The sequence below is a fragment of the Tabrizicola sp. T46 genome (assembly GCF_057219895.1).
Genome location: NZ_JBXVVV010000002.1, coordinates 161,861 through 381,561 on the forward strand (window position 1 = coordinate 161,861; position 219,701 = coordinate 381,561).

General features: G+C 66.5%; 229 protein-coding genes, 1 tRNA gene and 3 riboswitches (2 of these 233 running past the window's edge). Of the genes, 141 read left to right on the forward strand and 89 right to left on the reverse strand.

All coding sequences use genetic code 11. The features are described 5' to 3' along the window. A protein-coding gene (gene gndA, locus AC2D9V_RS08270) for an NADP-dependent phosphogluconate dehydrogenase (protein ID WP_484713590.1) crosses the window boundary here: on the reverse strand, positions 1-496 show its beginning. The gene continues 917 nt to the left of window position 1, outside the view; the window shows 496 of its 1,413 coding nt (coding positions 1-496); its start codon is at positions 494-496; the stop codon falls past the left edge of the window. Then, complete coding sequence (locus AC2D9V_RS08275) at positions 487-1,389, reverse strand: SMP-30/gluconolactonase/LRE family protein (RefSeq protein WP_484713591.1); 903 nt, start codon at positions 1,387-1,389, stop codon at positions 487-489. Before AC2D9V_RS08275 ends, gndA begins: the two co-directional genes overlap by 10 nt. Positions 1,390-1,520: 131 nt before the next feature. Between AC2D9V_RS08275 and AC2D9V_RS08280 the strand changes: the two genes are divergently transcribed. After that, complete coding sequence (locus AC2D9V_RS08280; RefSeq protein WP_484713592.1) at positions 1,521-2,969, forward strand: cobyric acid synthase; 1,449 nt, start codon at positions 1,521-1,523, stop codon at positions 2,967-2,969. Positions 2,970-3,364: 395 nt separating this feature from the next. Here AC2D9V_RS08280 and AC2D9V_RS08285 read toward each other — a convergent pair whose 3' ends face one another. From AC2D9V_RS08285 to cobO, 3 genes are all read right to left on the reverse strand, one after another. After that, positions 3,365-3,508, reverse strand: a complete 144-nt coding sequence (locus tag AC2D9V_RS08285; protein ID WP_484713593.1) for a hypothetical protein — start codon at positions 3,506-3,508, stop codon at positions 3,365-3,367. A 64-nt stretch (positions 3,509-3,572) separates the two neighbouring features. Next, complete coding sequence (locus AC2D9V_RS08290) at positions 3,573-3,722, reverse strand: hypothetical protein (protein ID WP_484713594.1); 150 nt, start codon at positions 3,720-3,722, stop codon at positions 3,573-3,575. Between the two features lie 22 nt (positions 3,723-3,744). After that, positions 3,745-4,377, reverse strand: coding sequence for a cob(I)yrinic acid a,c-diamide adenosyltransferase (cobO, locus tag AC2D9V_RS08295; protein WP_484713595.1), 633 nt, complete (start codon positions 4,375-4,377; stop codon positions 3,745-3,747). 36 nt (positions 4,378-4,413) lie between these two features. Then, a riboswitch (cobalamin riboswitch) is annotated at positions 4,414-4,628 on the forward strand. A gap of 93 nt (positions 4,629-4,721) precedes the next feature. On the opposite strand from cobO, the gene AC2D9V_RS08300 reads away from it, so the two are divergent. From AC2D9V_RS08300 to cobJ, 7 genes are all read left to right on the forward strand, one after another. Continuing rightward, complete coding sequence (locus AC2D9V_RS08300; RefSeq protein WP_484713596.1) at positions 4,722-5,093, forward strand: DUF1636 family protein; 372 nt, start codon at positions 4,722-4,724, stop codon at positions 5,091-5,093. Between the two features lie 8 nt (positions 5,094-5,101). Continuing rightward, on the forward strand, positions 5,102-6,136 hold the full coding sequence (gene cobW / locus AC2D9V_RS08305) for a cobalamin biosynthesis protein CobW (protein WP_484714473.1): 1,035 nt from the start codon (positions 5,102-5,104) through the stop codon (positions 6,134-6,136). 103 nt (positions 6,137-6,239) lie between these two features. Then, entirely contained in the window at positions 6,240-9,479 is a 3,240-nt protein-coding gene (gene cobN, locus AC2D9V_RS08310) for a cobaltochelatase subunit CobN (RefSeq protein ID WP_484713597.1), read from the forward strand. Continuing rightward, complete coding sequence (gene cobG / locus AC2D9V_RS08315; RefSeq protein ID WP_484713598.1) at positions 9,476-10,618, forward strand: precorrin-3B synthase; 1,143 nt, start codon at positions 9,476-9,478, stop codon at positions 10,616-10,618. The genes cobN and cobG overlap by 4 nt, the downstream gene beginning before the upstream one ends. Beyond that, complete coding sequence (locus AC2D9V_RS08320) at positions 10,602-11,231, forward strand: precorrin-8X methylmutase (RefSeq protein WP_484713599.1); 630 nt, start codon at positions 10,602-10,604, stop codon at positions 11,229-11,231. Before cobG ends, AC2D9V_RS08320 begins: the two co-directional genes overlap by 17 nt. A gap of 2 nt (positions 11,232-11,233) precedes the next feature. Further along, on the forward strand, positions 11,234-11,977 hold the full coding sequence (locus tag AC2D9V_RS08325; protein ID WP_484713600.1) for a precorrin-2 C(20)-methyltransferase: 744 nt from the start codon (positions 11,234-11,236) through the stop codon (positions 11,975-11,977). Beyond that, positions 11,974-12,708, forward strand: coding sequence for a precorrin-3B C(17)-methyltransferase (gene cobJ, locus AC2D9V_RS08330; protein ID WP_484713601.1), 735 nt, complete (start codon positions 11,974-11,976; stop codon positions 12,706-12,708). Before AC2D9V_RS08325 ends, cobJ begins: the two co-directional genes overlap by 4 nt. Positions 12,709-12,791: 83 nt before the next feature. On the opposite strand, the gene AC2D9V_RS08335 is transcribed toward cobJ, so the two are convergent. Then, the gene (locus tag AC2D9V_RS08335) at positions 12,792-13,538 is read right to left on the reverse strand and encodes a cobalt-precorrin-6A reductase (protein ID WP_484713602.1); all 747 of its coding nucleotides are present in this window, start codon (positions 13,536-13,538) and stop codon (positions 12,792-12,794) included. On the opposite strand from AC2D9V_RS08335, the gene cbiE reads away from it, so the two are divergent. The 8 genes from cbiE to AC2D9V_RS08375 all read left to right on the forward strand — a co-directional run bounded on the left by cbiE (position 13,537) and on the right by AC2D9V_RS08375 (position 20,734). Continuing rightward, positions 13,537-14,706, forward strand: coding sequence for a precorrin-6y C5,15-methyltransferase (decarboxylating) subunit CbiE (gene cbiE, locus AC2D9V_RS08340; RefSeq protein ID WP_484713603.1), 1,170 nt, complete (start codon positions 13,537-13,539; stop codon positions 14,704-14,706). The two genes, AC2D9V_RS08335 and cbiE, sit on opposite strands and share 2 nt — an antisense overlap. Further along, positions 14,703-15,062, forward strand: coding sequence for a cobalamin biosynthesis protein (locus tag AC2D9V_RS08345; RefSeq protein WP_484713604.1), 360 nt, complete (start codon positions 14,703-14,705; stop codon positions 15,060-15,062). The genes cbiE and AC2D9V_RS08345 overlap by 4 nt, the downstream gene beginning before the upstream one ends. Before the next feature lie 127 nt (positions 15,063-15,189). Continuing rightward, on the forward strand, positions 15,190-15,975 hold the full coding sequence (gene cobM, locus AC2D9V_RS08350; RefSeq protein WP_484713605.1) for a precorrin-4 C(11)-methyltransferase: 786 nt from the start codon (positions 15,190-15,192) through the stop codon (positions 15,973-15,975). Further along, entirely contained in the window at positions 15,975-17,303 is a 1,329-nt protein-coding gene (locus tag AC2D9V_RS08355) for a cobyrinic acid a,c-diamide synthase CobB (protein WP_484713606.1), read from the forward strand. The genes cobM and AC2D9V_RS08355 overlap by 1 nt, the downstream gene beginning before the upstream one ends. Continuing rightward, the gene (gene cobA, locus AC2D9V_RS08360; protein ID WP_484713607.1) at positions 17,304-18,032 is read left to right on the forward strand and encodes a uroporphyrinogen-III C-methyltransferase; all 729 of its coding nucleotides are present in this window, start codon (positions 17,304-17,306) and stop codon (positions 18,030-18,032) included. 43 nt (positions 18,033-18,075) lie between these two features. After that, positions 18,076-18,294: riboswitch (cobalamin riboswitch) on the forward strand. A gap of 31 nt (positions 18,295-18,325) precedes the next feature. Continuing rightward, on the forward strand, positions 18,326-18,997 hold the full coding sequence (locus tag AC2D9V_RS08365; protein ID WP_484713608.1) for an energy-coupling factor ABC transporter permease: 672 nt from the start codon (positions 18,326-18,328) through the stop codon (positions 18,995-18,997). A gap of 53 nt (positions 18,998-19,050) precedes the next feature. Further along, positions 19,051-19,797: a precorrin-6A synthase (deacetylating) gene (cobF, locus tag AC2D9V_RS08370; RefSeq protein ID WP_484713609.1), complete on the forward strand. Its 747-nt coding sequence runs from the start codon at positions 19,051-19,053 to the stop codon at positions 19,795-19,797. Next, entirely contained in the window at positions 19,790-20,734 is a 945-nt protein-coding gene (locus AC2D9V_RS08375) for a phosphotransferase enzyme family protein (protein WP_484713610.1), read from the forward strand. The genes cobF and AC2D9V_RS08375 overlap by 8 nt, the downstream gene beginning before the upstream one ends. Before the next feature lie 42 nt (positions 20,735-20,776). Here the strand turns inward: AC2D9V_RS08375 and AC2D9V_RS08380 are convergent, their stop codons facing one another. Next, the gene (locus AC2D9V_RS08380) at positions 20,777-21,658 is read right to left on the reverse strand and encodes a DMT family transporter (protein ID WP_484713611.1); all 882 of its coding nucleotides are present in this window, start codon (positions 21,656-21,658) and stop codon (positions 20,777-20,779) included. Positions 21,659-21,751: 93 nt separating this feature from the next. Next, positions 21,752-21,970: a YdcH family protein gene (locus AC2D9V_RS08385; protein WP_484713612.1), complete on the reverse strand. Its 219-nt coding sequence runs from the start codon at positions 21,968-21,970 to the stop codon at positions 21,752-21,754. Positions 21,971-22,182: 212 nt separating this feature from the next. Here AC2D9V_RS08385 and AC2D9V_RS08390 point away from each other — a divergent pair, with 212 nt between their 5' ends. The 3 genes from AC2D9V_RS08390 to AC2D9V_RS08400 all read left to right on the forward strand — a co-directional run bounded on the left by AC2D9V_RS08390 (position 22,183) and on the right by AC2D9V_RS08400 (position 23,408). Then, positions 22,183-22,611, forward strand: coding sequence for an Hsp20 family protein (locus AC2D9V_RS08390; protein ID WP_484713613.1), 429 nt, complete (start codon positions 22,183-22,185; stop codon positions 22,609-22,611). Beyond that, the gene (locus tag AC2D9V_RS08395; protein WP_484713614.1) at positions 22,608-22,835 is read left to right on the forward strand and encodes a DUF1150 family protein; all 228 of its coding nucleotides are present in this window, start codon (positions 22,608-22,610) and stop codon (positions 22,833-22,835) included. Before AC2D9V_RS08390 ends, AC2D9V_RS08395 begins: the two co-directional genes overlap by 4 nt. 96 nt (positions 22,836-22,931) lie before the next feature. After that, on the forward strand, positions 22,932-23,408 hold the full coding sequence (locus AC2D9V_RS08400) for a cytochrome b (RefSeq protein WP_484713615.1): 477 nt from the start codon (positions 22,932-22,934) through the stop codon (positions 23,406-23,408). A 77-nt stretch (positions 23,409-23,485) separates the two neighbouring features. Here AC2D9V_RS08400 and AC2D9V_RS08405 read toward each other — a convergent pair whose 3' ends face one another. The 3 genes from AC2D9V_RS08405 to AC2D9V_RS08415 all read right to left on the reverse strand — a co-directional run bounded on the left by AC2D9V_RS08405 (position 23,486) and on the right by AC2D9V_RS08415 (position 28,139). Continuing rightward, a complete protein-coding gene (locus tag AC2D9V_RS08405; RefSeq protein WP_484713616.1) occupies positions 23,486-25,192 on the reverse strand; it encodes a bifunctional sulfate adenylyltransferase/adenylylsulfate kinase in 1,707 nt (568 codons plus the stop codon). A gap of 233 nt (positions 25,193-25,425) precedes the next feature. Next, positions 25,426-27,672, reverse strand: coding sequence for a xanthine dehydrogenase family protein molybdopterin-binding subunit (locus tag AC2D9V_RS08410; protein ID WP_484713617.1), 2,247 nt, complete (start codon positions 27,670-27,672; stop codon positions 25,426-25,428). A 2-nt stretch (positions 27,673-27,674) separates the two neighbouring features. Next, a complete protein-coding gene (locus AC2D9V_RS08415; RefSeq protein WP_484713618.1) occupies positions 27,675-28,139 on the reverse strand; it encodes a (2Fe-2S)-binding protein in 465 nt (154 codons plus the stop codon). Positions 28,140-28,233: 94 nt separating this feature from the next. Here AC2D9V_RS08415 and AC2D9V_RS08420 point away from each other — a divergent pair, with 94 nt between their 5' ends. Further along, a complete protein-coding gene (locus AC2D9V_RS08420) occupies positions 28,234-28,830 on the forward strand; it encodes a TetR/AcrR family transcriptional regulator (protein ID WP_484713619.1) in 597 nt (198 codons plus the stop codon). Between the two features lie 4 nt (positions 28,831-28,834). Here the strand turns inward: AC2D9V_RS08420 and AC2D9V_RS08425 are convergent, their stop codons facing one another. From AC2D9V_RS08425 to mnmC2, 8 genes are all read right to left on the reverse strand, one after another. Further along, positions 28,835-29,317 carry an RNA pyrophosphohydrolase gene (locus AC2D9V_RS08425; RefSeq protein WP_484713620.1) on the reverse strand — a complete coding sequence of 161 codons (483 nt, stop codon included), beginning with the start codon at positions 29,315-29,317 and terminating at the stop codon, positions 28,835-28,837. A gap of 49 nt (positions 29,318-29,366) precedes the next feature. Next, positions 29,367-30,713, reverse strand: coding sequence for a S41 family peptidase (locus tag AC2D9V_RS08430; protein ID WP_484713621.1), 1,347 nt, complete (start codon positions 30,711-30,713; stop codon positions 29,367-29,369). Positions 30,714-30,719: 6 nt separating this feature from the next. Further along, positions 30,720-31,835 (reverse strand): murein hydrolase activator EnvC family protein, encoded by a 1,116-nt coding sequence (locus AC2D9V_RS08435; protein WP_484713622.1) that lies wholly within the window; start codon positions 31,833-31,835, stop codon positions 30,720-30,722. After that, the gene (gene gpmI, locus AC2D9V_RS08440) at positions 31,832-33,349 is read right to left on the reverse strand and encodes a 2,3-bisphosphoglycerate-independent phosphoglycerate mutase (RefSeq protein ID WP_484713623.1); all 1,518 of its coding nucleotides are present in this window, start codon (positions 33,347-33,349) and stop codon (positions 31,832-31,834) included. Before gpmI ends, AC2D9V_RS08435 begins: the two co-directional genes overlap by 4 nt. 66 nt (positions 33,350-33,415) lie before the next feature. Next, complete coding sequence (locus tag AC2D9V_RS08445; RefSeq protein ID WP_484713624.1) at positions 33,416-34,309, reverse strand: DMT family transporter; 894 nt, start codon at positions 34,307-34,309, stop codon at positions 33,416-33,418. Further along, a complete protein-coding gene (locus AC2D9V_RS08450) occupies positions 34,306-35,187 on the reverse strand; it encodes a DMT family transporter (RefSeq protein ID WP_484713625.1) in 882 nt (293 codons plus the stop codon). The genes AC2D9V_RS08445 and AC2D9V_RS08450 overlap by 4 nt, the downstream gene beginning before the upstream one ends. A gap of 74 nt (positions 35,188-35,261) precedes the next feature. Further along, positions 35,262-35,846 (reverse strand): DUF1349 domain-containing protein, encoded by a 585-nt coding sequence (locus AC2D9V_RS08455; RefSeq protein WP_484713626.1) that lies wholly within the window; start codon positions 35,844-35,846, stop codon positions 35,262-35,264. A gap of 80 nt (positions 35,847-35,926) precedes the next feature. Next, entirely contained in the window at positions 35,927-36,601 is a 675-nt protein-coding gene (gene mnmC2, locus AC2D9V_RS08460) for a tRNA (5-methylaminomethyl-2-thiouridine)(34)-methyltransferase MnmC2 (protein ID WP_484713627.1), read from the reverse strand. A gap of 46 nt (positions 36,602-36,647) precedes the next feature. On the opposite strand from mnmC2, the gene AC2D9V_RS08465 reads away from it, so the two are divergent. Further along, entirely contained in the window at positions 36,648-37,682 is a 1,035-nt protein-coding gene (locus tag AC2D9V_RS08465; RefSeq protein WP_484713628.1) for an NAD(P)/FAD-dependent oxidoreductase, read from the forward strand. 74 nt (positions 37,683-37,756) lie between these two features. On the opposite strand, the gene AC2D9V_RS08470 is transcribed toward AC2D9V_RS08465, so the two are convergent. The 3 genes from AC2D9V_RS08470 to AC2D9V_RS08480 form a co-directional block, all read right to left on the reverse strand. Next, entirely contained in the window at positions 37,757-38,299 is a 543-nt protein-coding gene (locus AC2D9V_RS08470; RefSeq protein ID WP_484713629.1) for an NADPH-dependent FMN reductase, read from the reverse strand. A gap of 64 nt (positions 38,300-38,363) precedes the next feature. Next, positions 38,364-38,825 carry a GNAT family N-acetyltransferase gene (locus AC2D9V_RS08475; RefSeq protein WP_484713630.1) on the reverse strand — a complete coding sequence of 154 codons (462 nt, stop codon included), beginning with the start codon at positions 38,823-38,825 and terminating at the stop codon, positions 38,364-38,366. Then, a complete protein-coding gene (locus AC2D9V_RS08480; protein ID WP_484713631.1) occupies positions 38,825-39,211 on the reverse strand; it encodes a GFA family protein in 387 nt (128 codons plus the stop codon). The genes AC2D9V_RS08475 and AC2D9V_RS08480 overlap by 1 nt, the downstream gene beginning before the upstream one ends. A 269-nt stretch (positions 39,212-39,480) precedes the next feature. Between AC2D9V_RS08480 and smc the strand changes: the two genes are divergently transcribed. The 10 genes from smc (at position 39,481) to glnT (ending at position 53,448) form a co-directional block, all read left to right on the forward strand. After that, positions 39,481-42,936, forward strand: a complete 3,456-nt coding sequence (gene smc, locus AC2D9V_RS08485; protein ID WP_484713632.1) for a chromosome segregation protein SMC — start codon at positions 39,481-39,483, stop codon at positions 42,934-42,936. A 290-nt stretch (positions 42,937-43,226) separates the two neighbouring features. Further along, the gene (locus tag AC2D9V_RS08490) at positions 43,227-44,477 is read left to right on the forward strand and encodes a sarcosine oxidase subunit beta family protein (RefSeq protein ID WP_484713633.1); all 1,251 of its coding nucleotides are present in this window, start codon (positions 43,227-43,229) and stop codon (positions 44,475-44,477) included. Between the two features lie 12 nt (positions 44,478-44,489). Beyond that, on the forward strand, positions 44,490-44,774 hold the full coding sequence (locus tag AC2D9V_RS08495) for a sarcosine oxidase subunit delta (protein ID WP_484713634.1): 285 nt from the start codon (positions 44,490-44,492) through the stop codon (positions 44,772-44,774). Next, entirely contained in the window at positions 44,771-47,710 is a 2,940-nt protein-coding gene (locus AC2D9V_RS08500; RefSeq protein ID WP_484713635.1) for a sarcosine oxidase subunit alpha family protein, read from the forward strand. The genes AC2D9V_RS08495 and AC2D9V_RS08500 overlap by 4 nt, the downstream gene beginning before the upstream one ends. Then, on the forward strand, positions 47,703-48,263 hold the full coding sequence (locus AC2D9V_RS08505) for a sarcosine oxidase subunit gamma (RefSeq protein ID WP_484713636.1): 561 nt from the start codon (positions 47,703-47,705) through the stop codon (positions 48,261-48,263). Before AC2D9V_RS08500 ends, AC2D9V_RS08505 begins: the two co-directional genes overlap by 8 nt. Positions 48,264-48,354: 91 nt before the next feature. After that, entirely contained in the window at positions 48,355-49,014 is a 660-nt protein-coding gene (locus tag AC2D9V_RS08510) for a helix-turn-helix domain-containing protein (RefSeq protein WP_484713637.1), read from the forward strand. A 152-nt stretch (positions 49,015-49,166) separates the two neighbouring features. Next, on the forward strand, positions 49,167-50,063 hold the full coding sequence (locus AC2D9V_RS08515) for a class II glutamine amidotransferase (protein WP_484713638.1): 897 nt from the start codon (positions 49,167-49,169) through the stop codon (positions 50,061-50,063). Next, positions 50,064-50,753 (forward strand): GltB/FmdC/FwdC-like GXGXG domain-containing protein, encoded by a 690-nt coding sequence (locus tag AC2D9V_RS08520; RefSeq protein WP_484713639.1) that lies wholly within the window; start codon positions 50,064-50,066, stop codon positions 50,751-50,753. Positions 50,754-50,760: 7 nt separating this feature from the next. Then, the gene (locus AC2D9V_RS08525) at positions 50,761-52,089 is read left to right on the forward strand and encodes an FMN-binding glutamate synthase family protein (RefSeq protein WP_484713640.1); all 1,329 of its coding nucleotides are present in this window, start codon (positions 50,761-50,763) and stop codon (positions 52,087-52,089) included. Between the two features lie 51 nt (positions 52,090-52,140). After that, positions 52,141-53,448 (forward strand): type III glutamate--ammonia ligase, encoded by a 1,308-nt coding sequence (gene glnT, locus AC2D9V_RS08530; RefSeq protein WP_484713641.1) that lies wholly within the window; start codon positions 52,141-52,143, stop codon positions 53,446-53,448. 104 nt (positions 53,449-53,552) lie between these two features. On the opposite strand, the gene AC2D9V_RS08535 is transcribed toward glnT, so the two are convergent. Beyond that, a complete protein-coding gene (locus AC2D9V_RS08535; protein ID WP_484713642.1) occupies positions 53,553-54,479 on the reverse strand; it encodes a hypothetical protein in 927 nt (308 codons plus the stop codon). 92 nt (positions 54,480-54,571) lie between these two features. Then, positions 54,572-54,934, reverse strand: coding sequence for a cupin domain-containing protein (locus AC2D9V_RS08540; RefSeq protein ID WP_484713643.1), 363 nt, complete (start codon positions 54,932-54,934; stop codon positions 54,572-54,574). Between the two features lie 111 nt (positions 54,935-55,045). Between AC2D9V_RS08540 and AC2D9V_RS08545 the strand changes: the two genes are divergently transcribed. The 10 genes from AC2D9V_RS08545 (at position 55,046) to AC2D9V_RS08590 (ending at position 65,904) form a co-directional block, all read left to right on the forward strand. Further along, positions 55,046-55,456 carry a universal stress protein gene (locus AC2D9V_RS08545; RefSeq protein ID WP_484713644.1) on the forward strand — a complete coding sequence of 137 codons (411 nt, stop codon included), beginning with the start codon at positions 55,046-55,048 and terminating at the stop codon, positions 55,454-55,456. A gap of 183 nt (positions 55,457-55,639) precedes the next feature. Continuing rightward, entirely contained in the window at positions 55,640-56,983 is a 1,344-nt protein-coding gene (locus AC2D9V_RS08550; RefSeq protein WP_484713645.1) for an NAD(P)-binding domain-containing protein, read from the forward strand. Positions 56,984-57,230: 247 nt separating this feature from the next. Beyond that, positions 57,231-58,607 (forward strand): ammonium transporter, encoded by a 1,377-nt coding sequence (locus AC2D9V_RS08555; RefSeq protein WP_484713646.1) that lies wholly within the window; start codon positions 57,231-57,233, stop codon positions 58,605-58,607. An 18-nt stretch (positions 58,608-58,625) separates the two neighbouring features. Further along, on the forward strand, positions 58,626-58,787 hold the full coding sequence (locus AC2D9V_RS08560; protein WP_484713647.1) for a hypothetical protein: 162 nt from the start codon (positions 58,626-58,628) through the stop codon (positions 58,785-58,787). Positions 58,788-59,117: 330 nt separating this feature from the next. After that, complete coding sequence (locus tag AC2D9V_RS08565) at positions 59,118-60,881, forward strand: trimethylamine N-oxide permease (RefSeq protein ID WP_484713648.1); 1,764 nt, start codon at positions 59,118-59,120, stop codon at positions 60,879-60,881. Positions 60,882-61,041: 160 nt separating this feature from the next. Continuing rightward, positions 61,042-62,181 (forward strand): aminomethyl transferase family protein, encoded by a 1,140-nt coding sequence (locus AC2D9V_RS08570; RefSeq protein WP_484713649.1) that lies wholly within the window; start codon positions 61,042-61,044, stop codon positions 62,179-62,181. Between the two features lie 57 nt (positions 62,182-62,238). After that, entirely contained in the window at positions 62,239-62,865 is a 627-nt protein-coding gene (locus tag AC2D9V_RS08575) for a dimethylamine monooxygenase subunit DmmA family protein (protein ID WP_484713650.1), read from the forward strand. Continuing rightward, entirely contained in the window at positions 62,862-63,824 is a 963-nt protein-coding gene (locus AC2D9V_RS08580; RefSeq protein WP_484713651.1) for a PDR/VanB family oxidoreductase, read from the forward strand. Before AC2D9V_RS08575 ends, AC2D9V_RS08580 begins: the two co-directional genes overlap by 4 nt. Before the next feature lie 9 nt (positions 63,825-63,833). Continuing rightward, the gene (locus tag AC2D9V_RS08585) at positions 63,834-64,910 is read left to right on the forward strand and encodes a heme-dependent oxidative N-demethylase family protein (protein WP_484713652.1); all 1,077 of its coding nucleotides are present in this window, start codon (positions 63,834-63,836) and stop codon (positions 64,908-64,910) included. Next, positions 64,903-65,904 (forward strand): GlxA family transcriptional regulator, encoded by a 1,002-nt coding sequence (locus AC2D9V_RS08590; protein WP_484713653.1) that lies wholly within the window; start codon positions 64,903-64,905, stop codon positions 65,902-65,904. Before AC2D9V_RS08585 ends, AC2D9V_RS08590 begins: the two co-directional genes overlap by 8 nt. Here the strand turns inward: AC2D9V_RS08590 and AC2D9V_RS08595 are convergent, their stop codons facing one another. Then, entirely contained in the window at positions 65,905-66,762 is an 858-nt protein-coding gene (locus tag AC2D9V_RS08595; RefSeq protein WP_484713654.1) for a DMT family transporter, read from the reverse strand. A gap of 115 nt (positions 66,763-66,877) precedes the next feature. Here AC2D9V_RS08595 and AC2D9V_RS08600 point away from each other — a divergent pair, with 115 nt between their 5' ends. Then, a complete protein-coding gene (locus AC2D9V_RS08600; RefSeq protein ID WP_484713655.1) occupies positions 66,878-69,241 on the forward strand; it encodes a trimethylamine N-oxide demethylase in 2,364 nt (787 codons plus the stop codon). Between the two features lie 86 nt (positions 69,242-69,327). After that, complete coding sequence (locus AC2D9V_RS08605) at positions 69,328-69,711, forward strand: group II truncated hemoglobin (protein WP_484713656.1); 384 nt, start codon at positions 69,328-69,330, stop codon at positions 69,709-69,711. Between the two features lie 8 nt (positions 69,712-69,719). Here the strand turns inward: AC2D9V_RS08605 and AC2D9V_RS08610 are convergent, their stop codons facing one another. Together AC2D9V_RS08610 and cbiB are read right to left on the reverse strand one after the other, a co-directional pair. Continuing rightward, on the reverse strand, positions 69,720-70,640 hold the full coding sequence (locus AC2D9V_RS08610) for a glycosyltransferase family 2 protein (RefSeq protein WP_484713657.1): 921 nt from the start codon (positions 70,638-70,640) through the stop codon (positions 69,720-69,722). A 109-nt stretch (positions 70,641-70,749) separates the two neighbouring features. Beyond that, positions 70,750-71,649 (reverse strand): adenosylcobinamide-phosphate synthase CbiB, encoded by a 900-nt coding sequence (cbiB, locus tag AC2D9V_RS08615; RefSeq protein WP_484713658.1) that lies wholly within the window; start codon positions 71,647-71,649, stop codon positions 70,750-70,752. A gap of 219 nt (positions 71,650-71,868) precedes the next feature. Here cbiB and AC2D9V_RS08620 point away from each other — a divergent pair, with 219 nt between their 5' ends. Beyond that, positions 71,869-72,222 (forward strand): hypothetical protein, encoded by a 354-nt coding sequence (locus tag AC2D9V_RS08620; protein ID WP_484713659.1) that lies wholly within the window; start codon positions 71,869-71,871, stop codon positions 72,220-72,222. Between the two features lie 5 nt (positions 72,223-72,227). On the opposite strand, the gene AC2D9V_RS08625 is transcribed toward AC2D9V_RS08620, so the two are convergent. Both AC2D9V_RS08625 and AC2D9V_RS08630 read right to left on the reverse strand, forming a co-directional pair. Then, complete coding sequence (locus AC2D9V_RS08625; protein WP_484713660.1) at positions 72,228-72,767, reverse strand: L,D-transpeptidase family protein; 540 nt, start codon at positions 72,765-72,767, stop codon at positions 72,228-72,230. Then, positions 72,764-73,939, reverse strand: a complete 1,176-nt coding sequence (locus AC2D9V_RS08630) for a MalY/PatB family protein (RefSeq protein WP_484713661.1) — start codon at positions 73,937-73,939, stop codon at positions 72,764-72,766. The genes AC2D9V_RS08625 and AC2D9V_RS08630 overlap by 4 nt, the downstream gene beginning before the upstream one ends. A gap of 207 nt (positions 73,940-74,146) precedes the next feature. Between AC2D9V_RS08630 and def (AC2D9V_RS08635) the strand changes: the two genes are divergently transcribed. Genes def (AC2D9V_RS08635) through fmt form a run of 3 tightly spaced genes read left to right on the forward strand, consistent with a single transcriptional unit; the run spans position 74,147 to position 76,055 of the window. Then, positions 74,147-74,662 (forward strand): peptide deformylase, encoded by a 516-nt coding sequence (gene def, locus AC2D9V_RS08635; protein ID WP_484713662.1) that lies wholly within the window; start codon positions 74,147-74,149, stop codon positions 74,660-74,662. Next, complete coding sequence (def, locus tag AC2D9V_RS08640) at positions 74,659-75,162, forward strand: peptide deformylase (RefSeq protein ID WP_484713663.1); 504 nt, start codon at positions 74,659-74,661, stop codon at positions 75,160-75,162. The genes def (AC2D9V_RS08635) and def (AC2D9V_RS08640) overlap by 4 nt, the downstream gene beginning before the upstream one ends. Next, a complete protein-coding gene (fmt, locus tag AC2D9V_RS08645; protein WP_484713664.1) occupies positions 75,159-76,055 on the forward strand; it encodes a methionyl-tRNA formyltransferase in 897 nt (298 codons plus the stop codon). Before def (AC2D9V_RS08640) ends, fmt begins: the two co-directional genes overlap by 4 nt. A gap of 3 nt (positions 76,056-76,058) precedes the next feature. Here fmt and AC2D9V_RS08650 read toward each other — a convergent pair whose 3' ends face one another. Both AC2D9V_RS08650 and AC2D9V_RS08655 read right to left on the reverse strand, forming a co-directional pair. After that, positions 76,059-77,084: a phytase gene (locus AC2D9V_RS08650; RefSeq protein WP_484713665.1), complete on the reverse strand. Its 1,026-nt coding sequence runs from the start codon at positions 77,082-77,084 to the stop codon at positions 76,059-76,061. Continuing rightward, positions 77,068-77,688 (reverse strand): hypothetical protein, encoded by a 621-nt coding sequence (locus tag AC2D9V_RS08655; RefSeq protein WP_484713666.1) that lies wholly within the window; start codon positions 77,686-77,688, stop codon positions 77,068-77,070. Before AC2D9V_RS08655 ends, AC2D9V_RS08650 begins: the two co-directional genes overlap by 17 nt. Before the next feature lie 129 nt (positions 77,689-77,817). Between AC2D9V_RS08655 and AC2D9V_RS08660 the strand changes: the two genes are divergently transcribed. Continuing rightward, entirely contained in the window at positions 77,818-78,051 is a 234-nt protein-coding gene (locus tag AC2D9V_RS08660) for a GlsB/YeaQ/YmgE family stress response membrane protein (RefSeq protein WP_484713667.1), read from the forward strand. Here AC2D9V_RS08660 and AC2D9V_RS08665 read toward each other — a convergent pair. From AC2D9V_RS08665 to AC2D9V_RS08700, 8 genes are all read right to left on the reverse strand, one after another. Beyond that, entirely contained in the window at positions 78,044-78,544 is a 501-nt protein-coding gene (locus AC2D9V_RS08665) for a transcriptional regulator (protein WP_484713668.1), read from the reverse strand. The two genes, AC2D9V_RS08660 and AC2D9V_RS08665, sit on opposite strands and share 8 nt — an antisense overlap. Before the next feature lie 40 nt (positions 78,545-78,584). Continuing rightward, positions 78,585-79,238, reverse strand: coding sequence for a trimeric intracellular cation channel family protein (locus AC2D9V_RS08670; protein WP_484713669.1), 654 nt, complete (start codon positions 79,236-79,238; stop codon positions 78,585-78,587). After that, a complete protein-coding gene (gene rnhA, locus AC2D9V_RS08675) occupies positions 79,225-79,686 on the reverse strand; it encodes a ribonuclease HI (protein ID WP_484713670.1) in 462 nt (153 codons plus the stop codon). Before rnhA ends, AC2D9V_RS08670 begins: the two co-directional genes overlap by 14 nt. A 4-nt stretch (positions 79,687-79,690) precedes the next feature. Beyond that, positions 79,691-80,164 (reverse strand): DUF3429 domain-containing protein, encoded by a 474-nt coding sequence (locus tag AC2D9V_RS08680; protein ID WP_484713671.1) that lies wholly within the window; start codon positions 80,162-80,164, stop codon positions 79,691-79,693. A gap of 53 nt (positions 80,165-80,217) precedes the next feature. Continuing rightward, positions 80,218-80,688, reverse strand: a complete 471-nt coding sequence (locus tag AC2D9V_RS08685) for a YdeI/OmpD-associated family protein (RefSeq protein WP_484713672.1) — start codon at positions 80,686-80,688, stop codon at positions 80,218-80,220. Beyond that, entirely contained in the window at positions 80,685-81,638 is a 954-nt protein-coding gene (gene ispH, locus AC2D9V_RS08690) for a 4-hydroxy-3-methylbut-2-enyl diphosphate reductase (protein ID WP_484714474.1), read from the reverse strand. The genes AC2D9V_RS08685 and ispH overlap by 4 nt, the downstream gene beginning before the upstream one ends. A gap of 166 nt (positions 81,639-81,804) precedes the next feature. After that, positions 81,805-82,233, reverse strand: a complete 429-nt coding sequence (locus AC2D9V_RS08695; protein WP_484713673.1) for a YqaA family protein — start codon at positions 82,231-82,233, stop codon at positions 81,805-81,807. Positions 82,234-82,255: 22 nt separating this feature from the next. After that, positions 82,256-82,831: a LabA-like NYN domain-containing protein gene (locus AC2D9V_RS08700; protein WP_484713674.1), complete on the reverse strand. Its 576-nt coding sequence runs from the start codon at positions 82,829-82,831 to the stop codon at positions 82,256-82,258. A 139-nt stretch (positions 82,832-82,970) separates the two neighbouring features. Between AC2D9V_RS08700 and folK the strand changes: the two genes are divergently transcribed. The 5 genes from folK (at position 82,971) to AC2D9V_RS08725 (ending at position 87,683) form a co-directional block, all read left to right on the forward strand. After that, positions 82,971-83,549 carry a 2-amino-4-hydroxy-6-hydroxymethyldihydropteridine diphosphokinase gene (gene folK / locus AC2D9V_RS08705; RefSeq protein ID WP_484713675.1) on the forward strand — a complete coding sequence of 193 codons (579 nt, stop codon included), beginning with the start codon at positions 82,971-82,973 and terminating at the stop codon, positions 83,547-83,549. A gap of 84 nt (positions 83,550-83,633) precedes the next feature. Beyond that, positions 83,634-83,987 carry a DNA-directed RNA polymerase subunit omega gene (gene rpoZ / locus AC2D9V_RS08710; RefSeq protein WP_484713676.1) on the forward strand — a complete coding sequence of 118 codons (354 nt, stop codon included), beginning with the start codon at positions 83,634-83,636 and terminating at the stop codon, positions 83,985-83,987. 30 nt (positions 83,988-84,017) lie between these two features. Beyond that, positions 84,018-86,135: a RelA/SpoT family protein gene (locus AC2D9V_RS08715; RefSeq protein WP_484713677.1), complete on the forward strand. Its 2,118-nt coding sequence runs from the start codon at positions 84,018-84,020 to the stop codon at positions 86,133-86,135. A gap of 42 nt (positions 86,136-86,177) precedes the next feature. Next, positions 86,178-86,885, forward strand: coding sequence for a DUF2062 domain-containing protein (locus AC2D9V_RS08720; RefSeq protein ID WP_484713678.1), 708 nt, complete (start codon positions 86,178-86,180; stop codon positions 86,883-86,885). A gap of 36 nt (positions 86,886-86,921) precedes the next feature. Beyond that, positions 86,922-87,683: a pyridoxine 5'-phosphate synthase gene (locus AC2D9V_RS08725; protein ID WP_484713679.1), complete on the forward strand. Its 762-nt coding sequence runs from the start codon at positions 86,922-86,924 to the stop codon at positions 87,681-87,683. 26 nt (positions 87,684-87,709) lie between these two features. Here AC2D9V_RS08725 and AC2D9V_RS08730 read toward each other — a convergent pair whose 3' ends face one another. Then, positions 87,710-88,432, reverse strand: a complete 723-nt coding sequence (locus AC2D9V_RS08730; RefSeq protein WP_484713680.1) for a hypothetical protein — start codon at positions 88,430-88,432, stop codon at positions 87,710-87,712. Positions 88,433-88,501: 69 nt separating this feature from the next. On the opposite strand from AC2D9V_RS08730, the gene AC2D9V_RS08735 reads away from it, so the two are divergent. From AC2D9V_RS08735 to rnc, 4 genes are all read left to right on the forward strand, one after another. Next, positions 88,502-89,035, forward strand: coding sequence for a MarR family winged helix-turn-helix transcriptional regulator (locus AC2D9V_RS08735; RefSeq protein ID WP_484713681.1), 534 nt, complete (start codon positions 88,502-88,504; stop codon positions 89,033-89,035). Positions 89,036-89,068: 33 nt separating this feature from the next. Next, positions 89,069-89,476: a holo-ACP synthase gene (gene acpS, locus AC2D9V_RS08740; RefSeq protein ID WP_484713682.1), complete on the forward strand. Its 408-nt coding sequence runs from the start codon at positions 89,069-89,071 to the stop codon at positions 89,474-89,476. Positions 89,477-89,571: 95 nt separating this feature from the next. Next, complete coding sequence (gene lepB, locus AC2D9V_RS08745) at positions 89,572-90,357, forward strand: signal peptidase I (protein WP_484713683.1); 786 nt, start codon at positions 89,572-89,574, stop codon at positions 90,355-90,357. Continuing rightward, entirely contained in the window at positions 90,354-91,043 is a 690-nt protein-coding gene (gene rnc, locus AC2D9V_RS08750) for a ribonuclease III (RefSeq protein WP_484713684.1), read from the forward strand. The genes lepB and rnc overlap by 4 nt, the downstream gene beginning before the upstream one ends. Here the strand turns inward: rnc and AC2D9V_RS08755 are convergent. Further along, positions 91,040-91,600 (reverse strand): thermonuclease family protein, encoded by a 561-nt coding sequence (locus AC2D9V_RS08755; RefSeq protein ID WP_484713685.1) that lies wholly within the window; start codon positions 91,598-91,600, stop codon positions 91,040-91,042. The genes rnc and AC2D9V_RS08755 overlap by 4 nt on opposite strands. Before the next feature lie 112 nt (positions 91,601-91,712). Here AC2D9V_RS08755 and era point away from each other — a divergent pair, with 112 nt between their 5' ends. The 4 genes from era (at position 91,713) to AC2D9V_RS08775 (ending at position 95,104) form a co-directional block, all read left to right on the forward strand. After that, positions 91,713-92,630, forward strand: coding sequence for a GTPase Era (gene era, locus AC2D9V_RS08760; RefSeq protein WP_484713686.1), 918 nt, complete (start codon positions 91,713-91,715; stop codon positions 92,628-92,630). Between the two features lie 67 nt (positions 92,631-92,697). After that, a complete protein-coding gene (locus AC2D9V_RS08765) occupies positions 92,698-93,033 on the forward strand; it encodes a DUF1491 family protein (RefSeq protein ID WP_484713687.1) in 336 nt (111 codons plus the stop codon). A 71-nt stretch (positions 93,034-93,104) separates the two neighbouring features. Beyond that, complete coding sequence (gene recO / locus AC2D9V_RS08770; RefSeq protein WP_484713688.1) at positions 93,105-93,824, forward strand: DNA repair protein RecO; 720 nt, start codon at positions 93,105-93,107, stop codon at positions 93,822-93,824. Between the two features lie 62 nt (positions 93,825-93,886). Further along, entirely contained in the window at positions 93,887-95,104 is a 1,218-nt protein-coding gene (locus AC2D9V_RS08775; protein ID WP_484713689.1) for an MFS transporter, read from the forward strand. Between the two features lie 3 nt (positions 95,105-95,107). Here AC2D9V_RS08775 and AC2D9V_RS08780 read toward each other — a convergent pair whose 3' ends face one another. The 3 genes from AC2D9V_RS08780 to AC2D9V_RS08790 all read right to left on the reverse strand — a co-directional run bounded on the left by AC2D9V_RS08780 (position 95,108) and on the right by AC2D9V_RS08790 (position 99,680). After that, positions 95,108-96,109, reverse strand: a complete 1,002-nt coding sequence (locus AC2D9V_RS08780; RefSeq protein ID WP_484713690.1) for an NAD-dependent epimerase/dehydratase family protein — start codon at positions 96,107-96,109, stop codon at positions 95,108-95,110. Positions 96,110-96,191: 82 nt separating this feature from the next. Further along, positions 96,192-97,856: an acyl-CoA dehydrogenase family protein gene (locus AC2D9V_RS08785; RefSeq protein WP_484713691.1), complete on the reverse strand. Its 1,665-nt coding sequence runs from the start codon at positions 97,854-97,856 to the stop codon at positions 96,192-96,194. Positions 97,857-98,069: 213 nt separating this feature from the next. Next, positions 98,070-99,680, reverse strand: a complete 1,611-nt coding sequence (locus AC2D9V_RS08790; RefSeq protein ID WP_484713692.1) for a phosphoenolpyruvate carboxykinase — start codon at positions 99,678-99,680, stop codon at positions 98,070-98,072. Positions 99,681-100,045: 365 nt separating this feature from the next. On the opposite strand from AC2D9V_RS08790, the gene AC2D9V_RS08795 reads away from it, so the two are divergent. Genes AC2D9V_RS08795 through AC2D9V_RS08825 form a run of 7 tightly spaced genes read left to right on the forward strand, consistent with a single transcriptional unit; the run spans position 100,046 to position 105,398 of the window. After that, positions 100,046-100,747 carry a response regulator transcription factor gene (locus tag AC2D9V_RS08795; protein WP_484713693.1) on the forward strand — a complete coding sequence of 234 codons (702 nt, stop codon included), beginning with the start codon at positions 100,046-100,048 and terminating at the stop codon, positions 100,745-100,747. Between the two features lie 12 nt (positions 100,748-100,759). Further along, positions 100,760-102,454 (forward strand): ATP-binding protein, encoded by a 1,695-nt coding sequence (locus AC2D9V_RS08800; protein ID WP_484713694.1) that lies wholly within the window; start codon positions 100,760-100,762, stop codon positions 102,452-102,454. Continuing rightward, on the forward strand, positions 102,451-102,879 hold the full coding sequence (locus tag AC2D9V_RS08805) for an HPr kinase/phosphorylase (RefSeq protein ID WP_484713695.1): 429 nt from the start codon (positions 102,451-102,453) through the stop codon (positions 102,877-102,879). Before AC2D9V_RS08800 ends, AC2D9V_RS08805 begins: the two co-directional genes overlap by 4 nt. Positions 102,880-102,898: 19 nt before the next feature. Continuing rightward, the gene (gene rapZ, locus AC2D9V_RS08810) at positions 102,899-103,813 is read left to right on the forward strand and encodes an RNase adapter RapZ (RefSeq protein WP_484713696.1); all 915 of its coding nucleotides are present in this window, start codon (positions 102,899-102,901) and stop codon (positions 103,811-103,813) included. Next, positions 103,810-104,205, forward strand: a complete 396-nt coding sequence (locus AC2D9V_RS08815; protein WP_484713697.1) for a PTS sugar transporter subunit IIA — start codon at positions 103,810-103,812, stop codon at positions 104,203-104,205. The genes rapZ and AC2D9V_RS08815 overlap by 4 nt, the downstream gene beginning before the upstream one ends. Positions 104,206-104,208: 3 nt before the next feature. After that, complete coding sequence (locus AC2D9V_RS08820; RefSeq protein ID WP_484713698.1) at positions 104,209-104,478, forward strand: HPr family phosphocarrier protein; 270 nt, start codon at positions 104,209-104,211, stop codon at positions 104,476-104,478. Between the two features lie 29 nt (positions 104,479-104,507). Further along, entirely contained in the window at positions 104,508-105,398 is an 891-nt protein-coding gene (locus tag AC2D9V_RS08825; protein ID WP_484713699.1) for a lysophospholipid acyltransferase family protein, read from the forward strand. A gap of 201 nt (positions 105,399-105,599) precedes the next feature. On the opposite strand, the gene AC2D9V_RS08830 is transcribed toward AC2D9V_RS08825, so the two are convergent. Continuing rightward, positions 105,600-106,475 carry a 3-hydroxybutyryl-CoA dehydrogenase gene (locus AC2D9V_RS08830; RefSeq protein ID WP_484713700.1) on the reverse strand — a complete coding sequence of 292 codons (876 nt, stop codon included), beginning with the start codon at positions 106,473-106,475 and terminating at the stop codon, positions 105,600-105,602. Positions 106,476-106,636: 161 nt separating this feature from the next. Here AC2D9V_RS08830 and AC2D9V_RS08835 point away from each other — a divergent pair, with 161 nt between their 5' ends. Then, positions 106,637-107,479: a DUF6473 family protein gene (locus AC2D9V_RS08835; RefSeq protein ID WP_484713701.1), complete on the forward strand. Its 843-nt coding sequence runs from the start codon at positions 106,637-106,639 to the stop codon at positions 107,477-107,479. Between the two features lie 2 nt (positions 107,480-107,481). Here AC2D9V_RS08835 and AC2D9V_RS08840 read toward each other — a convergent pair whose 3' ends face one another. After that, positions 107,482-108,228, reverse strand: coding sequence for a class II aldolase and adducin N-terminal domain-containing protein (locus tag AC2D9V_RS08840; RefSeq protein ID WP_484713702.1), 747 nt, complete (start codon positions 108,226-108,228; stop codon positions 107,482-107,484). Positions 108,229-108,428: 200 nt separating this feature from the next. Between AC2D9V_RS08840 and AC2D9V_RS08845 the strand changes: the two genes are divergently transcribed. After that, on the forward strand, positions 108,429-108,923 hold the full coding sequence (locus AC2D9V_RS08845; RefSeq protein ID WP_484713703.1) for a hypothetical protein: 495 nt from the start codon (positions 108,429-108,431) through the stop codon (positions 108,921-108,923). Positions 108,924-108,978: 55 nt separating this feature from the next. On the opposite strand, the gene AC2D9V_RS08850 is transcribed toward AC2D9V_RS08845, so the two are convergent. Beyond that, positions 108,979-109,185 carry a cold-shock protein gene (locus AC2D9V_RS08850; protein ID WP_103258321.1) on the reverse strand — a complete coding sequence of 69 codons (207 nt, stop codon included), beginning with the start codon at positions 109,183-109,185 and terminating at the stop codon, positions 108,979-108,981. Positions 109,186-109,431: 246 nt separating this feature from the next. On the opposite strand from AC2D9V_RS08850, the gene parA reads away from it, so the two are divergent. After that, complete coding sequence (gene parA, locus AC2D9V_RS08855; RefSeq protein WP_484713704.1) at positions 109,432-110,052, forward strand: ParA family partition ATPase; 621 nt, start codon at positions 109,432-109,434, stop codon at positions 110,050-110,052. A 264-nt stretch (positions 110,053-110,316) separates the two neighbouring features. On the opposite strand, the gene AC2D9V_RS08860 is transcribed toward parA, so the two are convergent. Continuing rightward, positions 110,317-111,225: an alpha/beta hydrolase gene (locus AC2D9V_RS08860; protein WP_484713705.1), complete on the reverse strand. Its 909-nt coding sequence runs from the start codon at positions 111,223-111,225 to the stop codon at positions 110,317-110,319. 157 nt (positions 111,226-111,382) lie between these two features. Further along, the gene (gene ettA, locus AC2D9V_RS08865; protein WP_484713706.1) at positions 111,383-113,038 is read right to left on the reverse strand and encodes an energy-dependent translational throttle protein EttA; all 1,656 of its coding nucleotides are present in this window, start codon (positions 113,036-113,038) and stop codon (positions 111,383-111,385) included. 124 nt (positions 113,039-113,162) lie between these two features. Here ettA and AC2D9V_RS08870 point away from each other — a divergent pair, with 124 nt between their 5' ends. Both AC2D9V_RS08870 and dacB read left to right on the forward strand, forming a co-directional pair. Next, entirely contained in the window at positions 113,163-113,771 is a 609-nt protein-coding gene (locus AC2D9V_RS08870) for a nicotinate-nucleotide adenylyltransferase (RefSeq protein WP_484713707.1), read from the forward strand. A gap of 73 nt (positions 113,772-113,844) precedes the next feature. Then, entirely contained in the window at positions 113,845-115,308 is a 1,464-nt protein-coding gene (dacB, locus tag AC2D9V_RS08875; RefSeq protein WP_484713708.1) for a D-alanyl-D-alanine carboxypeptidase/D-alanyl-D-alanine endopeptidase, read from the forward strand. Between the two features lie 27 nt (positions 115,309-115,335). On the opposite strand, the gene carB is transcribed toward dacB, so the two are convergent. Together carB and AC2D9V_RS08885 are read right to left on the reverse strand one after the other, a co-directional pair. Then, positions 115,336-118,665 carry a carbamoyl-phosphate synthase large subunit gene (carB, locus tag AC2D9V_RS08880; protein WP_484713709.1) on the reverse strand — a complete coding sequence of 1,110 codons (3,330 nt, stop codon included), beginning with the start codon at positions 118,663-118,665 and terminating at the stop codon, positions 115,336-115,338. Between the two features lie 75 nt (positions 118,666-118,740). Continuing rightward, positions 118,741-119,091: a DUF3147 family protein gene (locus tag AC2D9V_RS08885; protein WP_484713710.1), complete on the reverse strand. Its 351-nt coding sequence runs from the start codon at positions 119,089-119,091 to the stop codon at positions 118,741-118,743. A gap of 217 nt (positions 119,092-119,308) precedes the next feature. On the opposite strand from AC2D9V_RS08885, the gene AC2D9V_RS08890 reads away from it, so the two are divergent. From AC2D9V_RS08890 to AC2D9V_RS08915, 6 genes are all read left to right on the forward strand, one after another. Then, positions 119,309-120,448 (forward strand): aminodeoxychorismate synthase component I, encoded by a 1,140-nt coding sequence (locus AC2D9V_RS08890; RefSeq protein ID WP_484713711.1) that lies wholly within the window; start codon positions 119,309-119,311, stop codon positions 120,446-120,448. Then, positions 120,406-121,026 carry an aminotransferase class IV family protein gene (locus AC2D9V_RS08895; RefSeq protein WP_484713712.1) on the forward strand — a complete coding sequence of 207 codons (621 nt, stop codon included), beginning with the start codon at positions 120,406-120,408 and terminating at the stop codon, positions 121,024-121,026. Before AC2D9V_RS08890 ends, AC2D9V_RS08895 begins: the two co-directional genes overlap by 43 nt. 125 nt (positions 121,027-121,151) lie before the next feature. After that, entirely contained in the window at positions 121,152-122,948 is a 1,797-nt protein-coding gene (gene aspS / locus AC2D9V_RS08900; protein ID WP_484713713.1) for an aspartate--tRNA ligase, read from the forward strand. Then, positions 122,948-123,415, forward strand: a complete 468-nt coding sequence (locus AC2D9V_RS08905; RefSeq protein ID WP_484713714.1) for a DUF1993 family protein — start codon at positions 122,948-122,950, stop codon at positions 123,413-123,415. The genes aspS and AC2D9V_RS08905 overlap by 1 nt, the downstream gene beginning before the upstream one ends. 65 nt (positions 123,416-123,480) lie before the next feature. Beyond that, complete coding sequence (locus AC2D9V_RS08910; RefSeq protein ID WP_484713715.1) at positions 123,481-124,203, forward strand: GNAT family N-acetyltransferase; 723 nt, start codon at positions 123,481-123,483, stop codon at positions 124,201-124,203. Between the two features lie 73 nt (positions 124,204-124,276). Further along, positions 124,277-125,668: a sulfatase-like hydrolase/transferase gene (locus AC2D9V_RS08915; RefSeq protein WP_484713716.1), complete on the forward strand. Its 1,392-nt coding sequence runs from the start codon at positions 124,277-124,279 to the stop codon at positions 125,666-125,668. 24 nt (positions 125,669-125,692) lie between these two features. Here AC2D9V_RS08915 and AC2D9V_RS08920 read toward each other — a convergent pair whose 3' ends face one another. Continuing rightward, positions 125,693-126,367 carry a response regulator gene (locus AC2D9V_RS08920; RefSeq protein ID WP_484713717.1) on the reverse strand — a complete coding sequence of 225 codons (675 nt, stop codon included), beginning with the start codon at positions 126,365-126,367 and terminating at the stop codon, positions 125,693-125,695. 144 nt (positions 126,368-126,511) lie between these two features. Here AC2D9V_RS08920 and mce point away from each other — a divergent pair, with 144 nt between their 5' ends. Then, a complete protein-coding gene (gene mce, locus AC2D9V_RS08925; RefSeq protein WP_484713718.1) occupies positions 126,512-126,916 on the forward strand; it encodes a methylmalonyl-CoA epimerase in 405 nt (134 codons plus the stop codon). Next, the gene (locus AC2D9V_RS08930) at positions 126,913-127,182 is read left to right on the forward strand and encodes a DUF1467 family protein (protein WP_484713719.1); all 270 of its coding nucleotides are present in this window, start codon (positions 126,913-126,915) and stop codon (positions 127,180-127,182) included. Before mce ends, AC2D9V_RS08930 begins: the two co-directional genes overlap by 4 nt. A gap of 2 nt (positions 127,183-127,184) precedes the next feature. On the opposite strand, the gene AC2D9V_RS08935 is transcribed toward AC2D9V_RS08930, so the two are convergent. After that, positions 127,185-127,874: an EI24 domain-containing protein gene (locus tag AC2D9V_RS08935; RefSeq protein WP_484714475.1), complete on the reverse strand. Its 690-nt coding sequence runs from the start codon at positions 127,872-127,874 to the stop codon at positions 127,185-127,187. Next, on the reverse strand, positions 127,874-128,452 hold the full coding sequence (locus tag AC2D9V_RS08940; protein WP_484713720.1) for a nitroreductase family protein: 579 nt from the start codon (positions 128,450-128,452) through the stop codon (positions 127,874-127,876). Before AC2D9V_RS08940 ends, AC2D9V_RS08935 begins: the two co-directional genes overlap by 1 nt. Positions 128,453-128,604: 152 nt before the next feature. Here AC2D9V_RS08940 and AC2D9V_RS08945 point away from each other — a divergent pair, with 152 nt between their 5' ends. Further along, a complete protein-coding gene (locus AC2D9V_RS08945) occupies positions 128,605-129,447 on the forward strand; it encodes a DNA/RNA non-specific endonuclease (RefSeq protein WP_484713721.1) in 843 nt (280 codons plus the stop codon). Between the two features lie 24 nt (positions 129,448-129,471). On the opposite strand, the gene AC2D9V_RS08950 is transcribed toward AC2D9V_RS08945, so the two are convergent. Beyond that, positions 129,472-130,575, reverse strand: coding sequence for a class II histone deacetylase (locus AC2D9V_RS08950; protein ID WP_484713722.1), 1,104 nt, complete (start codon positions 130,573-130,575; stop codon positions 129,472-129,474). Between the two features lie 212 nt (positions 130,576-130,787). Between AC2D9V_RS08950 and AC2D9V_RS08955 the strand changes: the two genes are divergently transcribed. After that, complete coding sequence (locus AC2D9V_RS08955; protein ID WP_484713723.1) at positions 130,788-131,975, forward strand: MFS transporter; 1,188 nt, start codon at positions 130,788-130,790, stop codon at positions 131,973-131,975. 182 nt (positions 131,976-132,157) lie between these two features. Here AC2D9V_RS08955 and argF read toward each other — a convergent pair whose 3' ends face one another. Then, on the reverse strand, positions 132,158-133,084 hold the full coding sequence (argF, locus tag AC2D9V_RS08960; RefSeq protein ID WP_484713724.1) for an ornithine carbamoyltransferase: 927 nt from the start codon (positions 133,082-133,084) through the stop codon (positions 132,158-132,160). Between the two features lie 78 nt (positions 133,085-133,162). Continuing rightward, positions 133,163-134,341, reverse strand: coding sequence for an acetylornithine transaminase (locus tag AC2D9V_RS08965; RefSeq protein WP_484713725.1), 1,179 nt, complete (start codon positions 134,339-134,341; stop codon positions 133,163-133,165). A 369-nt stretch (positions 134,342-134,710) separates the two neighbouring features. On the opposite strand from AC2D9V_RS08965, the gene AC2D9V_RS08970 reads away from it, so the two are divergent. Next, positions 134,711-135,727 carry a Hint domain-containing protein gene (locus AC2D9V_RS08970; protein WP_484713726.1) on the forward strand — a complete coding sequence of 339 codons (1,017 nt, stop codon included), beginning with the start codon at positions 134,711-134,713 and terminating at the stop codon, positions 135,725-135,727. Here AC2D9V_RS08970 and AC2D9V_RS08975 read toward each other — a convergent pair. Then, entirely contained in the window at positions 135,724-136,872 is a 1,149-nt protein-coding gene (locus tag AC2D9V_RS08975; protein WP_484713727.1) for a serine hydrolase domain-containing protein, read from the reverse strand. The genes AC2D9V_RS08970 and AC2D9V_RS08975 overlap by 4 nt on opposite strands. Before the next feature lie 90 nt (positions 136,873-136,962). Between AC2D9V_RS08975 and AC2D9V_RS08980 the strand changes: the two genes are divergently transcribed. From AC2D9V_RS08980 to AC2D9V_RS08990, 3 genes are all read left to right on the forward strand, one after another. After that, positions 136,963-137,424: a GNAT family N-acetyltransferase gene (locus AC2D9V_RS08980; protein ID WP_484713728.1), complete on the forward strand. Its 462-nt coding sequence runs from the start codon at positions 136,963-136,965 to the stop codon at positions 137,422-137,424. Positions 137,425-137,521: 97 nt separating this feature from the next. Next, positions 137,522-138,124, forward strand: coding sequence for a GcrA family cell cycle regulator (locus tag AC2D9V_RS08985; protein ID WP_484713729.1), 603 nt, complete (start codon positions 137,522-137,524; stop codon positions 138,122-138,124). Positions 138,125-138,238: 114 nt separating this feature from the next. Then, a complete protein-coding gene (locus tag AC2D9V_RS08990) occupies positions 138,239-140,431 on the forward strand; it encodes a spermidine synthase (RefSeq protein ID WP_484713730.1) in 2,193 nt (730 codons plus the stop codon). A gap of 9 nt (positions 140,432-140,440) precedes the next feature. On the opposite strand, the gene AC2D9V_RS08995 is transcribed toward AC2D9V_RS08990, so the two are convergent. Continuing rightward, a complete protein-coding gene (locus AC2D9V_RS08995; RefSeq protein WP_484713731.1) occupies positions 140,441-142,438 on the reverse strand; it encodes an AsmA family protein in 1,998 nt (665 codons plus the stop codon). Between the two features lie 173 nt (positions 142,439-142,611). Between AC2D9V_RS08995 and rimO the strand changes: the two genes are divergently transcribed. Continuing rightward, entirely contained in the window at positions 142,612-143,991 is a 1,380-nt protein-coding gene (rimO, locus tag AC2D9V_RS09000; protein ID WP_484713732.1) for a 30S ribosomal protein S12 methylthiotransferase RimO, read from the forward strand. A 65-nt stretch (positions 143,992-144,056) separates the two neighbouring features. Next, a complete protein-coding gene (locus tag AC2D9V_RS09005; protein WP_484713733.1) occupies positions 144,057-144,413 on the forward strand; it encodes a thiol-disulfide oxidoreductase DCC family protein in 357 nt (118 codons plus the stop codon). Here AC2D9V_RS09005 and AC2D9V_RS09010 read toward each other — a convergent pair. The 4 genes from AC2D9V_RS09010 to AC2D9V_RS09025 form a co-directional block, all read right to left on the reverse strand. Beyond that, positions 144,410-144,772 (reverse strand): diacylglycerol kinase, encoded by a 363-nt coding sequence (locus AC2D9V_RS09010; RefSeq protein WP_484713734.1) that lies wholly within the window; start codon positions 144,770-144,772, stop codon positions 144,410-144,412. The genes AC2D9V_RS09005 and AC2D9V_RS09010 overlap by 4 nt on opposite strands. Positions 144,773-144,803: 31 nt before the next feature. Then, positions 144,804-145,187 carry a YigZ family protein gene (locus tag AC2D9V_RS09015; RefSeq protein WP_484713735.1) on the reverse strand — a complete coding sequence of 128 codons (384 nt, stop codon included), beginning with the start codon at positions 145,185-145,187 and terminating at the stop codon, positions 144,804-144,806. Positions 145,188-145,324: 137 nt separating this feature from the next. After that, on the reverse strand, positions 145,325-145,576 hold the full coding sequence (locus AC2D9V_RS09020) for a DUF6455 family protein (RefSeq protein WP_484713736.1): 252 nt from the start codon (positions 145,574-145,576) through the stop codon (positions 145,325-145,327). 76 nt (positions 145,577-145,652) lie between these two features. Next, positions 145,653-146,357, reverse strand: a complete 705-nt coding sequence (locus tag AC2D9V_RS09025) for a M48 family metallopeptidase (RefSeq protein WP_484713737.1) — start codon at positions 146,355-146,357, stop codon at positions 145,653-145,655. Positions 146,358-146,490: 133 nt separating this feature from the next. On the opposite strand from AC2D9V_RS09025, the gene AC2D9V_RS09030 reads away from it, so the two are divergent. After that, on the forward strand, positions 146,491-146,736 hold the full coding sequence (locus AC2D9V_RS09030; protein WP_484713738.1) for a hypothetical protein: 246 nt from the start codon (positions 146,491-146,493) through the stop codon (positions 146,734-146,736). On the opposite strand, the gene AC2D9V_RS09035 is transcribed toward AC2D9V_RS09030, so the two are convergent. Both AC2D9V_RS09035 and hrpB read right to left on the reverse strand, forming a co-directional pair. Then, complete coding sequence (locus AC2D9V_RS09035; protein WP_484713739.1) at positions 146,706-146,984, reverse strand: DUF167 domain-containing protein; 279 nt, start codon at positions 146,982-146,984, stop codon at positions 146,706-146,708. The two genes, AC2D9V_RS09030 and AC2D9V_RS09035, sit on opposite strands and share 31 nt — an antisense overlap. Next, on the reverse strand, positions 146,981-149,398 hold the full coding sequence (gene hrpB / locus AC2D9V_RS09040; protein WP_484713740.1) for an ATP-dependent helicase HrpB: 2,418 nt from the start codon (positions 149,396-149,398) through the stop codon (positions 146,981-146,983). Before hrpB ends, AC2D9V_RS09035 begins: the two co-directional genes overlap by 4 nt. A 162-nt stretch (positions 149,399-149,560) precedes the next feature. On the opposite strand from hrpB, the gene AC2D9V_RS09045 reads away from it, so the two are divergent. From AC2D9V_RS09045 to rpmB, 4 genes are all read left to right on the forward strand, one after another. Continuing rightward, a complete protein-coding gene (locus AC2D9V_RS09045; protein WP_484713741.1) occupies positions 149,561-150,547 on the forward strand; it encodes a serine hydrolase domain-containing protein in 987 nt (328 codons plus the stop codon). Positions 150,548-150,620: 73 nt separating this feature from the next. After that, complete coding sequence (gene meaB / locus AC2D9V_RS09050) at positions 150,621-151,610, forward strand: methylmalonyl Co-A mutase-associated GTPase MeaB (protein WP_484713742.1); 990 nt, start codon at positions 150,621-150,623, stop codon at positions 151,608-151,610. Beyond that, positions 151,610-152,404 carry an alpha/beta hydrolase gene (locus AC2D9V_RS09055; protein WP_484713743.1) on the forward strand — a complete coding sequence of 265 codons (795 nt, stop codon included), beginning with the start codon at positions 151,610-151,612 and terminating at the stop codon, positions 152,402-152,404. The genes meaB and AC2D9V_RS09055 overlap by 1 nt, the downstream gene beginning before the upstream one ends. A 146-nt stretch (positions 152,405-152,550) precedes the next feature. Beyond that, a complete protein-coding gene (rpmB, locus tag AC2D9V_RS09060) occupies positions 152,551-152,838 on the forward strand; it encodes a 50S ribosomal protein L28 (RefSeq protein WP_484713744.1) in 288 nt (95 codons plus the stop codon). A gap of 147 nt (positions 152,839-152,985) precedes the next feature. Here rpmB and AC2D9V_RS09065 read toward each other — a convergent pair whose 3' ends face one another. Then, positions 152,986-153,300 (reverse strand): hypothetical protein, encoded by a 315-nt coding sequence (locus tag AC2D9V_RS09065; protein WP_484713745.1) that lies wholly within the window; start codon positions 153,298-153,300, stop codon positions 152,986-152,988. 204 nt (positions 153,301-153,504) lie between these two features. On the opposite strand from AC2D9V_RS09065, the gene AC2D9V_RS09070 reads away from it, so the two are divergent. Beyond that, positions 153,505-154,152 carry a pyridoxamine 5'-phosphate oxidase family protein gene (locus AC2D9V_RS09070; protein WP_484713746.1) on the forward strand — a complete coding sequence of 216 codons (648 nt, stop codon included), beginning with the start codon at positions 153,505-153,507 and terminating at the stop codon, positions 154,150-154,152. A gap of 79 nt (positions 154,153-154,231) precedes the next feature. On the opposite strand, the gene AC2D9V_RS09075 is transcribed toward AC2D9V_RS09070, so the two are convergent. Together AC2D9V_RS09075 and AC2D9V_RS09080 are read right to left on the reverse strand one after the other, a co-directional pair. Next, on the reverse strand, positions 154,232-155,224 hold the full coding sequence (locus AC2D9V_RS09075) for a sterol desaturase family protein (protein ID WP_484713747.1): 993 nt from the start codon (positions 155,222-155,224) through the stop codon (positions 154,232-154,234). Positions 155,225-155,411: 187 nt separating this feature from the next. Next, positions 155,412-156,356, reverse strand: coding sequence for a LysR family transcriptional regulator (locus tag AC2D9V_RS09080; protein WP_484713748.1), 945 nt, complete (start codon positions 156,354-156,356; stop codon positions 155,412-155,414). Positions 156,357-156,509: 153 nt separating this feature from the next. On the opposite strand from AC2D9V_RS09080, the gene AC2D9V_RS09085 reads away from it, so the two are divergent. The 3 genes from AC2D9V_RS09085 to AC2D9V_RS09095 all read left to right on the forward strand — a co-directional run bounded on the left by AC2D9V_RS09085 (position 156,510) and on the right by AC2D9V_RS09095 (position 159,824). Further along, positions 156,510-157,172: a hemerythrin domain-containing protein gene (locus AC2D9V_RS09085; RefSeq protein ID WP_484713749.1), complete on the forward strand. Its 663-nt coding sequence runs from the start codon at positions 156,510-156,512 to the stop codon at positions 157,170-157,172. 113 nt (positions 157,173-157,285) lie between these two features. Next, on the forward strand, positions 157,286-159,085 hold the full coding sequence (gene lepA / locus AC2D9V_RS09090; protein WP_484713750.1) for a translation elongation factor 4: 1,800 nt from the start codon (positions 157,286-157,288) through the stop codon (positions 159,083-159,085). Further along, on the forward strand, positions 159,078-159,824 hold the full coding sequence (locus AC2D9V_RS09095; protein ID WP_484713751.1) for a hypothetical protein: 747 nt from the start codon (positions 159,078-159,080) through the stop codon (positions 159,822-159,824). Before lepA ends, AC2D9V_RS09095 begins: the two co-directional genes overlap by 8 nt. Before the next feature lie 20 nt (positions 159,825-159,844). Here the strand turns inward: AC2D9V_RS09095 and AC2D9V_RS09100 are convergent, their stop codons facing one another. From AC2D9V_RS09100 to AC2D9V_RS09110, 3 genes are read right to left on the reverse strand one after another with little or no spacing between them, the layout of a single operon-like run. Further along, on the reverse strand, positions 159,845-160,045 hold the full coding sequence (locus AC2D9V_RS09100) for a type II toxin-antitoxin system RelE family toxin (RefSeq protein ID WP_484713752.1): 201 nt from the start codon (positions 160,043-160,045) through the stop codon (positions 159,845-159,847). 55 nt (positions 160,046-160,100) lie between these two features. Then, positions 160,101-160,238 carry a hypothetical protein gene (locus AC2D9V_RS09105; RefSeq protein WP_484713753.1) on the reverse strand — a complete coding sequence of 46 codons (138 nt, stop codon included), beginning with the start codon at positions 160,236-160,238 and terminating at the stop codon, positions 160,101-160,103. A gap of 26 nt (positions 160,239-160,264) precedes the next feature. Then, positions 160,265-160,399: an entericidin A/B family lipoprotein gene (locus tag AC2D9V_RS09110; RefSeq protein WP_484713754.1), complete on the reverse strand. Its 135-nt coding sequence runs from the start codon at positions 160,397-160,399 to the stop codon at positions 160,265-160,267. Positions 160,400-160,616: 217 nt separating this feature from the next. Between AC2D9V_RS09110 and AC2D9V_RS09115 the strand changes: the two genes are divergently transcribed. Continuing rightward, complete coding sequence (locus AC2D9V_RS09115) at positions 160,617-160,916, forward strand: hypothetical protein (RefSeq protein WP_484713755.1); 300 nt, start codon at positions 160,617-160,619, stop codon at positions 160,914-160,916. A gap of 48 nt (positions 160,917-160,964) precedes the next feature. After that, positions 160,965-161,933 carry a phosphoribosylaminoimidazolesuccinocarboxamide synthase gene (locus AC2D9V_RS09120; protein WP_484713756.1) on the forward strand — a complete coding sequence of 323 codons (969 nt, stop codon included), beginning with the start codon at positions 160,965-160,967 and terminating at the stop codon, positions 161,931-161,933. Here the strand turns inward: AC2D9V_RS09120 and AC2D9V_RS09125 are convergent. Continuing rightward, complete coding sequence (locus AC2D9V_RS09125; RefSeq protein ID WP_484713757.1) at positions 161,920-162,333, reverse strand: Hsp20/alpha crystallin family protein; 414 nt, start codon at positions 162,331-162,333, stop codon at positions 161,920-161,922. The two genes, AC2D9V_RS09120 and AC2D9V_RS09125, sit on opposite strands and share 14 nt — an antisense overlap. 170 nt (positions 162,334-162,503) lie before the next feature. On the opposite strand from AC2D9V_RS09125, the gene AC2D9V_RS09130 reads away from it, so the two are divergent. After that, the gene (locus AC2D9V_RS09130) at positions 162,504-163,427 is read left to right on the forward strand and encodes a carbohydrate kinase family protein (RefSeq protein ID WP_484713758.1); all 924 of its coding nucleotides are present in this window, start codon (positions 162,504-162,506) and stop codon (positions 163,425-163,427) included. Beyond that, positions 163,424-163,867 carry a D-aminoacyl-tRNA deacylase gene (dtd, locus tag AC2D9V_RS09135; RefSeq protein WP_484713759.1) on the forward strand — a complete coding sequence of 148 codons (444 nt, stop codon included), beginning with the start codon at positions 163,424-163,426 and terminating at the stop codon, positions 163,865-163,867. Before AC2D9V_RS09130 ends, dtd begins: the two co-directional genes overlap by 4 nt. A 3-nt stretch (positions 163,868-163,870) precedes the next feature. On the opposite strand, the gene AC2D9V_RS09140 is transcribed toward dtd, so the two are convergent. From AC2D9V_RS09140 to AC2D9V_RS09150, 3 genes are all read right to left on the reverse strand, one after another. After that, entirely contained in the window at positions 163,871-164,392 is a 522-nt protein-coding gene (locus tag AC2D9V_RS09140; protein ID WP_484713760.1) for a DUF1176 domain-containing protein, read from the reverse strand. Between the two features lie 95 nt (positions 164,393-164,487). Beyond that, a complete protein-coding gene (locus AC2D9V_RS09145; RefSeq protein WP_484713761.1) occupies positions 164,488-166,380 on the reverse strand; it encodes an acyl-CoA synthetase in 1,893 nt (630 codons plus the stop codon). A gap of 114 nt (positions 166,381-166,494) precedes the next feature. Continuing rightward, on the reverse strand, positions 166,495-168,279 hold the full coding sequence (locus AC2D9V_RS09150; RefSeq protein WP_484713762.1) for an ABC transporter transmembrane domain-containing protein: 1,785 nt from the start codon (positions 168,277-168,279) through the stop codon (positions 166,495-166,497). Between the two features lie 126 nt (positions 168,280-168,405). On the opposite strand from AC2D9V_RS09150, the gene AC2D9V_RS09155 reads away from it, so the two are divergent. The 5 genes from AC2D9V_RS09155 (at position 168,406) to AC2D9V_RS09175 (ending at position 173,630) form a co-directional block, all read left to right on the forward strand. After that, positions 168,406-169,233 (forward strand): alpha/beta fold hydrolase, encoded by an 828-nt coding sequence (locus AC2D9V_RS09155; protein WP_484713763.1) that lies wholly within the window; start codon positions 168,406-168,408, stop codon positions 169,231-169,233. After that, positions 169,230-170,198, forward strand: a complete 969-nt coding sequence (locus tag AC2D9V_RS09160) for a threonine ammonia-lyase (RefSeq protein ID WP_484713764.1) — start codon at positions 169,230-169,232, stop codon at positions 170,196-170,198. The genes AC2D9V_RS09155 and AC2D9V_RS09160 overlap by 4 nt, the downstream gene beginning before the upstream one ends. After that, entirely contained in the window at positions 170,195-170,974 is a 780-nt protein-coding gene (locus tag AC2D9V_RS09165) for an alpha/beta fold hydrolase (protein ID WP_484713765.1), read from the forward strand. The genes AC2D9V_RS09160 and AC2D9V_RS09165 overlap by 4 nt, the downstream gene beginning before the upstream one ends. 78 nt (positions 170,975-171,052) lie before the next feature. Continuing rightward, positions 171,053-172,291, forward strand: coding sequence for a TCR/Tet family MFS transporter (locus AC2D9V_RS09170; protein ID WP_484713766.1), 1,239 nt, complete (start codon positions 171,053-171,055; stop codon positions 172,289-172,291). Positions 172,292-172,391: 100 nt separating this feature from the next. Next, positions 172,392-173,630, forward strand: coding sequence for a mandelate racemase/muconate lactonizing enzyme family protein (locus AC2D9V_RS09175; RefSeq protein ID WP_484713767.1), 1,239 nt, complete (start codon positions 172,392-172,394; stop codon positions 173,628-173,630). 87 nt (positions 173,631-173,717) lie between these two features. Here the strand turns inward: AC2D9V_RS09175 and AC2D9V_RS09180 are convergent. From AC2D9V_RS09180 to AC2D9V_RS09195, 4 genes are all read right to left on the reverse strand, one after another. After that, positions 173,718-173,794: transfer RNA gene (locus AC2D9V_RS09180), tRNA-Arg, on the reverse strand. Positions 173,795-173,826: 32 nt separating this feature from the next. Next, positions 173,827-174,291: a GNAT family N-acetyltransferase gene (locus tag AC2D9V_RS09185; RefSeq protein WP_484713768.1), complete on the reverse strand. Its 465-nt coding sequence runs from the start codon at positions 174,289-174,291 to the stop codon at positions 173,827-173,829. Beyond that, positions 174,292-174,603 (reverse strand): ETC complex I subunit, encoded by a 312-nt coding sequence (locus AC2D9V_RS09190; protein ID WP_484713769.1) that lies wholly within the window; start codon positions 174,601-174,603, stop codon positions 174,292-174,294. 227 nt (positions 174,604-174,830) lie between these two features. After that, entirely contained in the window at positions 174,831-175,688 is an 858-nt protein-coding gene (locus AC2D9V_RS09195; RefSeq protein WP_484713770.1) for a class I SAM-dependent methyltransferase, read from the reverse strand. Positions 175,689-175,859: 171 nt separating this feature from the next. Between AC2D9V_RS09195 and uvrB the strand changes: the two genes are divergently transcribed. After that, the gene (gene uvrB, locus AC2D9V_RS09200; RefSeq protein ID WP_484713771.1) at positions 175,860-178,043 is read left to right on the forward strand and encodes an excinuclease ABC subunit UvrB; all 2,184 of its coding nucleotides are present in this window, start codon (positions 175,860-175,862) and stop codon (positions 178,041-178,043) included. A 23-nt stretch (positions 178,044-178,066) separates the two neighbouring features. Here the strand turns inward: uvrB and AC2D9V_RS09205 are convergent, their stop codons facing one another. Together AC2D9V_RS09205 and AC2D9V_RS09210 are read right to left on the reverse strand one after the other, a co-directional pair. Beyond that, positions 178,067-178,573 carry an REP-associated tyrosine transposase gene (locus AC2D9V_RS09205; RefSeq protein WP_484713772.1) on the reverse strand — a complete coding sequence of 169 codons (507 nt, stop codon included), beginning with the start codon at positions 178,571-178,573 and terminating at the stop codon, positions 178,067-178,069. Positions 178,574-178,635: 62 nt separating this feature from the next. Beyond that, on the reverse strand, positions 178,636-178,923 hold the full coding sequence (locus AC2D9V_RS09210) for a hypothetical protein (RefSeq protein WP_484713773.1): 288 nt from the start codon (positions 178,921-178,923) through the stop codon (positions 178,636-178,638). A 221-nt stretch (positions 178,924-179,144) separates the two neighbouring features. Here AC2D9V_RS09210 and AC2D9V_RS09215 point away from each other — a divergent pair, with 221 nt between their 5' ends. The 9 genes from AC2D9V_RS09215 to AC2D9V_RS09255 all read left to right on the forward strand — a co-directional run bounded on the left by AC2D9V_RS09215 (position 179,145) and on the right by AC2D9V_RS09255 (position 186,322). Next, the gene (locus AC2D9V_RS09215; protein ID WP_484713774.1) at positions 179,145-179,570 is read left to right on the forward strand and encodes an excinuclease ABC subunit B; all 426 of its coding nucleotides are present in this window, start codon (positions 179,145-179,147) and stop codon (positions 179,568-179,570) included. A 44-nt stretch (positions 179,571-179,614) separates the two neighbouring features. Further along, positions 179,615-179,828: riboswitch (cobalamin riboswitch) on the forward strand. A 32-nt stretch (positions 179,829-179,860) separates the two neighbouring features. After that, positions 179,861-180,706, forward strand: coding sequence for an ABC transporter ATP-binding protein (locus AC2D9V_RS09220; RefSeq protein WP_484713775.1), 846 nt, complete (start codon positions 179,861-179,863; stop codon positions 180,704-180,706). Between the two features lie 20 nt (positions 180,707-180,726). Then, positions 180,727-181,659 (forward strand): ABC transporter substrate-binding protein, encoded by a 933-nt coding sequence (locus AC2D9V_RS09225; protein ID WP_484713776.1) that lies wholly within the window; start codon positions 180,727-180,729, stop codon positions 181,657-181,659. 28 nt (positions 181,660-181,687) lie between these two features. Then, a complete protein-coding gene (locus AC2D9V_RS09230) occupies positions 181,688-183,031 on the forward strand; it encodes a flavin monoamine oxidase family protein (RefSeq protein ID WP_484713777.1) in 1,344 nt (447 codons plus the stop codon). Continuing rightward, on the forward strand, positions 183,028-184,074 hold the full coding sequence (locus AC2D9V_RS09235) for a FecCD family ABC transporter permease (RefSeq protein WP_484713778.1): 1,047 nt from the start codon (positions 183,028-183,030) through the stop codon (positions 184,072-184,074). Before AC2D9V_RS09230 ends, AC2D9V_RS09235 begins: the two co-directional genes overlap by 4 nt. 122 nt (positions 184,075-184,196) lie before the next feature. Next, positions 184,197-184,631, forward strand: a complete 435-nt coding sequence (locus AC2D9V_RS09240; protein WP_484713779.1) for a YeeE/YedE family protein — start codon at positions 184,197-184,199, stop codon at positions 184,629-184,631. A gap of 3 nt (positions 184,632-184,634) precedes the next feature. Continuing rightward, positions 184,635-185,084, forward strand: a complete 450-nt coding sequence (locus tag AC2D9V_RS09245; RefSeq protein WP_484713780.1) for a DUF6691 family protein — start codon at positions 184,635-184,637, stop codon at positions 185,082-185,084. Continuing rightward, positions 185,084-185,968, forward strand: a complete 885-nt coding sequence (locus AC2D9V_RS09250; RefSeq protein WP_484713781.1) for an MBL fold metallo-hydrolase — start codon at positions 185,084-185,086, stop codon at positions 185,966-185,968. Before AC2D9V_RS09245 ends, AC2D9V_RS09250 begins: the two co-directional genes overlap by 1 nt. A 57-nt stretch (positions 185,969-186,025) precedes the next feature. Then, complete coding sequence (locus AC2D9V_RS09255) at positions 186,026-186,322, forward strand: TIGR03792 family protein (protein ID WP_484713782.1); 297 nt, start codon at positions 186,026-186,028, stop codon at positions 186,320-186,322. Positions 186,323-186,325: 3 nt separating this feature from the next. Here the strand turns inward: AC2D9V_RS09255 and AC2D9V_RS09260 are convergent, their stop codons facing one another. After that, positions 186,326-186,715 (reverse strand): RidA family protein, encoded by a 390-nt coding sequence (locus AC2D9V_RS09260; protein ID WP_484714476.1) that lies wholly within the window; start codon positions 186,713-186,715, stop codon positions 186,326-186,328. A gap of 239 nt (positions 186,716-186,954) precedes the next feature. On the opposite strand from AC2D9V_RS09260, the gene AC2D9V_RS09265 reads away from it, so the two are divergent. Genes AC2D9V_RS09265 through AC2D9V_RS09300 form a run of 8 tightly spaced genes read left to right on the forward strand, consistent with a single transcriptional unit; the run spans position 186,955 to position 194,328 of the window. Beyond that, entirely contained in the window at positions 186,955-187,962 is a 1,008-nt protein-coding gene (locus AC2D9V_RS09265) for an ABC transporter substrate-binding protein (RefSeq protein WP_484713783.1), read from the forward strand. 45 nt (positions 187,963-188,007) lie between these two features. Then, on the forward strand, positions 188,008-188,805 hold the full coding sequence (locus AC2D9V_RS09270) for an ABC transporter ATP-binding protein (protein WP_484713784.1): 798 nt from the start codon (positions 188,008-188,010) through the stop codon (positions 188,803-188,805). Beyond that, on the forward strand, positions 188,802-189,656 hold the full coding sequence (locus AC2D9V_RS09275; protein WP_484713785.1) for an ABC transporter permease: 855 nt from the start codon (positions 188,802-188,804) through the stop codon (positions 189,654-189,656). Before AC2D9V_RS09270 ends, AC2D9V_RS09275 begins: the two co-directional genes overlap by 4 nt. Then, positions 189,653-190,921, forward strand: a complete 1,269-nt coding sequence (locus AC2D9V_RS09280) for a cytosine deaminase (RefSeq protein WP_484713786.1) — start codon at positions 189,653-189,655, stop codon at positions 190,919-190,921. Before AC2D9V_RS09275 ends, AC2D9V_RS09280 begins: the two co-directional genes overlap by 4 nt. Beyond that, positions 190,918-192,312, forward strand: coding sequence for an FAD-binding oxidoreductase (locus AC2D9V_RS09285; protein ID WP_484713787.1), 1,395 nt, complete (start codon positions 190,918-190,920; stop codon positions 192,310-192,312). The genes AC2D9V_RS09280 and AC2D9V_RS09285 overlap by 4 nt, the downstream gene beginning before the upstream one ends. Further along, on the forward strand, positions 192,309-192,890 hold the full coding sequence (locus AC2D9V_RS09290; RefSeq protein WP_484713788.1) for an NAD(P)H-dependent oxidoreductase: 582 nt from the start codon (positions 192,309-192,311) through the stop codon (positions 192,888-192,890). The genes AC2D9V_RS09285 and AC2D9V_RS09290 overlap by 4 nt, the downstream gene beginning before the upstream one ends. Then, entirely contained in the window at positions 192,890-193,537 is a 648-nt protein-coding gene (locus AC2D9V_RS09295) for an NAD(P)H-dependent oxidoreductase (RefSeq protein ID WP_484713789.1), read from the forward strand. Before AC2D9V_RS09290 ends, AC2D9V_RS09295 begins: the two co-directional genes overlap by 1 nt. Continuing rightward, positions 193,534-194,328, forward strand: a complete 795-nt coding sequence (locus AC2D9V_RS09300; RefSeq protein ID WP_484713790.1) for a creatininase family protein — start codon at positions 193,534-193,536, stop codon at positions 194,326-194,328. The genes AC2D9V_RS09295 and AC2D9V_RS09300 overlap by 4 nt, the downstream gene beginning before the upstream one ends. On the opposite strand, the gene AC2D9V_RS09305 is transcribed toward AC2D9V_RS09300, so the two are convergent. Beyond that, a complete protein-coding gene (locus AC2D9V_RS09305; RefSeq protein ID WP_484713791.1) occupies positions 194,301-195,086 on the reverse strand; it encodes a DeoR/GlpR family DNA-binding transcription regulator in 786 nt (261 codons plus the stop codon). The two genes, AC2D9V_RS09300 and AC2D9V_RS09305, sit on opposite strands and share 28 nt — an antisense overlap. A gap of 247 nt (positions 195,087-195,333) precedes the next feature. On the opposite strand from AC2D9V_RS09305, the gene glpD reads away from it, so the two are divergent. From glpD to AC2D9V_RS09355, 10 genes are all read left to right on the forward strand, one after another. After that, positions 195,334-196,926 (forward strand): glycerol-3-phosphate dehydrogenase, encoded by a 1,593-nt coding sequence (gene glpD / locus AC2D9V_RS09310; RefSeq protein WP_484713792.1) that lies wholly within the window; start codon positions 195,334-195,336, stop codon positions 196,924-196,926. A 10-nt stretch (positions 196,927-196,936) separates the two neighbouring features. Continuing rightward, positions 196,937-198,025, forward strand: coding sequence for an ABC transporter ATP-binding protein (locus AC2D9V_RS09315; RefSeq protein WP_484713793.1), 1,089 nt, complete (start codon positions 196,937-196,939; stop codon positions 198,023-198,025). Beyond that, entirely contained in the window at positions 198,026-199,096 is a 1,071-nt protein-coding gene (locus AC2D9V_RS09320; protein WP_484713794.1) for an ABC transporter ATP-binding protein, read from the forward strand. 3 nt (positions 199,097-199,099) lie between these two features. Then, the gene (locus tag AC2D9V_RS09325) at positions 199,100-199,972 is read left to right on the forward strand and encodes a carbohydrate ABC transporter permease (RefSeq protein ID WP_484713795.1); all 873 of its coding nucleotides are present in this window, start codon (positions 199,100-199,102) and stop codon (positions 199,970-199,972) included. Next, positions 199,972-200,775, forward strand: a complete 804-nt coding sequence (locus tag AC2D9V_RS09330) for a carbohydrate ABC transporter permease (protein WP_484713796.1) — start codon at positions 199,972-199,974, stop codon at positions 200,773-200,775. The genes AC2D9V_RS09325 and AC2D9V_RS09330 overlap by 1 nt, the downstream gene beginning before the upstream one ends. Next, positions 200,775-201,182, forward strand: a complete 408-nt coding sequence (locus AC2D9V_RS09335; RefSeq protein ID WP_484713797.1) for a DUF2160 domain-containing protein — start codon at positions 200,775-200,777, stop codon at positions 201,180-201,182. The genes AC2D9V_RS09330 and AC2D9V_RS09335 overlap by 1 nt, the downstream gene beginning before the upstream one ends. Positions 201,183-201,268: 86 nt before the next feature. Further along, on the forward strand, positions 201,269-202,993 hold the full coding sequence (locus AC2D9V_RS09340; RefSeq protein WP_484713798.1) for an ABC transporter substrate-binding protein: 1,725 nt from the start codon (positions 201,269-201,271) through the stop codon (positions 202,991-202,993). Positions 202,994-203,231: 238 nt separating this feature from the next. Then, positions 203,232-204,716, forward strand: a complete 1,485-nt coding sequence (gene glpK, locus AC2D9V_RS09345; RefSeq protein ID WP_484713799.1) for a glycerol kinase GlpK — start codon at positions 203,232-203,234, stop codon at positions 204,714-204,716. Next, positions 204,713-205,846, forward strand: coding sequence for an iron-containing alcohol dehydrogenase (locus tag AC2D9V_RS09350; protein ID WP_484713800.1), 1,134 nt, complete (start codon positions 204,713-204,715; stop codon positions 205,844-205,846). Before glpK ends, AC2D9V_RS09350 begins: the two co-directional genes overlap by 4 nt. Before the next feature lie 102 nt (positions 205,847-205,948). Continuing rightward, a complete protein-coding gene (locus AC2D9V_RS09355) occupies positions 205,949-206,113 on the forward strand; it encodes a hypothetical protein (RefSeq protein WP_484713801.1) in 165 nt (54 codons plus the stop codon). Here AC2D9V_RS09355 and AC2D9V_RS09360 read toward each other — a convergent pair. Continuing rightward, positions 206,110-206,880 carry an alpha/beta fold hydrolase gene (locus AC2D9V_RS09360; RefSeq protein ID WP_484713802.1) on the reverse strand — a complete coding sequence of 257 codons (771 nt, stop codon included), beginning with the start codon at positions 206,878-206,880 and terminating at the stop codon, positions 206,110-206,112. The genes AC2D9V_RS09355 and AC2D9V_RS09360 overlap by 4 nt on opposite strands. 94 nt (positions 206,881-206,974) lie before the next feature. Here AC2D9V_RS09360 and AC2D9V_RS09365 point away from each other — a divergent pair, with 94 nt between their 5' ends. Then, the gene (locus AC2D9V_RS09365) at positions 206,975-207,346 is read left to right on the forward strand and encodes a hypothetical protein (protein WP_484713803.1); all 372 of its coding nucleotides are present in this window, start codon (positions 206,975-206,977) and stop codon (positions 207,344-207,346) included. 258 nt (positions 207,347-207,604) lie between these two features. Here the strand turns inward: AC2D9V_RS09365 and glyA are convergent, their stop codons facing one another. Beyond that, complete coding sequence (glyA, locus tag AC2D9V_RS09370) at positions 207,605-208,900, reverse strand: serine hydroxymethyltransferase (protein WP_484713804.1); 1,296 nt, start codon at positions 208,898-208,900, stop codon at positions 207,605-207,607. A 204-nt stretch (positions 208,901-209,104) separates the two neighbouring features. On the opposite strand from glyA, the gene AC2D9V_RS09375 reads away from it, so the two are divergent. Next, positions 209,105-209,863: an NAD kinase gene (locus AC2D9V_RS09375; protein WP_484713805.1), complete on the forward strand. Its 759-nt coding sequence runs from the start codon at positions 209,105-209,107 to the stop codon at positions 209,861-209,863. 55 nt (positions 209,864-209,918) lie between these two features. Here AC2D9V_RS09375 and AC2D9V_RS09380 read toward each other — a convergent pair whose 3' ends face one another. The 4 genes from AC2D9V_RS09380 to AC2D9V_RS09395 form a co-directional block, all read right to left on the reverse strand. Beyond that, a complete protein-coding gene (locus tag AC2D9V_RS09380; RefSeq protein ID WP_484713806.1) occupies positions 209,919-211,346 on the reverse strand; it encodes a sigma-54-dependent transcriptional regulator in 1,428 nt (475 codons plus the stop codon). Continuing rightward, positions 211,346-211,708 carry an Hpt domain-containing protein gene (locus tag AC2D9V_RS09385; RefSeq protein WP_484713807.1) on the reverse strand — a complete coding sequence of 121 codons (363 nt, stop codon included), beginning with the start codon at positions 211,706-211,708 and terminating at the stop codon, positions 211,346-211,348. The genes AC2D9V_RS09380 and AC2D9V_RS09385 overlap by 1 nt, the downstream gene beginning before the upstream one ends. A gap of 57 nt (positions 211,709-211,765) precedes the next feature. Beyond that, entirely contained in the window at positions 211,766-213,652 is a 1,887-nt protein-coding gene (locus tag AC2D9V_RS09390; protein WP_484713808.1) for a propionyl-CoA synthetase, read from the reverse strand. A gap of 264 nt (positions 213,653-213,916) precedes the next feature. Beyond that, complete coding sequence (locus AC2D9V_RS09395; protein ID WP_484713809.1) at positions 213,917-216,196, reverse strand: NADP-dependent malic enzyme; 2,280 nt, start codon at positions 216,194-216,196, stop codon at positions 213,917-213,919. 139 nt (positions 216,197-216,335) lie between these two features. Between AC2D9V_RS09395 and AC2D9V_RS09400 the strand changes: the two genes are divergently transcribed. The 4 genes from AC2D9V_RS09400 to AC2D9V_RS09415 all read left to right on the forward strand — a co-directional run. After that, the gene (locus tag AC2D9V_RS09400) at positions 216,336-217,421 is read left to right on the forward strand and encodes a cupin domain-containing protein (RefSeq protein WP_484713810.1); all 1,086 of its coding nucleotides are present in this window, start codon (positions 216,336-216,338) and stop codon (positions 217,419-217,421) included. Between the two features lie 85 nt (positions 217,422-217,506). Continuing rightward, positions 217,507-217,920 (forward strand): cytidine deaminase, encoded by a 414-nt coding sequence (locus AC2D9V_RS09405; protein WP_484713811.1) that lies wholly within the window; start codon positions 217,507-217,509, stop codon positions 217,918-217,920. Further along, on the forward strand, positions 217,917-219,227 hold the full coding sequence (locus tag AC2D9V_RS09410) for a thymidine phosphorylase (protein WP_484713812.1): 1,311 nt from the start codon (positions 217,917-217,919) through the stop codon (positions 219,225-219,227). The genes AC2D9V_RS09405 and AC2D9V_RS09410 overlap by 4 nt, the downstream gene beginning before the upstream one ends. 1 nt (position 219,228) lies before the next feature. Continuing rightward, on the forward strand, positions 219,229-219,701 hold the 5' portion of the coding sequence (locus tag AC2D9V_RS09415; protein ID WP_484713813.1) for a phosphopentomutase. Its footprint extends 724 nt past the window's final position; 473 of the gene's 1,197 nt are visible here — the first part of the coding sequence; its start codon is at positions 219,229-219,231; its stop codon lies beyond the right edge, outside the window.

Genomic DNA, 219,701 nt, shown 5'->3' on the forward strand with positions numbered 1-219,701 from the left:
CCTCGGCCCGTGCGGCGATGGCTTGCAGGACGGGGGCAATGCGGGCCCAGTCCTGCGGGGTGCCACCTGCCATGATCGACGGCCCGTGCCGCGCGCCCTCTTCCCCGCCCGAGACGCCCATGCCCAGAAAGTGGAACGGCAGGCCTGCGGCCACCCGACGGTTGGTGTCGCGGAAGTTGGCGTTGCCGGCGTCGATCACAAGGTCCTGCGGATCGAGATGCGGGGCGAGGGCGGCAAGCTGGTCGTCCACTGGCTGGCCCGCCGGGACCATCAGGATGATCGAACGGGGGCTGGCCATCGCAGCGACAAGGTCGGCCAGGGTTTCGGTCGGCACGATCCGGTCGGCCAGAGGTCCGGCCCCGGCATGGAAGTCGCGGGTGGTCGCCGCGGTGCGGTTCCAGACGGCGACGGTAAAGCCCTTCTCGGCGATGTTCAGCGCAAGGGCCGAGCCCATCGTGCCAAGGCCGATCAGGCCGATGGTGGGTTTCATGGCCATTGCGCCCCTTTGCGGTTCAGGACCACCGAGTAAAGCCCGGTCGTCGCGGTGATGAAAAGCCGGTGCTTCGCCCGCCCGCCGAAGCAAAGGTTCGACACGACCTCGGGGATCAGGATCTTGCCCATCAGGTGCCCGTCCGGCGCGATGCAGTGGACGCCGTCGCCGGCTGAGGACCAGAGGTTGCCATCCTGGTCCACCCGGATGCCATCGGCGCAGCCGGGGGTGATCCTGTGAAAAAGACGCCCTGCCTTCGGCCGTCCGGAGGCCATGTCGAAGGCCATGATGTGCTGCGGATCGTCGCTGAAGGCCCGCCCGGTGTCGGCCACGTAAAGCGTGCCTTCGTCCGGGCTGAAGGCAAGGCCGTTCGGGCAGGCCATGTCGGTGATCACGGCCTCGATCGTGCCCGAAGGATCGACGCGGTAGACCTGGCAGGGAAGTTCGGCCTCGGCCTTGAAACCTTCGTAGTCGCTGATGATCCCGTAATGCGGATCGGTGAACCACACCGCCCCGTCGCGGGCGACGATGATGTCGTTGGGGCTATTCAGGGGCTTGCCCTGGAAGCTGTCAGCGATGACGGTGACGGACCCGTCCCATTCGGTGCGGGTGACGCGGCGCGTCCCGTGTTCGCAGCTGATCAGCCGCCCCTGACGGTCCCGGCTGTGGCCGTTGGCGAAGTTGGCGGGCTGGCGGAAGGTGGTCAGCCCCGCCTCGGACCAGCAGAGGATCCGGTCGTTCGGGATGTCGGAGAAAAGAAGGCAGCCATGGTCGCCGAACCAGACCGGCCCTTCGGCCCAGTCGAAGCCCGAGGCGAGGCGCTTCGGTGGGGCGTTGTGCAGGACAAAGGCTACGAAGGCGGGATCGTGGATTTCGAACCAGGGGTCGGGCGGGGACATGGGTGGCACCTCCGGGCGATGACTGTCCGGGGCTTGGGCGCGGGGGTCAAGCCCTTCCGGCGTGACAGTCCAGTGACGGCAGGCTAGGACCGGGGCATGGCCAGTCGTCCGTTCCTTCGCGAGGTGACCGCATGACCGCCCGGATCATGATCCAGGGTGCGGGGTCGAATGTCGGCAAGTCGCTGCTGGTCGCGGGGCTCTGCCGCCATTTCGCGCGTCAGGGCCTGCAGGTGCGGCCGTTCAAGCCACAGAACATGTCGAACAATGCCGCCGTGGCGACGGGAGGCGAGATCGGCCGGGCGCAGGCGCTGCAGGCCCGCGCGGCGAGGGTAGCCCCGCATGTCGACATGAACCCCGTGCTCCTCAAGCCCGAATCAGAGACCGGGGCGCAGGTGATCGTGCAGGGCCGCCGGCTGACGACGGTGAAGGCCCGGGACTATGCCGCGCTGAAGCCGCAGCTGATGGCCCCGGTGCTGGAGAGCTTTCACCGTCTGGCGGCGGAGGCTGACCTCGTCATCGTCGAAGGCGCGGGCAGCCCGGCCGAGGTGAACCTGCGGGCGGGCGACATCGCCAACATGGGCTTTGCCCGGGCCGCGGATGTGCCGGTCATCCTGGCCGGCGACATCGACCGGGGTGGGGTGATCGCGCAGCTGGTGGGAACGCAGGCGGTGCTTGCCCCGGCGGATGCGGCGATGATCCGGGGGTTCCTCATCAACAAGTTCCGCGGCGACCCGCGCCTTTTCGACGACGGCTATCGCCTGATCGAGGCCCGAACCGGCTGGCCGGGGCTGGGGGTCATCCCGTGGTTTCCCCATGCCCACCGCCTGCCGGCCGAGGACGCGGCGGATCTGGGCGGCACGCGGGGATCGGGCGGCTTCCTGATCGCAGTCCCGCACCTGAACCGGATCGCCAACTTCGACGACCTCGACCCCCTGGCGCAGGAACCGGGCGTCACGCTGAAGATCGTCAGGCCCGGCCAGCCCCTGCCGGTCGAGGCCGACCTCATCATCCTGCCCGGCTCCAAGGCCACCATCGCCGACCTTGCCCATTTCCGCGCGGAAGGCTGGGACATCGACCTTGCGGCGGCCTTGCGCCGGGGCGCGCGGGTGCTGGGCCTTTGCGGCGGTTACCAGATGCTCGGGCGCGAAATCGCAGATCCCGACGGGATCGAGGGGAAGCCGGGGTCGGCTCCGGGCCTTGGGCTGCTGGACGTCACCACGGTGATGACGCCGGACAAGCACGTGACTGAGACCGTGGCGCGCCACCCCGCCTCCGGCACGGTCGTCAGGGGCTATGAAATCCACCTCGGCAGAACGGAAGGGCCGGACCGCGCCCGGCCCCTCTTCACCGTCAGCGGCCAGCCGGAAGGCGCGGTTCGGGCGGACGGGCGCGTGATGGGCAGCTACCTGCACGGGATGTTCACCGAGGACGCCTTCCGCCGGGCCTTCCTTGCGGGCCTGGGCGCCGTGCCGGGACATGCGAGCTACGGGGCGGTTGTCGAGGAAACGCTGGACGCGCTGGCCGACCATCTGGCGGCGCATGTGGATTGCGACAGGGTCTTCGCGCTGGCGAAGGGCTAGGCGCGGGACCGCTCGGCCTTTGACCGACCTCGCAGGGGGCCTTCAGCCCCCTCGGCGCTGAAGCGCCTAACCCCCGAGGATACTTGAGCAGAAAGGAAGCCATAAACCTTAACGGCTTATTCAGACGAATCATCGAACCTGCTGAGGCGGTACATGCGGGGACGCCGATGACCGCCAGATGGGAAGACGCCCTGTCGTCGGGATTCCCGGCGGCAGGGTTCCCTTGACCCGCAAGCCGTTTTCCTTTCTGCACAAATATCCTCCGGGGGTCCGGGGGTGGAAAACCCCCGATCGCGCTTGGTCCGTGGCGCCCCCCGCTGGCCAGTGGTGCAGCGGCAGCGCCGGCCGAGCGGGGCTCGATGCCCCCGAGGGCGGCCCCCCTTTTCGGGAAGGCCCTAGAAGAGCCCGTCGCCGCCCTGTTCCTGCTCGATTGCCTCGTCGGCCACGACAGCGACCGCCCCGCCGACCAGAACCGGCGCGCAGGCCGACAGCACAAGCGCGGCGGCAAGGAGGGTGAGGCGAAGCGATGACTTCATCATGGTCAGATCCTTTTCCGGGTGCCGCGCAGGACGTGCGACGGGTGTTTATTCTCGGGGCGATACCTTACGGGGACGACTGACCTGCGCTGGCTTCTACCGGCGCTGCGTCCTCGGCAGGACCGAAGACCACCACGCCGCCATAGAAGAAGGGTGTGCAGGCGGAGAGAACGGCCAACGCGACGCCAAGGGCAGCCTTGATCACCACGCGTTGCATCGTTGAGCCCCCCTTCGCGCCCTTAGAACTCCACCCCTGCCTGGGCCTTGATGCCCGACCGGAACGGGTGCTTGACCAGCGTCATCTCGGTCACGAGATCCGCCGCCTCGATCAGTTCGTCCTTCGCGTTCCGTCCCGTCAAGACCACATGGGTCAGGGGAGGCTTTTCGGCGCGGAGAAACGCCAGCACTTCGGCGAGGTCGAGGTAATCGTAGCGGAGCGCGATGTTGATCTCGTCCAGAAGCACCAGGCGGATGGAAGGGTCGCGGATGAGTTCCTTCGCCTTTTCCCAGCCCGCCCGGGCGGCGGCGATGTCGCGGGCCTTGTCCTGGGTTTCCCAGGTGAAACCTTCGCCCATTGCGTGGAACTGGCAGAGATCGGGAAAATGGGTGGTCAGAAGCCGCCGCTCGCCCGTGTCCCAGGCGCCCTTGATGAACTGCACGACCGCAGAGGGCATCCCGTGCGCGATGCAGCGCAGGATCATGCCGAAGCCGGAGGAGGACTTGCCCTTGCCCGCGCCGGTATGGACGATGATCAGCCCCTTCTCGCCCGACTTTCCGGCCATGATCCGGTCGCGCGCTGCCTTCTTCTTGGCCATCTTCGCGGCGTGGCGGGCGAGGTCATCCGTTGCGGGTGTCGTATCGGCGTCGGTCATGGTCGGTCGTGTCCTTGACAAGGCCCCCCCATCTGCCTCAGGTGGACGGGTGCTGGTTCCTGTTTATGACAGGCGAAGAGGGAATGCGACAGGCCCGCCCGACGAAATGGGCGACCCGAAGCAGCCGCCCCCGCGACCGTGACCGGAGAGGTCCCAAGGCCACTGGCGTCATGCCGGGAAGGCGGGGGCCGTGGGGAGATCCTCTCCCCGTATCCGCAAGCCGGGAGACCTGCCAGCGCAGAACGGTAACCGGCGGACGGGGTGTTCCGCGACCGGTGATCGGCGGCCCCACACGTCGGGCGGCCCCTCGCTGGCCCACCCTTTCCGCCTTCGGATAGGCAACCATGGGCGCGACCCTTTACGTCTGCACCACCTGCAAGGCCGGCGAGGCCCCGGCCGAGGGCGCACCGCCCTGCGGGGCCCGGCTGCATGCCGCGCTGACGGCGGACGCGCCGCCCGAAGGCGTTCGCATCATCGGGGTCGAGTGCCTTTCTGCCTGCAACACTGGCTGCGCGGTGTCGCTGACAAAGCCGGGGGCCTGGTCCTATGTCTATGGCCGCCTGACGCTGGACGACGTTCCAGCGATTCTCGAAGGTGCGGCGAAATACGCCGCGACCGGGGATGGTATCGTCCCCTGGCGCGACCGCCCGACCGTCTTCCGCAAGCAATCCATTGCCCGCGTTCCCCCACATCCCCTGCCAGAGGCCGCCGAATGACCGAACAGATGAACGACCTGGGGAAAATCCCCGTCACCGTGATCACCGGCTTCCTCGGCGCGGGGAAGACCACGCTCATCCGCCACCTGATGCAGAACCCGCAGGGCAAGCGCCTGGCGATCCTCGTCAACGAGTTCGGCACCGTGGGCGTCGACGGCGACATCCTGAAATCCTGCGCGGATGAGAACTGCCCGGCGGAAAACATCGTGGAGCTGGCCAACGGCTGCATCTGCTGCACCGTCGCCGATGATTTCATCCCGACGATCGAGCAGCTGATGGCCATGCCGCAGCGCCCCGATCACATCCTGATCGAGACCTCGGGCCTTGCGCTGCCGAAGCCCCTTCTCAAGGCCTTCGACTGGCCCGCGATCCGCAGCCGGATCACGGTGGATGGCGTGATCGCGCTTGCCGATGCCGAGGCGGTGGCGGCGGGCCGGTTTGCCCCCGACGTGGACGCGGTCGAGGCGCAGCGCGCTGCCGACCCCAGCCTGGACCACGAAACGCCACTTTCGGAGGTCTTCGAGGACCAGATCCTCTGCGCCGACCTGATCCTGCTTTCGAAGGCCGACCTCGCCGGGGATGCGGGCCTTGCGACAGCGCGCGAGGTAATCGCGGCCGAGCTGAACCGCCCGGTGCCGATGCTGCCGATGACCGAAGGTGTCATCGACCCGCGTGTCGTCCTGGGCCTTGCCGCGGCGGCGGAGGATGACCTGGCCGCGCGCCCCTCGCACCACGACGGGGCGGATGACCACGAGCATGACGATTTCGATTCGGTCGTGATCGACCTGCCGGAGGTGACTGACCCCGAGGCCCTGGCCGCGGCGATTCAGCGCCTGGCGCATGAGCTGAACATCCTGCGGGTCAAGGGCCATGTCGCCGTTGCCGGCAAGCCGATGCGGCTGCTGGTGCAGGCCGTCGGCGCCCGCGTGCGGATGCAGTACGACCGCCCCTGGGGTGCCGCGCCGCGCCTTTCGCAGCTTGTCGTCATCGCCGAGCATGACGACATCGACGAAGCCGCGATCCGCAGGGTAGTGGGGGCCTGACAGCCGTGACTTACCCTCTCCTCACCTTTGGGCGGGAAGCGCCCCCCTACTTCCTCGGGGGAGAGGGACGGGGTGCGGGGGCAACCGCCCTGCGGAGAGTCTGATGCACGTCGTCTTCCGCGAAAGCCATGGGCTGGAGGAAACGGAAACCCCGTTCGACCTGGGGCAGGATCCGGCCGACCTTGTGGTCCTCAGCTTTTCCGACAGCGACCTTGGGGCGTTCACGGCGGGCTATGAGCGCATGCGTAGGGTGGGCAATACTGCCCACCCTACCGTGCGTCTCGCCAATATCATCGCGCTCAAACACCCGATCTCCGTCGACACCTATGCCGAACGCACGCTCTCCGGCGCGAAGGCGATCCTCGTCCGCCTGATCGGGGGTGAGGCCTACTGGCCCTACGGCCTTGCCACGCTGCAGGACCTTGGCCGTCGGAAAGGCACGGCGCTGGCGATCCTGCCGGCCGATGGCCGGCCCGACCCGCGGCTTGATGCGCTGTCGACGCTTCCCGTCTCGACGCTGCGACGGTTGCAGGCGTTGTGTGACGAGGGCGGAGCAGTTGCGGCCCATGCCGCCCTGGCTCAACTGGCCCTGGCCGCGGGCATCTATGCCGCGCCTGTGATGGGCGACAAGACCGTGCCGCCGATGGGGTTCTATGACCCCGAGCGGGGAGTGGTTCCGGCACCGGCTGCCGCAGGCGGTGTCCTTGTCACCTTCTACCGCAGCTACCTGACCTCGGGCGATACTGCGCCGGTGGATGCGCTGATCAATGCGCTGCGGGCCGAGGGCTTTGCGGCCTATGGCGCCTTTGCGGCCAGCCTGAAGGCCCAGGGCGCTGCGGACTGGCTGTCCTCGCATCTGACCGCCTGCCCGCCGGTCGCGATCATCAATGCCACCGCCTTCTCGGCGCGGGGAGACGACGGGCGGACGCCCTTCGACGCGGCGGACTGCCCTGTCTTCCAGGTGGCGCTGTCGACCAACCGCCGCCGCGACTGGGCAGCATCGGAACGGGGCCTGTCGCCTGCCGATCTTGCCATGCATGTCGTGCTGCCCGAGGTCGACGGCCGCCTTTTCGCCGGGCTTGTCAGCCACAAGAGCCCTGGCAAGCGCCACCCCGAATTGCAGTTCTCGCGCTTTGCGCACCGGGCGGATGCGGGCCGCGTTGCCGCGGTGGTGGAGCGTGTCAGGCGCTGGCACAGGCTTGCGGTCACCCCCGCCGCAGACCGAAAGCTGGCGGTTATCCTGTCCACCTACCCCGGCCGGGCGCATCAGATGGCGCATGCCGTCGGCCTTGACGCGCTGGCCTCGACCGAGGGCCTGTTGCAGACCCTTGCCGCCGAAGGTTACGCCATCGGCGCAGGCGGGCCGGTGGCCAGGGCGTTGGGAGAGACGCTGAGTTGGCCGATGGCGGAGTATCTGGCGGCGCTGGAAACGCTGCCCGAAGCGCTGCTGCAGGACCTGCAGGAGGCCTGGGGCGATCCGGCCGGCGATCCCCTGGTCAGGAACGGTGCTTTCTGCTTCCCCGCCATCCAGAGGGGAAATGCGATTGTCGCGTTGCAGCCCGAACGCGGCGAGGTCGTAACGCGGGACGGCGATTACCACGACCTCTCGCGCACCCCGCGGCACGGCTATGTCGCCTTCTACCTCTGGCTTCGCGCGCAGGGGCTGCACGCCCTGATCCATATGGGCGCGCATGGCACGCTGGAGTGGCTGCCGGGGAAATCGGTCGCCCTTTCCGACACCTGCTGGCCCGAGGTGCTGATCGGACCCACGCCGGTCATCTATCCCTTCATCGTCAATGACCCGGGCGAGGCTGCGCAAGCGAAGCGCCGGATCGGGGCGGTGACGCTGGGCCATCTGCCGCCGCCGATGGTGGCGAGTGCCGTTCCGGCCGAGCTTCTGCGGCTGGAACGGCTCTTGGACGAATACTCCACCGCCGAAGGGCTGGACCCGGCCCGCCGCACCCGCCTGATCGCCGCGATCCGGGACGAGGCGGCCGCGTCGGGTGTCGCCGCCGATCTTGGCCTTCCCGCCAGCGCGACCCCGGCCGAGGCGATCACCCGGATCGACCGTTTTGTCTGCGACCTGAAGGAAAGCCAGTTCGGCCAGGGCCTGCACGTTTTCGGGCAAGGGGAGGGTGAGCGCGAGGGGTTGCTGGCGGCCCTCGATGGCCGAAAGGTCGCCCCCGGTCCCGCCGGTTCGCCCAACCGTGGGCGGAGCGACGTGCTGCCGACCGGGCGGAACCTCTTTTCCGTCGATCCCCGCGCCGTGCCGTCGCGCAACGCCCATGCCCAGGGCGTGAAGCTGGCCGAAGAGCTGATCCGCCGCCACCTGCAGGACCACGGCGACTACCCGCGCGGGTTGGTCGTCGACCTCTGGGGCAGCGCCACGATGCGCACGGCGGGCGAGGAATTCGCGATGGCCCTGCACCTCGCGGGCCTCGCGCCGAAGTGGGATGACGGCTCGGCCCGCGTGTCGGGGTTCGAGGTGCTGCCCCTGGCCCTGCTCGGGCGGCCACGGATCGACGTCACTTTGCGTGTCTCGGGACTTTTCCGCGATGTCTTCCCGACACTGGCGCAGCTTTTCGAGGCCGGGGCTGAGGCCTTGGCGCAGCGCGAGGAGGAGCCGGAGGACAATCCCTACGTTGCCCGCAGCGCGCGGGTCTTCGGGCCGAAGCCGGGGCTTTATGGCCTTGGCATGGGCACGGCGGCGGACACTTTCACGGATGAAGCGCGCGCGGCGGCGGGCGAGGCCTGGCTCAACGCCTCAAGCTGGGCGATCGGGCCGGACGGGCAGTCGACCGAGAACCGGGCAGGGTTGGAGGCCCGGGTCCTTGCCGCGGACGCCTTTGTCCACGCGCAGGACCTGCCGGAAACGGATGTGTTGGTCGCCGCCGACTATGCCGCGCATGAGGCGGGCTTTGCCGCTGCCGTAGCGCGGCTGGGCGGGGCGAGGCCGATCCTTTATCACCTTGACGCCACGCGCCCCGACACGCCCCACGCCCGGACCCTGACCGAGGAAATCGCCCGCGTCGTCCGCGCCCGGGCCGCGAACCCCGACTGGGCAACCGGCATGATGGCGCATGGCTTCCGGGGCGGGGCCGAGATTGCGGCGACGCTTGACCACATGGCGGCCTTTGCGCACCTCGCACAGGTCGTGCCTCCGCATCTTTTCGATCTTTACCACGAGGCCACCCTTGGCCGCGACGATGTGCGCGATTTCCTGCAGCGCGAGAACCCGGCCGCCCTTGCCGCGATGGAGGACCTCTTCCGCCGCCTGCGTGAGGCCGGGCTCTGGATCACGCGCCGCAACTCCATCGCCGCGCGGCTGGACGGTGCGGCGTGACGGGCTGGGAGGTAAAGGGCTGGTGCCCCGGTGCCCTGCGCCCGATGCTGTCGGGGGATGGGCTGGTCGTCAGGGTCCGCCCGCCGCTGGGCCGGCTGACCCCGGCGCAGGCCGGTGCCATCGCAAAGGCGGCATCGGCGCATGGCAACGGCGTCATCGACCTTTCCGCCCGCGCGAACCTGCAACTGCGGGGGGTGACCGAAGCCTCGCATCCAGCGCTGATCGCGGACCTGCGGGCCGAAGGGCTGATCGACCCCGACATCGAGACCGAGTCGCTCCGCAACCTGATCGTCACGCCCTTCCGCGACGACGATACCGACTCCCTCGCCGCCACCCTGACCGCCGCACTAGCCCGGATGCCGAGGCTTCCCGGCAAGTTTGGTTTCGCGCTCGACACCGGCCCGCGTCCGGTGCTGACCGGCGCGTCCGCCGATATCCGGGTGGAGCGGGACGGGCAGGGCCGCCTGATCCTGCGGCCTGACGGTAATCCGTTCGGCCAGCCGGTAAGCGAGCTTGCAGAAGACGCGCTCGCGATGGCGGAGTGGTTCGTGGGTCAGGGTGGCATCACCGAGGGCAGGGGTCGCATGGCGGCTCTGATTGCGCGCGGAGCCGTCCCACCGGGCTGCACCCTTCTGCCTGCCGCGCCGCTGCCGAGCCCCGGTCCCGGTCTTCTGCCGGACGGCGCGCTGGTCGCCCTTGCCTTCGGCCAGATGCAAGCGGAGACGCTTGTGGCGCTGGCGGCCCTTGGCCACGAGATCCGCCCGACGCCCTGGCGCATGTTCTTCCTTGTCGGTGCCACGCGCCTGCCGCCGATCCCCGGCATCATAACCGACCCGGCAGACCCGATCCTGCGGATCACCGCCTGCACCGGCGCGCCCGCCTGCCCGCAGGCGCTGGGCGACACCCGCACCCTTGCCCGCGCGCTGGCCCCGGCGTTTCGGCCCGGCCAGAGCCTCCACATCTCCGGCTGCGCCAAGGGCTGCGCCCACCCCGGCCCCGCCCCGACCGTCCTGACCGCCACCGGCCAGGGCCATGACCTGATCCTCAACGGCACGGCTTCGGCCACGCCCCACCTGCGGCACCTTGGCCTGCAGGCGATCCAAGACCATCTGAAGGCCCTTCATGCCCCATCTTTATGAAACCGACGGCGCTGCGATCTATGTCCAGAGCTTCGCCATGATCCGGGCCGAGGCCGACCTCGCCCGCTTCACGCCGGAAGAGGAGGTCGTCGCGGTCCGGATGATCCATGCCGCCGGGATGGTGGAGCTTGCGCCCCATATCGCCTTCACCCCCGGCATGGCGATTGCCGCGCGGGCGGCGCTTGAGGCCGGGGCGCCGGTCCTGTGCGATGCACGGATGGTCAGCGAGGGGATCACCCGGGCGCGGTTGCCGAAAGGCAACGCCGTGATCTGCACGCTGCACGACCCGCACGTTCCCGAGTTGGCGAAGGCGATGGGCAACACCCGTTCGGCGGCGGCGCTGGAGCTGTGGCGGCCCCATCTTGAAGGCGCAGTCGTCGCCATCGGCAATGCGCCGACGGCGCTGTTCCACCTTCTGAACATGCTGGAAGACCCCGCCTGCCCGCGCCCCGCCGCGATCATCGGCTGTCCGGTCGGGTTCGTCGGCGCGGCGGAATCGAAGGATGCGTTGATGGCGGCCCCGCCGGTGCCCAGCCTGATCGTCAAGGGCCGCCTTGGCGGGTCGGCGATCACGGTCGCTGCCGTCAACGCGCTCGCCAGCCGGAAGGAATGAGCATGGAGCCGAAGACTGGCAGGGTGATCTGTGCGGGCCTTGGCCCCGGCGATCCGGACCTGATGAGCCTTCGCGCCGCGCGCGCAATCGGTGCGGCCCGCCACGTGGCCTATTTCCGGAAGGAGGGCCGCGCCGGGCAGGCACGGCGGATCGTCGAGGGGATGCTGCATCCCGAGGTGATCGAGTACCCGATGGAATACCCGGTGACGACCGAACTTCCCTTCGACAGCGAGGACTATACCGAGGCCTTGGCCGGGTTCTACGACGACTGGGCCGACCGGCTGGCGACGCTTGCCGCAGACGAGGATGTGGTCGTCCTTTGTGAAGGCGACCCCTTCTTCTACGGCAGCTTCATGCATCTTCATTCCCGCCTGCAGGGGCGGGTCCCGGTCGAGGTAATCCCCGGCATCACCGGCATGACGGGCTGCTGGCACGCGACGGACACGCCCATCACCTGGGGCGATGACGTGCTGACGGTGCTGATGGGGACGCTCCCGGAGGAGGACCTGGTCCGGCATATGCAGACCGCCGATGCGCTGGTGGTGATGAAGACGGGCCGCAACCTGCCGCGCGTGCGTCGGGCGCTTGAGCGGGCGGGCCGGCTTGAGCAGGCCTGGCTGGTCGAGCGCGGGACGATGCCGAACCAGCGCGTTGCCCGGCTGGCCGAGATCGACCCCGCCGACTGCCCCTATTTCGCGATCGTCCTTGTCCATGGCCATGGACGCCGCCCGGAACGTCACGCGTGACGGGCTCGGTCGTCATTGCGGGCCTTGGGCCGGGGGATGACCGGATGGTCACGCCTGAAGTCACGGCGGCGCTGGCCGAGGCGACCGACGTGGTCGGCTACATCCCTTACGTCGCCCGCGTCGCCCCGCGCCCCGGGCTGACGCTGCATCCTTCGGACAACCGGGTGGAACTCGACCGCGCCCGGGCGGCTCTGGATATGGCGGCGGCGGGGCGGCGCGTGGTGGTCGTCTCTTCGGGCGATCCGGGGGTCTTCGCGATGGCGTCGGCGGTTTTCGAGGCGATGGAGGGGCGGCCGGATTGGCAGGCGCTGGACCTTCGTGTCCTGCCGGGGATCACGGCGATGCTGGCGGCTGCGGCAGCTGCGGGGGCTCCGCTCGGCCATGACTTTGCCTGCATCAACCTGAGCGACAACCTCAAGCCCTGGGAGGTGATCGAAAGCCGCCTGCGCCACGCCGCACGGGCCGATTTCGCGATGGCCTTCTACAACCCGCGTTCGGCCAGCCGGCCTGAAGGGTTCGTGAGGGCGCTGGAGATTCTGCGGGCCGAGTGTGGCCCTGACCGGCTGATCACCTTCGCCCGTGCCGTCAGCACCCCCGATCAGCGCCTGACCACGGTCACGCTGGGCGAGGCGACACCCGAGATGGCCGACATGCGGACCGTGGTGATCGTCGGCAACAGCGCGACCCGCCGCGTCGGGCCCTGGGTCTATTCGCCAAGGAGTGCGGGATGACCGGGGCTTCCCTCGTCGTGCGCTTCGCGTTCTCCTCGGTGGCGGAGAGCGAGGAGTGCCCGGAGGGCTCGACGAGCGGGTCTTCAGGCGTCAAGCCAGGCCATGACCTCGGCCACGTCATGGGCCACTCGGCGTGGTGGAAGGACGGGGCGGTCGATCATCAGGACCGACAGCTTCAGCGCGCGGGCGGCACTGATCTTGGCCACGGCTCCCGTGCCGCCGGCATTCTTGGCGACGACAAGGTCGATCCGGTGGGTTTCAAGAAGGGCGGTGTCGTCTGCCTCGTCAAACGGGCCGCGGGCGATGACGACATCGGCATTTGGCAGCGGCAGCGGCTCAACCGGCGGATCGACGAGGCGCAGGAGATAGCGGTGCTGGTCCTGTGCCGCGAAGGGCGCGAGATGCTGGCGCCCGATGGCAAGGAACACGCGGCGGGGCGGCCCGGCAAGGGCTGCGACGGCGGCGTCGATGTCGGGGACATGGGTCCACGCATCGCCCGCGCCCGCCGCCCAGGGCGCGCGTTCCAGCGCCATGAGCGGCGTGCCGGTGGCAATGCAGGCGGCGACGGCGTTGGTGCTCATCTGGGCGGCGAAGGGGTGGGTCGCGTCGATCACATGCGTGATCCCTTCGGCCCGAAGGTAGTCCACCAGCCCCGCCACTCCGCCGAACCCGCCCACGCGAACGGGCAGGGGCTGGGCCACCGGGCTTTCGGTGCGGCCGGCGTAGGAATAGACCGCCTCCACCCCTGCCCCGGCCAGGGCGCGGGCCATCTGCGCGGCCTCGGTGGTGCCGCCGAGAAGCAGGACGCGGGGCGGAAGGAGGGGGGGCATGGCTGATCCCTGGCTGACGATCATCGGTCTGGGCGAGGATGGACCGGAGGGCCTCATGCCCGCAAGCCGCGCCGCGCTGGCCGCGGCCACGGCGATCTTCGGCGGCCCGCGCCACCTGGCACTGGTGGGTGCCGGGGCGAAGGGCCACCCCTGGCCCGTCCCCTTCGATCCGACGCCAGTGCTTGCCCATAGGGGCCAACTGACCGTCGTCCTCGCCTCGGGCGATCCTTTCTGGTTCGGTGCGGGCGGCAGCCTCATGGCGCATCTGTCAGCGGGGGAGTGGGTGTCGCATGCCGTGCCATCCACCTTCCAGCTGGCCGCGAACCGGCTGGGCTGGCGGCTGGAGGAGTGCCTTTGCCTTGGTCTTCATGCCGCGCCGTTTGCCCGGTTGCGCCCGGTGCTGGGGCGGGGCGTGCGGGCGATCTGCACCCTGCGAGACGGGGCGGCGGTGGCGGAACTGGCGGAATGGCTGGCCGCGAACGGGCACACGGGCGCTCAGCTGACGGTGCTTGAGCGGCTTGGCGGGCCGGCGGAGCGGGTGACGTCCGGAACGATTCCGACAGATGTGAGCGCCCCGGTCTCGGTGGCCATCGAGGCCACCGATCCCGGCCTGCCGGGGGCCTCGGGTCTGCCGGACGATCTTTTCCAGCATGACGGGCAGATCACCAAGCGCCCGGTGCGGGCGCTGACCCTCTCGGCGCTGGCGCCCCGGCCGGGCGAGGTGCTGTGGGACATAGGGGCAGGGTCCGGGTCTGTGGGGATCGAATGGCTCCTTGCGGGCGGCGCGCGGGTCGCGGCGCTGGAGGCCGATCCGGTGCGGGCAGCGCGGGCGAAGGCGAATGTCGAGGCCTTCGGTCTTGCGCATCGCCACCGCCTGACCGAGGCCCGCGCGCCGGAGGGGCTGGAGGGCCTGCCCGCGCCCGATGCGGTTTTTGTCGGTGGCGGGGCGTCGGACGCCTTGCTGACGAGGCTGTGGGAGATCATGCCGGCGGGCTGCCGGTTGGTGATGAACGCGGTGACGATCGAGACCGAGGCGCTGGTGCTGGACTGGTCGGCGCGGCAGGGGGGCAACCTTCTGAAGATCGAGCTGTCCGAACCCGCCCCCATCGGCCGCAAGCGCGGCTGGCGGGCGGCGTTGCCGATCCTGCAGTGGAGCGTGGTCAGATGATCGTGGCTGGCTTCGGGTTCCGGCATGGGGTGACGCTGGCTGCCTTGCAGGACGCGCTGCACCGGGCGGGCGGGGCTGAGGGGGTGACGCATCTTGCCACGCTCGACGCGAAGGCCGGGTCCCTGGCGCCGATGGGGCAGGCGTTGGGACTGCCGGTCGTGGCGGTTCCGGAGGCGGACCTTCACGCGCAGGTCACGCTGACCCAATCAGGGCGGGTGCAGGCGCTGAAGGGGGTGGGCTCGATGGCCGAGGCGGCGGCGCTGGCGGCGGCGGGGCCGGGCGCGCGGCTGCGGGGGCCCCGGGTGGTGTCGGCGGACGGGACCGCGACGGCGGCCATCGCGGAGGGGCAGGCATGACGCTCCGGTGCCAAGTTGAGCGCTACGCGCAAGCCTCTTGTCTCGCCTCTGCGCGTGAAGGGCGCGCAACCGGCTCGGAGTGCCTCCGGCGGGGATATTTGCGGACGAAGAATGGCGGGGATCGGGGATGACGGTGCATTTCATCGGGGCCGGGCCGGGGGCGGCGGACCTTCTGACCCTGCGGGGGCGGGACCTGATCGCGGCCTCGCCCGTCTGTCTGTATGCTGGCTCGCTGGTGCCGGAAGGGGTCCTGTCGCATTGCCCGCCCGGCTGCCGGATCGTGAACACCGCCCCCCTCAGCCTTGACGAGATCATCGCCGAGATCGCGGCGGCGCACGCGGACGGGCTTGACGTGGCGCGGCTGCATTCCGGGGACCTGTCGGTCTGGTCGGCGATGGGGGAACAACTTCGGCGGTTGCGCGAGCTCGGCATCCCCTATGACGTTACACCGGGGGTGCCCTCCTTTGCCGCGGCGGCGGCGGCCCTGGGGGTGGAACTGACACTGCCGGGCCTCGCGCAGTCGGTCGTCCTCACCCGGACCGAGGGGCGGGCGACGCAGATGCCCGAACGCGAGACGCTGTCGGCCTTTGGCGCGACCGGGGCGACGCTGGCGCTGCACCTCTCGATCCACCTTATCGAAAAGCTGGTGGCCGACCTTGTCCCCCATTACGGGCCGGACTGCCCGGTTGCCGTGGTCTGGCGGGCAAGCTGGCCCGACCAGCGGATCATCCGGGCGACGCTGGCCACGCTTGCTGACGCTGTTCCCGCCGAGGTGGAGCGGACGGCGCTGATCCTTGTCGGCCCCGCGCTGGCGCAGGAGGGGTTCGAGGAAAGCCGACTTTACGCCGGGGACTATGACCGGCGCTATCGCCCCGTCGGCACCCACCCGCGCTTTCCGGGGACGGAGTCATGATGCGGGAATCGACGGTTCCGGGCCTGATCATCTCGGCCCCGGCCTCTGGGACGGGCAAGACCACGGTGATGCTGGGGCTTCTGGCCGCGCTTCGCGACCGGGGGCTGATGGTGCAGCCCTTCAAGAACGGGCCGGATTACATCGACCCGGCTTTTCACCGGGCGGCCAGCGGGCGCGAGAGTTTCAACCTGGACAGCTGGGCCATGCCGGGGGCGATGCTGGATGGGATGCTCAAGGCGGCGGAAGGAGCGGACCTGATCCTTGCGGAAGGGTCGATGGGCCTTTTCGACGGCGTGGCCGCAGCAGGGGCAGCGGGGAACGGGGCGACGGCGGACCTGGCGGAACGGATGGGCTGGCCGGTGGTGGTGGTGATCGACGCTTCCGGCCAGGCGCAGACGGCGGCGGCGGTGGCGCTGGGGCTGGCGCGCTTCCGGCCGGGGGTGCGGGTGGCGGGCGTGATCCTGAACCGGATCGCGAGCCCGCGGCACGAGGCGCTTGTGAGGAAGGGAATGGAGGAAGCAGGGTTGCCGGTCTTGGGCGCGCTGCCGAAGCGCCCGGCGATCGCGATGCCCGAGCGGCATCTGGGGCTGGTGCAGGCCGAGGAGCAGCCCGCCCTTCAGGCGCTGATCGCCGAGGCTGCCGGGCTGGTGCGCGAGGGGGTGGACCTTGACGCGATGCTCGCGGCGGCAGGGACAACGGCACGGGCCGCTCCGGCGGCACGGATCACGCCCCCGGGTCAGCGGATCGCCCTGGCGCGGGATGTGGCGTTCAGCTTTGTCTATCCGCACCTTCTGCAAGGCTGGCGCGCGGCGGGCGCGGAAGTGCTGCCCTTCTCGCCCCTCGCCGATGAAGGACCGGACCCCGGGGCCGATGTCTGCTGGCTGCCGGGTGGCTATCCCGAACTGCACGCGGGCGCCCTTGCCGCGGCGGAGGGGTTCCGCGCGAAGCTCCAGGCCTTTGCCGTGGCGCGGCCCGTGCATGGCGAATGTGGGGGCTACATGGCAATGGGCGCCGCGCTGATCGACAAGGACGGCACGAGCCACCGGATGGCCGGGCTTCTGGGACTGGTGACGAGCTACGCCAAACGGCAGATGCATCTGGGCTACCGGCGGGCCGTTCTTGCACAGACCATTCCCGGACAGCCAACCGGTGCCGCGCTTTCGGGCCACGAGTTTCACTATTCGACCATCGTTGCCCAACCCGATGCCGCCCTTGCGACCGTGACCGATGCCACCGGTACAAGCGTTCCCGAGACAGGGTCCTATCGACTCCAGTCGGGGGGCGGGCTATCGACCGGCACCTATTTCCACTTGATCGCGAGTGCCTGAATGACCGGCTTTGTCACCTTCGTCTCGGCGGGACCGGGTGATCCCGACCTTCTGACCGTCAAGGCGGTCAAGGCCCTGCAGACGGCGGATGCGGTCCTTTACGATGACCTTTCCGCGGGGCCGATCCTGGCCCTGGCTAGGCCCGGGGCCGATCTTGTGGGGGTGGGCAAAAGGGCGGGGCGCGCCTCGCCGAAACAGGACCATGTCAGCCGCCTTCTGGTGGACTATGCCCGGACCGGCGCGCGCGTGGTTCGGCTGAAGTCGGGCGACAGCGGCATCTTCGGCCGGCTCGAGGAAGAGCTCGAGGCGCTGCGGGCCACCGGGATCCCTTGCGAGATCGTGCCGGGTGTGACCTCCGCCTCGGCCGCCGCCGCCGCTGCCGGGATCCCGCTGACCCGGCGCATCCACGCGCAGCGGGTGCAGTTCATCACCGCTGCCGACACGTCGGGGAACCTGCCGCCGGGGCTGAACCTGCCCGCGCTGGCCGACCCCCATGCCACCACCGTGGTCTTCATGGGCAAGCGGACCTTTCCGGCGCTGGCGGCGGCGCTGATCGCGCATGGCCTGCCACCCGGGACCCCGGCCCTTCTGGCCGAGGCGGTCAGCACGCCCGACCAGCGGCTCCTGCGGTCCACCATCTCGGAGCTGGCCGAATCGCTGGCACAGGACCGAAGCTCCCTTCCTGGGCTCATCCTGATCGGCCCCCTGGCCCGGGGCGTCGGGGACTGATCCCGTCCCGTCGCCTTCGATCTTGACCATTCGGGGTGCGAGGCGCAGACAGGCGGGGCAAGGTGTCCCACCAGGTGCAAAGCGCCGGGACTGAAACGGGAATGAGGAGCGGGCCAACCGAAGCCGGGGCCCGTGTCATCAGCCGCCCCCGCGACTGTCAGCGGTGAGCGGGTCTTCATCCGCCACTGTCCCTTAGGGATGGGAAGGCGAAGGCCCGCCGCGATCCGCCAGCCAGGAGACCGGCCTTGCGGGAACGAAACAACCGCCGTCGGGTGTGACGGACAGGAGGGACAATGCATATCGAACCGGGCCTCGTCGACGGGGCCAAGATCGGACTGAGCTACGCGACCGCCGCCGGGGCGGGCGGGGTGGCGCTTTACCATGTCGTCAAGGCAACCCGCGAAAGCGGCATCGCCCCGGTCGCCCTGCGCTCGGTCATCGCCACCGTCGGCGTGTTCATCTTCTTCGAAGTGTTCCCGCATTTCGCCGTTGGGGTAAGCGAGGTGCACCTCATCCTTGGCTCCACCTTGTTCCTGATCCTCGGGGCGGGACCCGCGGCGGTCGGGCTGGCGGCGGGGCTTCTGATCCAGGGCCTTGTCTTCGCGCCGGCCGACCTGCCGCAATATGCGATGAACGTGACCACGCTTCTCGTCCCTCTCTTCGTGATGATGGAGGTCGCCAAGCGCGTCGTCGCCCCGGGAACGGCCTATGTCGACCTGCAATACCGCCAGGTGCTGTCGCTGTCGCTGGTCTATCAGGGGGGCATCGTCTCGTGGGTCGCGTTCTGGGCGATCTACGGGCAGGGCTTTGCCGCCGATAACCTTGCAGCGATCGCCACCTTCGGCCTGGCCTACATGGCCGTTGTCCTGATCGAACCGATTGCCGATCTTGCGGTTCTGGCCGGTGCCAAGGCGCTGAAGGCGCATGGCTCGCCTCTCGTCGCGCCGCGCCTTTACGCGGCCTGATCCATCAGGCGCGGCCTTGCCAAGGGGCCGCGCCGTCCTTGTGGTCGATGTCCATGTTCACGCTATCCCTCATCGGTATCGGCACCGGCAATCCGGACCATCTGACCGCCGAAGCCGCTGCTGCGCTGAACGGGGCCGATCTGATCCTTCTGCCGCGCAAGGGCGAGGACAAGTCGGACCTTGCCGACCTCCGCCGCCTGATCCTGTCGCGCGTCCTGACCGCCCCGGTCCCGGTCGCCGAATATGACGTGCCGACGCGTGCGGATCAGGCGGACTACCTGGGGGCCGTCAATGACTGGCATGATGCCATCGCCGGGGTCTGGCGCGACGTGCTGGCCAAGCGCCTGCCAAAGGGTGGCAAGGTGGCGCTGATGGTCTGGGGCGACCCTTCGCTTTACGACAGCACGCTGCGCATCGCCGCGCGGCTGGGCGGGGTTACGGTGCGGGTTGTGCCTGGCATCACCAGCCTGCAGGTCCTGACGGCAGCCCACGGCATCGCGCTGAACACGCTGGCCGCCCCGATCACGATCACCACCGGCCGCCAGCTGCGCGAGAAAGGCTGGCCGGATGGGGCAATCACCGTGGCGGTGATGCTGGACAGGGGCGGGGCCTTCACCGCCATCGATCCGGCTGACACCACCATCTGGTGGGGCGCCTATGTCGGCATGCCGCAACAGGCGCTGATCCAAGGCCCCTTGGCGCTGGTCTCGGACGAAATCCTGGCCACGCGGGCCCGCCTTCGGGCCGAACATGGCTGGATCATGGACATCTATCTTCTGCGGCGCGGTGGGGATGTCTGAAATCATCGCTCGGGCGTTGCCGCTTTACGGGCTTGCGCCGGACAGACCCCTTTCCCTTCTGAACCGGTCCGAGAACGAGACCTGGCGGGCCGGCGACCTTATCCTGCGGCTGCACCGGCAGGGCTATCACACCAAGCGCGAGATCGCCTCGGAACTCGCCTGGCTGGCGGCCCTCCAAGACCTGCCGGGCCTGCGCACCGTTGCCCCAATCGCGGGGCGCGATGGGCCGGTGACCGAGATCGACGGGCGCTTCATCGTCGGCTTTGCCCCGATCGCAGGGCAGGAATTGCGTCCCGGCGATGACCTTGCCCGCTGGTTTGCGCCCCTAGGTGCTGCGACGGCGCGGCTTCACGGCCATGCAAGGGGCTGGACACCTCCGCCGGGCTTCACCCGCAAGCGCTGGGATGTCGAGACGATCCTCGGCCCCCGTCCGCATTGGGGCGACTGGCGGCAGGCGCCGGGGCTGGATGCCGGGGCGACCGCAGTTATCGAACGGGCGACCGGGCTGCTGGCCGACCGGTTGCGCGCCCATGGCACCGGGCCGGACGTCTTCGGCCTGATCCATGCCGACCTGCGGCTCGCCAACCTGATGGTGGACGACGCCGGGCTCTGGGCCATCGACTTCGATGACTGCGGCTTCGGCTGGTGGGTCTATGACCTTGCCGCCGCCCTCTCCTTCATCGAGACCGACCCCCGCCTGCCCGACCTGATTGCCCGTTGGTGCGAGGGCTACTCCGGCGTGGCTGCCCTTCGCCCGGAAGACCGCGCGATGATCCCGGACCTGGTCCTTCTGCGCCGCGTGCTCCTGACCGCATGGCTTGCCAGCCGCGCGGACAGCGACACGGCGGCGGCGCTGGGGGGGCCGGAGTATACGCAGGGCACCTTGGCACTGGCCGAAGAGTTCTTGTCCGACGGGCTCGCGAGACTTCGACCGTAGAGGGGCGATCTTTCGCAGAATGATCGTCGCCCCGCGGAAGGTTCAGTCCTTCAAGAGCAGCCAGAGCGACAGCACCGTCATCGCCACGCCGACGAGGACCAGTCCCAGCGGCAGATCGCCATGCAGCGCGATCTCCCACAGGATGACCCAACTCGGGACCAGATAGGTATAGGCCATGACCTTGGCTGCGGGCAGCCGCAGGGTGGCGTATTGCAGCAGGACGAAGGTCATTGCGCTGGCCGCGACGGCGACATAGGCCAGCGTGACCCAGACAATGGGCGGCAGCGCCGTCCAGTCCGTGGTCCGGATCGCCGGCCAGGCCCAAAGGGTCAGAAGGGCGGTGCCCGCCACCATCATCCCGAAGGTGAAGACCACCGCCGGCTCGCCCCGGTTCAGCTTGCGGACCATCGGCGCGTAAAGCGCATGGGCGACGCAGCCCCAGAAATAGGTCACCTCGCCGGGACCGATCCGCAGGGCCAGGAAGGCCGACAGGTCAGCCCGGAAGATGACCCAAAGCGCCCCGACCGCCCCGATCGCGAGGGCCAGCGCCATCCGTGGGGTCAGTCTTTGCCGCAGAAGCAGCCAGCCGAACCCCGCCGCCAGCACCGGCGTCAGGGTAAAGACCGCAGCGGCCGACACCGGCTGTGCGGTCTTCAGCCCCTCGAACATCAGGACGAAATAGGCGGCCAGAAGTCCGCCAAGCACTAGGTAGCGCCACGGCGCCACCCAGGCGCTGCGGGGCAGCCCGGTCGTCGCAAGGGCCGCCGCGCCGACAAGCACCCCCGCCAGAAGGAAGCGCAGCGCCGAAAAGGCGGCCGGATCGACATGGGGGGCCGCCAGCGCGCCCAGCGAGAACGACCCCGCCACCAGCGCCGAAAACGCCAGCATCGCCAGATGTCCCCGTTGGCTCTCGCTTGTCTGCACGCGTTGCCCTGACGCTGCCCAGATGGGCCCCGCGAAAGGTTGTCAGGCCTTGGCACGGGAAGGGCAAGGGGCGACGCGCCGCCCCGGGCTGTCTCAGGCGATGATGTCGGGGATCAGCTGATCCTCAAGCTTCACGATCTGGTCCTTCAGGGCCAGCTTCTGCTTCTTCAGCCGCCGCAGTGTCAGCTGATCCGGCCGCCCGGTTTCTTCCAGTGCAAGGATGGCCTGATCAAGGTCGCGATGCTCGCGCCGCAGCACTTCCAGCCGGATGCGCAGCATTTCCTCGAAGCTGAGTTCAGATGGTGCGTTCATGGGGGCCGAGTCGGTTCCTGGTTCGTGATCGAGCATATAGGAAGGCGAAGGCCGGCTGGGAAGATTTCTACGAATTCCTTGCGGCGAGCCGCAGGCGGGGACCCCCTCGCGGGACTTGCGGCGCGCCCGGCAGCGCCCCATATTCGGCAAAGCACGGTGCCCGAACGCGGGGCCGGGCGCAAAACTGTCGCTTGAACCAAGGACATGTCGCGATGACGAAACTGAGCTTCGGGGCCCATCCCTATCTTCTGGGGTTCGAACAGCTTGAACGGCTGGTCGAACGCACCGCGAAGTCGGGGGCCGAGGGCTATCCTCCGTTCAACATCGAGGCGGTGGCGGAAAACGCCTACCGGATCACGCTGGCCGTCGCAGGGTTCCGCGAGGAAGACCTGTCGATCACGGTCGAGGACCGGCAGCTGGTCGTGCGCGGCCGGCAGGGCGAGGACACCGGCGAGCGGGTGTTCCTGCACCGCGGGATCGCCGCGCGCGCCTTCCAGCGCAGCTTCGTGCTGGCCGACGGGGTAGAGGTGGCGGGGGCGACGATGGAGCATGGACTTCTGCACGTCGACCTGCGGCGCCATGTGCCGGAGACCGTAGTTCAGACCATTCGCATCGGCGGCAAGGAAGGGGGCCGGAAATGAACACACCATTCAACGGTTTGCCACAGGGCGCGGACCGGATCGTCTATGTCCGCGAGGTGCAGGTTGAGGATCTGCCCGAGGCCGTGCGTGAGCAGATGGGCGGGCTGGACGTCGTCTGGTCGGTCCACGGAGTTGACGGGCGGCAGCTGGCGCTGGTCGCGGACCGGAAGCTCGCCTTCCACCTCGCGCGGGAGCATGATTTCACGCCGGTCAGCGTGCACTGACAGCGCAGTGCCCGGTCCTCGGGTGAATTTGCTGGACAGGTGAAGCCAAGTTTCGCAGCCTTGCGCCAACGGCAACTTGGACGAGGGTAAGTCGGCATGACTTCACGCAGCGGATATTCCAGGATTCAGATCGCGCTTCACTGGATCATCGCCATCCTGATCCCGCTCGCCTGGCTGTCCAGCGAGGGGGCGGAAGAGGCCTGGGATGCGATGGAGGACGGTGCCGCCGCACCCGCCTTCGTGCCGCATGTCGCCTTTGGCCTTGCAATCCTTGCGCTTGTCCTTGTCCGCCTGATCGTCCGCCTGCGCCGGGGGGTGCCTGAAGCCCCGGGTGTGCCGGGCAGCCTGCAGGTCAGGGCCGCGGACTGGGGCCACCGGCTGATCTATCTCCTGATGATCATGGTGCCCCTGGGCGGGATCAGCATCTGGTTCGGTGGCATGGACAACGGCGACGTCCACGGGCTTTTCGCCAACATCCTGATGCTCGTGGTCCTCGGCCACGCGCTGGTGGCGCTGTATCACCAGTATGTGGTGAAGGACGGCCTTCTGCGCCGGATGATGAAGGCCGAGTAGCGCGACTCCGTCCCGGGCCTGAGCCCGGGACCTAGCGGGATTGGTAGTGGCCCCGGCGCAGGGCCGGGGCGAGACCATCAGGCGCGGATCAGGCCCATCTGCTCCAGCTTCAGAAGCACCTGGTGCGCGCAGTGGTCGACATCGACATTCTCGGTGTCCACCACCAGTTCGGCATTCGTCGGGGCCTCGTAAGGGTCCGAAATCCCGGTGAATTCCTTGATCTTGCCTTCCCGCGCCAGCTTGTAGAGGCCCTTGCGGTCGCGGCGTTCGCACTCCTCGATCGAGGTCGCGACATGGACCTCGACGAAGGCGCCATAGGCCTCGATCATCTCGCGCACCGCCCGCCGCGTTGCGGTGTATGGCGCGATCGGCGCGCAGATCGCGATGCCGCCGTTCTTGGTGATCTCGGATGCGACATAGCCGATCCGCTTGATGTTGATGTCACGGTGTTCCTTCGAGAACCCAAGCTCCGACGACAGGTGCTTGCGCACCACGTCACCGTCCAAAAGCGTGACCGGACGGCCGCCCATCTCCATCAGCTTGACCATCAGCGCGTTGGCGATGGTGGATTTGCCGCTGCCCGAAAGGCCGGTGAAGAACACCGTGAAGCCCTGCTTCGACCGGGCAGGCGAGGTCTTGCGGAGTTCCGCCACCACCGCGGGGAAGCTGAACCACTCCGGGATGTCCAGCCCCTCGCGCAGGCGACGGCGCAGTTCCGTGCCCGAGATGTCAAGGACGGTGGAGCCTTCCGGCACTTCGTTCGCGGGGTAGTACTGGGCCTTTTCCTGCACGTAGACCATGTGCTTGAAGTCGACCATCTCGATCCCGATCTCGCCCGCGTGCCTGGCGAAAAGCTCCTGCGCGGCGTAGGGGTCGTAGAAGTCCTTGCCCTGGCTGTTCTTGCCCGGACCGGCATGGTCGCGCCCGACGATCATGTGGGTGCAGCCGTGGTTCTTGCGGATGATCCCGTGCCAGACCGCCTCCCTGGGCCCGGCCATGCGCATCGCAAGGTTCAGGAGCGACAGCGCCGTGGTCTGCGCCGGATACTGGTCGAGCACCGCCTCATAGCAGCGCACGCGGGTGAAATGGTCGACGTCGCCCGGCTTTGTCATGCCGACGACCGGGTGGATCAGCAGGTTCGCCTCCGCCTCACGCGCGGCGCGGAAGGTCAGTTCCTGATGCGCGCGGTGGAGGGGATTGCGGGTCTGGAAGGCCACGACCTTGCGCCAGCCGAGCTTGCGGAAGAGCGCGCGAAGCTCGTTCGGCGTGTCGCGGCGGGCCTTGAAGTCATAGTGCACCGGCTGCTGGATGCCGGTGACCGGCCCGCCGAGGTAGACCTTTCCGGCAACGTTGTGCAGATAGTTCACCGCCGGATGGGCAAGGTCATAGGCACCGAAGACCTTCTCGGCCTCGTTCGCCTTCACCGGCACCCATTTGTCAGTGACTGACAGGATGGCAAGGATCACCCCTTCCTGGTCGCGAAGCGCGATGTCCTGCCCGGGCGCAACCTTGTCGGCGAAGGCTTCAGAGACATCCAGCGTGATCGGGATCGGGAAGAGGCTGCCGTCCGCAAGGCGCATGTTCTCGACCACGCCCTCGTAATCCGCCTGGCCCATGAACCCCTTCAGCGGCGAGAAACCGCCGTTCATCAGGAGTTCAAGGTCGCAGATCTGGCGGGCGGTCAGGTCCCAGGACGGCATGTTGCCCGCCTCGACCTTCAGCTTCTCGGCTGCGGCGGACGAAACGTAAAGTTCCTGGATCGGGGCGTGGTTCGGCAAGGACATGGACACAACCTTTCAGCGCGGGGACGGGCCGCTTTCGGGCGGGTCCGTAGCGCGGGAAAGGGACGGAATACAAGCGATTGCAGGGGCATCCGGCCAGAAAAGGCGGAAATGCCGGGCAATCCGCCGCGCATGGACCGCTGTTCCATGCCGCCTTGCCCACGGCGAACACGGGTTTCGCTGCACTGCGGAAACCCGGCAGATCGGCCCGCGCGGCGCGCGGGCCGAAGCCAGTGTCAGGCCGCGAAACTGAAGCTCTTGTTCAGCGGCAACTCCCGGGCGCGCACCCCGGTCAGATCGAAAAGCGCGTTGGCCAGCGCCGGGGCGGCAGGGGGCGTTCCGGGTTCACCCACGCCGCCGATATGGCCGAAGGTGCCGTTGTTCTGCAGGATCCTGACCTCGAAGCTCGGGGTCGTGTGCATCCGCAGCGGCTCGTAGTCCCAGAAGTTTTGTTCGACCACCTCTTGGTCGGCAAATGTGATCGCACCCTGCACCGCAGCCGACAGCCCGTAGACCATCGCACCCGTCATCTGCGCCTCGATGATCGATGGGTCCATCGCCAGCCCGGGGTCGCAGGCGATCCAGGCCCGGGTCAACTTGATGCCGGCTTCGGTGTCCTGCACTTCCAGCACCTCGGCCACGGGCGTGCCGAAGGAATAACAGAAGGCAACCCCGCGCCCGAATCCGGGGCGCTTCAGGTTGTCCCAGCCCGACATGTCGCGCACGGTTTCCAGAAGGGCAGCCGAAGGGGCGTGCGTGTCCCGGATCAGGTCCAGACGGAACGCCAGGGGGTCGGCCCCCGCGGCATGGGCCATCTCGTCGACGAAGCTTTCCAGGAAGAAGGCGTTCATCGAATTGCCGACCGACCGCCAGAAGCCAAGCGGCACGGAAAGATCGGCGATGTGTCCGTCGAAGCGATAGTTGGGCAGGCCGTAGGGTTGATCGAAGCCGCCTTCGACCGTGCCGCGATCCGGTCCCGGCGGCGCAAAGCCGACCAGCCGCGTCAGGGCGTTCCGCGCCACGGACGGGGCGGCCGTCCGGCCCCAAAGCGCGGTTGGCTTGCCACCCTCAAGCCGCCCGGTGATGCGCGCAATCGCGGCCGGGCGGTAGAAGTCCTGCGTCATGTCCTCTTCCCGGCTCCAGGTCACCTTGACCGGGGTGCCGGGCATGGCTGCCGCCACCCGGGCCGCAAGGACAGCGGGAACCGGGTCAGTCCGCCCGCCGAAGCCGCCCCCCATGACGGGCGTGTGCAGGGTGACGCGGTCCGCGTCGATCCGCAGCGCGCCTGCCACAGCGTCGCGTGTCAGGATCGGCGCCTGGTTTCCGGACCAGACCTCGACCGACCCGTCATCCTTCACCCAGGCCGTCGCGTTCCAGGGCTCCATCGAGGCATGGGCAAGGAACGGGATGCGGTATTCGGCCTCGATCACGTCGCCCTTGGCCAGCTCTGCCTCAACGTCGCCGTCATCGCGCAGGCGCGAGTCATAGCCGGTCGCAAAGGCCGCCTCGATCCTCTGCATCATCGCGCCGGTGTCGGCGGGATAGTCCGCCGGGCCCCACTCCACCTCAACCGCCTGAGCGGCCTGCATCGCCGTCCAGGTGTTGTTGGCCACCACCGCAATCCCCGTGCCGAGGCCGATCACCTGCTCGACCCCCGGCATCGCCAGAGCGGGGGCCGGATCGAAGCTTTGCATCGCCCCGCCCCGCCGCGGGTTCATCCGGACCGTGGCGAATTTCATGCCGGGCAAGACGACATCCACCCCGAAGGTCTCGGTTCCCGTCGACTTCGCCACCATGTCCAGCCGCGGCATCGACTTGCCGACATAGCGCCAGGTCGACGGATCGCGCAGGGCGACATCCGCAGGCACCAGGTCGACAGCTTCCGCTGCCAGTTCGGCATAGGTGAAGGTCTTCTCGCCGATCACCTTGCCGCCTTCGGTCTTCAGCGTGTCTGGCGCGACGCCCAGCCGCTTGGCGGCGGCGGCCTTCAGCGCCTCGCGCGCGCCGGCCCCGGCCAGACGCATCTGGACAAAGCCGCCGATGGCCCCGGTCGACCCGCCGGTCATCTGCAGCGAGAAGATCTTCGGCATGGCCGCAAGGATCGCGCTGTGGGACTTGGGCTGCTGGGACAGAAGGAAGTCCGGCTGGTTCGACATGCGGTCGACGAAGCCTGCGTTGTAATAGGCCTGCGCGGGCGGGCCGTGGAGGACGCGGACCTGGGTCCAGTCGACGTCCAGCTCTTCCGCGACGAGGGCTGCCAGCGTTGTGGAAATGCCCTGTCCCATCTCGGCCCGGGGGGCAATGACCGTGGTGCCGTCGGCGTTGATGATGACCCAGGGGTTCAGGGGTGTGGCATCCGCGGCGGGGCGCAGCGGGTTCTCCGGCACCTCGGCAACCTTGTAGGCCCCGAAGGCCGCGCCGCCCACGACAGCCGCGCCGACGACAAGGAACGACCGGCGGGTGATCTTCTTCCAGTTTGCCATGGTCAGCCCGCCTTGATCATGAGTGCTGCATCATGGATCGCGGCCCGGATGCGCGGGTAGGTGCCGCAGCGGCAAAGATTGCCCTGCATCACCGCGTCGATGTCCTCATCCGTGGGATCGGGGATCTCGGCCAGAAGCGCCGCCGCCTGCATGATCTGGCCCGACTGGCAATATCCGCACTGCGCGACCTGGTGCCTGACCCAGGCCTCCTGCAGCGGCGCAAGATTGCCGGGCTGGCCCAGCCCTTCGATCGTGGTCACTGCGCCCGTCACCTCGGACAGCGGAACCTGGCAGGACCGGACGGCCTGACCGTCGATCAGCACCGTGCAGGCCCCGCACGCCGCCACCCCGCAGCCGAACTTGGTCCCGGTCAACCCAAGCCCGTCCCGCAGACCCCAAAGCAGGGGCACGTCGGGGGGCAGGTCGATCTCTCGTGGGGTGCCATTGATCGTAAGGGTGACGGGCATTTCGGGAGCTCCTGTTTACTGACAAAATGAACGCGAAATGTCAGCGTGTCAATCTCGGGTTTGACGGAAGCCCGACTCTCTGCAATATGGCGCAATGAGCGCTGATGCCGAGCCCTCCATCGACCCGAAGGACGCCGCCATCCTGCGGTCCGCCTTCCAGGCCTTTGCCCGCTACGGGCTTAAGCGCACGTCAATGGCCGATATCGCCGCGGGCGCGGGCATGTCGCGCCCGGCGCTCTACCTCCGCTATTGCGGCAAGGAAGACATCTTCAACGCGCTGGTCCGCACGCATTTCCAGCGGTCCGAGCGCGAGGTCGCCCGGATTCTTGTCCCCGGGGGGCCGATTGCCGACACGCTTCTTGCGGCCTTCCACGCCATCGACGGCGAGGCGGTCGAAGCGATGCTGAACTCGCCCCATGCCGACGAGATCTTGGCTGCCAACTCGCCTTTCGCCCAGAACGAGGTGCAAGAGGCGCATGAGCGGATCACGACGCATCTGGCCGGCTGGATCGCCGCCGAGGCTGCAGAGGGTCGGATATCCTTGAAGGGATTGGATGCCACGCCGGATCAGGTCGCGTCCCTGATCATGGCGGCGAAGTTCGGCATCAAGAGCTTCAGCAAGGATTTCGCCGCCTACCGCGCGGCAGAGGCCCGGGTCGCGGCGATCTTTGGCAAGGCGCTGTCCCCCTGAAACCTCAGGCCAGGTAGGCACGGAAGCTGCGGACAACCTCTTCGTAGACCGCGCGCTTGAAGGGCACGATGCTTTCGACCATCTCGTCCGCGAGGATCCAGCGCCAGCTGGAAAACTCCGGGTGTTCCGTCGCGATCCGGATGTCGCTGTCCTTGCCCCTGAAGCGGAACAGGAACCATTTCTGCTTCTGCCCCCGGTACTTGCCACGCCAGACCTTCCCCAGAAGCTCGTCCGGCAGGTCATAGGTCACCCAGCCATGCGTCTTGCCGACGAACTCCACCAGGTCACGGGTGACCCCGGTTTCTTCCCAGAGCTCGCGATAGGCCGCCTCGCGCGGCTTTTCGCCGTCGTCGATCCCGCCCTGCGGCATCTGCCAGGCGGGCGAGGGGCTGTCCAGCCGCTGCCCGGCAAAGACCAGCCCGCGCGCGTCGATCAGGACGACGCCGACGCAAGGCCGGTACGGCAGGCTTTCGCGGTCGGCGGTCATGCGGAAGCACGGCCCCCTGACGCCATGGCTCGCCCCTCTACCGACACGGTCAGGGCTGCACCGGGGCGATCGCGGTCAGCCCCTTGATGATGTCGACGGCATAGGCGAGCTGGTAATCCTCGTCCCGCAGCTTTGCCGATTCCTCGGCCCGGGCAAGTTCCTCTTCGTACAGCCGCTTTTCCTCATCGGTCATCGAATCGTTGTCGATCGCCCCGCGCAGGCTCGCTTCCGACCGTTCCTGCACCGCCGAGGCCGGCTCGTCCGCCGCCGTCTCATCCGCCGGCTTCGGCGGCGGCTGGTTCACCACGATGTCGGGCGAGATGCCCAGCGCCTGGATCGAGCGGCCCGACGGCGTGTAATACCGCGAGGTCGTCAGCCGCATCGCCCCGTCGCCACGCAGCGGGATCAGCGTCTGGACCGAGCCTTTGCCAAAGCTCTTGGTCCCGACCACGATGGCGCGCCGGTGGTCCTGCAAGGCGCCTGCGACGATCTCGGAGGCCGAGGCCGAGCCGCCATTGATCAGCACGACGATCGGCCGGCCTTCGATCAGGTCGCCGGCCTGTGCGTTGTAGCGTTCGCCGCTGCCAGCTTCACGACCGCGGGTCGACACGATCTCGCCCTTCTCCAGGAAGGCGTCAGAAACGTCGATGGCCTCGTTCAGAAGACCGCCGGGGTTGTTGCGCAGGTCGATCACCACACCGTCCAGGTTTTCCAGCCCGCCAAGTTCCTCGATGCCCTTGGCCAGTTCCTCGCGCATGCCGCTGGTCGTCTGGTCGTTGAAGGTGGTGACCCGCAGGACGACCGTATTGCCGACGACGCGGCCCTTCACGGCGGTCAGCTTGATCGTGTCGCGGATGATCGAGACGTCGAAGGGCTCGGTCGCGCCCTCACGGACCACGGTGATGATGATCTCCGATCCGATCGGGCCGCGCATCTTTTCCACCGCGTCGTCGAGCATCATCCCTTGCAGGGATTCGCCGTTCACATGGGTGATGAAGTCGCCGGCCAGGATCCCCGCCTTGGCGGCCGGGGTGCCGTCCATCGGCGCGATCACCTTGATGAAGCCTTCCTCCTGCGTGACCTCGATGCCAAGGCCCCCGAACTCGCCCCGGGTCTGGACCTGCATGTCCTCGAAATCCTTGGCGGAAAGATAGCTTGAATGCGGGTCAAGCGAGGTGAGCATGCCGTTGATCGCGGCGGTCACCAGATCCTCGGTCGAGACCTCTTCGACATATTGCGCGCGGATGCGTTCGAAGATGTCGCCGAACAGGTCAAGCTGCTCGTAGACCGAGCTTTCCTGCGTCGTCTCCTGCGCGACCAGCGGGCCGGCGATCTGCGTCGTCGCCACGACTCCGGCAACCGTTCCGCCCAGGGCGGCCATCACGAACTTCTTCATGTCCAGTCAGTCTCCTGTGCGGGCGAAGAGCGCGAACCACGGAAGCGGGTCCACGGGCACGGCGCCCTGTCTGATCTCAATATAAAGCGTTTCCGTTTCCCGCCCGCCAGTCCCATCCGTGGCGTTGGTTGCGAATTCCTCGGTCACGGCGGCGGTCCCCCCCATCAGGCCAAGGGGCGCAGCGGCGGCCACGACTTCTCCCACTTCGCCGTAAACCACATCAAGCCCGGCGAGAACCATCAGGTAGCCGTCTCCGGGCTCAAGTATCATCACTTTTCCGTAGTCGAGGAGCGGTCCGAGGTAACGGATCGTCGCGGGCCATGGCGCGGTGACAAGGGCACGGCTTTGGGCGGCCAGCGTCACGCCGGGACGACGGACGCCCGCCGCATCCGCCTCGTCCGCGCGGCGCAGGAGTGAGCCGAGGACGGGCAGGTCCAGCTTGCCCTTCTGGTCGGCAAAGCCTGGGGTCGCCTCGGCATCGGGCGAAAGACCGGCGGCGAACGCATCCAGCGTGTCGGCGCTTTCCAGAAGCAGGCGCAGGTTCTCGGGGTCGTCGGCAAAGCGGCGCGGCAGGTCCACCCGGTCCGAGATCGCCTGCGACAGGGCAATGCGCGCCTCTTGCGCCGCGGCAAGGCCGGTCTGAAGCGTTTCACCCGCCGAAAGCTGCAGCGTCCTCAGGTCGGCAAGTTCGGTCAGCCCGGCCTTCAGGGCCTGCGCCTCTGCCTGCAGGGCCGGGGTGACGTCGGCCATCAGCATCCCGGACCGAGCCGTGCCCAAGGCACCTTCCGGGTGCAAAAGCAGGTTCGGCCCCGGATTGGCCTCGATCGTTGCCAGCACGCCCAGAAGCCGCCCGATCCCGTCGCGGCGCGACTCGAAAGCGCGGGTCAGGGCCGCCTCGCGTTCGGCCGCCTGGCGCAGGGCGGCACGCAGGGCCGAAAGCCCCTCTTCATAGGCGCGGATCGTTTCGGTCAGCGCAGCCACGCGGTCGCGGGCCTCGGTCGCGGCCTCAAGGGCCGAGATCGCGGCTTGCAGGTTCGCCGATGCCCGGGCCGCATCCTCGGCCACCGTCTGCGCCGAAAGCGGCCCGGCCAGCGTCAGAAGAAGGGCAAGGGCGCGCATCATACGATCAGCGTCTGCCCGGTCATCTCGGGCGGCTGCGGCAGTCCCATGAGCTGCAGAAGCGTCGGCGCAAGGTCGGCAAGGCGTCCGCTCCGCAAGCTAGCTCCTGCGGGGCCGCCGACGAGGATCACCGGGACCGGGTTCACCGTATGCGCCGTGTGCGGGCCGCCGGTAACCGGATCGACCATCACTTCGCAATTGCCGTGGTCGGCAGTCACGATCATCGCCCCGCCCTTCGCCGTCAGCGCGGCAAGGGCGCGAGTCAGGCCACGGTCCACAGCCTCGCAGGCCTTGATCGCGGCGGGAAGGCTGCCCGTATGCCCCACCATGTCGGGGTTGGCATAGTTCACGACGATCAGGTCGTATCCCTTTTCGATGGCCTCGACGAAGCGGTCGCTGACCTGATCCGCGCTCATTTCGGGCTGCAGGTCATAGGTCGCCACCTTGGGGCTTGGCGGCATCGCGCGGTCTTCACCCGGGTAGGGCTGTTCCCTCCCGCCGTTCAGGAAGAAGGTCACATGCGGATACTTCTCGGTCTCGGCCAGCCGGAACTGGGTCATGCTATGCGAGGCAACCCATTCTCCCAGGGTGTTGACCAGCACGCGCTTCGGGAAGGCCGTGGCCATGTAGGCGTTGTGCAGGTCGGAATACTCCACCATCCCCAGCAGCGCCGACCACTTCGGCCGCTTGCCGGTGTCGAAGGCGGAAAAGGCTGGGTCGCCGATGGCCGCCAGAATCTCGCGCGCACGGTCGGCGCGGAAGTTCAGGCAGAAAAGCCCGTCCCCCTCCCGCGCGCCGTGATAGCCGTCGATCACCGTGGGCGCGAGGAATTCATCCGTCTCGCCCTTGGCGTAGCTGTTCGAGATCGCGGTCAGCGGATCGGGCGCGGTTTCGCCCTTTGCATGGATCATCGCCCCATAGGCGCGCGAGACGCGCTCCCAGCGGTTGTCCCGGTCCATCGCCCAGTAGCGCCCCGTCACGGTGGCAATGCTCGCGCCATTAGGCAGCCGCCTGACCAGCGCCTCGGCAAAGCCCAGCGCCGAGGATGGTGCCACGTCCCGCCCGTCTGTGACCGCATGCAGCGCGACCGGGACGCCCAGGGCGGTGATGGCCTGGCAGGCGGCAAGGACGTGGTTCACATGCCCGTGCACCCCGCCGTCCGAGATGACACCCATCAAGTGTGCCACCCCGCCCGCGGCCTTCACCTTCGCGGCGAAGTCCAGGATCGCCGGGTTCTTCCCAAAACTCCCGTCCTCGACCGCAAGGTCGATCGCGCCAAGGTCCATCGCCACCACCCGCCCCGCGCCGATATTGGTGTGCCCGACCTCGGAATTGCCCATCTGCCCGGTCGGCAGGCCGACATCCGGGCCGAAAGTCGTCAGCGTCGCATGCGGGCAGGTCGCCCAGAGATGGTTGAAGGTCGGGACATGCGCCTGTGCGGGTGCCGAAGTTTCCGGGTTCGGACCAATGCCCCAGCCGTCGAGGATGCAGAGGACGACGGGTTTCTGGGCAGTCATGCGGGGCTCCTTCAAGGCTTCGCCTTGCGGTTCTACGCGCATGGCCGCGGCGGGGCAACCGGGGCGTCAGGCCTGCAAGGCGGCCTTCTCCCGCACCCGCTGCCGCCAAAGGGTGAACACCCCCGCCGCCACCACGATCACCGCGCCAAGGGCCACGTTCATCCGCAAGGCCTCGCCAAAGACGAAAAGTCCGATGCCCGAGGCAAAGACGAGTTGCAGATAGGCGAATGGCTGGATCGCCGAGGCCTCCGCCACCGCATAGGCCCGGATCAGAAGCCAGTGTCCCAGCACCGCCGTGCAGCACAGAGTCGCCATCCAGGCCCAGTCCCCCGGCGTCATCCAGGTCCAGTGGGCGAGGCCAAAAGGCGTCATCGCCACCGCCCCCACCACCCCGGTCCAGAAGAAACTGACGGGTGCCGGGTCCTTCCGCGCGACATAGCGGGTCAGAAGCCCGTAGACCGCGAACATGAAGGCCGCAAGCAAGGGCACCAGCGCCCAGGGCGAAAAGACCGCGATCCCGGGTTCCAGGATGATCAGGATCCCGACGAACCCGATGATGATCGCCGTCCACCGCCGCCAGCCGACCTTCTCGCCCAGGATCGGGCCCGACAGCGCCGCGATCAGCAATGGGTAGCTCGCAAAGACCGCATGCGCCTCGATCAGCCCCAGCTTCACGAAGCCCACCACCATCACGCAGATCTCGGCCACAAGGATCACCCCGCGGGCCAGTTGCACCCAGGGCATCCGGCTCTGCGCCGCCGCCCGCAGCCCCCCCGCGCTGGAAGCCGCCACCACAAGGACGAAAAGCGCGAAGACCCAGAACCGGATCATCACCACCATCATAACGCTGTAATTTGTCGCCAGATGCCGCGAGATCCCGTCCTGCGCGGCAAAGACCACAGAAGTCGCGATCATCAGCCAGATGCCAAGACGCGTGTTCTGCGCGGTGACCGAGCTCATGCGGGCTTGCGCTCCAGCGACAGGGCGTAAAGCCCGGCGGCGATGATCACTAGCGCACCAAGGGCCACCGGCAGTTCCAGCACCTCGCCGTAGACTGTGATCCCAATGATCGTGACGAAGACGATCTGCAGATAGGCATAGGGCTGCACCCGCGCCGCCTCGATCTGCTCGTAGCACTTCAGAAGCAGCCAGTGCGACAGGATGGAGAGGGCGCAGTAAACCGCGAGGAAGCCCATGTCCTGCGCCGCCATCGGTTCCAGATGCGGCAGGCCGATCGCGGTCGTCAGCACCGCGCCGATCACGCCCGGCCAGAAGAAGGCGGGAAAGGTCGGCTCATCCCGCGTTGTGAGGCGCGTCAGCACGGAATACATCGCGAACAGGAAGGCCGAGGCCAGCGGCAGAAGGGCGGCCCAGCTGAAGACACCCATCCCGGGCCGCAGGATGATGAGCACGCCCAGAAGCCCCGCGGCCACCGCCGCCCAGCGCTGCCAGCTGATCCGCTCACCCAGGATCGGGCCAGAGAGCGCGACGATGAGGAGCGGGCAGACGGCAAAGACCGCATGGCTGTTGATCAGCCCGATCAGCGTATAGCCCCAGATGATCAGGCAGATCTCGGCCACCAGAAGGCAGGACCGGATCAGATGCGCAGGCAGCCGCGCTGACCGGATCGCCGCGCGCGGCCCCTCCGGGCGGCGCAGCGCCAGCAGGATCACGAAAGCCGCGAAGGCCCAGTAGCGGATCATCACGATCATCAGCGTGTTGTATTCGCCCGCGAGATACCGCGAGAACCCGTCCTGCGCCGCAAAGGCGGCGACGGCGGCAACCATCAGCCAGATGCCTTTGGCCGGATTCTTCGAGGCGGTGATGGAGGCGGTCATCGTCCCGGCTGGCTAGCACGCCGCACGGTCGGGCGAAAGCCCGGCCCCGGGAGATACCGGCCCCCCCCGGCCTGTCAGCTCCCGTCACGCATGTCCGCCGGGCAGCCCGCCAGAAGCGCCACCCTGTCAAACCGCGCGCTGCACCCTTCGCCCATAGGCGACTGGGCGATCAGGTCCACCGCCTGCACCCGGCCGGGCAGCGCGAAGAGGCGCAGAAGGTCCCAGCGCGCCCCGTCGGTCGAGGTGTGGAAGGCCACCACCTTCAGGTCATGCGCCACCCGCAGCCAAAGGGCCGCAAGGTCGAAGGTCGGCCCGTTCGCATCATCCGAGGTGCCCCGCGTCACCACGCTGACCGCCGAGCCGCGCCCGTCGGGTGAGCGTTCGTAGGCCAGCTTGGCCCAGGCTCCGGCATCGCTGCGGACCACCAGCGCGGCGGCATCAAAGGTGGCGCGGAATGCAGGCGCCACCCGGGCCACCACCCGCCATTCGCCGTCCGGGACCGGCAGGCGCAGGCCCGGCAGCCGGTCGATCGCGGGTCCGCCATCGGGCGGCGAAAAGGCATCGGTACCGGCACCGGCGGCAATCGTGACGCCGCCCTCGCTGAAACTGACCGTGCCGCAGTCCTTTCCGACAGCTTCAAGGGATTGCAAGTCGATCAAGGCTTCGCTCCTTTGGGCGGTCTGCGCCATGTCACGCGATCTTGCCCCTCCACATCTGCCCGTCCAGAAGAATCCACCGGTCAGACTGCGGCCGAAAGACGCCCGACCGTCATGTGCCGCTTGCGCCCGAACCCGGGCCGGCGTTCCACCGCGAACCCGGCTTCCGCCAGCGCGCGGCGGACGTGCCCTGCGGCGGTATAGGTGGCGAAGGTCCCGCCCGGCGCGGTGTGGCGGGCAACCTCGGCCATCAGGTCGGGCGACCAGAGCTCGGGGTTCTTCGCCGGTGAGAAGCCGTCAAGGAACCAGGCATCGGCGCGGCCCTCCCAGCGCGGCAGGGTCGCGCGCGCATCGCCTAGGACCAGCGTCGCGGTCAGGTTCGGGAAGTGCAGTTCCGTCGCTCCTGTCGCCACTTGGGCGAGGAATTCGGGTGCGATCCGTGCAAGATCGGGAAAGGCGGCCAGCGCCCGCGCGATGTCATCGGCTGGCAGCGGGAAGGCCTCGAAACTGGTGTAATGCATGTGGCCTGGGCCGTCATGCGCCAGCACCGTCGCCAGAAGGTTCAGCCCGGTCCCGAACCCCAGTTCCGCGATCCGGAACCCGTCGCGGAACCGTCCCGGCAGGCCGTTCCCGTCCAGAAAGACATGCCGCGTCTCGTCCAGCCCGCCCGCCAATGAGAAGTATGGGTCGTCGAACCGCGTGGCGACCGGGATCAGGCCATCGCGCCAGCTCAGTTCGGGGTGGTCGGGCGGGGCCATCTTGGGTAGTCCTTTCGGGGCAAGGTGATGGGCCGGGGGCTGACGAATGGCAAGGGCGGATCTGACGGTGCGGGGGGCGGGGATCTTCGGCCTTTCCATCGCCTGGGCCGCCGCCCGGCGGGGCGCGCGCGTCAGGGTGATCGACCCTTGGGGTATCGGCGCGGGGTCCTCCGGCGGACTTGTCGGCGCGCTCTCCCCGCATGTGCCCGAGGCGTGGAATCCGAAGAAGCAATTCCAGCTCGAAAGCCTCTTGATGGCCGAAGGCTGGTGGCAAGCGGTGGAGGCCGCCTCGAGCATGGCCTCAGGCTATGCGCGGCTGGGGCGACTCCAGCCGCTGGAGGATGCGCGGGCCGTCGCGGCGGCAGAGGCACGCTCGGGGTCCGCCGCCGACCTCTGGCGGGGTGAGGCCGACTGGCGGGTCGTGCCAGCGACAGGCGCGGGCTGGGAAGCAGTCTCGCCCTCGGGCTTTCTGGTCCAGGACACGCTGTCGGCCCGCATCTCGCCCCGCATGGCGCTTGCATCTCTCGCAGCGGCGATTGTCACCATTAGCGGCGAGGTCCTGACCGAAGGCGAGGAGGTCGGGCCAGTCGTCCATGCCACCGGGGTTGCCGGGCTGCGCGACCTCTCGGCTGCGCTAGGCCAGCCGGTTGGGTCAGGGGTCAAGGGTCAGGCGCTGGCCCTGCACTTCGACGCCCATGACCGACCGCAGCTCTTCGTCGATGGGCTGCACATCGTGCCCCATGCCGATGGCACTGTTGCCATCGGTTCGACCTCCGAGACCGCATGGACCGATGACGGTACCGACGCGCAGCTTGACGGCCTTCTCGACCGTGCCGTCGCGGCGCTGCCCATCCTGCAAGGTGCTGCGGTCGTCGCGCGCTGGGCCGGGGTCCGCCCCCGCGCCACGACCCGCGCGCCCCTTCTTGGCGAATGGCCGGGACGGCCGGGGCATTACGTGGCGAACGGCGGTTTCAAGATCGGTTTCGGCATGGCCCCGAAAGTGGCCGAGGTGATGGCGGACCTTGTGCTGGAGGGGCGGGACGCGATTCCCGAGGGCTTCAGACTTATTGCCAAATCGTAAACGCCCACAAGCAACGCGTTGATTTCAATGGAAAAGTCAATTTTGACCACTGTGGTCACCAAGGTCGTCTGTCCTCAGGACACCCGCTCCGCCTCTGCCCGCAGGCCCTGCATCAGCTCGGCCAGCGCCTTCTGGTAGCGCGCGTCGATCAGGCGGCCTTCGGGGGTGAAGGCGTGGCTTGAATCGGCCACCATCACCTCCGGCCCGGTCAGAAGCCGGGGCCGGAACGGGGTGAGGGCAAGCCGGAGGGCAAACTGTGACCGGTCCCCCCCGGCGCGGCCGTCGGCAGCCGAAATCACCGCCACCGGCTTCTGCCGGAAGGGTGACCCCTTGGTGCGGCTCACCCAGTCGAGGGCGTTCTTCAGCACGCCGGGGAAGGACTTGTTGTACTCCGGCGTCGCGATCACCACCGCATCCGCTGCGGCGATCTGGTCGGCAAGGGTCTGGACCTCGGGCGGGATGCCGTGGGCATCCTCAAGGTCGCCGTCGTATAGGGGAAGGCGCAGGTTGGCCTCGGTATGCTTCGCCTCCCCAAAGGCCCGCCGCGCCTCGGCAAGCAGAAGCCGATTGGTCGAGCCGGCGCGGAGGGCACCGGGAATGCCGAGGAGGGTAAGCATCGGAAGGCCTCTGGTCGGGTGTCGGAGGAAAGGGTAGGGGCCGGAACCCCGGCGGCAAGCCGGATCAGGGAACCGGGCGGCGGAAGGTGATCGACGTCGGCCGGTCGTAGCCCGGATGGGCGGTGCGACCGACCTCGACGAACCCCATGGCGCGGAAGGTGGCCTGGTTCTCGACCAGCTCGACGCGGGTCTGGAGTTCCAGCGCGGGCAGGCCCAGCATCCGGGCGCGGGTCTCGGCATGGTCGACCAGCCTGCGCGCCAGCCCCCGCCCGCGGTGGGCCACCGCGACTGCCAGTTTTCCAAGGTAAAGCGCGTCCGGTTTCGGGGTCAGGAAGAGGCAGGCGACCGCAGGCTCATCGATGACCCAGACCTCACCCGTGCGGGCCTGTTCGGCGATGGCCTCAAGGGTAAGTTCGTGCATCGACGAGGGCGGGTCGATGCGGCCGTCCATGTAGGCGAAGGCCTCGCGGATCAGGGACAAGAGGGACGGCCAGTCATGGTCCCCTTCGGCGCGGAACGGGGTCATCACCCTTGCAGGCCGTCCGAGAGGTGGAGCCAGGGCAGCTTCTCGGTGATGAAATCGTGCTCGGTCGGGGTGAAGGCTGAGGGATCGTCCAGGGTCGCCGCATAGAAGTGACGCTCCCCCGGGATGCGGTCGCTGCGATAGGACATCGGCGTCCCGCAGGTCGGGCAGAACTCGCGGAAGGTGCCGGGAGAGGACTGGAAGGTGGAAGGGAGCGCGCCGGTCCAGGCCCATTCCCCGTCGGCCATGCCGAGGAAGGCGGTCACGGGCGAGGCGGTGGCGCGCCGGCAGCTTTCGCAGTGGCAGAAGGCCTGCCAAAGGGGCGGGGCGGTGCAGCGGTAGGTGACGGCGCCGCAGAGGCAGCGGCCGGTGAAGGGCGGAGTCAGCATGGGAGAAGGCTGGCATGGATGCCGGGTGGGGGCAAGGCGGTGGCGAGCTTGGGAAGCGTGGACCGGGGATATTCTGCCCCCCAGCCAATCGGTGTCTCGAACCGATGGCGAAACCGATTGGCTACCCTGAGGATATTTGGGCAAAAAGGAAAGGCTGGGAGCGCAAGATGTTGGGGATAAGCGGGACAGAAAGGCGAGATGATGGGGGGTCGGGTTGACTCTAGGAGGCTTGGGCGGGAACATCAGAGGGTGCGACTCGTGAGGTTCCGGTGCGCCTGACCCGGCTGCGGCTGAATGGTTTCAAGAGCTTTGTCGACCCCACGGATCTGGTGATCCATGAGGGTCTGACCGGCGTGGTCGGGCCCAATGGCTGCGGCAAGTCGAACCTTCTTGAGGCGCTGCGCTGGGTGATGGGCGAGAACCGGCCGAGCGCCATGCGCGGCGGCGGGATGGAGGATGTGATCTTCAACGGCGCCGCCACCCGGGGGGCGCGGCATTTCGCCGAAGTGGCGCTGGTGATCGACAACCAGGAACGGCTGGCCCCGAGCGGGTTCAACGATGCCGACCAGATCGAGATCGTCCGGCGGATCACGCGGGACGCAGGCTCGGCCTATCGCTGCAACGCGAAGGAAGTGCGGGCGCGGGATGTGCAGATGCTGTTCGCCGATGCCTCGACCGGCTCGCACAGCCCGGCGCTGGTGCGGCAGGGGCAGATCTCGGAGCTGATTAACGCCAAGCCCAAGGCGCGGCGGCGCGTGCTGGAAGAGGCGGCGGGGATCAGCGGCCTCTACGCCCGCAGGCACGAGGCCGAGCTGAAACTCGCGGCGACGGAGCAGAACCTTCTTCGCGTCGATGATGTGCTGGAGAACCTCGCGCAGCAGCTGAGCCTTCTGACGCGGCAGGCCCGGCAGGCGGCGCGGTATCGCGAGCTTTCCGAAGAGTTGCGGGTGCTAGAGGGGATGCACCTCTGGCGGCGCTGGCGCGAGGCGGACGAGGCGCGGGTGGCGGCCGAGGCGGCGCTGCGTGAGCGGCTGATCGCGCAAGGCCAGGCCGAGGCGATGGCGCGCGAGGCCGGCAAGGGGCGGGAGACGGCGGAAGCAGCCCTGCCGCCCCTGCGCGAGGAAGAGACCATCGCGGCGGCAGTCCTGCAGCGGTTGGTCCTGCAACGAGATGCCTTGCGCGACGAGGAGACCCGCGCACAGGCGGCCATCGAGACCCTGACCGGCCGGATCGCGCAACTGACGCGCGACATGGAGCGCGAGGCGGGCCTGAACCGCGACGCGGGCGAGGTCATCGAGCGGCTGGAATGGGAGGTGCGCGAGCTGACGCGCGCCCATGACGGGCACGAGGAGAAGCTGGCCGAGGTGGTGGAAGCGGCGCGGGAGGCGGGGGCGGTCCTTTCCGAACGCGAGGCTTCGCTGGCTGAACTGACCGAGGATGCCGCACGGCTGGCGGCGCGACACCAATCGGCACAGCGGATGCTGACGGACAGCCGGTCGGTGCTGGAGCGGGCCGAGGGCGAGGCTTCGGCGGCAAAGGCGGCCGTCGCTTCGGCCTCTGGGGCGCTGGAGGCGTCGGGCGAGGCGTTCCGGGCAAACGAGACGGCGCTTGCAGCGGCCGAGGCCGAGGCCCGGGCGACAGAGGCTGCGCTGGAGGCGGCCGAGACGGCGCGCGGCGAGACGCAAGGCAGGGAAGCCGAGGCGCGGGCGGCGCGGTCTTCGGCCGAAGGCGAGGCTTCGGCCCTGCGGGCGGAAGTGGCGGCGCTGGCACGTCTGGTGGAGCGCGAGGCGCATGCCGGGCATCAGTTGCTGGACCGGCTGGAGGTGGAGCCTGGGTTCGAAAAGGCCCTGGGCGCGGCGCTGGCGGATGACCTGCGCGCGCCCGAAGTTGATGCAGAGGCGCGGTCGGGCTGGGCGGTGCTGCCGGGCTATGACACGCCGCAGGCCTTGCCCGACGGGGCGGAGCCTCTGGCCGCGCGGGTCGGTGCGCCGGCGGTGCTGGCGCGGCGGTTGTCGCAGATCGGGCTTGTCTCGCGTGAGGACGGGTTCCGGCTGCAGGCGGCGCTGAACCCCGGGCAGCGGTTGGTGAGTGTCGAGGGCGATTTGTGGCGCTGGGACGGGTTCCGGGCCGGGGCAGAGGATGCGCCCAGTGCGGCGGCGCTGCGGCTTCAGCAGTTGAACCGGCTGGTGCAGTTGAAACGCGACCTCGAAGAGGTCGCCGCGCGGGCGGACGGGGCAAAGCGCGCGCATGAGGCCTTGCAGACCCGGCTGGCGGAGTTGGCAGCGGCCGATGCCCGGGCGCGTGATGCGCGGCGGGCGGCGGATGCGCGGCTCGCCGAGGCGAACCGGGCGCTGGCGCGGGCCGAGGCGGACCGGTCCATCGCGGGCGGCAAGCTTGAGGCGGCGCGGCTGGCGGTCAGCCGCTTCGAGGACGAGGCGATGGCCGCGCGCGCCCGGCTGAAGGAGGCTGAGGCGGCGCAGGCGGAACTGGGTGACCTTGACGCAGCGCGGGGGGCGGTCGAGGCGGCGAAGATCACGGTCGAGGCCGCGCGGATCACCATGATGACCCGCCGGTCCACGCAGGACGAGGTGCGGCGCGAGGGCGAGGCCCGGGTGCGGCGGCGGCAGGAGGCGACGAAGGAACTGTCCGGCTGGAAGCACCGGCTGGAGACGGCGGCGAAGCGCACAGAAGAGCTGACCGAGCGCCGCGCCGAGACCGAGGCCGAGCTTGCGGTGGCAGTGGTCCTTCCAGACGAGATCGCCGGCAGACGTGCGGCCCTTGTCGAGGCGATCGAGGTGGCCGAGGCGCGGCGGCGGAAGGCGGCGGATGCCCTTGCCGAGGCCGAAGGCGCCCTGCGCGAGGCCGCGATGGCCGAACGCGAGGCCGAGCGGCTGGCCGGCGAGGCGCGCGAGGCGCGGGCACGGGCCGAGGCACGGCTGGATGCCGCGCGCGAGGGCGTGGCGCTGGCCGCAGAGCGCATCGCCGAGGAAGACGACCGGACGCCGGATGAGCTGTTCCTCTCACTCCGCACCGATGCCGAGAAGATGCCGGATGCCGAAACGCTTGAGGCAGATGTCGGGCGGGTGAAGCGCCAGCGCGAGGCCTTGGGTGCGGTGAACCTGCGCGCCGAGGAAGACGCCAAGGCGGTCGAGGCGGAATATGATGCGCTCGCCGGCGAGAAGGCCGACCTTGAGGAAGCGGTGAAGAAGCTGCGGGCCGGGATCGCCGGGCTGAACAAGGAGGGTCGTGAGCGGCTTCTGACCGCGTTCGAGCAGGTGAACGCCAATTTCTCGACCCTCTTCACCCATCTTTTCGGGGGCGGCGAGGCGCGGCTGGTGCTGGTGGAATCCGATGATCCGCTGGAGGCGGGGCTGGAGATCCTGTGCCAGCCGCCGGGCAAGAAGCTGGCCACGCTGTCGCTTCTGTCGGGGGGTGAGCAGACGCTGACGGCGCTGGCGCTGATCTTCGGCGTGTTCCTGGCAAACCCCGCGCCGATCTGCGTGCTGGACGAGGTGGATGCGCCGCTGGACGATGCGAACGTGACGCGGTTTTGCGACCTTCTGGACGAGATGACCCGGCGGACCGAGACGCGGTTCCTGATCATCACGCACCATGCGGTGACGATGGCGCGGATGGACCGGTTGTTCGGCGTGACGATGCAGGAGCAAGGCGTCAGTCAGCTGGTCAGCGTGGACCTGAAGAAGGCCGAGGCGTTGGTGGCGTGACGCCGGGCGCTTGGTTAACCGGCTGGAAAGCAGAATCAGGCAGAACGGGGCGTGAACAAACCCACGCGGATGCTTTGCCATGAACAGCCTTCTGACCTTTGTCACCCTGCTTGCCCTTCTGGCCCTGACCGACGGGTCGCTGTCGGTCAACATGCCCGGACTGACCGGCCCGGTGGTCAACCGCGGGATCGAATAGCCGCGCTTCATGGCAGAAACGGCCAATCCGATGGCGGAAACGGATAGGTCGACACACCGCCTTCGCCCTAGAACGGGGCAAAGTGGAGGTGGTCGTGCGCTATTCCGGATTTCGTGTCATTGCCGAGGCTTTGACCGGGCACAGGGGCTGGAAGCCGGTCTGGCGCGACCCGGACCCGCAGCAGTCCTATGACTACATCATCATCGGCGGCGGGGGTCACGGGCTGGCGACGGCTTACTACCTTGCCAAGGAATTCGGCCAGGCCCGGATCGCGGTGCTGGAGAAGGGCTATCTTGGCGGCGGCAACGTCGGCCGGAACACTACGATCATCCGGTCGAACTACCTTCTGGACGGCAACGAACCCTTCTACGAATTCAGCCTGAAGCTCTGGGAAGGGCTGGAGCAGGACTTCAACTACAACGCGATGGTCAGCCAGCGCGGGATCATCAACCTGATCCACACCGACGCGCAGCGGGATGCCTTCACCCGGCGGGCGAATGCGATGATCCTGCATGGTGCGGATGCCGAAATGCTGACGCGGGACCAGGTGCGGTCGATGTACCCGTGGCTCAACTTCGACAACGCGCGCTTCCCGATCAAGGGCGCGATCATGCAGCGCCGGGGCGGGACGGTGCGGCATGACGCGGTGGCCTGGGGCTATGCGCGCGGGGCCGATATGCGGGGCGTCGACCTTATCCAGAACTGCGAAGTGACGGGCATGCGGATCGAGAACGGTCGCGTCCTGGGGGTGGAGACGACGCGCGGCTACATCGGCGCCAAGAAGGTGGGCGTCGCAGTCGCGGGGTCGTCGTCGAAGGTGATGGCCCATGCCGGGATGCGGCTGCCGATCGAAAGCCATGTCCTGCAGGCCTTCGTCAGCGAGGGGTTGAAGCCGCTGATCGACGGCGTGATGACCTTCGGCGCGGGGCATTTCTACGTCAGCCAGTCCGACAAGGGTGGCCTCGTCTTCGGCGGCGACATTGACGGCTACAACTCCTATGCCCAGCGGGGCAACCTGCCGGTGATCGAGGACGTGGCCGAGGGCGGGATGGCGCTGATGCCGGCAATCGGGCGGGTGCGGCTCCTCAGGACCTGGGGCGGGATCATGGACATGTCGATGGACGGGTCACCCATCATCGACCGGACGGGGATCGAGGGGCTCTATTTCAACGGCGGCTGGTGCTATGGCGGGTTCAAGGCGACACCTGCCTCGGGTTGGTGCTTCGCGCATCTTCTCGCGAAGGACGAGCCGCATCCGACCGCAAAGTCCTATCGCTTCGACCGGTTCCTCAAGGGCCTGATGATCGACGAAAAGGGTCAGGGCGCGACCCCGAACCTGCATTGACGGAATAAACGAATGATCATTCATCATCCGATCCTCGGGCCCCGCGATGCGCAGGAATTCGTCTATCTGGGCGACGCCAGCCTGATCGACCGGCCCGATGGCATGACCGCCGGGATCGAGGCGTTCCACGAGTATCTCTACCAGCGTACCAATCCGGCAGGAGAGCATCAGGAGCTTTGGTATCACGAACAGGGCGACCGGTCCTGGCTGGTGGTGACCCGGAATACCGTGACGCATGAGATCACCAGGGTGGAACTCGCGCGGGACGTGGCACGGGCGCGGGGACGGTCGAAATGAGCCAGTCCCATCGCATTGCAGGCGGACAGATCGACCGCACGAAGACCCTGCGCTTCACCTTCGACGGGCTGCCCTACCAGGGTCATCCCGGCGATACGCTGGCTTCGGCCCTTCTGGCCAACGGCGTGCGGCTGATGGGCCGCAGCTTCAAGTATCACCGCCCGCGCGGGCCGCTCTCGGCCGGTTCGGAGGAGCCAAACGCGCTGGTCGAGTTGCGGACCGGCGGGCGGCAGGAACCGAACACTCGTGCGACGGTCGCCGAGCTTTTCGACGGGCTGGAGGCGACAAGCCAGAACCGCTGGCCTTCCCTCCGCTTCGATGCGCTGTCGATCAACGACCGGCTGAACGCCTTCTTCGCGGCTGGATTCTACTACAAGACCTTCATGTGGCCCAGGTCGTTCTGGGAAGAGCTTTATGAGCCGATCATCCGCCGGGCCGCAGGTCTTGGGTCGGTCAGCAAGGAAGAGGACCCGGACCTTTACGACAAGGGGTTCCTGCACTGCGATCTTCTGGTCATCGGGGCTGGTCCGGCGGGGCTGATGGCCGCGCTGACGGCGGGGCGTGCGGGCAAGCGCGTGATCCTTGCGGATGAGGATTTCCGCATGGGCGGACGTCTGAACGCCGAGACCTTCGCGGTCGGCAGCGCCTCTGGCGCGGACTGGGCGGCAGGGGTTATGGCGGAACTGGCGACCCTTCCGAATGTCCGCCTGATGACGCGGACAACCGTGATCGGCGCTTTCGACCACGGCATCTACGGCGCGGTGGAGCGGGTGTCGGATCATCTGCCGGTTCCCGCGCCGGGCAAGCCCCGGCAGGTTCTGTGGCGCATCTATGCCGGCCGGGCGATCCTGTGCGGTGGCGCAACCGAGCGGCCGATTGCGTTCGAGAACAACGACCGGCCCGGGATCATGCTGGCGGGCAGCTTGCGCGCCTATGCCAACCGCTGGGGTGTCAAGGCAGGCGAACGTGTCGCAGTCTTCACAAACAACGACGACGGGCTGCGGACGACAACCGATCTCCAGGCCAAGGGCGTCGACGTGGTCGCGGTGATCGACAGCCGCGAGGGTGGTGATCTTTTGCCCGGCATTCGCCACCTGCGGGGGGCCGAGGTAATCGATAGCGCCGGACGGCTGGGCCTTACGTCAATTACGGTGCGGCAGGCGAACGGCAAGACCGAGACGATCGCGGTCGATGCGCTGGGGATCTCCGGCGGATGGAACCCGAATGTGAATATCCATTCACACCATCGGTCGCGCCCCGTCTATGACGCCGGTATCGCTGCCTTTATCCCGGGCCAGGATGGCCCGCCCGGCCTTCTGGTCGCGGGTGCGGCGGCTGGTGTCCTTTCGACGCATGGCGCACTTCGCACGGGTCGGGATGCCGCGGTCGCCGCACTTGGCCTGACCGGAGCGACGGAATTGCCGGAGGCCGAGGATGCGCCGGTCAGGATCTCGCCCCTTTGGCACGTCGCTCATGGCAAGGGGCGCGCCTGGATCGACCAGCAGAACGACGTGACGGTGAAGGACATCAAGCTCGCGCAGCAGGAGAACTTCACCAGCGTGGAGCATATGAAGCGCTACACCACGCTGGGCATGGCGACCGATCAGGGCAAGACCGGCAACGTCATCGGCCTTGCGATCATGGCGGAACTGACTGGGCGGTCGATCCCAGAGACCGGGACAACGATCTATCGCCCGCCCTACACCCCGGTCGCGCTGGGCGCGCTGGCGGGGCGGTCGCGGGGGAAGGAGTTCAAACCCTTCCGCCTGACGCCGTCGCATCACTGGGCGAAGGAGCAGGGGGCGGTCTTCGTCGAGGTCGGCAACTGGCTGCGGACGCAGTGGGTGCCGAAGGCCGGCGAGACGGAGTGGCGCCAGTCGGTCGACCGCGAGGTGCTGGCGACGCGGAAGTCGGTCGGCATCTGCGATGTGACCACGCTGGGCAAGATCGACATCCAGGGGACGGATGCGGGGGCCTTCCTTGACCGCGTCTATGCCAACACCTTCAGCACGCTGCCCATCGGCAAGTGCCGCTATGGCCTGATGCTGCGCGAGGACGGGATCGTCTTTGACGACGGCACCACGGCACGGATGGGCGAGCATGAATATGTAATGACCACCACCACGGCCAATGCGATCACGGTCTTCCGGCATCTGGAGTTCTGCCGCCAGTGCCTGTGGCCGGACATGGACGTGCAGCTGATCTCGACGACGGAGGCCTGGGCACAGTTCTCGGTCGCCGGGCCGAACGCGCGGCGGCTGCTTGAGAAGGTCGTCGATCAGGACATCAGCGATGTGGCCTTCCCCTACATGGGGGCGGGCAAGGTGACCGTCTGTGGCGGCCTCAGGGCGCGGCTTTTCCGGATCAGCTTCTCGGGCGAGCTCGCCTACGAGATCGCGGTGCCGACCCGATACGGCGACGCGCTTCTGCGCGAGATGCTAGCGCGGGGGGCGGAGTTCGATCCGGTGGTCTACGGGACCGAGGCGCTCGGCGTCACGCGGATCGAGAAGGGCCATGTCGCGGGGGGTGAGCTGAACGGCCAGTCCACGGCGCTGAACATGGGGCTGGGGAAGATGGTGTCGAGGAAGAAGGACTCGATCGGCATGGTCCTCAGCCAGCGCGAGGGGCTGACAGACGAAAACGGCTATCGGCTGGTCGGTGTGAAACCGGTGGACCCGGCGGGCAAGCTGACAGCGGGAAGTCACTTTCTGGAGATCGGCGCGGCCCCGGTGGCGGCGAATGACGGGGGGTGGCTGACCTCCAAGGTCTACAGCCCGCATCTAGGCTGCGACATCGCGCTGGGCTACCTCAAGGGCGGGGACCGGAAGATCGGCACCCGGATGCGCGCGGTGAACCTGGTGGGCAAGACCGAGACCGAGGTCGAGATCGTCTCGCCCCATTTCTTCGATCCGGAAGGGGAGCGGCTTCGTGGCTGACCTCATGGCACTGACGGCGCTTGGCGCGCGAGAAGCGGCGGTGGTGACCGTCGGTCCGCTGACGATCACCGAGCGGATGGACGTGGCGCTGGCTTCGGTCGCGGCGCGTCGGGGGCGGATGGCTGACCTGACCAAGGCGGCGAAGGCGGCGGGGGTGCCACTGCCTGATGCGGCGCGTCATGTGGCGGGCAGTCCCTACGCCGCCTTCTGGGTCGCGCCGGAGATGTGGTTCGTCGAGGCGCCCTTCGCGACGCATGAACTGATCGCCGACAAACTGGTCGCGGCCCTCGGCCCGGCGGCCAGCGTGACCGAGCAGACCGACGCCTGGGTCGCCTTCGACCTTGCCGCCCCCGACCTTGCGCCGCTTCTGGAACGCCTGTGCAACGTGGATTTCCCGGCGGCACCAGAAGGTTACGCGACGCGCACGGTGATCGAGCATCTGGGTTGCTACCTCATCAAGCACGGCCCCGGCGACGTGCGCCTCTACGGCCCCCGGTCCAGTGCGGCCAGCCTTCTGCATGCGCTCGAGGCAGCGGCGGCCTCGGCCTGGTAGCCCGGGCAACGTCTTCGGCAAGGGATTGACTCGGGAAGCCTTGTTTCCCGATAGTGAAATTCTGTGACGCGTAACCAAGCGGGGCCGGACGATGTCAGACGCTGATGCCAGCCAGGTCCTGCCGCGCGGCAAGCCTGCCTTCGAGCAGGACCCCCACCGCGTCCGTGAGATCAGCGAGCGCAACCTCGAGGCCGCGATCGGCCGCGAGGTCCGGAACTTCCGCCGCCAGCAGGGCATGACGGTCGCCGACCTTGCCAATGTCACCGGCCTTTCCATCGGCATGCTGTCCAAGATCGAGAACGGCAACACCTCACCCTCACTGACCACGCTTCAGGTTCTCAGCCACGCCTTCTCGGTCCCCGTCACGGCCTTCTTCCGCAGCTATGAAGAGCGCCGCGACGCGCAGCATGTGAAGGCGGGCGAGCATCTGGAAATCGAACGGCGCGGGACGCGGGCGGGGCACCAGTACCATCTTCTGGGGCATATCGGGTCGAACAGTTCGGGCGTGGTGGTCGAACCCTATATCATCACCCTGACCACGCAGAGCGACACCTTCCCCACCTTTCAGCACGAGGGGCTGGAGCTTCTTTACATGCTGGAAGGCGAGGTCGACTATCGCCACGGTGACCAGGTCTATGCCCTGAAACCCGGCGACAGTCTTTTCTTCGACGCCGACGCGCCGCATGGGCCAGAGGTGCTGGTGCGTTTGCCCGCGCGGTATCTTTCCGTGATTGCCTATCCGCAGGGCTAAGCCCGGCGCGCCGACATGACTGTCAACTGGGCAGAAGTGCCCTGTCTGCGCGCGACGCTTTTTCCCGACAGGTGAAAAAAGTTTCTTACCAGTTGATCCCCCCGCGGACCTGATGTTAGCTTTCCCGCCAAGCGACAAGGGAGGGCGAATCCATGTGCGGCATCGTAGGCTTGTTCCTGAAGGACCCGAAGCTGGAACCCCAGCTTGGCGCCATGCTGACGGACATGCTGATCACCATGACCGACCGCGGCCCTGACAGCGCCGGGATCGCCATCTATGGCGGGGCAAAGGACGGGTTGGGCAAGATCACCATCCAGTCCGCCCATCCCGAGAAGGACTTCAAGAACCTTGACGGCGACCTGCACGCCGCCATCGGCCAGCCGGTCACCATGCTGGTGAAATCCACCCATGCGGTGATCGAGGTGCCGCTGGGCCAGATGGATGCTGCGCGGACTGCGCTGGCCCATCTGCGGCCGGACGTGAAGGTGATGAGCATGGGCGATGCCATCGAGATCTTCAAAGAGGTCGGCCTGCCCAAGGACGTGGCCCGCCGCTTCGACGTGGCGAAGATGAAGGGCACCCACGGGATCGGCCACACCCGCATGGCGACCGAAAGCGCGGTCACGACCATGGGGGCGCACCCGTTCTCGACCGGGCCGGACCAGTGCCTTGTGCACAACGGCAGCCTTTCCAACCACAACGGCCTGCGGCGCGAACTCATCCGCAAGGGCATGAGCTTCGAGACCCAGAACGACACCGAGGTTGCCGCGGCCTATGTCAGCCAGAAGCTGAAAGAGGGCGAAGACCTCGGCTCGGCCCTCGAGGCGGGGCTGGAGGATCTGGATGGGTTCTTCACCTTCGTTGTCGGTACCAAGAACGGCTTCGGCGTCGTCCGTGACCCCATCGCCTGCAAGCCCGCCGTGATGGCCGAGACCGATGACTATGTGGCCTTCGGGTCCGAATACCGCGCGCTGGTGAACCTGCCGGGGATCGAGAACGCCCGGGTCTGGGAGCCCGAGCCCGCCACCGTCTATTTCTGGGAGCGTTGAATGCAAAGCTTCGATCTGGGCAAGGAGGGCCTTCGGGCGCTGAACTCCTCGCTTCATGCCTTGAAGGGCCAGACCAACATGACGGCCTGGGAGGTCATCAACCCCAAGGGCGCGCATGCCATCGCCGCCGGGGTCGATGCGCCGGTCGATATCACCGTGCGTGGTTCCACCGGCTATTACTGCGCCGGGATGAACAAGCAGGCGACGATCCGCATCAAGGGATCAGCCGGGCCGGGTGTGGCCGAGAATATGATGTCGGGCACCGTCATCATCGACGGTGATGCCAGCCAGTACGCTGGGGCCACCGGGCGCGGGGGCCTTCTGGTCATCAAGGGCAATGCCTCCAGCCGTTGCGGGATCTCGATGAAAGGCATCGACATCGTGGTGCATGGCAACATCGGCCACATGTCCTGCTTCATGGCGCAGTCGGGGAACGTCGTCGTTCTTGGCAACGCCGGAGAGGCGCTGGGCGACAGCCTTTACGAGGCACGGATCTTCGTGCGGGGCACGGTGAAAAGTCTTGGTGCCGACTGCATCGAAAAAGAGATGCGGGACGAACACTACGCGCTGGTCGAAGAGCTTCTTCGCAAGGGCGAGGCGGACCACAAGGCCAAGCCCGAAGAGTTCCGCCGCTATGGATCGGCGCGCAAGCTCTATAACTTCAACATCGACAACGCGTCGTCGTACTGAGGCAGCAATGACCGATCTTCCCCGTACCCCGCCCCGGTTCTCGGCGACCTTTACCCCGGCGGTGAATGCCGAAATCCGCCGCGCGGCGGCTTCTGGCATCTACGACATCCGTGGTGGCGGAACGAAGCGGCACCTGCCGCATTTCGACGACCTCCTGTTCCTCGGTGCCTCGATCAGCCGCTACCCCTTGGAAGGCTACCGCGAGAAATGCGCGACCGACGTCTGGCTGGGCACCCGGCACGCGAAAAAGCCGATCCACTTGGATATCCCGATCACCATCGCGGGGATGAGCTTCGGTGCCCTTTCCGGTCCCGCGAAGGAGGCCTTGGGCCGCGGGGCGACCGCGGCCGGAACCTCGACCACCACCGGTGACGGCGGGATGACCGAGGAAGAACGCGGGCATTCCAAGACGCTGGTCTACCAGTACCTGCCCAGCCGCTACGGGATGAACCCCGACGACCTCCGCCGCGCCGACGCGATCGAGATCGTCGTGGGTCAGGGGGCCAAGCCCGGCGGCGGCGGGATGCTTCTGGGCCAGAAGATCAGCGACCGCGTGGCCAACATGCGGAACCTGCCGAAGGGGATCGACCAGCGGTCTGCCTGCCGGCACCCGGACTGGACCGGGCCGGATGATCTTGAAATCAAGATCATGGAACTGCGCGAGATCACCGATTGGGAAAAGCCGATCTACGTGAAGGTCGGCGGCGCGCGGCCCTACTACGACACAGCGCTTGCGGTGAAGGCCGGGGCGGATGTAGTCGTTGTGGACGGGATGCAGGGCGGCACGGCGGCGACGCAGGACGTCTTCATCGAACATGTCGGCATGCCGATCCTCGCCTGCATCCCGCAGGCGGTGAAGGCACTGCAGGACCTTGGAATGCACCGGAAGGTGCAGCTGATCGTCTCGGGCGGTATTCGCAGCGGTGCGGACGTGGCGAAGGCCCTGGCGCTCGGCGCCGATGCGGTGGCCATCGGCACGGCGGCGCTGATCGCGCTGGGGGACAACGACCCGAAGTGGGAAGAGGAATACCAGAAGCTCGGCACCACGGCGGATGCCTATGACGACTGGCACGAGGGGAAGGACCCAGCGGGCATCACCACGCAGGACCCGGAGCTGTCGAAGCGGTTTGATCCGATCCTCGGCGGGCGGCGGCTGAAGAACTATCTCAAGGTGATGACGCTGGAGGCGCAGACCATCGCGCGGGCCTGCGGCAAGAACCACCTGCACAACCTGGAACCCGAGGACCTCGTTTCGCTGACCATCGAGGCGGCGGCGATGGCGGGGGTGCCTCTGGCGGGGACCAACTGGATACCGGGACGGAACGGCGGCTGGTAAGGCCGCCGTTTCTTCTTCTACAAAAGCAAAAGACGGACAGGGAGCGACACGATGGCGAAAGACCTTGCGAAATGGGCCAAGGACAAGGGCGTCAAGTATTTCATGATCTCCTACACCGACCTCTTCGGTGGGCAGCGGGCAAAGCTCGTGCCGGCGCAGGCGATCAACGACATGGCGGTGGAAGGTGCCGGGTTCGCTGGCTTCGCGACCTGGCTTGACCTCACCCCCGCCCACCCCGACCTGATGGCGGTCCCGGACCCCGAAAGCGCGATCCAGCTTCCCTGGAAGAAGGACGTCGCCTGGGTCGCCGCGCGGGCGACGATGGAAGAAAAGCTTGTCGACCAGGCCCCGCGCAACGTGCTGGAAAAGCTGATCGCCGAGGCGGCGAAGGATGGCCTCAGGGTCAAGACCGGGGTGGAGCCCGAGTTCTTCATCCTGAATGCGGAAGGGACGGCGGCGTCGGATATCTTCGATACGGCCGAAAAGCCCTGCTACGACCAGCAGGCGGTCATGCGGCGGTATGACGTCATCAGCGAGATCTGCGATTACATGCTGGAGATGGGCTGGGAGCCCTACCAGAACGACCATGAGGATGCGATCGGCCAGTTCGAGATGAACTGGAAGTATGACGACGCCCTGCAGACCGCCGACAAGCACAGCTTCTTCAAGTTCATGGTCAAGTCGGTGGCCGAGAAACACGGCTTCCGCGCGACCTTCATGCCGAAGCCGTTCAAGGGCCTCACCGGGTCGGGCTGCCACGCCCATATCTCGGTCTGGAGCCTAGACGGCAAGACCAACGCCTTCGCCGACAAGAAGAAGGAGCTTGGCCTGTCGGATCAGGGCCGGACCTTCCTTGGCGGGATCATGAAGCATGCCTCGGCGCTGGCGGCGATCACCAACCCGACGGTGAACAGCTACAAGCGGATCAACGCGCCGCGGACGACCTCGGGCGCGACTTGGGCACCGAACACGGTGACCTGGACGGGGAACAACCGGACCCACATGGTCCGCGTGCCGGGGCCGGGGCGGTTCGAGCTGCGGCTGCCGGACGGGGCGGCGAACCCGTATCTCCTTCAGGCCGTCATTATCGCGGCTGGCTTGGACGGGGTGCGGACGAAGGCGGACCCGGGCAAGCGGTATGATATCGACATGTACCAGCACGGGCACACCGTGAAAGGGGCGCCGAAGCTGCCCCTCAACCTCCTCGATGCGCTCAGGGAGTATGACCGGGACAAGACCCTGAAGGCGATGATGGGGGAGGAGTTTTCCTCGGCCTACCTGAAGCTGAAGCATCAGGAATGGAACAGCTATTGCAGCCATTTCTCGCGCTGGGAGACGGAGAACACGCTGGACATCTGAGGTTTGACCACAGTGGGCAAATTCGGATTGTAGAGTGATTACAGAGACTTGTCCGTGGGCGTTAGGGAAATGTCAACCTTTGCCCACGGCAGCCGCAGGGTGCCTCACTGCACCAGCGCCGTGAACCAGGACCAGTTGCGCAAGTCGATGTGGAAGAGGCGGAACGCGGCATAGGTCAGGATGGCTCCGGCGATGTAGTAGAGCGGGACGCGGCGCATGGCGCTGCCGCGCCGGAAAAGGCCGACAATCCCGATCAGCAGCGCGAGCAGGGTCAGCCCCAGAGCGGCAAGCAGCGCCAGACCCGAGACGATGTTATCCGTCGCGGGGTTCACGAGGCGCGCCGCCGCAGCCATGAACATGCTGAAACAGGCGGCGATGCCGAGGGCCAGCCCGAAGAGGAGCGGCCCCCGGCCCGCCGTCCGGGATACCGGGGCAGGTTCTGACAGGCGCGGCATCGGCGTCGGTCTTTTCTGCAAGGAGCGCCAGAACCAAACGATCCCCAAGAGGATCGTTGCAAAGGCCGCGATCCCGAAAGCCAAGGTTAGCTCTGTTCCGCCGTCTGCGCGGAGCCTTTCGTAGTTCTCGTTCGTAAATCGGATCAGTCCGCCGCCGAGAAGGATCACGAAAACGGCGAAGATCATCAGAACAATGTTCGGCCCCCGACCTGTTTCTGAAGTGACAAGTGGTGCCGGCGCGATAACCGAACCGGAGTGAGAAGGCGGCGAACGGCGGGCATGGGCCTTCAGCTGCTTCAGCCCGGACCCGGTCAGGACAAGCCCAAGGATCACTGTCGCCAAAGCGAAGAGCCCGAAGCCGATTGCCGCCGCCGGACCGCTGCTGTCGCGCAGATCTTCGTAGTGGAGGTTGGCCGCCCCGATCAGGAACCCTCCGAGGTTGACGAGGACGACCCCCGTTATCAACCGCCGAAGGGATGGCTTCTGCGGCGGAGCCGCGTCGGCGATGCCCCCGCCGCCCGAGGGAGCGTTGGCCGCGATACGTCGAAGCCGTTCCTGGAAATCGTCGTTCGACACTTCAGCGCCTTTCGATTGTGCGGCGCAACTATCTTCAACCAAGGGTGGCGATGAAGCAAGACGCCCCGAGGCATCCGCAACCGGTGCCCGAGTCACTCCACCGGGAACTCGGGCCCGGCGATGTGGACTGCGAGGAGGCAGCCGTTCGGGGTGTAGCTGTTGTGTTCGGTTCCGTCGCGGTAGAAGACGAGGTCGCCCGCGCGGAAGATCGTGCCGTCGCTTTCGTGCAGCTCGCCTTCCAGGATCAGGAACTGTTCGTGCCCGTTGTGGCGGTGGCCGCGCGTCGTCATGCCGGGGGGCATGCGGTAGACGTGGAAGCCCGTCCCAAGCTCGACCGTGTCGTCCAGTTGCAGGATGCCATCCCCCAGCGCCACGCCGTCGGGATAGACGAAAGGCGTGAAGGCGGCCTGATGGATGTTGGCGACGCGGCGGTCCTTCGGGTCGATCGGCTTCATCCTGGGCTTGCTCCATTGCCGGTTCGGGGGTGTCTTGACGCATATCAAGGCGCGAGGGGGAGTATCATGCTTCACTGACTGAGAAGTCAATGGATTGCGAAGGGGATGGTCATGGCGAAGATACTCTGCCCGGTGGACGGCAGCGACCACGCGGCAAAGGGCCTGGCCCATGCGGCCGAGTTGGCGAAGCTGAAGGGCGCGCATCTGACGATCTGTGCGGTGAACCTTGCGACGGGCGGCGCGCGCGGGCCGACCACCAACACCTGGACGGACGAGGAGGCCGAGGCGCTTCTGGCCCGGTCCGAGGCCGAGGCGAAGGCCCTGGGGGCGACAGATGTAGGCACCGCGGTGCTGATCGCCCGCGAGGTCGCGCCGGCGATCGTGACCTATGCCGCCGAGATCGGCGCAAGCCAGATCGTGATGGGCACCGGCGACAAGCGCGGCGTCATGCGGCTGGTCCTGGGGTCAGTCGCGGCCGAAGTCGTGGCCCAGGCAGGATGTTCTGTCACAGTTGCCCGATAGAGTGCGATCTGCCAGTTTTCGCGCGGACGTTGTGAGTCGGCCCCGGGGGACGCAGGTCCACCGGGGTCACGCTTGTTTACCAGTAGGAATAAGATTTGACACAGACGCAAGGCTGCTTCTAGGCTTCGCCGCAAGTCGACGCCGAGGATGCGTTGCAGGAAAGACCAACAGCCGGAGGGTGCAATGAAGAAGAGAGTCGCGGTCATCGGGGCGGGGCCGTCGGGCCTGGCGCAACTGCGCGCGTTCCAGTCGGCCAAGGCCAAGGGCGAGGACATCCCCGAGGTCGTTTGCTTTGAGAAGCAGTCGAACTGGGGCGGCCTCTGGAACTATACCTGGCGCACCGGGCTGGACGAGTTTGGCGAGCCGGTGCACTGCAGCATGTACCGCTACCTCTGGTCGAACGGTCCGAAGGAAGGGCTGGAGTTCGCCGACTATTCGTTCGAAGAGCATTTTGGCAAGCAGATCGCCAGCTACCCGCCGCGCGCGGTTCTGTTCGACTATATCGAAGGCCGGGTGAAGAAGGCCGGCGTGCGCGACTGGATCCGCTTCTCGACCACCGTTCGGATGGTCAACTACAACAAGGACAAGGGGAATTTCACCGTCACGGTGCATGACCTTGTGAACGACCGGATGTATTCCGAGGAGTTCGACAACGTGATCGTCGCTTCGGGCCACTTCTCGGTGCCGAACGTGCCGGAATACCCCGGTTTCGACAAGTTCAACGGTCGCGTCCTGCATGCCCACGATTTCCGCGATGCACGCGAGTTTGCGGGCAAGGACATCCTGATCATGGGCACGTCCTATTCGGCCGAGGACGTGGGCAGCCAGTGCTGGAAGTATGGCGCGAAGTCGATCACCTCGACCTACCGCCGCGCGCCGATGGGCTTCAAATGGCCTTCGAACTGGGAGGAAAAGCCGGGCCTGGTGCGGGTGGACGAACACACCGCCTATTTCGGAGACGGCACGTCGAAGAAGATCGACGCGATCATCCTCTGCACCGGCTACAAGCACCACTTCCCCTTCCTGCCCGATGACCTGCGGCTGAAGACGGCGAACCGGCTGGCGACGGCGGATCTCTACAAGGGTGTGGTCTGGGTCCATAACCCGAAGCTCTTCTACCTTGGGATGCAGGACCAATGGTTCACCTTCAACATGTTCGACGCGCAGGCCTGGTGGGTGCGCGATGCGATCATGGGCAAGATCAAGATCCCGACCGACAAGGCGGTGCTTCTGAAGGACGTCGAGGACCGTATCAAGCACGAAGATGAAGGCCAGGACGCGCATGACGCGATCCACTATCAGGGCGATTACGTGAAGGAGCTGATCGCCGAGACGGACTATCCGTCCTTCGACGTGGACGGTGCCTGCGAGGCCTTCTTCGAATGGAAGGACCACAAGAAGAAGGACATCATGGCTTTCCGCGACAACGCCTACAAGTCGGTGATCACCGGCACGATGGCGCCGGTCCACCACACGCCCTGGAAAGAGGCGCTGGAGGATTCGATGGAGAGCTACCTGAAGAACTGACCGTTCCCAGAATCGGACAGTGTAAGGCCCCGGTCATGCCGGGGCCTTTCGCGTTTCCTGGCGGCTTCTGGCAGAGAAGCGGCGCCATGCCTGAAAATTAGTCACTTTGTTGCGCACCTGAACCTTGTCAGGAAACAAAATTGCGGCACATGACAATTTGCGCTCGGGATTGGGTCGCGTCGTGGCACAGTCCCCGCGCCAGCGTGCCAGGAAAAGGCGCGCGGCCATAACTGAAGGGAGTGGAAGGATGGAAGAACAGATTGCTGCCCTAGCGGCAGACCTGGCGGCGCAGAAGGAGGCGACCGCGGCCCTGGTCAGGACCACGGCAGAGACATTCTATTTTCTCACGATCCCGCTGATGGTGCTGATCCATGCGGGGTTCCTGAGCTATGAAATGGGGGCCAGCCGGGCGAAGAACGCGCTGGCCTCGGGGATCAAGAACATCCTCGCCTTCGCTTTCATCATCCCGACCTTCTATTACGTCGGCTGGTGGATCTATAACGCCTTCCCGACGGGCTTTACCACGGCCGCAGGTCCGCTGGGGATCAGCGGGGCGGAATGGGCTGCGGCGGCGACGCCTGTCAGCCAGAACATGGGTCCGAACGTTTCGGACAGCGCCACGGGTGTCTTCTTCGGCGCCTTCGCGATGTTTGCCGCGACCACGGCCAGCATCATGTCCGGCAGCCTGATCGAGCGGGTGAAGATCATCGGCTTCACGATTCTTGCGATCGTGCTGGGGAGCTTCGTCTGGATCCTCGGTGCGGCCTGGGGCTGGCATGCGGACGGCTGGCTGGTCACGTCCCTTGGTTATCACGACTTCGGTGCCTCGGGCGTGGTGCACGCGATTGCCGGGTTCTTCACGCTGGGGGTCCTGATCAACCTTGGCGCGCGGATCGGCAAGTTCAACCCGGACGGCAGCGCCAACGCGATCCCGGGCCATTCGATGCCGGCGACGCTGGTGGGGCTGATGCTGATCATTGCGGGCTTCTGGGGCTTCCTGATGGCCTGCGTGATCTTCCCCGGTGCGCCCTGGTCCTGGACCACGGCGACCTTCGCCTCGATCTACGGCACGCCGGTCACGCTGTCGGCGATGACTTTCAACATCCTGATGGGCTTTGCCGGGGGCGCGATCTCGGCCTGGGTGATGACGCGCGATCCGTTCTGGATGATGTCGGGCGCGCTGGCCGGGATCATCTCGGTTGCGGCCGGGCTTGATCTTTACTGGCCGCCGATGGCCTTTGTCATCGCGATGATCGGCGGCGCAATCATGCCTGTCGTCGCGCGTTTCGTGGAACGGATGCAGATCGACGACGCGGTCGGCGCGGTGGCGCTGCATGGCGTCGTCGGCGTCTGGGGCGTTATTGCCGTGGGCATCTTCGCCGCCGGCTACCCGGCCCTGGCATCCGAGGGCGCACCGACGATCACGCTTTACGGCCAGGTCGTCGGAGCGCTGGTCATGGTGGTGCTTGGCTTCGTGCCCGGCTACGTCGTGTCCTTCATCCTGAAGAAGATGGGCCTGCTGCGCGCGCCGCGCGAGGCTGAGCTGATGGGTCTCGACAAGGCCAAGGTGCCTGCCGTCGCATATCCGGAGCTTCTGGGCCAGTCCCCCTCAACCACACAGTAACCGCGAAAGGAACTCATGATGATCGGAACCGACATCACCGACTGGGCCGCCGTGGAAGGCGCCTACTATGCCGGCATGGGCAGCGAGGCGATCTGGCTGGGCATCTCCATGATCCTGTGCTTCGGCGCCCTGGTGCTTGGCGCGATGCATGAAAGGTCGGCCTACAATAAGTCCAAGTAGCGGCGCCTGAAAGAAAGAGAGCGGAAAAGGGCCCCGATGGCAGGGGCCCTTTTTCATGCGTCACATGATATGTCAGGAAACAAATTTTCGTTGAAATAAAATTATCCTAGGAATCGGGCGGTCCGCGTGCTTACCTGCCGCCACGGCTGAACTGGCACAAGACCAGCAGCCGGAGGGAACGGTGTCGGACACAGGACATGCAAGCACGCCATTGCTGCAAGGGCTTCACCCTGCATCCGATGCTCCTATCAACCAGGTGCAGTGGGAAACTCGGCCTTGCTGTCTTGCACAAGGGCCGGCCCCACTGTCTTGACCAACAGGAGTGAGGGAATGACGACGGAAGTTGGGTCGGGCCAGATGGTCCGGGCGCTGAGCTGGCAGGGGGCCTTCTGGGTCGCCGCCGGTGTGCCGCCGCTGGTGCTGTTTTCGATTGGTGGGATCGCCGGGACAACGGGGCAGCTGGCCTTCCTGGTCTGGATGATCTCGATGGTGATGGGGTTCCTGCAAAGCTTCACCTATGCCGAGATGGCGGGGATGTTCGGCAACAAGTCGGGCGGGACGTCCGTCTATGGTGCAACGGCCTGGCTGCGCTATGGCAAGCTGATCGCGCCCCTGTCGGTCTGGTGCAACTGGTTCGCCTGGTCGCCGGTGCTGTCGCTGGGCTGTGCCATCGCGGCGGGCTACATCCTGAATGCGCTGTTCCCGATCCCCTTGGCCGACAGCCAGCCGGTGCTGGACTGGGTGGCGGCGAATATCGGCAGCTACACGGCCGAGACGCAAAGCGTGATCGATTACATCGCCGCGAATGAAGGGGTGGCGGTGCAGGACGCGATCAACGCGGTTGCCGCAGCAGACGGGGTATCGGCCCTGACGCCCTGGTTCCGCACCTTCGAGGCCCTTGCGATCAACGTGCCGGGCCTTGGTACGCTGCACTTCAACTCGACCTTCCTGATCGGCGTGATCCTGATGCTGATCATCCTGGCAATCCAGGAGCGCGGCATCGCGAACACGGCCGCTGCGCAGAAATGGCTGGCGATCATCGTGCTGATCCCGCTTCTGCTGATCGGGATCGTGCCGATCCTGAACGGGTCGATCGACTGGATGAATGTCACCAACCTTGTGCCGCCCACCGCCGCCTATTCGGGCGAGAATGGTGAATGGAACATCGGCGGCTGGACCTTGTTCCTTGGCGGTCTCTATATCGCGGCCTGGTCGACCTACGGGTTCGAGACCGCGGTCTGCTATACGCGCGAACTGAAGAATCCGAAGACCGACACCTTCCGGGCGATCTTCTATTCGGGCCTTCTCTGCATCGTGTTCTTCTTCCTGATCCCCTTCTCGTTCCAGGGCGTCTACGGCGTCAGCGGCATGCTGGCACCGGGGATCGTCGATGGCACGGGCGTGGGCGAGGCGCTGGGTGCCATGGCGGGCGGTGGCCCGGTGATCACCCAGATCTTCGTGATCCTGATGATCCTGGCGCTTTTCATGGCGATCATGACGGCGATGGCCGGGTCGTCGCGGACGCTCTACCAGGGGTCGCGCGATGGCTGGCTGCCGAAGTACCTGGGCACGGTCAACGAACACGGCGCGCCGCGCCGGGCAATGTGGACGGACTTTGCCTTCAACGTGATCCTGCTGGCGCTGGCGTCGGACATCACCGGGTATTTCTACGTCCTCGCGATCTCGAACGTCGGCTACATCATCTTCAACTTCCTGAACCTCAATGCCGGCTGGATCCACCGGATCGACAGCGCACATATGGAGCGTCCGTGGAAGGCGCCGACCTGGCTGATCGGACTGAACACGGTGCTGGCCTTCGTCAACGCCCTGTTCCTGGGCGCGGGTGCAAAGGTCTGGGGCTATGAGAACGCGCTCTGGTCAGGTCTGATCTTCGCGGCGCTGATCTTCCCTGTGTTCTGGTTCCGCCATTACATCCAGGATGGCGGCAAGTTCCCGAAGGAAGCCTACGAGGACCTGGGCCTGCCCTATGGCGAGCTGGGTGAGCGGAAGGCCGGCTTCAAGCCCTATCTCGCGCTGATCCTTGGTGTGGCCGTCGTCCTATGGGCCAACTGGTTCTTCGTCCTGCCGGGTTGACGGGCGCGGGAGTTGCCAATGGAAAGGCCGTCCTTCGGGGCGGCCTTTTCGCATTCGGAATGTTTTCTGGCAAGAAAGATTGTTGCACTTCATTATTGCTTTCCGGCGGGAATCGCCCGACACTTGGCGCAAAAGAATTAACCACTGTGGGAGGGTACAGATGACCAATTCGTGGCGTTTTTCCGCACTGATGGACCGGCACCGCGCGCTTGGATCGAACCTTGAGGACTGGAGCGGCATGGGAACCGCCTGGTCCTACTCCAAAGGGGACCCGAACGCCGAGTACATGGCGATCCGCACCAAGGCGGGGCTCATGGATGTGTCAGGCCTGAAGAAGGTCCATATCACCGGCCACGCGGCGAGCCATGTGATCGACCGCGCCACGACGCGCGACCCCGAGAAGATCGCGCCCGGCAAGTCGCTTTATGCCTGCATGCTGAACGACGCGGGCAAGTTCATCGACGACTGCATCATCTACCGGATGGGGCCGAACAGCTACACGGTGGTTCACGGCTCGGGTCAAGGGCATGAACAGCTGACGATGGCGGCGACGGGGCGCGATGTCTCGATCCGCTTCGACGACAACCTGCACGATCTGTCGCTGCAGGGCCCGCTGGCGGTGAACTACCTGGAAAAGCACATCCCGGGCGTTCGGGCGCTGCCCTACATGGGCCACATGCCGGCGATGCTGTTCGGCAAGCCGATCACCCTTTCGCGCACCGGCTATACCGGCGAACGCGGGTACGAGATCTTCTGCCGTGGCCAGGACGCAGTGGAAATCTGGGACCGCATCCTGGAAGAAGGTGCCAGCATGGGGATCATCCCCTGCCGCTTCACCACGCTGGATATGCTGCGGGCGGAAAGCTACCTTCTCTTCTTCCCCTTCGACAATTCCGAGATGTATCCGTTCGAGGATGAAGGCCCGGGGGATACGCTGTGGGAGCTGGGTCTCGACTGGACGGTCAGCAAGGGCAAGACCGGGTTCCGCGGGGCGGAAGAGCACTACCGCCTGCAAGGCAAGGAACGCTTCAAGATCTCGGGCCTGAAGTTTGCAGACAAGACGAAGGTTCCCGGCAATGCGCCGATCTTCAAGGACGGCAAGAAGGTCGGGGTGGTGACCCAGCCGATGTATTCGCCGCTGAACGACTGGGTCGTGGCGATTGCGCGTCTGCCGGTCGATTGCGCCAACAACGGGACCGAGGTCGAGGTGCGCTGCGGAACGCATGGGCCGCTCAAGGCGGTATCGGCGCCGCTGCCCTTCTATGACGTGGACAAGAAGCGCCGGACGGCGAAAGACTGATCATTCGGGGCCCGCGTTCGCGCGCGGGCCCTGTTCTGCCCCAGGGAAGCGCCCCCCGTGAAAGTCGAACTGACCCCCATCGACGCCCCCTCGATCAAGTCGCGCCCGGTCTATGCGGCACTGGAGCCGCGTCCGGGCAAGCTGCACATCATCGTGGCCGACTGCCATGGGGCAGATGCCCTTACCGACATGCTGGCCAAGGCGAACGACCGTTCAGGAATGCTGGCGGCGGCGCATGTGATGTACTGCCCGGGACCGACGGGGGTTGACCTTTCCGCGCGGCTGGAAGGCCTGGGGGCCGCGCAGTTCTTTCGCGCGCCGACCATTCCTTCGCTCTTGCCGCGCCTGGTTCGGGTGCTGGCGGACGCGCATATGGGAACGCAGTTCTACCTCGCCGGCACCGAAAGCCTGATCGGACAGGCCGAGCGCGAGATCATGGCCACGGGCTTTCCCTTTGGCGCGATCCAGAAGGAACACCGCGGGTCGACGCTCCGTCGGGTGCAATGCGTCCACTGCAAGGGGATCACCGAGAACGTGGCCACCGACCCCTTCACGTGCAGCCACTGCGGGCTGAACCTCTTCGTGCGCGACCATTACTCGCGCCGGATCGCGGCGTTTCAAGGGGTGAACATCGATGCCGAAGACCCGGGCCAGGTACCAGATCCCGTGGTGAGGTTCAAATGAGCGGCGGGGCGAAACTGCCGGTCCGCGTGGCCGAGGTCGTGCCGGTGAACGAACTCGTCACCCGCTTCCGCTTTGTTGCGCGCGACGGCTCGGCCCTGCCGGCCTTTTCGGGCGGCGCGCATACGGTGGTCGAAATGGACGACCACGGCACCCGGCGGCTGAACCCCTATTCGCTGATGTCGGACCCCGAGGACACCAGCGGCTACGAGATCAGCGTCCGGCGGGACGATCAGGGGCGGGGCGGGTCGCTTTACATGCACCGGCATGTGCGCCCCGGGATGGAAATGGTGATCTCGCATCCGGTGAACCTGTTCGCGCTGGATAACCGGGCGCGGAAGCACCTGATGATCGCGGGCGGGATCGGGATCACGCCGTTCCTGGCGCAGATTTCGCAACTGACCCATTTCGGCGGCCGGTTCGAGCTTCACTATGCCGCGCGGTCAAGGGCGCTCGGCGCCTACATGGACCGGCTGACAGCGTCGCATCCCGACCGGGTACACTGCTACTTCGACGATCAGGGGCAGGTGATCGACCTGTCCCGTGTGCTGGCCATGCAGCCCATCGGCACGCATCTTTATGTCTGCGGGCCGAAGGGCATGATCACTTGGGTGCTGTCGACGGCCGAAGCGATGGGCTGGCCGAAGCTGGCGCTTCATTCCGAAGAATTCCTCGCACCGGGGACCGGCAAGCCGTTCGAAGTACAGCTTGCCGCCAGCGGCAAGACCATCACCGTCGGTACCACCCAGTCGCTTCTCGAGGCGATGGAAGCCGCCGGGGTGGATGCGCCCTACCTCTGCCGGGGCGGGGCATGCGGGCAATGTGAAACGAGCGTTCACAAATGTGAAGGCACAATCCTGCACCGCGATCACTGGCTTTCGCCGGAAGACCAGGCCAGCAATCAGAAGATCATGCCCTGCGTCAGCCGGTTCGAGGGCAAGACCCTGGTCATCGACCGATAGGAGAGCGCCATGAGCCTTGATTTCAAGACAGATTTCGCGCCCGACTACTTCGGTGGCTTTTTCCGGGACGAAACCTTCCGCGGTAGTTTTACCTACCGCAACACTGACCCGCGCCGCTTCCCGTTCCCCTTCGACCGGGACGACTACATGTACGCCGTCAACATGGAACCGCATGTCCCGGGCCGGAAGGGAACCGCGTTCGAATACATGCTGGACGTGGACGAGCATTACATCGCCGAGATGATCGACCGCGCCAAGGTGCTGGCCGAAGACCCACTGCGCTGCCAGTCGCTGCCGCACATGACGCTGGCGGGCTGGGACCTTCTGGAACTGATCATGGAAGCGAAGGCGCGGGACTATCCGCAGTGGTTCAGCCTGACGAAAGACGGCAATCGCTGGCATTGGGTGAACCGTCCGCTTGGTATCGAACAGTCGTTCACATTCCTGGACGACTCCACGCTCCCTTACGGGCCGTTCGAATACATCACCCGGCAGACGCAGGGGGATTTCAGCCTTCAGGATGAACGCGACGGCACGCTTTGGATGGATGCGGGGATGGTGACCAGCCAGGCGGACTGGTCGCTGGATTTCGACGTCGGCATGAACTTCATGGAGTGGCACGCGCCCGTGCCGCTGGCGCATGAAAAGGGCGTCTTCGAACGGGCGCTGAAGTTCCTGATGAAGCTGCAGCACGGGGCGCCGGTCCGGCGGTTCAACTGGACGATGACGGTCAACCCGCTTCTCGACACCGCGCCCGAGACCTATCCGAAGTGGGGGCCGATGAAGACGACCCTCACGCAGGAGAACCTTGGCCAGAAGCAGCATCTGCGGGTCGAGCTGCAAAGCCTCTACCGTCTGCCCCGTTCTAACGCGATTGCGTTCGACATCCGCTGCTACCTTTGCAGTTTCGAACAGATCGTCACGGTCCCGAAATGGGCGCGGCGTCTGCATCGTGTGGTGCGCGACTTGCCGGTTGAACTTGCGACCTACAAGGGTTTCATCCGCAACCGCGATGCGATGGTGGAATGGCTGTCGAAATACGATGACGGCGCGCCCACCAGCCCCGGCTGGTTCCCGGATGACTGAGGCGCCGCTCCGGCTGGGGTTCATGATGTTCCCCGGCTTTCCGATGGCCTGCCTGACGCAGGCGATCGAGCCCCTGCGGGCGGCAAACGAGATCACCGGGCGGCAGGCGTTCACCTGGACGCTGGTGGCCGAGACGGCTGCACCGGTCCGATCCTCAGCCGCCATCGGGTTCGAGCCGGACGTGACCCTGCAAGAGCTTGCGGGGATCGATCAGCTTTACCTGCTCTCGCCTCCGACGGCCCAGTTCGCCGATCCAAGGCGCAGCCCGGCGCGGCTGCGCTGGCTGGACCGCACGGGGGTCGTCCTCGGGGCCTTTTCCGGCGGGATCTTCCCGCTGGCCCGGGCAGGGTTGATGGAAGGCCGGGCCTGTTCGGTCCACTGGTGTTATGAGGCGGCGTTCAAGGCCGACTTTCCCCGGATCGCCGCGCGTGAGGTGACGATCCTCCGCGAAGGGCGGCGGATCACTGCCAGCGGGGCCGGTGCCGTCTTCGACCTGATGCTGCTTCTGATCGAGGAACGCCTTGGCCGCGACTGCATGACCGAGGTCGCCTGCTGGTTCCAGCATCCCTTTGTCCGCGATGCCGACGCGAGCCAGAAGGTGCCGGTCGCCCGCGCCGGGGGAACGACGGACACCCTGCCGGCCGCGATCCGTGATGCGATCCGCCTCTTCGAGACCCATGTCGAGGACCCGCTCCGCATCCCTGACGTGGCAGCGGCGGTGGGCCTGTCCGGCCGCCATTTCGAGCGGATGTTCAAGCGTGAAACGGGGCAAAGCCCTCTGCGCTATTACCACCAGCTCCGCCTGATGAAGGCCCGCCAGCGCGTGCTTTATTCCAGCGACACCCTGCGCGACATCGCGGCTTCGGTCGGCTACATGACCTCGAGCCCGATGGTACGGCACTACACCGCGCTCTTCGGGGTCAGCCCAAGGGACGAACGGCGCCTGACCCAATCGGTCCGGCGTGCGCCGGCGCGGGTGGATGCGGCTGAATAGTCAGCCTTGCAGCGACAACGCGCCGATCCCGCCGAAGATCGCCGCGATGCCAAGCCATTGCACCGGTCGCACACCTTCCTTGAGGAACCAAGTCGCCAGAAGCACCGTCAGCACACCGAACAATGACGAGGCGACCGAGGCATATTCAGCCCGGTCCAACCCACCGGCGGCAGTAACCAATCCCAACGCTACCGCATCGACCGCCCCCATCAGCGCAAGTACCGGAAAATGTCCCCGCTGCGGGGCCAGCGAGCCCCTGAACCAGGCCAGCAGTGCCAGTGTCAGGGCGAGCGCAACCAGCCTGCTGATCAGGATCACCGGCAGGTCCGAGCCTTGGCGGGCGGCCTCTTGCCCCAGCGCAAAGGTCAAGGCAAATCCAATGGTCGACAAGGTTGCCCAGCCAAGCGCCACCACCGGCGAGCCCGCATAGTCTTCCCCGCCGTCGCCGCGCGCCGAAAGCGCGACGATGGCAATGCCGATGCAAATCGCCAGCACGGCAAGCCAGTCGGCCCCGGTAACCTCGCGTCCCTGCAGAACGGCAATGCCAAGCGAAAGCATCGGATAGGCCCCGACAACTGGCGAGACCAGCCGCACCGGGGCCAGGCTGAAGGCCTTGTAAAGGCACCCCATGGCCAGCACGATCGCGAAGCCCGACAGCGCCGCCAGTATCCAGGCGGCCCCGGTCATCTCGTCCCAGCCCCCGACCGCAAGGGTGACCGGCAGCAAGAGCGCGCTGCCCGTTGCCATGACGATGACGAGGATTGGGAGCAACGGCCCGCCCTGGCTCAGTTTGCGGGCCAGAAGGTCATGCAACGCCCATAGTACGGCGGCTGTCAGCCCAAAGCCTAATGCCAGCATTGTGTGCCCTTTTCCCCCTGCCGCGCTTGTGTCACGCTGAACCTGCCGCTATTCTTGTGAATGAACAAGTTTTATCCTTGTTAAAATCAGCAGCGCCGGTCCAGTGGGGGATAACATGCTCGACTTGCCTGGTTTTCGTCCTGGACCGCCCCGGCCCAGCCGCATCCTGACCCCCCGGGGCTTTTCGCGCCACCAGGGACAGGAACGGCATGTCGTCGCAGGGGGCGGGGCTATCCTCTTGCAGGTCATGGTCGGTGACAGGCTTGTCCTGGTCAATGATGAAGGCGGCCAGCCGGTCGAAGTTGTGGCAGCGCTTCCGGATGGGCGCATCGACCCGCGCCTGCTGGGCCAGGCGGGCGGGTCATCGGCTGAGGGGCTGAAGGCGATGCTGGCCTCGGGCGAGCCGTCGCTGGCGCGGCTGCAGGCCGGTCTGACGCAGCGGGGGATCGACCTTGCCCAGGCCGGCGGGATCCGCCTCTTCGCCCCGGATACACCGGCAGGAGCAAAGGCTGAACTCGTGGCACAGGCGGGGGGATGGGTGGTCATCTCTGCGCCCGGTCTGGCCATGGCGCCGGACGCGCAGGATACCGCAACGCCGGTCACCGTCCTTCTGACCCGGGCCACCCCCCGGATGGTGGCGCAATACGATCTGCCTGACCCGCTGGCCGACCCCGTCCTTGACCTGCGGGTGAAATCGGCGACGGCGGAAAGCTATTTCGTCAAGGCGGGCGACTACATCCAGATCATCGACGTCGACGGGCGGCAGTGCACGGATTTCCAGTGCTTCGACGCGCGCAAGCTGGACCGGGGCATCCAGCATCCGCTGGACGTGACCACCAGCCGGACCTTCATGGGCCACGCCTATTCCATGCCGGGCCTGCACTCGAAATACTACGACCAGGACTGGCTGCCGCTGGTCGAGGTGGTGCAGGACACGGTGGGGCGGCACGACGCCTTCGCCATGGCCTGCGCGTCGAAATACTATGACGACATCGGTTATCCGGGGCATGTGAACTGCTCGGACAATTTCAACCTGGCCCTGAAGGACCGCGGCGTCGATGCACGCCCGGGCTGGATGGCGGTGAACCTGTTCTTCAATACGAACATCGATTCACACGGCGTGCTCATCGCCGACGAACCCTGGTCGCGGCCGGGGGATTACGTGCTGTTCCGGGCGCTGACCGATATCGTCTGCGTGAACTCGGCCTGCCCGGACGACACCTCGCCGGCGAACGGCTGGTATCTCAGCGACATCCATGTGCGCACCTATTCCGGGGCGGAGAAGTTCTCCCGTTCCATTGCCTATCGCCCAACGCCCGATGCGGAGCCGAACATGACCAAGGAAACCGCCTTCCATGCCCGCATCTCGGAAAAGACGCGGCATGTGGTCGAATACAAGGGCTACTGGCTGCCGCAGGTCTATTCGCAGAACGGCGCGCTTGAGGAATACTGGGCCTGCCGGCAGGCGGCGATCGTCCTGGACTTGTCGCCGCTCCGGAAGTGGGAGGTGACCGGTCCGGATGCCGAGGCGCTGATGCAATGGGTGCTGACGCGGGACGTGAAGAAGCTTTCGCAGGGTCAGGTGGTCTATTCGGCGATGTGCTACGACCATGGCGGGATGATCGACGACGGCACGCTCTTCCGCCTGGGCCGCGACCAGTTCCGCTGGATCGGTGGCGATGACTACGGCGGGGTCTGGATGCGCGAGCAGGCCGAGAAGCTGGGCCTGAACGTGATGGTGCGGTCCTCGACCGACCAGTTGCATAACCTGGCGGTGCAGGGACCGAACAGCCGCGAGATCATCAAGCGCATGGTCTGGACCGCGCCGCACCAGCCGGCAATCGATGAGCTCGGCTGGTTCCGCTTTACCGTCGGCCGGATCGGCGGGCCGACAGGCGCGCCGGTCGTGGTGTCGCGGACGGGCTATACTGGAGAGCTTGGGTTCGAGGTCTTCTGTCACCCGAAGGACGGGACGGCAGTCTACGATGCCGTCTGGGAACATGGCGCGGACCATGGGCTTCGGCCGATGGGCCTGCAGGCGCTCGACATGGTGCGGATTGAGGCGGGGCTGATCTTCGCGGGCTACGACTTCAGTGACGAGACCGACCCGTTCGAGGCCGGGATCGGCTTTACCGTGCCGCTGAAGTCCAAGACCGACGATTTCATCGGGCGCGAGGCGCTGATCCGGCGCAAGGAACACCCCGCTCGGCGCTTCGTGGGGCTGGAGATCGACGCGGCGGTCGACGTGGGGCATGGGGATTGCCTGCATGTCGGGCGCGCGCAGGTGGGGGTGGTGACCTCTTCGGTCCGCTCGCCCATTCTGGGCAAGAACATCGCGCTTGCCCGCGTCGACGTCGCCCATGCCGAGGTCGGGACGACGCTCGAGGTCGGAAAGCTGGACGGCCAGCAGAAGCGGCTGCCTGCGGTGATCGTGCCCCTGTCGCATTACGACCCGAAGAAGACGCGGCCGCAGAGCTGAGAGCCGGACTTTTCGAAAAGTCCGGTGCGGAGCCTTCAAAGGCTCCGGTCCGATTTCTTTGAAGAAATCGGGAAAAGGAGGATGCGATGGACCCGATGATTGACCGGATTGGTGGCGAGGCACAGGTCCATCTCCTCGTGAACCACTTCTACGACCTGATCGAGACCCTGCCGCAGGGTGCCGCGATCATGGCGATGCACCAGCGCGGCCACGGGCTTGCCCATGTGCGGCCCGAACAGTTCGACTTTCTCTGCGGCTTCTTCGGCGGGCGGCGCTACTATCAGGAACGCCACGGTCACATGAACCTGCGCGAGATCCATGCGCATCTGGAGATCCGCCGGCAGGACGCCGAGGACTGGCTGGCGGTCATGGACCGCGCGATGCACGAGACCGCGGTGCCCGAGAACGAGCGGGCGTCGATCATGGCCACCTTTCGCCGCGCAGCATTGATGCTGGTAAACACCGGCTGACCGGGCCGTCAGCCGCCCTCTAACACTCCGTCGCGCAGCGCGGCCACCTTCCCGCGCAGGCCAAGATCGGCGGTGATGACCCGGCCCGCCTCCTGCAGCGATGCCAGCAGGTCGGGCGGCAGAACCTGAGTCTGCAGGTAGAAGCGGTCAATCTCATCCGGCGCGGCCCCTTGCAGAAAGGCCTGCAACTCCGGCCGGTACTGGTAGGCCCCGCGCGTCAGGCGGAAGGGCAGGGCCGCGCGCCAGGCCTGCCGGTCCTGGGCGTGAAAGTGCAGGAGTTTCAGCGTCGGATGCCACCCCGCCTCGACCCGGACCCCGTTCAGGAACACGCCGTGCAGCCTTGGGGCAAGGCCGTGGATGCCGGTGCGGAAGATCACCTTGCCGTTGGCGTGGCTGAGCAGCCCGTCGCGGTTAACTTCGGCATAGGGCCCCAGCACGGCTGGCCTGAGATGCCGCTGCTCGTGCCGAAGCGCACCGCGAAAGGCGCGTGCCGTGTAGATGTCGTCGGGCAGCTGCGGGTCGTGCATCGCCTCGAACGGCTCCAGCCGGGTGACGATGCTGTCCTTTGGCAGATCGGCGAGGCAATCGGTGACCGGACGCGGGGCCAGGATGAACTCGTCCACGTCGATGTGGCACAGCCAGTCGGTTTCACAGCGACCATAGGCGTCGCGGGCGTTCCGGCTTTGCCGGTTCTGGTGCCGTTCGTGCCGGCCGCCATGTTCGGTCCAGTAGGTGTCGGTGCAGCGGGTGGCCGTGACGCGGCCAAGGCCGGCAACAGCATCAACGGCCGGATCGTCGGGGTCGTCGAAGTACAGAAAGACCTTTGCCGCCCCCAGCGACAGGTGATGCGCGACGAAGGCCATAACCTTCTCTTCCTGAGCCTTGACAGTTGCGACGACCGCCCAGGACGGGAAACGGGACCGCCTCACAGCGCGTCCCGGCATGCGGCCCAACGGACCTTTCCGACCAATCCCCCGCATGACGGCGAAGGCAGAGGATGTGCAAAACGGGCGGCGCGCATGCGGTCTCCTTCGGCGCCTAGAAAAGCGCGATCAGGATCGCAAAGGCAAGCAGCGCCGCCCACACCCGCCACAGCGCGTCTGCAGCGGCATCGATGTCGTCCGGGCCCGGATCGCGGCGGCCTTCGGGCCAGACCCACGGAAAGTCCTTCCGCACGCCGTTATAGCTGCGCGGGCCGGAGAGGGCGACGTTCAGGACCGGGGCCAGCGCCGCCTCGGGCCATCCGGCATTCGGGCTCCGATGCTTCGGTGCGTCGCGCAGGATGGGCGTGGGATCGATCCAGCCATGCGTCAGCGCGATCAGCAGCGCTGTCAGGCGGGCGGGGATCAGGTTCAGGACATCGTCAAGGCGGGCCGAGGCCCAGCCGAAGTCGCGGTAGCGCGGGGTCATGTGGCCGATCATGCTGTCGGCGGTATTCACCAGCTTGTAGGCAACGATCCCGGGCAGGCCGAGGAGCAGATACCAGAAGACCGGGGCGACCACCCCGTCAGACAGGTTCTCGGCCGCACTTTCGATGGCGGCGCGGGCAACGTCTGCCTCGGTCATCGCGGCGGTGTCGCGGCCGACGATCATGGCAACGGCGGCGCGGCCTTCGGGCAGCGACCGGCGCAGGCCCTTGGCCACGGCGCGCACATGTTCGACCAGGCTTTTCTGCGCAAGCAGGATGGCCAGGACGATCATCTCCACGATGCCGAAGTCGGGCAGGGCATGGATCACCCAGCCGGTCAGAAGCCCGGTCAGCACCAGCGCAACGGCAACGCCGGTTCCTTTCAGACGCAGCGCCACACCCCGGTTGAAACGCCTGTCGAGGGCCCCGACCAGCCGCCCCATCAGCACGGCCGGGTGGGGCAGGCGGTCCCAGATCAGTTTCGGTTCACCGAAGGCCGCGTCAAGCAGAAGGGCAAGTGTCAGGATCATGCCACGGCTATCGACGCCAACCCGCCGATTCGCAAGCCGGGCCATTCGCCTTGCCGGGCATCCCTACCGTCAGGTCATCGTGGGCGGTCCTTCAACCCGAGGTTGCGCAAACTGCGACATTGCGGTCATGGTTGCTTCAGAAATCGGCAATCTCATTGTGCCAGCTTGATTTTTACCGATCCGGCTCCAGACTTTTCCACAGGAACGACCGAGGCTGCCATGCTTGAGTTTCTGCCGAAAGAAGTGCGTGAAGGGCTTGAGGCCGCACGCAAGAAAGATCTGAAGCGCAAGTCGCGCCTGCGGGTGCAGGTGGGTGATGCCGTCTTTCCGGTGCTGCGCTTCTGGCACGACGGCTTCGCCCTCGACGCCGACCTCAGCCCCGGCAAGCTGCGCGGTCTGGTCGATGTCTACGACGGCTCGCGCCACGTCTTTCAGTGCCTGATCGTCGCCTCGTCGGTCGAGAACGGGGAACTCGTCTGTGACTTCAAGCGCGCCACCGCTGTCAGCGACCGCGCCGCGCTGGATTTCTGGCGGGATGAGAACGCACCCGTCGGCTACCTGCCCCGCGCCTGATCCGGTCAGGGCCGGATTTCCACCGGCGTACCCATCGGCGTGACCTCCCATATTTCGCGCATCTCGCGGTTGGTCACCGCGATGCAGCCGTTCGTCCAGTCGCCCCGCAGCTTGAACCCGTCGCCGATGGCATTCGGCTGGCCGTGAATGAAGATGTCGCCCCCCGCGCTGTAACCGCCCGCCGCGGCGCGCTTCAGGTCATCCTCCTTGGGGTAGTTGATCCCGAGCGAGAGGTGGAACGCGCTGCGGTCATTGCGCCGGTCTATAATGAACTCGCCCTCCGGCGTCTTGCCGTCGCCCTGCCGCACCTTGTCGCCGACGGGGGTGAAGCCAAGCGCGATGCGGTAGGTCCGCACCACCTTGTCATCCTGGAAAAGCTGCATCCGCCGCGCCGCCTTTTCGATCACGATCCGGTCGATTTCACCCGTCAGGGGTGGTGGCGGGGGCAGGGGAACCTGCACACGCGGGGTGTAAAGCGACGCAACGAGAAGGCCCAGAAGCGCGACCAGGGCCAGATAGGCCAGGAGGCGGGCCAGACGCCTCATTGCAGATCGGCAAAGGCCCGCTGCAAGCGGTCCACCGCATCCGCCACCTGCGCGCGCGGACAGGCGATGTTGAACCGCAGGAAGCTTTCACCACCCTTGCCGAAGGACGCGCCGTGGTTGGTGGCAATCCGGGCGGTCTTTTCGACCCTTGCGATGAACTCTTCCGGGGTCATGCCGGTGCCGGAGAAATCGACCCAGGCGAGGTATGTCGCCTCCAGCGGGGTAGAGCGCAGACCGGGGATCGCCGCGATCCCGGCGTCGAAGACCTGCCGGTTGCCGTCGAGATAGCGCATCAGGTCATCGACCCAGCCCGCTCCTTCCGGCGAATAGGCGGCGGTCGCCATGTGCATCCCGAAGGAGTTGGGCGAAATCCCCAACGCATTCATCGTGGCGGCAAAGGCCTGGCGCAGCTTCGGATCGGCGATGATGACATTGCCGATATGGGCGCCCGCGATGTTGAAGGTCTTCGTCGTGGCGGTCATCATCACCAGCCGGTCGGTGATCCTGGGCGCGGCGAGGGGCATCGCCGTATGCTTCTGGCCCGGATAGACCAGGTCATGGTGGATCTCGTCCGACACCAGGATCAGGTCATGCCGCTGGCAGAAGTCGGCGATCTGCCGCAGCTCCTCGACCGTCCAGACCCGCCCGCCGGGGTTGTGTGGCGAACAGAGGATCAGCATCTTCTCGCGCCCGGTCATCAGCGCATCCCAGGCCGCGATATCCAGCCGCGCCGTGCCGTCCGCGTCCAGCGCCAGCGGGCATTCCAGCACAGCGCGCCCCGCACCTTTGATGACGCGCGCGAAGGCATGGTAGACCGGCGTCATCAGGACGACCGCGTCGCCGGGCTGGGTAAAGCTGTGCACGGCCAGCCCCGTCCCGTTCACCAGACCATGGGTGGTGAATATCCACTCCGGCGCCACCTCCCAGCCGTGGCGGGTCCGCATCCACCAGCGGATCGCCTCAAGATAGGCGTGGTCGTCGCCGAAATAGCCGTAGATCCCGTGATCGAGCATCCGCTGCAGCGCCTGCTGCACGACGGCCGGCGGCCGGAACTCCATGTCCGCCACCCACATCGCCAGGCTGTCCTGCGGCGACAGGCCGTAAAGCGGCTGCAGCATGTCCCATTTCACGCAATGCGATCCGGCACGGTCGATGGATTGGTCGAAGGTCATTTCTGGCGGTCCTGCGTTCGGGATATCGATCCGAATAATACATCACAAACAGAAAATCATCCCGAAATTCATTCAGAGTTCGTTACTCTGTTCCGTATACATGCTCATAATGCGTAAAATGTTCCACCCATGCTGGTCCATTTCCGCCCCTCCGCGATCACTGCCTCGCTCTTGCCATGCGCGGCGGGCTTTCGTAAACCCCGGCACATGATCCGCCCCATCCTGATCCATCCTGATCCGCGTCTCAAGAAGCTCTGCGAACCTGTCGCCGAGATCACGGCCGAGGTGCGCCAGTTGGCCGCCGACATGCTTGAGACGATGTATGACGCCCCCGGCATCGGCCTTGCGGCACCGCAGGTCGGCGTGACGAAGCGGGTCATCGTGATGGACTGCATCAAGGACGGCCCGCCCGAACCGATTGCCCTCGTCAACCCCCGGATCGTCTGGGCCTCCGAGGACCAGTCGGTCTACGAGGAAGGCTGCCTCTCGATCCCCGAGGTCTACAACGACATCACCCGCCCCGCCGAAGTGACGGTGCGCTGGATGGACCTTGACGGGAAAGAGCAGGAACGGCAGTTCGCCGGCCTTTGGGCAACCTGTGTCCAGCATGAGATCGATCATCTCGATGGCAAGCTTTTCATCGACTATCTCGGCCCATTGAAGCGCCAGATGATCACCCGCAAGATGGAAAAGCTGAAGCGCGAACGCGCGCGTGCGGTGTGACCGCGCGGCGCTGCCTGCCCTGGCCGAACCCGGTGTTGCGCAAGCCTGCGGCCGACGTTCAGGCCATCACCGATGAGGTCCGCGCGATCTGGACCGACATGATCGACACGATGGAAGCGATGCCGGGTTACGGCCTCGCCGCCGTCCAGATCGGCATTCCCCTGCGGCTGGCGGTCGTCGACTGTTCCGAAGCGCGCGGCCAGGCGGTGCGGATGGCCAACCCGGAGGTGCTCCACGCCAGCGGCCAGTTCCGCGAGCATGAGGAGGCGAGCCCCAACCTGCCCGGCGTCTCGGCGGTGATCCGGCGTCCCCGGGCGGTGACGGTCCGGTTCCTGAATGCCGAGGGCGCGGTGGAAGAGCGTGATTTCGTCGGCCTCTGGGCCACATCGGTGCAGCATCAGATCGACCATCTGGCGGGGAAGATGTATTTCGATCACCTCTCACCGCTGAAGCGGAAGATGCTGATCGCGCGTGCCGAGAAGCTGGAGCGCATCAAATGAAAATAGTTTTCATGGGAACCCCAGACTTCTCGGTTCCGGTGCTGGACGCGCTGGCCCAAACCCATGAAATCCTTGCCGTATACACCCAGCCACCCCGCCCTGCGGGGCGCGGAAAGGCGGACCGTGCCAGCCCCGTCCAGACTCGGGCCGAGGCGCTTGGCCTGCCCGTTCGCCACCCGGTTTCGCTGCGCAGCGAAAGTGCAGCGAAAGACTTCGCCGCGCTGCAGCCTGATGTGGCCGTCGTGGTCGCCTACGGGCTGATCCTGCCGCAGCCAATCCTCGATGCGCCGCGCCTTGGCTGCCTCAACATCCATGCCTCGCTGCTCCCTCGCTGGCGCGGTGCCGCCCCGATCCATCGGGCGATCATGGCGGGCGATGCCGAAACCGGCGTCTGCATTATGCAGATGGAGGCGGGCCTCGATACCGGCCCGGTTCTCCTGCGCGAAGCCACGCCCATCGGGCCGGAGGAAACGACGGCAGACCTCCACGACCGCCTCAGCGCGATGGGCGCGCGACTGATCGTTCAGGCCCTGGACCGACTGCCCGACCTTGCACCCGAACCGCAGCCGCAGGACGGCGTGACCTATGCCGCCAAGATCGACAAGGCCGAGGCGCGGGTCGACTGGTCCCGCCCAGCGGCCGAGGTCGACCGCCAGATCCGCGGCCTGTCACCCTTTCCTGGTGCCTGGACCGAGATCAGGGGTGAACGCGTGAAGCTCCTCCGCTCCCGCCGAGCGGATGGAAAGGGCCAGCCCGGCCAGGTGGTGCATGGCTTCACCGTTGCTTGTGGCGAAGGCGCGGTCGAGATCACCGAGGCGCAGCGTGAAGGCAAGCGCCCGATGCCCGCCGCCGAGGTGCTGAAAGGTCTGACCCTGCCGGAAACGCTGGTCTGACACTCAGGGAAGTCCTGCGGCGACCGCAGCCCAGTCGACCAGCTTGAAGTTGGTCGTGTAGCCGGCGTTCTGGTCATCCATCATCACCAGAATGCCTTCGGGATGGCCCGGCAGCGCGGCAGACGTCACGTCCAGTCCGTCGGTTTCCGTCACCCCGTCGATCGCCCCGGCCGCCACCTCAACCAGCGCGCTGCAGACCGGCACCGCGTCGCCGTCCAGCCGGTAAAGCGCTGCGCGGTGAATGCCCTGCGCCGAGGCGACAAGGTATCGCCCCTTGCTGCTGTCGTGGATCGCCAGACCCTCCACATCGTCCCGCGGCAGGCAGTCCGAGGGAATCGCCGCTACGGCAAGCGGCGTTGCAGGCTTTCCCGGGTCCAGCGGAAAGCGCCAGATGCCCACATCTTCCTCGCCCACGTAGATATGGCCAGCCACGTCATCGGCCACCATGCCTTCAGGCTGCGTGCCGACCTGCCAGTGCCGCGCGAGTGTCAGGGTCAGCTGTCCCGCGACGTCCTCGATCCGGTATTGCAGCACATGTCCCGACTTGAAGTTCACCAGCGCGTAGGTGCCCGAGGCATCCCGTGCCATGGCGAAGCCATAAATGTTTTTCACGCCCTCGATGTCCGCCGGGATCGCCGGATGGGCAAAAGGCTCGGCGTGGCGGACATCCGCCCCGTCGATCACGTAGAAGACAAGCGTGTCATCGTCGCGCCGGCTCGCCGCGGCAAGCCCCACGGATCGGCCGCCAAGCACGAAGGGGCGGACATCGACATTGTTCAGCCGCCCGTCCGGCAGGAACGCCCGCTCGGCCCCGTCCAGACCGAAGACGAAAAGCCCGGCCTCCTTGTCCGTTCCCAGGATCAGGCTCCGCGCTGGGTCGGCCGCGTTCACCCAGATCGCCGGGTCGTCGGCATCGCCCCCGGTTCCCTCGGTCTCTGCCACCGCCGGCACGCTGATCGCCACCGGCTCGGCCGCCAGCGGCAGGGCCGTCAGGGCCAGAAGGAACAACGCCTCAGTCGTCGATTTCATATTCGGCCACCGGCACGGTGAAAGAGATGACCACGACTTCGCCCGCGGCCTCGGCAGTCGCGAAACCGCCGATCATGCCGTCGGGACGCAGACCCTTGTCGTCGGGCGTGCCTTCGTCCAGCGTCACCGTCAGCACACCGCTGAAGCCGCCGATCTCGTCATTCACGCTGCCGCTGGCGTCCTCCCATTCGCCGGAAAACTCCAGGTAGGATGCCAATCCCTTCGGAAAGTTCTCGGGCACAAGCTGAAAGTCGGATGGCAGCGTCACGGTGCTGAAATCGTCGTTCTCGAATTCCAGTTCGATGCTGCGCTCGACCCCGCCGATCGTGGCCTTGAGCGCGACCTCGAAGTCGCCATAGCGGAAAGCACCACCCTCACCCGGAAGATATTCGCGCTTGCCCTGGAATTCGGCCACACCCGCCGCCGCCGCCATGTCGGTCAGCTGGATATTCATCTCGCGCCCATTGACCGTGCCCATGACGACGAAATGCGGCGTCGCCCCAAGCCACTCTGTCGGCGCAGCGGTCAGGGTAGGGGCTTCGGTCGCAATCGTTTCGGCGAATGCCGGGGTGGCAAGCAGGCAAAGCACGGCAGCAAGGCGCATGGGATCCTCCGGGATGTTCCCGATGCTGCTAGCAGCGGCATATGACAGTTCTGTGCAGGTCTGCTCACGGGCTACTGGCGAAGCGGTCTGCGGGTCCCCATATCCTCACGAGGTAGTGAGGAGGGTGCAATGCCGCTCATCTGGCTTCTGGTGGTAGGGGTTGCGGTCGGTTTTCTGGCCACGCGGATTCTGAAGGTGAATCTCGATACGCCCTCGACGATTGCGCTGGGGGTGCTGGGTGCGCTGATCGGCGGGCTGGTCCTGCGCGGTCTGACGATGGTGGCCGGCATCGGGGCCGGGGTCGTGGGCGCGCTTCTGGGGGCGGTCCTTCTGATCTGGGCCTGGAAGACCTGGGTCAGGTAAGGCGCTTTGCCACGTCCTTCAGCTTGAACGCGGGCTCGGTCCCGTGTGCCCACATCAGCTGGCCCTGCCAGGCGGCGAAGAGGAGCGCGGCACTCTCGCGCGCCTGTCGCCCGGTGCCAAGGCGCAGGGCGAGCGCGGATTCCACCGTCGCCTGCCACGCCGCGGCCCGTTGCGCGAGCTCCGGGTCGCGGAAATCAGCGATAAGTCTCGCCGGATCAGCTTCGGCAATCGCCTTCAACAGCGCATGCGGCCCCTTCTTGTCGGTCGCTGTGATCGCGTCTTGCGTGACCTGACCAAGTCGGTCCCAGGCGGCGGCCCGGGCGGCGCGGACCATGCCGTCGCGGCTGCCATAGCGCTGCACCAGCGTGGGCGGGGCAAGCCCCGTCGCCGCGCTGACCGTGGCGAAGGACACGGCCTTGTCGCCGCCTTCGTCCAGAAGCCGCTGAATTGCTGCGAAAATGCGTGCGTCGGGAATGGTGCGGGTGCGTGGCATTCATCAAGAATAGACGAATGATCGTTCACCCTGCAAGCGGCTAACGCTTCGGCGCCCCCGGTTTCGGCGGGCGCGACCGGTAGACCGGCAGGCGCCACCCAAAGGCGATGCTTCCGGCCCGCAGAACAAACACCGTCGCCGCACAGATCAGCAGCGCCGAGCCGGTCGCAACCCCCGCCAGACCCGCCAGCACGGCCGCAAGCGACCCGGCAAAAGCGCAGGAAACGTAAAGCTCGCCCTGTTTCAACACCAGGGGCACCTCGTTGCAGACGATGTCGCGCAGAAGGCCACCCATGCAGCCGGTGATCATCCCCATCACCAGGATGACTGCCCAGCTCTGCCCGGCGGCTATTGCCACTGCGACACCCGCCGGCACCGCCACCGCAAGGGCGCAGGCGTCCAGCCACAGAAGCGCGCGGTATCGGCTTTCCAGCCGGTGCGCGGCGAAGAAGACGATCACCGCCGCAAGGGTCGCCACGGCAAGCATCGTCGGGTCGGCGACCCAGAAGACCTCACGATTCAGGATCATGTCGCGCAGCGTGCCGCCGCCCACGGCGGTCAGGCAGGCGACGAAGATGAAGCCGACGATATCCAGCTGCGACCGGCTCGCCGCCAGCGCCCCGGTCAGCGCGAAGACCGCGACCGAGGCATAGTCGAGCCCGTCCAGAAGCAACCCGGGGTCAGGGGCGGTCATGCGACACGGGCTTGAAGGGGGCCATGCCGGCCCGGGCCAGTTCGTCGGCGCGTTCATTCTCGGGGTGTCCGGCATGGCCCTTGATCCAGGCCCAGGTCACCCGGTGGCGCGCCTGCGCCGCGTCCAGCCGCTGCCAGAGGTCGACGTTCTTCAGGTTCTTCTTCGTCCAGTTGCCCCGTTTCCAGGCGTGGATCCACTGGGTAATCCCGTCCTTCACATAGGCGCTGTCGGTCACCACCGTTATCTTCGACGGTTTCGTCAGCGCCTCCAGCGCCGAGATTGCCGCCATCAGCTCCATCCGGTTGTTGGTGGTCAGCGCCTCGCCCCCCTGAAGCGTGCGCTCCTTCACGACGGCACCCCCCTCCCGCGCCAGCATCAGCACCCCCCAGCCGCCCGGACCGGGGTTCCCCGAACAGGCGCCGTCGGTGTAGGCGAAAAGCTCGGGCATCGGGTCAGGCACCCAGGGGCACGGCAAGGCAGGCCACAACCACCACGGTCAGCATCACCCGCAACCTCAGCCACCAGCCTGGGGCAAGGCCCCAGACCGAAAAGATCGTGTCAAGGAACAGCAGCCCGACAAACCCCGCGGCCAGGTAGATCACCGAATTCGCCGAGGCGTCGGTGACCATGAAGAAGCACCAGAGGGCCGGGATCACCGAAAGGGTATAGGCGGCGGCAGCCTCTCGCCCCTCGGCCTTGGTGGCAAAGCCCCAGAGGACGCCGGACATGAAGGACAGGATCACGGTGCCGTAGGTCACCCCGACGTAGGTGCCAAGGAACATCGGCGGCACCCATTGGCCGGCCCAGCCGGCAAGGCCGGGAAGAAGATGCGTGGCGGCGGACCACAGGAATGGGATCAGCCCTGCGAGCCCCAGAAGCAGGGCGGCGCGGGGGATTCGGCGGTCGTCGGTCATCGGTTCGGTCATGGCGGTGATCTAGCCTGTGCCGCCCCGCTTGGCCAGCGGTCCGTGACGGTGGGTCACGGGCGGCCGGACGAGCCCGATTCCAGGTCTGCGATCAGCTTCGCGATCCGCTTCTGCCGGGTCGCGTCGGTCTTCGCGGTGGCGATCTGGTAGAGCATCCCCCGCCGCTTGCCGGGGGTCAGCGCCTCCCACGCCGCAGCGACCCCGCCCGCCCGTAGCGCGGCCTCGATATCGGGGTCGACATCGACCCGGTCATCCGCAGCTGGCCGCAGGCGGACCTCGACCGGCTCACCGGGGGCGATGCCGATCCGGTCCAGCAGGCTTTGCCCGGCCCAGAGGAAGACCCCCTCCACCACCGGGGCGCGGGACAGGGCAAGGTTGACCGAATGCTCCGCGATCTCGCCTTCCACCCGGCGGCAGGGGCCAAGGGCGGCGGTCACGTGATTCGGCAGCGGCAGGATCGTATAGGTCGACCGTCCCCAGGCCAGCGGCAACACCCGGCCCTCGAAGGTCACCCAGTCAGTCACGCCGGTTCGCGCAGGATCTTCGGCACCCGGAATTCGACATGTTCGACGGCAGTCTCTACCACCTCGACGGTCAGGTCATGCCGGGCGCGGAACGCCTCGATCACCTCGTTCACCAGAACCTCGGGTGCGCTGGCCCCGGCGGTCAGACCGATGGCCCGCGCCCCCTGAAGCGCCCGCCAGTCGATATCGGCGGCGCGCTGGATCAGCATCGAATAGGGACAGCCCGCCGCAGTGCCGACCTCGACCAGGCGCTTCGAGTTCGACGAGTTCGGCGCGCCGATCACGAGGAGGGCGTCGATCTTCGGGGCGACCGCCTTCACAGCCGCCTGCCGGTTGGTGGTGGCATAGCAGATGTCGTCATGGGCCGGGGCGATGATCGCCGGGAAACGCGCCTGCAAGGCGGCGGCGATTTCGGCGGTGTCATCGACGGAAAGGGTGGTCTGGGTGATGAAGGCCAGCTTCGCCGGGTCACGGACCTGCAGGGTGGCGACATCCTCGACGGTCTCGACCAGGAGGACCTCTCCCGGCGGAAGCTGGCCCATGGTGCCGACCGTCTCGGGGTGGCCCTCGTGGCCGATGTAGATCATCTGGACCCCGTTCTCGTGGTGCCGCGCGGCCTCGTTATGGACCTTCGTCACGAGGGGGCAGGTCGCGTCCACGGCGATCATGTTGCGCCGTCCGGCCTCGGCCGGGACGGACTTCGGGACCCCGTGGGCCGAGAAGACGACGGGGCGGTCGTCGGGGCAGTCGTCCAGTTCCTCGACAAAGATCGCACCTTTGGCCCGCAGGCCGTCGACCACGAACCTATTGTGGACGATCTCGTGCCGGACATAGACGGGGGCACCCCATTTCTGCAGGGCAAGCTCCACCATCCTGATCGCCCGGTCCACCCCGGCGCAGAAGCCGCGGGGGGCGGCGAGGTAGAGGGTGAGGGGAGGCAGGTCGGACATGAGCGGCCCAGAAAAGAGGATCATCCAAGGTGTAGGGCTTGCCGGCGGGGACGTCCAGCATCGGAAGTGACCACAGTGGTCAAATCAGGAATATTACATGAAATCAAAGTCTTGCTTGTGGGCAATAGGGAATCCTTAACCCCTTACCACGATGCCGAAGATGCATCTAGGCGCCGAGTGCCGCCGCCCCGGCAAGCGCAAGGGCGCCATAGCGGGCGGTCTTGGCGACGGCGACCAGCACCAGGAAGATCGGCAGCGGCACCCGCATCAGGCCCGCCACCGCCACCAGCACATCACCCCCCGGCGCCCAGGACAGAAGCAGCGACCAAAGGCCCCAGCGGCGGAACCAGCCTTCGGCCCGGGCCATCTGCGCTGGGCGGATCGGAAAGCGCGGATGGTCGCGCCAGCCGCCCAGCCAGCGGCCTAGCCCATAGGTCACACAGGACCCCAGCACATTGCCGACCGACGCGACGATGACCAGAGAAACGGCAGGCCAGCCCGCCGCCTGCATCGCGATGAACGGAACTTCCGAATTGAACGGGACAGGCGTGGCCGCAAGCAGGGCGGCAACGAACAGTCCGAGATAGGCGATCACGCGGACAAGTCGCGGGCCGGGGTTACTTCACGTCTGCCGAGGCGGGCTCGTCGTTCATCGGGCGCGGTTCGCGTGGCGGCCGGCCGATGACTTCGCGCAGTTCGTCCAGCTCGATGAAGTTGTCGGCCTGACGGCGCAGCTCGTCCGCGATCATCGGCGGCTGGCTGCGGATCGTCGAGACAACCGAAACCCGCACGCCCTGGCGCTGCAGGCTTTCGACCAGCGGGCGGAAGTCGCCGTCGCCCGAGAACAGCACGACATGATCCACGCGCGGGGCAAGTTCCATCGCATCGACGCAAAGCTCGATGTCCATGTTGCCCTTCACCTTCCGGCGGCCCTGGCTGTCGGTGTATTCCTTGGCTGGCTTGGTGCGCATGGTGAAGCCGTTGTAGTGCAGCCAGTCAACCAGCGGACGAATGGGCGAGTAGTCGTCGTTTTCCAGCAGAGCGGTGTAGTAGAACGCGCGCAACAGCTTTCCGCGGCGCATGAACTCCATGCGCAGAAGCTTGTAGTCGATGTCGAAGCCCAGCGACTTTGCCGCTGCATAAAGATTCGAACCATCAATGAACAGCGCAAGCCGTTCGTCCTTGTAAAACATTTTTAAAGTCCCCTCAGAGTCGCCGCGCCGATCAAGCTTCCGTGTCTGGACCACGTGTTATACTGAGCGTCATCGGTCAGGCCTCTCTCGAATATCAGCCGGAACCGGGCATGGACAAGTCGACTCTGGGAAAGATTGCGTGCGTAGCGCGAGAAATTCACAACTTCTGGTTGCTTTTGGCGCAAATCTGCCGTTCGAAGGACGCTCGCCGGCGGACACGCTCCTGCGGGCTTCGGCAGAGCTGGCGGAAGAAGGTTTTTCTTTGCTGGGGCTTAGCCGATTCTTCGCAACACCGTGCTTTCCGGCTGGGGCCGGACCTGACTATGTGAATGCTGCGGCAGTCCTTCAAGGCGGGGTTGAAAATGACTTGGCGTCAACCTTGGCCCGACTGCACGCGGTCGAAGCCAAATTCGGCCGGAAACGGGCGCAACGCTGGGGAATGCGGACGCTGGACATCGATCTTCTGGCGTTTGGCGATTCGGTCCTGCCGGATGCCGAGACGCAGGACCGCTGGCGCCTGATGCCGGCCGAGGCGCAGATCCGGTCGACACCCGACCAGCTGATCCTGCCCCATCCGCGCCTGCAGGACCGGGCCTTCGTGCTGGTGCCTCTGGCCGATGTGGCGCCCGACTGGGTGCACCCGCGGACGGGCCTCAGCGTCCGGCAGATGCTTGAGGCCCTGCCGCAGGCGGAACGTGACGCCGTGAAACCGCTTTGATTTGCGGCGATTCCGCGCTTGTCAAGCCGGTGCAATCCGCCTACATAGGCCACTTCCAGCGAAGCTTCGGGATTGGAGTACATCATGGCCCGCGTGACGGTCGAAGATTGCGTTGACAAGGTTCCGAACCGGTTCGAACTGGTGATGCTGGCCGCCCACCGGGCGCGCGAGATCCAGTCCGGCTCGCCCATCACGGTGGACCGCGACAACGACAAGAACCCCGTCGTCGCCCTGCGCGAGATCGCCGACGAAACCCAGTCGGCCGGTGTCCTGCGTGAACGGATGATCGAAAGCCACCAGACCCAGATCGAGGTGGACGAGCCCGAGGAAGACCAGATGGCGCTTCTCATGGGTGGCGAGATGGACCGTCCGATGGTCGACGACATGTCGGAAGAAAAGCTCCTTCGCGCGCTGATGGAAGCGCAGGGCGAGCTTTAAGGGCCTTCCGGGCCCGCCAGCGGGGCGGTGATGATCGACGTCGAAGACCTCATCGCCCTGGTTCGCAACTACAATCCGCGCTGCAATGCCGATCTGATCCGCAAGGCCTATGCCTACGGCATGAAGATGCACGAAGGGCAGATGCGGAAGTCGGGCGAGCCCTATTTCACGCACCCCGTCGCGGTGGCCGCGATCCTGACCGAGCAGCGGCTGGATGACGCGACGATTGTCACGGCCCTTCTGCACGACACGATCGAGGACACCCGGTCGACCTATACCGAGATCGCCCAGATGTTCGGCGAAGAGGTGGCGGAACTGGTCGACGGGGTGACGAAGCTGACGAACCTGCAGCTGTCGAATACCGAAAGCCAGCAGGCTGAGAACTTCCGCAAGCTCTTCATGGCGATGTCCCGTGACCTGCGGGTCATCCTGGTCAAGCTAGGCGACCGGCTGCACAACATGCGGACGATCCGCAGCATGAAGCCGGAAAAGCAGGCCCAGAAGGCGCGCGAGACGATGGAGATCTTTGCTCCATTGGCGGGCCGGATGGGCATGCAGTGGATGAGGGAGGAGCTTGAGGACCTGTCGTTCAAGGTCCTGAACCCCGAGGCGCGCAATTCGATCATGCGGCGGTTCCTGACGCTGCAGCGCGAAACCGGGGATGTGGTCCACAAGATCACCGCCGACATCCGGCACGAGTTGGAAAAGGCGCAGATCGAGGCGGATGTTTACGGGCGGGCGAAGAAGCCCTACTCGATCTGGCGGAAGATGCAGGAGAAGGACCTGGCGTTCAGCCGGTTGTCCGACATCTACGGGTTCCGGGTCATTTGCGGGTCGGTCGCGGACTGCTACCGCATCCTTGGCGTAATCCACCAGCGCTGGCGGGCGGTGCCGGGACGGTTCAAGGATTACATCAGCCAGCCGAAGAACAACGGGTATCGCTCGATCCACACCACGGTCTCGGGCCGCGACGGCAAGCGGGTCGAGGTGCAGATCCGCACGCGCGAGATGCACGAGGTGGCCGAGGCCGGGGTCGCGGCGCATTGGTCCTACCGCGAAGGCGTGCGTGCGAAGAACCCCTTTGCGGTCGATCCGGCGAAGTGGATCGCCTCGCTGACCGAACGGCTGGACGAAGGCGACACCGACGAATTCCTCGAGAACGTGAAGCTCGAGATGTATTCCGACCAGGTCTTCTGCTTCACCCCGAAGGGCGACGTGGTGCAGCTTCCGCGCGGGGCGACGCCCTTGGACTACGCCTATGCGATCCACACGCGGATCGGGAATTCCTGCGTTTCGGCCAAGATCGACGGCATCCGGGTGCCCCTGTGGACCCGCCTCAAGAACGGCCAGTCGGTCGAGATCATCACGGCGGAAGGCCAGCGCCCGCAGGCCAGCTGGATCGATATCGTGACGACGGGGCGCGCCAAGGCCGCGATCCGGCGGTCCTTGCGCGAAGAGGACAAGGGGCGCTTCGTCAAGCTGGGGCAGGAGCTGGCGCGGGCGGCCTTTGACCATGTGGGCAAGAAGGCAACGGACAAGGCGCTGCGGACGGCGGCGAAGATGCTGGGGCTTTCGGACGAGAACGATCTTCTCGCGCGGCTCGGGTCGGCCGAGATGCCCGCGCGCCGGGTGGTCGAGACGCTTTATCCCGAACTTGCCCAGGCCGTCGCCGAAGAGGTGGATTCGAAGCGTCCGGTCGTCGGCCTGACCGCCGACCAGACCTTCCGCCGCGCGCAGTGCTGCCAGCCGGTCCCGGGTGAGCGGATCGTTGGCATCACCTACAAGGGGCTGGGCGTGGTGGTGCACGCCATCGACTGCCCCGCGCTGGAGGAATTCGAGGACCAGACCCAGCGCTGGGTCGACCTGCGCTGGCATTCGGGCCGCCATGCGCCGGTCTACATGGTGACGCTTGACCTGACCATTTCCAACGACGCGGGCGTCCTTGGGCGCATCTGCACCTTGATCGGTGAGCAGAAGGCCAATATCTCGGACCTGAGGTTCACCGACCGCAAGCCGGACTTTTACAGGCTTATCATGGATGTGGACTTGCGGGATGTCGAACATCTGCACATGGTCATGACCGCGCTTGAGGCAGAGACCGACGTGGCGCAGATCTCCCGTCACAGGGATTTGTCGCGGCGCCCGTAAGGTGCCGGTTTGCGGGTGTGACCCGGTCGGAAAGGGCGGGAGTTGGTCTTCAAGCGCAGGGATCCGTTGGGCTGGGGCGCATGGCTGCGCGAGCAGGTCTACCCGCGCGGCGGATTCAAGCGGGCGACGCGCTATGTCACGCTCCGGATGCGCCGCCTCCCCGACCAGCCGCACCGGGTGGCGCGGGGTGTGTTTGCGGGGTTCTTCATCGGCTTTCTGCCCCTGCCGGGTCTCCAGTTCCTGGCGGCCTGGGGGGCTGCTCGACTGATCCGCGGGAATGTCCTTGCTGCGCTTCTCGGGACATTCAACACAAATCCGCTGACCACGCCGCCCTTTGCCGTACTGTCGGTGTGGCTTGGTCACTGGATCCTCGGCATCGAGGCCCCGTTGAACGGACGCTACATCGTCAACGCACTGGAGAATGCTGTCTATGACCTCTGGAACAACTTCATGGCACTTTTCGGCCCGCAGGAAGCGCAGTGGGACGGGCTGATCCAGTTCTGGAATGAAATCTACCTGCCCTGGTTCATTGGCGCCCTTGGCCCCGCGCTCATCATCAGCACCATCGCCTACTACCTGACCATCCCGCTCGTCACCGCCTACCAGAAGGCGCGGGCGGCGACGGCCCATGAGCGGGGCGAACGCCGGCGGCGGATGCGGGCCAAGCTGGCCGAAGCGGCGGGCAAGCTGAAGCGGCGGGGCGACGAGCCGGATGAAGGAACGGGTGACGACGGCCCGGGCGCGCCCTAGATTGCCTGTAACTGGACTTCGGCTAAGGATATCCGGATGACTCGTCTGCTGCCCTCCCCCGGCCCGTTGCGCCTTGGCGTCAACATCGACCATGTGGCGACCGTGCGGAATGCCCGCGGGTCGGCTTGGCCCGATCCCCTGCGCGCGGCCCTTCTGGCCGAGGCGTCCGGGGCCGACGGCATCACTGCCCACCTGCGCGAGGATCGCCGCCACATCCGCGACAGCGATATCGAGGCCCTGATGGCCGGCATCTCGATCCCGCTGAACTTCGAATGCGCCGCAACGGCCGAGATGCAGGCCATCGTGCTGCGCCACCGCCCGCATGCCGTTTGCCTTGTGCCCGAAAAGCGCGAGGAGCGCACGACCGAGGGCGGGTTGGACGTCGCGGGTGACCAAGCACGCCTTGCCGACTACATCGCCCCCCTGCGCGAGGCCGGGGCCCGCGTCAGCATGTTCATCGGGCATGATGCGCGGCAGATCGAAGCCTCGGCCGCCATCGGCGCGGCGGTGGTGGAACTCCACACCGGGCTTTACTCCGAGCTTCTGGCCGATGGCCATGCCGAACTTGCGGACCGCGAGCTTCAGGCGTTGCGGAAGGGCGCGACCCTGGCGGCCGAACTGGGGCTGGAGGTCCATGCCGGCCACGGTCTGACCTATGACAATGTCGAACCCATCGCCGCGATCCCGGAACTGGCCGAACTCAACATCGGCCACTTCCTGGTGGGCGAGGCGATCTTCCGCGGTCTTGGCCCGGCAATCGAGGAAATGCGGCGGCGGATGGACCTGGCCCGGGGCTGACCGCCCCGGCCCAGGCGCGACTGGCTTCAGTCGATCTTGCCCGGCAGCGAGAGGTCGCCCGAGGCGATGTCGAACACGTCGCTGACGCAAAGCAGCGGCGCGTGCAGGTTTGCGTTCACGCGCAGCGCCGAGGTCACCCCGTCGAAGGACGCGCCTTCAGCCCCGGGAACCTCGATCGTCACGGTGACCTCAGGGCCGGTGAATTCGGGTCTGGCCTCGGGGCTGTCGATGAAGAGCGGCAGGCCCGGCCAGGTTTTCGGAAGCTGCGGCGTCGTGCCTTCGGGAATGTCGCGCACGGCAAGAGCGGCGGGTCCGCAGTCATCGGACGGGACCAGGACCACCCAGTGGCTATGCCAGTCCAGCCCGTCGTTCGCCGGGTCGCCATCGCCATTCTCGTCGTAAAGCGGCGTGTCGTCGAAATCCGGGTGGCTCGTGGCCGCGACCGCGAGGATGCCTGTTCCGGGTTCGAACCCTACCGTCGCCGGATCCAGACTGGTGGGCCAGACATAGGCATGGACGGCGGACCCGGCCAGTGCCCCGGTCGGGGCGGGTGTATCGGCCCCGGCGGTGCCGGCGGTTGTCATCCGGAAAGTCAACCGGTCGCCGTCGCGGGTGACCTGGGCCGACAGGATGTCAAGGCTGGCCAGCTTCGTCGCATCTTCGGGTGAGGTGACCTCGCCATGGGCAAAGACCGGGACAAGGCTCGCGAAAAGAAAGGCGACAGGGACGAGGGTTCGGGTCGTTTTCATTGGGGCGCTCCTAATTGATAGCGAATCGAAACTATTGCACAAACGATAGCGAGTCCATACAATATCGCCATGACGCCACAGACCGAGATGACGCTGCTTCTGGACCGCCTTGCCCGCCTGCATGCCGCGCGGCGGCGGGCGGTGGCCCTGACCGACGCGCAATGTGCCGCGCTGGAGTATCTGGCGCGGGCGAACCGGTTCTCGCGCAGCCCCTCGGTCGTGGCCGAATATCTTGCGACGACGCGGGGAACGGCCTCGCAGACCCTGAAGGCGCTGGCCGAAAAGGGTCTGATTGCGGAAGAGCCGGTCGAGGGCGACAGGCGGCAACGGCGCTATGCCCTGACAGAGCTTGGCCGGACACTGGTCGCTGGCTGGTTCGAGGCTGAAGCGTCGGATGCGGGTAGTGAAGCCGCGCTGCAAGCGGCGCGCAGTCTCCTGCGGACGTTGGTCGCAGAAAGTGGGGCCAAGACCTTCGGCCTGTGTCACTCGTGTCGGCACCACGCGACCGGACCGGGAATGATCCCCTCCTGCCGTTTGCTGGGGATCACGCTGGCGCTGGAAGAGGCCGGGCAACTCTGCCATGAGTTTGCCGAGGCCGGCTGACGGCACGGGCGGCGCGACGGGAAAGACTTGACGATGATCCTTGGCATCGGCACCGACCTTGCGAATATCGAGCGGATCGAGGCGACGCTCGCCCGCTTCGGTGACCGCTTCCGCAACCGCGTCTTCACCGAACGTGAACAGCGCAAGGCCGAGGGTCGGCCCCGCGCGGTGGCGGCGACCTATGCCAAACGCTGGGCCGCGAAAGAGGCCTGTTCCAAGGCGCTGGGCACAGGCCTTCGGATGGGCATCAGCTGGAAGGACATGGCGGTGACGAACCTGCGCTCGGGGCAGCCGGTGATGCATGTCACCGGATGGGCGGCGGAACGGCTGCGCGCGATGACGCCCGAAGGGCACGAGGCGGTGATCCACGTCACCCTGACCGACGACCACCCATGGGCACAGGCCTTCGTCGTGATCGAGGCGCGGCCCATCCGCCGCTGAGGCCGTGATCTGCAAGGCCGGGCCGTCGCGCCTTGACTTCGCAGCCGCCTTGCGCGCAAGAAGCGCGGGACAAAGGGCAAGGACAGCAGGGCATCATGGCGAAAGACAAGGCCGAGGGCGGCATCCTTGAAACGATCAAGACCGTCTTCTGGGCACTGGTCATCGCGGGCGTCTTCCGCACGCTCTTCTTCCAGCCGTTCTGGATCCCGTCCGAGTCGATGAAGGACACGCTGCTGATTGGCGACTTCCTCTTCGTCAACAAGATGGCCTACGGTTACAGTCGCTATTCCTGCCCCTTCGCGATGTGCCCCTTCGAGGGCCGCATCCTGGCCTCCGAGCCCGAACGCGGCGACGTCGTGGTCTTCCGCCACCCGGTGAACGGCAGCGATTTCATCAAGCGGCTGATCGGCCTGCCGGGTGACCGGATCCAGGTGCAGAACGGGGTGCTCTTTATCAACGGCGAGGAAGTGCCGCAGGAAGCCGCCGGGGTCTTCGAGGAAATCTACGAACCCCAGGGCCCGATGCGGAACCTGCCGCGCTGCGAGAACGGGGCGGTCGGCGCGGGTGGCATCTGCACGAAAAGCCGCTTCGTCGAAACGCTGCCGGGCGGGCGCCAGCACAACATCCTGAACATTGTCGACAACGGTCCGGGCGACAACACCGATGTCTTCACCGTGCCCGAGGGCCAGTATTTCTTCATGGGCGACAACCGCGACAACAGCCAGGACAGCCGCTTTGCGCAGGCTGCCGGGGGCGTCGGTTTCGTGCCGGCGGAATACCTGATCGGCCGCGCGGACCGGATCATGTTCTCCTCTGCCGGCAGCCGGATGCTCTATTTCTGGACCTGGCGGTCGGACCGGTATTTCCAGGCGATCGAGTGAGGCTTTCGGTCGAACTCCGCGCCTTCGAAGGCCGGCTCGGCCACCGGTTCAAGACGCCGGACCTTCTCTTGCGCGCGGTGACCCATTCCTCGATCGGCAGCGCCACCCGCCCCGACAACCAGCGGCTGGAATTCCTGGGTGACCGGGTGCTGGGGCTGGTGATGGCCGAAGCACTTCTGACCGCGGATGCCGGAGCCAGCGAAGGGCAGCTTGCGCCGCGCTTCAACGCGCTGGTCCGGAAGGAAACCTGTGCGGCGGTGGCGCGCGAGATCGGCCTTGGCGATGTCCTGAAGCTTGGCCGCAGCGAGATGCTGACTGGCGGTCGGCGGAAAGAGGCGCTTCTTGGCGACGCGATGGAGGCGGTGATCGCAGCCGTCTACCAGGACGCCGGGTTCGAGGCGGCGCGGGCGCTGGTCCTGCGGCTCTGGGGCGGGCGGATCGCGGCGGTCGAACCGGATGCCCGTGACGCCAAGACCAGCCTGCAGGAATGGGCACAGGCCCGCGGCATGCCGCCCCCGGTCTATGAGGAGGTCGGGCGCTCCGGCCCTGACCACGCGCCCGTGTTCACCGTCCGTGTTTCGCTTGCCTCGGGCGAAAACGAGGAGGCGACGGCGGGAACCAAGCGCCTTGCCGAACAGGGCGCAGCGCGGACGCTTCTGGAGCGGATGGAGTCAGGGGCGGCCTAGTCGGGCAGCCCCGGCGGCATGCGCCCTTTCTGGCGGGCATCGCAGCGCCAGAGTTTCCTTCGGATCCCCTCCGGCTCCAGCCCGGCGTATTTCCCTTGCGAGAACTTGCACCAGTCGACCGCCAGCCCCGCCTTCACCATCTCGGCCGAAAGATCGCGGCCATCGGACAGGTAGCAGGTGGCGACGGTCCGGTCGTGGGAGAGGTCGCCGTCGAAGACGGCGCGGACATCCTGGCCCTTGCACAGGTTGACCAGCGCCCACTTGGCGGTCTTGCCATAGGGCTGGTCCAATTCCGGCGCGTCGATCCCGGCAAGCCGGATGCGGGTGCCGCAGAGGTCGATGGTGTCGCCGTCGATAACCCAGGCCCGCCCGCGAAGCTCGCTGACCTCGACCACCGTGACCTCTGTCACCTGCCGGACGGCGACGACCGGTCGGGTGGCAACCGGCCTTACGACGCGCGGCAGGTCAAGCGGCGGCAGGCGTTCGTCGCGTCTGATGGTGTGGGTCGTGCGCGATGATGTCCCCATGAAGCGCAGGAGTATCCTGAGCAGTCCCATCTCTGTCCCGTTCACGTTTTCGTTCGTGTTCGGCCCCGAGGTGGGGAGACTGGCGGCTGGTAACAAGGCCCGGAATCCCGTATGCGCAAAAGACGCTACTTAAGAGATTACCATGACCCCTGATACCCGCGCGGGCTTTGTCGCCCTGATCGGAGAGCCGAACGCCGGCAAGTCAACGCTTCTGAACCGGATGGTCGGGGCGAAGGTCAGTATCGTCACGCACAAGGTGCAGACGACACGGACGCGGATCCGGGGGGTCTGCATGGCGGGGCAAAGCCAGATCGTTTTCGTCGACACGCCCGGCATCTTCCGGCCCCGGCGCAGGCTGGACCGCAGCATGGTCAAGGCGGCCTGGGGCGGGGCGTCCGATGCCGATGTGATCGTCCTTCTGATCGAGGCGCATCGGGGCCTGACCGAAGGGGCCATGTCGATCATCGACCGGCTGCGCGACGAGATACCGAAGGGCAAGCCCGTGGCGCTGGCGATCAACAAGATCGACCGGGTGAAGGCCGAGACGCTTCTGGCGCTGGCCGAAGAGGCGAACCGCGCCTTCCCCTTTGCCCGCACCTTCATGATCAGCGCCGAACGCGGGCACGGGGTGGACGACCTGCGCGATTGGCTCGCGGGCGAGGTGCCGGCGGGCCCATGGTTCTACCCGGAGGACCAGATCGCTGACCTGCCCATGCGGATGATCGCCGCCGAGATGACGCGCGAAAAGCTAACCCTGCGGCTGCATGAGGAACTGCCCTACCAGCTGACGGTCGAGACCGAGAAATGGGAGGACAAGCCCGACGGCACCACGCGGATCGACCAGGTGGTCTATGTCGCGCGGGACGGGCACAAGGGCATTGTCCTTGGCAACCGGGGCGAGACGATAAAGGCCATCGGCCAGGCCGCGCGGGCCGAGATCAGCGAATTCCTTGGCCGGACGGTGCACCTCTTCCTGCAGGTGAAGGTGCGGCCGAACTGGCTGGACGAGCCCGAGCGCTATTCCGAGATGGGCCTTGATTTCAAGGATGGCGATGCCTGAGGGCGCACGAATTTTCTGCGAAAATTCGCGCAAATCTTCGCAGAAGATTTGTTGGGCGCTGACCTGAATGGCGCCGCGCCTTGCCACCGGTGTCTGGGTCTCGGCCTATCTCACCCGGCTGCGGCTGGCCGAAATCCCGGTCTATGTGACCGCGAAGGGCGATGCCGAGGCCGGGGCGGTCGCGGTGAAGGTCGCCCTTCTGGACGGAACCGCCCGGGCCTTCGAACGCCGCTCCGACCTGATGACCGGGGCGCGCGCCTGGATCCTGCTGGCCGAGGGGCCGGAGGCCGAAGTCGATGCCCTGTTGGCGCGCACCCGGGCGCGGGACCCCGACCTCTGGGTGATCGAGCTGGAGGACCGGCAGGGCCGAACGCTGCTCGACGAGGACGGGCTTAACGAGTGAAAGTACCCCGGCCCCGGATCAGGTCCGGGGCGGGGTTGCACAGACAGACCGTCGCCCCGATAGTCATTCCCATGGACTGGCGCGACGAGGGCATCCTTCTGTCCATGCGGCCGCATGGCGAGACCTCGGCGATCATCGAGGTCCTGACGGCCGCGCATGGCCGGCATCTGGGCGTGGTGCGGGGGGGCGCCTCGCGCAAGCTCGCGGCGACCTTGCAGCCCGGGACCGGCTTGACGCTGGAGTGGCGGGCGCGGCTTGAAGACCACATCGGCAGCTTCGCGGTCGAACCCGTGCAAAGCCGGGCGCATCTTCTGTCGGACCGCGTGGCGCTGGCGGGCCTGCTCTCGGCCTGTGCACTTCTGCGGACGGCGCTGCCCGAACGCGAGCCGCACCCCACCCTCTGGTCCGACACGCGGCGGCTGTTCGATGCCTTCGGGGCCGATGGCTGGCCCGCAGCCTATCTTCGCTGGGAACTGCGGCTGCTGGAAGACCTCGGCTTCGGGCTGGACCTTTCCGCCTGCGCCGTTACGGGCCTGACCGAGGGGCTAGTCTATGTCAGCCCGAAAACCGGGCGCGCGGTGTCAGCCAGGGGCGCGGGGGACTGGGCCGACCGCCTTCTTCCCTTGCCACCCGGCCTTACGGGCTCCGGCCCCCTGACGGGAGAGGCCTTGCTGCAGGGCCTGCGGCTGGCCGGGTTCTTCCTGGACCGTGGCCTGCGCCCCGTGCTCCAGGACAAGCCGCTGCCCGAGGCCCGGGCGCGGCTGGTCGAACTTCTGTCGCGCCCGGCGTGATCCGACGCGGCATGTCGCCTCTGTGACAGACGTGTGACAGGGCCCGTCGTTCAAATCCCGGCATGGCCACCCGTTACCTGCCGCTGGCGCTGAGGCACAGCCCGACCCCGCGGATCGAACACTTCGCCCTTCTCTCCGGTCTTGATGCCGCGATCCGCGGCATCCTGATCTCGACCATGCCGCTCGTGGTCTACAACGCGCTCGGCACCGCGCAGGCGACCTCGGTCCTCTACTTCATCGCCGGGATCGTTGCGCTGGTCTGGGGCCTGATGGTGCCCTGGGCCACAAGGCTGATCCCGCGCCGCTGGGCCTATACCGGCGGGGTCACGCTGTACCTCATCGGCAACACGCTGGGCGCCGTCGGCACCGCCTGGTCCGTCCCGATGGCGCTGATGTGCAACGCGATGGCGACGGTCACGATCTTCGTCTGCCTCAATGCCTATGTGCTGGACTATGTCGACCGCGTGAACCTGGGCAAAAGCCAGTCGACCCAGATGGCCTATGCCGCAACGGCATGGACGCTCGGGCCGCTCAGCGGGGTCTGGCTTTATCACCATTGGACCCCGGCGCCTTTCCTGGTTGCGGGGGCCTTCTCGGTCATCCTGATGGTCACGTTCTGGGTCCTGCGACTTGGCAACGGCAAGCAGATCACCCGGGCCAAGCGTCCGGCGGTCAACCCCCTCGGCTATCTCGGACGGTTCTTCAGCCAGCCCCGCCTGATCGCGGGCTGGCTCTTTGCGGTGATGCGCAGCTGCGGCTGGTGGGTCTATGTCGTCTACCTGCCGATCTTCTGCATCGAGGCGGGGCTTGGCGACAAGGTGGGTGGGATTGCTCTCTCGATCTCGAACGCGCTTCTGTTCGCAGCCCCGGCTCTGAACCGGATGGCGCGCCGGCTGTCGGTGCGGCGGTCGGTGCGGGCCGCCTTCGGCCTTTGCGGGCTGCTTTTCGTTGCCGCGGGCCTTCTGGCCTTTCTCCCCTGGGCGACGGTTGCGCTGGCGATGGCGGCCTCGGTCTTCCTTGTCGCGCTTGACGTTGTCGGCGGCCTTCCGTTCCTGATGTCGGTCAAGCCCAGCGAACGGACCGAGATGTCGGCCGTCTATTCCAGCTTCCGTGACGTCTCGGGGATCGTCACCCCCGGCATGGCGTGGCTGGTCCTCTTCGTCGCGCCCTTGCCGGGCATCTTCGTGGCCGCCGGGATCGGCCTTCTGTCGGCCTGGGCCGTGGCGGGGCAGCTGCACCCGCGCCTTGGCGTGCAGCGCCCGTCACGCGGGGGAAGCTAGACCTCAGGCCGCGTCGAGAAACCGGGCGGTGGCAAGGATCGAGTCCTGCGCCGGGGTGACCTTGACGCCAAGCTCCTCGCGCAGCTTTCGGTTGTCCAACCTGGCCGTCCAGCCGATCGCGGGCAGGATCGAGCGGACTTCGGCGTCGAACAGGGCGAGGATGCGCAACAGGACCTTCGGCGCGATCCGGGTGGCGATCCGGCGTTTCGGATAGGCGTTCTTCAGGACGGCGGCCATTTCGGGCATCGACATGATGCGGTCGGCGACCATGTAGCGCTGGCCGATGCTGGCGGGCGTCTTCAGTGCCGCCACATGGGCACGCGATACGTCCGCCACGTCGGTGACGGGCAGGCTGAACTCCGGCACGACAGGGTCCTTGCCGCTGAAGAGCCGCTTGATCACGCGGACCGAACTTCCGGTTTCGCGGTCCAGCGGCGTGCCGAGGACGAGGCCCGGGTTGATCGTGGTCAGTTGCATCTCGGGGTGCCTGGCAACGAAATCCCAGGCGGCGCGTTCGGCAAGCGTCTTCGACTTCGTATAGGCGGTGGCGGTGGGCGAGGTCAGGTCGCTCCAGTTCGCCTCGGTCAGGGTGCCGGTTTGCCCGTGCATCACCGCCTCCATCGACGATGTCAGGACAACACGCCGCACCCCCGCCGCCTGCGCGGCTTTCAGCACCCGAAGCGTGCCATCCACGGCGGGGCGGATCAGGACCGTCTCGTCCTTCGGCTGGGCGATCGGGAAGGGAGAGGCGGTATGGACGACCGCGTCGATCCCGGCCATCGCCTCCTGCCAGCCGGCATCCTGTTCAAGGTCAAGCCGGAGGAAGCGGAGCCGGTCAAGCTGGGCCGCGTCAAGGCCGTTCGCCGTCAGCGCCGCACGCACCTCGTCGCCACGTTTCAGCGACCGCAAGGTCCCGGTCACGGCATAGCCGGCCTGCAGAAGATCAAAGGCGATCCGCTTGGCGATGAAGCCGGAGATTCCGGTCAGAAGGACGGAGTTGGTCATGGGGCGATCCTGTCTTTACACTGTCAACATCCCCAAATCTGGGGTGCTGTCAACGCAAGACAAGTCCCTTCTTCTGAACTTTTCAGTCCAGAAGCCGACGCGCGATCACCGTTGCCTGAATTTCCGCCGCGCCTTCGAAGATGTTCAGGATGCGCGCATCGCAGAGGATCCGGCTGATCCGGTATTCCAGCGCGAACCCGTTCCCGCCATGGATCTGCAGCGCATTGTCCGCCGCCGCCCAGGCCACCCGTGCACCCAGGAGCTTGGCCATCCCCGCCTCAAGGTCACAGCGCTGGCCGTGATCCTTCTGCCAGGCGCTGAAATAGGTCAGCTGCCGCGCGATCATTACCTCGACCGCCATCATCGCCAGTTTCCCGGCGATCCGGGGGAAGGCGATCAGGGGTTTGCCGAACTGCTTGCGGTCCAGCGCGTATTGCATCCCCGTCTCCAGCGCCGACTGCGCCACGCCCACGGCCCGCGCGCCGGTTTGGATGCGGGCGCTCTCGAAGGTCTGCATCAGCTGCTTGAAGCCCTGACCTTCCACCCCGCCCAGAAGGTTCTCGCCACTGACCCTGAAGTCGTCGAAGTTGACGGTGTATTCCTTCATGCCCCGGTAGCCGAGCACCTCGATCTCGCCGCCGGAAAGGCCCGGATCGACAAAGGGCGTCTCATCCGTGCCGGGGGTCTTTTCGGCAAGGAACATCGACAGGCCGCGATAATCGCTGGTTCCCTCCACCGACCGGGCAAGGACGGTCATCACATGGGTCCGCGCGGCGTGGGTGATCCAGGTCTTGTTGCCGGTGATGATCCAGTCATCACCGTTCTTCCGCGCCCGGGTGCGCAACGACCCAAGGTCGGATCCGGTGTTCGGCTCGGTGAAGACGGCGGTGGGCAGGATCTCGCCCGAGGCAAGGCCGGGTAGCCATTTCGCCTTCTGCTCCTCGGTCCCGCCGCAAAGGATCAGTTCGGCGGCGATCTCGCTGCGGGTGCCAAGGGAGCCTACGCCGATATAGCCGCGCGAGAGTTCCTCGCTGACCACCACCATCGCCGCCTTCGAAAGACCAAAGCCGCCGAACTCCTCGGGGATCGTCAGGCCGAAGACGCCCATCCCGGCCAGTTCGCTGATCACCTCCATCGGGATCAGCTCGTCCTTCAGGTGCCAGTCATGCGCGACGGGGATGACCTTTTCATCCGCATAGCGGCGGAACTGGTCGCGGATCATCTCCAGCTCGTCATCCAGCCCCGTCGCGCCGAACGTGGCACGACCGTGGTTGTCCTGCATCAGCTCCACCAGCCGGGTGCGGGCGGCGGCAGAGTTGCCTTGCCGGATCAGCCGCGCGGCGGCGTCCGACGGCGTCCAGTCCACGCCCATGTCGGACAGGCGCGCCGCTTCCAGCTGGCTCATCGGGATGCCGCCGGCGATCTGGGCCAGGTATTCGCCGAACCCGATCTGCAAGATCAGCGCCTCCATCTCGCCGAACTGCCCGGCATCCGACACCCGACCGGCCCAGCCGTTCAGCTGGCGCAGACCCTCGAGATAAGTCGCAAGCCAGGCCAGCGCATGCGCCTGATGCTGCCGCTCTTCCAGCGCGCCGGCGGAAAGCTTGCCGGCGACCGTCACCTCCGAGCGAAGACCTTCGCGGGCCGAGGCGAACAGCGCCTCAACCTCGGGCAGGGTGGCAGAGGTCAGCGAAAGAAGGTCGGTCAGGAGGGGTGTCTCGGTCATCATCTGTCCATCATGCGCCATTTCCGCCCTCCGCTTCCACCGGGATTCTGCACCTGCGAAGCCCTAACGCCTTCGCAACCGCAGAGCAATTAGATTTCGTGGGAATGAAGGCAAGCGAACAAAAATGTCGCGACCGTTCATGGTGGTGCCAAGCCTCCTCGAAGCCCTCCGGGCACTCGTCGGCGATTCCCCGCACGACGAGCGCCCGAAGGGCTCGACGAGCCTCCCGGAAGGTCAGCCGATGGCGGCGGCCTTCACGTCGGCGTCGATGAACGGCACATACTGGGCGAAGTTCTTCTGGAACATCGCCACCAGCTTCGCCGCCTGCGCGTCATAGCCATCCGGATCGGTCCAGGTCCGGCGCGGGTCAAGCAGCGCATGGGCCACGCCCTCGACCTCCACCGGAACCTCGAAGCCGAAGTTCGGGTCGCGGCGGAACTCGGCCCCGTTCAGCGACCCGTCTAGCGCCGCCGACAAGAGCGCCCGCGTCGCCTTGATCGGCATGCGCTTGCCCGTTCCATAGGCGCCACCCGTCCAGCCGGTGTTCACCAGCCAGCACGAGGCCCCGGTCCGCGCGATCTTCTGCTGCAGAAGCTTGCCATAGACCTCGGGCCGGCGCGGCATGAAGGGCGCGCCGAAGCAGGTCGAGAAGGTCGGCTGCGGTTCGGTGATCCCGCGTTCCGTCCCGGCAGCCTTCGAGGTGAAGCCCGACAGGAAATGATACATCGCCTGCGCCGGTGAAAGCCGCGCGATGGGCGGCAGGACGCCGAAGGCATCGCAGGTCAGCATCACAACATGGCGCGGCGGGCCGCCAAGACCCGTGGGGCTGGCGTTCGAAATGGCCTCAAGCGGATAGGCGCAGCGGGTATTTTCGGTGAGGGAACGGTTCGAAAAGTCCAGTTCCAGCGTTTCGAGGTCAAAGACCATGTTCTCCACCACCGTCCCAAAACGGTGGGTCGTGGCATAGATCTCGGGCTCGGCCTCGGGGGAAAGATCGATGGTCTTGGCGTAGCAGCCACCCTCGAAGTTGAAGATCCCGCGATCCGACCAGCCATGTTCGTCATCGCCGATCAGCATCCGGTCGGGTGCGGCCGACAGTGTGGTCTTGCCGGTCCCCGAAAGGCCGAAGAAGACGGCCGCATCCACCGGGTTGCCCGGCGCATGGTTGGCGCTGCAATGCATAGGCATCACGCCCTTTTCGGGCAGAAGGTAGTTCAGGACGGTGAAGACCGCCTTCTTGTTCTCGCCCGCATAGGCGGTGTTGGCGATCAGGACCGTCTTCTCGTCAAAGTTCAGCGCGATCACGGTTTCCGTCCGGCAGCCGTGACGCGCCGGATCGGCCTTGAACGACGGCAGGTTGATGATCGTCCAGTCCGGGGTGAAGCTGTCCAGCTCCTCGCGCGCGGGGCGGCGAAGAAGGTGGCGGATGAAGAGGCCATGCCATGCCAGTTCCGTCACCACGCGCACGTCAAGGCGGTGCAGCGGGTCGGCGCCGGCGTAAAGGTCCTGCACGAATAGCTCGGACCCCTGCACATGCGCCAGCATGTCCGCTTTCAGCCTCGCCCATGCATCAGGGGCCATGGCGGCGTTGTTGTCCCACCAGATCGTGCCTTCGGTCGTGGCGGTGCGGACCACGAACTTGTCTTTCGGGGACCGCCCGGTGAACTGTCCGGTCGAACACAGGAACGCACCCCCGCGCCCCAGCCGCCCCTCGCCCCGCGCGACCGCCGCTTCGACCAGGGCCGCCTCGACATAGTTGTAGTGGGCCACCGCCACACCCGAAATGCCGTGCTGATCCAGCTGATGCGAAGGGTTCACGCGTCCGCGCGAAGGGTCCTGGGTCATTCGTGTCAAGCTCCGAAAGGCCACAGCTCAACACACAAGGGCTGCGGCGGTTCCTCCCACGGCACCCGGGCCAAGGGGTGCCACGTCAGGCCGTGTCAGTGACCTGCCGTTTTCTGGCTATACCATGCGGTTTTCGCTGGAGAACACATGTTTTCAATGCGTTAGCGCAATCATTCGGACGTTAGCGCCACCATCACCGGATTTGGTCACCGCGTAGCCGATCGGCAACGCAGGCTTGGCGAAATTGCCACCCTTTCCAACCCTTCTGCCGGGGTGATTCGCTTTCCTGTTGATATTCTGGGGGCATGCGCCAAGAATGGCCCAAAATAAGAAGTAGGCAGCAGCAGTTACAGGGAGGCTTGACGATGTCGCGCATCGCCCTTGTGGACGACGACAGGAATATCCTCACGTCGGTCGCGATGACCCTTGAGGCCGAAGGCTTCGAGGTCGAAACCTACAACGACGGCCAGTCCGCGCTGGAGGCGTTCAATCGCCGGATGCCCGACATGGCGGTCCTTGACATCAAGATGCCCCGGATGGACGGGATGGACCTCCTCCAGCGCATGCGGCAGAAAACCTCGATCCCGGTGATCTTCCTGACCTCGAAGGATGACGAGATCGACGAGGTTCTTGGCCTGAGGATGGGCGCTGACGATTACGTCAAGAAACCCTTCAGCCAGCGGCTTCTCGTTGAACGCATCCGCGCGCTTCTCCGGCGGCAAGAGGCGATCACAACGGGCGAGGCGGCCGCCACCGAAGAGACCCGAATGATGGAACGCGGCGCGCTGCGGATGGACCCGCTGCGCCATTCGGTGACCTGGAAGGGGATGGAGGTCAGCCTGACGGTGACCGAGTTCCTGCTTCTGCAGGCACTGGCGCAGCGCCCGGGCTTCGTGAAAAGCCGCGACCAGCTGATGGACGTGGCCTATGACGACCAGGTCTATGTCGACGACCGCACCATCGACAGCCACATCAAGCGGTTGCGGAAGAAGATGCGCTCGGTCGATGACACCTTCTCGGCGATCGAGACGCTTTACGGTATCGGTTATCGTTACAACGAAGAGTGACGGCAGTTCGCCATGACCTCGGCCCCCAGGATCGCCTATGAAGACCCCCGGCCCAAGCGGTCCGGCGACGTCCTTCTGGGCGAAGACTGGGTCTCGCCCGAGGCCACGGTCGAGCGGCTGAAGGAAGGCCGCGGCGCGCGCAGCATCGTCGGCCTCAACCGCTCGCCACTGGCGCGCAAGATCATCGTCTTCAACCTGATGGCGTTGGTCATGCTGGTGGTCGGGGTTCTGTTCATGAACCCTTTCCGCGACAGCCTTGCCCTTCAGCGCCAGCAGGGGATGGAGCGGCAGGCCGAGCTCATCGCTGCCGTCTATCAGGCCCAGTTGCAGCCCGGGGTGACCAGCTTCGACTTCCGCCGCCCGCTCGAGGAAACCCGGATCGACCCTCTGGACGAGGTCTTCGTCTTTGATCCGTCCGGCAGGATCGTCGCCTCGAAAGTCGGGCAGGGCACCGACCTTCTGGTCACGGACCCCGGCCGCCCGACGATCCTGACGGACTTTCTCGAAGGTGTCTGGAACGCGGTGACCGTCCTTCTGCGTCAGGGCGGCAACACCCGGACCGAAACGATCGACCCCGCCCAGCGCGCACTTGCCGCCTTCGAAGGCGCGAAATCCGGCGAGACGGTCGCCTCCACCACAAGGGATGCCGAAGGTAGCCTGCTCTTCTCGGTCGCCGCCCCGATCCTGATATCGGGCGAGGTCGTCGGGGCCGTAGCCCTGACCTCGACCTCGGTCGAGATCGACCGGCTGGTGCGCTACGAACGCGAGCAGATCCTGCAGATGTTCCTGCTTGCGGTCTGCGTCTCGATCGGCCTCAGCCTGATGCTGGCCTCGACGATCTCCAACCCCCTGTCCGACCTTGCCGCCGCCGCCGAGATCGGGCGCGATCGTGACTCGCGCCGCGTGGCCCCCAGCCGTGTCCGGATCCCCGACCTTGCCGCCCGGCCAGATGAGATCGGGCGGCTGTCCGTCGCCATGCGGGGCATGGTCTCGGCACTTTACGAACGGATCGACGCCAACGAACAGTTCGCCGCCGACGTGGCACACGAGATCAAGAATCCGCTGGCCTCGCTGCGGTCCGCGGTCGGCAGCCTGCGTTTCGTCAAGAAAGACGATCAGCGCGAAAAGCTTCTGGACGTGATCGAACACGACGTGCGCCGCCTGGACCGGCTGGTCAGCGACATCTCCAACGCCTCGCGGCTCGACAGCGAGCTGGTCAAGGAACAGGAGGAAGAGTTCAATCTTCTCAAGACCCTTTCCAACCTCTGCCAGTATCTAAGCCAGCAGGCAGGCGAAAAGGGGGTGGACTTCATCATCGACCTGCCCTCCGAATCGATCACCATCCACGGGCTCGAGGCGCGACTGGCGCAGGTCTTCGTCAACCTGATCACCAACGCGATCTCGTTCTGCGAGGATGGCGATGCCGTCCGCGTCTGGGCCCGCCGGCGTGAGAACCGGGTGCTCGTGGTGGTCGAGGATACCGGCCCCGGCATCCCCGAACAGGCACTGACCAAGGTGTTCAAGCGTTTCTACTCCGAGCGCCCGCAGTCGGAATTCGGCAAGCATTCCGGCCTTGGCCTTGCGATCTCGAAGCAGATCGTCGAGGCGCATGGCGGCGTGATCTGGGCCGAAAACATCCGCCCGACCGCCGCCGATCCGACATCGGAACCCCTTGGTGCCCGGTTCGTCGTCGGCCTGCCCGTGTGACACCGGCAAGCGATACCCTGCACGCAAGCTGCGTGGCCGTCGATGGGCGCGGCCTCCTTATCCTCGGGCCTTCCGGATCGGGCAAATCCGCCCTCGCCCTGCGGTTGATCTCGCTGGGGGCTGCCCTGGTGTCCGACGACCTGACACGGGTGGACCTCGACGACGAAAGGCTTGTCGCGCGCTGTCCCAACCCCGACCTCTCCGGTCTGATCGAGGCGCGAGGCACGGGTATCCTCCGCGCGCCCTCGGTCGGGTCGACCGTAGTGACGCTCGCCGTCGACCTGGGCCGGAGCGAAACCGACCGCCTGCCTCCCACCCGACAGATCACGATACTGGGATGCGCGGTCGACCTTGTTCTCCACGCGAAGAATGACCATTTCCGCGACGCGCTGATGCTCTATCTTCGCCACGGACGGCAGGCATGAGTCCTGCAAGGTTCTGCACATGACGGCTGACCCCGGCCCCGATCACCGCCTTGTCCTAGTCACCGGCCCCTCGGGCGCCGGTCGGACGACCGCGATCCGCGTGCTGGAGGATCTCGGCTACGAAGGCATCGACAACATCCCGCTCAGCCTTGTTCCGCGTCTCACCGAAGGCGCGCCGCTTGGCCGGCCTATTGCGCTTGGCCTCGATGTCCGCAACCGCGACTTCAACGCCACCGCCCTGATCGAGCTGATCGACCAGCTGACCCGCGACCCCAATGTCAGCCTCGAGGTCCTCTACCTTGACTGCGCGCCCGGCGTCCTGATCCGCCGCTACTCGGAAACCCGCAGGCGTCACCCCCTGGCGCCGGCCGAGACGCCCGCGCAGGGCATCGAACGCGAGATCGACCTTCTGGCCCCGGTCAGGGTGCGCGCCGACCACCTGATCGACACCACCGACCTCAACCAGCACGACCTCAAGGCCGAAATCGCCAGCCGATTCGATGCCGGCCCCGCAGGCCGGATGTCGGTGTCGCTGCAGTCCTTCAGCTACAAGCGCGGCGTGCCGCGCGGGGTCGACATGATCTTCGATTGCCGGTTCCTCGCGAATCCCCACTGGCAGCCCGCGCTCCGCGCCCTTGATGGCCGCGATCCGGCGGTCGAGGCCTTCGTCCGCGCCGATCCCCGCTTTGCCGAGTTCTTTCAGAAGTTGCGCGACCTCCTCCTCTTTCTGCTTCCGGCCCATCTGGACGAGGGCAAGGCGCATCTTGCCGTCGGGTTCGGTTGTACCGGAGGGCAACACAGGTCGGTCGCCATGGCGGAACTGGTCGGCAATGCGCTTGCGGAAGCAGGCTGGGCGGTGTCAAAACGACACCGGGAACTCGAACGGAGGGCGGCCGACCCGGCCCCCGACGCACGGAAGGTGGCGGACGCTTGATCGGAATCGTGATCGTGGCGCATGGCGGACTCGCGCGGGAGTATCTCTCGGCGGTCGAACACGTCGTGGGCAAGCAGGACGGCGTCCGAGCGATTTCGATCGAGGATGACCATGACCGCAGCGCCAAGCAGGCCGAAATCTGCGACGCGGCCGACGCCGTGGACGTAGGCCAGGGCGTGGTCCTGGTGACGGACATGTTCGGCGGCTCACCTTCGAACCTGTCGCTCCCGGCCTGTGCGGCCAGCGGTCGCCGCATCCTCTACGGTGCAAACCTGCCGATGTTGATCAAGCTTGCCAAATCGCGCGACATGGCCGTCCCCGAGGCGGTCGCGGCCGCGCTGGACGCGGGGCGCAAATACATCAACAGCCTCGATCTCGGTGGTGGAGCCTGACCTTTGGACACGCGCACCTTCCGGATCGTGAACGAAAAGGGCCTCCATGCCCGTGCCAGCGCCAAGTTTGTCGAGGTGGTCGAGGCGCATGACGCCCGCGCCGAGGTGCTGAAGGACGGGCTGACGGTCTCGGGCGACAGCATCATGGGGCTTTTGATGTTGGCAGCCTCGCGCGGAACCACTATTGAGGTCCGGACATCCGGGGCAGAAGCGGGGAAGCTTGCCGATGCCCTGGAGGCGCTGGTTGCGGCCCGCTTCGGTGAGGAGTATTGAAGCGCGCTGGGGATGAAGGCAGTCGCTTCGTGACGGAACAGTCGCAGATCGGTGGGGCGGGGAAACCGCTTGACGGCATTGCGCCTGCCGCGCGGGTCGAGCGTCAGTATGACATGCGCCGGCTTTCCTATGCCGGCACCTTCAAGAACCCTTGGAAGGCAGGGACGATCCGGTCGATCGAATGGCTGACCGCCAAGGTCCAGCTTCTGCGCCTGATCCGCAGCTTTGAAAAATCCGGCGCCCCCTTCGGCGCGCCCTTCTGGCCCAAGGCGATCCGCCACATGGGCATCCGCATCGACACCCCGCCCGAAGAAATCGCCCGCATCCCCGCGACCGGCCCCGTCGTGGTCGTCTCGAACCACCCGTCGGGCCTTGTCGACGGAATGGTCCTGGCCGAGATGGTCAACCGCGTCCGGTCCGACTTCAAGATCCTGACCCGTTCGCTCCTCACCGGGATCCCGGAAGTCGAAGAATTCATGATTCCCGTCCCCTTCCCGCATGAGGACAACGCGCGTGAGCTTAGCCTTCAAATGCGGGACGAAACGATGAAGCACCTCAAGGCGGGGGGGGTCATCATCCTTTTCCCCGCCGGCAAGGTCGCGATGTCCGAAGACTGGTGGGGCCCGGCGGTCGAGGCGGAATGGAACGTCTTCACCCACAAGATCGTCCGGTCCACCGGGGCGACGATCCTGCCGATCTACTTCCCCGGCCAGAACTCCCGCGCCTTCCAGATCGCCAACCAGATCAGCGACACGATCCGGCAGGGCCTCCTGCTTTACGAGATCAAGCGCTGCCTCTTCAAGCCGACCCGCCCCGTGATCGGCGAACCCATCCCGGCGGAAGAGCTGAAGAAATGGGAAGGCAACCCGCGCGGGTTCCTGGCCTGGCTCCGCGACCATACGCTGGCCCTCGGAAAGTAACGCCTCCTCGTGCGACTTCGTCTTCTCGTCGGTCAGGCCGCGCGAGGCGTAATGCAGTCAATCCCGCAGGCGATTCGGCAAACAGGGTAAACGCTGCGTGCGGCAGCCGGGGTGCAAGACGCCGGCAAGACCGATGGAAGACAGATGGAAGACGCTTCACCTTCCGTTAACTGGCCGAATTAACCCAGCGCCCGCAAGGGCTTACCTTGTCGGCACCGGCACCTCGCCGCGGTAGTCATAAAACCCCCGCTGCGTCTTCCGCCCCAGCCACCCAGCCTCGACATATTTCGTCAGCAAGGGACAAGGCCGGTACTTCGTATCCGCCAGACCCTCGTGCAGCACGTTCATGATCGCAAGGCAGGTGTCGAGGCCAATGAAATCCGCCAGTTCCAGCGGCCCCATCGGGTGGTTCGCCCCAAGCTTCAGCGACTCGTCGATCGACTTCACCGACCCCACGCCTTCGTACAGCGTATAGACCGCCTCGTTGATCATCGGCATCAGGATGCGGTTGACGATGAAGGCCGGGAAATCCTCGGCCGAAGCCGCTGTTTTTCCAAGCTTTCTGACCACCTCATGCAGGGTGTCCCATGTCTCCTGATCCGTCGCGATGCCGCGGATCAGTTCCACCAGCTGCATCACCGGCACCGGGTTCATGAAGTGGAACCCCATGAACTTCTCCGGCCGGTCGGTGCGGCTTGCCAGCCGCGTGATCGAGATCGACGAGGTGTTCGAGGTCAGGATCGTCGTCGGCTTCAGATGCGGCACCAGGTCTTCGAAGATCGCCTGCTTCACCGTCTCGCGTTCGGTCGCGGCCTCGATGATCAGGTCGCATTCCCCGAGGTCGGTCAGCTTCAGCGTGGTCTTGATCCGCCCCAGCGCCGCCCGCTTGTCGGCAGGCAGCACCTTGCCCCGTGCGACCTGGCGGTCGATGTTTTTCTCGATTGTTGACAACGCCTTGGCAAGGCTGTCTTCCGAGATGTCGGTCATCAGGACCTCATACCCGGCCAGCGCAAAGACATGCGCGATGCCGTTGCCCATCTGCCCGGCCCCGACCACGCCAACCTGCCTGATGTCCATCCCGCCCCCTCCGTTCATCCTATCGGTTATGCCCGCTGCCCTGCAGCGACGCAAGAACGGGGGAAGTGCGTCAACTTGTCGGCAATCGTCCGATTTTAGCCTTTGTGCAACCCTCATTGCCCAGATTTGCCCCGGGGTCTGGGGTGCAAGGGGGCAGGGTGATGCAGTCGATCGGGGCCGATGCGGGAATATCAGACGAGGGGCAGGCGGTTACGCCCAAAGCTCCGTCACGCTGGCCCACCCCCGATCCCGACGCCAGTTATCTCGCGATCCTCGGTGGCTCTGCCACGCTCGGAAAGTCCGTGGCGCAGCCCTATCCGGCCATCGTCGCGGCGGCGACCGGTCTGCCGGTGCTGAATCTTGGCACGTTGAGCGGCGGGCCGGATACCTATCTTTCGGACCCGGGCGTGTTGAACCTGATCTCGCGCGCCGACGCCGCCGTGGTGCAGGTGACGGGGGCCGAGACCCTGTCGAATCCCTTCTACAGCGTCCATTCCCGGCGCAATGACCGGTTCCTTGCCGCAACGGCAGAGCTTCGGGCGCTTTACCCCGAGGTGGACTTTACCGAGATCCATTTTGCCCGGCACCTTCTGCAGGTGCTGGTCCGCACCGATGCCGACCACTTCGCAACCGTGGTCGCGGCGCTGAAGGAAACCTGGGTCAGCCGGATGCAAAGCCTGCTTGTGCACCTACCGCTCCGTCGGCGACTTTTGTGGCTGGCGGACGCCCCGCCGCCGGAATGCGCAGTGACGTTCGGCCCGGACCCGCTGTTCGTGGATACCGGCATGCTGGAACGCCTTCGCCCGCTGGCGGGTGAGGTCATCCTCGCGGTCCCAAGCCACGCTGCCAGGGCGGCAGACGCGGCAGAGGACCCCTTGGGTGAGGGCGGCGGACTTCCGGGACCAGCGGCCCACCGCGAAATCGCCGCGCTGCTTGCGCCCCTGATCGCAGCCGGGGTGCGACGGCCGCCGCTGCTTCTGCGACAAGCGATGTCCGTTCCCTGACCCTAGGCCGCGTAATCCGGGTCTTCGGCATCTAGGATGGCACGCAGCTCGGCCAGGTGAGCATCGGCGAAGCCGGGAAAGCTTTCCCATTCACGAGCGGTCTTTTCGGCGACGTCCTCAGGCAGATAGCGCAGCGGCCGGCCCGTCTGCAGCGCGCGGATATAGGTCTCGGCGGCCCGCTCGAAATAGTAAAGCCGGTTGAACGTCTCGGCCACCGTGGCCCCGATCACCAGGACACCGTGGTTGCCCATGATCATGGTCGTGATCTTCGGATCCGCCAGAAGCTGAGCGCAGCGCGCGCCTTCCTCTTCGAAGGCCATGCCGCCGAAATGATCGTCCACGACCTGACGGTTGTGGAACATCGCCGAGTTCTGGTCGATCGCGGGCAGCCGGCTGTCGGCGAGGCTCGCCAGCACCGTCGCGTGGATCGAATGGACGTGCATGACGCAGGCCGCATGCGGGCAGGCGCGGTGGATCGACCCATGGAGGCCCCAGGCGGTCGGGTCCGGGGCATTGAGATGCGACATCGTGGCGGGATCGTTGGCGTCGATCTCGATCAGGGACGAGGCGGTGATCCGGCTGAAGTGCCGTCCGTTCGGATTGATCAGAAACCGCGTGCCTTCGGGGTTCACCGCCATCGAGAAATGGTTTGCGACCGCCTCATGCATTCCCAGCCGCGCCGTCCAGCGAAAGGCAACCGCCAGATCGGCCCGCAGGGTCGCATGGGTCATGTTGGCCAGCCGGTTCATGGGCAACCTCCGAATCACACGGTGCAGCCATTTTGCATGAAGGGCTGCAATTTGGTGAAAAATAGGTTAACAGATGCCTGACTGACAGGCAGACTGCGGCGGGGGCACGGACCGGCCGGCTGGGGCAAAGGGGGTCACGTCCAGTCCGGAGCAGCAAGCGCATACGCCGAGCCGGAATTCACCGGCAAGTTTCCGCATTTGTGACCTACGGATACCGCAATGACATTCGAATGAAGATTTCAGAAACGGTGGAGGCTGAGTTGATGCAAACCGCTATTGAGTACCATGCCAAGTCAAGTCCGGTGCGGCCGGTGGGCGCGCGCGTGCTGCTTCTGTCGGATGCCGAAGACGGCCGGACGGCCGACCGGCTGGCCGGGTTCGGAAGCCACGTTGATGTCGAGGTTACCCTTGATCTCGCACTGGCAAGGCTTAGCCGCGATCCGATGGGGTATGATCTGTTCGTTATGGATTGTGACAGCTACGGCGGAATGTCCGGCGGGGAACTGGCCGTATCGTCCCTGATCGCGGCCGAAGCCAGAATGCGCGTGATGCTGGTCAGCCGGGATTTCGACAAACCCGCCTTCCCGTTCGGACGGCGCACAGCAGTCTGTCTGCCAAGTGAGGTCGGGGACGAGGATTTCCGTCGCGGGTTCGATCATGTCCTGCGCGACAGATTGCCGACGGCGGTGATGTAACCGGCGGTCGGCAAACGAATCGGGGGTGATGCCACCCCCGATCCAAGGTCTTGGTTCAGGCGAGCGCCAGGTTGGTCGCGCTTTCACGACCGTCGCGGCCGGCTTCGATGTCGAAGGTGACCGGCTGGCCGTCTTTCAGGCTGCGAAGACCCGCACGCTCAAGCGCGGTGATGTGCACGAACACGTCCTTCTTGCCGCCTTCCGGGGCAATGAAGCCGTATCCCTTGGTTTCGTTGAACCATTTCACGGTGCCCTTGGCCATCGTGATGTCTCCTTTCAAGTCTGCCGCCCGCGAAATGCGGCGGCTTGGCCCCGTCAGCTAAGGTCGATTGCTGTGGCCGATGGTCGGAGACAGTGGTCGAAAAGTTAACGTCGCGAAAGTGACAATCGCACATTCGCCACCTGATTGAAAGGGGTTCGCCCTTTGGTCCCGCCGGGGCCTTCGTTTTCCGGCTGTGCCGCGATTGCGAATAGGTTATGCTGCAACGCAGCAAACCGGGGATTCGCGATGGGCAAGGTCTTGTGCGTGGCGCAGCAGAAGGGTGGGTCGGGAAAGACGACGATCGCGGCCAACCTTGCGGTCGAGTTCCGGCGGCGGGGGCTGAAGGTCGCGCTTCTGGACACCGACCCGCAGGGCAGCCTCGGGCGGTGGTTCATGGCCCGGCGGCAGCGGCTGGGCGAGGCTGGGATGGAGTTCTCTACCGCCTCGGCCTGGGGGGTCGGCTATGAATGCGAGAAGCTGAAGAAGGTGGCCGACATCGTGATCGTCGACACCCCGCCCAAGGTGGACGCGGACCTCCGCCCCGCCCTGCGCGAGGCGGACCTGGTGATCGTGCCGGTATCGGCCTCGATGGTCGATCTTTGGGCCACGGACGGGGTCTTCGACCTCATCGGGCGCGAGGGGCGGCGGGCGGTGATCGTGCTGAACCGCGTGAAGGCCGGCACCCGGCTGGGGCTGGAGGTCGCCACGGCGGCCGGCGAGGTCGGCGGGGTGGCCGAGGCGAGCCTTGGCCAGAGGGTCGTGTTTGCCGAAACCCTCGGGCAGGGCCTTGGCGCGGCCGAGACGCGGGGCGTCGCGGCGGTCGAGGTTGGCCGGCTGGCGGATGAGGTCCTGGAGTTGCTGGGCTAAGTGACCACAGTGGTCAGATTCATATTATGAATATAAATCAATGACTTGGCTGTCTGCGTTAGGGTGGTGTTAAGGTTTGCCCCGGGCCGGAGTCGTCGGCTCCGGGGACTGCCTTTGGCCTAGAATACGTCCAGCAGGTAGAGGATGATGATGAGCGGGATCGGGATGCCGATCAGCCAGGCAAGCGCGCCTTTCATGGCAGGTCTCCGGTTGGTTGCATGACAGGAAAACGCGGGGCCTGTCCGCCGGTTCCCTATGGCGGTGTCAGCCGCAGGGCCCGCCGGCCCCTGTCACCACACGCTCAACCCGGTCGATCAGGTCCGTCCGCGACAGAAGGACCATGTGACCGTCCCCGGGCAGCACGCAGAGGGTGGCCTGAAGCCGGCCGGCCAGTTGACGGACGCCGGAGAGGGGGAAGACAGGGTCGTTCTCGCCGTGGAAGAAGGTGATGCGGGCCTCTGACGCCATTGCTTCCCCGGAAAGCGCCCAGCCGAGGAGGCTGCCCGACTGCGACCGGCCCCGCCCCTCGCCCGGCTTGTTGATCTGGCCCTCGAAGCTTTCCCTGATCCGGTCGGCCAGAGCCCGCTTCTCGGGTGAGTTCCGCCAGCCGGAGCCGAGGTAGAGGGTGATGAAATACTCGTCCCAGACGGTCTGCGGGTCGAGCGACCCCGTGGCGATGGCCGATCCCGCCACCCCTGCCGCACCCCGGACGGTGGCGAGGGCCGCACCGGGAAAGGGCGTGGCGCTGGAGACGGCGATGACGTTCACGCGGGCGCTGTCCTCGATCCGGCCGGCAGCCTCGATCGCGATGGCGGCACCGGTGGAATAGCCGAGGAGGTTGATCTCTGCGTCCGGATATAGGTTCGCATAGTCCGCAACCCAGCCGGCAGCGCGGAGGATGTCGAGGGGCGGCTTCACCGGCTCGCCCCGCATTCCGGGCAGGCGGTATTCGATCACCAGGTGCCGGTCGCTGTTCCAACCGTTCGCTTCGCCGAAGATCGCGGCGGTGCTGAGGGCACCGGGAAGGAGAAAGGTGATCTCTTTCGGCACGTCGGTGGTCCCGGCGGTGTAGAGGGGCGGCCTTGCCTCATCCGGCACCCCGGCACAGGCGGCGAGGAGAAGGCCTGCGGCGAGCATGAGGCCGAGGGGGCCGGAAGGGTAGCGATCCGTCATGGACGGAAGATAGGGGCGGGGGGTGGGGGAGGGAAAGGGCCCCCACAAGGTGACAGGCTTAGGCGGGAGTCGGGCTGAAGCCCGACCTACGGGGGGCGCGAGGGTGTCGGGGCAGGCCCCGACCACCGATGTTGGGGGAGTCGGGGCAGGCCCCGACCTACCTCGCGAACCGCTTGTACTTCACCCGCTTCGGCTCCAGCGCGTCGGGGCCGAGGCGGCGGACCTTGTCTTGCTCGTAGGCCTCGAAGTTGCCCTCGAACCATTCCACATGGGCGTCGCCTTCGAAGGCGAGGATGTGGGTGCAGAGGCGGTCGAGGAAGAAGCGGTCGTGGCTGATGATGATCGCGCAGCCGGCGAAATCCTCGATGGCGGCTTCAAGCGCCTGCAGGGTTTCGACGTCGAGGTCGTTGGTCGGTTCGTCGAGGAGAAGAACGTTGCCGCCGGATTTCAGAAGCTTCGCCATATGGACGCGGTTGCGTTCCCCGCCGGAGAGGAGACCGACCTTCTTCTGCTGGTCGGTGCCCTTGAAGTTGAAGGCCCCGGTGTAGACACGGGAGTTCATCTGGAGGTCGCCGAGGTGGATGACCTCGGCCCCGCCGGAGATTTCCTCCCAGACGTTCTTGTTCGGGTCGAGTGCGTCACGCGACTGGTCGACGTAGGCGAGTTTCACCGTCTCGCCCAGCTTGATCGTGCCGGCGTCGGGCTGTTCCTGCCCGGTGATCATGCGGAAGAGGGTGGACTTGCCCGCCCCGTTCGGGCCGATGACGCCGACGATGGCACCGGGGGGCACCACGAAGGAAAGGTCCTCGATCAGAAGCTTGTCGCCCATCGCCTTCTTCAGACCCTCGACCTCGATCACCTTGTTGCCCAGGCGCTCACCGTTCGGGATGATGATCTGCGCGGTGGTGGCGCGTTCAGTGACGGTCTGGCTGGCCATCTCGTTGTAGCGATTGAGGCGGGCCTTGCCCTTGGCCTGACGCGCCTTGGCGCCGGAGCGGATCCACTCCAGTTCCTTTTCCAGCGCCTTCTGCTTGGACTTGTCCTCACGCGCTTCCTGCGCCATCCGCTTGGCCTTCTGGTCAAGCCATGCGGAGTAGTTGCCCTCATAGGGGATGCCCCGGCCGCGGTCGAGTTCCAGGATCCAGCCGGTGATGTCGTCAAGGAAATAGCGGTCGTGGGTGACGATCAGGATCGTGCCCTTGTAGTCGATCAGGTGCTTCTGCAGCCAGGCGATGGATTCCGCGTCCAAGTGGTTGGTCGGTTCATCGAGGAGGAGCATGTCCGGCTTTTCCAGAAGCAGCCGGCAGAGTGCCACGCGGCGGCGTTCCCCGCCCGAAAGCGTGGTCACATCGGCATCGTCCGGCGGGCAGCGGAGCGCGTCCATCGCCACACCCACGGTCGCCTCAAGCTCCCAGAGGTTCTGGGCGTCGATCTGGTCCTGGAGCTGCGCCATCTCGTCCGCGGTTTCGTCCGAGTAGTTCATGGCGAGTTCGTTGTAGCGGTCGAGGATCGCCTGCTGCTTGGCGACGCCCAGCATGACGTTTTCCTTCGCGGTGAGCGCGGGGTCGAGGTAGGGCTCCTGCGCGAGGTAGCCGACGGTCGCGCCCTTGGCCGCCCAGGCTTCGCCTTTGAAGTCCTTGTCGATGCCCGCCATGATCTTCAAAAGCGTGGATTTCCCCGCGCCGTTGACGCCGACGACACCGATCTTCACGCCGGGCAGGAAGTTCAGGTGGATGTTTTCAAAGCAGGTCTTGCCGCCCGGGTAGGTCTTGGAGACGTTCTCCATGTGATAGACGTATTGATAGCTGGCCATGACGTGCTCCGGGGATCCTTGGGGTTGGCGCGTATGTAGCGATGAAGGGCGGGCGCTGCAACGGTTGGCGGCTTGTGCGCGAAGGGCGCATCGGGTTTTCTGGTCGCAAGGGATGAGGGGGCCGATGCGGGCAGGATTTCCGGTGGCGACCCGGGGCATGGTCGTGGGTCTGCTCGGCGGGTCGTTCGATCCGGCGCACGAGGGGCATGTGCACATCACGCGCGAGGCGCTGAAGCGGATGGGGTTGGACCAGGTCTGGTGGCTTGTCACGCCAGCCAATCCCCTGAAGGCGCGGCAGCCGGCACCGATGGCCGACCGGATGGCCCGGGCTAGGGCAGTGATGCGCGATCCGCGGGTGAAGATCACGGCGCTGGAAGAGGCGCTGGGGACCCGGGCGACGGCGGATACGATCGACCGGCTGCGCGCGATCTATCCGGGCGTAACCTTCGTCTGGCTGATGGGGGCGGACAACCTCGTGCAGTTCCACCGCTGGGGCCGCTGGCGGGATATCCTGCGGGCGGTGCCGGTGGGGGTGCTGGCGCGGCCCGGGTCGGGCGTGGCGGCGCGGCTGTCGGTGGCGGCGCGGGCCTTCCGGGTGCATCGCGTGGAGCGGGGCGAGACCCTGCGGGGCCGGAAGCCGCCGGTCTGGGCGTTCGTGAACCTGCCGATGAACGATGCCTCCTCGACCGAGATCCGGGAGCGGGGCGGGTGGAAGCCGGTGACGCCGTCGTGACCAGGCAAGGGAATTCCGTCGCTGGCGGAATCGCCATGATCGGGTATCACCGGCTGAAAGGGAGGGTCCCGGAGTGATCACGCGGCGGATGATGCTGGCCGGACTGCTGGCGGGCGGGGCTTACCCTGCTCTGGCCGAGGTCATGGCAAGCTCGCCCCGGCCGGTGCCGCGGGGCGGACAACCTGCTGCTGTCCCGGATGCCTCCGAGATCGAGGCCCTCATCGCGGCGGCGAAGCTCGGGGGCGAGGTGGCCTTCGTCGTCGCCGATGCCGGGACCGGGGCGGTGCTGGCGTCGCGGCAGCCTGATCTGTGGATGCCGCCAGCCAGCGTGGCGAAGGCGGTGACGGCACTTTACGCGCTGGACCGGCTGGGCGCGGGTTATCGGTTTGCCACACGGGTGTTGGCGACAGGCCCGGTGGCGGACGGGATGGTGCAGGGTGACCTGATCCTCGTCGGCGGGGGCGATCCGACGCTGCAGACCGACCAGCTGGGTGACCTTGTGGCGGCGGTAGCGAAGGCCGGCGTCAGGGGGGCGACCGGGCGGTTCCTCTACTGGGACGGGGCGCTGCCGCGGCTGAAGGGGATTTCGGGCGATCAGCCGGTTCATGTCGGTTACAACGCGGCCCTCTCGGGGCTGAACCTGAACTTCAACCGGGTGCATTTCGAATGGAAGCGGGCCGGGAAGGCCTGGCAGGTGGCCATCGACGCACGCGGGGAACGCTTTGTTCCGCCGGTCGAGATGGTGCGGGTGGAGATCGCCCCGCGCGAGGCGCCGCTCTTCACCTATGACGAAGGCGGGGTCGAGGATTGGACGGTCGCCTCGGAGGCCCTGGGCAAGGGCGGAAGCCGCTGGCTGCCGGTCCGCGATCCGGGGCGCTATACGGCCGAGGTGTTCCGCACCCTGGCCCGGGCGCAGGGCATCAAGCTGGGCCTGGGCGAAAGGGCCGAGGCCCTGCCCGGTGGCCGCGAGATTGCCCGGGTGGAAAGCGAACCCCTGACCGAGGTCCTGCGCGACATGCTGCGGTTTTCAACCAACGTGACGGCGGAATGCGTGGGCCTGACGGCCTCGGGACTTGCGGGGCTGGAGGCTTCGGCGGGGGCGATGTCGGCCTGGGTGAAGGCGGCCTTCGGGGTCGAGGTCGACCTCCACGACCATTCCGGCCTTGGCGGGCGGTCACGCGTCACGGCGGCTGGGATGGCCGCGATCCTGGTCGCGGCGGAACGCGGCGGGCGCGGGCTGATGCCGATCCTGCGCGACGTGGGCATGAAGGACGACGCCGGAAAGGTGATCGAGGGGCATCCGGTCAAGGTGAGGGCCAAGTCGGGGACGCTGAACTTTGTCTCGGGCCTTGCCGGTCACATCGTGCCGCCGAAGGGAAAGCCACTCGTCTTCGCGATCTTCAGCGGCGATCCCGCGCGGCGCGACGCCGTGCCCGTCGCACTGCGGGAAGAGCCGGAGGGCGCGACGGCCTGGAACAAGCGGGCGCGACGGCTGCAGGGGCAGCTGGTCAGCCGCTGGGCCGGGGCTTATGCGTGAGGCTGAGCGCCCCCGAAGGCCCCGCCTTTAGCCCTGCAGCGTCCGCACTCCATACCCCTCGCCCCGCGCCTTCATCGCGGCGACGGCGGCGATACTCGCCGCGGCGGTGGTGAAATAGGGGATCTTGTCCATCAGCGCGACGCGGCGGATGTCGCGGCTGTCGCTGATCGCCTGGGTGCCTTCGGTCGTGTTCATCACCAGCGCGATGTCGTTGTTCTTCAGCCGGTCGACGATGTTCGGGCGGCCTTCGTAGACCTTGGCGACGGGTTCCGCCTTCACCGCATTCGCGGCAAGCCACTGCGCCGTGCCCCTGGTCGCGACGATCTGGAAGCCCATCGCCACAAGGTCGCGCGCGGCGGCAGCGAGGGCGGGGCTCTTGTCGGTGTCCTTGACGGACAGGAAGACGCGCCCCGCCTCGGGCAGGTGGGTGCCGGCCCCCATCTGGGCCTTGAGGAAGGCAAGCGGGAAGGTGCGGTCCCAGCCCATCACCTCACCCGTTGACCGCATCTCCGGGCCAAGGACCGGGTCGACGCCGGGGAAGCGGGCGAAGGGGAGGACGGCCTCTTTCACGCTGAACCAGGGCGTCTGCGGATCGGCGAGGGTCAGGGGGTCGGCCAGCGGCAGGTCGGTATCGGGGCCGACGCCGGCGGGGTAGGGCGCGCGCATCGGGAAGCGGGCCAGCGTCTCGCCCGCCATGAGGCGCGCGGCGATGGAGGCGATAGCGCTGTCGGTCGCCTTGGCTACGAAAGGCACGGTGCGGCTGGCGCGGGGGTTGACTTCCAGCACGTAGATCACCCCGTCCTTGATCGCGAATTGCACGTTCATCAGGCCGACGACATTCAGCGCAAGGGCCATCTGGATGGTCTGGCGCTTGAGTTCCGCGATGGTGTCGGCGGTCAGCGAATGGGGCGGCAGGCAGCAGGCCGAGTCGCCGGAATGGACCCCGGCCTCTTCGATATGTTCCATGATCCCCGCGACATGCACATCCTTGCCGTCGCTGAGGGCGTCGACGTCAACCTCGATCGCGCCGGAGAGGTAGCTGTCCAGAAGGACGGGGCTGTCGCCCGAGACCTGTACGGCGGTCGCGATGTAGCGTTCAAGCTGGGCGTCGTCGCGGATGATCTCCATCGCGCGGCCGCCAAGCACGAAGGACGGGCGGATCACGAGGGGATAGCCGACCTCGGCCGCGACCTTGAAAGCCTCGTCCCGGCTGCGGGCGGTGCCGTTCACCGGCTGCTTCAGGCCGAGCTTGTGAAGGAGCTGCTGGAAGCGTTCGCGGTCCTCGGCCAGATCGATGGCATCGGGCGTGGTGCCAAGGATCGGGATCCCTTCGGCGTGCAGCGCATTGGCCAGCTTCAGGGGTGTCTGGCCGCCGAACTGGACGATGACGCCGTGCAGCGTGCCGTTCTCCTGCTCCACCCGCAGGATTTCAAGGACATGCTCCAGCGTCAGCGGTTCGAAATAGAGGCGGTCCGAGGTGTCGTAGTCGGTCGATACGGTCTCGGGGTTGCAGTTGACCATGATCGTCTCATAGCCCGCGGCGGTCAGCGCGTAGCAGGCGTGGACGCAGCAATAGTCGAACTCGATGCCTTGCCCGATGCGGTTCGGGCCGCCGCCAAGGATGACGACCTTCTTCGCCTTGGTGGGGCGGCTTTCGCATTCCACCTCGCCCATCGCGGGGACCTCGTAGGTGGAATACATGTAGGGGGTCTGGGCCTCGAACTCGGCGGCGCAGGTGTCGATGCGCTTGAAGACCGCCTGGACGCCAAGGTTGCGGCGGGCGCGGCGGACCTGGCCTTCGTCGCGACCGGTCAGCTTCGCCAGCCGGGCGTCGGTGAAGCCCATCATCTTCAGCTTGCGCAGACCCTCGGCATTGGTCGGGAGGCCATCCTTGCGGACCTGCGCTTCGGTCACGATGATCTCGCGGATGCGCGACAGGAACCAGGGGTCGAAGGCGGTGACCTGGTTGATCTCGTCATCCGTCAGACCGTGGCGCATGGCCTGGGCGATGACGCGCAGGCGGTCGGGGGTGGCCTGCCCGAGTGCCTTGATGATCGCGGCCTTGTCGGGTGCACCCGGGATGGCGATTTCGTCAAAGCCGGAAAGGCCGGTCTCAAGGCTGGCGAGCGCCTTCTGCAGCGATTCATGGATCGTGCGGCCGATGGCCATCGCCTCGCCGACCGATTTCATCGCGGTGGTCAGGTTCGGTTCGGACCCCGGGAACTTCTCGAAGGCAAAGCGCGGGATCTTGGTCACGACATAGTCGATCGAGGGCTCGAAGCTGGCGGGCGTGACCTTGGTGATGTCATTGTCGAGCTCGTCCAGCGTGTAGCCGACGGCCAGCTTCGCGGCGATCTTGGCGATGGGGAAACCGGTGGCCTTGGAGGCAAGGGCCGAGGACCGGGAGACGCGCGGGTTCATCTCGATCACGACCATGCGGCCATCGGCGGGGTTGATCGCCCATTGCACGTTCGACCCGCCGGTTTCCACCCCGATCTCGCGCAGGACGGCGATGCTGCCGTTCCGCATGATCTGGTATTCCTTGTCGGTCAGCGTCAGCGCCGGGGCGACGGTGATGGAATCGCCGGTGTGGACGCCCATCGGATCGACGTTCTCGATCGAGCAGACGATGATGGCGTTGTCGGCGCGGTCGCGCACGACCTCCATCTCGTATTCCTTCCAGCCGAGAAGGGATTCGTCGACCAGCACCTGCGCGACGGGGGAGGCATCAAGGCCGGACTTGATGACCGCCTCATAGTCGTCGCGGTTGTAGGCGACGCCGCCGCCGGTGCCGCCAAGGGTGAAGGCAGGCCGGATAATGGCGGGGAGGCCGACGTATTCCAGCGCCTCCATCGCCTGCCGGATGCCCGCAGCGATGTCGTACTTGCCGGACGCCAGTTTCGGCGCGGCGACGATGGTGGCCTTGGGGTTCTCCAGCCCGATCCGGTCCATCGCCTCACGGAACAATTTGCGATCTTCTGCCATTTCGATGGCTTCGCGCTTGGCCCCGATCAGCTCGACCTTGAACTTTTCAAGCACGCCCATGTCGGCAAGCGCCAGCGCGGTGTTGAGGCCCGTCTGCCCGCCCATCGTGGGCAAAAGCGCGTCGGGGCGTTCCTTTTCGATGATCTTGGCGACGACTTCGGGGGTGATCGGCTCGATGTAGGTGGCATCCGCCAGCCCCGGATCGGTCATGATCGTCGCGGGGTTCGAGTTCACCAGGATGACCCGGTATCCTTCCTCGCGGAGCGCCTTGCAGGCCTGGGCGCCGGAGTAGTCGAACTCGCAGGCCTGGCCGATGACGATGGGGCCCGCGCCGATGATCATGATCGACTTGATATCGGTCCGCTTCGGCATGTCCGCCCCCATCCATTGCGCAAATTGCCGGGGGTTATAGCCACGCGCCGCCCCGGCGCAAGGGCCGAATGGCGGCTAGAGGTTGAAGCCGAAGCGGGCGGCGATCCAGACGGTGATCGTGTAGAGAACCATGGTCAGCGCGCAGCCGATGAGAAGCGAGATCCAGAAGCCGAAGCCAGCGCGCAGAAGCAGCGGGATGACGACGAACATCGGCAGCGACGGGATGACATACCAGACGGTCGCGAGGGAATAGACGGCCAGCCGTTCCACATCGCGGGTATCGCGCCAAAGCCAGATCATCCCCAGGACCGACACCAGCGGCAGCGAGGCGATCAGCGCGCCGATGCCCGAGTAGCGCCGGGCCACCTCGGCTGACAAAGCCACGAGGACGCCCGAGATTGCCGCCTTGACGAAAAGAAAGAACATGCCGCCCCCCGGTTGGTTCTGCTTTGGGTGGAAGGTGGCCACGGGGCAGACTTTCCGTCAACGGAAATGGCGTGGGTGTCGGTTTCGGCCCTGGGCCCGTCCGGAACGCCCATCGCCACAAAGGTCGCATTCGCCGCAGACTGGGGGCCGGAAACGGGTGGCGGAGGCGGGGCTCTCGCCCTATCACCTGCCGGGAGGGATGTAGGGGACCGCAGCAGTGATCCTGCTTGAACATGGGCCAGCCGGGGTTCCGGCGGTGTTTGCCGAGCCGACGGAGGTGATCGTCGCCGATCGCGCGGCTACGGTCGGGCCGGCCCTCGCCGCAGCAGAACGGGCGCGGAAGGAAGGCGGCTGGGTTGCGGGCTATGTCGCCTATGAGGCGGGCTTTGCCCTGGAGCCACGGCTTACCCGGCTGATGCCGCGGCGGCGGCCGGGGCCGCTGGTGGCGCTTGGGGTCTTTGCCGCACCGCAGGCGGCGGGGGCCCTGCTGGAACGGGCCGGCGCGGAGGGGCAGGCAACGTTGATGACCGCGCCGGTGCCGGTGATCGGCCGGCGCGCCTATGGCAATGCTGCGCGCAAGGTCTTCGACTATATCGCTGCCGGCGATTGCTATCAGGTGAACCTGACCTTTCCGATGACGGCGCGGCTTCTGTCCGGCACGCCCCTTGGGCTTTACGGCGCATTCCGGCGGACCGGGGCGGTGGGGCATGGCGCCTATGTCGATCTTGGGCAGGGGCCGGTGATTGTCTCTCGCAGTCCCGAGCTCTTCTTCCGGCTTGAGGCGGGGGGCCGCATCGTCGCCCGTCCGATGAAGGGCACCGCCCCGCGCGATCCCGACCCCGCCCGGGATTCCGCCATCGCGGCGGCGCTGCAGGTGTCGGTCAAGGACCGGGCCGAGAACCTGATGATCGTCGACCTACTGCGGAACGACATTGCCAGGATCGCCCGTGTCGGCAGTGTGAAGGTTCCCGCGCTTTTCGCGATGGAGCGCTATTCGACCGTTCACCAGATGACCTCGACGGTAGAGGGGCAGCTTGCCGAGGCGCCGTCGCTTCCCGCGCTGATGGCCGCGCTTTTTCCCTGCGGTTCGGTGACCGGCGCACCGAAGATCCGCGCGATGGAGATCATCCGCGAGGTGGAGCCCTTTCCGCGCGGGGTCTATTGCGGGGCCATCGGCTGGATGTCGCCGGACGGGCGGGCAGACTTCTCGGTCGCGATCCGGACGCTGGCGATCACCGGGCAGGATATCGTGATGAACGTGGGCGGCGGGCTGACGCATGGCTCGACCGCGGCAGGCGAATGGGAGGAGGCGCTGTGGAAGGCGCGCTTCGTGAAGGCGGCGGTGAGCCGGGACTGAGGCTGATCGAGACGGTCCTCTGGGACGGCGCGCGCGCCCCGCGCTGGCCGCTGCATCTGGTGCGGCTGACGCGGTCTGCTGGATTGCTGGGGTGGAAGTGTCCCGACGTGGTGCCGGACGGCCCGGCCCATCCAGCGCGACTGCGGTTGACGCTTGACCGGAACGGTGCGGTGGAATGGACGGTCGCGCCCTTGCCGCCGGCAAAGGTCGAATGGCGGGTCGGGCTGGCGGACGAGCGTCTCCGGTCGGACGACCCCTGGCTGCGGCTGAAATCCACGAAGCGCGCGGCCTACGACCGGGCGCGGGCTTCGCTGCCCGAGGGGTTAGATGAGGTCATCTTCCTGAACGAACGGCGCGAGGTCTGCGACGGGTCGATCACCACGGTCTTCTTCGACCGGGGGCAGGGGATGCGGACGCCTCCGTTGACCTGTGGTCTGTTGCCGGGGGTGCTGCGGGCCGAACTGGGGTACCAGGAGGAGGTCCTGCGGGCCGAGGACCTGCCCAGGGTGCGGCTTTGGGTCGGCAATGCGCTGCGCGGGCTGATCCCGGCGGTCTGGGGCGGCTCGTCGTCGGACTGACGTCCGCTCCTCGCGGGCGACGAGCGGTCGAAGACCGACGAGGAGCGGTGGTCGGCCCTTGACTTGGGCGGGCGGGCAAGGTGTATCGGCGCGATGAAATTTCTGCCCCTTGAAAGGGAATGATGATGCACGCCTATCGCAGCCATACCTGTGCCGCGCTGAACAAGTCCCATGTGGGCGAAACGGTCCGGCTTTCCGGCTGGGTCCACCGGGTGCGCGACCATGGCGGTGTCCTCTTCATCGACCTGCGCGACCATTACGGGATCACGCAGGTGCTGTGCGACGGCGACTCGGCGGCGTTCAAGGCGCTGGAGCAGGTGCGCAGCGAGTGGGTCATCCGCGTCGACGGCCGGGTGAAGGCGCGGGATGCGTCCTTGGTGAACCCCAAGATCCCGACGGGCGAGATCGAGGTCTATGTCACCGATCTCGAGGTGCTGGGTGCCGCCGAGGAACTGCCGCTGCCGGTCTTCGGCGATACCGAATACCCCGAGGAGACGCGGCTGACCTACCGCTTCCTCGACCTCCGCCGCGACACGATGCACCAGAACATGATGCTGCGGTCGAACGTGGTGCGCTGGCTCAGGAACGCCATGTGGGACCAGGGCTTTACCGAGTTCCAGACGCCGATCATCACCGCCTCCTCTCCCGAGGGCGCGCGCGACTTCCTGGTGCCCTCGCGCCTGCATCCGGGCAAGTTCTACGCGCTTCCCCAGGCGCCGCAGCAGTTCAAGCAGCTGATCCAGGTCGCGGGCTTCGACCGCTATTTCCAGATCGCGCCCTGCTTCCGCGACGAGGACCCTCGCGCCGACCGTTCGCCCACGGACTTCTACCAGCTGGACATCGAGATGAGCTTCGTCACGCAGGACGACGTTTTTGCCGCCGTACAGCCGGTGTTGCAAGGACTTTTCGAACATTTCGGCAAGGGTCGGAAGGTCTACTCGGACTGGCCGCGCATCGCCTATCGCGACTCGCTGAAGTGGTATGGGTCGGACAAGCCCGACCTGCGCAACCCGATCAGGATGCAGGACGTGTCGGAACACTTCCGGGGGTCCGGCTTTGCGATCTTCGCCAAGCTTCTGGAGCAGGACGGCAACGAAGTCCGCGCGATCCCTGCGCCGAAAGGTCCGTCGGGCGAACCCGTGGGCCGCAAGTTCTGCGACCGGATGAATGCCTTTGCCCAACAGCAAGGGCTGCCGGGGATGGGGTATATCTTCTGGCGCGACGCCGAGGATGGCTCGGGAATGGAGGCCGCAGGGCCGCTCGCCAAGAACATCGGGCCGGAGCGGACCGAAGCGATCCGGGTCCAATTGGGCCTCGAAAAGGGCGACGCGGCCTTCTTCCTCGGCGGCAAGGCGGAGGCCTTCGAAGGCATCGCCGGCAAGGCGCGGAACGTCATCGGCGAGGAACTGGGGCTGACCGAGAAGGACTGCTTCCGCTTCGCCTGGATCGTCGACTTTCCGATGTACGAAAAGACCGACGAGGGGAAGATCGACTTTTCCCACAACCCGTTCTCGATGCCGCAGGGGGGCCTCGATGCGCTGAACGGTGACCCCTTGAAGGTCTACGCCTACCAGTATGACCTTGCCTGCAACGGGTATGAGGTCATCTCGGGCGGCATCCGGAACCACAAACCCGAGATCATGTACAAGGCGTTTGAGCTCGCCGGCTACCCGAACTCCGAGGTCGACAAGCGCTTCGGCGGGATGGTCAAGGCGTTCAAGTACGGCGCCCCGCCCCACGGCGGCTGTGCGGCGGGCATCGACCGCCTTGTCATGCTTCTGGCCGACACCCAGAACATCCGCGAGGTCATCATGTTCCCGATGAACCAGCGCGCCGAGGACCTGCTGATGAACGCGCCCTCGGAACCCACGCTCCAGCAGCTGCGCGAGCTTTCCCTGCGCGTGGTGCCCAAGGACAGCTGATGTACCAGGCGTCCGTCCCCGTCTTCCGCCACTACCTGTCGCGCGTCAGCGACATCGTGGCGGTGGCGGGGCCGGATGCGCTGGACGCCCGCATTGCCGACGCTTTCCCCGCCCGCCAGCAGTTCGCCACTGCGGCGGGCTTTGCCTTGCGCATCGCCTGCCCGCTGGCGGGGCGCGAGGTGCCGGACCTGCCGCAGGGCCTTGGCCCCCGGCTGGCGGTGGCGCGGGCGATGCTCGGGGCGATGACCCCGGCTGACTTCGAGGGGGCCGAGACCGGGATCATCCGCCACCGCGCGGGCTTTGCCGAGCTTGAGCAGACTGGCAGCGACTTTCTTTTCCTATACGGCCTGCCGAACTTCTTCTTCCACGTCACGATGGGCTACGCTGCCCTGCGCGCGGCCGGAGTTCCCCTCGGCAAGGCCGACTTTGACGGCTTTCATTCCTATCCGGAAGACTTCCGCTTCTGACCGGCATGGGCTTGCTGCCCGTCGCGGCCCGGCTTAGCCTTGCCGGCGTGTCAGGGGGGTGAGGGATGAGCGACGTTAGCCTGGGGAAGGCCCTGCCAGGATGGACGCCGCCGCCGCGCCCCTCGCGGGACGTGCTGGCCGGACGCCTTGTGCGGTTGGAACCGCTGGAAGCCGACCGCCATGCCTTCGATCTCCATGCCGCTTTCACCGGGCATGACGCCTTGTGGGACTACATGCCCTACGGCCCCTTCGCCTCGGCCTCTGCCTATCACCGCTGGGCGCGTGAGCGTGAGGCGGGCGAGGACCCGCGCTTCTACGTCCTGCGCGATCAGGCGACCGGGCAGGTGGGCGGCATCGCCAGCTACCTGCGCATCGCGCCCGAGGCCGGGTCGATCGAGGTCGGGCACATCTGCATCGCCCCCCGGATGCAGCGCGGGGCCGCGATGACCGAGGCGATGTTCCTGATGATGGACTGGGCCTTCCGCGCGGGCTACCGGCGCTATGAATGGAAGTGCAACGCGCTAAACCTACCCTCGCGCCGGGCCGCTCAGCGGCTGGGGTTCAGCTATGAGGGCATCTTCCGCAATCACATGGTCATCAAGGGCCGCAACCGCGACTCGGCCTGGTTCTCGGTCATCTCGGACGAATGGCCAGCGCTGGCCGAAGCCTACCGGGTCTGGCTGGCGCCTGCGAACTTCGACGCCAAGGGACGCCAGCGGGAACGGCTGTCGGACCTGACGCGCCTTGTCCGTGCCGCCGACGATCCCGCGCTGAACGGGGCAGGCTGACCTTGGCGCCGGCCTTCGGTCCACCCCGCTGCAGCCCCACAGCCCCCTGTCCGGGCGGCCTTGCGTCCGAACGATGACCCGCAAGAACATCCTTCTCATCAGCTTTGACGACGCGGTCGCGCCCTGGCCCTACCGGACCGCCTTCGGCGCCCCGTTGCAGACGCCGAACTTGGACCGGCTTTGCGCCGTCTCCGCCGCCTTTCACAGCGCCTATGCCCAGGCGCCGGTCTGCGGACCGTCGCGGGCCAGCATGATGACGACGATGATGCCCCCGGAGCTTGGGATCCTCGACAACTCCACCTTCGTCTTCGACAAGGTTCCGCCAGAGACGGGGTTCAGCCACCAGCTGAAGGAAGCCGGGGTCTTCTGTTCGTCGGGCGGCAAGCTCCACCACCGCTACAAGCCGCTGATCCCGGTGCAGCACCGCGCGCTTTACTCGGACCGTCGCAAGGCCTTTGGCGATGACATGGGCATCCCCGAGGAACTGAAGCGCCGCTCGCGCAAGATGGGCGGCTTCCGCCGGGGGGTCGGGACGCCGGATGGCGAGTATGACGACCATTTCCACGACGCGAAGTCGGCGACCTCGGCGATCCGGTTCCTGGAAACCTACGACGGTGACCGTCCGTTCTACCGCGAAGTCGGGTTCTTCAGCCCGCATGTCCCGCATATCACCCCGATCCGGTTCAAGCGGATGTACAAGCCCGACAGGCTGCAGAAACCGGCGGACTGGACCGGCTACCTGACCGACAACGCCTATGCGACGACCGCCTTCCCCGAGTTTCAGAAGTTCCGCTCGGACGGGTTCTGGCAGCGGTCGGTGCGGAACTACTATTCCGCCTACAGCCACGGGGATCACCACCTTGGTCGGGTGCTCGACGCGCTTGCCGCCTCGCGCCATGCGGCGAATACCGTGGTGATCGTGGTGTCGGACCACGGCTTCCACCTTGGGAACCGCAACCTCTTCCGCAAGACGACGCTCTGGGAGCAGTCGCTGCATGTCCCCTTCATCATCTTCGATCCCACCGACCCGGTGGGCCGCGTGATCGACGACCCGGTCGGCCTGATCGATCTTGGCCCGACGGTCCTCGATTACGCCGGCGTCCAGCCTCCGGTTCGCCGGCACGGGCGGTCGCTGCGCCCCTACCTTTCCGGGGCGCATGACCCGGATCGGGTGATCCCGTCCTTCTACAAAGGCAACGCCTCGGTCCGCAAAGGGCGCTACCGGATCATCCGTTACGGCGACGGCAGCCACCAGCTGTTCGACTGTGTCGAGGATTACTGGCAGCTCCGCGATCTGGGGCCGTCGCACCCCGCCTTTGCCCCGATGCAAGACGCCCTGGCCACCGCCGCCGCAGACTGCGGGTTCGATCTTTCACGTATCGAAGGCCCGGCCGGACCTGAAGGGGACGAAACGGAGCAGGACGCAACGGACCCTGCAGAAAAGGACGCCGATCCGGACGAATAGGGCCGGTCTGTCGCCCCCCCTGCCTCACCCGACCGGAGAGATTGCCGACAGACGTGCAGTCAGAAGGGCGGACAATGCCGCGCGGCCCGCCTCCGACCCCGCCTCAAGTGCTGCCGCCTCAAGATCCCGGTCCCCGGCGGCGCGGGCGAGGCTGCGGACAAAGCCGGTCGCATAGTCCGTGTCCGGCCCAAGGACCAGCGCCGCCGCGAAGGCGAGGTCGTCGCGCAGGGCCAGGGGATCGGCCGGGGGTGCTGCGACTTCCTGCCCCGTGGGTTCGGGGCCGACGCCGGCCACCAGCTGGCGGATCAGCCGCAGGAAGGCAGCGACGGAAGGGATCGGCTTTTCGACAAAGGCGATCGCGCCGGCATCCATCGCCGCTGCGCGGCCATCGGGGTCGCCGCTGAGCGCGAGGACGGGCAGTCCGTCAGCCGCTGCAAGCGCGATCAGCGCCTCACCCCTGCCGTCGGGCAGGCCCAGATCGACGATCACCACGTCGGGGCGGTAGGCATCCAGGTGGCGTCGCGCCGTGGCAAGGGTTTCGGCGCGGCGCAGCCTTGCCCCGGTGCGCTGGAAGATCAGACGCAGCGCATCGCAGGTGACACGGCTGTCTTCGACCACAAGGACGGTGACGCCGCGCAGGGGCAGGGAAGGGGCGGCATTGGCTGCCGGAAAGCCGGGGCCGTCAGGAGGGAAGGGCATGGGGCGGTGATTCCTTCGGTCTGGCCCCAACCTTGCTACCGGCCCGGTAAATGGCAGGTAAATGATGCTGCGACGGCCTGACCCTTGCGCCCTGCGCGCAACGCCCGCATAAGCCTCTCCGACGCTCATCCGCGGGGGATTTCCATGATCGGTCGCCTGAACCACGTCGCCATCGCCGTGCCGGACCTCGAAGCGGCGGCCGCCCAATACCGCCACGCCCTTGGCGCCAGGGTCGGCGCGCCCCAGCCCGAACCCGACCACGGTGTCACCGTGATTTTCATCGAGCTGCCCAATACCAAGATCGAGCTTCTGCATCCCCTGGGCGAGGCCTCGCCCATCGCGGGGTTCCTGGAAAAGAACCCCTCCGGCGGCATTCATCACATCTGCTACGAGGTGGATGACATTCTGGCCGCGCGTGACCATCTGAAGGCGACGGGCGCGCGCGTCCTCGGCTCGGGCGAGCCGAAGATCGGGGCTCATGGCAAGCCGGTCCTGTTCCTTCACCCGAAGGATTTCAACGGCTGCCTTGTGGAACTGGAGCAGGCATGACCATCACCTCGGCCCTCGTCGTCTATTCCGTCACCTGGTTCCTGACCTTCCTGGTCGTGATCCAGCTGCGCACCGTTCCCCAGTCGGACCGGGGCGATGTCGTCCCCGGCACGCCCCCCGGCGCCCCGGCGGAAGAGGTTGTCGGGCGTCTCGCCAAGGTTGCGACGCTCTGGGCAACGCTGATCTGGGCGCTGATCTGCGGGGTGATCCTGTCGGGCTGGATCACCATCGCCGACATCGACGTGATGGGGCGGCTGGACGGCTGACCCTAGCGCGCCGCCGCAAGGCGGTGGAAGATGTGGGTGAAGGTCGCGACGCCTAGGACCGGCACCAGCAGGTTGACCAGCGGGATCGACAGCGGCGCCGCCATCAGTGTCCCGGCAAGCCAGAGCTTGCCCCTGTTTGCCCTGCGCAGGCGGACAACCTCGGCCTTCGGCAGACGGCGCTGCGCGACCATGGTGAAATACTCGCGCCCGAGGAGAAACCCGTTCACCGCCCAGAAGACCAGCGGCCCCGCCGGCCCGGCAAAGAGATAGACCACAAACGCCAGCGCGTTGACCGCGATGACCAGGCCGAAGAAGTTGGCCGACTGCACCATCGCCTCGCCCCAGCCCTGCTGCACAGCGGGCGCAAGGCCCGGATAATGGCGGTCCTCGACCGCATCGACGACATCTTCGAGGAACAGCCCGGTGAAGGCCGAGGCGACCGGCACCATCAGGAAGACCGACAGCCCGATCATCAGCGCGAGAGAGGCCCAGCCGAGCAGCGTCTCGACCCCAGTCACCGGTCCGACGAACGGCAGATCGAAGCTTTCCGGCGCCAGCCACCAGACCAGATGCAGGAACGCGGCATAGACCGCGCCCAGAAGCGCCAGCGCCAGAAGCGCGCCCAGAAACACCACCCGGCGAAAGCGCCGGTCGCCGAGCTGCCCAAGGGCGCGGAAGAACGCCCCGAAGATCACGCGTCCATCCAGCTGACGATGCGCGCGAGGTCGGGACGCGCACGGTCCGGTCCGTCCTCATGCGGGGTGGCGATATGGACGATCCCGGCCACCGTCTCATCCCCCTGACAGCCGAAGGCCCGGGCGGCGAAGACCGGGTCATGCGCGGCCCATCCCGTCAGCCAGCAGGCCCCCCAGCCCGCCGCCTCGGCCGCGTTGACGATCCCGAGGCACAGGGCCGCCGCCGACATCAGCTGCTCGACGCCCGGAATTTTCGGCGAGGGCTTCGGCGAGGCGATCACGACCACCGCAAGCTTGCCCGCGTCATACTGCCCGCGCCCCTTGGCGACCATCTCGGCATCGCCGCCAAGCTCGCGCGCCCGCGCCTCGGCAAGATCGGCCAGCCGCGCGAAAGCAGCTCCCTGCACCACGATCAGCCGCCAGGGTTCCAGCTTCCCATGATCCGGCACCCGCGTCGCGGCGGCAAGGATCTCCATCACCTGCGGCCGGTCCGGCACCGGATGGCTGAAAAGTTTCGCCGGGCGCGAGCGGCGGGCAGAAAGGAAGGCAAGGGCGGCATCGTTGCGGGCGGGCATGGGATCCTGATTTGGCGGACGTCGCGTGTGATCTGGCGAGGGCCACCATAGTGGCATCCCGCACCGCCCGCCAGTGCGGGTCGCCTGACAGCGCGCCCGGAAAATGCTAACCTCACCTCTGTTCATTTTCCCTTTTCAGCACGGAGTTTCGCATGTCCGACAATTCGACCCTGCTCCCCGCCTCGCTTCCCATCGCGCATTTCCTCGAGTTCTTCTGCCTTTTCGGTGCGCCCCTAAACGCGCCGACCAACCATTCCGTCAGCATCATCGTGAACCACGGCTACGCGCTCGGGTTCTGCCCCGACCGGGGGCAGGCGCTCTGGGCGGCCTACCAGGTGGCCGCGGCGGTACGCGACCTCGACTTCGAACGACCCGAGTTCTTCTACGACGATCCGCGCCTGCCTGATGACTGGAAGATCGGCACCGCAGGCTTTGCCCGGCTGAACGGGCAAAGCTACGACAAGGGCCATCTGGTGCCGAATTTCGCCATCAACACCCAGTTCGGGCGGGTGGCACAGTTCGAGACCTTCCTGATGTCGAACATCGTGCCGCAGGCCAGCCGGATGAACCGGAACATCTGGAAGAACCTCGAACACGGCATCGTCCGGGCCTATGCGCCGAAGCGCAAGCATGTCTGGGTGCTGACCGGCCCGGTCTTCGCCGCCGATCCGCCCGTCATCCGAAGGCGGAACGGCAAGCTGGTCCCGGTGCCCGAGGCCCTGTTCCTGATCGTCGCCGACCCGGAACGCTTTCCCTACGACGACCCGGACAACATCAACATCCTCGCGCTCATGGTGCCGCAGGACCACCCCTCGACAAAGCCAGAGACCGCGCCGCTCACCACCCTCCCGGAGATCGAGGCGCGGACCGGGCTGACCTTCTTCCCCAGGCTCTCGGCCCGCGACAAGGCGAAACTCGTCAACCAGACCAGCCCGATCGTCTGGCCTTTCGACGAGATGGCCCCGGCCGACGTCCCGCCAGCGCCGGAAGGTTAGGAAGGCCAGCGGGGACCGAGGCGGTCAGAGGCCAAGCGCCCCGGCCGCCTCGTCGATCCAGCCCTTCGCAAAGGCGTCGAACCGGGCATCGGGCTGGCGCTTCTCCAGCACCGGGGTCAAGGGGTCGGCGGCCTGCACCGGGGCGCCCGACAATTCCTCCAGCACCGCATGGCCGCAGAAGGGGACATAAACCTCGGAATACCCGCCCTCGTGGACAAGGACGAGCTTGCCGCCGCAGAGGGCAGCCGCCGCCTGCATGAGCTGCCGCGTCATCCGCCGGAAGCTTTCGGCGGTCAGGAGCATCCGGCCCAGGGGATCGACCGCCGCCGCGTCGAAACCGCAGGCGACGATGATGACTTCGGGGCGGAAGCGGTCCAGCGCGGGCAGGACCACCCGCTCCATCGCGTGCATATAAGCCACCTCGCCACAGCCGGGGGGGAGGGGGAGGTTGAGGTTGAAGCCAAGCCCTGCGCCCCCGCCCCGCGCCTCGACCCCGCCGGTGTCGAGGGGATAGTTCCGCTCCTGGTGGAGGCTGATCGTCAGGACCTCCGGGTCTTCCCAGAAGATCGCCTCGGTGCCGTTACCGTGGTGCACGTCCCAGTCGACCACGGCGACCCGGCGCGCCAGCCCTTCGGCCTGCACCGCCCGGATCGCAATGGCGATGTTGTTCATCAGGCAAAAGCCGTTCGGCCAGTCCGCCGTGCAATGATGCCCCGGCGGGCGCGAGAGGGCATAGGCATTCGCCATCTCACCCTTCAGGACCGCCCGCAGCGCCGCCGTCGCCAGCCCCGCCGATAGGGCCGCGATTTCGTATCCGCCCCGGCCAAACGGGGTGCGCAGCCCCAGTTCGCCCCCGCCCGCGTCCGACATCGCCTTGAAGGCCGAGAGGTAGCTTTCCGGATGAACCCGCCGCAGGTCCGCCTCGCTGGCCGCATCCGCCCCGCGCATCGACAGGTGGCGCGACAGGCGGGTCACTTCGATCAGGTTCCTCAGCCGCCGCTTCGTCTCGGGGTTCTCCGGCAGGCCAGCCGGCATCGGCTGCACTAGCCCGCCGACCGGCAGGGTAAAGGCATAGTTGCCGCCGCCATGCCAAAAGCAGCGCTCATCCGAATAGAAAGCGGTTGTCATCGGGCGGTCCTCCGGTCTTTTCCCGCAGGCTAGCCAGCCCCGGTGCCGAACGCCAGCTAAGGCCAGGAGTTTCTGGCAGTCTTCTTCGCGGCAAATCTGCCCTCGACACCAGGGAAGCCTTACAGGATTGAAACCCGATGTGACCCCTTTGCCCTTTCGCCCGCCTCCCCGCAGGCCTAATGAGAGCGCTAACGACATGAGGGATGACGGCAATGCAGGACAGTCAGGCAATTCGCGCTCGCTGGGCCGTGGCGGCGATGTTCATGGCAAACGGCTTTGTCATGGGCGCCTGGGCGCCGCAGATCCCGCTCCTCCTGCCCCGCCACGACATCACCGAAGGCACGCTTGGCCTGCTGATCCTTGTCCTCGGCCTTGGTGCTGTCGGCTCCATGCTCTTTGCCGGACGCCTGATCGCCCGCTTCGGTGGCCGGCTTGTGCTGTCGCTCTTCTCGCTCGCGCTGATCCCGGCCCTGCCTGCGGTGGTCTTTTCGCCCTCGATCCCGACGCTGGCTTTTTTCATGGCGGTTTTCGGCGCGATGGCGGGCTGCATGGACGTGGCGATGAATGCCCAGGCGGTCGAGGTCGAGCGGCGGCTCCACCGCGCGATCATGTCATCGTCCCACGGGTTCTGGAGCCTTGGCGGCTTCTTCGGCGGCTCGGTCGGCAGCTTCATCATCGCCCATCTGGGGTCCGAGGTGCAGTCGCTGATCACCGCCGGGGTGACAGCTGCGCTCGTCTTCGGCGCAATGCCGTTCCTTCTGCCGACCGTGCCCACAGCACCCTCGGCGGAAGCATCACCCCGCACGCACCTTTTGCCCCGCGACGCGGGCCTCTGGCTGCTGGGCTTCATGGCCTTCTTCTCGATGGTGCCGGAAGGGGCCGTGCTCGACTGGGCGGCGATCTACCTGCAGAAGGAACTCGGCTCGGATGTCTTCCGCTCCGGCCTCGCCTTCGCCTTCTTCGCCGGGGCCATGGCGGTGATGCGCTTTGCCGGCGACGGAGTGCGGAACCGGTTTGGCGCGGTCCGGACCCTTCGCGTCTCGGGCCTGATCGGGGCGGCAGGGCTGATGGGCGGGGCGCTTGCGCCCTATGACTGGGTGGCGATCGTCAGTTTCGCCATCGCCGGCCTTGGCGTGGCGAACATGGTGCCGATCATGTTCTCGGCCGCCGGGAACCGGCACGGCATCCCTTCGGCAGTCGCGATCTCGACCGTGACGATGGTGGGCTATTGCGGCATCCTCGTCGCCCCTGCCTCGATCGGCTGGGTGGCCGAGCATTTCGGCTTCCGCCCGACCTACGCTGGGCTCTCGCTCCTCCTCGTGGTGGTGGCGCTGCTGGCAGCCCGCGTCGCCGACGCCGACAACCTGCGCCGCGAGGGACCGGCGGCGCAGCCGGCCTGACCGGCAAAGAGTTAAGACCACGTTACCAGAAAACGGCAAGTAGCCGGAATCGTTGAGTTATCCGATTTTGACCACTGTGGTCACAGTCATGGCGCGCCCTGCGCGGAAATACTCGTCGTCGACTTCGTCGCTCCTCGCCGCCGACGAGAAGACGAAAGCGCACGAGGAGGGAAGTCCGAAGGTCAGACCCCGAGGCACCAGCGCATCACGGCCTTCTGGGCGTGGAGGCGGTTCTCGGCCTCGTCGAAGATCACCGAATGCGGGCCATCCATCACGGCGCTCGTCGCCTCGTCGTTCCGGTGGGCGGGCAGGCAGTGCATGAAAAGGCTGTCGGGTTTCGCCCGGCTCATCAGCGCCTCGTTCACCTGGTAGGGCCGCAGCTGGTTGTGCCGGCGTTCCTTGGCCGACTCCGGGTCGTGCATCGAAACCCAGGTGTCGGTGACCACGAGGTCGGCGCCTTCGACTGCAGTGAAGGGATCGCGCTGGATGGTGACTTTCGACCCCTTCTCGCGGGCGAAGGCGACGAACTTGTCTTCGGGGTCGAGCGTTTCCGGCCCGGTGAAGGTGAAGTCGAAGCCAAACTGCCCGGCGGCATGCAGGAAGCTCGCACAGACGTTGTTCCCGTCGCCGCACCAGACCACCTTGCGGCCCCGGATCGGGCCGCGGTGTTCCTCATAGGTCATCACGTCGGCCATGATCTGGCAGGGATGGGTGCGGTTTGTCAGGCCGTTGATCACTGGGACGGTCGCGTGTTCGGCCATCTCAAGGAGCGTCGCCTCCTCAAAGGTGCGGATCATGATCAGGTCGACATAGCGCGACAGGACGCGCGCAGTGTCGGCGATGGTCTCGCCGTGGCCGAGCTGCATTTCCTTGCCCGACAGCACCATCGTCTCGCCACCCATCTGGCGGACACCGACGTCGAACGACACGCGGGTGCGGGTCGAGGGTTTCTCGAAGATCAGCGCGACCATGTGCCCTTTCAGGGGCTGCTCGTCATCGGGCGACCCTTTCGGTCGCCCGTTCCTCGCGATCTTCATGGACTGGGCGCTGTCTATCATCGCCCGAAGGTCAGCGGGGGCGGTCTTGTGGATGTCGAGGAAGTGTTTCATTGCGTTTCGCTTCTTGAACCGTTGGCCGGGGGTTTCACACCCCCGGACCCCCGTGGGATATTTGGGGACGAAGAATGTTCAGGCGGCCTTTTCCAGATCGGCGGCGGCCTGATCGAGGCGAGTGAGCGCCTCGGCAAGGTCTTCGTCCGGGATGTTGAGCGCCGGCAGGAGGCGGAGGACATTGTCGGCGGCCGCCACAGTCAGGACGCCTGCCGCGTAGCCGGCCTTCACCACCTCGGTCGGGGCGGGCTTGCACTTCAGGCCCAGCATCAGCCCTTCGCCCCGGACGGCCTCGAAGACCGTGGGATGGCGGGCGACAAGGCTTTCAAGGCCTTGCCGGAACTTGGCCCCCTTGCGGGCGACTTCGGCCAGGAAGGCAGGGTCCGAGACGATCTCGGTCACCTTCGCGCCCACGGCGCAGCCGAGCGGGTTGCCGCCGTAGGTCGACCCGTGACTGCCCGCCGTCATGCCAAGCGCCGCGCGTTCGGTGGCGAGTACCGCGCCCAGCGGGAAGCCCCCGCCGATGCCTTTCGCGACCATCATGATGTCCGGCGTGACCCCGGCCCATTCATGCGCGAAAAGCCGGCCCGTGCGACCCATGCCGCATTGCACCTCGTCGAAGATCAGCAGCGTGCCGGTCGTATCGCAGAGGTCGCGGAGGCCCTTCAGGCACTGGTCCGGCACCACCCGGATGCCGCCTTCGCCCTGGATCGGCTCGATCATCACGGCGCAGGTCTTGTCGGTGATCGCGGCCCTGATTGCGTCGTGATCGGCCCATTTCAGATGGGTGAAGCCCGGCATCAGGGGGCCGTAGCCCTTGACCATCTTTTCCGATCCCGCCGCCGCGATCGCGCCGGTGGAGCGGCCATGGAAGGCGCCCTCGAAGGCGATGATCTCGGTGCGCTCGGGCTGGCCGTTCTCGTAATGGAACTTGCGCGCCATCTTGATCGCGAGCTCTGCCGCCTCGGTGCCCGAGTTGGTGAAGAAGACCGTGTCGGCGAAGGTGCGTTCCACCAAAAGATCGGCCAGCCGCTCCTGCTCGGGGATACGGTAGACGTTAGAGACGTGCCAGAGCTTGCCCGCCTGTTCGGTCAGGGTGGCCACCAGCGCGGGATGGGCATGGCCAAGCGCGTTGACCGCGATGCCCCCGCCCAGGTCGAGGTATCGCCGCCCGTCCTCGGCCAGAAGCCAACTGCCGGTGCCGCTGACGAAGGCAAGGGGCGCGCGGTTGTAGGTCGGAAGGACGGAAGGGATCATCGGGCTGGTCCTGGAAATGAAGGCCCATGGGTGCCAAAGGCGGGGCCCAGTGTCAACGCAAGGCAGGAGAGAAGGCAGGCCAAAGGGCCCGAGGCGCCTTATCGGCGTCGGGTCTGGGAAGTCGCGTGATGCGGTCCGGCTTGCATGGCGACAAACTGCAATGTCCGTGGCGGCTTTGCAAGGCCCGCTTTGCGCCGTCTTCATCAGGCGCCGTCAGGCCGCGACGGGCCGGGAACGGCGGCCTTCGCCAGGGCAGCGGTCGATTCCCCTTTGACAAGACTTCCCGAAAGCTGGCGGGTGTGGCAGAGGCGGTCTTCAGGGGACGGGCGGCGGGTGCATTCATCCGCCAGGGATCGCGCCGGGGCAGGGATGGCGACCTACAGGCTGGGCATCTATGGCTTTGACGCGCTGGTCGTGACCGGCGCGGCAGGGGACGGCGTCCCGCACCTGGTCGCAAGCCCCGAGGCACGGCTTCGGCTTGCCGCGCCCGTCCTGGCCCAGGTCGTCGTCACCGTTGAGGGCAACACCTTCCGCATCGCGTCCGGCAGCGGCATCGGGGTGGAGGGGCAGGCGGTCGATCTTGCCTTCCGCCTGGACCTGGAAGGCGAAGACGGCCACCAGCTGGCCTGCGAGGTCCTGCGGGTCGAGGGCGTGCCGGTCGGCCTGCTTGCCAACGCGCCCCTGCGCGAAGGCGTGACCTACCGGGTCACCCAGGTTGCCGCGACGGACCCGGCGGAAGACCCCGGCGCGCATCTTCGCAGCCTTGACACGCCGCTTGCCGTGGGCCCCGTGGCGGGATCGCGGCAGGTCGCGTTCTGCTTCACCTCCGGCACGCTGGTCGACACGCCCGATGGCCCCCGCCCAATTGATGACCTCAACTCCGGTGATCTGGTCACCACGCTCGGCAACGGCTCGCAGACCCTGCGCTGGATCGGGCACCGGCATGTCCCGGTGGCGGAGATGCTGTCGTTCCCCGACCTCCAGCCCGTGGAGTTCGCCGTGGGCACGATCGGCAACCTCCGCCCCCTGCGCGTGTCGCCGCAGCACCGGATGCTGCTGAACGACTGGCGCGCGCAGGTCTATTTCGCCGAGGATCAGGTGCTGATCCCGGCCAAGGCGATGATCAATGGCCGCACCATCCGCCAGGTCCTGCCTGCGGACGGCGTGACCTATGTCCATCTTCTCTTCGACCGGCACGAGATCATCGTGTCGGACGGCGCGCTTTCGGAAAGCTTCCACCCCGGCGAGAGCGGCCTTCAGGCCCTGGACGACGCGCAGCGCCGCGAAATCGACCGGCTTTTCCCGGGTCTTGACCTCGCCCGCCGCCGCGCGGCCTTTCCCATCCTCAAGCTGACCGAGGCCCGGGCGATCCGCCTGCCGGATTAGGCCGCGCCGCCTTCCGCACAGATCTCGGCCAGCATGGCGATGATCGGCGGGTAGTAGTCCGAGGCATAACCTTCGCGGTTCTGCAGGACCGAGAGGAAGCAGGCGACGCGCCCTGTCCGGGGGTTCGCGACCAGATACTGCCCGCCATAGCCGCCGTGGCCCAGCCAGGTGCCATCGGTATTCGTCTGGAAGGAATAGCGCAGATGGCTGCGCGGGGCGGGCATCGGGACGCCCCCGGTCAGTGTCTGCTGGAGGAAGGCCGGGGAGCCGAAGGGGCTGCCGTCAACCCCAAGCCCGCCCCGGGCGAAAAGCGCGCCATAGCGGCAAAGGTCGCGGGCGGTCAGGCAGATACCGCCGCTGAAGCTGGGGAACCCGGTCCGGTCGGTGGTCATGTGCAGGGCACCCTCGACCCCCGCGGCATCGGCGAGGTCGGCGAGCCAAAGGGTCAGCGCACGTCCGCCCCGTGCCTCGACCACGGCGGCAAGGACATCGGTATTGGCACTTTTGTAGAGGCAAAGCCCGGTCGCGTTCGCGGTGTCCTTGGCTCCCGCGGCAAGGCCGATCGTGGCGAGGAACGTCTTGTTGTCCTGCTCCGGTCCTTCGGGCAGCCGCCCGCCCGTTGCTGCTTCGTGCAGGAAGGCGGTGGTCTCGGGATTGCTGTAATCCTCGTCATAGGCGTTGCGGACGTTCATGTTGAGGACGTCGCGGAGGGTCGACCCGTGATAGCCCGGCCCGATCCAGGGCAGGATCTCGCCCACCGTCTCGTCCAGCCCAAGGCGCCCGTCCTCCCAGAGCCGCCCGATCATCAGGTTCACTGCCATCTTCGAGATCGACATGATCGAATGCGGCCGGTCGGGTCCGAAGTCGGGGGCATAGGCCTCATGGATCAGCCGGTTGCCCTCGGTCACCGCCATCGCCGAAAACCAGGGAAGCTGGGTCAACCGCCGCACGTCATCGCGCGCGGCGATGGAAAGGTCGGCCTCGAAGGCAAGGTCAAGCACCTGCGCCGCACGGAAGCTTTGGGCATAGCGGGCAATGCGGTGGAGGTTGTGAAACCCCTGCCGCCGGTTCGGGGCCGCGTTCCAGCGGGTCCAGCCGTCGGGTCCGACGGTAAGGTCCTGGTTCGGGTAGAGGGAAAGGGGCATTGGCGATCTCCTCGATCGCTGGCAGCATAGGGGGCCGGGCAGACGGCTGGCAAGCTGTGGCCCGGTCCTGTGACCCAAGGGAGGTGCCCGGTGCCGGACTGGACGATCCATCTTGCGCGGCCCGCTGATGCGGCCGACGTGCTGGCCGCCGATGTCTTTGACCATCCAGCGGACGCAGCCGCCACCGCACGTTTCCTTGGCCTGCTTGGTGCGGAAGACCCCCGCAACATCCTGTGTCTTGCGTGGATGGAGGGCCGTGTCGTCGGCTTTGCCAGCGGAACGGTCCTTGACCACCCCGACAAGCCGCGGAACCTTTTCGTGCAGGAACTCGGCGTGAACGAAGACGCCCGGCGCCGCGGGATTGCCCGGGCGCTGCTGGCAGCCCTCAGGGCCGAAGGACGCGCGCGCGGCTGCATGGTCACCTGGGTGCTGACCGAAGCGGACAACACCGCGGCGCGCGCTGCCTATGCCGCGACGGGCGGCGAGGAGACCACTGGGGTCGTGATGTACGAATGGGACGAGTCGCCCTCTGCATGCGCTCCGGACACCTGACCCGTCCGCGCCTGCGCTTGATCTTCTGCCCTATGGCTTGTATCCGGTGCCGTCGCGGCTAGAATGTCCGCACGAGGCCCCGAAAGCGGAGAAGAACATGTCCTGGACCGACGAGAGGGTCGAGACGCTCAAGCGCATGTGGGGAGAAGGCCAGTCGGCCAGCCAGATCGCCAAGGAACTCGGCGGGGTCACCCGCAACGCGGTGATCGGCAAGGTGCATCGCCTTGGCCTCTCCAACCGCGCCGGCGGCAAGGATGACGAGGACGAGTCTCCCGCTGCCGCGCCCCAGACCACGCATGCGGCACGGCCTGAACCCGCCGCCCGTCCCGATCCGGCCCCCCGGCCCGAGGCGGCGCGTCCCGCTGCCCCGGCGGCTGCCGCGGCCGCCCCGGCGTCGAACGTCACCCAGCTTCCCGTCCGCAAGCCGATCATCCCGGCCGGCCAGCCCCTGCCGCCCCAGCCCAGCCTGAACGAGATCAGCCCCGAAGCGCTGGCCTCGGTCCGCGAGGTGGAAAAGCGCGCGCGGAAGCTCACGCTCATGGAACTGACCGAACGGACCTGCAAGTGGCCGATCGGCGACCCGGCGACCGACGATTTCTGGTTCTGCGGCCTTCCGAGCCTGCCCGGCAAACCCTATTGTGAGGCCCATGTCGGCGTCGCGTTCCAGCCGATGAGCGCCCGACGCGACCGCCGCCGGTAAGCCGACAAGGCAGGGGCCTCTCGCCTTTGCCGGCCAAGCTTTTTCCAGAAATCGGCCTAGTTTCGCCGTTATCTCGGGCTTTGTTGCCAAGGCCGGGTCAATAACGGGGGAAACATGCAGGTTGCGCGCGTCGGCACGCTAAGCTCATCGTCGTCCCTCGTTCCGCTTTTCACGCTGACGATCCTGCTCAGCGCACTTCTGCTGTTCTTCGTTCAGCCGCTCTATACCCGCATGATCCTGCCGCAGATCGGCGGTGCGCCTGCCGTCTGGACCACGGCCATGCTCTTCTTCCAGGCGGTCCTGCTTCTGGGCTATGTCTATGCCCATGTCAGCAGCCGACATCTGGCGCCCCGGACCCAGCTTTTCCTGCATGTCGGCCTTCTGGCCCTGGCGCTTCTGTTCCTGCCGCTCGCCGTGCCGCAGGACTGGACCTACGACGCCGCGCGCCCGGTCGTGACGCAGACCCTGTGGCTTTATGTGCTGGGCGTCGGGCTGCCCTTTGCCGTCCTGTCGGCCAATGCCCCGCTGATCCAGTCCTGGTTCGGTCGGACCGGGGCCTCCGGTGCCTCGGACCCCTATTTCCTTTACGCTGCCAGCAACCTTGGGTCCTTCGTCGCGCTCCTGGGCTTTCCGCTGGTGGCCGAACCGCTTTTCGGGGTGTCGAAAATCTCGATCGGCTGGTCCATCGGTTTCCTCGTACTTGTCCCGCTCATCGCGCTTTGCGGACTGGCGGCAAGCCGCGGCGGGGCCGCAGAGGTCCGGATCACAGCAGAGACCGTGACAGACGGGCCCGTGTCGATCCTGACCCTGGCGCGCTGGGCCTTCCTGGCCTTCCTGCCGTCATCGCTGATGCTTTGCGTGACCACGAAGATCAGCACCGACATCGGGTCTTTCCCCCTGATCTGGGTCGTCCCGCTCGCGCTTTATCTTCTTACCTTCGTGCTTGTCTTCTCGACGAGCAGTCCGCTGACCGCCGACCGGCTGCGGCTTGTCTTTCCGCTGGCCCTCGCTGTCCTGATCTACTTCTGCACCTTCTCCGGCGAAACTCTGGCCGAGTTCTCTCTGCTTGTCGTCGCCTTCTTCGTCGCCAGCCTTCTGGCGCACCGGCTGCTTTACGATGCAAGGCCGGGAACGCGCCACCTGACGCTCTTCTATGTCACCATGTCGGTCGGCGGGGCTTTGGGCGGCCTTTTCAACTCGATCATTGCTCCGCTCGCCTTCGATCGCGTGGTCGAGCTTCCGATCACCGTGGGTCTGCTGGCCCTTCTTCTGATCCGTACCGGGGGAATGGCCCGGCCCGCTGTCCAGGTTGCCGTCGCGCTAGGGCTTGCGCTTGCAGCCATTGCAGTCCTCTCCGGCCTTCTGCCCGGGCTTGCCGACCTTTCCGTCAAGACGCGCCTGTTGCTGGCGCTGGCCTTCTTCATTCCCTGCGCGCTGGTGATGCGGCGTCACGGCATCGGTCCCGGAGCGCTCGCCCTCTCCCTGCTTCTTCCCGCTTTCCTCACCGGGGCGCAGAACCTGATCCTGACCGACCGAAGCTTCTTCGGCCTCCATGTCGTGCGGGACATCGACACGGTGCGCGCCTATATCAACGGGACGACCGTGCACGGCGGTCAGCGCCTGTCGGATTACGACACCCGCCCGCGGCCGATCTCCTACTATCACCCTGACGGGGCGCTGGCCGAAGTGCTGGTCGCGCGGCAGGATGACGGAGCCCGAAGCATCGGCATCGTCGGGCTGGGGATCGGGGCGATGGCCTGCTATGCCCGTCCGGGCGAGGACTGGCATTTCTACGAGATCGACCGCAAGGTCCTCGAGATCGCGCTGGACCCGAAGCTGTTTACCTACATGTCGGACTGCGCCCCGGACCCGCAGGTTCATCTCGGCGACGCGCGGATCGTTCTTGACCAGCAGGCCGCGCTTGGGTTCGACGTGCTGGTGATCGACGCCTACAGTTCCGACGCCGTGCCCGTGCATCTGACCACGCTTGAGGCGCTGCAGCTTTACCTCGACCGCATCAACCCAGGTGGTGTGGTCGTCTTCCACATCTCGAACCGGTACTACGACCTGTCGCTGCCGCTTGCCCGCGCCGCCGAAGATCTTGGCCTCGCAGCGCGCCATCGCAACCGGACCGCCGACGACGTGACCGACGCACCCTATGACGTGCCATCATCCGTGATGATCCTTGCCCGCAGCGAGGCGGACCTCGGCGCATTCGCCGAAGATCCGGACTGGATCACGCCGGTCGCACAGGACTTTCCGCTCTGGACCGACGATCACGCCAATCTTCTCTCGGCGCTGCGCTAGCGCGGGCGGTCAGTTCCCCCCAAGGATATCCTCCAGCGCCTTGATGGCCTCTTCCTCCAGCGCCTCTTCCAGACCGCGCTGGGCCGCGTCGCCCAGCGACTCCCCCGGGGCGACCTCGATCCCCAGTTCTTCCTGCAGGCGTTCCTCCAGTTCGGCCTTTGCGCGGGCCTCGGCCTCCTGCGCCTCGGCCTTCAGCCGTTCTTCCGCCGCCTTGGCCTCGGCTTCCATCTTCTCGCGCGCGATGCTTTCGAGATCCAGCCGGAAGGTCGGGTCCGCCCAGGGTCCGGTGATCTGCAATGGCACCATCACCCCGCCCGTCCCGTCCTCGGCGGCTAGGGCGGTGGGCCGGATGCGATAGTTCAGCGTGCGGTTCCCCAGCCCGATCTCGCCCGATCCTGCTGCGGTCAGATAGGGCGCCACCAGCTTCAGGTCGCTGTTCTGCATCACGCCACCGGCGACCGTGAAGGTGCCGGCCATCCCGTCGAAGATCGTCTTCTGCCCCTCGCCGACAAAGCCCGGGTCCAGCGTCCGCAGCATCCCCGCGATGTCGAGGCCACGGAGTTCACCCTGGCCCATTTCCACCGCGCCCTGGCCTTCAAGGCTGGTCATGATCTCGGCGATGGAATTGCCGACGCCCAGGAACTCCAGCTCCAGATCGCCCGTCGAAACCAGCCGGTCCCAGCCCACAAGGTCCCGCAGCAGGGTCTCGGTCTCCAGCCCCGCCAGCGCAAGCCTGCCGCCGACCGACAGCCCGCCGCGCCCGTTTACCACGAAATCCCCGCTGATCGCGCCGCCATAGGCCGCGACCTGCCGCAGGTCGATCACTGCCCGCGCACGGTCCACTGTGACCAGCGCCCGCGTATCGCCCAGCCGCAGGACCCCAAGATCGACCGAAGGCGTGGTCAGCGAAAGCTCGGCATCCATCGCCCCCAGCGCAGAGACGTCGATCACCTCGGTCGGCCAGCCGTCGGCCTCCATCCCACCGCCCGCCCCGCCACCGCTGCCCGTAGCGCCAAGGGTCAGGGGACCCGCCGTCAACTGGCCCAGAAGCTTCGGCCGCGCCTCGCCGGGCCGCAGGTCAAGGTCGCCGGTGATCCGGTTGGTATCGGCCACCAGTTCGGCATCGCGCAGGAAGGCCGAGCCGTTGCCGTCCAGCGTCAGCTGCCCCGACAGCGCCAGCCGATCGGCCCCAAGCCCCGGTCCGGGCTGCGGAAGCTGCAACCCCGCCAGCGCTCCAAGCGCCGGCAGATCGGCCAACTCGGCTGCAAGCGCACCTTCGACCGCAAGCGGGGAAAACCCGCCCCGCCCGTCGAAGTCGACCGTCGATCCGCCGGCCACCAGCCGTGCCGTCAGCGGCACCACCCGTCCCGCCGCAAAGGCGGAAAAGACCCCGCCCCGCAGGTCCAGTGTCACCGGCTGCCCCGCCGAAAGGCCCGTCGCCGTCAGCTGGAAGGGGCCCGAGAAGTCGGGCACCGACAGCGTCGCCTCCACTCCTTCCAGCGCGATCACCCGCCCCGAGGCCCCGTCGACAAAGCGGATATTGCCATCGCGGATCGTCCCTTCGTCCAGCGTGAAGGCCGTGGCCGGCGGCGGCACCGCAGCCTCCCCGGACTCTGTCGTCGCGCCGAAGACCCAGTTTCCGCGCCCGTCCGCTGCCCGTTCCAGGTTGATCTCTGGCGCCGTGGCGGAAAGGCCGGTGATCTTCACCTCGCCCCCGAACAGGGCCGCAAGGTTCACGTCGACCGACAGGCTTTCCGCGCGGAAGAGGGGGGCGTCACCCTCTGCCCAGTCGGCATTGGCGATGCTGACCGGCCCTGTGGACACCCCCAGCGTCGGCCAGAGCCGCGGCCTGACCTCGCCCTCAAGGGCCATCTTCCGGCCGGTCAGGCTTTCGAACTGCGCCGACACTGCCGCCGCCACCCGATCGGACGGCACCAGCGCCAGCAGCCCAAGCGCCAGCAGCACCAGAACAGCCAGCCCGAACCCGAAACGGATCACCCAGCGCATGCTCGCCTCCGGTTTTTTCTTGGTTTGGCGTCAGCCTACGCCCGTCGGCGGCCCATTGCCAAGCCGGGTGCACCCCCCCGGCATCAAATGGCCGAGAGCCGCGCGCCCGGGGCCGGGTCTTCCGGAAGTCTCTGCCCTTTCCACAAGCGCGGCTTGACGGTATAGGGCGCCCCATGTCCGAAAACCCGCCTGTCCTCCGCCCCGACCTCGCCCGCGCCCTTGTCCCCGACACGCGGCGTGAGGGCCAGCCGACCATCGGCATGGTCAGCCTTGGCTGCCCCAAGGCGCTCGTGGACAGCGAACGCATCCTCACCCGCCTCCGGGCCGAAGGTTATGCGATCTCGCCCGACTACCAGGGTGCTGATGCGGTGATCGTGAACACCTGCGGTTTTCTGGACTCGGCCAAGGCAGAAAGCCTTGACGCGATCGGCGAGGCCTTGCGCGAAAACGGCCGGGTGATCGTCACTGGCTGCCTTGGGGCCGAACCCGACTACATCACCGGCGCGCATCCGAAGGTGCTGGCGGTGACCGGACCCCACCAGTATGAAGCGGTGCTTGATGCCGTCCACGGTGCCGTGCCGCCCGCGCCGGACCCGTTCATCGACCTTCTGCCCGCCAGCGGTGTTTCCCTGACCCCGCGGCACTACAGCTATCTGAAGATTTCCGAAGGCTGTAACCACAAGTGCAAGTTCTGCATCATCCCCGACATGCGCGGGAAACTGGTCAGCCGCCCGGCCCATGCCGTCCTGCGCGAGGCTGAAAAGCTGGTCGAAGCCGGGGTGAAGGAGCTTCTGGTCATCAGCCAGGACACCTCCGCGTACGGGGTTGACCGCAAGCATGACACCTCCCCCTGGAAGGGCGGCGAGGTGCGCGCCCATATCACTGACCTTGCGCGCGAAATGGGCAAGCTGGGGGCCTGGGTGCGTCTGCACTACGTCTACCCCTATCCGCATGTGCGCGACCTGATCCCGCTGATGGCGGAAGGGCTGGTGCTGCCCTACCTCGACATCCCCTTCCAGCACGCCCACCCCGAGACATTGCGCCGCATGGCCCGCCCGGCGGCAGCGGCCCGGACACTGGACGAAATCGCCGCCTGGCGCGCGGTCGCCCCCGACCTGACGCTTCGGTCGACCTTCATCGTCGGCTACCCCGGCGAAACCGAGGCCGAGTTCCAGACCCTCCTCGACTGGCTGGACGAGGCGCAGCTCGATCGCGTCGGCTGTTTTCAGTACGAGAACGTCGCCGGTGCCCGGTCGAACGCGCTGCCTGACCATGTGCCCGCAGAGGTGAAGCAGGACCGCTATGATCGGTTCATGCAAAAGGCCCACGCCATTTCCGCCGCGAAACTGGCTACAAAGGTAGGAAAAGTGCTGGACGTCATCGTGGACGAGGTCGACCACGAAGGCGCCACCTGCCGCACCAAGGCCGACGCGCCGGAGATCGACGGCAACCTTTTCATCGACGAAGGCTTCGAACACCTCGCTCCCGGCGACATCGTCAAGGTCATGGTTGACGAAGCAGGGGACTACGACCTCTGGGGCCGCCTTGCCTGAACGCGCGCCCCGTCTGCGGCACCCTGTCCCCTGATCCCGCCCGGCCGCCGCGCTAGATCCGGCGCATGATCGAAACTCGCGTCCTCTACAACGAAACCTGCCCGGTCTGCCGGTTCGAGATCGACGCCTACCGCCGCCGCGCCTTGGCCGATGGCCTGCCGATCCGTTTCGACGCGCTTGACCGTGCCGAGGATTGGGGGTTGACCCCCGACCAGGCCGCGCGGCAGCTGCATGTCTGGCAGGACGGCCGGGTCCTGTCGGGTCTGGACGCCTTCCGCGCCCTCTGGTCCGCCATGCCGCGCTGGCGTTGGCTGGCGCGCGCCACCGGCTGGCCGCTGTTCCGCCCGCTGAGCGCCTTCCTCTACGCCCGCATGGCGGCCCCGATCCTATACCGCGCGCACCTGCGCCGCCAGCGCCGCTAGCCCACCAGCACCACCACCCAGGCGACCCCCGCCGCGATCGCCGTCAGCGCCACGCAGGCCGACCCGCAGTCCTTTGCCTTCTTCGCCCGCGGGTCGGGGCCGGGCGACAGGTGGTCGACCACTTCCTCGAGCCCCGTGTTGATCAGTTCCGCCGCCAGCACCATAAGCCCCAGCGCAAGAACCAGCCCGCGTTCGGCCGGGGTCAGGTCGATGGAAAAGGCCAGCGCCGCCGACAGGACATTCGCCAGTGTCCACTGCCGCAGCGTCTTTTCCGTGGCCCAGGCGGCGCGCCAGCCGTCCCAGGACCAGATCACCGTGTTGGCCAGCCGCCGTCCCTCGGCGCGCAGCATCTCCAGCATACCCGTTTCTCCCCGTAGTCTGCAGGAAAGCCTAACCGGGCCGCCCGGGACCGTCGAGAGGCCCGCGCGCCGCCTCCAGCGCCGCCCGGGTGCAGGTCACCACATGGGCAAAGCGGTCGCCCCCCAGATGCACCCCGCCGTACCAGCGGGTGACGACGACGATATGGTCGACCAGCCCTTCGCGCTCCAGCATCTTCAGGATCACCGCGCCCGCACCGGCCTCGCCATCGTCGCCCTTCATGGCCCCGCCTTCGGACAGCACGGCAGCCCAGCTGTGGTGGGTGGCCCTGGCGAACTTGCGGCGGGACCGCAGACCGGCAAGAAAGGCGTCGATCCCCGCCTTGTCCCGCACCGGCCCGACCGAGGCCGCATAGCGCGACCCGCGGTCGCGCAGCACATCTTCAAGAACGATCATCCGGCGATCCTGCCACGACCGGGCCGGAACCGCACCCCCCGAAAGAAAAACCGGCACCTGACCCGGGAGGCAGGTCAGGCACCGGAGGTGGGCATGAAGGCCGAGGGAATGGACACCGCCTTCATGCGGGGAAAGCTTCAGTGGACCAGCGCCTCGATGGCGGGCTTGTTCGGGCAGAACTCCGGCATCGACCGCGCCGGGCCGGACGTCGCCAGCCAGCCCTCGCAGCTTGCCGCCTGCCGGCACCCGGCACAGCGCGTGACCAGCCGGTCCAGTTCGGCGCGCTGCAACCAGCCCTCGACCACCGCATGTGACAGGTTCACCCCGCTGATCCGCGCCATGCCGCGGGTCAGCCACCAGGCCCTGTAAGCATCCGGGTATCCGATCATTGCCCGGCCCTCTCCTTCGTCTGGTCCGTCTGCCTGAGAGGCTGCAGCGCGTCGCGCCTTTGCGCCTTGACCCAGATCAAAGTCCCTGCATGCGTCGCACGGCGGCGGCGACGGTGGCCTTGCGCTCGGCGTTCGGGGGGTGGGTGCCAAGGAACCGGTCGCCCGGATCGGGCAGGCGGTCGAAGAACCCGGTCCCCCGGACCGGATCGAAGCCTGCGGTCCATGCGATCTCTGCCCCGAGGGCATCGGCCTCAAGCTCGAACTCGCGCGAATAGCCGCGCGCCGCCACCTCGGCCCCCAGGCTTTGCGCCGCACGCACCTCCTCGGGCGAAAGCCCGCCCGCCTGCGCCAGCACGCCGGCGACCAGCGCCCCGGCCATGGCCTGATCCTCGCGCCGCGGAATGTGGCCGGCAATGTGATGGGCCGCCTCATGCCCCATCACGAAGGCCAGCTCGTCGGGGTTCCGCGCATCCTGGATCAGCGCTAGCGTAAAGCCCAGGACCGGCCGCCCGTAACGGTCCAGCGTCTGGAAGGCATTCGGCGGCTGGCCGGGCCGGTCGTCGACGACGATGCGGAAATCGCAGGTCCGGACAATACCTTCCCGGCGGCAGCGATCCTCGGCCACCGGCTCTACTGCCGCCACGACCTGAAGGAACGTCATCGCCTGCGCCTGCGGTGACCCCGGCACGGGCGCCACCGGAACCGGCGCCATTTGGGCCGGATAGGTGGCCACGCAGCCTCCGAGGAGCAGTGTCAGGATGGCAATCACGGGAAGGCGCATCGGGGACTCGCGGTCTGGCCCGCCGAAGGTAGCAAATCGGCCGCCAAGGAAAAGCCCGCCTCACGCAAGCGTCATGCGCGATGCCGATGACTTAGCCGTTGCCGCCCCGGCCCCGGCCCGCTACCCTTGCCCCATGTTCACGATCGAGCACGAATTCGACTCCACCGTCATCACCCTTGTCGATGAGGGCGAGGATCTGCCGCTGACCGAGGATGTCACAATCAGCGCCTTCGAGGATTGCGTGGTCATCGACCAGCTCGATCCCCGCACCGATGAGGTGATGCGGATCACCCTGTCGCTGGGCCAGGTCCGTGACCTTGCGGCGGCGCTGAACCTGCCGGAAGGCAGCTACCGGCTGGAGCGGGTTGCCCCCGGCTGATCCTCCAGCCGGAAGACCTTGTCCCGCGACGTGGCCCCCCGGACCAGCGTCAACTGCGTCTTCGCCACGCCCAGGGCCTTGGCGAGCGCCGCCCGCGCCGCCTCGGTCGCCTTGCCGTCTTCAGGCGCGGCGGTCACGCTGATCCTGATCACCCCCGCTGCCATCTCCAGCCCCGTGCGGCGCGCGGCGGGGGCCACCCGGACGGCGAATGTGGCGCCCGGCAGGGCAAGGTGGGAAAGGTCGCTCATGTCCCCCTCGGCTTGGCGCGCAGGGTCGGTTCGGCCACGGTCGGGTCCTCGGGCCAGGGATGGCGGGGATAGGCGCCGCGCATGTCCTTCCGCACATCGGCGTAAGAGGTTGCCCAGAACCGGGGCAGGTCGGTCGTCACCTGTACTGGGCGCTGTGCGGGCGACAGAAGCGTCACCCGGACCGGCATCCGTGCCGCGCCCACCACCGGGTGGACGGTCACGCCGAACATCTCCTGCAGGCGTACCTCGATCGCCGGGACCTCGCCGTCATAGTCGATGGGGATCTTCCGCCCCAGCGGTGTCTCGAAGCTTCCCGGCACCAGCCGGTCCATCTCGGCCAGGCGGTCCCAGCCGATCAGGCCCTGCAACGCGGGAACCAGATCGAAGGACCTTATGTCGGCCTCCGTCCTGACCCCCGCCAGATGCGGCAGAAGCCAGTCTTCGGCACTGGCCATGAGGTCCGCATCCTCCACCCCCGGCCAGTCCTCATCCCTCGCCAAACGCGCCCGCGCCCGCAGCCGCCGCGCGGCGGGCGACCAGGGCAGGCCCAGTGCCCGCAGCCCCTCCAGCGCCGCCCGCGCCACCGCTTCTGGTGGAGCATCCCAATGCCGGTCATCCAGCACCAGCGCCCCCAGCCGCTCCTGCCGCCGCGCCAGCACACGCCCTTCACGCTTGGACCACTCGCAGACTTCGACCCAACCGATGCGGTCGCCGTAAAGCCGTCGCACTTCGGCTTCGCTGATCGCCACCGCCTGCCGGACCGTCGCCTCCCGCGCGTCGCCGTCAAGGTCGGTCGCCACGATTAGCCGCGCACTGGACAAGGGCAGCCCCGCTGCCATCGCAGCGCCCTTGCCACCCGACAGCACCCAGCGCGGCGCCTCGCCCTTGCGGCGAAGGCCGATCCGGTCCGGGTAGGCGAGTGCCGCCATCTCGGCGAGGGAATGACCTTCGGATGAACCTGCCTGACCCGATACCGCAGCCGCCAGCCGCTTCGCCTCCAGCCTGATCCGCTCCACCACCCCCCGGTCCGCCTCTACCCCCGGTCGCGCGATCGCCTGCATCCGCAGGCCAAGGTCCGGCGGCGCGCCCCTTAGCGGGTCGCGCTCGGCCAGAAGCGCCGCCAGCGTCGCTGCCTCCGGCCCGGCCACCACCAGCATGTGACCCAACCTTGGATGCAAGGGCAGCCCCGCCAGCACCCGGCCATGCGCCGTGATGTGGCCGCGTTCGTCCAGCGCCCCCAGCCCCTGCAAGAGCGCCCGCGCCTCGGCCAGAGGGCCGGGCGGCGGGGGCGTCAGGAAGGGCAGGTCCGCCCCACCCCAAAGCGCCAGCTCCAGCGCCAGCCCGGCAAGGTCCGCCACCTCGATCTCGGCAGGCGGGTAGGGCGCGAGCCCCCCTTCCTCGCCCTTCGTCCAAAGCCGGTAGCACACCCCCTCGGCCACCCGCCCGGCGCGGCCCCGGCGCTGCTCGGCTTCAGCCTTCGTCACCCGTTCGGTGACCAGCCGCGACATCCCCGAATTCGGATCGAACCGCGCCCGCCGTGCGCGCCCCGCATCGACCACCACCCGGACATCCGGCAGCGTCAGCGAGGTCTCCGCAATGGAGGTCGCCAGCACCACTTTCCGCCCCTCGGCCGGGTCCAGCGCCGCCCGCTGCGCCGCGAACTCCATCGCACCGTAAAGCGGCCGCACCGCAACCCCCGGAAGGTCCCGCAACATCCCCTCCACCCGCCGGATTTCGCCTTCGCCCGGCAGAAAGACGAGCACGCCCCCCTCGGTCTCCTCCAGCGCCGCCCGGACCGCCCCGGCCACTACCGCCTCCAGCCGCAGCGACGGGTCCGGCGGACGCGGCAGCCAGCGCGTCTCGACTGGAAAGGCGCGGCCTTCAGAAGTGACAATCGGTGCATCCCCCATCAGAGCCGCCACCGGCCCTGCGTCCAGTGTCGCCGACATCACCAGAAGCTTCAGGTCAGGCCGGAGCGCCCCCCGGACCTCAAGGCAGAGCGCGAGGCCAAGATCGGCATTCAGGCTCCGTTCATGGAATTCGTCGAAGATCACCAGCCCGACGCCGGTCAGCTCCGGGTCGGACTGGATCATCCGCGTCAGGATGCCTTCCGTCACCACCTCGATCCGTGTCTGGCTTGAAACCTTCGCCTCGCCCCGGATCCGGTAGCCGACGGTCTTGCCGACCGGCTCGCCCAGCGTCTCGGCCATCCGTTCCGCCGCCGCCCGCGCGGCAAGGCGACGCGGCTCCAGCATCAGGGTCCGCCCGTCAACGATCCCCAGCTCCAGAAGGTCCAAGGGCACCACCGTTGTCTTCCCCGCCCCCGGCGGCGCCTGCAAGGCGGCCTTCCCGCGCGTGGACAGCGCCTTGGCTAGCTCGGGCAGGGCGGCGTCGATGGGTAAAGGCTCACGCATGGGGGCTTATCGCAACGCGAGGGTAGGCCGCGCAAGGCCTCGCGCACCGCCGGCACTCGCCGCGTCGTGATGCGCCGTGAAGGTTTTCCGCCGCTCGCCCCATTTCGCCCGGATGCCCTTCCTGCAATCATCCCCCCGCCGAATGTCCGCCCCCGAGGTTCCATGCTCACCCGCCGCCGGTTCTCCGCCGCCTTCGCTGCCGCCCTCGCCCTCCCCGCGCCGCTCCGCGCAGAGACCGATCCCGTGGCGGCGCTGCGTGAGGCGGCCCTTGGCCTGCCCCAGCTTCATGCCATCCTTGTGCAGCGCGGCAGCGAACGCGTTCTGGCCGAAGCCCCGCGCGGCGGCGGGCTGGACCGGGTGGCGAACATCAAGTCCTGCTCGAAAAGCCTTGTCGCCCTGGTCCTCGGGGTGGCCATCGCAAAGGGCGAGATCGCGGGTCTCGAGGCACGGCTCGGAAATGTCGCGCCGGACCTGATCCCCGACGATGCGACCGAAGGCGTCGCCGACCTGACGATGGGCGACCTTGTCACCCTGCGGGCCGGGCTCGAAAGCACCTCCGGCGGGGATTACGGCGCCTGGGTCAGTTCGCGGAACTGGATCGCCCACGCGCTCCGTCAGCCACGGATCGCGCCGAACGGGGGCCGCATGATCTATTCGACCGGGACCACGCATGTCCTTGGCGCGGCCATCGCCTCGGCCACCGGCAAGGACCTGCGCCAACTGATGCGCGAGCGTCTGGGAAAGCCGCTCGGAATCGAGATCCCGGGCTGGACGCGCGACCCGCAGGGCTTTTACTTCGGCGGCAACGAAATGTCGCTGACACCCGAGGCGATGCTGCGCGTGGCCATCCTGATGCGAGACGGTGGCAAGTTCGACGGGGTGCAGGTGATCGATCCGGCCTGGGTTGCCGCCTCGCAGGTCCCGAAGACCCGCTCGCCCTTCTCCGGCCTCGGTTACGGCCTGGGCTGGTTTCTCAGCGAAAGCGGCTGGATCATCGCCCGCGGCTATGGCGGGCAGGTCATCGGCGCCAACCCCGGGGCGGAACTTGCGCTGGCCATCACCTCGGACCCGACGCAGCCGGCCCGGTCGGGCGGCTATTTCGGCGACCTGATGCGGCTGATGGACGGGCCGGTCCTGGCGCTGGCCTGAGGCGGCAGCGGCGGCCGCAGTGCATTCACGCGCGGCCCCTTTTCAGCGCCGCCAAGACTTGCCACAAGGGGCCATGGCCCCGCCCCTCGACATTGCCGCCATGGCAGACGCCCTTCGCGCCGGTGACCGTCGCACGCTGGCCCGTGCGATCACGCTGGTGGAAAGCGCTCGCGCCGATCACCGGGCCGAGGCGCTGGCGCTGCTCGATATGCTTCGCTCCGGCCCGCAGGCGCTCCGCATCGGCCTATCCGGCACCCCCGGGGTCGGCAAATCCACCTTCATCGAAGCCTTCGGCCTGATGCTGACCGGGCAGGGGCTCAAGGTCGCCGTGCTGGCTGTCGACCCCTCCTCTTCCCGCTCCGGTGGCTCGATCCTGGGCGACAAGACCCGGATGGAACGCCTCTCGCGCGACCCCCGCGCCTTCATCCGCCCCTCGCCCAGCCAGACCCAGCTTGGCGGCGTCGCCCGCCGCAGCCGCGAGGCGGTGGCGCTCTGCGAGGCGGCGGGTTTCGACGTCGTGCTGATCGAGACGGTGGGTGTGGGCCAGTCCGAAACCGTGGTGGCCGAGCTTTGCGACCTCTTCCTCCTCCTCCTCGCCCCGGCGGGCGGGGACGAGTTGCAGGGGGTCAAGCGCGGGATCATGGAAATGGCCGACCTTATCCTCGTCAACAAGGCCGATGGCGACCTCAAGCCCGCCGCCATGCGCACTGTCGCCGACTATTCCGGCGCGCTCCAGCTTCTCCGCCGCCGCCCGCAGGACCCGAAGGGCTACCCGATGGCGCTGCCGGTCTCCGCCATCTCGGGTGATGGCCTCTCCCAGGCATGGGAGGCGATGCAGACCCTTGTTGCCTGGCGCCGGGCAGAGGGCCACTGGGACCGCATCCGCGCCGCCCAGGCCCGGCACTGGTTCCAGGAAGAGGTCCGCCGCGGACTTCTTGCCGTCCTCGAGGCCGAACCGCAGCGCGGCCTCATGTCAGGCTTCGGCGACCGCGTCTCCGCCGGTGAACTGACGCCCGAGGCCGCTGCAGCCGAAGTCCTCACCCTTCTCGGCCGCGCCCGCTGATGCCGGATGCCACCCGGGTCTTCGACGGGGACCGCCTCCGCGCCGACCTCTGGCTGCCGAAGACCAATGCGACAACGCTCTACGTCACCTTCCGCCAGCGCATCCCCGATCCCGGCAGCTTTACCGAGGCCGGCCCCGTAGGCGGGGCGCTGGCCGCAGGGCTTGCCCATCTCCGCATCCAGTCGCGCTGGAACGACTGGTTCCTGAACGCCGAGACACCGGAGCTTGAGGCCGCGCTTGCCTCCCTCCGCCCCCGGTTCTCCACCGCGCTTGCCCTTGGCTATTCGATGGGCGGCTACGGGGCCCTGCGCCTTGCCCGCGCGCTGGACCTTGACCAGGCAATCCTCGTCTCGCCGCAGTTCACCCTCGACCGCACCGTCCTTCCGGAGGAACGGCGCTACCGCGAAGGCAAGGACTTCGACGGTCGCCTCGGCAGCCTCGCCGTCCACGGCAAGCCCGACCTCACCGGGATCGTGATCTTCGACCCCTTCCGCCCATTGGACCGGGCACATGCCAACCTCATCACGCAGACGATGCCGGCGATCAGACGGGCTCCGCTTCCCTTCGGCGGTCACCCGGCCACCAATGCGCTTGGCGAAAACGGTGGCTTTCGCAGGCTTCAGGCCCTCAGCCTCGCCCCCGGCGCCTCTGCCGCCGAGGTCGTCCGCATCCATCGCACCCTACGCTCCGAATCGGCACGCTACTGGCGCAACCGGTCCGAAGGCTGCCGCAAGGCGGGCCGGCTTGAGGCTGCTGAAACCGCCGCCGCCCGCTCTGCCACGCTGTCGCCTTGACGCCGGGTTGGGGCCATACGAGACCAACAAGGGCAGCCGCTTCCTGCTTGACGCTTCCTGCGTTTGCCCTTACACGCCCCCAATCGAATGCAAGGGCCGGGGATTCTCTGCCCCTTTCCCTATTGACGAACCGAAGGAACACCGCAATGTCGCGCGTCTGCGAACTCACCGGCAAGGGGCCGATGTCGGGTAACACCGTCTCCCACGCCAACAACAAGTCCCGTCGCCGGTTCCTCCCGAACCTGAACGAGGTCACGCTGATCTCGGACGTGCTCGGCCAGTCGTTCAAGCTGCGCGTCACCGCTGCAGCCCTGCGCTCGGTCGACCATCGCGGCGGGCTTGACGCCTATCTCGCGAAGGCCAAGGACGAGGAACTGTCCGACGCCGCGCTGAAGATCAAGAAAGAGATCGCCAAGGCCCAGGCCGCCGCCTGATCCTTGTCGCTCCATGCAAAGGCCCCGCCTTCGACCGGAAGGCGGGGCCTTTTGCTTTGTCCCGATCAGACGACACCGCCCCGGATTGCTGGCTTTCGGCCAGGGCCTTACGGCCTTGACCCGCCAGGCCCCTGCTTACGGCACGTCTCAGCCCGAGCAGGACGCCTTTGCCGTCTCACCGAACTGCTTGTAGCGGTCCCAGAAGGCGTCATCCGCCGCCGTCTGCGATATCCAGGTCTGATGCGCCCGCTCCGGGTCGCTGAAGAACTTCGCGGCTCGCCGCTGATCGCCGCGCGACAGGGTGACATCCGCCGCCCCCTGAATGCAGCCGCAAAGCGACCGGTTGCCCCCGCGGTCCGAAGCCATGCAGGCGCGTTCGATCGGCCCCGCCATCGCAGCCGTCGACAGAACCGGAAGAAGAACTGCCGCAACCGCGGCAAGCGTGGTGGTTTTCATGCTCATCTGCCTCTTTGCCGGCCCGGGGGGCCATCACAGGCCCACCCTCCCGGTCGTTTTCTGCCATGTAGTCTGCCCGTTCAAAGCAATTTTTTCAAGCATGACATGCACTTGGCAAGAATCTGCCGAGTGTCGCTAGACTTCGAGGCACCCCTCCCCCGGTCCTACAAGATGCAGTGGCACATCCAGCCGACCCAATGGTGACCCCGCATGACCCCGCCACCCTCGCCCCGAACCCGTGTCCGCCGTCTGCACGAAAAGGCCGCCTACGACCGCGCGGTGATCGACGCGATCCTTGACGCGATGCCCGTCGCTCATGTCGGCCACATCGTCGACGGTTTTCCCGTGGTCACGCCAACCCTGCAATGGCGCGAAGGCGACCAGATCTTCTGGCACGGCTCTTCCGCCAGCCGGATGCAGAAGCGCGCCGCCGATGCGCAGGTCTGCGTCACCGTCACCCTGACCGACGGCATGGTCCTCGCCCGCTCGGGCCTTGAGCATTCGGTGAACTACCGCGCGGTGATGGTCTTCGGCCAGGCCGAGGTGGTGGAAGGGGCTGCTGCCAAAAAACATCACCTCCGCGCGATGATGGAGCAGATGTTCCCCGGCCGCTGGGACCAGCTGCGTCCGATCACCGCGCAGGAACTGAAGGCCACCCGCATCCTGTCGCTGCCCTTGACCGAGGCCTCTGCCAAGGTCTCCGCCGGCCCACCCTCCGACCCGCCCAAAGACCGCGACTGGCCAGTCTGGGCCGGGGTCCTGCCGATCCGCCTGACCATGGGCGCGCCGGAGCCCGCCCCGGACCTCGCCCCCGGCATCCCACTGCCGGATCACGCGCGGGATTACCGCATCGGCTGACGCCGCTCCTCGTCGCATTTCATGCGCTCGTCGCTGATCCCATGCGACGAGAAGACGAAGTCGTACGAGGAGCCCCCGCTCAGCCCGCCCGCCGCTGCCTGCGCGCCTTCATCGCCTCATGCGCCTCGGGTGTCCCGTCATGGAACGACCCGAACCAGCGGTCCAAGGGCACCATCCCGTCGGCATAGTTCACCTCGAAATACTTGTGGTGCAGGTAATGGGCATAATAGCTCGCTTCGAAACTCGTCTCCCCGCCCAGGACCACCCGGTCGAACCCCGTATGCCCCTGCGCCGGCGAGACCCCCAGCCGCGAGGCAAGGTTGATCATGTGCACCGGGTGGCTCGGGATGAGGAAGAAGAGAAGGATCGTCGAGAAGTAGATCACATGCTCGATCGGATGCATCGACAACCCCGACCAGGGGCCGGGGTTGACGTTACGGTGATGCAGCTTGTGCGCGATCTCGTAAAGCGGGGAAAAATGCAGCAGGCGGTGGCAGAAGTAGAACCCCACTTCGTGGATCAGCGGCACGAGGAAAAAGACCGCCACGAACCAGACCGGGCTTTCGGCGAAGGTCACCATCGGCGCCCAGCCATTGGCATAGGCCCACAACAGCAACACCTCGTAGGCCGTCCAGATCGGTACCCCGCTCGCGAGGCTGTGGAACATGTTGTCATACGTCTGGTTGCCAAAGCGGAAGCCGGGCTGCTTCTCCCTCGGGAACTGCCGGTTGTACTTGAAAAGCGTCCCCTGCTTCCGCCAGCTGTAAAGCCACAGGTGCCAGGCCCCGTAGACCAGCACCGCGAGGATCAGGTTGCGGACCAGCAGATAGGCGATCCAGCCCGGTGCCAGCTCCTTCGTCGTCTCAAGGTCGGGCGAGAACCAGGTCCACAGGACCAGCGCAACCAGCGCATAAAGGACGTTCCACGGAAGGAAGTACCCCGGAAACCCGAATAGCCACTTTGCCAGTCGCTTGGGGTCCGGCGGCCAATCAAAGGCCGGCCCGTACGTGATCGGCTTCGTCGGGGTCCAGTTCCCTCGGGCGTCCTCGGTGCCGTAGTTCCTGTCGTCCATTCTACTGGCCTCTGCACCTGTTCGGCAGACTGGTGCGTTTCCCAACCTCGGTCAAGAATGGAAGGATGCCGCATGGGCGGCCCGACAGTCCCCCTGCTTGCACCACCTCGGTCGTTCTTCAGGCGCGCCACAATGAGTGACGCCGAACGGAGTTGTCGTACCGCCCGGCCAGAACTGCGTTTGACCGTCACGTGATGTCGGGCTGAAGCTTCCCGCCCGAGGCAACGGGCGGCACGGCCTCGCGCAGGCTTCGTGCCAGCTTTCTCACATGGTCCGAAAAGACGCGGATGCGTCCGGGTGGAACCGCATAGCGCCGCGTGACCATGTGCAGTTCCGACCCGGGATCGCGATGCTGCCCCAGCACCTCGACCAGACGGCCGGAGGCAAGATGATCGGACAGGACGTAAGAGATGTTCTGGACGATCCCGGCACCCGACAGCGCCGCCGCCACCGCGGCCTCGCTGTTTTCGAAGGCCAGCCGCGCGTTCGCCGGACGCAGAATTGTCCGTCCATCCACATGGAATTGCCAGGGCAGGGGTCGACCGGTCGTGGCCGAGGTCACGTCCAGAAGCTGGTGACGGTCAAGGTCGGCAAGGGTCTCTGGTGCTCCTCGCGACTCAAGATAGGCCGGGGCGGCGACGGTGATCAGGGGAAAGCGGCCGAGTGTTCGGACCGTCAGCGCGCTGTCGGGCAGCGCGCCGACGTAAAGCAGGATATCGATGTCGTCAGCCACCATGTCGGGCAACTGGTCGCGCGATACCAGGGACAAGCGCAGGTCCGGATGGGCCGACAGGAACGGACCCAAAGACGGGGCCAGCACCAATCGGGACAGGGCGACCGGAGCCTGCACCTTCAACCGGCCCTTCGCCGCCCCACGCGTGGAAAGCGATTCTTCCAGATCGTCGTAGTCTTCTAGGATTCGGCGCGCGCGGGCCAGATAGATCAGGCCCTCTTCCGTCAAGGCCATGCGACGGGTCGTGCGCCGGATCAGCTCAACGCCGAGACCTGCCTCAATCTCCTTCACGACGGCACCGGCCATTCCGTGCGACAGGCCCAGATCTGCCGCGGCCGCGGAAAAGCTGCCGCGCTCCGCGACGCGGACGAAAACGGAAAGGGCGCGCAGACGGTCCATGAGATTATGTGTGATTTTCCAGATTTTCTTTCTGATTATGTGGTAATTCTCTAACTCAGGCAACGCCATATCACCGGCGGGCGGCCATTCCGGCCGGCAAAGGAGACCCAAATGACAACAACTGGAGAGCGACCGGTCCCGGGCCGCCACAACATGTACCATGCGATCCACCGCGGCCTCAGGCTGGGCCACGCGCGGCTTCTCGAAAGGATCGGCGCAACGGACTTTGCCGATGCCGCAGACGCGGCCGGCACCGCCCAGGCGGTTCGTGACTTCCTGTCGCTGGCCCTTGGCCACCTCGACACCGAGGAATCCATCATCCACCCGGCGATCGAGGCGCGGGAACCGACCGCCACCGCCCAGGCACACGAAGGACACGACGACCATGAACGCGCCATTGACGAAATCTTCGGAATTCTCGACACCCTGGTCGCCGCGACCGGCGCCGAACGTTCCGCCACAGGACAAAGGCTTTACGCCCGCTACGCCCGTTTCGTCGCAGCCGATTACCTTCACATGGACGGCGAGGAAACCGAACTGCTCGGCGCGATGCACCGGTTGTTCACGGATGACGAGTTGCAGGCCATCGAAGGACAGGTCGTGAGCAACATCGATCCGGCCAAGATGATGGGATACCTGCGACTGATCGTTCCGGCCATCAGCCACCCCGAGCGCGTCGGCATGTTGGCGGGCATGCGCGCGGCGATGCCGGCATCGGCCTTCGCCGCCGTGATGGACGGCGCCGTGCACGCTACACTTCCCCCCAGCGCACTGGCTGCGATACGGGCGGCTCTGGACCTGCCCGCCGCGGCCTGAGGGGGCCCGGCCAAGCAGCATTTCTGGCCAATTCCGGGCATTTGGACCGGGCCAAGGGGGTACGGGTCTTGGGCATGCTTGACGACCCGCCCGTTCCCCCGCATATGCCCCCCATGACCGAGCTTTCGCACATCCGCAACTTCTCGATCGTGGCGCATATCGACCACGGCAAATCCACCCTTGCCGACCGGCTGATCCAGTCGACGGGCACCGTCGCCGACCGCGACATGAAGGCCCAGCTACTGGACTCGATGGACATCGAACGCGAACGCGGGATCACGATCAAGGCCAACACCGTCCGCATCGACTATCGCGCCAAGGACGGCAAGGATTACATCCTCAACCTGATCGATACCCCCGGCCACGTCGACTTCGCCTATGAGGTGTCGCGGTCGATGCGCGCCGTCGAAGGCTCGCTCCTCGTCGTTGACGCCTCCCAGGGGGTCGAGGCCCAGACGCTGGCCAACGTCTACCAGGCGCTGGATGCGGGGCATGAGATCGTGCCGGTCCTGAACAAGATCGACCTTCCGGCAGCCGAACCCGAGCGGGTGAAGCAGAACATCGAGGACGTCATCGGCCTTGACGCCTCGGACGCCATCCCGATCTCGGCCAAGACCGGCCTCGGCATCCCCGACGTCTTGGAGGCCATCGTCCACCGCCTTCCCGCCCCCAAGGGCGACAGGAACGCACCCCTCAAGGCGATGCTCGTCGACAGCTGGTACGACGCCTATCTCGGCGTCGTCGTCATGATCCGCGTCGTCGATGGCGTGGTGAAAAAGGGCGACCGCATCCGCATGATGCAGACTGGCGCCCTCTACGGGATCGACAAGCTCGCCGTCCTCAAGCCCGAGATGCGCGACATCGCCGAGCTTGGGCCGGGCGAGATCGGCGTCTTCACCGCCTCGATCAAGCAGGTCCGCGACACCCGCGTCGGCGACACCATCACCCACGAACGCAAACCCTGCGCCGAGGCGCTGCCGGGTTTCAAACCCTCGGTCCCCGTCGTCTTCTGCGGCCTCTTTCCAGTCGACGCCAACGACTTCGAGGCGCTGCGTGACGCCATCGAGAAACTCGCCCTCAACGACGCCTCCTTCACCTACGAGATGGAGACCTCCGCCGCCCTCGGCTTCGGCTTCCGCATGGGCTTCCTCGGCCTTCTCCACCTCGAGGTTGTCCGTGACCGGCTGGAGCGCGAATATGACCTCGACCTGATCACCACCGCGCCTTCCGTCGTCTTCAAGCTCTTCATGAAGGACGGCGAGGTGCGCGACCTCCACAACCCCGCCGACATGCCCGACCTCACTTACGTCGACCATATCGAAGAGCCGCGGATCAAGGCCACGATCATGGTCCCCGACGAGTATCTCGGCGACATCCTGAAGCTCTGCCAGGACCGCCGCGGCATCCAGCTGAACCTCACCTACGCCGGCAACCGCGCGATGGTCGAATACGACCTGCCGCTGGCCGAAGTGGTGTTCGACTTCTACGACCGCCTGAAATCGGTGACCAAGGGCTACGCGTCGTTCGACTACCAGATCAGCGAATACCGCGAGGACAACCTGGTGAAGATGTCGATCCTGGTGAACGACGAACCCGTCGACGCCCTAAGCATGATGGTCCACCGCGACCGGGCCGAGGCTCGCGGCCGGTCGATGGTCGAGAAGCTCAAGGACCTGATCCCCCGCCACATGTTCAAGATCCCTGTCCAGGCGGCCATCGGCGGCCGGGTGATCGCCCGCGAGACGATCTCGGCCATGCGCAAGGACGTGACCGCGAAGTGCTACGGCGGCGACGCGACCCGGAAGAAGAAACTGCTTGAGAAGCAGAAGGCGGGCAAGAAGAAGATGCGCCAGTTCGGCAAGGTCGAGATCCCGCAGGAGGCGTTTATTTCGGCGCTGAAGATGGATGGGTGAGGAAGCGAGAGAGATTATCGGCGATCTCTCTGCCTCGACTTTTCTCGATGCTGCTTTGAACAATGCAGGCGCTCCTCATCCAATTTGTATTGGACAGGCGGATGAGCTACTTCGTCTGTTCTTTACCGATTGGGAGCGGGCCAGCAACGTTTCGTCCCTGAAAATGATCGCTTTGGCTTGGGGAAGTCTGAGAGTTGCTACGTTGCTTTCCCGGATGGGCCTCGTGATTCAAGCACCTCCAGTGCAAAGGCAGGCAATTGAAAGCATCGGCTATGCTTTGCTTTTTCGGTTTGATGGTGAGTTTCACGAGGCTTGTAAGGCGCGTCACCACGATGAAGCCCTTGCCCGAAGGTTCAAGAGGGAAGGCTGGGCAAGGGCTCTCGCCATCATAGAGGAAAAGAGTGCGAACCTTGCGTCTGGAATCCGTTCAACTTATGAGGCGCTGATTGACATGGGTGCGCATCCAAATGTTCTGGCCGTCTCTCAGATGTCTGAATACAAGATCGAGTCTGGATCTGAACTTGGAAAAGCCCATTTTTCACAGGTGCTAGGCCAGCCAAATGTTGATCTTGCTCACATCAACAGCAGTGCGTGCTACAATATTCTCATTGAATCTTTAGAGTATATTTGGAGTGATCGTTGGATGGAATTGCAAATGAGAGATCGCCATCAAGCTGTGCGGTTGAGCTCAATTCAGTTCATTAAATCGACGCGCGACGAGCACATTAAGCAAGCGTAAGGTAGGGTTCTCCCCGACTCCTACCTACCAATATCCCTCCTTGGCGCGACCTTCACCACCAGCACCACCACCCGGTCCTCCTCGATCTGGTAGATCACCGGCCAGGTCCCGACTCGGACCCGCCACGCGTTGTCTCGGCCTTCCAGCTTGCGGCAGCCCGGCGGCCTTGGGTCATCGGCAAGCGACTCGATTGCGAAACTTATCCGCCGCGCCAGGCGCATGTCCTTGATGGCGAGGACGTCCTACTTCCCCCGCTGTACGAAAATCAAGCGCGGGTCAGAACAACCCGTCCCCGCCTTCGTCACGCTCTTTCGCCTCGTCCACCGCAACGGCGGCTCTGGCGCCGACGAGGGGGCCGCAGGCGGCGATGAGCAGAAAGGCAAGCAGCGCCACGGCCTTGATGCCAGCAGTCATGGGGGTTCTCCTTCAAGACGGGCCGGTCACATCCCGGACTGTGCCTCCTGCGACTCTTCAGTGATCGCCTCTCCGGCGTTCTCGATACCCTGGCCTGCGCCTTCGATGGTTTCGCAGGCGGCGGTGCCCAGAAGGGCAAGCAGAACGATCAGTCGGGTCATGGGTCGGCTCCTTCATTGGTCTGCCGGCACAACAGCCCGCTCCGGAAAAGGTTCCCCGCCGGGGCTGGCCGGGGTCTTGTGATGCCGTAGACGCGAATTGACCCTGCGCTCCGCAGCGCGGCGGAGGGAAGACGGACGGAAGACGGAAGGAAGACGCAAGGAAGACGGAAGGAAGACGCTTAACCCCCCGTCAACCAAGCCCTGCCATCCTGACCCCATGAAAGCCCTCATCCCATTGATTTTCCTTGCTGCCTGTGGGGCCTCTCCTGCCCCCGAATTCCTCGGCGCCACCCGCACCGACGTGAACGTGAACGGGCGGGACTATGCCGTCTTCCAAAAAGGCGAACGGGTGGAGGTCATCCGCCTCGGCTACGCCTCCCGTGGCGAACACCAGGAGATCCGGGCCACGATGATTGAACTCATTCCACGGGTCACGGGATGCAAGCTTCGGGAAAGCAGCCTGCAGGGCGACAGCGGCGAGATGCGGGGGTCGCTGTCCTGCCCTGATGCGCCTTGACTAAGGGGCGAAAACCCCGAAGAAGCAGGCACCTGACCGGGGGCCCGAATGACGCAGATCGACCTTTCCCGCACCCTGCCGCACGCGCGGATACCCGAGCTTCCGAACCCCTATTTCGGCAAGGTGCGCGACTGTTATGACCTTCCGGACGGCACGCGCCTTCTGATCTCGTCCGACCGGATTTCCGCGTTCGATCAGATACTTGCGGTGATCCCGTGGAAGGGCCAGGTCCTGACCCAGCTTGCCCGCCACTGGTTCGATGCGACCGCCGACATCGCCCCGAACCATGTCATCGGCTATCCCGACCCGAACGTCGTTCATTGCAAACGCGTTACCATCCTGCCGGTCGAGGTGGTAGTCCGCGGCTACCTCGCCGGCACCACCTCCACCTCGATCCTGACCCAGTACAAGGCCGGCGCGCGGCAGATGTACGGCCACAGGCTTCCCGACGGTCTCAGGGACAACGAGGCCCTGCCGCAGGCGATCATCACTCCCACCTCCAAGGCCTTCGACGGCGGTCATGACGAACCGCTGACGGCTGCCGAGATCGTGGAAACCGGTCTCTTGACGAAATCTCAATGGGACGAGGTTAGTGAGACCGCACTCGCGCTGTTCGCCCGGGGTCAGAAGATCGCCGCTGAGCGCGGTCTGATCCTTGTCGACACGAAATACGAATTCGGCACCGACGCCGAAGGCAGGATCTTTCTTGCGGATGAAATCCACACGCCCGACTCCAGCCGCTACTGGATCGCCGAAGGCTACCCGGAGGCGCTGGCGTCGGGCAGCCGTCCGCCCAGTTTCGACAAGGACGTGATCCGGTCTTGGGTCGTCGCGCGCTGCGATCCCTACAAGGACCCGATCCCGGCTATCCCCTTGGAAATGATCGAGAAAACGTCCAGAGTCTATATCGACGCCTTCGAACGGATCACCGGCCAGGCCTTTGTCCCGGATGCGAGCGGGGAAACCCCGCTCGCCCGGGTCAGAGCCAACCTTGCCCCGTTCTTCAGGCCTTCGTGATCGGCACCCGCGCCGCAGCGGCCGGTGCGGCCTTCTTCGGAACGGTGATCGTCAGCACGCCGTCCTTCATCTCGGCCTTCACTTGGCCAGCATCGGCATCTCCCGGCAGCCGGAAACTTCGGCTGAAGCTGCCGAACTGGCGCTCTGAGAAGTACCAGGTGTCACCCTTCTCTTCGCGCTCGCTCTTCTTCTCGCCGCGGATCTGCAGCACGCCCTCCTCGACCGTGACGTGGATGTCGTCCTCGGCAACACCCGGAAGTTCAATGGCAATTCGGTAACCATCGCCGTTCTGGCTGGCTTCCGAGGCCGGTGACAGCCAGTCGGCAAGCCGGGTTCCCATCATCCGGAAGGGCTCGTAAAGCGAAGGCCAGAAGTTGCCCGCTGTGGATTTCTCGACCATTGGATCCTCCTTTCCTGCGAAGACCCCAAGTCTCTTCGGATGGGACGGAACGCGCCATGACACGGATCATGGCGAATTCCTGCTGGCGTGGCAGAATAAGGGGGGCTATGTGCAACCCTGACGGCCATGTTGGCGCTAACAGGGCCAGATGCGATCCGACGGAGGAGCCGATGATTCTCAGCTGTGGCGAGGCACTGATCGACATGCTGCCCCGCACCTCGACCTCGGGCGAGGCCTGCTTTGCCCCTTACGCCGGGGGCGCGGTCTTCAACACGGCCATCGCGTTGGGGCGGATGGGAGCGCCATCGGCGTTTTTCTCGGGCGTTTCCAATGACATGCTTGGCGAGATCCTGGCCGATACGCTGACCGCATCGAAGGTCGACACCCGCTATCTTGCCCGATCCGACCGGCCCACCACGGTGGCCTTCGTCAAGCTGGTCAACGGCCAGGCGACCTATGCCTTTTATGACGAGGCCACGGCAGGCCGGATGCTGTCGACCGACCAGCTGCCGGTCCTGCCCTCAGATGTCACAACCCTGTTCCTCGGCGGGATCAGCCTGGTGAACGACCCCGCCGCTTCGACCTATGAGGCGCTGCAGGCCCGCGAATCCGCGAAACGGGTGACCATGGTCGACCCCAACATCCGCCCCGGTTTCATCGCCGGGAAGGAAGCCGAATACCGCGCACGGATCGAACGGATGTTGGCGCGAGCGGATATCGTGAAGCTTTCCGATGAGGATTTGCACTGGCTGGAAGGGCAGGGCGACCTCGTGGCGCTTGCGCGTGGGATCCTTGCGAAGGGGCCGAAGGTTGTCTTCATCACCGAGGGGGCGAAAGGCGCCCGCGCGGTCACGGCCACTCAGGACCGTTTCGTTGCCGCCACCCCGGTCACGGTCGTCGATACGGTCGGCGCAGGCGATACGTTCAACGCGGGCGTCCTTGCAGCGCTGCATCAGGCCAAGGCGCTGACCAAGGCCGGCGTTGCGGCCTTGGACGACGCAACGCTGGATGCGGCCCTGTCGCTTGGCACGCGGGCGGCGGCGGTGACCGTCAGCCGCGCAGGTGCCAACCCGCCCTGGTCGCACGAGCTGTGAGGGCGGTCCTTCAGCGCGTCACCGAGGCACGGGTTCACGTCGCCGGTGAGCTGATTGGCGAGACTGGCCCAGGCCTTCTCATCCTCGTCTGTGCCATGTCCGGCGATAGCGAGGCCCAGGCCGAAAAGCTTGCGGGCAAGATCGCCAAGCTGCGGATCTTCAAGGACGATCAGGGCAAGATGAACCTGTCGGTCCGCGACATCGGCGGCTCGGCCCTGGTGGTCAGCCAATTCACCTTGGCCGCCGACCTGCGTGGCAACCGGCCCGGTTTTTCGACTGCGGCCGCCCCCGATCTGGGCGAGCGGCTTTACCTCCACTTCAGTGCCTGCCTTGCGGCGGAAGGCGTCCCGGTTGCCAACGGCCGCTTTGGGGCGGACATGGCGGTCAGCCTTGTGAATGACGGCCCGGTGACGATCTGGATGGATACCGACGCGCTTTAGGCGTCAGTTGAACGGGTTGCTCGGCCGTCCGATTGCATCCCCGCATTCCACCAACGCATCGATCGAGGCGCGCGACCCGGACAGCGAGTAGTTCTGCACATCAGACCCATCGTCAGAACGCAGATAAAGCCGGCTGCCTTGTGCCACCTCGACGATGAAATCGACACCTGCCTGACTGTCAGGCAGGTAGAAGAGCACCGAATTCTTGTAAAGTTCGGCCCCTGTCAGATTCCACGGCGCGCGGCGGTCGATCTGGACCTCAAGGTCGGCGGTGTCCCCGGTTTCGCCGAACTCCCAGGCGGTCGAATAGAACTGCAGCTGCACCGCGCCGTCCGGATAGGTCCAGATCGAGAAGGTCTCACCCGGCGCGGTGACCTGGGCCACGCAACCAACCGACCCGTCATCCCATCCAACTACCTGCACTTCCCAATGTTTGTGCGAAAACAGCACCTCTGACTGCTGGGCGTTGGCATCCCCGGCCGCGGCCAGGATCATCGCTGCGAAAAGTTCGGTCCGAAATCCCATCAACTTGTTCCCTTCACTACCCCTTGGCAACTTTCTCGCGCCAGGGGGTGATTCAGGCAAACAAAACTTGCTGTCTGACGAACCGCAAGACCGTCTCAGGCCGCCCATTCCCAAGGGCTGGCATACTGGCCAAGGACTTCGGAAACCCGCGTATCTTCGACCGGTGCCGTCTTGGTCAGCCGCGCAACCAGCCCGCGCTTCTTGTCCTCGACGACCTCGTTCACATGCGCCCCGATCCCTGCCTCGGCGAGGGCGGCATCAAACACGCGGGTGATCGCCATGCGCCGAAGATCGGGCTTGAAGACCTTGCCGACTGCGGTCTTGGGCAGCTCGGGCAGCACCTCGATATACTTCGGCAGGGCGGCTCGCTCCGAGATATGCTGCGCGGCATACGCCATCAGGTCATCGACCGTGGCGCTGGCCCCCTTGACCAGTTCGACATAGGCGCAGGGCAGTTCACCGGCATGGGCATCCGGCTGGCCGATGGCCCCGACGACGGCAACCGCCTCATGCCCGGTCAGGGCTTCCTCGATGATCGCAGGGTCGATGTTGTGCCCGCCGCGGATGATCAGATCCTTCGCCCGCCCGGTGATAAAGAGATAGCCGTCGGCGTCGATCCGGCCCAGGTCTCCGGTCCGCAGGAACCGGCCTTCAGCGAACAGTTCCTTGTTCTTGTCGGCCTCGGTATAGGTCGAACCTTCATACACCCCGGGGTTCGAGATGCAGATCTCGCCTACCTCGTCCACGTCGCATTCGCGGAAGCCGATGGCCCCTTCAGTGGTCAGGATGCGGACATGGGTATAGGGGAAGGTCAGACCGACCGACCCGATCTTCTTCTGACCATCCGGCGGGTTGACCGAGACAAGGCAGGTGGCTTCGGTCAGCCCGTAGCCTTCCACGATGTCGATCCCAGTCTCTTTCTTGAAGCGGTTGTAGAGCTCGATCGGCAGGGGGGATGAGCCCGAGAAGGCGTTTTTCAGACTGGAGATATTGGCATTGACCGGGCGCTGCATCAGCGCTGCAAGCGCCGTCGGCACGGTGATGAGATAGGTGACCTTGTAGCGTTCAACCAGTTTCCAGAGGTTGTCGAACACGCCTTCACCCCGGTAGCCCTGCGGGGTCGGGAACACGACATGCGCGCCCGAACCGATCATCGACATCAGGATCGGATAGCAGGCGAAGACGTGGAACAGCGGCAGCGGGCACAGCACCACGTCGGTCGGCTTGAACAGCAGCGTCGTGCCCAGCCAGCCGTTGTAGACCATGCCCGACACCTTGTGCTGGGCGACCTTGGGCATCCCCGTCGTCCCGCCGGTGTGGAAATAGGCGGCGACGCGGTCGTGGTGGTTGTCCTTGAACGTCAGCCTGTCGGCCGGCATCTTCGCGACTTCGGCCCGGAAGTCCTTGATGTTGGCCCGATGCTGCGGCGGGTTCTTTGGTCGCAGCCAGGGAACGATGACCTTCTTCAGCCCCGAAAGATAGGGGACCAGATCGACCTCAAGCACCGTCTTAACGTTCGGGGCGAACTGGACGGCTTCGGACACCTTCTGCGGCACGTCGGTCTTGGGGAAGGCCTTCAGCGTGACCACGACCTTCGCATTCGTCTCGCGCAGGATGGCGCTGATCTTTTCCGGCTCCAGAAGCGGGTTGATCGGGTTCACGATCCCGGCGACGGCACCGCCAAGCAGGGTAACTGCCGTCTCCATCGCGTTCGGCAGGATGAAGGCGACCACATCCTTTTCGCCGACTCCAAGGCTGCGGAAAAGGTTCGCGGCCTGCGTGACCTGGGCATGAAGCTCGGCCCAGGTCAGGGTCACCTTCTTCTCGGCTGGGCCCGACAGAAGCTGATAGCTGATCGCCGGACGACCGCTATGCTCGGCCTTTGCCCGCGATAGGTATTCGTAGATCGACCGGGCCTGACCACGGTCGGCCCATGGCATTTCTGCCTCGATAGCCTTCAGATCGGCCAAGGTTGCAAATGTCGGCATCGGTTCCTCCCCCCTGTGCCGCCCGCTGTTGCCGCAGGCTTCAGGCGAACATGGGGGCAGGCCAGGCGTTTGTGAAGCCGCTTTGTCCGCAGGGCCGGGACCAGGGACGCAACGTCAGACTGCACCGTCGGTGAATTGGAGCCGCGCAAGGCGCGCATAAAGCCCGCCTTCGGCCACCAGCGCCTCATGCGTTCCGGTGGCAACGATCCGGCCCTGGTCGAAGACGACAATCCGGTCGGCCCGCTTCACCGTTGCCAGCCGGTGCGCGACGACCAGCGTGGTGCGCCCCTCGGCCAGCTTTTCGACCGCCGCCTGAACAGCGCGTTCGCTTTCGGCGTCAAGGGCGCTCGTGGCCTCGTCCAGAAGCAGGATCGGCGCGTCGCGCAGAATTGCGCGGGCAATGGCCACGCGCTGTTTCTGCCCGCCCGACAGCATGACGCCGCGTTCGCCAAGCTGGCTGTCATAGCCCTGCGGCAAGCCCATCAGGAAGTCATGCGCCGCCGCTGCCCGGGCAGCAGCCTCGACCTCGGCGTCGGTGGCGTCGGGGCGGCCGAAGCGGATGTTGTCGCGGGCCGAGGTGGCGAAGATCACAGGGTCCTGCGGCACAAGGGCGATCGCGCGGCGGAAATCGGCGCGCTCCATGCTGTCCAGCGCTATCCCGTCCAGCATGATCTGGCCCGACTGCGGATCATAGAACCGCATCAGAAGCTGCAGGATCGTGGTCTTCCCCGCCCCGGACGGTCCTACAAGCGCGACGGTTTCGCCCGGGGCGACATGCAGGGAGATGCCGTTCAGGGCACTTGTCTCGGGCCGAGCGGGATAGCGGAAGGTCACGTCCCGGAACGCGATCTCACCCCGCACCGGGCGGGGCAGGGCGACGGGGCGGGCAGGGTCCTGCACCGCGTCGGTGGTGTTCAGAAGCTCAACCAGCCGCTCGGTCGCCCCGGCGGCGCGCTGCAACTCGCCCCAGATTTCGGACAGGGCCCCAACGGCCCCGGCGACCATGACCGCATAGATCACGAACTGGATCAGCTCGCCTACCGTCATGACCTCGGCCCGCACATCGCGCGCCCCGATCCAAAGGACGCCGACGATCCCGGCAAAGGTCAGGAAGATCACGATCACCGTCATCACCGCGCGGGTCCGGATGCGGGTCTTGGCGCTGTCGAAGCTTTTCTCCGTCACCGCGGCAAAGGCGGCCCGCGTCGGCCCCTCATGGGTGAAGGCCTGCACCGTCTGGACCGACAGAAGCGCCTCGGACGCCGAGCCCGAGGAGGACGCGATCCAGTCCTGGTTTTCCTTCGACAGCTGCCGCAGGCGTCGGCCAAGGACGACGATCGGTACCACGATGGCCGGTACGATCAGAAGGACCAGCCCGGTCAGCTTGGCCGAGGTAAGGAACAAAAGGACCAGCCCGCCGATCAGCATCAGGAGGTTCCGCAGCGCGACCGAGACGGACGAGCCGATGACGCTGAGGATAAGGGTCGTGTCCGTGGTGATCCGGCTGAGGATCTCGCCGGTCATGATCCGCTCGAAGAAGGCGGGGGACATGCCGAGGACGCGATCGAAAAGTGTGCGGCGGATGTCGGCCACAACACGCTCGCCCAGCCGGGTGACAAGGTAGTAGCGCAGGCCGGTGCCAAGGGCGAGAAGGGCGGCAATCCCAAGCGCGGCGGTGAAGTACTGGTCTAGAAGGGCGGCGTCACCTTCGTTGAACCCATCGACGACGCGGCGGACGGCAAGAGGCAGGACAAGGCTGACCGCCGCAGTCAGGACCAGCGCCAGCCCGGCAAGCGCCAGCATGCCACGGTAGGGCCACAGGAACGGCCACAGCCCGCGCAGCGCGCCGACCTCTTTCGACTTTGGCCGCTCTTCGGTTGTCCCGGACGTGTCGGACATGCCGATCCTCCCCCACTTCGGGCAAGGGTTTAGTCGCAGCGCGCGCGGGTCACAAGCGCTTGCCGCCTGCGGCCTAACCGCCCGTCGCCCCTTTTCCCTGCCTGCCCGTCGTGCCAACGTGGCCCGATGAACGAGCCTAGACATTTCACCGCCCCCGATGGCGCCCGCCTTGCCTTTCGGGACGAAGGCGAGGGGCTGCCGCTTCTTTGCCTTTCGGGCCTGACGCGGACCATGGCCGATTTCGATTACCTCGTCCCGCACCTGCCGCCATTGCGGCTGATCCGAATGGACTATCGTGGAAGGGGGGCGAGCGACTGGACCGGGTCTGCCACTTACACCGTCGAGCAGGAGTCGAAGGACGCGCTGGCGCTTCTGGACCACCTCGGGGTGGAACGGGCGGCGCTGCTTGGAACCTCGCGCGGGGGGCTGATCGGGATGGTTCTTGGCGCTGTCGCCCGACCGCGCCTGATGGGCCTGATCCTGAACGACGTCGGGCCCGAGATTGCGCGGGACGGGTTGACCCGGATCTTCGACTATGTTGGCCGGAACCCGGCCGGCAGGACGCATGAGGGCCTTGCCGAACGCCTGGCCCAATCCCCCGGCTTTGCCCGCGTGCCGATGACGCGTTGGCTGGAAGAGGCGCGGAAACATGCGGTAGAGACGCCCGAGGGGCTGCGCCTCTCCTATGACCCGGCCTTGCGCGAGGCCTTCCTTGCCGCCTTCGACGGTCCGCCCGTCGACCTCTGGCCGCTCTTCGATGCGCTTGGCGGCCTGCCGCTGGCCCTGATCCGTGGCGCGAATTCCGACCTTCTGACCGCAGCGACGGCGGCCGAGATGCAAAGACGACGCCCGGACATGGCATTCGCCGAAGTGCCGGACCGTGCGCATATCCCGTTCCTCGATGAACCCGAGGCGGTCGCCCTGATCCGCACCTTCCTTGCAGGCCTGACGTGACCGATATCGGGATGATCCGGGCGGCTGCTGTCCGCCTGCGGGGCAATGTCAGGGAAACCCCGCTTCTGCACGCCCCGCTTCTCGACCGGGTGGCGGGCCGGCGGGTGTTCGTCAAGGCCGAATGCCTGCAACTGACCGGCAGCTTCAAGGCGCGGGGGGGATGGGCGGCCGTCTCGGCACTGTCGCCCGAGGCGCGGGCGCGGGGGGTGATCGCCTATTCCTCGGGCAATCATGCCCAGGGGGTTGCCCTTGCCGCCGCGCGGCACGGCGCGCCTTGCGTCATCCTCATGCCCTCCGACGCGCCCGAGGTGAAGATCGCCAATACCCGCGCCTATGGCGCCGAGGTTGTGCTTTACAACCGCGCGACCGAGGACCGCGATGCCATCGGGGCCGCGCTGGCCGAAGGCCGTGGCCTGACGCTGATCCGCCCCTATGACGATCCGCAGGTGATCGCCGGGCAGGGGACAACGGGTCTTGAGATCGCGGCGCAGGCGAAGGCTGCCGGCATAGGGCAGGCCGAGGTGCTGGTCTGCTGCGGCGGGGGTGGCCTCGCCTCGGGCATCGCGCTGGCGCTGGAAGCTGACGCGCCGGACCTTCGGGTGCGGACGGCGGAGCCCAACGGGTTTGACGACATTGCCCGCTCCCTTGCCAGCGGAACGCGGCAGACGAACCCGGCAGCGACCGGCTCGATCTGCGACGCGATCCTGACGCCAGCCCCGGGCCAGTTGACGCTTCCACTCCTGCTGCGCCTTGCCGGGCCGGGGCTTGCCGTCTCGGACGACCAGGCCCTGCAGGCGATGGCGCTCGCCTTCACCCATCTGCGGATCGTTCTTGAACCCGGCGGCGCGGTGGCGCTGGCAGCGGCTCTCTTCACGCCAGACCTGCCCGAGACCGTCATCGCCGTCGCGACTGGCGGCAACGTCGACCCCCGGGTCTTCGCCACGGCGCTGGAGCGTTTCGCGTGACGCTGGTCTGGCTGTCGGACCTGCGCCTGAACGCAACGCAGTCCGGCCCGCCGGATGCAGCACCCGTCATCCTGATCCACGGCCTCGGCCTTGGAGCGGGCCTCTGGGACGGCATCCTTCCCGCCCTTGCCCGCTTTCGTGTCCTGACCCTGGACCTGCGCGGCCACGGGGCATCCGACACACCGCCGCCGCCTTACGCCCTTGGTGCGCTGATCCGGGATGTCGAACGGCTGGCGGATCACTTCGCCCTGCGCGAGGCGGTTGTCGTCGGCCAGGGCGAAGGGGGTCTGATCGCGCAAGGGCTGGCCGTGAAGCGGCTGGACCTCGTGCGTGCGCTGGTCCTGACCGGGGCGGCGACGCGGCTTGGCAATCCCGATTGGTGGCAGGCCCGCATCGCGCAACAGCGTGAGCACGGTCCTGACCCCGATGCCGACTGCGCCGCTCTTCTGGGCCCCCGCTGGAAGGATCAGCCCGCCACTGGCCCGCTGCGCGCGATGCTGGACCAGACGCGGCCCGAAGGCTGGCAGGGAATTGCCGCAGCCGTGGCGACCGCGGACCTTTACCAGACGACCACGACCCTGACCCTGCCGACGCTGGTCCTTGCCGGGGGCGACGACCGGAAGGTGCCCCCCGACATGCAGCGCGAGACGGCGGACCTGATCGCCGGGTCCGAGTTTCGCGTCCTGCCGGGTCTGCCGCACCTCTCCATGCTGACCGACCCCGCCCGCTTCGGCGCGGCGCTAGGTGATTTCCTGACTCGGATGGGACATGGCTGACAATCACACGGCGCAACGCCCGAAAATTGTACTTTCGCTGCACGGGCTGCCGGTAATGCAGCTCCGTAGAGCCTTGGCATGACGGAAACGAACCTTACTTCAGACCGTCAGCGGCTGGCCCTAAGCTTCATCCTGGCAACCGTCACGCTGGACGCGATCGGCATCGGCCTGATCTTCCCGGTCATGCCCGACCTCATCGAAGAAGTGACGGGCCGCCCCCTGGCCGAGGCGGCGCTCTGGGGAGGCGTCCTGGCCACCGCGTTTGCCGTGATGCAGTTCCTTTTCGGTCCCCTGATCGGGGCCCTCAGCGACCGTTTCGGCCGCCGTCCGGTGCTTCTTGTCTCGCTGGCCGTGATGGCCGCGGATTACCTTGTGATGGCGCTGGCCGGGTCGATATGGCTTCTTCTCGTCGCGCGGCTGGTCGCTGGCATCACCGCCGCCACCTTCGCGACCGCGGGCGCCTTCATCGCTGACATTACCCCACCCGACCAGCGCGGGCGTCGCTTTGGCCTGATCGGCGCGGGCTTTGGCGTAGGCTTCGTCCTTGGCCCCCTGATCGGCGGGCTTCTCGCCGCGATCGACCCACGTGCGCCCTTCTACGCCGCCGCCGGTCTTGCGCTGGCGAACCTTGCCTTCGGCTGGTTCGTCCTGCCCGAGACGGTGACCGACGCCACCCGCCGCCCCTTCAGCCTTGCCCGGGCCAATCCGCTTGGCGCGCTTCGTGCCGTCACCCGGCTCCCCGGCCTGCGCAGGCTCCTTGCGACCTTCCTGATCCTCGGCATCGCGATGAACGTCTACCCCGCGATCTGGGCCTATTTCGGCCAGGCCCGCTTTGGCTGGGATTCGACGATGGTCGGGGTCTCGCTGGCAGTCTACGGCATCTCCTTCGCGGTGGGTCAGGCGCTGCTGGTCGGCCCGCTGATCCGCCGGTTCGGCGAACACCGGGCGGCCCTTTATGGCATGTGGGTCAATGTCGCGACGCTGACGGCGCTTGGCCTAGTTACCTCTCCTGCCGTTGCGCTGACGATCACCCCGGTCACGGCCTTGGGCGGAGTCGTCACCCCCGCTTTGCAGGCCATCGCCTCGCGCCAAACCTCCGCCGATGCGCAGGGCGAGCTGCAGGGGATCTTCGCCAGCCTCAATTCCATCGCCATGATCACCGCGCCCCTGATCATGACGACGACCTTCGCGCGGTTTTCGGCCGTGGACGCCCCGGTCTTCGCACCCGGCGCGCCCTTCCTGCTTTCGGCGCTTCTGATGCTCGGCTGCATCGCCCTGCATGCCGGCAGCGCCATCGGGCGTCGCAATTCGCCATGACCGGGCAGCTTCACGCCCCTAGCTTCCTTTCTGCACAAGTATCCCACGGGGGTGCGGGGGTGTGAAACCCCCGCTCCGCCGCCAGCCCAAGGGGACGGACATGAAACTGAAGGACCTCGAGATCTTCGTCGTCGCCCCCCCGTTCCCGGGCTGGGGCGGTCGCTACTGGATCTTCCCGAAGCTGACCACCGACACCGGTATCACCGGCTACGGCGAATGCTATGCCTCGACCGTCGGGCCAAAAGCGATGCGCGCGGTGATCGAGGACGTGTTCGAACGCCACATGCAGGGCGAGAACCCGGAAAACATCGAACTGATGTTCCGCCGCGCCTATTCCGCCGGCTTCACCCAGCGCCCCGACCCCACCGTGATGGGCGCCTTCGCGGGGCTGGAGATCGCCTGCTGGGACATCATCGGCAAGGCCCGCAACCGCCCGATCTATGCCCTCCTCGGCGGCAAGATGAACGACCGCATCCGCAGCTACACCTACCTCTACCCCGAACCCGGCAAGGAATCGGCCGAGTTCTGGGTCGATCCCGACGCCGCAGCCGAAGCCGCGGTGCGCTTCATGAACCAGGGCTTCACGGCGGTGAAGTTCGACCCCGCCGGCCCCTACACCATCCGCGGCGGCCATGAGCCGGCGATGTCCGACATCACCCGCTCGGTCGCCTTCTGCAAGACGATCCGCGAGGCGGTGGGCGACCGGGTCGACCTCCTCTTCGGCACCCACGGCCAGTTCACCACCCCGGGCGCAATCCGCATGGGCCGCGAACTCGAACCCTACAACCCGCTCTGGTACGAAGAGCCCATCCCGCCCGACAACCTTCTGGAATTCGCCGAGGTGGCGAAATCCGTCCGCGTCCCCCTCGCTACCGGCGAACGCCTGACGACCAAGTACGAGTTCGGTACTCTTCTGCGGGCCGGGGGAGTGAAGATCCTGCAACCCGCGCTTGGCAGGGTCGGCGGCATCTGGGAAGCAAAGAAGATCGCCGCGATGGCCGAAATCTTCAACGCCGAGATGGCGCCGCACCTCTATGCGGGTCCGGTCGAATGGGCTGCGAACGTGCACCTTTCGGCCTCGATCCCGAACCTCCTGATCGCCGAGACGATCGAGACCGGCGGAGCTTTCCATCTCAAGCTGATCAGGAACACGATCAAATGGGAAGACGGCTACATCATCCCGCCCGAAGCCCCCGGCCTTGGCATCGACTTCGACGAGGACGTCGCCCGCGCCCATCCCTTCACCGGCACCGGTCTGCACCTGCAGATGCAGGAGGCCCCTTGCGACTACCGCCACGGCAACCGCTTCGAGGGCGGGGCGCCGAGTTCCAAGACCTGACACCAATCTCGCCGAGCCCTTCGGGCACGCGTCGAAGACACCCAGCGAGGAGTGCCCGACGGACTCGACGAGCAATCTGCAGAGGAATGGCGGGCCCAGGAGGACTCGAACCCCCAACCTCGGACTTAGAAGGTCCTTGCTCTATCCAGTTGAGCTATGAGCCCGCGCCATAGGCCTTTTGAGCCAAGCCCAATGATCAGGCAAGCACCTTCGTCATGAAGTACGAGTTCGGGTCGTCCCAGTAGCCTTCGAACGGGGGGCATTCGACAAAGCCTGCCCGCGCGTAAAGGGCGCGGGCCGCGACGAAGGTCGGCTGCACGCCGGTCTCAAGGCTGAGGCGCGTGAAGCCGTCAGCACGTGCGGCGGTCACAAGATGGTCCAGCATCGTCTTCGACAGGCCCCGCCCACGCGCGTCGGCCAGGACATGCATCGACTTGATCTCCGCATGGGTAGCGTCGATCCGCTTGTAGGCACCCATGGCTATGGGCTGACCGTCGTCGCGCAGTACAAAGAAACGGATGCCGGGGGCTGCCAGCGCGCCCTTGTCCATCATGTGGATCGATTCGGGCGGGGTATCGGCATGCATGTCCGCCGTGTGCCGTTCGAACAACAGGGCGAGGTCCGGCGTCAGCGGATGCTCTTCAGAGATGGTGACGGCCATTCAGTGCGTCCAGGCGCCCTTGCGGTCGGTCGCGAAGTTCTCGCCATATCCGCGGGGCCGGATCACCGGCTTCCGCGGCTTGGGCTCGGTCACATCGGCCTCGATCCCCTTTTCTGCCGCATAGGCCAGCGCCGCCTCGCGGCTTTCGAACCTTAGCCTGACCTGCGCCTGGGTGTCGTCGGACGACGTCCAGCCCATGAGGGGGTCGACCTCGCGGCTTGATGCCGGGGCAAATTCCAGCACCCAGTGATTTGTCTTCGCGGTTCCCGACTGCATCGCGGTTCGGGCGGGCTGGTAGATGCGGGCGCGCATGAGGTCCTCCGGACAGGATGGCCCGTTATTCCCAAGCTTTGCGGAAAAGCGCAAGCACGACTTAGGACAGAAAAGGCTGTCGGCCGGCCCGGGAGTGTTTGGGTGGGGTGGGGTGGGCCAGCCGACAGATCAAGTTGCTGCTTGCAACCTGCAGACTGCCCAAAGCGTTAACGAAATGCAACCGAAAGTTGTGTCCTGCTGCAAGATGGGCCTCGGGGCCGGACACTTCAGGGTTTCCGTTGCAGCCGCAGCATCATGTAGCGGTTGAAATGCCGGAACTTCTCGGCATTGCGGTCGGTTCCGGTCAGTCGCTGCATCAGGTTGCGGCGACGCTTTGCAGGGAGGAACAGGCCGATGAAGCGGGCAAGCGTCCAGTGCGCGGCCGGCTTCTTTGCCTTGATCTCATCCGACACGCGCGTCACGCCGTGACCGATCACGTTGAACAATTGCTGTTCCAGATCAATCGAGGGTGCGACCGCATCGGTGATGTCCTCTTCCGCTGCCAGCGCAAAGGAGGATTGGTCCAATGCGGTGCGGAAATGCCCCAGCTGGTGGCCACCTCCCGGTTGCGGCCCCAGCACGGCCCGGCCCTTGTACTCATCGGTCCGGAAGCAGTCTGCGATCACGACCTGGCCACCGGGGGCCAGGAGAGAAGCACATTTCGGCAGGCTTTCCGACAGTGGGATGTACTGGAAGCTTTCCGAAAAGAGGCAAAGGTCGAACGGGCCTTTACCCGTGAAGTCCTCGAATGTGCATTCGTGGACGACGGCACCTTTCGCGGTCTCGCGGCAGCGGGCGGCAAGGAAGGCGGATGGCACGACGATCTCGACCGTATGGCCCAGGGCCAGAAGCTTGCGCGCCGTCTCGCCTGCGCCTCCGCCGATGTCGAGGATACGCAACGGGCCCGCCGGCAGGTAGCCGAAGAGCTTTGCCGTATAGGCCTCCTGCGCTGCCCGCAGGTTTCCGGCCGTCACGTCAAGCCCGGTCCAGAGCCCGTAATGCAGGTTCTCTGCCCCCGTCAGCCAGCGGATGAACGCCAGCCCCACATCCAGGCCCACCGCCCGCGTGTCGATCTTCTCTGCCATGCCACACCTCTTCTGTCTGCCTTAGCGGCTTCGGCAAGTCCGGGCAACGCTTTCAAGGCCCGGTCGGATCGGCGGTCAGATCGGCGGTCGGATCGGCGGTCGGATCGGCGCTTGAACTGGAACAAAAACGGATCAAGTCTGATGGGCCGCGACTCAAGGCAGAGGACGCAGATGCCCCACAACAACGCCAACGCCCTGACCGAACGCCCCGAGGTGCTGACCCGGCCCAAGCTGGAAGGCGGCCGGCGATTCGTCCTGTCCACGCCCTTTCAGCCGGCGGGCGACCAGCCAACCGCTATCGCCGAACTGACCGCCGGGGTGCTGGCGGGCGAGCGTGACCAGGTGCTTCTGGGGGCCACCGGTACCGGCAAGACCTTCACCATGGCAAAAGTGATCGAGGAAACCCAGCGCCCCGCGATCATCCTTGCGCCGAACAAGACCCTTGCCGCCCAGCTCTACGGGGAATTCAAGGGCTTTTTCCCCGACAACGCGGTGGAATACTTCGTCAGTTACTACGACTACTACCAGCCCGAGGCCTATGTGCCGCGGACCGACACCTATATCGAGAAGGAATCCCAGATCAACGAACAGATCGACCGGATGCGCCACTCGGCCACCCGGGCGCTTCTGGAACGGGATGACGTGATCATCGTTGCCTCGGTTTCCTGCATCTACGGCATCGGGTCGGTCGAAACCTACTCGGCCATGACGCAGGACCTTGTGGTCGGCCAGATGTATGACCAGCGCAAGGTCATGGCGGAACTCGTGGCCCAGCAATACCGGCGGCTGGAAGGCAGCTTCCAGCGCGGGGCGTTCCGGGTGCGCGGCGACAGTCTGGAGGTCTGGCCCGCCCACCTTGAGGATCGCGCCTGGCGGTTTTCCTTCTTCGGCGAGGAACTGGAGTCGATCGTCGAATTCGACCCCCTGACCGGTGCAAAGACAGACACGTTCAAGCAGATCCGCATCTATGCGAACTCTCATTACGTCACCCCGCGCCCGACACTGGCCCAGGCGATCAAGGGCATCAAGGACGAGCTTTTCCACCGGCTGAAGCAGCTACAGTCCGAGGGGAAACTCCTCGAGGCACAGCGGCTGGAGCAGCGCACCAACTTCGACCTCGAGATGCTGGAGGCGACCGGCTCTTGCGCCGGGATCGAGAACTACTCGCGCTACCTCACCGGCCGCGCCCCGGGCGAACCGCCGCCGACGCTCTTCGAATTCATCCCCGACCACGCCATCGTCTTCGCCGACGAAAGCCACGTCTCGGTCCCCCAGATTGGCGGCATGTACAAGGGCGACTTCCGCCGCAAGTTCACGCTGGCCGAACACGGGTTCCGCCTGCCCTCCTGCATGGACAACCGCCCCCTGAAGTTCGAGGAATGGGATGCAATGCGGCCCCAGTCCGTCTTCGTCAGCGCCACCCCCGCGGCGTGGGAACTGGAACAGACCGGCGGCATCTTCACCGAACAGGTCATCCGCCCGACCGGCCTTCTGGACCCTGTCGTGGAAATCCGCCCGGTCGAGATGCAGGTCGACGACCTCTTGGACGAAATCCGCAAGGTCTCGGCCAAGGGCCTGCGGACGCTGGTCACCGTGCTGACCAAGCGTATGGCCGAGGACCTGACCGATTACCTCCACGAACAGGGCATCCGGGTGCGCTACATGCACTCCGACATCGACACCATCGAACGCATTGAAATTCTGCGCGATTTGCGGCTGGGGGCCTTTGACGCTCTGGTCGGGATCAACCTCTTGCGCGAAGGCCTCGACATCCCGGAATGCGGGCTGGTCGCGATCCTCGACGCGGACAAGGAAGGTTTTCTGCGGTCGGAGACCAGCCTCATCCAGACCATCGGCCGCGCCGCGCGGAACGCGGAAGGCCGGGTCATCATGTATGCCGACCGGATCACCGGGTCGATGGAACGGGCGCTCGCCGAGACCAACCGACGGCGCGAAAAGCAGATGGCCTACAACGCCGCGCACGGGATCACGCCCGAGACGGTCAAGAAGAACGTCGAGGATGTGCTGGCCGGCCTCTGGCAGGGCGACACCGACATGTCCCGCGTGACGACCAAGGTCGACAAGCCAATGGTCGGGTCGAACCTCGCCGCCCATCTGGATGCTCTCCGCGCCCAGATGCGCAAGGCCGCCGAGAACCTGGAGTTCGAGGAAGCCGCCCGCCTGCGGGATGAGGTCAAGCGGCTGGAGGCGGTGGAGCTTGCCGTGGCCGATGACCCGTTTGCGCGGCAGGAGGTGATCGAGGAAGCGGTGACAGAGGCCACCAAGATGGCCGGACGGTCGACGGCAGGGCGGGCCGGTCAGCGGGGCGGCAAGCGGTCGCGGCGGGGTAGGTAGAGGCGGTGGGCGCGCCGCCCACCCTACGCGACGGCCCGTAGGGTGGGCGAAGCGCCCACCTTCGTCCGCAGATCACGGTGGATCGTCGAAAACGGCCAGTCCACCGCCTTTTTCACATAGCCATGCCGGACCGGATCGCTGAGGCAATGGGCGATGGCGCGCGCCTCCTCATCAGGGTCGCGGATCATGTGCTCCCAGAACCGGCGCCGCCACAGACCCGCCTCGCGCTTGGCAGACATGCTGCGCGATTGCGGGCCCCGCAATCCGGTCGCAAAGGTGAACCGCGCCTTGATCTTCTGCCAGCGTAGGGAAAAGTTGGCATCCCCCGGTGGCAGGGTCCAGACGGCATGGATATGGTCAGGCAGGATCACCATGGCCTTGCAGTCGATCGGGTGTTCGGCAGCTGTCATCCGATAGGCTTCGCGCAAGTGTTGGATGTGGTCGGTCAGGGCAGTCGCCCCCTTCACGGCAAGATTGACCGTAAAGAAATAGGTGGCACCCGGGACGCGCATCCGGCGGTAGTTCGGCATGTGGCAGGCCTTCCAAGGGTTTCCCTTTCGAAAGGTGGGCGAAGCGCCCACCCTACCTTGCGTCACTCCACCAAGACGATGTCCGGATCGCCTGCGCGGAAGGTCGTGATCTCGTGGCAGGTGACAACCTCGCTTTCCCGCTCTTCCCAATAGCGCGGGTCTGCCAGCACCGCCTCGGGCAAGCGGTCCTTCTGGAAGATCCGCCGCTTTTGCCGCTTCACCGTCACCTCGAAACGGTTCGACCGCAGCCGCGCACCAGGGCGCAGGAAACCTTCGCGCAGCACCTCGGCCCGGTCCTGCAAGCGCTTGATCTCGGCCTTCAGCCGCGCGAATTCGTCCACTGGGTCCATCAGCACCTCCTCCTGCTTCCCGCAGTCTCGGCCAGCTTGGTTGCAGCAAGGTTAACGCGGACCCGAACACGTCCCCCGCCCGCCGGATGTGCCGGACCGCCAGAGACCGTCAGGTCTTCGCCTTCGTCATCTCGGGCCGAGAGGCCGACGACCTGGCGGCGGCGCGGGCGCTGATCCGGGGGCTTGCTTGACGATCCCGGCTGCCGGTCCATCTCCCCTCCATGCGCGTCCTCTTTGCCCTCCTGCTCGCCTCGCCCGCCCAAGCCTGGGAGTTCACCGACACGCCGGTCTGCACCATCCTGAACGACACGCCGACCCTGCAGGTCCGCGTGACCTACGATCCGTCCCTGCCAGAGCCTTACGCCATCACCCTCACCCGCCCCGATCCCTGGCCGGTGACAGACACTTTCGGTCTCAGCTTCAACGGCCCCGCCGCAATGACCATCGGCACCGCCCGCCACCGCCTTTCACCGGACGGGCGGACGCTGACAGTTAGCGATACGGGCTTTGGCAACGTGCTTGACGGCCTGGCGCTGAACAGCACCGCCACGGCGCTTGCCGGGGAGACCAGGGTCCCCCTTGACCTTTCCGGAGCGCGGCCTGCGGTCGAAGCCTTCCGGGACTGCGGCGTGGCACCCTCGGCCTGAGACCAGGGCGCATCGCGGTCGGACTTGACCTGACGCGGCACCTCGGCCATACCCGACGCGATGGTTCCCGGCCAAACCAAGCGCGGCCGGGTGAAAAGGGAACACGGGTCGGGTGTAGGCATCAGCCGCCCATTCCGTGACTGCCCCCGCAACTGTAGGCGGCGAGCGACCCCCGATGCCACTGGCCGGAACCGGCCGGGAAGGTGGGGAGAGCAGAGACCCGCGAGTCAGGAGACCTGCCATCGCAGCAACAGACCGACCCGGGCGGGGTGTCCCGGAAGGAGCATGCGATGGATATGCCATGGCAGCCACCCGCGGCTGCAACAACTGATCCCGTGGCGCGGTCTGCGCCGCTTGCGGGCCCGACCGCTGTCGAGGTTTCCGGCGTATGCTGGGGGCCGAAGGGCCGCCCGGATATCCTGTCGGATATCAGCTTTGCCGTGCCGCAGGGCCAGGTCATGGCGATCTGCGGTGCGAACGGGGCGGGGAAGTCCTCGCTTCTCAGGCTGCTCTACCGTCATCAGGCACCGCGCAGCGGTTCGGTGCGGCTGATGGGCCGGGACATCTGGGACATGGGCGCGTCCGAGGCCGCGCGCCATCTTGCCGCCGTCCTGCAGGAACAGCCCGCCGACTTTGCCCTGACCGCCCGCCAGATCGTGGCGCTGGGCCGCCTGCCGCACCGGAAGACCTGGGGCCCCGGCCATGCCGCCCCCGGCAGCGCGGATGCGGCGATCATCCAGTCTGCGATCCGGCGGATGGACCTGGACGGTATGGCCGACCGCCCCTTCGCCACCCTTTCGGGGGGTGAACGCCAGCGTGTGATGGTCGCCCGCGCCCTTGCGCAAGAGCCACGGATCATCGTGCTGGACGAACCGACCAACCACCTCGACATCCGCCACCAGCTGGAGCTCCTGTCACTTCTGAAGGGCCTTGGCCTGACGGTGATCGCCACGCTGCATGACCTGACCCTGGCCGCCGAATTCGCGGACCGTGTCCTGATCCTGCGGGAGGGACGCATCCTAGCCGACGGCCCGCCCGAGGACGTCCTGACCGAGGTGACCCTCGCCCGGGCATTCAACGTGCAGGCCCGCATCGACCGGTCCGGCGATGCACCGCGCTTTTCCTTCCACCTCTGACAACGCCTGAGACTCTTCACATGATCCGACTGTCGCTTGCCGTCCTGTTCCTGTCCGCCTCCGCCGCCCTGGCCTATCCTGTCACTGTGAAAAGCTGCGACCGGGAGGTGACCTTCGACGCTGCCCCCACTCGCGCGATCTCGCATGACGTCAACCTGACCGAGATGATGCTGGTCCTCGGCCTGCGCGACCGGATGGTCGGCTATACCGGCATCTCCGGCTGGAAGACGCTGGACGAGGAGATGCGGGCAGGTGTGGCCGAGCTGCCAGAACTGTCGGCCAAGTATCCTACGAAAGAGGTGCTGGCCGCGGCCGAGCCCGACTTTTTCTTCACCGGCTGGAACTACGGCATGAAGGTCGGCGGCGAAGTCACGCCCGAGACGCTGGAACCCTTGGGGATCAAGACCTACGAGCTGACCGAAAGCTGCGTCCACATCGGCCCCAAGGCCCGGTCGAGCATGGACGACATGTACAATGACATTCTGAACCTTGGCCGTATCTTCGGCGTCGAGGCGAAGGCAGAGGATCTGGTGGCAGGCTGGAGAGAGCGTCTTGCGGAGGTCACGGCCGGCGTGGACCGCTCGAACCCCCTGCGCGTCTTTGTCTATGACAGCGGTGAAGAGGCCCCCTTCACCGCCGGTGCCTATGCCATGCCTACAGCCCTGATCGAGGCGGCGGGTGGCGTCAACATCCTGGCGGACCTGGAAAAAAGCTGGGCCGAGACCAGCTGGGAGCCGGTGGTCGAACGCAACCCCGAGGTCGTGGTGATCGTCAACTATGGCGACGTGACGGCAGAACAGAAGATTGCCTTCATGAAGGAAAATCCCGCTTTCGCAGGGGTCGATGCCGTGAAGAACGACCGCTTTGTCGTGCTGGAATATGTCGAGGCGACGCCCGGACCCCGCAACATCAAGGCGGTGGAGAAGCTTGTCGCCGGGTTCTGGGGTCAGTAAGCAAATCCAGTCCGGGCCAGGTGTGCCGATGATCTCCCGCCGTGAAATGCTCGCCTGCCTTGCCGCACTGCAGGCGCCTGTGCCCTTGCAGGCCGCAACTGGGCGATCCGTGATCGTGATCGGGGCGGGTATTGCGGGGCTGACTGCTGCGCGCATGCTGCAGACCGCTGGCCATCGGGTGACGGTGATCGAGGCGCGGAACCGGATCGGCGGGCGCATCTGGACTTCGCGCCTCTGGCCCGACCTGCCGGTGGACCTTGGGGCCAGTTGGATCCATGGCATACGCGGCAATCCCCTCTCTGCGCTGGCCGACGAGGCTGGGGTCCGTCGCCTGTCCACCTCCTATGACAGCGCGATCACGCTGGATGTGACCGGTCGCCCCCTTGATCTCGAACCGGCAATGGCGCGGGCCGAAGCCGTGGTGGATACCGCCCGCGCGGCGGTGGATGAACGCGATGAAGACCTGTCTCTGGCCGACGCGGTTCAAGCCTCGCAGGGATGGCGAAGTGCCGATGCTGAGGAGCGGCGGCTGATCCGCCATTTCATCAACAGCACGGTCGAGCATGAATATGGCAGCGACTGGCACGAGGCCTCGGCCTGGCACTTCGACGACGGCACGGAATTCGGCGGTGGCGATGTCCTTTTTCCAGAGGGCTACGACCAGATCCCCGGAATGCTGGCGCAGGGTCTGGGCATAAGGCTGGGCAAGGCTGTCACCGCCTTGGCTCCGGAGGGCGGGCGCGTATCCGTCACGCTCGCCGGGGGAGAGATCCTGACGGCGGATCAAGCCGTGGTCACCCTGCCGATCGGGGTGCTGCAATCAGGGAACATCCGATTTGCCGAGCCGCTGGCGCACGACCGACAGCGCGCGATTGACGGCCTTCGGATGGGTCTTCTCAACAAGTGCTGGCTGCGCTTCGACCGCATCGCCTGGCCCGATGATGTCGACTGGATCGGGTGGCTGGGGCCAAGGGACGGGCATTGGGCCGAATGGGTCAGCCTGGCGCCTTCGATGGGCGCGCCGGTCCTGCTCGGCTTCAATGCCGCCGCGCAATCGCACGAGATCGAGGCGCTGAGCGACGCCGCCACCGCGGATGCCGCGCATGAGGCGCTGAGGGCAATGTTCGGAACCGGCTTTCCTGCCCCGCTTGCGGCACAGGTTACCCGTTGGTCACAGGATCCCTTTGCGTTCGGCTCCTACTCGTTCAATGCCGTGGGCACCCATGCCGGAACGCGCGCAGCGCTGCAGGGGGCGGATTGGGACGGCCGGCTGATCTTTGCGGGCGAGGCGGCATCTCCGGATCACCCTGGAACGGTGCATGGCGCGTTGATGTCGGGGCTCGCCGCTGCCGGACTTGTGAGCCGGGGATGACCAGGATCGCCGCAGCATCGGTCGGCCGCAGGATCGGTCTCCGCTCGGGTGCAGCGCTCGGGGCGGGGGCGGCGCTGCTTGTTGCCATTGTTCTGGCCGTGTCCGTGGGCTCGGTATCGATTCCGCCGGTAACGGTCTGGGGCATTGCGCTGGACCGGGTTGCGCCCGGTCTCGTGACCCCGGACTGGAGCGCGGCGCATCAGAACATCGTCTGGGAAATCCGCTTTCCCCGCGTGATCCTGGCGGCTCTGGTAGGGGCGGGCCTCGGGCTTGTGGGGGCTGCGCTGCAGGCGGTCACGCGCAATCCGCTGGCAGACCCGCATCTCCTGGGCATTTCTTCTGGCGCGGCCTTCGGTGCCATCGCCGCACTTCTGCACACCGGACTTTTCCTTGGCCTTCTGACCGTGCCGATCATGGCTTTCGGTGGGGCGCTGGCCGCCACCATTCTGGTCCTGGGCGTTGCGAGGCTGGCCGGTGCGACCAGCGCCGACCGGCTGGTCCTTGCCGGTGTGTCGGTCAGCTTTGTCATCATGGCCGGTGCCAATATCCTGATCTTCCTTGGCGATCCACGCGCGACCCATACGGTGGTCTTCTGGATGCTGGGCGGGCTTGGCCTTGCACAATGGGATCATCTCATCTGGCCGACAGTGGCGCTTGTGCCTTGCGGCCTCTGGCTCTGGGCACAGGCCGGGCGGCTGAATGCGATGAGCCTTGGCGACGAGACGGCGGCAAGCCTCGGGATCGAGGTTGCCCGCTTTCGCCTCACCGTCTTCGTCGTCGCTGCACTCATCACCGGGGCGATGGTGGCGTTCTCCGGTCTGATCGGCTTTGTCGGGCTGATGATGCCACACCTCGTGCGGCTTGTTCTTGGGGGCGACAACGCGCGTGTGCTGCCCGCCTCGGCCTTTGCGGGCGCGGTCTTTCTGGTCGTGGCCGATGCCGCTGCCCGTGTCGTCATGGCACCCGAGGACATGCCGATCGGCGTTGTCACGAGCCTTACAGGCGGAGTATTCTTCGTCTGGATGATGGCACGGCGCCGCTGAGGCCTGAAACCGGTCGACTGGGAACCTCGATGCCCACGGACGGTTGCTTGCCTGCCCGGCTGGTGGACATCCGGCAGGCCTGGATCCGCAGTTGGCCGACTGATCAGTAAAGGGACAAAGGAATGAGCGAAACGGTCTTCACGCCCTGGGCCTCGCTGGGCGGCGGTATCCTGATCGGGATTGCCGCAACGCTGCTGATGCTGCTGCATGGTCGGATCATGGGGGCGACTGGAATCCTAGCCGGGCTTGTGATGCCCGCCAACCGGCAGGACTTTGCCTGGCGCGCGGCCCTGGTGGGCGGGATGGTCTGCGGACCCCTGGCGCTGTGGCTTCTCTCTGGCATCTGGCCCGAGGCGCAGGTCACCGTGTCGATGCCGGTGCTGCTGCTTTCCGGCCTGATCGTCGGGGTCGGAGTCAGCTATGGTGGCGGCTGCACTTCGGGCCATGGTGTCTGCGGCATCGCGCGCCTTTCGCCGCGCTCCATCGTTGCCACGGTGACTTTCATGGCGACGACCTTCGCCACCGTCTACGTCACCCGCCACCTGATCGGAGCCTGACCCATGCGCCTTCTGTCCGCCTGGGCCATCGGCCTGATCTTCGGTCTCGGGATTTCGCTGTCCGGCATGGCCAATCCGGCCAAGGTGCTGAACTTCTTCGACATCGCCGGATCATGGGACCCCTCGCTCGCCTTCGTGATGGGGGGCGCGCTTGCAACCACCTTCCTTGGTTACCGCTTGGTCTTCCGGCGTCCGGCACCCGTCCTTGACGCCGGGTTCCACCTGCCCACCGCAACGACACTCGACGCCCGCCTGATCGGCGGATCGGCGGTCTTTGGCATCGGCTGGGGCATCTCGGGCTTCTGCCCGGGCGGGGCCTTGCCCGCCCTTGGCACCGGTGCTGCGGATGTCTTCGCCTTTGTCGCGGCGCTGGTTGCTGGAATACTAGTCGCAAACGCACTGAAGTCTGCGCAATCGCAGCGCAGCGCATCTGCCCGGAAAGGAGCAACCTGATGACCCTTCCTCCCATCCACATGGACGTCAGGCCAGAAGTCGAAGCCTTCTTCGACAAGGCCACCAACACGATCTCCTACATCGTGAAGGATCCAGCCTCGCCGTCCTGCGCGATCATCGACTCGGTCATGGACATCGACTACGCCGCCGGCCGCATCACCCATGCCCATGCCGATGCCATGATCCGCAGCATCGAGGCGCGGGGCCTGACGCTGGAATGGATCATCGAAACCCATGTCCACGCCGACCACCTGTCTGCGGCGCCCTATATCCAGGACAGGCTTGGCGGAAAGATCGGCATCGGGTCGCAGATCCTCACGGTGCAGGAGACCTTCGGGAAGATCTTCAACGAAGGCACCGAGTTCCAGCGTGACGGCAGCCAGTTCGACCGGCTGTTCCAGGACGGCGACACCTACCGGATCGGGTCGATGGAGGCCTTTGCCATCCACACCCCGGGCCATACCCCCGCCTGCATGACCCATGTCATCGGCGACGCGGCCTTTGTCGGCGACACGCTTTTCATGCCCGACGGCGGCTCGGCCCGGGCCGACTTTCCAGGCGGCGACGCGGGCGTCCTTTACGACAGCATCCAGAAGGTGCTTGCCCTGCCTGACGCGATGCGTCTTTTCATGTGTCACGATTACGGACCCAACGGCCGCGACATCGCCTGGGAGACCACGGTGGCGGAGGAGAAGGCGCATAACATCCATGTCGGTGGCGGTCGCAGCCGGGATGAGTTCATCGCCTTCCGCACCGCCCGGGACGCGACGCTGGACATGCCCCGGTTGATCATCCCGTCGCTTCAGGTGAACATGCGCGCCGGCGAGGTGCCGAAAGACCGGGATGGCAAGCCGATGCTGAAGGTGCCGATCAACCAGCTTTGAACGCAATCCCTCGCCGAACAGACTACGCTCCGTCCCAACCGAGCATCAGGTACAGACATGGTCATCGAACAGCTTTCCTTCCAGGTTCCCCTCGCCGAACAGACCCGCTTTCTTGCCGCGGATGCGGCTATCTGGACCGCAACGCTTGCCGGTCAGCCCGGCTTTCTTGGCAAGGAAGTCTGGCGCGAAGCCCATGACCCCGACCATCTGCATCTCGTCATCCGCTGGACCGACCGTAGCCTGTGGCAGGCCGTTCCTGCGCGGCTCCTCGCGGAAACTGAAGCTGCCTTTGTCGGTGCCCTGGGCGTGACCTACCCCTTGGTGCGCTGCCTTGACCAGGACGTCCTGGCCTGAACCTCAGGCCTTGGCTGCCGTCACCTCGACCTCGACCAGGAACTCGGCCCGGGTGAATCCGGAAACGATCACCAAAGTCGAGGCGGGCTTGCGCGCCACACTCTCCAGCCAGGAATCACGGGCCGCCATATAGGCGGGCATATGGGCGCGGTCGGTTACGAAGGCATTGATCCGCACCACATCCGCGGGGCTCATCCCGGCCTCGGCCAGGATCGCCGCACAATTGGCAAAGCAAAGGTCCGCTTGGGCGCGGGCGTCCGGTGGCACCCGGTCATCAGCGCCGATTCCCAGCTGGCCGGAGGTCAGCACCCAGCGCAATCCGGACGGCACCTCGACCCCGTGGGAATAGGCGGCAAAGGGTGGGCGGATCGTTTCGGGCGAAAGGCTGCGCATCATCATTTCCCCTCGTTTTGCCCGAACCTGCGGCAGCGCGGGTGAATCGGCAACCCGCCCCCGGGCCCTCCACGCCCCGCTGCACAGAAAAACAGCATTTGCCTTGCGCTTTGGCTTCTGGCCTTCTGAAATCGCCGCCTGCCGCCGCCATTCTGAGGCAGAAGACTCGCCTTGCCGCATCGTCAGCCTAAAGTCCGGGCATAAAAACGCCGAACAGACAACCGACAGAGAGGATCCCCATGACCCTGACAGCCCGCATAATGTGTGCGACGGCCCTTGCCGCAAGCCTCGCCCTTCCTGCCGCAGCCCAGAACACCGCCGTCACCTTCGGGACCAACTGGGTCGCGCAGGCCGAACACGGCGGCTTCTACCAGGCGGTGGCCGATGGCACCTATGCCGCCTGCGGCCTTGACGTGACGATCATCCCGGGCGGCCCGCAGGTGAACAACCGCGCGATGATGCTGTCGGGGCAGGTCGATTTCATCATGGGCGGCTCTACGCTGGACGCGATCACCGCCGTGCAGGAAGGCGTGCCGATCGTCACCGTCGCCGCTTCGTTCCAGAAGGACCCGCAGGTCATCCTCACCCATCCCGGTGCTGCCACATCCTTCGCCGACCTCACGAAGCTCGACAAGTTCCTGATCTCGGACGGCGGTGTGCTGACCTTCTGGGCCTGGATGATCAGCGCCTATGGCTTCAAGCCCGAACAGCGCGAGGTCTACACCTTCAACTCCGCCCCGCTCATCGCCAACCCGACCTGGGGGATGCAGGGCTACCTTTCCTCTGAACCCTATTTCGTCGAGAAGGAGGCCGGATGGAAGCCGGACGTCTACCTGATCGCCGACGCGGGCTATAACGCCTATTCCACGACCATCGACACGATGGCAGACACCATCGCGAACCGTCCCGAAGTGGTGGAATGCTTTGTCGATGGGTCGATCAAGGGCTGGTACAACTATATCTACAACGACAACACCGCCGCCAACGAGCTGATCAAGAAGGACAACCCCGAGATGACCGATGAGGCCATCGCCTATGCCATCGAGGCGATGAAGGCCAACGGGATCGTCGACTCCGGCGACACGCTGACCATGGGAATCGGGGCGATGACCGATGCGCGGATGGCCGACTTCTACGCCAAGATGGTCTCGGTCGGTGCTGCGCCCGAAGGGCTGGACATCACCAAGGGCTACACGCTTCAGTTCGTGAACAAGGGCGTCGGGCTTGACCTGAAGCCTGCCCAGTAAGGCAATCGGGGCGGCCCGCCATCGCGCGGGCCGCCTGTCCTTCCCATGTCAGACCTGATGTCCCGCCAGACCCTGCCGATCGACCAGCGCCCGAAGGTGCTGGAGATGCGCGATGTCCTGAAGGTGTTCAACGGCACCGTCACCGCGCTGAAGGGCATGAACCTGACCGTCAATGCTGGTGACTTCATCTCGCTTCTCGGCCCCTCGGGCTGCGGCAAGTCCACGGCGCTGCGACTGATCGCGGGGCTGATGCAGCCGACGCAAGGCCGCATCCTCTGGGAAGGCGCGCATGATACCGGCGACCTTGGCGTCGTCTTCCAGGAACCCACGCTGATGCCCTGGGCCACGGTGGCGCGGAACGTCTACCTTCCCTTCCGGCTACGGGGGCAATCGTTCGCTTCGGTCGAGCCTGAAATCCGTGAGGCGCTGTCGCTTGTCGGGCTGGAGAAATTCGCCGACGCCTACCCGCGTGAACTTTCAGGCGGCATGAAGATGCGCGTCTCCATCGCCCGGGCGCTGGTCACCAACCCGCGCCTGATCCTGATGGACGAACCCTTCGCCGCGCTGGACGAGATCACACGGCAGAAGCTGAACAACGATCTTCTCGCGCTCAAGGCTAAGATCGGCTGCACGGTGATCTTCGTCACCCATTCCGTCTTTGAATCCGTGTTCCTCTCGGACCGCATCATCGTAATGGCCGCCCGCCCCGGCCGGGTGGTGGACGAGATCCGGGTGGATGCCCCCTATCCCCGCGACATGGCCTTCCGCACTTCGGCCGAATATGCGGCCCATACCGGCGTGGTTTCCAAAGCCCTCCTCGAAGCCATCGGAGAGGCGGCATGACCATGGCCGAACGCCCGACCGCCGAGGCGATCTATGACGCCGAAGAGGCCCGCCGCGCCCGTGCCCGGCGGACCGAAAGCATCGCCCGCTGGCTGCTGCCGCTTCTGGTGGTGGTCGGCACCATCCTTGGCTGGCAGGCGCTGGTGACCGCGAACGAGATCCCGCATTACATCCTCCCCGGCCCCTTCCGGGTGTGGGAGCAGCTTGTCGCCGATTGGGACCTTCTGCGCGAGGCGCTGTGGGTCACGCTCCGGATCACCATGATGGCGCTCGGGGTCGCGGTCATCGGTGGCGTGCTTCTTGCGATCCTCTTCGACCAAAGCCGGTTTGCCGAGCTCATCTTCTACCCCTACGCCGTTATCCTTCAGGTCACCCCGATCGTCTCGATCGCACCCTTGATCTTCATCTACGTGCAGGACCCGACCGCCCGCGTCCTGATCTGCGCCTGGATCGTCGCCTTCTTCCCGATCCTGTCGAACACCACGCTCGGCCTCAAATCGACCGACCACAACCTTTCCGACCTCTTCACCATCTACGGCGCCAACCGCTGGCAACGACTGATCTTCCTGAAACTTCCATCCGCGCTGCCCTATTTCCTTGGTGGCCTCCGCATCGCCGGCGGACTCGCGCTGATCGGGGCCATCGTCGCCGAATATGTCGTAGGCACCGGCGGGGCAGGGTCAGGCCTTGCCTTCCGCATCCTTGAGGCCAGCTACCGCCTCAACATTCCCCGCATGTTCGCGGCCCTCCTCCTGATCGGCGTTGTCGGGGTGGCGATCTACGCGCTGACGGCGTTCCTGTCGTGGTTCCTGCTGCGCAAGTGGCACGAAAGCGCGATCTCCCGCGAATGACCGACTTCCGTCGCCTTCCCGCCGGACCCGTGACGCTGGAAAACGTCACCGTCCCCGCCTGCCTTCTGGGGCACGAGGGTGACCTGATCCGCACCAGCCTGTCGCTTGACCGGGGGCACATCACCAGCGGCCTCTTCCCGGTGGTGGACATGGGCGGGGCCATGGTCCTGCCCGCCTTCACCGACATGCACACGCATCTTGACAAGGGGCATATCTGGGGCCGAAGCCCCAACCCCGACGGCACCTTCATGGGCGCCTTGACCGCCACCGGGGCCGACCGCACCGCGCACTGGTCGGCGTCCGACGTGCGCCGCCGGATGGACTTTGCCCTTCGTTCGGCCTACGCCCACGGCACCCGCGCGATCCGCACCCATCTTGATGCGATCCCGCCGCAGGACGGCATCTCCTTCCCCGTCTTCGCCGAGCTTCGCGCCGAATGGGCCGGCCGCATCGACCTCCAGGCCGCATGCCTTGTCGGCTGCGAGGGCGTGGACGCAGACGGCCCCTTCCGCAAGACCGCCGACATCGTCGCCGCCCACGGCGGCATCCTTGGCTGCGTCACCTACCCGATCCCCGATGTCGCGACCCGCATCCGCACCCTCCTGACCCTCGCCGCCGAACGCGGCCTCCCGGCCGATTTCCACGCCGACGAGACGATGGACCCCACCGCCAACACCCTGGCCGAGATCGCCAAGGCGGTGATCGAAACCCGCTTCTCCGCCTCCGTCGTCGTCGGCCATTGCTGTTCCGTCAGCGCGATGGATGAGGCCGAGGCCCTCCGAACCCTAGACCTCGTCGCCCAAGCCGGCCTCCACATCGTCAGCCTGCCGATGTGCAACCTTTACCTGCAGGACCGCCAGGCCGTCCGCACCCCGCGCCGCCGGGGGATCACGCTGGTGCATGAGATGAAGGCGCGCGGGATCAACGTCAGCTTCGCCTCGGACAACACGCGCGACCCGTTCTATGCCTATGGCGACCTCGACATGCTCGAGGTCCTGCGCGAGGCCACCCGCATCGGCCACCTCGACCATTCCGCCCCCGACTGGGTCCAGTCCGTCCTTTCCAACCCCGCGCGCGCCTGCGGCTTCCCCGCGCCCTCGCTCGCGACAGGCGCCCCCGCCGACCTCGTGATCTTCAAGGCCCGCAGCTGGACCGAGCTTTTTTCCCGCCCGCAGTCCGACCGTATCGTCCTGCGCGCCGGGCAGCAGATCGACCGCACCCTTCCCGACTATGCCGAACTCGATGACCTGATGGGACCCACATGACGACAGAAGCCCTGAAAGCCGCCCTCGCGCATCTCGACATCGACGCCAACCCCGTTTCCGTCCGCGCCAAGTCCCGCGACTTCTTCTGGTATTCCCCGGTCCTGAAAGCGCGCATGGACCACCTGACCGCCGATTTCGTCGTCTCGCCCCGCAGCGAGGCGGAGGTGATCGAGGTCCTGCGCGAGGCACACAGACACAACGTCCCCGTCACCGTCCGCGGCGCGGGCACCGGAAACTATGGCCAGGCAATGCCCATGCGCGGCGGCGTTATCCTGCACATGCGCCACATGACGGCAGTCAAGGAAATCCACCCCGGCCGCGTGATCGTCGAACCCGGCTGCCTGATCCGCGACCTTGACGCTGCCACCCGCGCCCATTCCGGGCAGGAACTCAGGATGCACCCCTCCACCTACACCACCGCCACCATCGGCGGCTTCATCGGCGGCGGGTCGGGCGGCATCGGCTCCTGCACCTGGGGCGTCCTGCGCGACGTGGGCAACATCCTGCGTCTTCGCGTCGTCACCGCCGAGGCCGAGCCACAGGTGCATGATTTCACGGGTGAGGAACTTCACCGCGTAAGCCACGCCTACGGCACCAACGGCATCATAACCGAGGTCGAGATGCCCTTGGCCCCAGCCTATGACTGGGTCGACATCTTCGTCACCCACAAGGATTTCGACACCGCCGTGCAGATCGCCGGCGACCTTGGCCACCAGGACGGCATCCTGAAGAAACTGATCTCGGTCTACGAGGCCCCGGTTGCGAAGTCCTACTTCCAGCGCGTCGCCCCACATGTCGACGCCGACGACGCGCTTATCGGACTGATGGTCGCGCCGCACAGCATGGACGGCTTCCTAACCTTCCTGAACCGCTACACCGGCGCGAAGATCATTTACCGCAGCGACCAGACGCATTGGGAACGGGAACCGGGGCCCGTTTTCGAATACGGCTGGAACCACACCACGCTTCGCGCGCTGAAGGTGGACCCGTCGATCACCTACCTGCAGGTCCTCTACGCGCCCGGCGTATATGCCGAAAAGATTGCCGCCATCCGCGCCGCCTTCCCGGGAGAGCTTTACCAGCACATCGAAGGCATGCGCGTCGACGGCAAGATGGCCTTTGCCGGCCTGACGCTGGTCAAGTTCACCACTGAGGAACGGCTGGACGAGATCATCCGCCAGCACGAGGTGATGGGCTGTTTCGTGTTCAACCCGCACCGCTACACGCTCGAGGAAGGCGGCCGCCAGTCCACCGATGCGACCCAGCTTGCCTTCAAGCGGCAGGCCGACCCCAAGGGCATCCTGAACCCCGGCAAGATGATCTCCTGGGATGAGCCCGGCTGGGACTACAGCCGCATGTACAGCTACAAGGGCATGCAGGCCGCCGAATGACGAAAGCGCTCGTCGTCTTCGCCCACCCCTGCGAGGAAAGCTTCGCCGCCGCCCTCAAGGATGTCGTGGTGAGGACACTGGAAGGACGGGGCTGGGACGTCGACCTTTGCGACCTCTACGCCGAAGGTTTCAACCCGGTGATGTCGGCCGAGGAACGGCGCGGCTATCACGCCGTGCCTGCGAACCGCGCCCCGGTGCAGGCCCATGTCGACCGCCTACTTGCGGCGAACGCACTCGTCCTCGTCCATCCGGTCTGGAACTTCGGCCCGCCTGCGATCCTGAAAGGCTGGTACGACCGCGTTTTCCTTCCCGGCATCACCTTCCGGCTGGAGAACGGCAAGGTCCTGCCCGCGATGACCCATATCCGCAAGCTCGGCGTCGTCACCACCTACGGCGCCTCATGGCTGCGCGCCACCCTTGCGGGCGATCCGCCCCGGCGGCTGGTGACGCGCGCGTTCCGCCACGCGGCAAAGCCTGATAGGCTGCTCTACCTGGCCCTCTACGACATGAACCGAGCGGATCAGGCCAGACGCGCGGGCTATCTTGCCCGCGTGGAACACGGCATGAGGCAATTCTGATGCGCGCCCTCGTGGTCTACTGCCATCCCACCCCCGACAGCTTCACCTCCGCCATCCGCGACCTCGTCCTCGCCAAGCTTGAGGCCGCCGGGGCCGAGGTTCGCCTTCACGATCTTTACGGAACCGGCTTCCAGCCGATCCTGACCACTACGGAATGGAAGGGATACCTCGAATGCCCGGCGAACTGCACGCCGGTCGATGCTGAAGTGGCCGACCTGCGCTGGTGCGATACGCTGATCTTCGTCTATCCAACCTGGTGGTATGGCTTGCCCGCAATGCTGAAGGGCTGGCTTGACCGCGTCCTTCTGCCCGATGTCGCCTTCCTGATGCCCGACGGGGCGAACAAGACCATCCGCCCCGGCCTTAAGCACATCACCGGCCTTGGCGTCTTCACCACCTGCGGGGCCAGCCGCTGGCTCACATGGCTGGTCGGCGCGCCGGGCAAGCGCACGCTGACCCGTGGCGTAGGCCTTCTCCTCAAACCCCGCAAGCGTTCTGTCTTCGCCGCGCATTACCTGATGGACAGCTCCACCCCCGCAAGCCGGGCCCGACACTTGGGCCGTGTTTCCGCCAAGATGGACAAGCTGATCGGCCGCCCAGTCCCGGCCCCGATCCCCCAGCCGCGCCGGACAGAGGTAACACCATGAGACGCCGCCTCGACTGGGCCGACTTCCGCGCGCCCGAATATGCCGCCATCGACCCCGCGCGCACCATCGCCATCCTGCCCACCGCCGCAATCGAACAGCACGGGCCCCACTTACCCGTCGGCACCGACACGCTGATCGCCAAGGGGCTGCTGAACCGCCTCCGTGCCGCTTGCCCGGGCGACCTCGACATCCGCATCCTGCCGGTGCAGGCGGTGGGCAAGTCCAACGAACACCTCTGGGCGCGCGGGACCCTGACCCTCACCGCCGCCACCGCGCTGGCCGCCTGGACCGAGATCGGCCTTTCCGTCGCCCGCGCCGGCGTCCGCAAGCTCGTTATCCTCAACAGCCACGGCGGCAACCTCGACCTGATCTCGATCCTCTCGCGCGAGCTTCGGGTGCAGGCGGGGATGCTGTGCGTGAAAGCCGGCTGGGGCAGCATGGGCATGCCAGAAGGCGTCTATTCCCAGCAGGAACTCCGTTTCGGCATCCACGGTGGCGATGCCGAGACCTCGCTGATGCTGGCGATGTACCCCGAGACTGTGGACATGACCGCCGCCCGCGACTTCCGCTCCACCGCCGAAACCGCGCCGATCCCGCCGACCGGCCCGGTCAGCCTTGGCTGGGTCGCCTCGGACCTCAACCCCGCCGGCGTGGTGGGCGAGGCGCATCTTGCGACGGCGGAAAAGGGTGAAGCGACGATTGCCCATATCATCGACCAGACCATCGCGCTCCTCCGCCAGGTCGAGGCGCTGCCGCTGGACGGCTATTCCCCCGCGATGGGCCCGGCCTGACCGGCGACCTGCACGCTGGTCCCCCAGGCTTCGCATTTCCGCATCAGCTCGACCGGCAGCGGTGCGTCAGTGAAAAGGGTCGCAATCTCGGCCAGCGATGCAAGCCGCGCCGGGGCGGACCGGTCCAGCTTGGAATGGTCGGCCACCAGAAACACCTTCCGCGCCTGCCGGATGATGGCCTTCGACACCCGCACCTCGGCAAGGTCAAAGTCCAGAAGGTCGCCGTCCCGGTCCAGCGCCGACGCGCCGATCACCGCGTAATCGACCTTGAACTGCTCGAAGAACTGCGTCGTGAGCTCCCCGACCAGACCACCGTCGGTGCGCCGCAGCGCCCCCCCGGCGACCACGATCTCGCAGCCCGGGTTCGCGACAAGAGTGTTCGCCACGTTCATGTTGTTGGTGATGACGGTGATGTTGCGATGCGTCAGAAGTTCGCGCGCCACCGCTTCGGTCGTGGTGCCAAGGTTGATGATCAGGCTGCAATTGTCCGGGATCGCCGCCGCGCAGGCCCGCGCGATCGCGGCCTTCGCCCCTTCGTTCATCCGCCGCCGCGCCTCGTATCCGATGTTGGCCACACCCGTCCGCAGCATCGCCCCGCCATGCACCCGGTCAAGGTGCCCGGCATCGGCAAGATCGGAAAGGTCGCGGCGGATCGTCTGCAGCGTCACGTCGAACCGCTGGGCAAGGTCCTCGACCATCACCCGCCCTTCAGCCCGAGCCAGTTCAAGGATCTCGGTCTGCCGGAAGTTCAGCGCCATGTTCCTTTCCCTTCGCTACCCGCGTTTGTCTTTTCTGACATGGCATCGGGCCTCTGTCAGCGGATTTCTTGGCCCCGGTCGGTTTTCCATTTTGTGCGTTTGCGGCATGATCATGCTGCGGATGCGAAACTGACGCCGGGTAACTGCGCGCCGATGTTCGGTTCGCGCAAAAAGCGCGTGTAAACGAAAAAAGCCATTGACGGGATGGTTGCGGATGTCGCAGCGTCGGGCCGGGGGAGGAACCCAGGTGAAAGACGTCAAGACAGGGGTCGTCAGCGACCTCTTCATCATCGGGGGCGGCATCAACGGCTGCGGCATCGCGCGCGACGCGGCGGGCCGCGGCCTGTCGGTCGTCCTTGCCGAACAGGGCGACCTCGCCCAGGGCACCTCCTCGGCTTCGACCAAGCTTTTCCACGGCGGCCTGCGCTACCTGGAATACTTCGAGTTCCGCCTTGTGCGCGAGGCGCTGGAGGAACGCGAAACCCTGCTTGTCGCCATGCCGCACATCTCCTGGCCGATGCGCTTCGTCCTGCCCCTCTCCCCCGACATGCGGTTTGAAGGTGACACGCCGACCTCACGGCTTCTCAGCTGGGTGATGCCCTGGGCCAAGGGGCGGCGGCCGGACTGGCTGATCCGACTCGGCCTTTACCTTTACGACACGATGGGCGGCCGCAAGATCCTGCCGGCCACCCGCAGCATCGACCTGAGGCGCGACCCGGCGGGCAAGCCGCTGCGGTCCAGCTTCACCAAGGCCTTCGAATATTCCGACTGCTGGGTCGAGGATTCGCGGCTGGTCGTCCTGAACGCGCGCGACGCCGAACGGCGCGGCGCGCGGATCATGACCCGCACCCGCGTGATCAGCGCCGAACGGGCCGATGGCCTGTGGCACATCACTACCGAAGGACCGCAGGGCCGTGATGTCTGGAAGGCCCGCGCGCTGGTCAATGCCGGGGGCCCTTGGGTCGAAGATGTCATCCGCAACGTCGCGCGGATCAATTCCAGCGAAGGCGTGCGCCTTGTCCGCGGCTCGCATATCGTGACGCGCCGGCTCTTCGACCATGACCGCAGCTACTTCTTCCAAGGCACCGACGGGCGGATCATCTTCGCGATTCCCTACGAACAGGACTTCACCCTGATCGGTACCACCGACAAGGACCACAAGGACGCCCCGAAGGACGCCCGCTGCACGGATGAGGAGCGCGATTACCTCCTCGCCTTCGCCAGCCGCTACTTCGCCAAGCCCGTCACCAGGGACGACGTGGTCTGGACCTATTCCGGGGTCCGCCCGCTTTACAACGACGGCGCAAAGTCGGCCACGGCGGCAACGCGCGACTATGTCCTCAGCCTCGATACAGGTGGCGCGCCGCTCCTGAACGTCTTCGGCGGCAAGATCACGACCTACCGTCGTCTGGCGGAATCGGCCCTGGCCAAGCTTGCACCGTTCTTCCCAGAGGCAAAGGCAGCATGGACCGCCCGCGTCGCGCTGCCGGGGGGCGATTTCCCGCATGACGGTGTCGCCACGCTGACGGCAAAACTGGCCACGCAATATCCGTTCCTCACCCCCTACTGGGCCGGACGGATGATCCGCGCCTATGGCACCGAGGCCTTCGCAATTCTTGGTCAGGCCGGTACCGCCGAGGCGCTGGGCCAGGACTTCGGCGCCACCCTGACCGAGGCCGAGGTGCGCTGGCTGATGGCACGGGAATACGCGGTGACGGCGGCAGACGTGGTCTGGCGGCGATCCAAACTGGGCCTGCGCCTGACCGCCGAACAGATCGAGACGCTGGATCGCTTCATGTCCGGCGCGGCTTCCCGGGCGATCAGCCCGGCAGCCGAATAGGGGGGGCCGGATGGCGCTTGAGTTGCAGAACGTGTCACGGTCGGTTGCGGGGAAGGTGCATATTCACCCGACCGACCTCAGGCTGGAACAGGGCACGATGAACGTGCTTCTGGGCCCAACGCTTGCCGGCAAGACCTCGCTGATGCGGCTGATGGCGGGCCTCGACAAGCCCTCGACCGGACGCGTCCTCTGGAACGGCGATGATGTGACTGGGGTGCGCGTGCAGGATCGCGGCGTCGCCATGGTTTACCAGCAGTTCATCAATTACCCCGGCATGACGGTCTACGAAAACATCGCCTCACCCTTGCGCCTGATGGGCAAGGCCGCGGCCGAGATCGACAAGGCCGTCCGCCAGACTGCCGAGATGCTGCGCCTGACCCCGATGCTGCAGCGCAAACCGCTCGAGCTTTCGGGCGGCCAGCAGCAACGCTGCGCCTTGGCGCGGGCGCTTGTGAAGGGGGCCGGGCTTGTCCTTCTCGACGAACCCCTCGCCAACCTCGACTACAAGCTGCGCGAGGAACTCCGCGTGGAAATCCCCCGCATCTTCGAAGCCTCGGGTGCGATCTTCGTCTATGCGACGACGGAACCCGAAGAGGCACTACTGCTTGGCGGCAACACCGCGACCCTTTGGGAAGGGCGCGTCACCCAATTCGGTCCGACGCCCACCGTCTACCGGCTGCCCGAGGATGCAACCACCGCCCGCGTCTTCTCCGATCCGCCGATGAACTTCGTCTCGGTCCGGAAAGAGGCAGGTCGCCTCACCTTTGGCGACAGCGCGCATGTCCCGGTGGAAGGGGCAACGCGCGATCTGCCGGACGGCACTTATCTGGCTGGCTTCCGGGCGAACCATGTTACGCTGAACCGTCACTCCGGCGATGCGGTCGAATTCCGCTGCACGATCGGCGCGACCGAAATCACCGGTTCGGAAACTTTCGTCCACCTCACCCATGGCTCGGACCGCTGGGTCGGGCTGATCCATGGGGTGCACCCCTTGGACGCCGGGATGCAGACCTCTGTCTTCGTCGATCCGGCGCATGTCTATCTCTTTGAATCCTCGGGACGCCTTGCCGCGCCCGCCCCTTATGCAATGGCGGCCTGAATGTCCCGGATCACGCTTTCCAAACTTGCCCACAGCTACCTGGCGAACCCCACCAGTGATGCCGACTTTGCGCTGAAGGAGATGGACCACATCTGGGAGGATGGCGGGGCCTATGCGCTTCTCGGCGCTTCGGGCTGCGGCAAGACCACGCTTCTGAACATCATCTCGGGACTTGTGCGCCCGTCGCAGGGCCGCGTCCTTTTCGGTGACCGCGATGTGACCGATGCCGAAACGACCGAGCGCAACATCGCCCAGGTGTTCCAGTTCCCGGTCGTTTACGACACGATGACCGTGCGCGACAACCTGTCCTTCCCCTTGCGGAACCGCGGAATGGATGCCGCCTACATCGCCCGCCGCGTCGACCAGATCGCGAAGATGATCGGGATGGAGGGCGAGCTCAACCGCAAGGCGCGCGGGCTGACGGCGGACGCCAAGCAGAAGATCAGCCTTGGCCGCGGCATGGTGCGCGAGGACGTGAACGCGATCCTGTTCGACGAACCGCTTACCGTCATCGACCCGCACATGAAATGGGAGCTTCGGACCCAGCTCAAGACCCTTCACCGCGAGTTCGGCCACACGATGATCTACGTGACCCACGACCAGACCGAGGCGCTGACCTTCGCCGACAAGGTGGTGGTGATGCATGAAGGCCGCGTCGTGCAGATGGGCACGCCGGAAGACCTGTTCGAAACCCCTGCCCACACCTTCGTCGGCTATTTCATCGGCTCGCCCGGGATGAACCTTCTTGATGCCGAGATCCTTGGGTCAGAAGCCCGCGTGCAAGGGGTGACTGTGCCGCTCGGGGCGACCTATGCGCGAATGGACGGCCGCACCCAGATCGGCATCCGCCCGGATTATGTCCTCGTCTCGGACGAGGGCTTGCCGGTGACCGTCCGCCGGGTCGAGGATGTCGGCCGCCACCGGATCGTCCGCGCCGAACTGGCCGGGCAGCCCCTGAACGCCATCCTGCCCGAAGGCACGTCGCTTCCGGCCGAGCCCCGGGTGTCCTTCCCCACCGGCAAGGTCAATGTCTACGCAAACGACTGGCGCGTCGCGCCGGCAGGAGCCTGACCGATGGAAAAGACCCAGAACAACAAGGCATGGTTCCTGGTCCTTCCCGTCCTCGCGCTGGTGGCCTTCTCGGCCGTCCTGCCCCTGATGACGGTGGTGAACTACGCCTTCAACGACACCTTCGGGCAGAATGAATTCTTCTGGGCCGGGCTTGACTGGTTCGAAGAGATGGTCACCTCCGACCGCCTCCACGCCGCGCTCGGCCGACAGATCCTGTTCTCGACGATCGTCCTTCTGATCCAGATCCCCCTCGGCATCTACATCGCGCTCAACATGCCGAAATCCGGCTTCTGGGCCTCGTTCTGCCTGGTCCTTATGGCCCTGCCGCTGCTGATCCCCTTCAACGTGGTCGGCACGATCTGGCAGATCTTCGGCCGTGTCGACATCGGACTTCTGGGCCACACGCTCGCCGCGATGGGCATCGACTACAACTACACCAACGACCCCATCGACGCCTGGATTACCGTCATCGTGATGGACGTCTGGCACTGGACCTCGCTCGTCGCCCTCCTCTGCTACGCCGGCCTCCAGTCGATCCCCCAGGCCTACTATCAGGCGGCGAAGATCGACCAGGCCACACGCTGGTCGGTCTTCCGCTACATCGAACTCCCGAAGATGAAGGGCGTCCTCCTCATCGCCGTGCTTCTCCGCTTCATGGACAGCTTCATGATCTATACCGAGCCCTTCGTCGTCACCGGGGGCGGCCCGGGGAACGCCACCACCTTCCTGTCGATCGATCTTGCCAAGATGGCGACAGGCCAGTTTGACCTCGGCCCCGCCGCCGCCTTCTCGATCATGTACTTCCTGGTCATCCTCCTGATCAGCTGGGTCTTCTACACCGTGATGACCAACATGGACCGCGAGGAGACCCGCTGATGCGCTTCCGTTCCTCTGCCATCGTGATGACGGTCTATCTCCTCTTCCTCCTGATCCCGATCTACTGGCTCGTGAACATGAGCCTGAAGACGAATACCGAGATCACCTCGACCTTCACGCTCTGGCCTCAGAACCTGACCTTCCAGAACTACGTCACGATCCTGACCGACCCGTCCTGGTACATGGGTTATGTGAACTCGCTGATCTACGTCACGATGAACGTGGTGATCTCGATCACGGTGGCGCTGCCCGCGGCCTATGCCTTCAGCCGCTACAACTTCATGGGCGACAAGCACCTGTTCTTCTGGCTCTTGACGAACCGCATGGCGCCCCCGGCCGTCTTCGCGCTGCCGTTCTTCCAGCTCTACTCGGCGCTGAACCTCATCGATACACACATCGCCGTGGCGCTGGCACATTGCCTCTTCAACGTGCCCCTCGCGGTCTGGATCCTCGAAGGCTTCATGCGCGGCGTGCCGAAGGAAATCGACGAAACCGCCTATATCGACGGCTACAGCTTCCCGCGCTTCTTCGTGAAGATCTTCATGCCGCTCATCGCGAGCGGAATCGGCGTCGCGGCCTTCTTTTGCTTCATGTTCTCCTGGGTGGAACTTCTTCTCAGCCGAACCCTTACCACCACAGATGCCAAGCCAATCGCCGCGACCATGACCCGCACCGTCTCTGCCTCTGGCATGGACTGGGGCGTGCTGGCTGCGGCCGGGGTCCTGACCATCGTTCCGGGGGCGCTCGTGATCTACTTCGTCCGCAACTACATCGCCAAGGGCTTCGCCCTGGGGAGGGTGTGATGACCGCCACCCGCTGGACCCCGATCTACCTCACCTTCGCCGTCCTCATGGGCGCGATCCTGGCGCTGATCTTCTCGGCCGTGCCGGTCGATGACGAGGGTGTGCGCGACTGGACCGGGCAGCTAATCCCCGGCTTCTGGATGGCCTGGACCTTCCCGGTCGCCCTCTTCTTCTGGTGCATCGCGGGGCTTCTGATCGTTTTCACGCTCCTTGCGATCCGCTTTCCCGAAACCCCGCGCGTCGGCGTCCTTCGGATCGAGACCACGCGGGGCGACCGTCTGTTCATCAGCCTTCTGGGGTCGGCCTTCATCCACCTTGGCTGGCTCTTCTTCGCAGGCCCCGACGCAATCTGGGGCGCGATGATCCTGTCCCTGGCCTATGCCGCAGCGGTCTTCCGCTGGGTCTAGAGCAAGGCAAAACGCCGACCCCGGGACGGTCAGTCCGCCCCGGACCGAAGACCAAGACCAACGTCTCGCAATCTGGGAGGATGAAAATGAGACTACGTCAAACCACAACCGCCATGGCGCTTGCGCTGATGGCCATGAACGCCCCCGCCTGGGCGGACATCGAGGCGGCGAAAGCCTTCCTTGATGCCGAAATCGGCAATCTCTCGGTCCTGGACCGCGCCGCGCAGGAAGCGGAAATGCAGTGGTTCATCGACGCCGCCAAGCCCTATGCGGGCATGGAGATCAAGGTCGTCTCGGAAACCATCACCACCCACGTCTATGAATCCCAGGTCCTTGCCCCGGCCTTCGAGGCGATCACCGGCATCAAGGTCACCCATGACCTGATCGGCGAAGGCGACGTGGTCGAAAAGCTCCAGACGCAGATGCAGACGGGCGAGAACATCTACGACGCCTACATCAACGACTCGGACCTGATCGGCACCCACTGGCGCTATCAGCTTGCCCATAACCTGACCGACTGGATGGCAGGCGACGGGGCAGCGGTGACGAACCCGGGCCTTGACCTGAACGACTTCATCGGCCTGAAGTTCACCACCGGACCCGACGGCAAGCTCTATCAGCTGCCCGACCAGCAGTTCGCGAACCTCTACTGGTTCCGCTACGACTGGTTCAATGACCAGAAGACCAAGGACGACTTCAAGGCCGCCTATGGCTATGACCTCGGCGTTCCGGTCAACTGGTCGGCCTACGAGGACATCGCCGAGTTCTTCACCGGACGCGACATGTCCTATGCGGGCGGCCCGGCCACCGGTGTCTATGGCAACATGGACTACGGCAAGAAGGACCCCTCGCTCGGCTGGCGTTACACCGACGCCTGGATGTCGATGGCGGGCATGGGCGACGTGGGTGAACCGAACGGCCTGCCGGTCGACGAATGGGGCATTCGCGTGGACGAGAACTCGCGCCCCGTCGGCTCCTGCGTGGCGCGCGGTGGCTCGACCAACGACGCGGCGGCGGTCTATGCCGTGACCAAGGCGATCGAGTGGCTGCAGAAGTACTCGCCGCCGGAAGCCCAGGGCATGACCTTCGGTGAAGCCGGACCGGTGCCTGCCCAGGGCTCCATCGCCCAGCAGATGTTCTGGTACACCGCCTTCACCGCCGACATGGTCAAGGAAGGCCTGCCGGTGATGAACGAGGATGGCACGCCCAAGTGGCGCATGGCCCCCTCGCCGCATGGCGTCTACTGGCAGGAAGGCCAGAAGATCGGCTACCAGGATGCCGGATCGTGGACGCTTCTGAAGTCCACCCCGATCGACCGGGCGCAGGCTGCATGGCTCTATGCCCAGTTCGTCACCTCGAAGACTGTGGACCTGAAGAAGTCCGACGTCGGCCTCACCTTCATCCGCGAGTCGACGATCAACAGCGACCACTTCACCGAACGCGCGCCCAAGCTGGGCGGCCTGATCGAGTTCTACCGCTCGCCGGCCCGCGTCCAGTGGTCGCCGACCGGCACCAACGTTCCTGACTATCCGAAGCTTGCCCAGCTCTGGTGGCAGAACATCGGCGACGCCATGTCGGGGGCAAAGACCCCGCAGGAAGCGCTCGATGCCCTCTGCGAAGAGCAGGAAAAGGTGCTGGAACGGCTCGAAAAGGCCGGCGTCCAGGGTGACATCGGCCCGAAGATGAACGAGCCGCAGGATCCCCAGGTCTGGCTTGACGCCCCCGGCGCGCCGGTGGCCAAGCTGGAAAACGAGGACGAAGAGCCCAAGACCGTCAGCTACGACGAGCTGATCCAGTCCTGGAAGCAGTAAGCTGAAATGGTCCCGGGCGGAGCATACCCGCTTCGCCCGGGACCGATTTCTTCGAAGAAATCGGGTCGGAGCCTTCGAAGGCTCCGGTCCGGGTTTTCGAAAACGCCGCGGCGCGCGAGAGGATTTTTCGAAAGGCGCCAATCCTTAACATTTCCCTAACGCCCACGAGCAACTCTTTGTAATCAATAACAATCCGACTTTTGACCACCGTGGACACCGTTGACCGCAGGCCGCCGAAATGACCCATATCCTCGCCATCGACCAGGGCACCACCTCCTCCCGCGCGATTCTTTTCGATGCCGGTCTGCGTCCCATCGCAACCGCCCAGAAGGAATTCCGGCAGCACTACCCGCGCCCCGGCTGGGTCGAGCATGACCCCTCCGACCTCTGGTCGACCGTCGCCGCCACCGCCCGCGCCGCGATCGAGAAGGCCGGAATCTCCGCCACCTCCATCTCCGCCATCGGCATCACCAACCAGCGCGAGACGACCCTGATCTGGGACCGCGCGACCGGCCAGCCGATCCACCCCGCCATCGTCTGGCAGGACCGGCGGACGGCGGACACCTGCGCCGCCCTCAAGACCGCGGGGCATGAGGCCGCGATCACTGCGAAGACCGGGCTCCTCCTCGACCCCTACTTCTCGGGGACGAAGATCAAGTGGCTCCTCGACAACGTCGAAGGCGCCCGAGCCCGCGCTGAGAAGGGTGAGCTTGCCTTCGGCACCGTCGACACCTGGCTGATCTGGAACCTGACGGGCGGGAAGGTTCACGCGACCGACGCAACCAACGCCTCCCGCACCCTGATCTACAACATCGCAAAGGGGGAATGGGACGCCGAAATCTGCGGGCTTCTCGGCATCCCCCTTTCTCTCCTGCCCGAGGTGAAGGACTGCGCCGCCCCCTTCGGCACGACCCGCCCCGATCTTTTCGGCCGCGAAATCCCCATCCTCGGCGTTGCGGGCGACCAGCAGGCAGCGACGGTGGGTCAGGCCTGTTTCAGTCCCGGCATGATGAAGTCCACCTACGGGACCGGCTGCTTTGCCCTACTGAACACCGGCGCCGATATGGTGCCCTCGAAGAACCGGCTTCTGACCACCGTCGCCTATCAGCTGAAGGGTAAGCCGACCTATGCCCTTGAAGGGTCGATCTTCATTGCCGGGGCGGTGGTCCAGTGGCTGCGGGACGGACTGAAGATCATCCGCGAGGCGAAGGAGACCCACCCCCTCGCCGAGGCAGCCGAGGAAGCCCAGGGCGTGATCCTCGTCCCCGCCTTCACCGGCCTTGGCGCGCCCTATTGGCGGCCCGACTGCCGCGGTGCGGTCTTCGGGCTGACCCGGAACTCCGGACCCGCCGAACTGGCCCGCGCGGCGCTGGAAAGCGTCGGCTTTCAGACCCGCGACCTTCTGGAAGCGATGCGCGCCGATTGGGGTGCCGCCGCCGACGGGGTGCTGCGGGTCGATGGCGGGATGACCGCGTCGGACTGGACCATGCAGTTTCTGGCCGACATCCTCGGTGCCCCGGTAGACCGACCGAAGGTCACCGAAACGACCGCCCTTGGGGCCGCCTACCTGGCCGCGATGGAGGCTGACATCGTCGGCGGCCCGGCGGAGTTCGCCAAGAGCTGGGCGCTGGACCGCAGGTTCACACCGGCGATGGATGAAGGTCTCCGCGAGGCGAAATATGCCCGCTGGAGCAAAGCCGTCGCCGCAACGATGAGCTTTTGACCCCCTTTGCCATCACCGCACCCGGCCGGATCCTGTTCGGCCGCGGCGAGGCGCAGAAGGCGCCGGGGCTGATCCGGTCCTTCGGTCCGCGGGGGATTGTGGTCCACGGTTCCAACGTCGGCCGCGCGGCTTGGCTGACCGACGCCCTCGGCCCGGGAACGCTTGCCATCGCCTGCAAGGGTGAACCGACGCTGGCCGATCTTCTCGCCGCCCTGGACCTCGCCCGGGACTGGCGTCCCGACTGGGTCGCGGCCATCGGCGGGGGGGCGGCGCTTGATCTTGGCAAGGCGATTGCGGCCCTGATCCCCGCCCCCGACGACCCGTTGGAGCATCTGGAACTGGTCGGGAAAGGCCGTCCCCTTGTGGCCGATCCTTTGCCCTTCATCGCCCTGCCCACGACCGCCGGCACCGGGGCCGAGGTCACCCGCAATGCGGTGATCGGGGTGATCGAGGAGGGCCGGAAGGTCTCGCTCCGCGATGAGCGGATGGTCGCGCGGGTGGCCATCGTCGACCCTGCGCTGACCGACGGCTGCCCAAGGGGTGTGACCCTGGCCTCGGGGCTGGATGCGGTGACGCAAGTCATCGAACCCTTCGTCTCTGTCAAGGCGACGCCCTATACCGACGCCATCGCCCGACCGACAATTCCTGTGGGATTACAAGCCATTAGGCAGCTGATGGCAGGCGAGAACCCCGAGGCGCGGGACCGGATGGCCTGGGTCAGCCTGTGCGGCGGGCTTGCCCTTTCCAATGCGGGTCTTGGGGCTGTTCATGGCTTTGCCGGGGTGATCGGCGGGATGACGGGGGCCGCGCATGGGGCGATCTGCGGCGCGCTTCTGGGGCCTGTCCTTGCCGCCAACCGCGCGGCGGCGACGGGACCTGCCCGCGCACGGATCGACGAGGTTTTTGCCATGCTGGCCGAGGCCTTTGGCTGCGGTTCGGATGAGGCCCCGCGAGCCTTGCAGGACTGGGCGCGGGCCGAGGGGCTTCCCGGCCTGCAGGCGATGGGCGTGACGGCAGCCATGCACCCCGAGATCGTCAAGGCGTCGCTTTCCGCCTCGTCGATGAAGGGCAATCCGGTGGTTTTGTCCGAGGATGCCCTGACCGCGGTTCTGGAGAGCGCAGCGGGCTGAAACCGGCGCGGATTGACCAGAATCAAGGCGTGGACCACAGGGTCCGGATACCTTTTCAGCCGGGATAGAAACGGCTCGGAGGGAAGGGTGATGCGGCTGATGATGATCCTTTATTCTATGATCGGAATGGCGCTTGCGGGGTCCGCGGTGGTGCTGGTCCTGACACTTGGCTACGTTACGCTATGGCCCATTGTGGGGGCTGCGGCGGCGGGGGCGGTTGCTGCGCTGCCGGTCAGCTGGATGGTGGCCCGGCAGATCGACAGCTAGGCGTCCAGAAAGACCCGGACGGTCTCTTCGAACTCGCGTGGCTTTTCGGCGTGTAGCCAGTGGCCCGCGCCGGGGATCTTCGCAAAGCGGGCCTTGGGAAAAAGCGCGCGGATCGTGTCGCGGTATTCGGGGCGGACATAGTGGCTTTCCGCCCCGGTCAGGAACAGCGCCGGCCCCTCGAACCGCCCTTCGGTCCCAGGCCAGCCGACGATCTTCGGCATCTCGGCTTTCAGCACGGACAGGTTCAGCTTCCAGCGCGGGGGCGATGATCGCAGGTCAAGCGATTGCAGGAAGAAGGCCCGCAGGGCCGCATCCTCGACCCCTGCCGCCGCCAGTGCAGCGTCAGCCTCGGCCCGGGAGGTTAGGCGCGCCAGGTCAAGCGAGGCCATCGCATCGACATGGCGGGTCTGGTCATGGGTATAGGCAACCGGCGCGATGTCGGCGACGATCAGGCGGCGGATCAGGTCAGGCTGGGTCAGGGCCAGCTGCATGGCGGCCTTGCCGCCCATCGAATGCCCAAGCAAGTCGACCGGTGGGCCGAGGGTTCCGATCACCTCGGCAAGATCGGCGGCCATGTCGTGATAGGACTGGGTCGCTACGCGCGGGCTGTCGCCGTGGTTGCGCATGTCGACGGCGATGACGTTCCGCCTGTCGGCAAGTCGCCGGGCGATGACGCCCCAATTCCGGCCCGAACCGTAAAGCCCGTGGGCGATGACCAGGGTCGGGGCAGCCGGATCGGCGGCGTTGTGCTGGATGGTGGCAAGCATGTCCTTGTCTACAATCGGGGCCCGTGCAAGGCCAGAGCGGTTGAACCTCGACCGGAAGGATCATAGGGTCGGCTGCATTAAGGGAGGGTCTGGAATGAGTTCGGTGGCGATCCAGCAGATGGCGGATCGGGTGGGGCAGCTTATGGAAGAGAGGCTGGGCCTTACCGGAAAAGACCTGTCTGCGCGTCTGCGCAAGGGCGGGCGGTTGTTGCCGAAGCGGGTGCGAGAGGCGGCGCAGTTTCTGGCGGATGCGGCGGAAAAGGCGAAGAATCCTAAGCTTCTGGGCCAGATCGACATGGGCGCGGTGTCGACTGCCTATGACGCCTGCCTGAAGCACCTGATGACCGTCGACCCCGCCGAACGCAAGCGGAGTGTCCTGTCCGGCATGGTCGGCTTTGTCGGTGGCGGGGTCTTCGTTCTGGCCATCGGCCTCATCGCTGTGCTGGTCTGGCGCGGGTATCTCTAGGCGCGGAAGCGCGGTCGGGCTGCGCCTGCCAACTGTTTGGGAACGCTGGCTTAACTGGCGGATTTTGCGAAGAAGGGGGCGTCTTTCTTCCGTCTTCCCTGTGTCTTCCTTTTGTCTCTACGCGCGCCTCGTTGGCAACGCGTTAACCACGCCGGCTCCACGGGTCCAGAGCCTTGGCCCAGGCACCTGTGCCCGCGACGAGGGCCAGGACCGTCAGCCGGCGGACCAGCCTTCGGGCCCGGCCCGGCCGCATAAGCTTTAGAGGTCCGGGTAGATCGGGAAACGGGTGCAGAGCGCCTCGACCTCGGCCTTCACCTTGGCCTCGACCGCGCCGTTGCCGTCTTCGCCGTTGGCGGCAAGGCCATCGACCACCTCGATGATCCAGCGGGCGATCTGGCGGAATTCGGCCTCACCGAAACCGCGGGTGGTGCCGGCCGGGGTGCCGAGGCGGACGCCGGAGGTGATCGTCGGCTTTTCGGTGTCGAAGGGGATGCCGTTCTTGTTGCAGGTGATGTGGGCGCGGCCGAGGGCCTTTTCGGTGGCATTGCCTTTCACGCCTTTGGGGCGGAGGTCGACGAGCATGAGGTGCGTGTCGGTGCCGCCGGTGACGATGTCGAGGCCGCCCTTCATCAGCTCATCCGCCAGCGCCTGGGCGTTCTTGATGACCTGGGCCTGGTAGGACTTGAACTCGGGGCGCAGCGCCTCGCCGAAGGCCACGGCTTTCGCCGCGATCACATGCATCAGCGGGCCGCCCTGGATGCCGGGGAAGATCGCCGAGTTGACCTTCTTGGCGATGTCCTCGTCATTCGTCAGGATCATCCCGCCGCGCGGGCCGCGGAGCGTCTTGTGGGTCGTGGTGGTGGCGACATGCGCGTGCGGGAAGGGCGAGGGGTAGAGGCCCGCCGCGACGAGACCGGCGAAGTGCGCCATGTCGACGAGCAGGTAGGCGCCGACCGAATCCGCAATCTCGCGCATGCGCTTGAAGTCGATGATCCGGGGAATGGCGCTGCCGCCGGCAATGATGAGCTTCGGCTTGTGCTCGGTCGCCAGCTCCTGGAGCTGGTCGTAGTTCAGCGTCAGGTCCTGCTTCCGGACGCCGTACTGAACGGCGTGGAACCACTTGCCCGACTGGTTCGGGGCAGCACCGTGGGTGAGGTGGCCGCCAGCGTCGAGCGACATGCCGAGGATGGTGTCACCGGGCTTCAGCAGGGCCTGGAACACGCCCTGGTTGGCCTGGGAGCCGGAGTTCGGCTGGACGTTCGCGAAGCTACAGCCGAAAAGCTTGCAGGCGCGGTCGATGGCAAGGTTTTCGGCTACGTCGACATACTGGCAGCCGCCGTAGTAGCGCTTGCCGGGGTAGCCTTCGGCGTATTTGTTGGTCATCACCGACCCCTGCGCTTCCATCACGGCGCGGGAGACTATGTTCTCGGACGCGATCAACTCGATCTCGTGGCGCTGGCGGCCAAGCTCCGCAGTGATCGACCCGAAAAGCTCGGGGTCGCGGGAGGCGAGGGATTCGGTGAAAAAGCCGGTGTCGCGGTGCGGGGCGTTCATGGAGTGTCCTCTCGCCAAGTCGGGTCAAAGCCCGTATCTAGATCAGGAGGTGGCTGTCGAAAAGGCAGGAAAACGACAAGTTCGGCCCCCGGCGCGAAATAATCTTGCGGGAAGGGGGCGCGGGGACCCACTGGCCGGGGTTGAGTTTGCCTTGCGTCCCGGCCAAGACTGGCCACTGGGGTCTGGCTTACCGGGGGAACAGGCGTGCGGATCAGGTTCACAGCCAGCAGGGCACCGGCGGCGGTTTCCGCCTTCGCCGCCCTGACCGCGCGCTATGGGCAAGCCGAGGCGCGACGGGCCGAGGTGATCGTGGCGCTGGGCGGGGACGGGTTCATGCTGCAGACGCTGCACGAGGCGCAGGGGCGCGGGCTGCCGGTCTATGGCATGAACTGCGGCACGATCGGGTTCCTGATGAATGCCTATGCCGAAGCCGACCTGGCCGAACGGCTGCAGGCGGCGGAGGAAACGGCGATCCACCCGCTGGCGATGCGGGCGGTGAATGCGAAGGGCCGGGTGACCGAGGCGCTGGCGATCAACGAGGTTTCGCTTCTGCGGCAGGGGCCGCAGGCGGCGAAGCTGCGGGTGCTGATCGACGGGCGCGAGCGGCTGGCGGAACTGGTCTGCGACGGGGCACTGGTGGCCACACCGGCGGGATCGACGGCCTACAACTATTCGGCACACGGGCCGATCCTGCCCATCGGGTCGGATGTGCTGGCCCTGACGGCGATGTCGGCTTTCCGGCCAAGGCGGTGGCGGGGGGCGCTGCTGCCCTCGACTGCCGTCGTGCGGCTGGAGGTGATCGAAGGGGAAAAGAGGCCGGTGATGGCAGATGCCGACAGCCGGTCCTCGGTCCGCGATGTGGTCAGCGTCGAGGTGCGGTCGGTGCCGGAGGTCACGCATCGGCTGCTGTTCGACCCGGGGCACGGGCTGGAAGAGCGGCTGATCGGCGAGCAGTTCACCTGAGAGCGGCTCCTCGTGCGACTTCGTCTTCTCGTCGCCTGACCCTGGCGAGGCGCGGTCAGCCTGCCTCGGCCTTCCAGCCTTCGATCTTGCGGTAGAGCGTTGACGGCGAGACGTCGAGCACCCGCGCGGCCTTGGGGATCGATCCGCCATGGCGGGCCACGGTCGCTTCGATCAGGCGGCGTTCCGCTTCGGCCAGGGTGAGGCCGACAAGGCTGTCGGCGGTGGGCAGCTGGGGTGCTGGTTCAAGGGTGCGGGGCACCTCGGCCAGCATCGGCGCGGCATCGGCAAGGCCGGGGGGCAGCATGTCGAGCGTGACCCAGCCGCCGGGGTTCAGGACCACGACGTTGCGGATCACGTTCAGCAGCTGGCGGACGTTGCCGGGCCAGGGCAGGCGGGGCAGAAGCGCCCGCACCTCGGGGCTGAGGCCGAGGAATTCGCGCCCCTCTTCGCGGGCAAAGCGGAAGAGGGCGGCCTCGGCGATCTCGATCACGTCCCGGCCGCGGTTGCGGAGGGGGGGCATGTGGATCGGGACGACGAAGAGGCGGTAGTAGAGGTCCTCGCGGAACTGGCCGCGGCGGACGGCATCGACCGGATCACGGTTCGTGGCGCAGACGATGCGGACGTTCACCTTCTTTGGCCGGGTGGCGCCGACCGGCTGAACGGTCGAGGTCTGGAGGAAGCGCAGGAGTTTTGTCTGCAGCGCCGGGGCCATTTCGCAGATCTCGTCAAGGAAAAGCGTGCCGCCATCGGCGGCGGCGGCGGCGCCGGGCTTGTCGGAGATTGCGCCCGTGAAGCTGCCCTTCATGTGGCCGAAGACTTCGGATTCCAGAAGGTCCTGCGGGATCGCGCCGCAGTTCAGCGCGATGAAGGGGCCCGAGGCGCGGGCTGACCCGGCGTGCACGGCAAGGGCGCAGAGTTCCTTGCCGGTGCCGCTTTCGCCGGTGATGAAGACCGTAGCCATGGACCGCGCGACCGAAGCGATGGTGGCATGGATGCGGGCCATCTCATCCGACGAGCCGATGAACCCGGCGATCTCGGTCTGGCTGGAAAGGTCGGGTCCGGCTGCCGCGAGCGCGGCAGGGGCGGCAGGGGACCGGGCGCGGCGTTCGGCAAGCGCGTTCTGCACCGTACTGAGGAGACGGCCTTCGTCGAAGGGCTTGACGAGGAAGTCATGTGCCCCGGCCCGCATCGCGTCGACCGCAAGGTTGACCGACCCGTTCGCAGTGATGGCAATGATGCTGGTCTGCGGTTGGGCGGCCAGCATGGTCTGCATCAGTTTGAGGCCGTCGCTGTCGGGCAGGACAAGGTCCATCAGGACGATGGCCGGCTGCAATGTGTTGAACTGCGCCAGTCCCTCGGCTGCAGTTCCTGCCACGGCAACCCGGTAGCCGGCCCCGGTCAGGATCGAGCGGTAGACCATCTGCAACGAGAGCGTGTCTTCGATCAGAAGGATCGGGGGGCGGGCGGAAGCGGCGGGTTTCATCAGTGGCTCGCGAAGGGATCGGGCGTGGCCCGGACGATGTCGATAAGGCGCGTGAGGTCGGGCGCAACATGTGCGTAGACCTCGGCCATCGCGTCGCCGTTGCGATCGTGGGCAGCCGAATTCAGTGCCTGCGCCTGGGCCTGGAGCGCAAGGGCCCCGGCAGACCCGGCGAGCGACATCAGGACATGGCTTGCCTCGCGCAGCGCCGGCCAGTCCTGCCGCATCGTCGCCGCTGCAAGATGACGCGCGCAATCCGTGAGGTCACGGTCAAGCTGGGTCAGGAAGGAACGCGCCTCGGTCGGGCCGACAATGTCGAGAAGCCGCCGCAGGCGGTCAGGATCGAACCGGAGCGGAAGGGGCAAGTTTTGCATAATGCAAAGATTGCCCGAACCGGCGGCCCGTGTCCAGCAAGGCTTTGGTCAGCCTTTTGCGAGGCCGAGTGATCGCAGCGCCGCCGTGATCTCGTCCAGGATCGCGGGATCGTCGATGGTCGCAGGCATCTTCCAGGGCTGGCTGTCGGCGATCTTGACCATGGTCCCGCGGAGGATCTTGCCCGAACGGGTCTTGGGCAGGCGGTCGACGACGACAGCGCGCTTGAAGTCGGCGACGGGGCCGATCTGGTCGCGGACCAGCTTCACGCATTCCTTCACCACCTCGTCATGCGGGCGGTTCGATCCCTTGTTGAGGCAAAGGAAGCCCAGCGGCGACTGGCCCTTGAGATCATCGGCGACCCCGATGACGGCACATTCGGCAACATCCTTGTGGCTGGCCAGAACCTCTTCCATCGCGCCGGTGCTGAGGCGGTGGCCGGCGACGTTGATGACGTCATCGGTGCGGGCCATGATGTAGAGGTAGCCGTCGGCGTCGATGTAGCCCGCATCGCCCGTCTCGTAATAGCCGGGGAAGTGGTTGAGGTAGGATTTGCGGAAGCGGTCCTCGGCGTTCCAGAGGGTGGGAAGGGTGCCGGGGGGCAGGGGCAGCTTGATCGCGATGGCGCCAAGCGTGCCCGGGCTGACGGGGTGGCCACCTTCGTCAAGGACCTGCACGTTGAAGCCGGGCATCGCGACCGAGGGGCTGCCGATCTTGACCGGAAGCGCCTCGATCCCCAGGGGGTTGGCGGCGATGGCATAGCCGGTTTCGGTCTGCCACCAGTGATCGACGACCGGGACCTTGAGGTGCCGCGAGGCCCAGTGGATCGTGTCGGGGTCGGCTCGTTCCCCGGCGAGATAGAGTGCCTGAAGGGTGGGGAGCGCGGGGACGAGCTTGCCATCCGGATCTTCGCGCTTGATCGCGCGGAGGGCTGTGGGTGCGGTGAAGAAGGCGCGGACCTTGTGTTCGTTGATCACGCGCCAGAAGGCGGCGGCGTCCGGGGTGCCGACGGGCTTGCCTTCGTAGACCACAGTGGTGCAGCCGGCGATCAGGGGGCCGTAACAGATGTAGCTGTGGCCGACGACCCAGCCAACGTCGGAGGCGGCCCAGAAGACATCGCCGACCCCGCAGTTGTAGATCGCGCGCATCGTCCAGTTCAGCGCGACGAGGTGCCCGGCGGTGGGCCGGACGACGCCCTTCGGCGCGCCGGTCGTGCCGGAGGTGTAAAGGATGTAGGCCGGGTGGTTGCCCGGCACCGGCACGCAGTCGGCGGGGGTGACGCCGTACTGGAACTCATGCCAGGCAACGTCGCGGCCGGGGGTGAGCTTGGCCACCTCCTGCTCGCGCTGGAAGATCACGCAGAAGTCGGGCTTGTGGGTGGCCTGGTCGATGGCGGCGTCGAGGAGGGGCTTGTAGTGGACGACGCGCGACGGCTCGATCCCGCAGGAGGCGGCGATGATCGCCTTGGGGGTGCAGTCGTCGATGCGGACGGCAAGCTCGTGGGCCGCGAAGCCGCCGAAGACGACGGAGTGGATGGCGCCAAGCCGGGCGCAGGCAAGCATCGCCTCCAAGGCCTCGGGGACCATCGGCATATAAATGATGACGCGGTCTCCCTTCTGGATGCCCTTTGCGCGCAAGGCCCCGGCGAGGCGGGAGACGCGGTCCTGAAGCTCTGCATAAGTGATGACGTGTTTCGTGCCGGTGACCGGGCTGTCGTGGATGATCGCGGGTTGCTTGCCCCGGCCGGCGAGGATGTGGCGGTCGACGGCGTTCCAGCAGGTGTTCACCTCGGCGTCGGTGAACCATTCGTACAGGGGCGCGCGGTCGGTGTTGAGGGCTTTGGCGGGTTTCTTCACCCAGTCGATGCCCCCGGCGGCGGAAAGCCAGAACCCCTCCGGGTCCTTCTGCCATTGTCCGTAGACCTGTGCATAGCTCATCGCGATCTCCCCCCGCCGATGTCTCCTCGGCTGATGTGGTATGCGATGGGATGCCGGTTGCGCAACGGTGTTACCGGTAGCGGGCCGCGACTTCTTTGCAGAATTTGCGGCAGCCATGGGCAAATATTTGCAAACCACGGCCAGGCTGCAAAGTCGGTTGCCGGGCAAGCGCGGGTTTTGCAAAGGGGGGCGGAGTTTTCGAAAACTCCGCACCGGAGCCCTTGAAGGCTCCGGCACGATTTCTTCGAAGAAATCGGCCCCGCTTCAGCCGTAATGCGCCACGGGTGTGCCCGCGATGGCGGACATGTTCAGAAGTCCCCGCGCGGTGATGGCGGGGGTCACCACGTGGGCCTTGTTGCCCATGCCCATCAGGATCGGCCCGACCTCCAGCCCCCCCGCCTTGACCTTGAGGATGTTGCGTACGCCCGAGGCGACCTCGGATGAGGCGAAGACCAGCACGTTCGCAGCCCCTTCGTAGCGGCTGCCGGGCAGGAGACGGTCGCGGATCGACTGGTCGAGGGCGGCGTCGATGTTCATCTCGCCTTCATAGGCGAAGTCGGGCTCGCGGGTGTCGAGCATCTCGAGCGCGTCGCGCATCCGCCGGGCCGAGGCGTTGTCGATGTTGCCGAACTGGCTTTGCGTGCAAAGCGCGATCTTCGGCGTGACGCCGAAGCGGCGGACGTGGCGGGCCGCGCCGATCACGGTCTGCATGATCTGTTCCGGCGTCGGTTCGGAATGGACATGGGTGTCGGCTATGAAGAGGGGACCGTCTTCCAGGATCATCAGCGAGAGGGCGGCGACGGGGTGCAGCCCGCCCCGCGCAAGGATCTGGCGGACATAGGAGAGGTGCCAGTTGAACTGTCCGAAGGTGCCGCAGATCATGCTGTCGGCTTCCTCGCGATGCACCATGATTGCGGCGATGGCGGTGGTGTTCGTCCGCATCACGGCGCGGGCGATGTCGGGGGTGACGCCGCGGCGGGCCATGAGTTCGTGATAGGCGCCCCAGTAATCGCGGTACCGGTGGTCGTTTTCCGGGTTCACGAGGTGGAAGTCGCGGCCCGGCCGGATCGGCAGGCCGGCGCGTTCGCAGCGCGCCTCGACCACCTCGGGTCGGCCGATCAGGATCGGGAGGTCGTTCGTTTCCTCGAGCATCGCGTTGGCGGTGCGCAGGACGCGTTCATCCTCGCCTTCGGCAAAGACGATGCGGCGGCTGGCAAGCTTTGACGCCTCGAAGACGGGGCGCATGATGAGGGCGGACTTGAAGACCGAGCCGTCGAGGTTGCGCTTGTAGGCGTCAAGGTCCGGCAGCGGGCGGGTCGCGACGCCGGTTTCCATCGCGGCCTTAGCCACGGCCGAGGCTACGACGCCGATCAGGCGGGGGTCGAAGGGTTTGGGGATCAGGTAATCGGGGCCGAAGCTGAGGGTTTCGCCCCGGTAGGCGGCGGCTGCCTCGGCCGATGTCGTGGCGCGGGCGAGGGCGGCGATGCCTTCGATGCAGGCGATCTCCATCGCGTCGTTGATTTCGGTGGCTCCGACATCGAGAGCACCCCGGAAGATGAAGGGGAAGCAGAGGACGTTGTTGACCTGGTTGGGGAAATCCGACCGCCCGGTGGCGATGATCGCGCCGGGGGCTACTTTCCGCACCTCATCGGGCAGGATTTCCGGCGTGGGGTTCGCAAGGGCGAAGATGATCGGGTTCGGGGCCATCGCCTGCACCATCGCGGGCGTGAGGACACCTGGGCCGGAGAGGCCGAGAAAAAGGTCGGCCCCGGCGATGACATCGGCCAGCGTGGCCGGGGTGGTGCCCTGGGCGAAGGCTTCTTTCTGCGGGGTCATCTGGGCAACGCGGCCCTTGTAGACGAGGCCTTCCAGATCGCAGAGCCAGACATTCTCGCGCCGGACACCCAGTTTCACCAGCATCTCGAGGCAAGCGATGCCGGCAGCCCCGCCGCCGGTCGAGACGACCTTTATGTCCTGGAACCGCTTGCCGGCAACGATCATCGCGTTGGTCGCGGCGGCACCCACGACGATGGCGGTGCCGTGCTGGTCGTCGTGGAAGACCGGGATCTTCATCCGCTCGCGGCAGAGGCGTTCGACGACAAAACAGTCGGGGGCCTTGATATCCTCAAGGTTCACCGCGCCGAAGGTGGGTTCCAGCGCGCAGACGATGTCGGCAAGCTTTTCGGGATCGGGTTCGTTCACCTCGATGTCGAAGCAGTCGATGTTGGCGAATTTCTTGAAGAGGACGGCCTTGCCTTCCATCACCGGCTTCGAGGCCAGCGCGCCGATGTTGCCAAGGCCGAGGACGGCGGTGCCGTTCGAGATGACGGCGACAAGGTTGCCCTTCGAGGTGTAGCGGCTGGCGGTCGCAGGCTCGGCCTTGATCTCGAGGCAGGCCTCGGCCACGCCGGGAGAATAGGCGCGGGCCAGGTCGCGACCGTTGGCCAGCGGTTTCGTCGCGCGGATCTCCAGCTTTCCGGGCTTGGGAAACTCGTGATAATCCAGCGCCGCCTGCCGCGCGTTGTCGTGCCGAGCCTCGTCCATTCACCCCTCCCGCAGAACTGGTTTAACGTTAAACCAGTTTTGGCCTTACACCAGATCGCCGCTGGTTGAAACCGTTTCGCGCCCGGCTTGCAAATCCCTGCCGTGCCGGACACCATGCCGCCATAGCACGGGGAATGCCATGACGGAAACGGGGACGGAAGTGCGGGCCGAGGTTCGGTTGCCGACAAAGGAACTGCGGGATGACCTGCCGTTCTATACGAAGACGCTCGGCTTCCGGCTGGACATGATCTTTCCGGCGGACAACCCGGAGGTCGCGGTCCTTTCCGGGCATGGGCTGCGGTTGCGCATCCAGAAAGGCGCGCCCGAGGCGCCGGGGACGCTGCGTATTCTGACGGATGATCCGGGGTTCGCGGGTGGCAAGAAGGCGCTGGTCGCCCCGAACGGAACGAAGATAGAGGTCGACGAACTGAACCCGCCGGTGGTGACGCCCGCGACCGAGCATGCCTTCGTCGTGCGCCGTCTGGCCGACCAGGCGCCCTGGGTGATCGGGCGGGCGGGCATGGAGTATCGCGACCTGATCCCGAGCCGCCTTGGCGGGGCGATGATCGCCAGCCACATCCGGGTGCCGGATGGCCCGGTGCCGGACATGGTGCATTTCCACAAGGTCGGGTTCCAGCTGATCTTCTGCGTCGCCGGTTGGGTCGATGTGCTTTACGAGGACCAGGGCGGCATCCGGCGCATCCATGCCGGGGACTGCTTCATCCAGCCGCCGGGCATCCGGCACAAGGTGCTGCATTCCGAGGGCGTGCAGGTGGTGGAGATCGGCGTCCCGGCCGAGCATATCACCGAGATCGACCACGAGATGACCCTGCCCACGCCGCATTACCGGCCCGAGCGGGAATGGGACGGCCAGCGCTTTGTTCATGACATCGGGAAGGACGGAGTGTTCAAGCCGTTCCGCATTCCCGGTTTTGAGGCGCGGGATACCGGGATCAATGCGGCGACGAAGGGCGTGGCCTCGGTCATGGTGGCGCGGCCCGTGGGTCCGGCCCCCTGGACGGTGCATGAGGGGGATATCCTTTTCACCTTCGTGATGACGGGCGGGATGACGCTGGAGGGTGAGGGCAAGGACCCCTACCGGCTGGAACCGGGCGACGCCTTCGTGATCCCGCCGGGGATGGCGACGCGCTATGCGGAGGCGACACCGGACCTGGAGCTTCTGGAGGTGACGCTTCCCGGCAACCCGGCGACGCGGGTGGTGTGACGCTTCCTCGTGCGCCTTCGGCTTCTCGTCGGAGAGACAGCGACACGCTTGCGCAAGCTTCCGCTTCGGCTCACACTCTGACCAAATGGTCAAGGAGGGCGCAGGGATGACGCTTCTGGAAATGGCGACGGCGGTCAGGGAACGCGCCTATGCGCCCTATTCCCGGTTCAAGGTGGGCGCGGCCCTGCGGTCGACCACGGGCGCGGTGCATGTGGGCTGCAATGTCGAGAACGTGGCCTACCCCGAGGGCACCTGTGCCGAGGCGGGGGCGATCGCCGCGATGATCGCGGCAGGCGACACGCGGATTGGCGAGGTCTGCGTCATCGCCGACAGTCCTGATCCCGTGCCACCCTGCGGCGGCTGCCGGCAGAAGATCGCCGAGTTTGCCGGGCAGGACGTGAAAGTCACGCTCTGCACGACCGACGGCAAGCAGAAGGTGATGACGGTGGCCGAGCTTCTGCCCGGCGTCTTTACGGCTGACCACATGGCACGGACGTGACCGACGCCCGCACGATCATCGCGACGATCCGCGACGGGGGGCAGCCGTCAGGTGATGACCTGCGCTGGTTCGCCGGTGGTCTTGCCTCGGGCGCGGTCACGGATGCACAGGCGGGGGCCTTTGCGATGGCGGTCCTTCTGAAGGGCCTGTCGGAGGAGGGGCGGGTCGCGCTGACGCGGGGCATGCGCGATTCCGGTCGCGTGATGGCCTGGGACCTGCCGGGGCCGGTCGTCGACAAGCATTCCACCGGCGGGATCGGGGATTGCGTGTCGCTGCTCCTTGCCCCGGCGCTGGCGGCCTGCGGGGCCTATGTGCCGATGATCTCGGGGAGGGGGCTGGGGCATACCGGGGGGACGCTGGACAAGCTGGAGGCGATCCCGGGGTTCCGGACCGGGCTGACCGAGGCCGCGTTCCGCAAGCAGGTGGGCGAGCTGAAATGCGCGATCGTCGCGGCAAGCGCCGACCTCGCGCCCGCCGACAAGCGGCTATACGCGATCCGGGATGTGTCGGGCACGGTGGAGTCGATCGACCTCATCACCGCGTCGATCCTGTCGAAGAAGCTGGCGGCGGGGCTGGAGGCGTTGGTCCTGGACGTGAAATGCGGCAGTGGCGCCTTCATGAAGACGCCGGAGCGGGCCGAGGCGCTGGCGAGGGCGCTGGTGGCGACGGCACAGGGCGCGGGCTGCATGACGAGTGCGCTGATCACCGACATGTCGCAGCCGCTGGCCACGGCGGCGGGGAATGCGCTGGAGGTGATCGAGGTGATGGAGACGCTGACCGGAACCTCGGTCAACACCGCCCTGTGGGACCTGACGGCGGCGCTGGGCGGCGAGGCGCTGGCGCTGGCCGGGCTCGCGGCGGACCCCAAGGACGGGGCGGGGCGGATCGCGCAGGCGCTGGAATCCGGGGCGGCGGCCGAGATCTTCGGGCGGATGGTGGCGGCGCAGGGCGGGCCTTCGGATTTCGTGGAGCGCTGGCCGGACCGGCTGCCCTCGGCCCCGGTGATGATCGAGGTGCCGGCGCTGGCGGACGGCTATGTAACGGCGATCAACGGCGAGGCGCTGGGGCATGCCGTGGTGCATCTGGGTGGCGGTCGGCTGCGCGAGGGGGACAAGGTGAACCCCTCGGTCGGACTGTCGGACCTAGCCGGGATCGGCGAAGAGACGGGCGCAGGTGTGCCGATCGCCATGGTCCATGCGGCGACCGAAGCGGCGGCTGAGGCTGCGGTGCGGGCGGTTCAGGCGGCATATGTCATCGCCCCGGAGATGCCGGAGGAACCCGCCCTGATCCAGAAGAGGATTGCCTGAGATGCCGCGCGCCTTCCTGATCGTGCTGGATTCGGTCGGCTGCGGTGGTGCGCCGGACGCGGCGGAGTTCGGCGATGCCGGGTCGAACACCCTGGCCCATATCGCCAAGGCTTGTGCCGCGGGGCGGGCCGAGACGGGGCGGACGGGTGCGCTGAAGCTGCCAAATCTGGATGCGCTGGGGCTTGGGGCGGCGATCCGGCTAGCTTCGGGTGCGGCGACACCGGGGCTGGATGCTGTGCCATCGGGGCTCTGGGGGGCGGCGACCGAGGTGTCGCGCGGCAAGGACACACCCTCGGGGCACTGGGAACTGGCCGGCGTGCCGGTGCCCTGGGACTGGACCTATTTTCCCGACATGGTCCCGGCTTTTCCGGATGACATCGTGGCCGAGGTCTGCCGGTTGGCGGGAACGGACGGTATCCTCGGGAACTGTCATGCCTCGGGCGTGCCGATCATCGCCGAGCATTGCGAGGAACA

What these genes read in the sequence shown, in the direction of transcription:
- AC2D9V_RS08910 (WP_484713715.1), top strand. Translation starts at nt 123,481, where the DNA reads ATGAGCGACGTTAGCCTGGGGAAGGCCCTGCCAGGATGGACGCCGCCG.
- AC2D9V_RS08560 (WP_484713647.1), top strand. Translation starts at nt 58,626, where the DNA reads ATGATCGGAACCGACATCACCGACTGGGCCGCCGTGGAAGGCGCCTAC.
- AC2D9V_RS09015 (WP_484713735.1), bottom strand. Translation starts at nt 145,187, where the DNA reads ATGATCGTTCTTGAAGATGTGCTGCGCGACCGCGGGTCGCGCTATGCG.
- AC2D9V_RS08725 (WP_484713679.1), top strand. Translation starts at nt 86,922, where the DNA reads ATGACTCGTCTGCTGCCCTCCCCCGGCCCGTTGCGCCTTGGCGTCAAC.
- AC2D9V_RS09240 (WP_484713779.1), top strand. Translation starts at nt 184,197, where the DNA reads ATGAGCGAAACGGTCTTCACGCCCTGGGCCTCGCTGGGCGGCGGTATC.
- AC2D9V_RS09080 (WP_484713748.1), bottom strand. Translation starts at nt 156,356, where the DNA reads ATGGACCGTCTGCGCGCCCTTTCCGTTTTCGTCCGCGTCGCGGAGCGC.
- AC2D9V_RS08580 (WP_484713651.1), top strand. Translation starts at nt 62,862, where the DNA reads ATGAGCGGCGGGGCGAAACTGCCGGTCCGCGTGGCCGAGGTCGTGCCG.
- lepA (WP_484713750.1), top strand. Translation starts at nt 157,286, where the DNA reads ATGACCGAGCTTTCGCACATCCGCAACTTCTCGATCGTGGCGCATATC.
- AC2D9V_RS08420 (WP_484713619.1), top strand. Translation starts at nt 28,234, where the DNA reads ATGAGCGCTGATGCCGAGCCCTCCATCGACCCGAAGGACGCCGCCATC.
- AC2D9V_RS08375 (WP_484713610.1), top strand. Translation starts at nt 19,790, where the DNA reads ATGTCTGAAATCATCGCTCGGGCGTTGCCGCTTTACGGGCTTGCGCCG.
- AC2D9V_RS08335 (WP_484713602.1), bottom strand. Translation starts at nt 13,538, where the DNA reads ATGCCCCCCCTCCTTCCGCCCCGCGTCCTGCTTCTCGGCGGCACCACC.
- AC2D9V_RS09260 (WP_484714476.1), bottom strand. Translation starts at nt 186,715, where the DNA reads ATGCGCAGCCTTTCGCCCGAAACGATCCGCCCACCCTTTGCCGCCTAT.
- AC2D9V_RS09320 (WP_484713794.1), top strand. Translation starts at nt 198,026, where the DNA reads ATGTCCCGGATCACGCTTTCCAAACTTGCCCACAGCTACCTGGCGAAC.
- AC2D9V_RS08930 (WP_484713719.1), top strand. Translation starts at nt 126,913, where the DNA reads ATGACCATCACCTCGGCCCTCGTCGTCTATTCCGTCACCTGGTTCCTG.
- AC2D9V_RS08540 (WP_484713643.1), bottom strand. Translation starts at nt 54,934, where the DNA reads ATGAAGCCGATCGACCCGAAGGACCGCCGCGTCGCCAACATCCATCAG.
- AC2D9V_RS08280 (WP_484713592.1), top strand. Translation starts at nt 1,521, where the DNA reads ATGACCGCCCGGATCATGATCCAGGGTGCGGGGTCGAATGTCGGCAAG.
- AC2D9V_RS09405 (WP_484713811.1), top strand. Translation starts at nt 217,507, where the DNA reads ATGGTCAAGGAGGGCGCAGGGATGACGCTTCTGGAAATGGCGACGGCG.
- AC2D9V_RS09030 (WP_484713738.1), top strand. Translation starts at nt 146,491, where the DNA reads ATGTTCACGATCGAGCACGAATTCGACTCCACCGTCATCACCCTTGTC.
- AC2D9V_RS09325 (WP_484713795.1), top strand. Translation starts at nt 199,100, where the DNA reads ATGGAAAAGACCCAGAACAACAAGGCATGGTTCCTGGTCCTTCCCGTC.
- AC2D9V_RS08775 (WP_484713689.1), top strand. Translation starts at nt 93,887, where the DNA reads ATGGCCACCCGTTACCTGCCGCTGGCGCTGAGGCACAGCCCGACCCCG.
- ispH (WP_484714474.1), bottom strand. Translation starts at nt 81,638, where the DNA reads ATGTCCGACCTGCCTCCCCTCACCCTCTACCTCGCCGCCCCCCGCGGC.
- AC2D9V_RS09085 (WP_484713749.1), top strand. Translation starts at nt 156,510, where the DNA reads ATGTACCATGCGATCCACCGCGGCCTCAGGCTGGGCCACGCGCGGCTT.
- AC2D9V_RS08905 (WP_484713714.1), top strand. Translation starts at nt 122,948, where the DNA reads ATGTACCAGGCGTCCGTCCCCGTCTTCCGCCACTACCTGTCGCGCGTC.
- recO (WP_484713688.1), top strand. Translation starts at nt 93,105, where the DNA reads ATGGACTGGCGCGACGAGGGCATCCTTCTGTCCATGCGGCCGCATGGC.
- AC2D9V_RS08355 (WP_484713606.1), top strand. Translation starts at nt 15,975, where the DNA reads ATGCGGGAATCGACGGTTCCGGGCCTGATCATCTCGGCCCCGGCCTCT.
- AC2D9V_RS08290 (WP_484713594.1), bottom strand. Translation starts at nt 3,722, where the DNA reads ATGCAACGCGTGGTGATCAAGGCTGCCCTTGGCGTCGCGTTGGCCGTT.
- AC2D9V_RS09400 (WP_484713810.1), top strand. Translation starts at nt 216,336, where the DNA reads ATGACGGAAACGGGGACGGAAGTGCGGGCCGAGGTTCGGTTGCCGACA.
- AC2D9V_RS08780 (WP_484713690.1), bottom strand. Translation starts at nt 96,109, where the DNA reads ATGACCAACTCCGTCCTTCTGACCGGAATCTCCGGCTTCATCGCCAAG.
- AC2D9V_RS09075 (WP_484713747.1), bottom strand. Translation starts at nt 155,224, where the DNA reads ATGGACGACAGGAACTACGGCACCGAGGACGCCCGAGGGAACTGGACC.
- AC2D9V_RS08990 (WP_484713730.1), top strand. Translation starts at nt 138,239, where the DNA reads ATGCAGGTTGCGCGCGTCGGCACGCTAAGCTCATCGTCGTCCCTCGTT.
- AC2D9V_RS08345 (WP_484713604.1), top strand. Translation starts at nt 14,703, where the DNA reads ATGATCGTGGCTGGCTTCGGGTTCCGGCATGGGGTGACGCTGGCTGCC.
- AC2D9V_RS08630 (WP_484713661.1), bottom strand. Translation starts at nt 73,939, where the DNA reads ATGACCTTCGACCAATCCATCGACCGTGCCGGATCGCATTGCGTGAAA.
- meaB (WP_484713742.1), top strand. Translation starts at nt 150,621, where the DNA reads ATGGCCCCGCCCCTCGACATTGCCGCCATGGCAGACGCCCTTCGCGCC.
- AC2D9V_RS08470 (WP_484713629.1), bottom strand. Translation starts at nt 38,299, where the DNA reads ATGCTTACCCTCCTCGGCATTCCCGGTGCCCTCCGCGCCGGCTCGACC.
- AC2D9V_RS08975 (WP_484713727.1), bottom strand. Translation starts at nt 136,872, where the DNA reads ATGCCCCTTTCCCTCTACCCGAACCAGGACCTTACCGTCGGACCCGAC.
- AC2D9V_RS09360 (WP_484713802.1), bottom strand. Translation starts at nt 206,880, where the DNA reads ATGCTTGCCACCATCCAGCACAACGCCGCCGATCCGGCTGCCCCGACC.
- AC2D9V_RS08950 (WP_484713722.1), bottom strand. Translation starts at nt 130,575, where the DNA reads ATGACAACCGCTTTCTATTCGGATGAGCGCTGCTTTTGGCATGGCGGC.
- AC2D9V_RS08365 (WP_484713608.1), top strand. Translation starts at nt 18,326, where the DNA reads ATGCATATCGAACCGGGCCTCGTCGACGGGGCCAAGATCGGACTGAGC.
- AC2D9V_RS09235 (WP_484713778.1), top strand. Translation starts at nt 183,028, where the DNA reads ATGACCAGGATCGCCGCAGCATCGGTCGGCCGCAGGATCGGTCTCCGC.
- cobO (WP_484713595.1), bottom strand. Translation starts at nt 4,377, where the DNA reads ATGACCGACGCCGATACGACACCCGCAACGGATGACCTCGCCCGCCAC.
- AC2D9V_RS08595 (WP_484713654.1), bottom strand. Translation starts at nt 66,762, where the DNA reads ATGCTGGCATTAGGCTTTGGGCTGACAGCCGCCGTACTATGGGCGTTG.
- AC2D9V_RS08475 (WP_484713630.1), bottom strand. Translation starts at nt 38,825, where the DNA reads ATGACCCCGTTCCGCGCCGAAGGGGACCATGACTGGCCGTCCCTCTTG.
- AC2D9V_RS09110 (WP_484713754.1), bottom strand. Translation starts at nt 160,399, where the DNA reads ATGACCCGACTGATCGTTCTGCTTGCCCTTCTGGGCACCGCCGCCTGC.
- AC2D9V_RS08715 (WP_484713677.1), top strand. Translation starts at nt 84,018, where the DNA reads ATGATCGACGTCGAAGACCTCATCGCCCTGGTTCGCAACTACAATCCG.
- AC2D9V_RS08400 (WP_484713615.1), top strand. Translation starts at nt 22,932, where the DNA reads ATGACTTCACGCAGCGGATATTCCAGGATTCAGATCGCGCTTCACTGG.
- AC2D9V_RS08390 (WP_484713613.1), top strand. Translation starts at nt 22,183, where the DNA reads ATGACGAAACTGAGCTTCGGGGCCCATCCCTATCTTCTGGGGTTCGAA.
- AC2D9V_RS09105 (WP_484713753.1), bottom strand. Translation starts at nt 160,238, where the DNA reads ATGACTGCTGGCATCAAGGCCGTGGCGCTGCTTGCCTTTCTGCTCATC.
- AC2D9V_RS08800 (WP_484713694.1), top strand. Translation starts at nt 100,760, where the DNA reads ATGACCTCGGCCCCCAGGATCGCCTATGAAGACCCCCGGCCCAAGCGG.
- AC2D9V_RS08325 (WP_484713600.1), top strand. Translation starts at nt 11,234, where the DNA reads ATGGAGCCGAAGACTGGCAGGGTGATCTGTGCGGGCCTTGGCCCCGGC.
- AC2D9V_RS09150 (WP_484713762.1), bottom strand. Translation starts at nt 168,279, where the DNA reads ATGTCCGACACGTCCGGGACAACCGAAGAGCGGCCAAAGTCGAAAGAG.
- AC2D9V_RS08655 (WP_484713666.1), bottom strand. Translation starts at nt 77,688, where the DNA reads ATGCGCCTTGCTGCCGTGCTTTGCCTGCTTGCCACCCCGGCATTCGCC.
- AC2D9V_RS09070 (WP_484713746.1), top strand. Translation starts at nt 153,505, where the DNA reads ATGACCCCGCCACCCTCGCCCCGAACCCGTGTCCGCCGTCTGCACGAA.
- rpoZ (WP_484713676.1), top strand. Translation starts at nt 83,634, where the DNA reads ATGGCCCGCGTGACGGTCGAAGATTGCGTTGACAAGGTTCCGAACCGG.
- cobN (WP_484713597.1), top strand. Translation starts at nt 6,240, where the DNA reads ATGCACGTCGTCTTCCGCGAAAGCCATGGGCTGGAGGAAACGGAAACC.
- AC2D9V_RS08585 (WP_484713652.1), top strand. Translation starts at nt 63,834, where the DNA reads ATGAGCCTTGATTTCAAGACAGATTTCGCGCCCGACTACTTCGGTGGC.
- AC2D9V_RS08620 (WP_484713659.1), top strand. Translation starts at nt 71,869, where the DNA reads ATGCTTGAGTTTCTGCCGAAAGAAGTGCGTGAAGGGCTTGAGGCCGCA.
- AC2D9V_RS08430 (WP_484713621.1), bottom strand. Translation starts at nt 30,713, where the DNA reads ATGAAGAAGTTCGTGATGGCCGCCCTGGGCGGAACGGTTGCCGGAGTC.
- AC2D9V_RS08435 (WP_484713622.1), bottom strand. Translation starts at nt 31,835, where the DNA reads ATGATGCGCGCCCTTGCCCTTCTTCTGACGCTGGCCGGGCCGCTTTCG.
- AC2D9V_RS08415 (WP_484713618.1), bottom strand. Translation starts at nt 28,139, where the DNA reads ATGCCCGTCACCCTTACGATCAATGGCACCCCACGAGAGATCGACCTG.
- AC2D9V_RS08555 (WP_484713646.1), top strand. Translation starts at nt 57,231, where the DNA reads ATGGAAGAACAGATTGCTGCCCTAGCGGCAGACCTGGCGGCGCAGAAG.
- AC2D9V_RS08565 (WP_484713648.1), top strand. Translation starts at nt 59,118, where the DNA reads ATGACGACGGAAGTTGGGTCGGGCCAGATGGTCCGGGCGCTGAGCTGG.
- gpmI (WP_484713623.1), bottom strand. Translation starts at nt 33,349, where the DNA reads ATGACTGCCCAGAAACCCGTCGTCCTCTGCATCCTCGACGGCTGGGGC.
- AC2D9V_RS09115 (WP_484713755.1), top strand. Translation starts at nt 160,617, where the DNA reads ATGAAAGCCCTCATCCCATTGATTTTCCTTGCTGCCTGTGGGGCCTCT.
- AC2D9V_RS09045 (WP_484713741.1), top strand. Translation starts at nt 149,561, where the DNA reads ATGCTCACCCGCCGCCGGTTCTCCGCCGCCTTCGCTGCCGCCCTCGCC.
- AC2D9V_RS08385 (WP_484713612.1), bottom strand. Translation starts at nt 21,970, where the DNA reads ATGAACGCACCATCTGAACTCAGCTTCGAGGAAATGCTGCGCATCCGG.
- AC2D9V_RS08785 (WP_484713691.1), bottom strand. Translation starts at nt 97,856, where the DNA reads ATGGCGCATGATGGACAGATGATGACCGAGACACCCCTCCTGACCGAC.
- uvrB (WP_484713771.1), top strand. Translation starts at nt 175,860, where the DNA reads ATGCCCCACAACAACGCCAACGCCCTGACCGAACGCCCCGAGGTGCTG.
- AC2D9V_RS09125 (WP_484713757.1), bottom strand. Translation starts at nt 162,333, where the DNA reads ATGGTCGAGAAATCCACAGCGGGCAACTTCTGGCCTTCGCTTTACGAG.
- AC2D9V_RS09250 (WP_484713781.1), top strand. Translation starts at nt 185,084, where the DNA reads ATGACCCTTCCTCCCATCCACATGGACGTCAGGCCAGAAGTCGAAGCC.
- AC2D9V_RS09005 (WP_484713733.1), top strand. Translation starts at nt 144,057, where the DNA reads ATGATCGAAACTCGCGTCCTCTACAACGAAACCTGCCCGGTCTGCCGG.
- AC2D9V_RS08955 (WP_484713723.1), top strand. Translation starts at nt 130,788, where the DNA reads ATGCAGGACAGTCAGGCAATTCGCGCTCGCTGGGCCGTGGCGGCGATG.
- rapZ (WP_484713696.1), top strand. Translation starts at nt 102,899, where the DNA reads ATGACGGCTGACCCCGGCCCCGATCACCGCCTTGTCCTAGTCACCGGC.
- AC2D9V_RS09285 (WP_484713787.1), top strand. Translation starts at nt 190,918, where the DNA reads ATGACGACAGAAGCCCTGAAAGCCGCCCTCGCGCATCTCGACATCGAC.
- AC2D9V_RS08970 (WP_484713726.1), top strand. Translation starts at nt 134,711, where the DNA reads ATGGCGACCTACAGGCTGGGCATCTATGGCTTTGACGCGCTGGTCGTG.
- def (WP_484713662.1), top strand. Translation starts at nt 74,147, where the DNA reads ATGATCCGCCCCATCCTGATCCATCCTGATCCGCGTCTCAAGAAGCTC.
- AC2D9V_RS09300 (WP_484713790.1), top strand. Translation starts at nt 193,534, where the DNA reads ATGAGACGCCGCCTCGACTGGGCCGACTTCCGCGCGCCCGAATATGCC.
- AC2D9V_RS08920 (WP_484713717.1), bottom strand. Translation starts at nt 126,367, where the DNA reads ATGCCCTTCCCTCCTGACGGCCCCGGCTTTCCGGCAGCCAATGCCGCC.
- AC2D9V_RS08885 (WP_484713710.1), bottom strand. Translation starts at nt 119,091, where the DNA reads ATGTTCTTTCTTTTCGTCAAGGCGGCAATCTCGGGCGTCCTCGTGGCT.
- AC2D9V_RS08665 (WP_484713668.1), bottom strand. Translation starts at nt 78,544, where the DNA reads ATGCCACGCACCCGCACCATTCCCGACGCACGCATTTTCGCAGCAATT.
- AC2D9V_RS08495 (WP_484713634.1), top strand. Translation starts at nt 44,490, where the DNA reads ATGATCATTCATCATCCGATCCTCGGGCCCCGCGATGCGCAGGAATTC.
- AC2D9V_RS08510 (WP_484713637.1), top strand. Translation starts at nt 48,355, where the DNA reads ATGTCAGACGCTGATGCCAGCCAGGTCCTGCCGCGCGGCAAGCCTGCC.
- AC2D9V_RS09100 (WP_484713752.1), bottom strand. Translation starts at nt 160,045, where the DNA reads ATGCGCCTGGCGCGGCGGATAAGTTTCGCAATCGAGTCGCTTGCCGAT.
- AC2D9V_RS09170 (WP_484713766.1), top strand. Translation starts at nt 171,053, where the DNA reads ATGACGGAAACGAACCTTACTTCAGACCGTCAGCGGCTGGCCCTAAGC.
- AC2D9V_RS09195 (WP_484713770.1), bottom strand. Translation starts at nt 175,688, where the DNA reads ATGGCAGAGAAGATCGACACGCGGGCGGTGGGCCTGGATGTGGGGCTG.
- AC2D9V_RS08945 (WP_484713721.1), top strand. Translation starts at nt 128,605, where the DNA reads ATGTCCGACAATTCGACCCTGCTCCCCGCCTCGCTTCCCATCGCGCAT.
- AC2D9V_RS08500 (WP_484713635.1), top strand. Translation starts at nt 44,771, where the DNA reads ATGAGCCAGTCCCATCGCATTGCAGGCGGACAGATCGACCGCACGAAG.
- AC2D9V_RS09355 (WP_484713801.1), top strand. Translation starts at nt 205,949, where the DNA reads ATGATCCTTTATTCTATGATCGGAATGGCGCTTGCGGGGTCCGCGGTG.
- AC2D9V_RS09175 (WP_484713767.1), top strand. Translation starts at nt 172,392, where the DNA reads ATGAAACTGAAGGACCTCGAGATCTTCGTCGTCGCCCCCCCGTTCCCG.
- AC2D9V_RS09255 (WP_484713782.1), top strand. Translation starts at nt 186,026, where the DNA reads ATGGTCATCGAACAGCTTTCCTTCCAGGTTCCCCTCGCCGAACAGACC.
- AC2D9V_RS08680 (WP_484713671.1), bottom strand. Translation starts at nt 80,164, where the DNA reads ATGACCGAACCGATGACCGACGACCGCCGAATCCCCCGCGCCGCCCTG.
- AC2D9V_RS08465 (WP_484713628.1), top strand. Translation starts at nt 36,648, where the DNA reads ATGGCAAGGGCGGATCTGACGGTGCGGGGGGCGGGGATCTTCGGCCTT.
- AC2D9V_RS08275 (WP_484713591.1), bottom strand. Translation starts at nt 1,389, where the DNA reads ATGTCCCCGCCCGACCCCTGGTTCGAAATCCACGATCCCGCCTTCGTA.
- cobW (WP_484714473.1), top strand. Translation starts at nt 5,102, where the DNA reads ATGAACGACCTGGGGAAAATCCCCGTCACCGTGATCACCGGCTTCCTC.
- AC2D9V_RS08285 (WP_484713593.1), bottom strand. Translation starts at nt 3,508, where the DNA reads ATGATGAAGTCATCGCTTCGCCTCACCCTCCTTGCCGCCGCGCTTGTG.
- AC2D9V_RS09230 (WP_484713777.1), top strand. Translation starts at nt 181,688, where the DNA reads ATGATCTCCCGCCGTGAAATGCTCGCCTGCCTTGCCGCACTGCAGGCG.
- AC2D9V_RS09245 (WP_484713780.1), top strand. Translation starts at nt 184,635, where the DNA reads ATGCGCCTTCTGTCCGCCTGGGCCATCGGCCTGATCTTCGGTCTCGGG.
- AC2D9V_RS09280 (WP_484713786.1), top strand. Translation starts at nt 189,653, where the DNA reads ATGACCGACTTCCGTCGCCTTCCCGCCGGACCCGTGACGCTGGAAAAC.
- mce (WP_484713718.1), top strand. Translation starts at nt 126,512, where the DNA reads ATGATCGGTCGCCTGAACCACGTCGCCATCGCCGTGCCGGACCTCGAA.
- AC2D9V_RS08660 (WP_484713667.1), top strand. Translation starts at nt 77,818, where the DNA reads ATGCCGCTCATCTGGCTTCTGGTGGTAGGGGTTGCGGTCGGTTTTCTG.
- acpS (WP_484713682.1), top strand. Translation starts at nt 89,069, where the DNA reads ATGATCCTTGGCATCGGCACCGACCTTGCGAATATCGAGCGGATCGAG.
- parA (WP_484713704.1), top strand. Translation starts at nt 109,432, where the DNA reads ATGGGCAAGGTCTTGTGCGTGGCGCAGCAGAAGGGTGGGTCGGGAAAG.
- AC2D9V_RS08320 (WP_484713599.1), top strand. Translation starts at nt 10,602, where the DNA reads ATGCCCCATCTTTATGAAACCGACGGCGCTGCGATCTATGTCCAGAGC.
- AC2D9V_RS09120 (WP_484713756.1), top strand. Translation starts at nt 160,965, where the DNA reads ATGACGCAGATCGACCTTTCCCGCACCCTGCCGCACGCGCGGATACCC.
- AC2D9V_RS08570 (WP_484713649.1), top strand. Translation starts at nt 61,042, where the DNA reads ATGACCAATTCGTGGCGTTTTTCCGCACTGATGGACCGGCACCGCGCG.
- AC2D9V_RS08985 (WP_484713729.1), top strand. Translation starts at nt 137,522, where the DNA reads ATGTCCTGGACCGACGAGAGGGTCGAGACGCTCAAGCGCATGTGGGGA.
- AC2D9V_RS08870 (WP_484713707.1), top strand. Translation starts at nt 113,163, where the DNA reads ATGCGGGCAGGATTTCCGGTGGCGACCCGGGGCATGGTCGTGGGTCTG.
- AC2D9V_RS09190 (WP_484713769.1), bottom strand. Translation starts at nt 174,603, where the DNA reads ATGCGCGCCCGCATCTACCAGCCCGCCCGAACCGCGATGCAGTCGGGA.
- AC2D9V_RS09335 (WP_484713797.1), top strand. Translation starts at nt 200,775, where the DNA reads ATGACCGCCACCCGCTGGACCCCGATCTACCTCACCTTCGCCGTCCTC.
- AC2D9V_RS09185 (WP_484713768.1), bottom strand. Translation starts at nt 174,291, where the DNA reads ATGGCCGTCACCATCTCTGAAGAGCATCCGCTGACGCCGGACCTCGCC.
- AC2D9V_RS09010 (WP_484713734.1), bottom strand. Translation starts at nt 144,772, where the DNA reads ATGCTGGAGATGCTGCGCGCCGAGGGACGGCGGCTGGCCAACACGGTG.
- AC2D9V_RS09025 (WP_484713737.1), bottom strand. Translation starts at nt 146,357, where the DNA reads ATGCGCCTTCCCGTGATTGCCATCCTGACACTGCTCCTCGGAGGCTGC.
- AC2D9V_RS09145 (WP_484713761.1), bottom strand. Translation starts at nt 166,380, where the DNA reads ATGCCGACATTTGCAACCTTGGCCGATCTGAAGGCTATCGAGGCAGAA.
- hrpB (WP_484713740.1), bottom strand. Translation starts at nt 149,398, where the DNA reads ATGCGTGAGCCTTTACCCATCGACGCCGCCCTGCCCGAGCTAGCCAAG.
- AC2D9V_RS09315 (WP_484713793.1), top strand. Translation starts at nt 196,937, where the DNA reads ATGGCGCTTGAGTTGCAGAACGTGTCACGGTCGGTTGCGGGGAAGGTG.
- glnT (WP_484713641.1), top strand. Translation starts at nt 52,141, where the DNA reads ATGGCGAAAGACCTTGCGAAATGGGCCAAGGACAAGGGCGTCAAGTAT.
- AC2D9V_RS09305 (WP_484713791.1), bottom strand. Translation starts at nt 195,086, where the DNA reads ATGGCGCTGAACTTCCGGCAGACCGAGATCCTTGAACTGGCTCGGGCT.
- AC2D9V_RS09210 (WP_484713773.1), bottom strand. Translation starts at nt 178,923, where the DNA reads ATGGACCCAGTGGACGAATTCGCGCGGCTGAAGGCCGAGATCAAGCGC.
- AC2D9V_RS08670 (WP_484713669.1), bottom strand. Translation starts at nt 79,238, where the DNA reads ATGACCGCCCCTGACCCCGGGTTGCTTCTGGACGGGCTCGACTATGCC.
- AC2D9V_RS09035 (WP_484713739.1), bottom strand. Translation starts at nt 146,984, where the DNA reads ATGAGCGACCTTTCCCACCTTGCCCTGCCGGGCGCCACATTCGCCGTC.
- AC2D9V_RS09270 (WP_484713784.1), top strand. Translation starts at nt 188,008, where the DNA reads ATGTCAGACCTGATGTCCCGCCAGACCCTGCCGATCGACCAGCGCCCG.
- cbiB (WP_484713658.1), bottom strand. Translation starts at nt 71,649, where the DNA reads ATGATCCTGACACTTGCCCTTCTGCTTGACGCGGCCTTCGGTGAACCG.
- AC2D9V_RS09205 (WP_484713772.1), bottom strand. Translation starts at nt 178,573, where the DNA reads ATGCCGAACTACCGCCGGATGCGCGTCCCGGGTGCCACCTATTTCTTT.
- fmt (WP_484713664.1), top strand. Translation starts at nt 75,159, where the DNA reads ATGAAAATAGTTTTCATGGGAACCCCAGACTTCTCGGTTCCGGTGCTG.
- AC2D9V_RS08730 (WP_484713680.1), bottom strand. Translation starts at nt 88,432, where the DNA reads ATGAAAACGACCCGAACCCTCGTCCCTGTCGCCTTTCTTTTCGCGAGC.
- AC2D9V_RS08755 (WP_484713685.1), bottom strand. Translation starts at nt 91,600, where the DNA reads ATGGGACTGCTCAGGATACTCCTGCGCTTCATGGGGACATCATCGCGC.
- AC2D9V_RS08830 (WP_484713700.1), bottom strand. Translation starts at nt 106,475, where the DNA reads ATGGACATCAGGCAGGTTGGCGTGGTCGGGGCCGGGCAGATGGGCAAC.
- era (WP_484713686.1), top strand. Translation starts at nt 91,713, where the DNA reads ATGACCCCTGATACCCGCGCGGGCTTTGTCGCCCTGATCGGAGAGCCG.
- cbiE (WP_484713603.1), top strand. Translation starts at nt 13,537, where the DNA reads ATGGCTGATCCCTGGCTGACGATCATCGGTCTGGGCGAGGATGGACCG.
- cobA (WP_484713607.1), top strand. Translation starts at nt 17,304, where the DNA reads ATGACCGGCTTTGTCACCTTCGTCTCGGCGGGACCGGGTGATCCCGAC.
- AC2D9V_RS08425 (WP_484713620.1), bottom strand. Translation starts at nt 29,317, where the DNA reads ATGACCGCCGACCGCGAAAGCCTGCCGTACCGGCCTTGCGTCGGCGTC.
- AC2D9V_RS08995 (WP_484713731.1), bottom strand. Translation starts at nt 142,438, where the DNA reads ATGCGCTGGGTGATCCGTTTCGGGTTCGGGCTGGCTGTTCTGGTGCTG.
- AC2D9V_RS08545 (WP_484713644.1), top strand. Translation starts at nt 55,046, where the DNA reads ATGGCGAAGATACTCTGCCCGGTGGACGGCAGCGACCACGCGGCAAAG.
- AC2D9V_RS08520 (WP_484713639.1), top strand. Translation starts at nt 50,064, where the DNA reads ATGCAAAGCTTCGATCTGGGCAAGGAGGGCCTTCGGGCGCTGAACTCC.
- AC2D9V_RS08445 (WP_484713624.1), bottom strand. Translation starts at nt 34,309, where the DNA reads ATGAGCTCGGTCACCGCGCAGAACACGCGTCTTGGCATCTGGCTGATG.
- ettA (WP_484713706.1), bottom strand. Translation starts at nt 113,038, where the DNA reads ATGGCCAGCTATCAATACGTCTATCACATGGAGAACGTCTCCAAGACC.
- cobM (WP_484713605.1), top strand. Translation starts at nt 15,190, where the DNA reads ATGACGGTGCATTTCATCGGGGCCGGGCCGGGGGCGGCGGACCTTCTG.
- AC2D9V_RS08795 (WP_484713693.1), top strand. Translation starts at nt 100,046, where the DNA reads ATGTCGCGCATCGCCCTTGTGGACGACGACAGGAATATCCTCACGTCG.
- argF (WP_484713724.1), bottom strand. Translation starts at nt 133,084, where the DNA reads ATGAAACACTTCCTCGACATCCACAAGACCGCCCCCGCTGACCTTCGG.
- AC2D9V_RS08550 (WP_484713645.1), top strand. Translation starts at nt 55,640, where the DNA reads ATGAAGAAGAGAGTCGCGGTCATCGGGGCGGGGCCGTCGGGCCTGGCG.
- aspS (WP_484713713.1), top strand. Translation starts at nt 121,152, where the DNA reads ATGCACGCCTATCGCAGCCATACCTGTGCCGCGCTGAACAAGTCCCAT.
- AC2D9V_RS09380 (WP_484713806.1), bottom strand. Translation starts at nt 211,346, where the DNA reads ATGAAACCCGCCGCTTCCGCCCGCCCCCCGATCCTTCTGATCGAAGAC.
- AC2D9V_RS08840 (WP_484713702.1), bottom strand. Translation starts at nt 108,228, where the DNA reads ATGAACCGGCTGGCCAACATGACCCATGCGACCCTGCGGGCCGATCTG.
- AC2D9V_RS09340 (WP_484713798.1), top strand. Translation starts at nt 201,269, where the DNA reads ATGAGACTACGTCAAACCACAACCGCCATGGCGCTTGCGCTGATGGCC.
- AC2D9V_RS09295 (WP_484713789.1), top strand. Translation starts at nt 192,890, where the DNA reads ATGCGCGCCCTCGTGGTCTACTGCCATCCCACCCCCGACAGCTTCACC.
- AC2D9V_RS08515 (WP_484713638.1), top strand. Translation starts at nt 49,167, where the DNA reads ATGTGCGGCATCGTAGGCTTGTTCCTGAAGGACCCGAAGCTGGAACCC.
- AC2D9V_RS08940 (WP_484713720.1), bottom strand. Translation starts at nt 128,452, where the DNA reads ATGCCCGCCCGCAACGATGCCGCCCTTGCCTTCCTTTCTGCCCGCCGC.
- cobF (WP_484713609.1), top strand. Translation starts at nt 19,051, where the DNA reads ATGTTCACGCTATCCCTCATCGGTATCGGCACCGGCAATCCGGACCAT.
- AC2D9V_RS08605 (WP_484713656.1), top strand. Translation starts at nt 69,328, where the DNA reads ATGGACCCGATGATTGACCGGATTGGTGGCGAGGCACAGGTCCATCTC.
- AC2D9V_RS08410 (WP_484713617.1), bottom strand. Translation starts at nt 27,672, where the DNA reads ATGGCAAACTGGAAGAAGATCACCCGCCGGTCGTTCCTTGTCGTCGGC.
- AC2D9V_RS09290 (WP_484713788.1), top strand. Translation starts at nt 192,309, where the DNA reads ATGACGAAAGCGCTCGTCGTCTTCGCCCACCCCTGCGAGGAAAGCTTC.
- AC2D9V_RS09215 (WP_484713774.1), top strand. Translation starts at nt 179,145, where the DNA reads ATGCGCGTCCTCTTTGCCCTCCTGCTCGCCTCGCCCGCCCAAGCCTGG.
- AC2D9V_RS09265 (WP_484713783.1), top strand. Translation starts at nt 186,955, where the DNA reads ATGACCCTGACAGCCCGCATAATGTGTGCGACGGCCCTTGCCGCAAGC.
- AC2D9V_RS09220 (WP_484713775.1), top strand. Translation starts at nt 179,861, where the DNA reads ATGGATATGCCATGGCAGCCACCCGCGGCTGCAACAACTGATCCCGTG.
- AC2D9V_RS09225 (WP_484713776.1), top strand. Translation starts at nt 180,727, where the DNA reads ATGATCCGACTGTCGCTTGCCGTCCTGTTCCTGTCCGCCTCCGCCGCC.
- glpK (WP_484713799.1), top strand. Translation starts at nt 203,232, where the DNA reads ATGACCCATATCCTCGCCATCGACCAGGGCACCACCTCCTCCCGCGCG.
- AC2D9V_RS09055 (WP_484713743.1), top strand. Translation starts at nt 151,610, where the DNA reads ATGCCGGATGCCACCCGGGTCTTCGACGGGGACCGCCTCCGCGCCGAC.
- AC2D9V_RS08650 (WP_484713665.1), bottom strand. Translation starts at nt 77,084, where the DNA reads ATGAAATCGACGACTGAGGCGTTGTTCCTTCTGGCCCTGACGGCCCTG.
- AC2D9V_RS08700 (WP_484713674.1), bottom strand. Translation starts at nt 82,831, where the DNA reads ATGTTTTACAAGGACGAACGGCTTGCGCTGTTCATTGATGGTTCGAAT.
- AC2D9V_RS08405 (WP_484713616.1), bottom strand. Translation starts at nt 25,192, where the DNA reads ATGTCCTTGCCGAACCACGCCCCGATCCAGGAACTTTACGTTTCGTCC.
- AC2D9V_RS08525 (WP_484713640.1), top strand. Translation starts at nt 50,761, where the DNA reads ATGACCGATCTTCCCCGTACCCCGCCCCGGTTCTCGGCGACCTTTACC.
- AC2D9V_RS08590 (WP_484713653.1), top strand. Translation starts at nt 64,903, where the DNA reads ATGACTGAGGCGCCGCTCCGGCTGGGGTTCATGATGTTCCCCGGCTTT.
- glyA (WP_484713804.1), bottom strand. Translation starts at nt 208,900, where the DNA reads ATGAACGCCCCGCACCGCGACACCGGCTTTTTCACCGAATCCCTCGCC.
- AC2D9V_RS08395 (WP_484713614.1), top strand. Translation starts at nt 22,608, where the DNA reads ATGAACACACCATTCAACGGTTTGCCACAGGGCGCGGACCGGATCGTC.
- AC2D9V_RS08765 (WP_484713687.1), top strand. Translation starts at nt 92,698, where the DNA reads ATGGCGCCGCGCCTTGCCACCGGTGTCTGGGTCTCGGCCTATCTCACC.
- AC2D9V_RS08850 (WP_103258321.1), bottom strand. Translation starts at nt 109,185, where the DNA reads ATGGCCAAGGGCACCGTGAAATGGTTCAACGAAACCAAGGGATACGGC.
- AC2D9V_RS09390 (WP_484713808.1), bottom strand. Translation starts at nt 213,652, where the DNA reads ATGAGCTATGCACAGGTCTACGGACAATGGCAGAAGGACCCGGAGGGG.
- AC2D9V_RS08860 (WP_484713705.1), bottom strand. Translation starts at nt 111,225, where the DNA reads ATGACGGATCGCTACCCTTCCGGCCCCCTCGGCCTCATGCTCGCCGCA.
- AC2D9V_RS08480 (WP_484713631.1), bottom strand. Translation starts at nt 39,211, where the DNA reads ATGCTGACTCCGCCCTTCACCGGCCGCTGCCTCTGCGGCGCCGTCACC.
- AC2D9V_RS08300 (WP_484713596.1), top strand. Translation starts at nt 4,722, where the DNA reads ATGGGCGCGACCCTTTACGTCTGCACCACCTGCAAGGCCGGCGAGGCC.
- carB (WP_484713709.1), bottom strand. Translation starts at nt 118,665, where the DNA reads ATGCCGAAGCGGACCGATATCAAGTCGATCATGATCATCGGCGCGGGC.
- AC2D9V_RS09095 (WP_484713751.1), top strand. Translation starts at nt 159,078, where the DNA reads ATGGGTGAGGAAGCGAGAGAGATTATCGGCGATCTCTCTGCCTCGACT.
- AC2D9V_RS09275 (WP_484713785.1), top strand. Translation starts at nt 188,802, where the DNA reads ATGACCATGGCCGAACGCCCGACCGCCGAGGCGATCTATGACGCCGAA.
- AC2D9V_RS09365 (WP_484713803.1), top strand. Translation starts at nt 206,975, where the DNA reads ATGAGTTCGGTGGCGATCCAGCAGATGGCGGATCGGGTGGGGCAGCTT.
- AC2D9V_RS08915 (WP_484713716.1), top strand. Translation starts at nt 124,277, where the DNA reads ATGACCCGCAAGAACATCCTTCTCATCAGCTTTGACGACGCGGTCGCG.
- AC2D9V_RS08790 (WP_484713692.1), bottom strand. Translation starts at nt 99,680, where the DNA reads ATGACCCAGGACCCTTCGCGCGGACGCGTGAACCCTTCGCATCAGCTG.
- AC2D9V_RS09395 (WP_484713809.1), bottom strand. Translation starts at nt 216,196, where the DNA reads ATGGACGAGGCTCGGCACGACAACGCGCGGCAGGCGGCGCTGGATTAT.
- AC2D9V_RS09140 (WP_484713760.1), bottom strand. Translation starts at nt 164,392, where the DNA reads ATGGGATTTCGGACCGAACTTTTCGCAGCGATGATCCTGGCCGCGGCC.
- rimO (WP_484713732.1), top strand. Translation starts at nt 142,612, where the DNA reads ATGTCCGAAAACCCGCCTGTCCTCCGCCCCGACCTCGCCCGCGCCCTT.
- AC2D9V_RS08625 (WP_484713660.1), bottom strand. Translation starts at nt 72,767, where the DNA reads ATGAGGCGTCTGGCCCGCCTCCTGGCCTATCTGGCCCTGGTCGCGCTT.
- AC2D9V_RS08600 (WP_484713655.1), top strand. Translation starts at nt 66,878, where the DNA reads ATGCTCGACTTGCCTGGTTTTCGTCCTGGACCGCCCCGGCCCAGCCGC.
- AC2D9V_RS08965 (WP_484713725.1), bottom strand. Translation starts at nt 134,341, where the DNA reads ATGATCCCTTCCGTCCTTCCGACCTACAACCGCGCGCCCCTTGCCTTC.
- mnmC2 (WP_484713627.1), bottom strand. Translation starts at nt 36,601, where the DNA reads ATGGCCCCGCCCGACCACCCCGAACTGAGCTGGCGCGATGGCCTGATC.
- AC2D9V_RS09155 (WP_484713763.1), top strand. Translation starts at nt 168,406, where the DNA reads ATGAACGAGCCTAGACATTTCACCGCCCCCGATGGCGCCCGCCTTGCC.
- AC2D9V_RS09065 (WP_484713745.1), bottom strand. Translation starts at nt 153,300, where the DNA reads ATGAGCATGAAAACCACCACGCTTGCCGCGGTTGCGGCAGTTCTTCTT.
- AC2D9V_RS09020 (WP_484713736.1), bottom strand. Translation starts at nt 145,576, where the DNA reads ATGATCGGATACCCGGATGCTTACAGGGCCTGGTGGCTGACCCGCGGC.
- AC2D9V_RS08450 (WP_484713625.1), bottom strand. Translation starts at nt 35,187, where the DNA reads ATGACCGCCTCCATCACCGCCTCGAAGAATCCGGCCAAAGGCATCTGG.
- AC2D9V_RS09330 (WP_484713796.1), top strand. Translation starts at nt 199,972, where the DNA reads ATGCGCTTCCGTTCCTCTGCCATCGTGATGACGGTCTATCTCCTCTTC.
- AC2D9V_RS08835 (WP_484713701.1), top strand. Translation starts at nt 106,637, where the DNA reads ATGCAGTCGATCGGGGCCGATGCGGGAATATCAGACGAGGGGCAGGCG.
- AC2D9V_RS08735 (WP_484713681.1), top strand. Translation starts at nt 88,502, where the DNA reads ATGACGCCACAGACCGAGATGACGCTGCTTCTGGACCGCCTTGCCCGC.
- rnhA (WP_484713670.1), bottom strand. Translation starts at nt 79,686, where the DNA reads ATGCCCGAGCTTTTCGCCTACACCGACGGCGCCTGTTCGGGGAACCCC.
- lepB (WP_484713683.1), top strand. Translation starts at nt 89,572, where the DNA reads ATGGCGAAAGACAAGGCCGAGGGCGGCATCCTTGAAACGATCAAGACC.
- rpmB (WP_484713744.1), top strand. Translation starts at nt 152,551, where the DNA reads ATGTCGCGCGTCTGCGAACTCACCGGCAAGGGGCCGATGTCGGGTAAC.
- AC2D9V_RS09130 (WP_484713758.1), top strand. Translation starts at nt 162,504, where the DNA reads ATGATTCTCAGCTGTGGCGAGGCACTGATCGACATGCTGCCCCGCACC.